A 223,586-nucleotide genomic window follows, 5' to 3' on the forward strand; every position below is an offset into this window, starting at 1 on the left:
CGGCGAGATTAACTTTTCGAATGTTTTTGCGGCGATCGACAGCATGGGTTACGAAGGCTGGGTGAGCGCGGAATACCGGCCTTCTGGCGCAACCGGGGACAGCCTGGCGTGGTTGCGGGTGCAGGGGTGACCGTCGCCATAGGCGACACCCTCTTACAAGATGGTAACTGGCTCGCCCACTCACTTCTTCGTACCCTGTCATTACATTGAGCTTTAAATATCGTAATCCGTTTACGGGAGGAAGGCCGGTGAAAGCACTGGTAATCGAAGACGATCAGGACGTAGCAAACTATCTGGTGAAGGGGCTGCGAGAGTCCGACTTCGTCGTGGATCATGCCGCCGACGGTAAAGATGGTATGTTAATGGCGGCCAGTGAAGAATATGACATCATGATCGTGGACCGAATGCTTCCGGGCATGGATGGACTGTCCATTATCAAGACCGTGCGGGCCACGGGTAACCAGGTACCGGTATTGATCCTGAGTGCGCTTGGCGACGTGGACGATCGCGTTGAAGGCCTTCGCGGCGGCGGTGACGACTATCTGACCAAGCCGTTTTCGTTTACCGAGCTGCTGGCCCGGATCGAATCGTTGGTCCGTCGTAACCGCCAGACACCGGAAACCGAGACGGTTTTGAGGGTGGCCGATCTGGAAATGGATTTGCTGGCGCGGACGGTTAAACGTGCTGGCCAGAACATTGATGTTCAGCCCAGGGAGTTCCGGCTGTTGGAGTATCTGATGCGCAATGCTGGCCAGGTGGTGACCCGCACCATGCTGCTGGAAAAGGTATGGGACTATCATTTTGACCCCCAGACCAACGTGATTGACGTGCACATCAGCCGCCTGCGGGCCAAAATCGACAAGGAATTCGAAACACCACTGCTGCAGACTATCCGGGGTGCAGGGTACATGTTGCGTGAAACTGCTTAGTCAGCTTAGGACCTCGTCCTTTCAATTAGCCTTGCTGTACATGGTGGTGTTTGCCACCTCGGTATTTATTTTGCTGGCCTTTATCTATTGGCGTACAGCGGGCTTCATGACTGCCCAAACCGATGAAACCATCGAGGCTGAAATTGCTGGTCTGGCAGAGCAGTATCGAGGCCGCGGTGTTAACGGTCTAATTACCATCATTCGCGAGCGCGTTGCTCGCGACCCCAACGCCAAGTCGATTTATCTTCTTACCACCGACGATTTCCTGAAGCTGGCCGGCAACATAGAGTCCTGGCCCAAGGGAGCCCGATCCGAGAGCGGCTGGATCAACTTTACCCTGAATGAGGATGTGGGCTGGAACGGCCCCAAGAGACTGGCTCGTGCCCGTATTTTCGAGGTGCAGGGCGGTCTGAGGTTGTTGGTAGGGCGTGATGTGGATGAGCTCACCAACCTCAAGCGCGTCATTGAAACCGCGATCAATTGGGGGATGGGCATCACCCTGGCGCTGGCCCTGCTTGGTGGCTTCCTGATGAGTCGCAGTACCACCCGCCGCATTGAGGTGATCAACAACACGTCTCGCCGCATCATGAATGGTCATCTTTCCCTGCGAATCCCCACCCGGGGTACTGAAGACGATTTCGATCAGTTGGCAGAGAACCTGAACCAGATGCTCGACCGCATTGTGTATCTGATGGAAGGCATCCGACACGTTTCGGACAGCATTGCCCACGACCTGAGAACACCACTCACCCGGTTGAGAAATCAGCTGGAAAGCACTCTCATGTCCGTCGATAACGATGAGGCTCGGGAACAGGCCGGCCGTGCCGTGGCCGAGGCCGATCAGCTACTCGCCACCTTCAATGCACTGCTGCGGATTGCTCGCCTGGAAACCCGCGGCAACGCCGCCGACATGAAGCCGGTAGCTCTGGATGAGCTGGTCGCAGACGCCTGCGAGTTGTATGAAGCGCTGTCCGAAGACAAGGAGCAGCGGTTCGAGCAGCACATGGAAAAGGGTGTGATGATTGAAGGTGATCGGGATTTGCTATTCCAGATGGTCAGCAACCTGATTGATAACGCGATCAAATACACGCCGGAGCAGGGCGTTATAGGGGTGGCGGTCCGCAAAGAGGGCGCGGAATCAATTTTCGAAGTGCGCGATAGCGGTATCGGTATACCTGACGAAGAAAAAGACCAGGTATTCCAGCGCTTTTACCGGGTGGGTAAGAGTCGCTCATTACCGGGCAACGGTCTGGGGCTGAGTCTGGTCAGCGCCGTTGCCGAGATCCATCAGGGCCGGATTGTGCTTAGTGATACAAAGCCGAACGCAGATGCGCCCGGGTTGACGGTGTCGGTACACATGCCGGCGTTCACCGGTGTTCGCAAGCGCATCAAGGCGACTACGATGGAGCAGACCGCTGGAGTGGGCGGAGATAACTCGCCCTCTCCCAGTGAGGCCAGTGATGCTTAAGATGTTTAAGCTTACTGGCTGGCGCGGAAACGGTTTACGCGCTCAAGAACCGGTCCAAAAACGGCCTCCGCCCGGTTTTCAATTGCCTGAGTGAAGTGCTCAACCTGTGACCGGCGACGATCCACTTTGGCCTGAATGCTGTCCCATTCGCCCTCAAGGTGCTTTTGTTCAGCTGCCAGGAAGGCCGCAATGTTGTGGCGGTTGACCTTGCCGGTGATGCCGTATTGGTCCAGGCGATAGCCGAGGGTGTCGATACCATCGAGGGCGATGTTCAGCAATTTCTGAGTGTTCATGGACAGGCTCCGTGTTGGCAAATCTTCAGGGAAATCTATCCCCGCAAAGTAGCGCCAGAGCCTAGAGTGTACAACCTAATTCCCGCTTCTCGGCATTGCGGGCGCATCTGAACAAAAGGTAATTCGCCGGCCACGCTGTTGTAACCCCGGCCGTGCATAATAGAACCTGTAATATTTGAGGCGGGCGACCAACATGGCCCGCTTCGCTCTCCAGCACAGCGCTAGCCTTAACCCCGTTCTTACGGGGTTTTTTTCGTTAGGTCGCGCTGTTTTCTTCGTACCACACCTGATCAATCCACCAGATCTTTTCAGCCGCGGGTGTTCGCACAGACACCTCGTCGCCAGGCTCCTTTTTCAGGCACGCGCGGGCAATGGGCGCGTCGATGGACACGAAATCCTTGCGCTCGTATATTTCATCCGGGCCGACAATCCGAAAGGTCAGGGTTGTCTCGTCGTCTACTAGCCGGACCCAGGCGCCAAAAAAGACCCGGCCTTCCTGAACCTCGGAATAGTCCACAATCCGGACACTCTCCAGGCGTGTTCGGATGTAGCGAACACGTCGGTCGATTTCGCGCAGGCGGCGCTTGTTGTATTGGTAGTCCGCGTTCTCTGACCGGTCGCCAAGGCTGGCGGCCCAGGTTACTTTCCGGGTTACTTCCGGCCGCTCCGTGCGCCAGAGAAAATCCAGCTCCTGTTGCAGTTTGTCGAATCCGGCGCGGGTAATCAGGTTTGTTTTCATATCAAGATCGGCTATCAATAGAAGGGGCTCGGCGAGAGTATAACGTCTCAGATTGATCAGAGTAGTGCACCACGGACACATCTGAAAACACTTCTTAACCAACCGTTTATTGACGCGATGACCACCGATGCTAACCTTCGGAGGAATATCCCGGCATTTATTGGTATTCAGCGCAAACCCTTTTCGACAAGCCGACTATTGGTCGCGATGAATTGATACACTCTGAGCTAGCTTGCCGGACGTACAGAGAGTACGTCGATCGTGGTGAGGGTTCGATAATATGCACGTGGCCAGGGGCTGCCCTCAGGTGTTCTTAAAATTTCTCATGGTATTGCTGCTGTGGTCGTCTCTGGGGACGGCCAACGGTTCGGTGCGTTCCGAATACGAGGTAAAGGCAGCATTCCTCTACAACTTCACCCGATTTATCACCTGGTCCGAGCCTTCGGCGGAAGGGGATGAACTGATCATTTGTGTCTTTGGCAGAAATCCGTTTGGCGATGTGCTCCAACAATTGAATGGACGAGTGTCCCAGGGCCGGGCCCTGGAGCTGGACTACCCCACGTCACTTCAGGAGCTCGATCGCTGCCAGGTCCTGTTCGTAGGTAGTGGCAAAGCGCGGGACCTCGCTGCGATCACCGACTACGCTCATGCCCGGCAAATCTTGACGATCAGTGAGATCCCCGGCTTTGTAGATGCAGGCGGGATCATCGGCTACGTCAAAGAAGGCAACGTTATCCGCTTCGAGATCAACCTCCTCGCAGCTCAGCAGTCCGGCCTCCAGATCAATTCCCGGTTGCTGGAGCTTGCCTTGCGGGTAATTCGATGAGCGAGCGCTGGCGCTGGGAATCTTGGCCCCTGCGAACCAAGCTCCTGTTGCTAACGGCCTCCATCAGTACCCTGGGTATTCTGCTCGTCTGTACCAGCCTGGTTGTGGTGGAAAATCGCACTTCCGAGGAACAACTCGAGTCCGAGCTTCATGTCATTGCGGGCATCCTGGCGGAGCAGTCGGCGGCCGCCCTATTGTTTGAAGACAGTCAGCAGCTCAATACCGTTATCTCGAGTTTGGATCAGATCGAGACCATCGAGCAGGTCTGTGTTTATAACGTCGCCGGGGAGGTCATGAGCGCCATGAATGGGGCTGGCTATGAGCCCTGTCCGAGCCTGGATGTCGAACCTGCTGTGGGGTTTGTGGGCGACTACTATCGCCTGCTTGAGCCCGTCATGCTGGATGGGGATATCGTTGGGCGGTTTTACCTGATGTCCCGGTTAGAGGTGCTTCGAGAACACATTTGGACCTTCATCGTCATATCGTTCAGCGTCGGGGTCGGGATTCAGGTGCTGTTGATCTGGGTGGCCTCGCGTCTGCAACGGTTGGTATCTGAGCCCATCGTTGAACTCTCGAATGCCGCCGACAGGATTTCCCATGAGCACGATTATTCCATCCGGGTGCCGGTCTATGGAAAAGACGAGCTGGGCAGTCTGGGCAGCACGTTTAACGAGATGATTGGCACTATCCAGCAGCAGAACCGGAAGATTCTGCAAAGTAAGGATGACTTGGAACGCACGGTTGCTGAGCGAACCTCCGAGCTGAGCTTGGCCAACCGGGAGTTGGAAGCGTTCAGTTTTTCGGTGTCCCATGATTTGCGTCAGCCGTTGAGAGCAATCGAAGGGTTCGGTCAGGCCCTTGAGGAGGATTGTCGGGATCAACTGAACGATATTGGCCTCGATTATCTGGGCAGAATCCGGGCCGCCACCGTAAGAATGGGGAGTCTGATTGATGGCATGCTGGTTCTTTCCCGGGTAAGTCGACAGGCCATGGAGGTGGAGCGCGTTAACCTGAGTATTATGCTTGGGGAAATCGTTCAGGAATTACAGGACACCACCGACGCTGTGCCGTCGGAGGTGACGATTCAGCCGAATATGCACGTGGTCGGCGATGAACGCATGTTACGCATTGCCTTTCAAAATCTCTTGGAAAACGCGTGGAAATACACCTCAAAAAACGAGAAACGAGCGATTGATGTGTCGGCGTGTGAAAAGTCCAACAGTATTACCATCGCATTGAAGGACAATGGGGTGGGGTTTGATATGAAGTATGTCGACAAGCTGTTTGTGGCTTTCAACCGTCTGCATACCCCGGCCCAGTTTTCCGGAACCGGTTTGGGGCTGGCCACCGTGGATCGAGTTGTACGGCGTCATTTTGGTCGGATATACGCCGAATCGACAGTCGACACCGGCGCCTGCTTCTATGTAGAGTTCCCCCGGCCAGAGCGTGGTCCAGAGTCAGGGTTGCAACATCAGGCAACCCGCCAGAATTGGAGAGAGTATGGCTAAGGGTGATTGTTCAATTCTGGTTGTTGAAGACAACCCCGATGACCAGATCCTGACGATGCGGGCGCTCCGTAAGGCGAGCAGTCACAGCCCCATTATTCTTCAGGAGGACGGCCAGTCCGCTCTGGATTTTCTCTTTGGTACCGAAAGCAGCAAATGTTCACCCCAGGTCGATTCAATTGGCGTGATTCTTCTGGATCTCAAGTTGCCGAAAGTCAGTGGTCTCGAGGTGCTGCGTCGTATCCGCTCGGCGCCCCAGACCGATTGGCTGCCGGTGGTCATGATGACGTCTACCGACGAGCCAAATGAGCTGCGTGAAGCCTATCGGCTGGGCGCCAATAGCTTCGTTACCAAGCAGATTGACTATAGTAAGTTCAGTGAGCAGATGTGTTTGCTGGCCCGTTATTGGTTAACCGTAAATCAAGTTCCTATGATCGGTTCATTCCGATCATCCAGAAAAGGTAGTGCTGGTGAGTGATATGAATGGCCGCCTTCGGGTGTTGCTGATTGAAGACTCTGAGGACGACACTTTCCTCCTGTTACGCGCTTTGAAAAAGGGAGGTATTGAGCCGTACTACAGAGTGGTGGACAGTGAGAGCGCGATGGAAGCCGCGCTCATGGAGGAAACCTGGGATATGGTGATTACTGACCATAGCTTGCCGGGTTTTACCTCCTTTCGGGTGCTCGAACTCAGTCGCCAGTATGCGCCGGAGTTACCAGTGATTATCGTGTCCGGATTGATTGGTGAAGATGTTGCCGTGAGTGCCATGAAGGCCGGCGCACAGGATTACATCATGAAGGACAATCTGAGTCGGTTGATTCCTGCGATTAATCGCGAGATGCGGGAAGTGTCTATCCGTCTGGCGAAAAAGCGCGCCGAATCGACGCTGGAACACATGGCCTACCACGACAGCCTGACCGATTTGGTCAATCGCCGTGAATTTGAGCGTCAGTTGGTTCAGTCGCTCCATGATTCCCGCAAGTCCGCCCGCGAATGCGTTCTGCTGTACCTGGATCTCGACCAATTCAAGATCATCAACGACACCTGCGGCCACATGGCCGGCGATGAACTTCTCAAACAGCTTTCGAAAGTACTTGGCCAGCGGCTTAGAACCTCTGACACCTTGGCGCGTTTAGGGGGTGACGAGTTTGGGGTGCTGTTGCGGAACTGTGACGTGGTTGATGCCCGTAAGGTTGCCGAAAACCTGTGCAAAGAGGTCCGTGAGTACCGCTTTGTCTGGGAGGACAAGCCGTTCGCCGTCTCCCTTAGTGTCGGCATGGTTATCATGGGGAGTAATTACAAGACCGCCAGTGAACTGCTCAGCCACGCCGATCTGGCGTGCTACGCTGCCAAGGATCGTGGCCGGGACAATGTTCAGGTGTACGAGACCAGTGACCTGAACATGCAGCAGCGCCAGCGCGATATGCACTGGACCAGTCGCCTGCAAAGTGCCCTGCAAACCAACGATTTCTTCTTGTACCATCAGGAAATGATTCCCTTGCAGGAAGCCAGCGCAGACGGTTTCCGCACTGAGTTTCTGGTGAGATTGCGCGACGGTGATGATACTGTGCCCCCGGGTGCTTTTATTCCGGCCGCAGAGCGCTTCGGCCTGATGCCACGCATTGATCGCCGGGTTATTGAACTGGCTTTTGCCTACCTCGACCGCACGGGCTTAGGCCGGGAATCTACGGGCACCTTTTTCATCAATCTGTCTGGTAGCTCCCTGAGTGATGGAGAGCTTTTCCATTTCATCAACAGTAAGGTTCAGGAGTACTCCATCCTGCCGACCCGGATCTGCTTTGAAATCACGGAAACGTCTGCCATTGCGCATTTAAACGATACGATTGGCTTTATCGAGCGAGCCCGACACGAAGGCTTCGAGTTTGCCCTCGACGATTTTGGCACCGGAATGAGTTCCTTCACCTATCTCAAGGCTCTGCCTATTGATTACCTGAAGGTTGATGGGGGCTTTATTCAGAATTTACTCGATGACCCGATCGATATGGGGATCGTTGACGCCTGCAACCGTATTGGCCACGCCGCCGGATTGAAAACCATCGCCGAATTTGTCGAAAGTGACGAAGTGAAGGACTGCCTCATCAAACTCGGCTTCGATTATGCTCAGGGTTATGGGATTAAGATGCCGGTCCCCCTGAACAAGTAGCTCGAAACAAAGCAAGAAGACTTGTTCGCCCTCTACAGTTTAAAGACTAGCCTATGCCTGATTGCGGTGATTTGATTCTGCGTTACCTTGAGCGCCTGGGTGTGGCGTATGTCTTCGGTGTGCCCGGGGGCAGCATAGAGCCGTTGTACAACGCGCTCGCACGGAGTGAGCGCCAGGGCGGCATTCGGTCGGTAACCGCCCGCCATGAGACCGGCGCCGCCTTTATGGCCGATGGCTATGCCCGGGAGACGGGCCAGATTGGTGTCTGCTGTGCCACGGCCGGCCCCGGCGCGACCAATTTGCTTACCGGGGTGGCGAACGCCTACGCCGACAACATCCCCATGCTGGTGATAACAGCACAGACCTCACTGAACCGGTTCGGCCAGGGCGCCTTCCAGGAATCCTCCTGTACCGGCATCAATACTGTGGATATGTTCGCCAGCTGTACCCGGTACAACACACTGGTCTCGCATCCTGATCAGTTGGAATCCAAACTGCTGCACGCCTTAAGTCATGCGCTTGGCCAACAGCCAGGGCCCGTGCATCTGGCCATTCCCTTGGATGTAATGCGGCATACCATTCAAGGCGCCTCAATGGCGTTGGGCCTGAGCGCCTTCATCCCTAATGAAGTGGTGCCGGATTCAGGCTCGGTTCAGCGGGTGGTCAGTGATCTCACCGATGTCATGCAGGCGACTATCGTGCTGGGTGAAGATGCCATCCACTCGGCAGACCAATGGATACAATTAGCGGAGCTGCGGCAGTGGAATCTGGTGACCACACCCCGCGGCAAAGGCCTGGTGAACAGTTTTCACCCACAATGCCGGGGCGTTTTCGGTTTTGCCGGCCACCAATGCGCAACCGAGGCGCTGAAACCTGAAAATGCGGACAGGGTGATCATGGTTGGTGCTGCCCTCGATGAGGTCTCCACTGGCGGCTGGAGTCCCGATGGCCTGCTGTCCGCACGCCTGATCCACCTGTCCAGAAACCCGGGGCACCTGACCCGGGCAACCATGGCGGGGCATGTGGTGTTGGGCGAGCCCAGGCATGTTGTTGAAGCGCTTTTAGAAGATCTGGGTGGGGTGCAGGGTAATGTCAGCGCGACCAAGTGGGATGCTTTCGATGGCGTTCCAGCGTTTGTCGAAGGCCGTTTTCGGGCAAGCTGCTTCGACACCTCGGGCCCGGTAAAGGCGCAAGCGCTCATGACCTATTTGAGCAAAGCCTGTCCTGAAACAACACGGGCGCTGTTCGATACCGGCAACAGCTTTTTGTGGGGCATCCACCATTGGAATGTTGGGCAGCCTGGACGGCATTTACCGTCCAGAAACCTGTTCCACATTGGGATCGGCTTCGCGTCGATGGGCTGGTCAATTGGGGCTTCTGTCGGTATTGCCATGGCAGCGGGCGATGCCCCGGTTCTGTGTGTGACTGGCGATGGCAGCTACCTGATGTCGGGCCAGGAACTCACCACCGCGGCCCAGGAGAATTGCAACGTGCTGATGGTGGTACTGAACGATTCATCGTTGGGCATGATTCGTCATGGCCAGGCACTGGGAGGTGCAGAGTCGATCGCCAATGAATTGCCCCGCGTCGATTATGCCAAGCTGGCGGAGGCCATTGGTGTGGAATCTTACCGGATTGCGACTCTGGAAGACCTTCATGAGCTTGATCTGGCGTCGATTATGGCGCGTCCCGGCCCGTGCTTGCTCGATGTCCTGGTTGATGGGGATGAAGTGCCGCCCATGGGCGCGCGGATGAAAGTACTCAAAGAGACTGAATAAGCGGGATCAGCATGGCAAAAGAGTATCAGTACCACTCCAATATCTGGCTGGAAGAGCCGGAACCTTCCAATCCATTTGCCGCCAAGGCCTGTTTTTGCAGCGGCTACGACGTGCACAGCGATGTTATTCCCAACGCCGGCTGGTTTGAATACCTGCTGTTATTGTTCAAGGGAGAGCGGCCGAAAAAGCAGGATACTGCACTGCTGGAGAAACTGGCGATGGTGCTGGCCAATCCCGGCCCGCGCGAGGCTAGTGTCCGGGCCGCCATGAACGCCGGTGTTGCCCAAACCAACCATAGCTCTGCACTCATGGCAGCTTTGGCGGTTGGTGCTGGTCAGTACGGTGGTGCCCAGGAGCTCTCAATCTGTATAACGCTCTGGCAGGAGTGCCAGTTCGACATTACCCGATGGCAGGAGCGGTTACTGAACCCCAGTAACGACGAGCGCGCCGACATCTGGTTACCCATGGAACATGCGCCCGGTTTTGATCCCAATGGCGATGCAACCCCGACACCGATCCTGCAATCCCTGGAACTTCTGGCTGGTTTGGCGCCGGCCAATGGCGCGCTGGCCTGGCTGAAGGCCAGCCGGCAGGCTCTGGAGCTGCATGTTGGCTATCCGCTGGCCATGAGTGGGCTTGCGGCTGCGGCACTGGTGGATTTGGGGATGGGCGAGGATCAGGGCAGCATGCTGTACCTGATGCTCAGACTTCCCGGCGCAGCGGTGCACGCCCTGGAGCAAAAGCAGGTGGGATGGAAAAACTTTCCGTTCTACGGCCCAGCCATCGAACTTGAAGAAGATGCGTTTCCTGGAAGCAAGGATCGGAAGGGGGAGCACAAATGAGTCACAAGCATCTGCTGGAAACCGAGAAGCATTGGTTAACCCGCAAGGGTAAAGCTTTTCTGTCGGATCGAGTGATCCTGCACCGTAAGGATCTTCATCAGGATCTTGGCGACTACGAGTGGATGCGGGTGTTCCTGTACTCCATTCTGGAGCGCGACGTTGAAGAGAACGTAGCCAAATTGCTCAACACCTTTTGGGTGTGCACCGGATACCCGGATGCCTCAATCTGGCCGAACCATGTAACGGCTCTGGCGGCGACCGTGCGCTCGACACCCTCACTGTCGTTGATGGCGGGGATGAGTGTCTCTGAAGCTTCGATATACGGTCGACGCCCTGAGGTCCGGGCCCTGGATTTTTTCTACCGGGCAGGGCAGCACTGCGACGCAGGAGGCGACCTCATTGAGTTTGTCGAGAATGAGAAAGCCGCAGGCCGAACGTTATATGGCTACGGGCGCCCGCTGGCTAATTCCGATGAGCGGGTTCCGTTTATGCTGGCGAAGGCCAAGGAGTTTGGACTGGATGGCGGCCGCCACCTTCAAATAGCCCTGGATGTATACGCCTATCTGAACGAGACCTACGGCTTTTCAATGAATGTTGCCGCCATTCATGCCGGGCTCGCAGCCGATGTGGGATTAAACTGTCAGGAGTATCAGTTGTTCATGACCCCCTGCTTCATATCCGGCATGATTCCCTGTTACCAGGATGCCCGGGATCGGCCAGAGGGCAGCTTTTTTCCGGTTCGCTGCACCAACATTGTTTACAACGGCCCGGCAAAACGGAAGTGGGGCAATTAGAATTGGTACTGGGCCTCAACGTAGGCCGATCGTCCCGCCATTGGGAAGTCGCCAGGGATTGCGGGCCTAGGATCCGAATACGGGCTGGGGTCACGGACGTCCGCATTAAATGCATTCCGGACCGATACTGCGATATCAAGGCCACGCCACAGTCCGTGAGTGCGGGCTGTGAAATCCACGGTGGTGTAATCGTCCACCGGTTCCCGCGAATCTGCAGCTGTCCGTTTTTGCTCTCCGACATAGTTGAGTTGAGTGTTAAGGGCCCACGTCGGTACAACTCGCCATTCGATGCGGGCGTAGGCTTGGTGAGTAGGGGCTTCGCCGACTGACCGATTGCTTTCCTGATCTTCAGCCCTCTGGTAAGCGTAGTTTGCGCTTAGATTCAGGTTGCCTAGGGCTTGATAGGTCGCTTCCAATTCGCCGCCATGGCCTTTGCGTTTGCCTGAGTTCTGGTACTGGCTCGCTACCGGGCCAGAAACAGGTTCGGCGTTAATCAGGTCGTCAATTTCGTAGTAGAAAACGTTCACGCCCAAGAACAAGCGGGGGCTTGCCTGGTAGGCGAGAGCCAACTCAACGGTATCAATGGTTTCCGGATCTAAATCGTCGTTACCCGCCAAAACCGGGTTGTTGGCGGCATATTGCTCGTTCAGGGACGGCGCGCGAAATGCCCTGCCATAAAGGAGTTTGGTGGTAACGCTGTCCGTGGTGGCCCAGATCAGCGCCGCACGTGGGTTTACGGTTTCTCCAAAGTCCGCATAGTAATCGTAGCGAAGCCCGCTCACCAGCTGCCAGTTTTGGGCAAATTGCCACTCGTCCTGCACAAAGGCGTAGTAGTTTTTCCGGTCTTCCTCTGGCATCCAAACCTGATTTGGATCATCTGAGACGTCGACCACTTCACCCTTCGGGCTGAAATCCGTATTGAAGTTTTTCCGTTCGGAAACCTCGTAAAGGTCTGCCCAAAAGGCACCAATGCCAGCCAGGATGCGGTGGTCTTTCACATTTTTGTAGATGGAATTCAGGTCCAACCGGACTTGACGCTCTTTATAGCCAGGGCTGCCCAGAAATCCATCCGGAAAGGCGCCGTTAAAAGCCCCCGGAGGAAAAAGGGCCAAGTTGTTTTCCGGTTCTTGGGTAAAGTTGAAGTAGCTGATGCGAGACTCAACATCCAGTCCATCAACGATCGCCAGCCAGCGGTAGCTGTAATCGACGTTGATTCGTTGGGATTCGTAGCGTCCATCTGGATCCAGGGCCTGTGCAAGACCCGCTCCAGTGCCCAGGTTTCTCCGGTCTTGTAGACCAGCCCTGAAGTCCCAGCGATCTCCGTTAATTTCCAGTCGGGCTTCAAACTGATCTACGGAGGTGTTTACCGGGCCAGGAGCTAAAGAGGCTGAGGTGCCGAAGTCTTCATCAGAATTGGTCTGGGCATCGCGGTCAATGGTTCGGCGCCAGCCATCGGTGCTTTGCTGTTCAAGGACAAGGCTGATGTCGGTGTTGTTCCAATCGGTGGCGGCCTCAACCCAGGCGCCCTTGGTGTCAAAGCTACCAGCCCGGGCACCCGTCACCACGCCATCAATGTCCTGGGCGTTCTTGGTGATGATGTTGATGACTCCGGCATAGGCGTCGGCGCCATAAAGGGCTGAGCCTGGCCCGCGAATCACCTCGATGCGACGAATAGCCTTGACCGGCATACCGCCCCATACGTTGCCGCGATTGCCGAACATTGCGGTTGTAGTGGGGATGCCATTGATCAACAGAAGCGCCTGGGGATTGGAGCTGGTGGTAATGCCTCGGAAGATGTATTTGGGGGCGAAGACCTGATCCGAACGATTTACGTGCAGTCCGGGCACGGTTTCCAGAATCTGATCCAGCTCCGTTGCGCCCATTGCAGCAATATCCTCGGCGCTGATAACGGAAGTAATCGCAGCGGCTTTGTCCAGCGGTGTTGCCGAACCGGAGGCAATCGAAACCACTCGAATTTGGCCCAGCTCTTCCAGGGAAATGTCCCAGAAAGGGTCTTCATCCGGGTTGGCGGAAACGGACGCAGAACCGACCGTGCAGACCAACGCCGATACCCCGAGGTAGCGCCGGGCTTTGGTTTTGAATATAGATAGACCTCTTGGGTGGGGCATGACCGAGCCTCAGCGCTACGACGAATCTGGATGGAACTGCTGATGCAATTCTTCTGTTGTTGGCAACAGCCAGGTCCACGGAATAGCCGGAGGTCTGGGTAGAACCCATGGCCGGGCATAGAGAATTGCTGGCTAAACCGCAGTTTAGTCCCATTTAGGGTCGAAGCAAACTGACACCAAGGATTTGATCTGATTCATTTTGTTACACAGTTTGTCTCGGCCTCATGAAACGTATCCGGACAGCGAAAAGCGTCACAAATCCGTCGAATGGGCGCGCGGGAAACCACTTCAAGCTATAAACTGATCAAAAAACGTCACACCGTTTCAAGGTGACTGAAACAGTCGGGGTAGAGAGCATGGATAGGCGCACGGAAATTGGGGCAGTCAGGAGCTTGGCCGCGCGGTCGCAGTTTGTCGCGTGGGGGCTGGCTGTATTTGCCATACCGATGAGTGTTGGCGCCGAGAGTCTGGCCGTTGATGACGCCTTTGAATACGAAGAGCGTTCCACCATCGAGAACATCCCACTGCGCTCCATCGAAGAAGACGTGCTTGCCAACACCGTGATTGAGGGTGGGCTGGCGGCCCCCGCTGCCGGTGTTCCGGTAAAGCCGGCGACCGACGACGATTTTTACCTCGATCCGCTAGCCTTGCAGCCTCGGGACAGCCGAGCCGACCTGGGGCGTTCTGAAATTCCCGTAGAGATCCGCTTCAGTAACCCGAAATCCATCCCCGGGCAAATCCACGGCAATAATTACAGCATTCGCCCACCGGCAAATCGTAGCTACGATGCTCTGAATATCAACATGACTGAGCGCTGAGTCGCGCGGTCTCAGGCTGCGGCGGTGTCGCTGATTTCTGTTTTACCCAATACGTCCTGATAAAAGAAGGTCAGCGCCTGGCTTGCCTGGTTCAGCCGTGCTCGCGACACCTGAATACGGTCACTGAGATAGGCGAGAAACTGCTGGCGGTCTTCGCCGGCCAGGGTTTCCGGATCTTTCAGATCGTGGAAAAGCACGAAGCGGGTAATCCAGTGCAGGTAGGTTTGCTCTGCACGCTGGTGTAGGTCCTGTTCGCGAATAGCGCTTTTGACGCGGCCAATCAGGCCCGGTTGAGATTGTTCAAGTGCCTCGGTGACATCCATGAGTAACTGCATCCAGTGGGTTGTTGTTATTAGAATGCGCGCATCTTATGACAATCGTTTGAACGTCGCAAAATTTCTTCTAAGAAAAAATAATCCCGGTCGAATCGACCGGGATTGGGGGCAAACGGCAGGGAGTTACTTCAGGGCGTTCAGCTTATCAATATACTGCTGCATGGCTTCCTCGCTGGAGGTGCCTTTCAGCTTGTCCCACGCGTCGAACTTGGCGCGCGCAACAAAGTCCATCATGCCCGGGCGCTTGCCGGAAACATCGCCTTCAGTGGCCTGCTTGTATAACGCGTAGAACTCAAGCTTCATCTCGTTCGAAGGCTGAAAATCGCCTTCGGCGTTCTGGATGTAGTTTACCGCTTCGTCGAACTGGGTTTTCAGGTCGCTCATCTCAATCTCCTTGTGGGTAAGCATTGGCTGTAAAAAGAGTTCGGCCGAGTATAGCCACCGCACGGGCCAACGTCATTGGCCAAACGTTCCTTTCCTCCGACGAATGGGGTATTGTCCCCAGCCAAAAATTTCGTTAAGGGGAATGTCGTTTATGGCCAGTGTCAACAAGTTGTCCGGAATCGTCAGTAAAATCAATCGTCTGCCTGACTTCGCCCGATCCAGGGCCTTATCCCTGTTTTTTGGCAAAGTGGTGCCCTTCACCGGCACAACGGGTATTCGCATTGAAGCCCTCGACCACGAGCGCTGCGTTATCAGTCTTGCCAACAAGCGCCGGGTTCAGAACCACATCGGCGGCGTGCACGCGGTGGCATCGCTGGTGCTGGCCGAGTCAGCGACCGGCTTTCTCGTTGGCCTGAACGTGCCAGACGACAAGGTACCCGTAATCAAGACCGCCAGCGCCGAATACACTCGCCGCGCCAAAGGCGACATGACCGTGCAAGCGCACCTCACCGACGAGCAGCGCGAGCGTATGCGCACTGAGGAAAAGGGCGATGTGTCCGTGCCGGTCACCATCCACGACAGCGAAGGCAAAGAGCCGATCGAAATTGAGATGGTCTGGGCCTGGACGCCGAAGCGCCGTTGAGGCTGAAAAGCATGTAGCCCGGTAAAACTTTGCCCGGGCTCACATTCTGGCCACTTTTTGCTTGAGTACGAAAAATACCCTGTGTAGAGTCCGCTGCGTTGCGTGCCAGGAAGGCGCGTACAAGGGATTGAACAACTGCAAATGATTTGCACAGGGAGCAAGCGCATGTCTTCGAAAGAAGGATCCGTCGCGCCTAAAGAGCGCATCAATATCAAGTATGTCCCCGCTACCGGAGACCAGCAGGCTGAAACCGAGCTTCCGCTGAAGATGTTCGTGGTTGGCGATTTCAAGGGCCACGCTGAAGAAACCCCCATCGAAGAACGCAAAGCCATTTCCGTCGACAAGAACAACTTCCGTTCTGTCATGAAGGAGTCCGGGCTTAGCATCTCCACCACTGTCACTAACAGACTGGAAGAAAACGCCGACGAACTGCCGGTGAATCTCGACATCCAGACCCTGGACGATTTCTCCCCCGATAACATTGCCCGCCAGGTACCCGAGCTCCGCAAGTTGGTTGAGTTGCGTGAAGCATTGGTTGCGCTCAAGGGGCCTCTGGGTAATGTGCCGTCGTTCCGCTCCAAGATGCAGGAGTTGTTGGACAACGAGCAGGCCCGGGACAAGTTGCTGGCCGAACTGGAACTGGCAACTGACCAGTAACCCCTATCACCGCGGGAGTGCGGTGTAAAAACCCCAATTTATCAATTACGTACTGAAGGGATGTGGTATGTCTGATACTGCTGTGCAGCAATCTGCTGCCTCCGACTCCGTTGCAGCCGAGTCCGTTACAGAGGGATCCTTGCTGGATCAGGTGATGGCCAACAGCCGCATGGCCCCGGCCGATGAAGGCTACGACGTGGCTCGCCGAGGCGTGGCGACGTTCATCGCCAACCTTCTTAAGAGCGACGAAAAAGGTCAGCCGGTCAATAAGGCGCTGGTGGACCAGATGGTGGTGGAACTGGACCGCAAGATCAGCGCCCAGATGGATGAAATTCTCCATGCGCCCAAGCTGCAGGAGCTGGAATCATCCTGGCGTGGTCTGAAGCTGATGGTCGACCGCACCGACTTCCGGGAGAACATCAAGGTGGACGTTCTTCACGCCACCAAAGCCGAGCTGTTGGAAGACTTCGAGTTCGCTCCGGATGTCACTCAGAGCGGTTTCTACAAACATATCTACGCCACTGAATACGGCCAGTTTGGCGGTGAGCCGGTGGGTGCCGTGATTGGCAACTACGCGTTTACGCCGTCCACACCGGACATCAAGCTGTTGCAGTATGTGTCCTCGGTGGGCGCCATGGCCCATGCGCCATTCCTTTCCTCGGTAGGCCCGTCCTTCTTCGGGGTCGACAGTTATCAGGAGCTGCCGGCCATCAAGGAACTGAAGGCCGTGTTCGAGGGCCCGAAGTACGCCAAGTGGCGTTCTCTGCGAGAATCCGAAGATGCCCGTTACCTGGGGCTGGCTTCACCTCGTTTCCTGCTGCGCGTGCCCTACGACCCATCGGAAAACCCGGTTCGCAGCTTTAACTACAAGGAAGAGGTATCCGGTGACCATGAGCACTACCTGTGGGGCAACACCGCTTACCTGCTGGCAACGCGTCTGACTGAGAGCTTCGCTAACTACCGTTGGTGCCCAAACATCATCGGACCGCAGAGTGGCGGTGTGGTTGAAGATCTGCCGGTGCACCTGTTTGAGTCTTTTGGACAGCTGGAATCCAAGATTCCGACCGAGGTTCTGATTACCGACCGGCGCGAATACGAAATGGCGGATGAAGGCTTCATCGCGCTGACCATGCGCAAGGGCAGCGACAACGCCGCCTTCTTCTCGGCCAACTCGGTGCAGAAGCCCAAGCAGTTCCCGAACACCAAGGTAGGCAAGGAGGCGGAGACCAACTACAAGCTGGGTACCCAGCTGCCGTACATGATGATCGTCAACCGCCTGGCGCACTACATCAAAGTGCTCCAGCGCGAGCAGATCGGGTCGTGGAAAGAGCGTCAGGATCTGGAGCGGGAGCTTAACACCTGGATTCGTCAGTACGTCGCCGACCAGGAAAACCCGCCGGCGGAGGTCCGTAGCCGACGCCCGCTGCGCGCCGCCCAGGTGACTGTCTCTGACGTAGAAGGCGATCCGGGCTGGTATCAGGTGTCGCTGGCCGTTCGGCCGCACTTCAAATACATGGGGGCCAATTTCGAGCTGTCGTTGGTAGGCCGACTGGACAAGGATTAATCCGGTGTTTCGCAGTGCCAAGGCTGATCCCGTGACCGGCCACCGTGGCAGCTTGTTTGAGCGACTTGAGCAGGCTGGCGCACCGGCCGGGCAGGGAATGGCGGAAGTCACCCATGTGGTGGAATCCATCAAACGGCATCTGGTTCGGCTGCTGAATGCCCATCCGGGCAACAGTGCCACCGTTCCTGATCTGGGGTTGCTGGATTTCAACGACGCCACTTTGGGAACCCACGATCTCAGTATTCAGGTTCGCAGCGCTATCCGGAACTGTATTGAAAAATACGAGCCCAGAGTGAAGCGGGTGGATGTCGTGACCCTGCCGCAGGGATCCGACCTATTGCAGCTGCGATTCCAGGTAACGGTGTACCTGAATGTGGGGGCTGAAGCCGAGAAGACGACCATCGATTTGTTATTGGATGACAAGCGTTACTACCGGGTGGTGTAACGAACACGGACGTTAGGGTAGGCCGGAATCCGGCCTACCCAGGCCCTCGATTGGTGCAGTGGTGTTATGAAGTTGAACCGATTTTACCGAGACGAACTGAGCTTTTTGCGGCTGCAGGGCCGGGAATTTGCAGATGCACACCCGCAATTGACCCGGTTTCTGTCCGAGCAGAGCACAGATCCGGACGTGGAGCGCCTGCTGGAAGGCTTCGCTTTCCTGACTGGGAAACTGCGCGAGAAGGTTGAGGACGAATTTCCGGAGTTGACCCACTCGCTGTTGAACATGTTGTGGCCCAATTACCTTCGGCCGGTGCCCAGTTGCACCATTATACGCTTTGATCCGCAACTCCATGCGATCAGTGAACGCCAGCGCATTGACCGCGCTACCGAGATTAAAAGTCGGCCCCTGGGCGAGGCCAACCGCCAGACCCAATGCCGGTTTCGGACCTGTCGCGACGTCGATTTGTTTCCGGTCAGTGTGGCCGGAGCTTATGCCGAACATTCCCGGGAAGTGTCGTCTGTGACGCTGGACCTGGCCGTGCACACCGACCAGCCGCTCAATGCCGTGGGCCTGAACACCTTGCGCTTCTATCTTGGCGGCGACGATCACACCGCGGAAACACTGTATCTGTGGCTAAACCATTACCTGACCCGCGTCGAGTTGAAGGTGGGGGAGGCCAGTTACAGCTTGCCGCCCTCACTGCTGCAGCCAGTGGGTTTTGCCGGTGACGAGGCTCTACTGCCGTACCCCAAGAACGCCTACCCGGGTTACCGCATCCTGCAGGAGTATCTGAGTTTTCCGGAGGCTTTCCGGTTTGTGGATGTTTGTGGCCTGGCCGCGCGCTTGCCGGCGGTGCAGGCGGACGAGATCAGCCTGCAGTTCCACTTCAGCCGGATCTTGCCGCCGGATGCCAAGGTCCGGGCGGAAAGTCTGCAGCTGTACTGTACGCCCGCGGTCAATCTGTTCAGCCATGAGGGTGAGCCGGTTGACCTGAGCGGGCGTCAGACGGAGTACCGGATCTTGCCGTCCAGTCGATCCCCTGAACATTTCGAAGTGTTTTCCGTCGCCCAGGTCGAGGGTTGGCTGGAAGGCCGGTCCGGCCGGGGCGAACCGCGGATCTACACGCCATTCGAGAGCTTTCAGCACGAAGTGGAGCGGGACCGTGGCCGGACCGCACTGTATTACCGGCTTAGGACTCGGGAAAGCGTCCGGGGCGATGGCTTTGATCACTACATTGCCTTCGTGCGCGGTGACGAATCCGAATGTCTGAGCCGCCAAGAAGCGGTCTCGCTGACCCTGACCTGTACCAACCGGCAGTTGCCGGAGCAATTAGCCATCGGTGATGTCTGCATGGCCACCGAAACATCGCCGGCGTTTGCTTCGTTCGCCAACGTCACCCGACCCACCGCTACCCTGCGTCCGACCCTCGATGGCAGCCTGTTGTGGACTCTGATCTCCAACCTGTCGCTGAACTACCTGTCGATGTTGGACGTGGACGCACTGCGAACCGTGCTCCGGGTCTATGATTTCCGGGCCCTGATGGATCGGCAGGCGGAGCGGATTTCGCAAAAACGGCTGGCGGGCATTCTCGAGATCGAAACCGCCCCGGTGGACCGGATGGTACGGGGTTTGCCGGTTCGGGGGATTCGGTCGGTGCTGACACTGGATCAGGGTGGATTTGCCTCGGAAGGCGATCTGTACCTGTTCGGAACCGTGCTGAGCCAGTTTTTTTCGCTCTACGCCAGTATCAACGCTTTTCACCAACTGGAAGTGGTGAATTCTGACAACCAGGAACGGTATACATGGACGTTACAGCAAGGTCAGCAGCCGCTGATGTAGCCGAGCTGCAACCCGTTCTGGGTAACGCGCGGCGATACAATTTCTTTCAGCTGGTGGATCTGATTCACCGGCACCATGGTGACGACCTGGAGCGGGCCAAGGATAGCCAGCCCGGCCAGGGCCGGATTCGGTTTTCCGCGTCTGCGGGCCTGGGATTTCCGGGCAGTGACGTGGTATCGGCACTGTCGCCGGAACATGAGCACGCGCCCTACCAGATGGAAGTGAGTTTTCTGGGACTACATGGTTCGCAGTCGCCGCTCCCCGGTTATTACCTGGACGATCTCGCCTGGGAGGCGGGCCAGAATCTCGGGGTTCGTTGCCACTTTCTCGATTTCTTTAATCACCGCCTGGTGACGCTGTTTCATCGCGCCTGGCGCAAGTACCGCTATTACGTGCGTTTTCAGCCCGGGGCCTCGGATGGTTTCTCCGAACTGATCTTTGCGCTCGCTGGCCTGGGCGATAGGCGACTCCGGGATGCCACACCGGTGAACTGGTCAAAAATGCTGGCCTACGCAGGGCTGATGGCCGGCCGCAGCCGGTCGCCAGAGGTGGTCAGTGGCATTGTTGGTCACTGCTTTGATCTGGACGACGTCAGCATCGAGCAGTGGGTGTTGCGTAAGGTGGACATTGCACGAGAACAGCAAACCCAACTGGGCGGGGCAAACGCAGAGCTGGGTAACACCACGCTCATTGGTGTCCGGGTGCGTGATCGCGGCGGCAAATTCCTGTTGCGCATTGGCAATCTCAGTCAAGAACGGTTCGCGGATTTTCTGCCTAATGGTCGAGAACACGACCGGCTGGTGAAGCTGGTGGAATTCACCACCCGCGAGCAACTGGCCTATGACCTGGTGCTGCAGATGCGTGCCCGGGATGTCCGGCCCATGCAGTTGGGGGAGGACGTCCGAATGGGCTGGAACTCGTTCGTAACCCCCGAAAAAGCCCGCACCCGGCCCGCGGTGCGTATTCAGATCCGCCGTTAGAACGGCTGCACAGGGACAACAGGTATGCAAACGCAGTCAGCAACCGTTTTGAGACTGACGCTCACCAACCCGATGGACACTCGGGGTGGCGCAAAAATTGAGCATTGTTTCGACGTCGGGGGTGGCTCCATCGGAACCGCCGACAACGACACCTGGCGCTTGTCGTCCCATCGCACCGGCGCTATTGCCGGCCATGCCGAGATCCGGTTCGTTGACGGTGAGTTCTGCCTGATCGACCGCAGTGGCCGCACCTACATCAACAGCGCGAGTGAGCCGGTAGGACGGGGACGCCGGGCAAGACTCAAACACGGTGACACCGTGAGCATCGGCCGGTACCGGGCTCGGGCCGAATTAACGTTGGCTTCCAGCGAGGCCGACATGAACGAACCGGAGAGCGAACACGACCAGTTGCTTAATGGCGCATCGGCGGCGCTGGTGACGGCGGGTCCGTCAAAGGCGGACTCCGCCCATCGTGAGCCGCTGGCAGAGTTATCGCCAGACACCGGGGCGGATGGGGCGCGGGACCCTCTCAGCCATTGGCAAAGCGCTGCCGATGCAGACCCAGACGATTCGTCGCTGCTGGCGGACGAGCCCGGCTTGTCTGCCCGGACAGTGGCGGTAACAGACGAACACAGGGAGAACCGCGATGTAGCGCTGGGACTCCCGATCAGAAAAACAGGGGGAGACAGGATGTCTGATCCAAGCAAGGTGGCGGAGGCCCAAGAGGTGGCTGACCCGAGTCGGAATTACATCAGTGGCACGCCTTTGATGCGGGCCATGGAGACGGATCTTGATTTTGCCGACAGTGATGACATGCAGCAGTTCCTGGAGGAGGCTGGCCAAACCCTGAAAGCGGCGGTGGAAGGGCTGCTGGCGCTGCACCAGGGCGAGGATCGGCGGCATCAGGCGCTGCGCACGCGGCTTCAGCCGATTGAAGATAATCCCCTGCGTCTGGGTGAGCACTATCAGGACACAATTCAGACCCTGTTCGCCAGCCAGCGCAGCCCGGTCCACCTGTCGGCTCCCGCCGCGGTGCGGGAGAGCCTGGAGAGTTTGCATCACCATCAGGTCGCTACCCACGCCGCCATCAGTGAAGCGTTGGAGGCCATCCTTCACGCCTTCTCGCCAGATGCCTTGCTCCGTCGTTTTCACGGCTATCGCCGGGGCTTACGCCAGAGTGAAGACGAAGGCCGCTGGGCCTGGGATATGTACCAGCACTATTACCGTGAATTGAAATCCAGTCGTCAGCAGGGATTTGAACGCCTGTTCCAAGAGGTGTTTGACCAGGCTTACGACCAACACTTGCGCCAATTACAGAGGGAAACGCTGTCATGAAGTACTGCAAATGGAGCTTGCTGACGATCGTGCTTGTATTTGCGGGCTGTAGCACGCCGTACAACGCGGTGACCAAAACCGCCAAAGTACTCTGGGATCCGGATATTCCGGTTGGTTATCCGGAAGATCAGCCCAGCCGGGTCGATTTGACCATGGTAGCCGAGCCGAATGTGAATCCGAACGAGTCCCTGTCCCCCACCCCCATCGCCTTTCAGGTGATTGAGATGCGGGACAGCTCGCTGCTGATGGCGGGCGACTTCGATTCACTGCTAACCAATCTTGAAGACTCCCTCGGGCAGAACTACGTCGATCATAGTGACTATTCGCTGGTGCCGGGGCAGTTCAAATTCGTCGAGCCGTTCGACATCAGCGAGGACACCCGATTCGTCGGCGTGATCGCCTTCTACGCCTACCCCAATCTGTCGCAATGGAAGAAAGTGGTGAAGGTCGATCCGATCGGTGGCCGCTACCATCTGCTGGTTAACCTGCGCGAGCGGGAAATCCAACTCAAGCATTCGGACGAAACCTGATGGCTACCTCGAGTCGAGTGGTATGGAGTGATGGCTTGTTCATCAAGCCCCAGCACTTCCAGCAGCAGCAACGGTATCTCGAGCACCAGATCAATGAACGGGCCCTGGCGGTTTCGGATTACCTATTCGGTTTCAGTGACCTGGAATTGAATGCCGAATACCTGAGCTTTGGCCGGATTGGCCTGGTTCGGGCGGCCGGCCTGTTTCCCGACGGCACCCGCTTCAGCCTGCCGCAGGAAGACGTCATGCCAGAACCCCTGGAAATCACTGACGCGTCAGTGGCCAATCAGGTGGTCTATCTGGCCTTGCCTTTGGCAAGCGACGCGTTGGCCGAAGTGGCGTGGCCCGATGCCCCGAACGCCGGCCGGTTTCGCGCCCAGAGTGCTGAATTGCGGGATTTGCACTCGATTGATGGCGATGCCCATGCCATTGACGTCGCGGGAGTCGCGCCGACTCTGAAGCTGGAGCGGGAGGATCGCAGCGCCTACGCGACTCTGGCTATTGGTCGGATCCTCGAAAAGCGGCCGGATGGCAGCCTGGTGATGGACGCCAACTTTATGCCCACCATGCTGAGTGTGCGGGCAGCGCCGCGGTTGCAGCGGTTTGTCGGTGAGATGGCAGGCTTGATGCTAGAGCGGGCCAAGAATATCGCCGGGCGGGTTGGGGCGCCGGGGCAGGGCGGCGTAGCTGACGTCGCGGACTTCATGCTGTTGCAGATGCTCAACCGGGCCCATCCACGCTTCGCGCACCTGGCCCGCTTGCGCCAGCTGCATCCGGAGCGCCTGTACGAGGCGTTGCTCGAACTGTGCGGCGAACTGGTGACCTTCACCGATGAAAGCCGGTTGCCGGCCGGGTACGCCGCTTACGATCACGATCTGCCGGAAATCTGCTTCGCGCCGCTTATGCAGGTGCTCCGGCAATCCTTGAGTACGGTGCTTGAGCCCAGAGCCTTGGCGATCCAGCTTCAGGAGCGTCAGTACGGTCTCACGGTGGCCCCGGTCCAGGAAGGCGAGCTGTTGCGTGATGCCGAGTTCATCCTGGCGGTCAAGGCCGACATGCCGCTGGACGATCTGCGCAAGCAGTTCACCCAGCAGTGCAAAGTGGCGTCTGTGGAAAAGATCCGAGATCTCATCAGCCTGCAACTGCCGGGTATCCCGCTGGCGGCATTGCCGGTGGCCCCCAGACAGCTGCCGTACCACGCCGGCTATGTGTATTTCCGGCTCGATGACCAAAGCCAGGCTTGGCAAATGCTCGACAACGCCAGTGGTTTCGCCTTTCACGTGGCCGGCAGTTTCCCGGGTCTGGAAATGCAATTCTGGGCAATCAGGAGCTAACACATGGCAGATGCATCGGTTATCGATTCGCCCTACAGCAGTCATAACGCTGGCAGCAGTGATGTCAGCGAGCTGATGTTTGCTGATACTGGTCGACATAGACCGGGCGACGCCTCTGGATTTGCCAACGAGCGTTTCCAGCTTCGCGGCCTGGAGGACAATCGCCTGGTGGATGCCGCAACGCCACTGCTGGGTCTGGTTATCCGGGTTCGCCGACTGGCGGAGTTTCGCGGTGTTGAAGACCTTTATCAGCAAGTTGTGGATGAAATCACTGCCATCGATCGCGAGCTGATCGAGCAGGGGTATGAACGCCGGACCGTCGTGGCCTATCGCTACACCCTCTGTGCCTTCATCGATGAAGCCGTACTGGGCACTGACTGGGGGGCACACAGCGTTTGGTCGCAGCATTCGCTGTTGTCCCGGTTTCACAACGAGACCTGGGGTGGTGAAAAGGTATTCGCCATCCTGGGGCGCATGGAGCAGGAACCCAATCGCTACCGGGACATGCTGGCGTTCGTTTACCTGTGCCTGTCGCTTGGCTTTGAGGGGCGTTACAAGGTCATGGAAAACGGTCGGGAAGAGTACCAGCGAATTGTGCGGGGGCTCTACGAACAGCTTCGGGAGCTGGCCGGGGACGATGAGCAGGCACCTTTGGCCGATGCGTTGATGAATGTGACACCGGCCCGCAATCGTCTGCGACGGGGCTGGTCGCTCTGGGGCATTGCGGGTCTATTTATCGCCGCAATGGCTGGTGTGTATTCGCTCTACAACATGGCGCTGAACGAACGCATCAAGGATGTGCTCAGCGTTCTGGAACAACTACCTAAATAAGGATATCACTGTGATTCGGGTAGAACTGCCGGCGCTGATTGGGCGCCTGAACGAGACTTGCCGGGTGGCCATGGAGGCCTCCGCGGCGTTATGTATCAGTCGTCAGGGAGCGGAGATCACCCCCGCCCACTTGCTGTTCAAACTGCTGGAAACTCCACTCTCCGATGTGCGCCAGATTCTGGCAAGCACGGGCGTGGACCATCAACAATTGCTGCCGTTGGTCGGTGACAGTCTGATGGGGGAGCGCCAGTCTGCGGAGCCGTACCCCTCGTTTTCGCCGCTGCTGATTGAATTGCTTCAAGATGCCTGGCTATTGGCTTCGGCCGAACTGGGCCATTCAGAGCTTAGATCCGGAGCGGTGTTCGTGGCTCTGCTGCTGAACGCTGACCGTTACCTGGTGCCGCCGGTGAGCCGTGAGCTGAGTGAAATCAATCGGGAACAATTACGGCGCCAGTTCGATGCACTGACTGAAGGTTCATTAGAGCAGCCGGAATCGGTTGGTGACACAGCAGCGCCCGTAATGCCAGCGACTGATCTGGAAGCGCTGACCCGTTTCGCCACCGATTTCACCCAGTTGGCTCGAGACAACAAGCTAGACCCGGTGGTGTGTCGGGACGCTGAAATCGACCAGATGATCGATATCCTGTGCCGACGCCGAAAAAACAACCCGATTGTGGTTGGTGACGCCGGGGTTGGCAAAAGTGCGGTGGTCGAGGGCCTGGCCCTGCGTATCGTAAACGGCGATGTGCCCGAGCGACTGGCCAGCGTCGCGCTCTGGACCCTCGATATGGGCGCCCTGCAGGCGGGTGCTTCGGTGAAGGGTGAGTTCGAAAAACGCCTGAAAGGTGTGATTGAGGCCGTTAAAGCCTCGGCTACGCCGATCATTCTGTTCATCGACGAGGCGCATACGCTGATCGGTGCCGGCAACAGTGAAGGTGGTTCAGATGCCGCTAATCTGCTCAAGCCCGCACTGGCCCGCGGAGAACTGCGGACAATTGCCGCAACCACCTGGCGCGAGTACAAAAAATACTTCGAGAAGGATCCGGCGCTCAGTCGTCGTTTCCAGCCCGTGGCCTTGGATGAGCCTTCACCGGAGCAGGCCATTCACATCCTGCGCGGTCTGCGTTCTGTGTATGAGGAAGCTCACCGGGTTCTGATTGCCGACAGCGCTTTGAAGGCCGCCGCTGAAATGTCGGCGCGTTATCTGGCAGGGCGTCAATTGCCGGACAAAGCCATCGACGTGCTGGACACCGCCTGCGCCCGCATCAGTCTGAACCTGAGTACGCCGCCCCGCAGGCTCAGTCATGTCCGTAGTGAGCTGCACCAGCTCACAATGGAGCAGGAACTCCTGGCCCGGGAGCAAAGCCTGGGGCAGCACGTTGATGCTGACCGGGAGGCAGAGCTTGAGTCCCAGCTACAGACCTTGCGAGCTGACGCGGATGAGCTTGAGCAACGCTGGGAAGTCCAACGGCAGCTGGTGACCCAGCTGATCGACATCCGCCAGCGGCTGTTGTCGGATTCAGAAGCGGAGACCTTGGCGAACGACCAGGACAGCGCTGAATCGGGTTCCGATTTGAGTCAACAGGCGGCAGCCATTGAGCAGGAATTGGCGACCTTGCAGGCGGACGAACCTCTGGTGCATCCCCGTGTCGATGCCCGCCAGGTGGCAGAAGTCATCGCCGATTGGACCGGTATCCCGGTGAACCGGATGACCACTGACGAACTGCACAAAATCACCATGCTGCCGGACTATCTGCAGGCTCACATCAAGGGTCAGGATACAGCCATAGATTGCCTGCACCAGCACCTGTTGACGGCGCGTGCAGACCTTCGTCGACCCGGGCGGCCGATGGGCGCTTTCTTGCTGGTGGGTCCCAGTGGCGTGGGCAAGACCGAAACCGTGGTACAGCTGTCCGAGTTGCTCTACGGCGGACGTCAGTTCCTTACCACCATCAACATGTCGGAGTATCAGGAGAAGCACACCGTATCCCGGTTGATTGGCTCGCCCCCTGGCTACGTCGGCTTTGGCGAAGGCGGCATCCTGACCGAGGCCATCCGTCAGAAACCTTATTCCGTGGTCTTGCTGGATGAAGTGGAAAAGGCGCACCCGGAGCTTCTTAACCTGTTTTACCAGGCCTTTGATAAGGGTGAGCTGGCCGATGGCGAAGGTCGGCTTATCGACTGCAAGAACGTGGTGTTTTTCCTGACCTCGAATCTCGGCTATCAAACCATTGTGAAGCATGCGGACGAACCCGCGCAGATTGAGCAGGCGCTCTATCCGGAGCTGGCGGGCTTCTTTAAACCCGCATTGCTGGCCCGGATGGAAGTGGTGCCTTACCTGCCCCTCAATGACGACACCCTCAATCGCATTGTCGATGACAAGCTCGAGCGGCTCGCGGCGCAGATTCGTGCCCGCTACCAAACCGAGGTTGTCTTGGAGGCCGGACTGGTTGAGGCCATCCGCGCGAGGGCGACGCGGAGTGAGAACGGCGCCCGGATGCTGGAGTCGATCATTGAGGGCGAGTTGTTGCCACCGGTGTCACTGGCATTGCTGGAAAAGCTGGCAGCCCGGGAGCCGGTTGGCAAGGTAACGCTGAGCGTTACCGACAACTGTTTTTCAGGAACCGTCGAGTAGCGACTAGGGAACAGAATCATGGGACGGATGCAGATGGAGCTGCACACCGGCATTGATCTTGCGGTGGCACTGATCAGGCAGAGCACCTTGCCGACGCTGCTGGAGACAGCTACCGCTCAACTCACGAGAGTCTTCGGCCTGACCCGGTGCTGGGCGCTGGAACTGGATCTTAGCGGCCGCACCCTGCACTGCGCGGAGCTGGCGGAACGGGGCGAGTTTGACTGTGCCGATTTCAGTCACCCCTTCAGCCATGTCCTGCGCTCCGGGCAGGCTCGAGAGTTATCCCGGGCTGCCAGTTACCGGCTGGATCATGCGGGGTTTCAGGCGTTGTTTGATGCCAGTGATCGACCCCGGTCGCTGTGGATCGAGCCGTTGGTTGGAGCAGATGGCCGTACCCTCGGTGTACTGGTGTTGTGTCGGGATGAACCAGAGTGGAACGGGATCGTTGCCCAGCCACTTTACAACGGCTTGACGACAGTGCTCACACACCAGTGGGTAAGCCAGTTACAAAGCCGCGATCAGGTCTGGCAGCGGCGAATGCTCAAGCGGTCGCTAGATACTCTGCACGGCGCCGACAGCCTGCGCCGGAGTTGTGAGCGGCTGGCTCAGGAGTTGGTAGGCAACTCCGTGGCCATGAATCAGCTCAGAGCCCAGATTGTCCGTGCGGCAGGCAGCCAGCTTTCGGTGTTGGTGCAGGGCGAAACCGGGTGTGGCAAGGATGTAGTGGCCCGTGGCATCCACAACCTGTCGGAGCGAGCTAAAGGACCGCTAGTGGTCGTTAACTGTGCGGCCATCCCGGATACGTTGCTTGAAAACGAGCTTTTCGGGCACACCAAGGGCGCCTTTTCCGGTGCCGATCAAGCCAAGGATGGGCTTCTGGCGCAGGCAGACGGAGGCACGTTGTTTCTGGATGAAATCGGCGATATGCCCCTGGCGCTGCAGTCAAAGTTGCTGCGGGTTCTGGAGAATCGAACGTTCCGTCCGCTTGGCGCCCAGGCCGAACAGCATTCAAATTTTCGGCTGGTGGCGGCAACGCACCAGCCGTTGCAGCGCGGGATTGAAGACGGTCGTTTCCGCCGGGACTTATTTTACCGGTTGAGTCAGTTTCCGCTGCGGGTGAGTCCTCTGCGGGAGCGACCTGCGGATCTGGAAGCCCTGAGCCGTCATTTCATCCGGTTGTATTCCCGCCGCGAGGGTTCCGGCCCGGTGGGCATCAGCAGTCATGCCCTGCAAAAGCTGCAGGAGTACGACTTCCCGGGCAATGTTCGGGAACTGCGCAACATCATCGAGCTGGCCTGCCTGCAAACCCCTGCCGGAGACGACATCCAGCCGGAGGTGCTGCGTCTGGAGGATCTGTTTGGTGAGGACAGTGCCCAGTTCAGCGCCGAGGTTGCGCCTAAAACCCGGCCCTGTGGGCCCGAGGCCGAGGACATTCGCGATCTCAAGGCGGCCGCCCAGGCGTTCGAGGCCGCCATTATTCGTCAGCGCTTGGAACAGTACGGCGGGAATCGCGCCCAGGCGGCCGAGAGTCTCGGTTTACCCAAGCGCACCCTGGCGCACAAGTGTCTGAAGTATCAGGTTGTCGACCTATGAGATTTTTCACGGTCTGTATCGCGGCATTGTTCGCCGGTTTGGTGCCGGCGCCAGCGATGGCGAATCTGATGGAGGGCGCTCGCGGCTGTGCCCAGGAGACCAACCGCTTGGAGCGCCTTGCCTGCTATGACGATCTCTTTGGCATGCCCACCGAGACTGCTCGCGAAGCACGTTTACCCCGGGGCAATCAGCCTGAGCGTTGGCGCCAGGCGTTTGCCCAGGCTGGGGAGCGACAAGCAGTGGTGTATCGCAATACCGGTGATGCTGCCGGGCATCTGGTAACCGTTGGTGCCCTGGGCACGCAGCCGCCAAGACCCTTGCTGGTGTTGCAGTGCCACAACAACATTACCGAGCTGGCGCTGATGCTGCCGAGTGCGTTGAATGCCGAACGGATAACGCTGGATTTAGGCAACGGGCAAGCCGACTGGCGTGTTCGCGGTGGCGGCTATCTGGTGAGTGGCGGCCGCGGCCTGCCCGCAATTCGATTGATCAAGGCCCTGACGTCGGCAGCGGACATCACTCTGACGGCCAACACGTCCGAGCTGGATGGACTGGTGTTCGACCTGTCTGGTTTCAGTGACGCTATTCAACCGCTCCGCTCGGCGTGTGGCTGGTAGATACATGTGCTTGGCAGGTAGAGGGAGCTGAAGATGCAGGTCGTTGTACAACATCCGTATGCGGAACAGGTGCTGGCGCCGCTGAGCGGTGACCTGGCAATGGGACCCAAACTCGAAGACGACGTGGCCCTGGAGTTCCTGGAAAACGAAATAATGAAAATGGGGTCCCTGGCCCACACTGAGATTGACTGGCAGAAAGTGGAAAGCGAGGCGCTCAAGATCCTGTCGGATCGAAGCAAGGATCTGCGCGTCCTTGGTTTCCTGATGTTGGGCCTGCAGCGGGGCGGTGATGGCGAACGCTTTGCGCTGTCCCTGTACCTGCTGCAACAGGTCCTGGAGAACTGGTGGGACCAGGCCTGGCCCTACCCGGGAGACCGGGGCAAACGGGCGCGCACCATGATGTTTTCCCAGATGCTGCAGCGAAGCGGCAAACATGCCGCGGGACTGTCGTTTGATAGCAGTGTTGGCGATGGCCGTGAATTCTGCCTGGAACTGATTGAGCAGCTACACGCCCGTGCTGTGGATCTGCAATTGCCCCAAGACCCCATCGGTGATCTCCGGCGGGCCGTTGAAAAATTGCTAAAAGCGAGTGAATCCGCACCCGCCGGTTCTCAGACGTCGCACACCGAAACACCGGCGCCTGCGAGTACCGAAAGGCTGGTTCAGACCGCTATACCAAATCTGGGGGCACTGACCCTGGATCCCGGCAATGAACGGGCGACCCGGCAAAGTCTGCTCCAGGTTGCCGACCTGCTTACCAATAGCACCCCGGACAGTGCTCTGGGATATCGGATGAGGCGATATGCCATTTGGCATGGCATCACCAGCGTGCCGCCGACCCGGGATGAGGTGCGAACGGACCTGGCAGCGGTCAGCCCGGACCGGGTGGCCGAGTATCGGGAATGCCTGGATAAAGCTCCCGATGCCGACTTGTGGCAACGGATTGAGCAGAGCCTGTCGGTAAGCCCGTTCTGGCTTGATGGCCACTGGTTCAGTGCCCGCACGGCTAGCGCATTGGGTTACGAGGCCTGCGCACAGGCTATTCGTGAGGATGTGAAGGCCTTTATCGAGCGGCTGCCGAAACTGACTGAACTGACATTCAACGATGGCACACCCTTTCTGGGTGGCGAGGCAGCCGATTGGCTCTGGGCCGCACCAGCGGGAAATGGCGGTAAGGGGGCCAGTGCCAACCCGTGGGAGCTGGCCTTTGACCAGGCCCGGGAACTGGTGTCGAAAAACGCACTGCCTGCGGCCATGCAGTTGATGGATGAAGGGCTGGCGGAGTCCAGAGAGCCGCGCGATCGCTTTTACTGGCGTCTGACCAATGCCCAGGTGCTCAAAGAAGCGGGCCTCGGCGCACTGGCGACGCAACAAATTGCAGACCTGCATTCGCAGGTTCAGGAGTTGGCGCTCAATGAGTGGGAACCAGCGTTGATTCGGCAGCTGGATCGGCTGGCCTGATCAATAGAAACATCAGGGAGTTATTGCAGGAATGGAAACCATGTGGAGAAAGGTTTTACTCATTGGCGGCAGGCTGCTGCCTTACCTTCGGAGCGCCGCGCCATCGGCCCTGGCCCTGGGGGTGATTGCGTTGCTGGTGGCCACTTGGTGGCTGGGGCCGAGCTGGCCCATGAATGGCGAGTACCCTCTGGCCGCGTGGCAGATGCGAGCACTGGTAACGCTGGGCGTCATCCTGGTGGTCGCAATGTTCTGGGGCTTCATGCTAGCCGGTAGACTGCGCAAAGTGGACAGCGCCAAGGCCGAAGCCGAGCAGGAACTCGAAGACCCCATCTTGCCCTATGAGCGCAGGCAGCAACGGCTGCTGGACCGTCAGCTTGCATTGCTAAAGAACAATTTACCCGGCCGCAAAGGCGTTTATCGTCTGCCCTGGTACCTGGTGATGGGTTTGGAGGACGCCGGCAAGAGCAGTCTGATTCAACGCTCGGGGCAAACCTACACGCTGACTAACGTGACTCGAAACAGCCGCGCAGATCACAACCCCATTGGTTTTGACTGGTGGATTGGCGATGACGGCGTGCTGATTGATCCTGACGGTGAATTGTTGAGTCAGGGCTATGATGATGGCGCCGGGTCTGAGCTTCCTCACCGGCTCTGGCAGCATTTTATCTACTGGTTAGAACGCAATCGCCCGCAACGACCGCTGAACGGGGTGGTTTTGACCGTGGATGTGGCGAGTCTCAGCGTCACCAGTGAATCCAAGCGCAAGGCGCAGGCCATCTTGCTGCGAACGCGACTGCGAGAATTGATGGAGCAGCTAGGGGCCCGATTGCCGGTTTACGTCTGCTTCACCAAGATGGACCTGCTTTATGGTTTTGGCCCTCTGGTGAAAGGGCTGAGCAAGGAGGAAAAGGAACAGGCGCTCGGCTTTACCTTTGCGCTGGGCGACCGGCTCGACAACGACGACTGGCTGAGCGAATTCGCCGAACGCTTTGCCGCGCTGAGCAACCGGCTTTCTCAGCGCTTGCCCGATGTGCTCGCGGATCTTCACGATGCTGAAGACAAGGCTGCGGTGTATTCCTTTACCCGCCAACTCGCTGGTTTGAAGCCGACCCTGGAAGGGTTTCTGGCCGAGCTGCTGTCCTCCGATGCGTTTTCAACACCGGCGCTGGTTCGGGGTACCTACTTCACGTCTGTGGTTCAGGAAGGTGTCCCGGAAGATGCCTTCGTGTCGGCGGCGGCAACCAACTATGGCATGGCTGCGCCGATTCAGCCGGCACAACGCACGGGACAGAGTGCCAGCTTGTTTGCCCACTCCCTGTTTCCGAACATCATCTACCGGGAAGCGGGTCTTGCCGGTGATAATCACCGAGTCATTCGTCGACGTCAGCACGCAGTCGCAGCGGCAGCTGTCTTGGCCATCAGCGCTGGAGCAGGGATGACAGCGGGCTGGCAGCACTACTTTCAGAAAAACGCTGGTGCCGCTGATCAGGTTGAAAGCCGGGTACGGAGCTTCCTCGACAACTGGCAACCGGTCGGATTTGAGCCGGACGCCACCGGCCGCAATCTGCTGGAACCCTTGAGCGAGCTGCGCAAAGCCACCCTTGCTTTCGGGGGCCATCATGAGGAGTGGCCGGTGGTGACCGATATGGGCCTCTACCAGGGGCATCGGGTTGGACCTGCGGTGGAGACCGCCTATCTTGATATGCTTGCCTACCAATACCTGCCGGCGTTGATGTTTGGTGTCATGGGTGAAATGGGGCAGGTATCCGACGATCACACTGAGCGCCTTGATCACTTACGGGTGCTCCGAATGCTCTACGACGCCAGCGGCAGACGCAGCGATCTGGTCATTCGTTATATGCGTGAGTACTGGCAGCGCAGCTTCCCCGGCCAGAAAGACCTGCAGCGAAGCCTGCTGGAGCACCTCAGCTACGCCATGGAGCATACCGATCTGGGCGCTCTGGCCCGGGCCGGTGATGCCACAGCTACCATGGCACTGGCGCCTTTTCGTAGCAGCGTGCAATGGGCTCAGCATGAGTTGGGGCAAGTTGCTACGCCCACCCGGGTTTATCACGACCTGCAGGAGAAAGCCGAGCGGGAATACCGCGCGCCGGTCGATCTGGCTCGGACCTCCGGCCCCGCTTTCAGTGCGGTCTTCAGGCAGGTGGATGAGTATGGCGAGCCAACGAACCACCCCGCATCCGACCAGCGCGACCCGCTGATGATTCCGGCTCTGCTAACCAGAAACGGTCTGGAGCAATGGTTCCTGAGGGAATCCGGTTCAGTGACAGGGTTAGCCTTGATCGATGCCTGGGTGCTGGGGCGCCGTGATAATGTCGATTTCAGCAAGGCGGACGAGGCGGAGCTGCAGAAAGGTCTGCAAACCCTCTACGCTGAGCACTATGTCGGCGCCTGGCGGCAGGCGCTCAGCCGTCTGGACCTGCACCGTTTGGAGGATCTGAATCACGGTGTGCGGATTTTGGAAAGCCTGACCAGCGGGCATAAACCATTAGCTCAGCTGCTTGGGCAAGTCCGGCAGAACACCCGTCTGTTGGCCGCGAAAGAGGGCGACGAGGCCGCGGCGAGAACCCTGTTGGAACAATCCCCTCATTTCCAGATGCTGGTGGAAATTGACCGTCAGTTTGCCGACCTGAATGAACTCACTCGCAAAACCGGTGAAGAGCCGACCGGGCTGGACCAGATCATGCTCGTGGTTGGTGATCTCCATGAATACATGCGCAATATTCAGGAATCACCAGACCAGGGCAAAGCCGCTCTTGCCGCTGCACGTGCCCGCCTGGGACTGCAGGGGGCAGACCCCATCTTTACTCTTCAACGTATGGCTGATAACCAGCCTGAACCACTGAATCGCATGCTCGGCAAGTTGGCAAATGAGAGCTGGCGGGTTCTGCTGGACCAGGCTGTGGCGCAGCTTGAGCGGGAGTGGTACCGGGAGGTGTACCAGCCGTTCCAGCAGAACCTCGCCCGCCATTATCCATTCAGTGCAAGCTCCGGTCGCGACGTTGCCCTGCAGGATTTTGAGCGTTTCTTTGGACCTGAAGGGGTGCTGGATACCTTCTACCGGGACAATCTCAAGCTGTTCCTGGATGAACATCCCGAACAGGTGGGCGATGCCCGTCGCGCCAGTTTGGTTCGCCGTGATGTTCTCAACTCGCTGGAGAAGGCTGATCGGATCCGCAGGGCCTACTTCACCCGGGGCGGCTCTCTGGACGTTGAGTTCGCCCTTGAACCGTTGAACCTGTCGGCGAACAAGCGTCGCAGTGTGGTCAACCTGGATGGCCAGCTGGTGGAATTCAGCCACGGCCCCCGCCAGAGCGTTCCCCTGGTCTGGCCCAATACCCTTCGTGATAGCGTGGAAAGCCGGATAACCCTGGTGCCGATCCAGGTAAACCGATCACCCCGGAGTATTTCGGAAAACGGCCCCTGGGCACTGTTTCGCCTGCTGGACCAGGCAGATATCACCGGTGTCAGCAATAGTGCCGTGGACGTACGCTTCCAGGTGGACGATGGCGAAATGAAATATCGACTTCATGCCGCCAGTAATACCAACCCGTTCACACAACAACTACTTGCAGGGTACCGACTGCCCCGCAGCTTGTATTAGACTGGCCCCACTTCCGGGATGACAGGAGGTCACCCCGGAAGTATCGGTTCTGCCCAAGACATGTGGGAGCCCGGAAATTCAGAATGCTTCAAAGGATTGAAGGCATGCCTCAGGCAAATGGATTGCAGTTCACCGTCCGTGTCGGTGAGTTTCCCTCAGACGTTTTTTCTGTAGTCGGCTTTGCGCTGACCGAAGCCCTTTCCGAGTTGTTTCATGGCCGCTTACAGCTGGCCAGTACCGATCCCGCTATTGGCGCCGCCGATGTGCTCGAGGAACCGGTTGAACTGATGGTCTGGCAGGATGGTGAACCTCTGCGTCGCTTCACCGGCGTGGTCAGTGAGTTTGTTCGCGGCGACACCGGCCACCGCCGAACCCGCTATGAACTGGTCATTCAGCCGCCGTTGTGGCGGTTGGGGTTGATGCACAACAGTCGGATTTTCCAGAAACAATGTCCCGACGCCATTGCACACACGCTGCTGGAAGAGCGAGGCATTGTGGATTCGGTACTTGAGCTCAAGCGCGAGCCGGCGGAGCGGGAATACTGCGTTCAGCACCGAGAGAGTGATCTGGCGTTTCTGGAGCGGCTGGCGGCGGAGGAAGGCTGGCATTTCCGCTATCAGCATGGCGCGGTGGACGGCAGTGCACCAGTCGGGCTGATTTTTTCCGACCATCATGGCGATGCGCCGGTTCTGGTTCCAGTCGGATATAACGCCTCTGCGGGTGGTAGTCACCGGCAACTGTCGGTGTTCCGGTTTCGTTACCAGGAACGGGTACGCGCCGCTTCCGTGGCGCTCAAAGACTACACCTTCAAGAATCCCGCCTACGCGTTGATGCATGAGCAGAGCGCCAGCGCGCCCAACCATCGCGACGACTACCAGCATTTCGACTACCCGGGCCGGTTCAAGGCCGATGTCAGTGGCCAGCCCTTTACCCAGGCGAGACTGGACGCGCTTCGAAACGACGTTAGCACCGCCCAGGGCGAAAGCAATCGCCCGGACTTTGCACCGGGGGCCAAGGTTGAACTCACTGATCACGACCAACCGACCCTGAACCGAGACTGGCTGCTCACGGCCGTTATTCATCAGGGGCAGCAGCCGCAGACGTTAGAGGAAGAGGGCGGATCGGAACCGACTACCTACCACAACCGTTTCAGTGCCATCCCCGCAAACCTTACCTGGCGGCCACAGTGTACCCATCGCCCCATCATGGACGGACCGCAGATCGCCATCGTCACCGGCCCCGAAGGAGAAGAAATCCACTGCGACGTACATGGCCGGGTTAAGGTGCGTTTTCCCTGGGATCGTTACAGCCAGAACGATGAACACAGCAGTGCCTGGCTTCGGGTCAGCCAGGGCTGGGCTGGCGGGCAATATGGTTTCATGGCGTTGCCCCGCATCGGTCACGAGGTGATTGTGTCCTTTCTGGATGGTGACCCAGACCAGCCGATCATCACCGGGCGCACTTACCACGCCACCAACAAACCGCCGTACGCACTGCCGGAACACAAAACCCGCACCACCCTGAAAACCCAGACTCACAAGGGTGAGGGCAGCAACGAATTACGTTTCGAGGACGAAGCGGACAAGGAACAGATCTACATCCACGCCCAGAAAGACCTGGACCTGCTCACCGAGCACAACCGCACCGAAGTGATCAGGAACGACAGTCACCTGACCGTGGAAAACCATCGCTTCAGCCATATCAAAGGCAATGCGCATCGCACGATCGATGGCGAGAGGCGAATGCAGACGGGCAAGGACCACAGTTTCTCGGTGGCAGGCACACTACATCTGAAAGCGGGGGCGGCCTGGTTGAATGAAGCTGGCACCGAACTGCACATCAAGGCCGGGCAGAAGGCTGTCATCGAAGCCGGCGCGGAAATCACCCTCAAGGCCGGCGATGGCTTTGTAAAGATCGACCCCAGCGGTGTCGCCCTGGGCGGAGCTGCGATCAAGGTGAATGCCGGCGGAGCGCCGGGTAAGGGCAGTGGGCAGAAAACGAAGGTGCCGGAAATGCCCGGGTTGATTGAAAGGGATGGTGAGGTGGTGCCGCCTGTGCAGTTGGATGATGTCGGTCAGCGAATGAATGCCGAGCCAAAGCCAGTTGTAGCTCATCGCCTGAAACAGGCGAGAATGAACAGGTCTGCGGTTGTTCAGAAATGCCAGGAACAGCCTGATGGTTCCTGCCCTCTCGGCAATTGCCCCTGCGGGAAAGCTCAGCAGGTGTAAATAATGAGAGCGCACTTCATGGTTAAAACACCTGAAAAGATGAATAGAACGCGGTTTCTTGTGCTCGAATCTCAGCATAAGACGCCCTTACTTCAGGAGCTGTACCAGACAGCGAAAGCCCCTTCGTGGCTGTACCTGTTTGCAGACACAGAATGGCAAGCTTATGTCGAAGAGGGTCCGGTGCTTTTGGAAGCCGGACAGGAAAGTGAGGAATATTGCTGGGCCCTAAAAGCTCTGAAACAAGGTCGTCTTAGCGGACTGATTCTTGAATCACCGCAGGGACTTAATGCAGTAGCCAGATGGTTAAGGGAACGCTTAACCGTAAATATTGGTGGCCACCGCCAGGGGCTTCTTCGCTTTTACGATCCTTTGATCTGGGACCGGCTTGAACCCAAAACAAACGCTGATGCAGAGGTTATAGAGCGGGTGATCTACTGGCATGGAAAGCCCGGGCAACAGCGCTGGATGACTACGGAAAACCCAGAACCCATTGCCATGTCGCCAGTGCCAGCACTGAACGAACAACAATGGTCGGCATTGAATGCAATCAGCTCCTAGCCATGAATTTATCGTTCTAAGGGAAGGGAAATACAAGGATGTCTGAAGCTACATCTAGCAAAGCAGCAGGAAGCTGCGCCCCAGCCTGCGAAGGCGAATCCTTGATCATCGAGGTGATCGGCAAGGATCATCCCGTGGGGCACTCGTTCCAAATCTTTGACGAGAGTAATTATGAACAGCAGGAGTGGTTGGAGAGTCAGGTAAAGATTGAGGAACTTGAGGATTCAGTCCTCCATGTCTGGCCTTGGAAAGGTCAGCCGGAGCGGAATGTCTGGCTTGAGATTGATGCTGAAGAAGGTGCTCCAATCCGCGTGCCTTTTTTGAAGCAGACTGGCGCTGTTGACCGGCAAATGGAACGGCAACGTCACGTTATATTGCCAATCGTTCCCGCCACACTTATTTCAGGTGTTGAGGTTAAAGGCAACAATCCGATTCACCATGTCATGTCACGCGCCGGTTTTTTGTACTTGTTCCTCGAAGGCGTCCTATGGCGTGAGCTTGAGGTAAGAATCGACGAAGCCGGTGTCACCACCTATCACGATGTTCCGCTGCACCAGCACCGGAACCGAAACGACAATGACAAACTGAACCCCGCCTATCGAGAGGTTACTGGGGCAGGGTTAAGTGAAATCTGGGCTCCGGCCTGTGCAGATGGCGGCTGGTTCACGCTGGAAGCGGCGTACAGTGAGTCCCAGTGGCCGGGGGAGCGCGTCAACCACCTCGAACGCTCAGGTGCTGATCGGCGTCACCGGTGCAATCGAATCAGCATGCGATTTACCCCAGACAGCAAAGAGAGTGTTGAAACCCTGCTGATCAGCAACGGCAACACCACAGCGTTTCTGGCTAGCGAACTGGGGCCACAGCGCCCGAGAAAGCCTGCCGTTGAATGGGGATTTGATCGCCCTGAACAGTATCTGTTGGATACCCAGAGTAAATATCCCAAATCGGCTATGGATTCGGCACTGTCCATACATCAGCGACAGGAAGATCCGGATCCTGACGACCCGATTGCAGAAGATGAACGACCGGAGATGACGGCATTGGCGAACTGCCTTCACAAGACAGTCCAGGAAGTGGAAAGTGCAAATGCCCAACGCTGCTTCGCTGAAGAGCAAGAGCCCTTCACTTGGTATGGCACTGAACCGGCGACGAACGACTGCACCGAAAGCGCGAAAACGCGTGCCATTGGGGTGATTCGCCTTGACGACCCTCTCTACCAGCTTCGTTACAACAACCAGCGACGCCAAGTTGCCGCTTGGTTTGCGAACGCCACGACGCGCCGTGCAAGAGCTAGACCCTATTTTGACTCTGCACTACTGGTGAACTCTGTTTTTGAGCCTGAGTACATTGGGGGCAAAGCCAACGCGTTTCATAAACATATGTCTGAAGTGTTTGGTTCTGGGCGGAGAGAGTTCGAACGCTCCATTGCATTATCGGAGCGCAGAATGGCTCGCGACTACCTGGACCAACTCCACAGCGATTTGCTCGGACGCTTGACCGACGAGCGAACTCAACACGCGTTGACCGATCTGTTCACCCACTACAGCTATGACTACGCCGGGGCGTTCAAATTTTTATCCTCACTGATTATGGATCTGGTGACGGAACCGAAGGAGTGTGACGCTCTGGACGCGAGTGTCGAAGGTTCCGTTGATGGCAGAGGAAAGCGGTGGCTGGAGAGATTATGTGAGGGCAAACACAGCCGAGTTTTGTATTCGCTGCTCTTTCCCCGGTTTTCTTCAGAGGATCAGGAAAAGCCCTACGAGCCACCTTCAGAGCACGACACCAATCATGGCAACGGACGTTTCCGTGGTACCGAACTCGCTGCAATGAGTGATAAAGGTCTGCCCGAGTTCGATGAATTGAAAACAATAGATGGGTTTGAGTTGACCGCTGAGGCCGAAGCCGGCGCCTATGAAACGTTGCTGACATCCCATCTTCGTTTCGGTGGCCAGGTGCTGATGGGCATACATGGCAACATGTGGGTGTCTATTCATCATGCCAGTCAGGCCATATTTGCAAGAGACACCAAGCTCAAAGAGATCAAAGACGAGCTAGAGGAACTGAGGCTCGAAAAAGCGAAATTGGAGAACCAGAGGTGGGCGCGGGAACGCAATATCAACAACCTCCATGCAAAGGCGCAACAGCTCAGTGATATTCAGGACAAATTGAACCGTTTGGATAACCAGCGTGAATCCTTGACTCGTCAGAGGGACAGCCTGAACAAGAAAGCCATTCTGGGGCAGATGAAGTTGTACTCCAATTCCCTGGAACAACTAAGGCGCTCTCTCCCTGGCTTGCTTGGAAAGATGGAGCTAATGCGTTTGTCCAAAGCCTTGCAAAAGGATTACTTCGTTTTTGAAATCAGTGCACGGCGACCAAGCGCAAAACGCGGCTCAGATGCCATCCGGTTGTTTGGTGATGTCTTCAATGTTGAAGGTGCGCAGTCGTCTGGTCAAAAGAAGGTAGAGGCGTCGACAAATAGCAGTCGAGCACAGGCCGCAGGCATTGCCTCCGATGTAGCAGAAGACGCCTACGTGCTTGTGTTACCTAAAACCGAAGAAATCACCCAGATGGTCGAGAAGATCGCAGCAGCTGAATCTCGGTATCGGGATGCGGTGCACAAGCTTACGGATCTTGAAGACCTGAGCGGCGTGAATCCTGACATCCTTGCCGCAGCGGCCGTAGCCGCACGGCGACTGGATGAGGCCAGAGCAGAAGTAGCAAAAGCAGAACAAGGCCTCAAAGACTTTGATCGCGACCTAGGGACACAGCGCGACGCTTCTGCTCGAAAAGCCAAATATGTGAGTGATGTCGAGGCGGCAAATGATGCTGCCAATCGAATCGACCAGGCGGAAATCGACAGCAAAAGGTCTGGCAGGCTTTACCGGGTGCTGAACAAGCCGATCTTCCCGGTATTTGTGGGGATGTTGGAGATTTACAACGCATCGAGTGTGCTTTCCTGCTCATCACGGGAGGAGCGTATTAAAGGAGAAGATGCAGCGTTTGTTGGCCGATTTAGTGCGCGTTTTGATCTTGTAGCCACAGGTGCAGCGCTCAGTGAACGATGGCTCCTCGGCCCTTCGAAGGTGCTTTCGCTAAGCCCTCCTGGAGAGTTTGGAAAGATGCTCGCGAGGCGTTTGGGGGCACCCTTGACGGTCCGGAGCGGCCTCGGTGTAGCTGCCGGCTTCCTGATGGCTCTCGATAGTGGGCTGGACGCTATGTATGAGTACCGGATGGGTAACCATAAGGTCGCAGTTGGTAATGGGCTTCTTGCAGGTAGTGGGCTGGCTTTTGGGTTTGCGAGCCTCGTAGGCAAGGCAGGCACCTTCCTGGTGTTAGGCCCGGGTGCATGGTTGGCTGTTGGGGCTGCGTTGGCTGTTTCCGGTCTGGTCATGGTGTTTATGTTCAGTGACGAGCCATTGGATATCTGGATGCGTCATGGGCCATTCGGTCAATTGAATGAAAAACCATTCCTGAAGGAGCCTGCAGAGGCTTACTATCGGCTTATCAGTCTTTTGATGGGCGTCTCTGTCAGGCTTGAACACAACCCGTTACGTCGCGCCGCCCAGTTAGGGGAACTGGAGGAAAGTGATAATAAGAGGATCAATGCGCTAGCGGCCTCGGCGGAACGAGTGGTAGTGGAAAGTGCGATACCAGGACTGTTCAATGCCAATGGCATTGTCGACATCATTCCCAAACTCCAGCTAGCGGAAACTATTGCGGTTGCAAAAGGACGGAACGCCCATGCCCGGACAAATCGGTTAACGGGGGAGGCCGTAAAGGAGCTTATCCTTTTGACAGAGCATTCCGACGCGGGCGTTCACTTGTACCTGAATGCGCCGCAAAACAGTCGGCAGCGGATTGAATCCAGCTATTTCTGGCAACCCAACCGATGGGAAACCAAAACCTACCGTTGGTCTGCCAAAATTCAGGTCAAGGCGCGAAAAGCGCTGGGAGAGAAACAGATGATCTTTCCTGCACCGCCACCTGAGGACCCATTAACATACAGTGAGAAAAACAACGAGCATACTAAGCCTGATTTCGCGACCAGAGATCAGCCGTTTTGGTATAGCGAAAGGGTTCAAGAAAGTGATTGATTCGAACATCAATGCTGTAAATGCTGGTGGTTACTACGAAGATACAGCTTATCGGTCGGGCGCTCTGCCTAAACAGGCTGATCAGCACGAGGAGATGAACCGGTCTACATTGGGGAGCTCTGCCAGTTTTAGGCTCCCATGGGGCAATGCCCGGAATGTTCTCCCTCCAGACTTCCTGAGTGACCATTCGCCAAAGAAGTTGAGAAAGTTAGAGAGGCGTGAAGACTTGGCCAAGAAAATTGGGCTTCAGTCAGAAAACAACCACGAGTGTTTCCGATATGCCACTCTGGCCTTAAGGGCGCGCTTCTTTGACATGATGAGTGTGCTTGGAAAGCTGTGGCTTTTCCTAGTTACACCTGTGGGCTTGGCTGATATCTTCCTAATGTCGCCATTATTTGAGAACGATGGAGAGACTTGGTCTGAGTATCTTCATAGTATTGCTACCCCTGCGGTTATTCTCCTGCTGGGAGGCGGGGCACTGCTGTGGTTTTTCTCATACATAGCTGTCCGACTTTTTACCAGTTACCTCCTCAAAGCAGGCCGCGGCCCAGAATGGGAGTTCAACCGCCGAACCGGCATGGTCACGGTTTGGCAGTACCCCCGCAAACTGCCGTTCATGCCACGCAAGTTACCCACGGTAATCGAAAAACCCTTCTATGAATTCGACGCCTGGTGCTGCGCACGGGTAGACCGCCATGGCAGTTTGTTTGATCTGGTACTGTCTCATCGCTACAGCAAACTGGATGTCACTGTCGGCGACATCCTGGGGTCTCACGGACACCCAAACATGTGCTATGCCTATTGGGATTTCATCCAGAATTACATGGACGTCACCAGGCCACTTCCGGATTTTCCTTTGATCGAAAAATACCGCGACATGGATCCAGTGACGGCAGAACACGACCGTGAGACTGGCCGCCCAGAACGTTATTGGCGTGACATGGATATGGATACTTTCAAGAAAAAAGTCGATCGGATGCATACCGACGTCACTATTATCGACACGGTTTCACGACCGAATTTGATGGAGGAAAGGGTTCGCTACGCGACCTGAGTTCCTCAATCTGAGGCGTTATCGCCAGTTCCGATTCACTCTAAAGTGCAGAGTCAGTGGCTGAACTCTGCGGTGGCAGACGGGCCGCGGAAACTAACAACCGATAGGGATGATCGTTTTGCTGAAGTCGTTCTTCGTTTTGTCGATGGTTGTCTCTATGTCAGTCAGTGCCGGCGTCTACCGCTGGGTCGATGCCGACGGCAACACTCACTTTGGCGATCAGCCGCCGGCTGAAGTCGCGCCTAAGAAGGTTAAAGTAGCTCCGCCTCCGGTTAGCAACGACGCTTCAGCCCAGGAGCGTCAGCAGCGCATGCAGGATTTCCTTTCAGAACAGCGAAAGGATCGGGAAGCGCGTCAGGTGGATCAGGCGAGAGCTGCAGAGCAAGAAGCCAAGAAGGCGAATTTCTGCACCAAGATGCGGGCTCAGTTAAAGAACATGGCGCGGCTCTCTACGTTTTACGATTTGGACGAGAACGGTGAACGGGTTTATGTCACCGAAGAGGAGAACGAGCAGCTCCGGAAAGATTTCCGGGACAAGGTGAAGCAAGCTTGCGGCTGACCCGCTCATTTAAAAGGCGCCCATCAGGGCGCCTTTTTCGTTACTGCAGGAGTACGCGGCGAATCAACGATTAACTTTGATACGAGCCTCAACCCGGCGATTGGTTGCACGGCCTTCTGCAGTGTCGTTGGAGGCGATGGGCTGGGCTTCGCCATAACCTGTGGCGCTGACCCGTGCCAGGTTAACCCCGAGAGCATCGGTCAGGCGTGCGGCGACGGCTTCGGCGCGCAGCTGCGACAGGTTCCGGTTGTAGTCCGCTGCACCGGTGCTGTCGGAGTGGCCGGCAATTTCAACGGTGGTTTCAGGGTTGGCTTTCAGGAAGTCCGCAACCCGGCGAATTTCGTCATCGTAAGAATCACCGATTTCGGCGCTGTTGAGCGGGAAATTCACTTCGATTTCGAAGGTCTCAATGGTCTTGGTGATGCCTTCGCAGCCTTTGGCATCCACCTTGGCGCCGGCGGCGGTATCCGGGCACTGGTCGACGCTGTTCACAACGCCGTCGTTGTCGCTGTCAAGTTCACAGCCGCGACCATCTACTTTTGCACCGCGGGGTGTGTTGGGGCAAGCGTCACGGGCATCGACAACGCCGTCCTGGTCGCCATCAGGCTGGCAGCCGTTGCGGTCGACTTTGGCGCCGGTGGGCGTGTTCGGGCACCGGTCTGCACTGTCGATAACGCCGTCGTTGTCAGCGTCGGGGGGCGGAGGCGTGGCGTGTACGAACGCCAGGCTCAGGCCCAGGGATATCTGGGTATCGAAGGTGCTGTCTTCAACGCCGTGGAATTCTCGCAAGTCAGCGCGTAGGGACACGATGTCGGTGATGTTGTAGCGCACACCGGCGCCTACGTTGAATCGGGTTTCATCGTGGTTGCTGCCTGCGGTTCGTGGCGCCGCTGCGTCGGTACCGAAATCCGCATGGCCAGCACCCGCTGACAGGTACGGGTTCCAGGCTTCTTCAGGTCCGGCGAAGTAGTAGATGGCGTCCATGCGGATCTCTTCAAAATCGGATGAACCCAGCGCGCCCTCGCGGTCGGCATCGGCCCGGGAGAACAGAGCTTCCACAGCCCAGTTCGGGGTGAAGCGGTATTCAGCGCCCACACCAAACGTACCGGTTTCGCTCAGCTCACGCTCACTGTCGAAGATTTGGTACGCGGCAAACGGATTGATGTAGGTGGTAGCCTGGCGTTCTTCAGCCACTGCCGGTGATGCCAAAGTAGCCGCGACGGCAGCCATAGCACATGATCGCATGATGCTCATGCAAAGCCTCCTGTTAGGGTGGGTAGTAAATAGCCGCTGGTGCGGAAATGTCGGTTAATCCGGAAATCGCGTCAGTACAGCAGAAAAAAGGTAACTGGCACTGAGGGTTATATCGGTACCTATATCCGAACTAGCACGTAACGGGAGGCCATTTGGTTCCAGTTGTTTTAGGCCTTTGGCGCGAAGTTGGAACCAAGCTGGAAGAGAAACTCAGAAACTCGAGGAAGGTGCCGGTGAGTAAAAAAAAGCGCCCATGGTAGGGGGCGCTTTTCTTGTTGCTTGGGTATCAGCGCATTAGCGTTGTACCTGGATGCGGGCTTCCACCCTGCGATTGGCTGCGCGCCCTTCGGCGGTGGTGTTGCTCGCCACGGGCTCAGTTTCACCGTAGCCCACTGCGGTAACGCGCTCGGGATCAATGCCGAGGGCATCGGTAAGACGTTTAGCAACGGCTTGGGCGCGACGTTTGGACAGCGTCTGGTTGTAGTCCGCATCACCACGGTCGTCACTGTGACCACCAATTTCGACGACTGTTTCGGGGTGGGCCTTCAGGAAATCGGCTACGCGACGGATTTCATCATCGTATTTGTTGCCGATAACGGAGCTGTTGGTCGGGAACTGTACCTCTACCTCGAAGGTTTCAATGGTTTCAGTCACGCCTTCGCAGCCGGTCGCATCGACATCCGCTCCGGCCGTGGTGTTCGGGCACTGGTCGGCACTGTTGACGACACCATCGTTGTCAGCGTCCAGCTCACATCCGGCAGTATTCACGGCAACGCCGGCCTTGGTGCCAGGGCACTGGTCACGGCTATCGATCACGCCATCGTTGTCGCTGTCTGCCGGCTTCGCGGGAACTGGGGCAGGAGCCGGGGCAGGAGAGGGAGATGTCGTGGTTCGGGCAAACGCAAGGCTGAAGCCAAGCGACACCTGAGTGTCGAATGTGCTCTCGTCGATACCGTGGAATTCACGCAGATCCCCGCGCAGCGAGAAACGGTCTGTGACGTTGTATCGTACACCGGTGCCCACGTTCACGCGGGTTTCATCGTGGTTGCTGCCGGAGGTGCCCATGCGGGACGAGTCGTTACCGAAATCAGCATGCCCGGCACCGAGCGATACGTATGGGTTCCACTTTTCTTCCGGACCGGCAAAGTAGTAGGTGCCGTCCACACGAACTTCTTCAAAATCGGAATCGCCGCTACCGTATTTATGGTCGGCGTTCGCCCGAGAGTACACGCCCTCAATCGCCCAGTGCGGCAAAAAACGGTACTCCACGCCAAAACCGTAAGTGACGCTCTCGTCGAGGGACCGTTTGTCATCAAAATACTGAAAACCCGCAAAGGGGTTGATGTAAATCGTGTCCCGGCGTTCTTCGGCTATGGCTGGCGTGACCAGCGTGGCGGCAACCGCAGCCATGGCACATGATCGCATGATGCTCATGCAGAACCTCCTGTCCGACTTTTTGAGTTGAGTTCGCAGGTGCGAAGCGGGCGCAGTTTGGCATAAACCTGCCGCAGATTTTAGTATTTGATCGCCGGATATGGCTCGTAAGCCATTAATTTTACGTAAGAAATTGGTTATGTGTTCTGGTCATGTCCGGCTAGAGGTGTGAAATACAGGTGAGCACTTTTCTTGCTGAAGTTCAGGGTGTCGCCGTTGTCGAAACGGACCTCGAACGCACTTTCGTCTTCGCTGACCACGCTGCCGGCACCGAAGATGGCGTGGCTCAGGCGTTGCCGATGCCAGAGCACGCTTGCGGCGTCGGTCTGGGTAGCTTCAGAACCATTCAGGGAGACGCCTTCCCGTTCGGCGTAACGCAAACTCACGGGCGTGATCGGAGCCGCCAGTTCGATGGTGGTGTCCGCATTGTGGTTGCCTTCATCAAGCAGGCGCCCGAGTTCGTGGGCCAGATCGAAGCAGAATTCCTCGACGAACCGGCTGGGGCCCTGATCGCCCTCCAGGTGGGGTTGAGCACTCACTGGTCGGCTGAGCAGGTGTAACTGCTGGCGGGAACGGGTCATGGCGACATACAGCAGGCGCCGTTCGCTTTCGAGGATCGACCGGGCGTCGTCTTCGGCCCGGGGGCTGTAGGGCAGGTACTTTTCCTGCAGGCCAGGGATGATTACCCGTGGCCACTCCAGCCCCTTGGTGCGGTGGATGGTGGAGAGCAGAACACCGCCCTGCTGGTTTTCGCCCGCCTGCTGTTTCAGTGTTTTCAGATGGTCCAGGGCACCACTGGCATCCACATCCAGGCTTTTCAGGTACTCGCGGAAACCATGGACGGTGTCGATGCGCTCCTCGGCGCTCTCGTGAGTCAACGCCAGGCTTCGAATGCCTTCATACAGGTCGGTGTGCTCAGCATACACACTGATCAGACCCGCCACCGGGCCCTTGTATCCGCGCAGCTGGCTCAACACCTCGCCCAGTTTGCGCAGCTTGCGCCCGGCCATGGGCGACAAGGCATCGAAGTCCATGGCCTGCAGGCGTTCGTGCCAGTCGTTGGCGAAGCCGGATAGGAAGCGGGCCAGCTGTTCCAGCTCCGGCTCTTTCAGGCCCACGTGCGGGAAGCGCAGTAACTGGCGCGCCACCTCCAACCGGTCGCTGTCGGGCAGGTTGCTTGATCGGCCCGTTACCACCATCAGCACCGAGGTGATGGCCTGAACTTCCCGGCTGAACAGAGCGCCCTTGCCGGCGTCAATGCGGTAAGGAATCTGCCGGGCCAGCAGCTTCAGCTCAATCGGCACGCTCTGGCTCCAAACCCGGAACAGAATGGCGGTGTCGCTGAGATTTGCTTCGGGCGCCTGCTGCAGAATCCGGATTACGGTGTCGCTGTCACTGTCGACCCGGTGCAGCTCCACCTCAGTGGCGGGTGTCGAAGGGTGCGAGTGGCACAGCACATCCTTGCGACCGGTGTTGTGGCAGATCAGATGATTGGCCAGCAAGGCCACCCGGTGGCCGTAACGGAAGGTATAGCTGAGCGTTTGCTCCAACGGGCTCTCGAATTCGTCGCTGAACCGTTTCAGGATGAACTCCGGTTTGGCACCCCGGAATTCGTAGATGGTCTGGTCCGGATCGCCAACCACGGTGACCCGGGCCCGGTCACCGGCCACATAACGCAGCAGCAGGTGCTGGATTTCGTTGGTGTCCTGATACTCGTCCACCAGAATCAGGTCCATCTTGTTACCCACCAACCGCTGCAGTGGCGGATTCTGGTGAATCGCCATCACCGGCTCGTAGAGCATGTCGGCGTAGCTGATGCGGCTCTGGCTCTTGCGCCATTGCTCGAAGCTGTGGAACAGGTCAATCAGGTAGCGATGCTTGTCGGCGTAGCCCAGCTCTTCGAACACGATTTCCGCTGGTGACAAGGTCGTCTTCACCAGATCGATGAAGCCGGTGGCGGTCTCCACAAAGTCTTTCTTGTTGCGGCGGATCTCGTCGGCCAGGTCCTCGGGAGCCAGGCGGCGAGTCAGTTGCCAGGCCTGGAAGCTGATTTCCTGTTCGGTCAGGATCTTGTCTGAAAAGCCCGGCAGGTAGCCTTCGCGGACGAACCGTTTGTAAAGCCGTAACCCCATGGCGTGATAGGTCCGAATCTCCGGCAGTGCCAGCCCGCTCTGGTGGCAGACCTCCTGGAGTTTGCGCCCGAAATCCACCCGCGCGCTGCGATTGAACATCAGTACCAGCATTCGATCTGGATCATGGCCCTGCTGCAACAGGTAGCGAATACGCCAGGCGAGGGTAGAGGTCTTGCCGCTACCGGCTACGGCGGTGATGACGGAGTGCTCGTAACCGGCGGTAATGATCGCCCGTTGCTCGTCGGTGAGAAAATCTGGCAGATCGAGGGCGGCGTGTTGGGGTTTGGTTGGCATAGGGCGTATTGTACTGGCCAACTGGTAGAGCGGGTACCCGTCCCGCATAATTGAAAAAACCTATTCAAAGTCATTCGACTACAACTCATAGGATTGGGGCGGCCTTCGGCCAGGGTTTCCAAAACTGTGCGGAGCCATGGATGGCGGAGCTCAAACGTCACATGGACGTGCTTGAGCGGGTTTTGGAAACCCTGGTCGAAGGCTGCTCACTCCCAAAGCTGAAGGCAAAAACATGCAAATATCCGAATCCGTCAACGTACTGGGCGAAACACTGGAAACCTGCGGCACCGATCCGAAAACCGGGTTCTACCGTGACGGCTGCTGCAACACCGGGCCAGACGACCTGGGCTTTCACACCGTGTGTACGGTCGTCACCGACGCCTTTCTGGAATTCTCAAAAGCCAAGGGCAACGACCTGAGTACACCTCGGCCGGAATTCGGTTTTCCCGGCCTGCGGGAAGGTGACAGCTGGTGCCTGTGCGCGGCGCGTTGGCAGGAAGCTTTCGAGGCCGGAGCGGCCCCGCGCGTACGGTTGCGGGCGACTCATCAGGCCACACTGGAAATGTGTGAATTGAACGATCTGAAACGGCATTCGGTGGATCTCAGTTAATGACTCCGGGTGTGCTCACGGCTGAGGAACTCGACGCCTGGCAGTCATTCCAGCGCGGGCTGATGCTGCGTGGCGAGCGCCGTCTTGTGCTGATTGAGGGTGAGCGCGCTCCGGCCTTGAGCTGGCTGTCGCACCTGTTGCCAGCGCTGGCGGCAGAGAGCGGTGTTTGGGTCGGGCCGGACACGGATCGGCCCTTTGAGGCGCTGACGCCTATGGCTCCCAAACAGATCCGGCAATGGCTGGGCCGCGAGTCCTCGGTGGTGGTTTGGGATGGCTGGCAGGGGAATCCGCCGGATGCCTTTGCTGCTCTGTCGGGAACGCTGAAGGCGGGTGGCCTGCTGTTCTGGCTGATGCCGCCCCTGGATCAGTGGTCGAATTTCCCCGATCCGGATTACGCCCGAACCGGTCTGGATGACCTTCCTGAGCATCCCTTTGCTGCGCGAATGGCGGATTTGCTGGCGGCTGATTCTGAGGTGATTCGGGTCAAACCCGGCCAGTCGGCATCCGTTGATCTGCCCTTGCTGGCGGAACCGGATCAGCCATTTTCTGTGAAGACGACCGATGATCAGCGTGCCCTGATTGATCGGCTGGTGCAGTTTGGTCTGGGTCGGCGCCGTCGGCCGGTGGTCGTCACGGCTGACCGTGGCCGTGGTAAATCGGCAGCGCTGGGATTGGCCGCGGCCGAAATGCTGCGACAGGGCCGGCGCCAGATTCTGGTAACGGCACCGTCCCGGGATAATGTGGCGACGCTGTTTCGTCACGCCCGTGACAGTCTTGGTGACGATATCCTCACTGCCTCAGAATCCGCGCTGGAAACCCGAGCGGGTGGCCGCCTGCGGTTCCTGGCTGTTCGGGATCTGCTGGCCGAGAAGCCGGAAGCCGAGGTGGTGCTGGTGGATGAGGCGGCCGCCCTGCCGGCGGCATTGTTGAAGCAGATTCTAATGGGGTGGCCGCGGGTGGCTTTTTCGTCCACCGTGCATGGCTATGAGGGTGCCGGCCGTGGTTTCGCCATTCGTTTCCGGCAGGTTCTGGATCGGGAAACACCACACTGGCAAGCCCTAACTCTCAGTGCGCCCATTCGCTGGTCCACTACCGATGCCCTGGAACCGTTAATCTCCCGCCTGTTCCTGCTGGCGGCAGACAGTCCTGAGCTGGCGCCCGAGGCGGTGGACGCAGCCGACGTCATTATCGAACCTATAGTGCCTCGGCAGTTGGACGATCAACAGCTGTCGGAGGCGTTCGGGTTGTTGGTGGACGCGCACTACCGCACCACGCCCGCGGATCTCCGGCAATGGCTGGATGCTACAGCTGCGCGCAGTTGGCGCGCCCGGGTGGGCGACACCACCGTGGGTATTCTCTGGGGTGTTATTGAGGGTGGCCTTAGCCCTGAACTGGCGGAACAGATAACTCTCGGTCAGCGACGACTTCGTGGCCATCTGCTGTCGCAATCGTTAGCCAGTCATAGCGGGTTCCCGGAAGCCGCGAGTCAGCAATGTCTTCGGGTTACCCGGATTGCCGTGGCCGACCACGCTCGCCGGCTGGGTGTTGGTCGCGGATTGGTGGCTAAGGCCAGGCAGGCAGTCTTGCAGGAAGGCCTGGATACGCTCGGCACCAGCTTCGGTGGCAGTGAGGAGTTGCTGAAATTCTGGCGTGCCAGTGGCTTGGTTCCGGTGCGCCTGGGCCTGAACCAGGAGGCTACCAGTGGCGAGTACCCGTTGCAGATGCTGAATGGCTGCAGTGCGGCCGGCCAACATCTGGTCGAGCGCCTGCAGCAACGCCTGGCCGAACATTGGCCAACCCTCCTGCCGCTGGCCTGGCCGGCGTTGAATCTACGGCTGGCGGCGGCCCTGAGTGCGGAATTGCCGGCTACCAGTTGCCTCAGTGACGATGATCGGCGGGACCTGCACAGTTTTGCCCATGGCCATCGTGGCTTCCTGCTCTCGTTACCGGTGCTGCGTAAGACCTGTGCCGTGCAGGGCGTGCCCCTCTGGCTGCAAACCCAGGACGAGTTGCTGCTGTGGGTGGCCGCAGCTCAACAACAAAAGAGCTGGCCAACACTGCAGGGGCAGGGCTTGTGTCTGGGCCAGCGCGATGGGGAAGATCGCTTGCGGGCACTGGTACGTCAACTTCTGCAAAACGGCCCTGAGTTGTGACCCGCTCGATTTAATTCTGCTTCACCGCTGCCCAGAATAGGCTCACTCCAAACCGATTGAGACCGTTTGTTATGGCCAAGGGAACCGGCTACCCCCGCTGTCTGTTGTTGTCCTGTGTTGTGCTCTTGCCTGGGCTGTCCGGCTGCGCCACCTCCGTTGAACCGACCAACCTAACCCATGCAAGCGCCACCTTTGCCGCCACTCCGTTAATGGCCGCAGCCGCATCCGGAAACCTGGATCGGGTGGTGGCCCTGACTGAAACGGGCGAATCGCTCAATATCCTGACCGAAAACGGTTCTCCACTGATGGCAGCGGTTGCAGCCAAGCAGGATCGGATTGCCTGGTATCTGCTGTCTGAGGGTGCGGCGCCGGATTTGGCCGCGGCGGGTGCCCAAACACCCTTGATGGTGGCATCGTCGCAGGGGAGTCGGCGCCTGGTGCAATTGCTGTTATCAGCCGGGGCCCAGGTCAATGCCAGCAACGCCAACGGTTATACCCCGGTCATGCGCGCCGCTGAGCAGGGCCATTTGTCCGTGGTGAAGTTACTGCTGGCGGCGGGGGCGAACGTCAATGTCAGTCAGGGTGGTGAGTCGTTGCTGATGAAGATTGTTGCCAGTGGCGACCTGCTGACGGCAGAAATGCTCTTGGCCGCAGGTGCCGATGTGAATTATCGATCGCCGGAAGGCCACACTGCGCTGGACGTGGCCCGGGCGACGTCCAGCCAGGATCTTGAAATGCTGTTGGTCCAGGCGGGTGCGAGGCATTAAGTCTTAGTCAAGCTGCATGGGGTCAGTCTGGTCGTCCCATTCCGGCTGGAAGTGTGCCTCCACCACTTCGGCGGGCACGTCGCTAACCGAGTTGTACGACCAGGTTGGTTGTTGATCCTTGTCCACCAGCCGCGCCCGGATGCCTTCCGGCAGATCCGGGCGCCGGGTGCATTCCATCGCCATCGCCAGTTCCATGCGCAACACATCTTTGAACGACATCTGCTGGGCTTTCTGGAGTTGGCTCCACACCAGCCAGGCCGTGACAGGACACCCGCCCCGTAGGTTGCTCATGCAGGCATTCCACCATTCGCTGTCAATTTCCGCTGACAGCAGTTGGTCGACAATCTCCGGCAGTTCATCACCCGCGCTCAGTCGGGCAATGTGCTGTTCATGCCGCTCCAGATTGCTGCGCTGAAGGCTGCGATAATCCGGAGCATGCATCTGGCTCAACAGCCTGAACAGCCGGTTGTCATCTGCTGCTGCCTGGCCGGACCAGCGCTGGTTCTGCAAGGTGCCGAGCATGAGATCCCGGTCTTCGGGCAGCAACACCATGTCGCTGAGGCCGATTCGAATGCTGTCGGTGATGTTTAGTCGGGCCCCGGTCAGGCCCATGAACAGGCCGATCCGGCCTGGCAGGCGGTTGAGAAACCAGCTGGCCCCGACATCGGGAAACAGGCCGATTGAAATTTCGGGCATAGCCATGGTCACGTCCGGTGTCGCCAGTCGGTAGCGGCAGGCGGACAACAGTCCGAGACCACCGCCCATGACCGCGCCGTGGGCCACGCCCACCACCGGTTTCGGGAACCGCTGCAGGCTGTAGATCAGCCGGTACTCATTGGTGAAAAAGCGCGCCGGCGCGTCAGGCTCGCCGGCGCCACGGATAGCGCTGTATAGATTTCGGATATTGCCACCGGCGCAAAACGCCCGCTCGCCCTCGCCCTGAAGCACCACCAGGCAGATATGGTCGTCTTCCGCCCACCGGTCCAGCGCGCATTGGAGGTCGTTGATCATGGCCTCTGAGAGTGCGTTAAGTGAGGCGGGGGCATTCAGTGTCAGCAGGCCAATCCGGCCTTCCAGGCATTCGATTTCCTGAACCGCTATGGACATTGAGGGGGTCTCCGGTGTTCGAGAATCATCTGGGCGCAAAAGCTATTGATCTAACGGATTTGGCTGGGCCGTGCTCTGTGTTATAAGAACACCACGGGTTTTAAAACCAGTATCCACTACCGGTGGGCAAATACCAAAAACGATGAAGAGAGGGTAAAGACAATGGAACTGAAACACTACGCCGTTGCGGGAATTTTTGCACTCAGCGCCGCCATTCCGGGCATCGCCACTGCGGCTGACGCTGCCGCCGGTAAGGCCAGGGCAGCGGTATGCGCAGCCTGCCATGGCCAGAACGGTATTGCCCAGATTCCAACTTACCCGAACCTGGCGGGCCAGAACGAGCAATATCTGGTCTCTGCCATCAAGGCGTACAAGAACAAGCAGCGCACCGGTGGTCAGGCCGCCATTATGCAGGGCCAAGCCGCAGCCCTGAGTGACACCGATATTGCCAATCTGGCGGCCTATTTTGCCAGCCTGCCGGCAGATGGCGGCAAGTAAACGCGCCACCGAAGGCTGCTGAAAGGTCAGTGTGGCGGCTCAGGCCGCCCCACTGACAATGCGATAGCTGGGATGGTAGGTTGAAGATCCGGGCAGCTTCATGCGGTTCTGAGCGACGAACTGGGCCAGCATGGCTTCCAGGGGTTTGATCAGGGTTGGGTCGCCGGAAATCTCGAACGGTCCCCTGGCCTGCACCTGACGAATACCATCCTCTTTGACGTTACCCGCAACAATGCCGCTAAAAGCCTTGCGCAGATTCGCAGCAATCAGGTGCACTGGCTGGTCGCGATGCAATTCCAGGCCCAGCATGTTCTCGTGATTGGGGTGGAACGGTAACTGGAAAACCGGGTCTATTTTCAGCATCCAGTTGAAGTAGTACGCGTCCTGCATGGCCCGCCGGAAGGTTTCCACATCCTTCATGCCTTTCTTCATGGTCTGGGCCACTCGCACCGGATCATCAATGATGATCTCGTACTTCTTGGCAGCTTCGTCGCCCAAAGCGTTGCGAATGAACTTGTCGATCATTTCGAAGTATTCCGCATTTTCCTGCTTGCCGGTAAAGACCACCGGGAAAGGCAAGTCGGCGTTGTCCGGATGCAGCAGAATGCCAAGCAGATACAGGATCTCTTCGGCGGTGCCCACGCCCCCGGGGAATACGATTACCCCGTGGCCGCAGCGAATAAAGGCTTCAAGCCGCTTTTCGATGTCGGGCATGATCACCAGCTCATTGACGATCGGGTTCGGCGCCTCCGCACCAATGATGCCGGGTTCGGTGATGCCAATGTAGCGCCCGTTCTTCACACGCTGTTTGGCGTGGGCGATGGTGGCGCCCTTCATTGGGCCTTTCATGGCGCCGGGGCCACAGCCGGTGATGATGCTCAGTGCCCGCAGGCCCAGTTGATGCCCCACTTCCTTGCTGTACTGGTACTCTTCGTGGCTGATGGAGTGGCCACCCCAGCACACCACCAGGTCTGGCTGGCGTCCGGCTTCCAGAACCCGGGCATTACGCAGCACGTGGAAGACCAGGTTGGTCAGGTCCTCAGGATCGTCGCGGCGGAAACCACTGGCGGACTGGGGGATAGAGTGAGAATAGATAATGTCCCGAAGTACTGAAAACAGGTGCTCGCGGATAGCTCTCAACATTTCTCCGTCGACAAAGGCGTGGGCCGGAGCGTTGACCAGCTCCAGTTTCAGTCCCCGCGGTTGCGGAACCAGGTGCACGTCAAAGTCGGCGTGGGCTTCCATCAGGGCCTTACAGTCGTCGGTCTCTACACCGGTGTTCAGGACCGCCAGGGCACATTGGCGGAACAATCGGTACAGGCCGCCCTCGCTTCGATCCTTGAGGCGATTCACCTCATGGTTGGAGAGGATTTCAAGGCTGCCTTCTGGGGATACCAAAGCATTGATGGTGGGTTCTTGCATGAACGAAACAACTCCTGAATGTTTCCGGCCGGGCGGGGGTGGTTGCCAAACGGGCCGGTGTCTCGGCTATGCCTGATTTTGAGGCATGGTCATTAAAAGGTAGACTAAGTGCTTTCCGCCTTATACGCCACTCGACAATATTCCGATTATGAAATTACTTATTCGTCCTGCCCCCGAAGTCGCTATCAAGAGCAAGCCCGTTCGCCGACAGCAGATGCGGCACTTGCGGCAGAACATCCGAAAGCTGTTGGTTCGGCTGGATAACGCCATCGTAGTCGAGGGTACCTGGGACCGGGTAACGGTCGAGTTTCCCGATGACCGCGGGTTATCCGGATTGGTGTTGGACGCGGTGCTGCGCATCCCTGGTATCTCCACCATCCAGGAAATCGGCGTGTTCCCGTTTGTGGATCTCGATGACATCGCCGACAAGGCGGTGGAGGCCTTTGCTGAACGATTGAAGGGGCAGACCTTTGGGGTCCGGGTTCGTCGGCACGGTGACCACAAATTCCGCTCCAGTGAATTGGAACGGATTGTCGGCTCGGCCCTGATGCAGGCCTCTGAGGCTGCAGGTGTGAACCTGAAATCGCCCGACGTGGAAGTGCGGATCGAGGTGCAGGATGACCACTTCCACATCGCCCATCGCAAGCACCGCGGGCTCGGCGGCTATCCCTTGGGCAGCGTTGAAACCGTGATGACGTTGATTTCCGGCGGTTACGACTCCTCGGTAGCCGCCTACCTGATGATGCGTCGAGGCCTGCGCAGTCACTTCCTGTTCTTCAACCTCGGCGGTACTGCCCACGAGGTGGGTGTGCGTCAAGTGGTGCATTACCTGTGGGAGCAGTATGGCGCGTCCCACAGTGCCAAGTTTATTTCGGTACCGTTTGATGGCGTGATTGCGGAAATCATGCGTTCGGTCAATCACCGCCATTGGGGTGTCGTGCTGAAGCGCCAGATGCTGAAGGCGGCCGCTGAGATTGCTAAAAAGAACAACGCCATTGGTCTGGTGACCGGCGATGCGGTGGCCCAGGTGTCGAGTCAGACCCTGAGCAATCTCAATGTGGTGGATCGTGCCAGTGACGAGGTGGTGCTGCGCCCGTTGGTGTCCATGGACAAGGAAACCATCATCAACATTGCCCGTGAGATTGGCACCGAATCATTCGCGCGCAACATGCCCGAGTATTGTGGGGTGATATCCCAGAAGCCGGCGACCCGCGCGAAGCTGCACAAAGTGGAAGCGGATGAGGAAGAGATGGACACGGCGGTTTTGGCGAGCGCCGTCGAGGCTCGTGAGGAAACGGCCATCAGCCGCCTGCTGGACACCACCACCACGCCGGAAGATGTGGAACTGGTTCAGACGCCCGGTGTTGAGGATGTCATCATCGATGTCCGACACCCATTCGAGGGCGAGCAGTCGCCGCTGAAGCTGACCAACAATGAGGTCATGCAGATTCCGTTTTATGAACTGAATCAGCAGATTGCCGAATTGCCCAGTGACCGTCAGTACCTGTTGTACTGCGACCGCGGGGCGATGAGCCGGATGCACGCCGGCCATCTGAAGGCTGAAGGGCACGCCAACGTCAAAGTGTACGCGCCCGCCTCCTGATGTCTCTACTCAGCATTTGGAGCTGAGATTCCTCCCTCAGCCTGGTCCGGTTAGCCGGCCAGGCCCTTGAAGAACTGCTGGACGTTTTCGCTCAGCGTTTCCAGATCATAGCCGCCCTCCTGCACCACCAGCGTTGGCAAGCCCAACTGGCGGATGTGCGAGCTAAGCCGGCAAAAGCCTTCTGACGTCACCGAAACCTTCGCTTGCGGGTCGTTCTGGTAGATATCGAAGCCCAGAGCGAGCACCAGCACGTCGGGCTGATAAAGCTTGAGTGCCGCCAGTGACTCGTCCAGCTTGTCGAAGAAGTCCTCTTCCGAAGCACCGTGGGGCATGGGCATGTTGATGTTGTAACCAAACCCGTCGCCTTCACCCCGTTCGTTTTCAAAGCCGGTTACTACCGGGTAGAAGTTTGTCGGGTCGCCGTGGATCGAGATGTACAACACGTCACTGCGATCGTAGAAAATCTCCTGGATACCCTGGCCGTGGTGCATGTCGGTATCGAGAATGGCAATGCGCGGGAACCGTGTTTTCAGGTGCTCGGCGGCAATGGCGGCGTTGTTCAGGTAGCAGAAACCGCCGGCGGCGTCCTTGCGGGCGTGGTGGCCCGGCGGTCGACACACGGCGTAGGCGGTGCGGTCACCGGCAATCAGGGCGTCGGCGGCGCCGAGCGCGGTTTGCGCGGACCAGTAGGCGGCATGCCAGGTGTTGGCGCCAATGGGGCAACTGCCGTCGGCCTGGTAGCGGGCGGCTTCCGCCAAGATGCCGGTCAGGTGGTTCGGTGACCGCACAAAGATGTTGGAGATCACCTCTTCGCCCCAGTCATCCATCTTCATCCAGCGCCGGTGCGCGGATTCCAGGAAGCGCAGATAGCCGAGATCGTGCACCTTGGAGATCGGGGCGGCGCCCTGATCGGCCGGCTGTAAAACCGGAACCCCCATCTCCTTCAGGCCCTCCAGCATCTGGCCGGTGCGATCGGGCACTTCCTGAGGCTGGCGCATTTGCCCGCGAGTAAAGTAGGTCTGCGGAATATGCTGATCCTGAGCGGGATGGAAAAACGCTTTCATTATCCGATCTCCTTGGTTCTACAAGCCCCTGAGCATAGGCGCATCAGGCGGTGATCAAAAGCCCGGCCGTCGACTTTACAGCCAGTGATTCAGCATCCACTATGGAAGACATATTCAACCTACGCAACTGTGTCCCGCAGGGGATATGGCTACTGACAGAAGAGGAGCCAAGATGATCGAGTCACCACTGCTGGAAAAGCGCAATGGCTACATCGGCGGTCGCTGGACAGATAATGTCCAGGGCAACACCTTTGATGTTTACAACCCGGCGACAGGAGATGTGATCGCAAAAGTCGCCTCCATGTCCGAGTCCGAGGTGGAAGATGCCGTTGCTGCCGGCAAGTCGGCTTTGCGCCTGACCAGCCCTTACTCCATCGAAACCCGCCGCAAATGGCTGGAAGACATCCGGGATGCCCTGAAAGCCAACCGGGAAGAGGTCGGGCGGATCCTATGCCTGGAACACGGCAAGCCGTTGCAGGAAGCTCAGGGTGAAGTGGATTACGCTGCGGGCTTCTTCGATTATTGCTCCAAGCACATCCAGGCGCTGGACGCCCACACCATTCCGGAAAAGCCGAAAGACTGCACCTGGACGGTTCACTACCGCCCGGTGGGTGTGACCGGATTGATCACGCCCTGGAACTTTCCGATCGGCATGATCGCCAAGAAGCTGTCAGCCGCGCTGGCGGCCGGCTGCCCGTCGGTGATCAAGCCGGCCAGCGAGACCCCGCTGACCATGATTGCCCTGTTCTCCCTGATGGACCAGCACACCGACATGCCCGATGGCATGGTTAACCTGGTGATGGGCAAGGCCAGCGTGATCGGCAAGGTGCTGTGCGAAAGCCCTGACGTGCCGATGCTGAGCTTTACCGGTTCCACCGAAGTGGGCCGCAAGCTGATTCAGGACACCGCCGATCAGGTTAAGAAGCTGGCGCTGGAGCTGGGCGGAAACGCACCGTTCATCGTCTTCGACGACGCCGACCTGGATGCCGCCGCTGATAACCTGATTGCCAATAAGTTCCGCGGTGGTGGTCAGACCTGCGTTTGTGCCAACCGCATTTTCGTCCATGAGAAAGTGGCGGATGCCTTCGGCGAAAAACTCGCCGAGCGCGTCAACAAGATGACCGTGGGTGACGGCATAAACGGTGATGTCGATCTCGGCCCGTTGATCAACAAAGCCGGTTTCGACAAGGTAAAACGTCACCTGGAAGACGCGCTCGAGCAGGGTGCCAGCCTGGTGGCCGGCAAGCAGCCAGGTGATCTGGGCGACGGCCTGTTCTTCCCGCCGACGGTCATTACCGACGTTACCCGGGATATGTGCTGCTATCGCGAGGAGACCTTCGGGCCGCTGGTTCCGATGGCGCTGTTCCGCACGGAAGAGGAAGTTATCGAGGCCGGTAACGACACCGAGTTCGGTCTGGCCTCCTACGTGTTCACCGGTGACGCCGAGCGTGCCCAGCGCGTGGCTGCCGGCCTGCGCTTTGGCCATTGCGGCTGGAACACTGGCACCGGGCCCACACCGGAAGCGCCGTTTGGCGGCATGAAGGCCTCCGGTATTGGCCGCGAAGGCGGACTGGAAGGCCTGTTTGAGTTTGTCGAAGCGCAAACGGTACCGCGCGGCTTTTAACCTAAAAGCAGAAACCGGCAGCCCGTTAGTATCGGGCTGTCGCACGGGGGAACGTCCCCTTCAGGACACGCTACGAGCACATCCATGTGCGCTTGGGTGTGGCCATCCCTGGCCACACACAGTCCTGAAGGGGACGTTCCCCCGCGCTCTTTTCGAAACTCGGTGAGGGCTGTTCAGAGCGCTCACCCACGCGGAAATCCCTTTTTTCTCCTGTTATACTTCCACTCCTGTTTATTTAACCAGTAGCGAACGTTTTCCTATGGATGTCTCTCACATAATCGACCCTCTCAATGACGCCCAGCGCGAGGCCGTTACCGCCCAGAACGATCACCTGCTGGTGCTGGCCGGGGCCGGCAGTGGCAAGACCCGGGTGCTGGTGCATCGAATTGCGTGGTTGATGACGGTGGACCGGGTGCCGCCGACTGGCATCCTGGCGGTGACCTTTACCAACAAGGCCTCCAAGGAAATGCGTTACCGCATCGAACAGATGATGGACATTCCGGCTCGCGGCCTCTGGTTTGGCACCTTCCACGGCATTGCTCACCGATTGCTGCGCTCGCACTGGCAGGACGCAGGGTTACCGGAGAACTTCCAGGTGCTGGACAGCGACGACCAGCTGCGGATGGTCAAGCGGGTAATGCGGGAAAACCAGATTGATGAGAGCAAGTGGCCGCCCAAGCAGGCGCAATGGTTTATCAACAGCCAGAAAGATGAAGGCTTGCGGGCGGACCACATTCAGGAAAACCCGGGCGATCACTTCACCTCAACGATGCTGAAAATCTATCGCCAGTACGAAACCCTGTGCCAGCAGGGCGGCCTGGTGGATTTTGGGGAACTGCTGCTGCGCTCCCACGAACTCTGGCTGCACCGGCCGGAGCTGCTTGCTCACTATCAGAAACGGTTCCAGCACATTCTGGTGGACGAGTTCCAGGACACCAACACTATCCAGTACGCCTGGCTGCAGGTGCTTGCCAGTCAGCAGGTGCCGTTGACGGTGGTTGGTGATGACGACCAGTCCATCTATGGCTGGCGCGGCGCCAAGGTTGAGAACATCCAGCAGTACCAGCGCGATTTCCCTAACGCTCGCCTGGTGCGGCTGGAGCAGAATTACCGATCTACACAAATGATCCTGAAGGCGGCCAACGCGGTGATCGCCAACAACCAGGGCCGGTTGGGCAAGGAATTGTGGACCGACGGTCCGGACGGCGAGCCTATCAGCCTCTATGCCGCTTTTAACGAGCAGGACGAAGCCAACTACATTGCCGATAGCATCTCGGCCTGGGTTCAGGACGGCAACCTGCGTAGCGAATCGGCCATTCTCTATCGCTCCAACGCCCAGTCACGAGTGTTGGAAGAGGCGTTGATGCGCCAGGGTATTCCGTACCGGGTCTACGGTGGCCTGCGGTTCTATGATCGCCAGGAAATCCGTAACGCCCTGGCCTACCTGCGCCTGGTGCAGTATCGCCGTGACGATGCCGCATTCGAACGGGTGGTGAACCTGCCGCCCCGGGGCATTGGTGCCAAGAGCCTGGCGGAGCTTCGTGAATACGCCACCGAGCAGAGCATTTCGCTTTGGGAGTCGGCCGAGCGATTGCTCGAAGCCGGGCAGGTTAAAGGTCGGGCGAAGACCGGTTTGCAGTCCTTTATCGCAATCATTGAAGGTCTGTCCGGCATGGTGGGCGATGCTAGCCTGCATGGCCTGATGAAGCAGACCATCGAAGATAGCGGCCTGAAGAACTACCACGCCAGTGAAAAGGGCGAGAAAGGCCAGGCCCGAGTTGAGAACCTGGAAGAGCTGGTTAACGCTCTGTCAGATTACGAGGTGGAAGACGGTGTCGACCCGATGGCCGAGTTTATTGCCCAAGCCGCCCTGGATGCGGGTGAAGCCCAGGCCGAAGACCATGAGGACAGTGTTCAGCTGATGACGTTGCACTCCGCCAAGGGCCTGGAGTTCCCGATGGTGTTCCTGGCTGGCGTTGAGGAGGGTCTGTTTCCCCATGGCATGTCGCTGGAGGAGCCGGGGCGCATGGAAGAAGAGCGCCGGTTAGCCTATGTCGGTATTACCCGGGCGATGCAAAAGCTGGTGCTCACTTACGCGGAATCCCGTCGTCTGTACGGCCAGGAAAAATTCAACGCGCTGTCCCGATTCGTGCGAGAAATCCCTGGCGATTGTTTGCAGGAAGTCCGGTTGCGCAATACGGTTACGCGCCCGGCGATGCTGGAACGCCCGAACGAAAGCATGTTCAGCCAGGATTCCGCCCAGCAGTCCGGATTCAGCCTGGGTCAGCGGGTACGGCATCCGAAGTTTGGTGAGGGTGTGGTGATGAATTCGGAAGGAAGCGGGCATCATACCCGGGTGCAGGTGAACTTTGACGACGGTGCCAAGTGGTTGGTGCTGGCGTATGCGCCTTTGGAAGCTTGTTAGTTGATGCGGGTGGCGGAGGGCTGGTAAAGCTTTCCAAAACCCGCTCAAGCACGTCCATGTGGCGCTTGAGCTCCGCCATCCATGGCTCCGCACAGTTTTGGAAAGCTTTACCAGCCCTCCGCTTCCATCACTGTGCTGGCCTCGGTTACATCAAGACCGCGTAAATCACACCCGCCAGAACAATTCGATAGACCACATACGGCCACATGCCCACGGTATTCAACCACTTCAGGAAGAAGTGGATAGCGGTGATGGCCATGATAAAGGACGTTACCCCGCCGAGCAGAAAGCCGCCCCAGTCGACAATGACATCCGAGGTGGCCACTTCCAGCAGTTTAACCGCCGACGCGAGCACGATAATGGGAATGGCCAGCAGGAAGGAAAACCGTGAAGCGGTGTGGCGGGTCATGCCCAGGAACAGGCCGGCGGTGATGGTGACGCCAGAGCGGGAGGTGCCAGGTACCAGCGCCATGGCCTGAGCGATGCCGACAACAACGGCGTCTTTCCAGTTCAGTTGGTCCAGGGTGCGCTGGCGCTTGGGCAGCCAGTCGGCGATGCCCAGCAGCAGGCCAAACACCAGGGTGGTGGTGAAGATCACTTCCACGGCCCGCAGTTCATTGTCGATCATGTCCAGCAACGCCAATCCGGCTAAGCCCGCCGGGATGGTGCCAATCACCAGATAGAGCGCCAGCGCCCCCTGGCCAACCAGCTTGCGCCGGGTTACCGACAGCAAGCCATCCCGGGCTATGCCGAACACGTCGTGTCGGAAGTAGAGCACCACCGCCAAAAGGGTCCCCAGGTGTACCGACAGATCAAACCCCACGCCCTGATCGGTCCAGCCAAAAAATGCCGGTGTCAGGATCAGGTGGGCGGAACTGGAGATCGGCAGGAATTCGGTCAGTCCCTGTAAAAGGCCGAGAAAGAGGGCCTGAAAAGCATCCATAAGGCGAATCCGTTGTCTGGCTGGGGCGGTGTTACAAGCAGGCACGGATAGTAGCAGGGCACCCGGAGGCTGAACAGTCCAGCCCGGCAGAGCCCGGAACAGTCGGGCGCGAGCACTCAGCACGCAAAGTAGGGTATGGTCGGGTTTCCAGGACCATAGGCTGGCGCTCGCCGGCCATCGTTAAAGATCGAACTCTATGACTGCACTGCTTCGTCGTTACCCCTTGGCCGTAATCGTGCTGGCCCAGCTGTTCGGAACTTCGCTCTGGTTCAGCGTCAACGGCGTCTGGCTGTCGCTGTCACAAGAGCTGGGTCTCAGTGAGACCGATCTCGGGTTGCTGACCCTGGCGGTGCAGGCCGGCTTTATTGCCGGCACCTTGACGCTTGCGGTTACCGGCCTGGCTGACCGGTTCGGCGCCAGCCATATTTTTGCGGTGTCCAGTCTGCTCGGGGCACTGGTGAACGGCGGCTTCATCCTGGTGGCCTCGTACCCGCCACTCGATCTGTTATTGCGATTCGCCACCGGGCTTTGTCTGGCTGGCATCTATCCCCTGGGCATGAAGATGGTCATCGCCTGGACGCCAAAGCATGCCGGTGTGGCGCTGGCTTGGCTGGTGGGCATGCTCACTCTTGGCACCGCGCTGCCGCACCTGATGCGCGGAGCCACTCTGGGTCTGCCCTGGCAGTGGCCGCTATTTGGTGCCTCGGCACTGGCGTTAGCTGGCGGTGCCCTGGTGTATTTTTTGGGTGAGGGGCCTCATCTGCCCAAAAGTGTAGGGCCGGTGCCTTTGAAACAAGGGCTGGTTGCCCTGCGAGCGCCCAAATTTCGGGCCGCTGTCGGCGGGTATGTCGGCCACATGTGGGAGCTTTATGCCTTCTGGACGCTGGTGCCATTGTTGGCCGGGCGGGAATTGGCGCGTCTTGGCTGGAGCGAAGGCTTCATCCCGTGGTTTGCCTTTGCCATCATCGCCTCGGGTACGGCCGGCTGTATTGGCGGTGGCTGGCTGAGTCGGCGTTGGGGCAGTGAGCGGGTCGCGCGTTCGGCGCTGACGACATCCGGACTGGTCTGTCTGATTTACCCTTGGGTGTCCGGATTTTCTCCGCTCCTGCTGGCGGTTTTGCTGGTGGTTTGGGGGCTATCGGTGGTGGCTGATTCGCCGCAATTTTCGGCGCTGGCAGCGGCACGGGCTCCTACCGAGTTCGTCGGGTCCTCATTGGCGGTCATGAACGCCATTGGCTTTGGCGTCACCTTGCCTGCGATCTGGCTGACCAGTTGGCTCTGGGAATACCAAGGGATTTGGGTAGTTTGCTGGTTGCTCCCCGGGCCGATTTTCGGACTGCTTGCTTTGGGTGCGCCAGATCGACGTGCCCGGAGGTTGGCCGGTTAGGCACATTTCGTTTCCCGGGCGTCGCGACTTTGTCAAGTCAGAGGTTCTGGTCGGGCACTTCCCGGATGCGGCCGTGCTCGTCAATGGCCACGTAAACGAACATACCCTCAGTGACCTTGCGCGGGTGCTTGGCAGTGCGGTCCCGGGTCCATACTTCCACCCGGAGCTTCATGGAGCTGCGGCCAATCTCCACCACCTCACAGTAGCAGCCCACCTGCGAGCCCACGCGCAGCGGCGATAGAAACTCCATACGATCCATCGCCACGGTTGCGTTCCGACCCTGGGAAATGCGGCCGGCCATGGTGGCGGCAGCGATATCCATCTGTTTGACCAACCAGCCTGCGAATACATCGCCGTTCGGGTTGGTGTCAGAAGGGAGGGGTACAATCTGTAGGGTCAACTCACCGCGAGGGGTGGGTTTGTCGTCGTCGAAAGCCGTCATGGAGTCTGCCTTGATGTTAAGTCTGGAATTGTTATATCCCGCATGTTAGCGGCGTTAGCTTAGGCTGCAAGCAGATTTGCACTTTTCCAACTATATTTCGGTATCTGTAACAAAGTTGTCATAGAGCTTCATTACTCTTCACCCATCGGTAAAGTTCATCCACACAAATTGTCCAACCGATCTTGGAGACTCAACGTGATTAAACTGAACAAAACACTCGCAACTGTAGCGCTGGCCGGTTCCGTAGTGGCAATGTCCATGCCTGCCATGGCTCGCGACACCATTAGCATTGTCGGTTCCTCAACCGTCTACCCGTTTGCGACCGTTGTTGCCGAGCGCTTTGGTACCAAAACCGATTTTAGAACCCCGAAGCTGGAATCCACCGGCTCCGGTGGCGGCATGAAGTTGTTCTGTCAGGGTATTGGTACCCAGCACCCGGACATCACCAACGCTTCACGTCGCATGAAGGCTTCTGAGTACGAGCTGTGCCAGAAGAACGGCGTGTCCGACATCACTGAGTTCCGCATCGGTTCTGACGGCATTGTCATCGCCAGTTCCAAGGATGCACAGAACCTGGAGCTTAGCCTTGAGCAGCTGTTCCTGGCCCTGGGTTCCAAGGTGCCGGTCGACGGCGAGTGGGTTGCTAACCCGAACAAGAGCTGGAGCGACGTGGATTCCAGTCTGCCGAACAAGCCGATCCGTGTAATGGGTCCGCCGCCGACTTCCGGTACCCGTGACTCGTTCAACGAGCTGGCCCTGGCTGCTGGTTGCGACGCCCTTCCGGAAGCCGAAAGCCTGAGCAAGGACGATCACAAAGCCATCTGTGAAAGTGTTCGTGAAGACGGTGCCTTCATCGAAGCCGGTGAAAATGACAACCTGATCGTGCAAAAACTGATCGGCGATACGGACATGTACGGTGTGTTCGGTTACAGCTTCCTGGAAGAGAATGCTGACCGCCTTCAGGCCGCTACCCTGAATGGTATGGTTCCGACAGCTGAGGCCATTGCCGCTGACGAGTATCCGGTCGCCCGCTCACTGTTCTTCTACGTCAAACAAGCCCACGTCGGTGTTATTCCTGGTATCCAGGAATACGTAGATGAATTTACCAGCAATGCCGCCATGGGCCAGAATGGCTATCTGAAGAACGTTGGCTTGATCGTGCCGCCGCGCGACCAGCTGATGAACCTGATGGACAAGGCTGAAAACATGCCGAAACTGGCTCTGGAAGAGCTGAAGTAAACCGAAGGAATCGGTGAAAACAAGGGTGCGCGTCCTGATCGGGACGCGCACCCTTTCGCACATCTAGGAAGACCACTCAGTGCCATGGATAGTTTGAAACTGTACACTGGGCGCCTCGTTGAAGTCGTAGACAGGATTATTCATGCAACCGGCTAATTTGTTATTGCTCACCCTTGTGTTGGCTGTCGTGGCTTATGGCCTGGGGTATGCCCGGTCACGGTCACTGGCTATGCCACTGGGCGGCATTCGTCATCTTAAATCCCTGCCTTTCTATTATGGCGCGCGCGCCGCACTTTGGAGTGGTATTCCCGCACTGATCGTGCTGGGATGCTGGGCCGCTTTCCAGGGTAAGGTTATTCAGCTCATCATAATTGGTGGCCTACCGCCCGAGCTGATTCCCGAGACGGAAGGTCAGGCCAGCCTGTTGCTGAGCAAAATCAGCAACGTCGCCAGCGGCGCCCTGCCCGCCGGCTTTGTAGATGCACCCATTGCAGAAGCTGCAGAACGTCTGAAAGCATTGCGCGGTCAAAGCCGAATGTTGATGTCAGCGCTCGTGGTTTCAGTCTCGGTGCTTGCCGGCTTCCTGGGCTGGTTGCGTATTCGGCCGCGGCTTAATGCCCGATCCCAGGTTGAGTCCATTCTGAAGTGGCTGTTCTTCGCCTGTGCCGCCCTGGCTATCCTGACCACGGTTGGCATCATCTTCTCAGTAGCCTTTGAAACCTTCCGATTCTTCGGCAAGGTCCCGTTCACTGAATTTATCTTCGGCTCCCAGTGGAGTCCGCAGACCGCCCTGCGAGCAGATCAGGTGGCTGCACAGGGTGCCTTTGGCATGATCCCTCTGTTCACCGGCACCCTGCTGATCTCGGCCATTGCCATGGTTGTGGCGGTACCGGTTGGTTTGCTCTCCGCGATATACCTGTCGGAATACGCCAACAGGAAAGTCCGGGGTGTGGTGAAGCCGCTGCTGGAAATGCTGGCCGGTATTCCAACGGTGGTTTATGGCTTCTTTGCTGCGCTGACCGTGGCGCCATTCATCAGTGATCTTGCCGCCTCCATTGGTATTGAAGCATCGTCCCAGAGTGCACTGGCGGCGGGCGCAGTCATGGGCATCATGATCATTCCTTTCGTGTCTTCGCTGTCGGACGACGTCATTAATGCGGTGCCGCAAACGCTTCGTGACGGCTCGCTGGCGCTGGGCGCTACCCAGTCCGAGACCATGAAGAAGGTCATTTTTCCGGCGGCGTTGCCGGGCATCATGGGCGGCATATTGCTGGCGGTTTCCCGCGCGATAGGCGAGACCATGATCGTGGTGATGGCGGCTGGCCTGGCCGCAAACCTGACCGCTAATCCGCTCGAAACCGTCACCACTGTGACAGTGCAGATCGTGACCCTGCTGACTGGGGATCAGGAGTTTGACAGCGCCAAGACCCTGGCCGCCTTCGCATTGGGCGCCATGCTCTTCCTGTCCACCCTGCTGCTCAACGTAATAGCCCTGAAAATTGTGCGTAAATATCGGGAACAGTATGACTGACCAACGTTCACAGGCGGAGATTGTCCGCCAGTCGCTAAAACGCCGGTATCGCAAGGAACGTCGATTCCGTGCTTACGGTATCCTCGCCATTGGTGTTGCCCTTTCTGCGCTGGTAATTCTGTTTACCGATATCATCGGTAAGGGCTACACCGGCTTCATGAAAACTTCCGTCACCATGGAGGTGAGTCTGGATGGGGACATGATGTACCTGGACGATCCGACCGACAGTCGCCAGCTCAAGATGGCAGACTTTGTCGAACCCCTTGTCCAGGCGCTGATCAAGGAGCTCCCCAGTGCTACCGAGCAGGACCGTGATGATGTTCGTGGGCTGATCAACCCATACGCCTCGGTGACCCTGCGCGATGCCTTGAAGGAAAATCCGGACTGGCTGAACACCACTCGGACCATGACCTTCCTGTCCCATACCGACGTGGACGTGTATGTAAAACACGCCGGGGATGCCGCCTATTCGATCAAGCTCAACGACCAGCAGAAAGCCTGGGCGGATGAGTTGCTCGAGCGCGGCGTGATTGAAACCTCGTTTAATGACACCTTCTTCAGTGGCGGTGATTCGCGGGATCCGTCCAAGGCCGGCATCCTGGGTGCCATTGTCGGCTCCCTGCTGACTATGTTTGTCACTTTGATTTTGTCCTTCCCGATTGGCGTTGCCGCCGCTATCTATCTGGAGGAGTTTGCGCCCCAGAACAAGTTCACCGATTTCATTGAGGTGAACATCAACAACCTGGCTGCGGTGCCGTCCATTATTTTCGGTCTGCTCGGTCTGGCGGTATTTATTAATCTGTTCGGGATGCCGCGTTCCGTGCCGGTTGTCGGCGGGCTGGTACTGACACTCATGACCCTGCCCACGATCATCATTTCCAGCCGGGCCGCGATCAAGAGTGTGCCACCCTCCATCCGTGAAGCCGCGGAAGGCGTTGGCGCCTCAAAAATGCAGGTGGTGCTGCATCACGTGCTGCCGCTGGCCATGCCGGGCATGCTCACCGGTTCCATTATCGGTATGGCCCAGGCCCTGGGTGAAACGGCGCCATTGCTGCTGATTGGTATGGTTGCTTTCATCGTCGACGTGCCCGGTGGGTTTTTCGACTCTGCAACGGTCTTGCCGGTGCAGGTGTTCTTGTGGGCCGGCAGCCCCGAATTGGCTTTCATTGAACGCGCGTCAGCCGCCATCATGGTGCTGTTGACCTTCCTGATCAGTATGAATGCATTGGCCATCTGGATGCGCAAACGCCTCGAGCGCCGGTGGTAAGGAGAATTGAGATGAATAGCATGAACCAAAGTATCGCCAACGAAGTGCCCTCCGAGGATGAGTCACCCGTACCGGTGGCTGAGAGTCAGCCCACCGACACCGTGATCGAGGAAGGCAAGACCGTCGGCAAGCCGTTTTCAGACAATGCCAAGTTTTCCTTGCGCGATGTTGAGGTGTTCTACGGCCAAAGCCGGGCCATCAAGAAGATCAGTCTGGATATTGCCCGTAACCAGGTCATGGCGTTTATCGGGCCGTCGGGCTGCGGTAAGTCCACGTTCCTGCGCTGCCTGAACCGGATGAACGACAGCATCGACATCTGTAAGGTCAAGGGTTCACTGCAGCTGGACGGTCAGGACATCTACGACTCCAAGCGAGACGTAGTGGAGCTTCGTGCCCGGGTGGGTATGGTGTTCCAAAAGCCTAACCCGTTCCCGAAGTCGATCTATGACAACGTCGCTTACGGCCCCCGTATCCACGGCCTGGCTAACCGCAAGGCCGACCTCGACGAGATCGTCGAAAGCAGTCTGCGTAAGGCGGGTCTTTGGGAAGAAGTGAAGGATCGGCTGGAAGCTACTGCCACCGGCATGTCCGGTGGTCAGCAGCAACGCCTGTGTATCGCCCGGGCCATCGCCGTTAACCCGGAAGTGGTGTTGATGGACGAGCCCTGCTCAGCACTGGACCCGATCGCCACGGCGAAAGTTGAGGAGCTGATTGCCGAGCTGTCCGAGAGTTACACCATTGTGATCGTAACCCACTCCATGCAACAGGCTGCCCGGGTATCCCATCGCACGGCCTACTTCCACCTCGGACACCTGGTGGAAGTGAATGAGACCAACAAAGTATTTACCTCGCCGGAACACGAACTGACCGAATCCTACATTACCGGTCGCTTCGGCTGATCCCGGCGCTGAGGAACATTGGAGAAGAAGAGTATGCCTACAAAGAAGGACGATGTTTACGGGGATCATATTTCCCACAAGTTCAATGACGAACTGATGGAGCTCAAAACCGAGTTCCTGAAAATGGGCGGAATGGTCGAGTCTCAGGTCGAGAATGCCATTCAGGCCCTGATGGATGGCGATGGTCATCTGGCCGAAGACATTCGGGCCAAGGATAAGCGCGTCGACCAGATGGAAATGGCCATTGACGAGGAAGCCACCCTGATCATTGCGCGTCGGCAGCCGACTGCCCGGGACCTGCGCCTGGTGATTTCCGTGATCAAGATGGTGGCGGACCTGGAACGGGTTGGTGACGAGGCCAAGAAGATCGCCAAGTTGGCGATCAAGCTGTCCGAAGAGGGTCAGGCCCCACGCGGGTATGTGGAGGTGCGCCACATCAGCACCCACGTTCTGACCATGCTGCACGATGCACTGGACGCCTTTGCCCGTCTCGATTCCGAGCAGGCCTTGCGGATCATGAAGGAAGACAAGCGGGTGGACGAAGAGTATCAGGCTGCGGCCCGTACCCTGCTGACGTTCATGATGGAAGACACGCGCAACATTTCTCGCTGCATGTCGGTGATGTGGGTGCTGCGCGCGTTGGAACGGGTTGGTGATCACGCCTGTAACATCGCTGAGAACGTGATCTTCATGGTGAAGGGCGAAGACGTCCGTCACACCTCGGTAGAAGAAGCCGAGCGGGTGGTGGGGCGCTAAGCCCCACTCAATCCCTGTTTTTTTTGGCTACGCCTGCTTCATTCGGTCGGTGTAGGGCGGCCAGCCCATGGGTTTGCCAGCCAGCAGGTGCAGATGGATGTGAAACACTGTCTGCCCTGAATTCTCTCCGCAGTTCATCACCGTACGATAGCCGTCTTCGTCGAATCCCATCTCCTTAGCCAGTTTGCCAGCAACCCAATAGAGGTGGCCTACCAGCTCGCGGTCGTCTTCACCGATATCGTTGATGGTGGCTATGGCTTTCTTCGGGATCACCAGCAGGTGCACAGGTGCCTGGGGGTTGATGTCCCGGAACGCCAGGCTGACGTCATCTTCGTAGACAATATCTGCCGGAATTTCCCGATTGATGATCTTGGTAAACAGCGTTTCTGACATGGTGGCTCCTGAATGATTCTGGGTTTGCTCGCGAGCGTGAGTAGTGCTGTGTCTCCGGTCTCAGAGCTGACGCAGGCCGGGAATCCGGTCAATCAGTTGGCTGAGCCCGGCCGGTAACCGGTCATCAATGCCCATAGCATAGCGCGCCACCTGATTACGGGCGAAGGGCAGGGCGCGGGCGGCGCCGAGACCCAGGTTGCGCAGCAGGTGCAACGGTGGAACGCGATTGCTGAACAGATGATAGAACAGGTCCATGGTCATCATCATCCGCCGGTTGGCCGGGCGCCGCTGAGCTTCATACTGCTGCAACCATACTGGATCGGCCAGGTCCGCATTGGCGCGCCGGGCTTCCTTGAGCAGGCCCTGCAGGCACTGGGTATCCTGAAATCCGAGATTTACGCCCTGACCCGCGAGGGGGTTGATGGTGTGGGCGGCATCGCCGGCCAGCACCACGCGGCCCGAGAAGTACCGTTTGGCGTGCTGGCGCGCGATGGGGAAGCTTGCTCTGGCCTTAAGGTGCGTCAGCTGGGGCAGTTCCGGCGGGAACGCCGCCTGGACGTCCTGCAGCAATTGCTCCTCTGGCAGCGCCTTGAGACGCGCAAGTTCCCCGGGGGAATCGTACCAGACCAGTGATGCCCAGCTTTCGCCCGGATGGTCTGCTCCGGCGCTGTGCAGCGGCAGGAAAGCCCTGGGTCCGCTGGGGCAGAAACCCTGCCAGGTGATGTCGTCCACCGGGCCCTGGTATCGCACCGACATCACCATGGCTTGCTGTTCATACTGGTTGCGGTTAATGCCAATGCCGGCCAGTTCCCGGATTTTCGATTGCGCGCCGTCGGCCCCCACCACCAGTTGTGCCTGCAGCCGCTGATCGTCATCCAGAAACAGGGTGGCGGTGGTGTCGCCTTGCTCCAGCGCGACAACGCCCAGCCCGGTCAGCACGGTGACGTTCTCCTCCGCTTGCGCGGTTTGCCAGAGTGCCCGCTGGGTCACCGAGTTTTCGACAATGTGGCCCAGATGGCTGCCGCCCAGACTGGCAGCGTCAAACTCGACGCGGGTCAGTTGGCGGGGCATCAGGTTGCTGAGCGGGTGGTGGGTTTCGTCCCAGACGGCGAGTCGGCGGTAGGGAGTGCTGCGCATGCTGGTGATTTGATCCCAGGCGTCCAGGCTGTCGAGATAGCGCTGGCTGCCGGCACTGAGCGCGGATACCCGAATGTCAGGCGCGGCGGTTGGGTCAAAGACCGGGGCTTCTGAACGGTCGATCACACCGACCCTGAAACCTTGTCGGCCCAGGCCGGTGGCGAGGGCGGCGCCGACCATGCCGGCGCCGACCACCACTATGTCAAATGCATGCGTCATATAGGGTTCCTGTCTGAAGTCACCAGTTTACGCGATGACACAGATCAGACAAGCGACCCGAAGGGTATCGGTCCCGAGGTCTTAATAACCTGCCACAGTGGGCTCACTGGGTCGCAGATCCTCGGGTTGGCGCCGGCCTTTCACCAGCCAGGCGGGTTTTTGTGCTCCGGGTTTGATAAAACCCTGGTTCAACACCATGGGCTGCACAAGCGTGAGAAAGTCGGCGGTCTTCATATGCACCGATTCGGTGTGACTGCCGGCGGCAAAGGCCAGTTCCTGCTGTTCGGTCATCGCCTCACTGCAGTACACCGACATGCCGAACAGATTGCCAAAGGGTGGCATGGCCCCGACTTCACAATTCGGGAAGCGATCCTTGAACTCTTGTTCGTCAGCCAGATCAAGGAAGTCGGTATCTAGAATTCGGGATAGGCGGTCCCAGCGAATGCGCCAGGTCGCCGGCATGACCAGCATGGCCATTTTGCCGTCCAGCTCGATAATGACCGTTTTCACAACACGGTCGCCGGCAATTTTTACGTGGTGCGCCAGTTCCTGGGCGGTAAACGCAGGGGGGTGGGAGAGGCACATGTACTCCACGGCGGCCTCATCGAGAAAGTCCTTCAACTGCTGTGCGGGCATAGTGACAGCCTCCTACCAGCAATGACAGCGTTTCGGGGCCGTTTTACCTTTGTGACGGGCCCGGACGGCCTGGTGGAGCCCGTAAACTCCACCATTAACCGTCATCTTAGTCGAGGATACGCGGTTTGCGAGTTACCGGATGTATCAAAGAGCAACGGTTTTGCTAATCACTCCGTCTTATACACGTGAACATCTCGCTGTGGGAACGGAATGGTGATCCCTTCGGCGTCAAATGCCTTCTTTACTTTTTCCTGCATGTCCCAGTAGTACGGCCACAGGTCATCGGTAGGTACCCATACTCGGAACATGAGGTCGACGGAGTTGTCACCGAGCGCACCCACACAGATACGTGGAGCGGGGTCCGTGAGACTGCGATCGTCTTCTTCCATCAGGCGTTTGAGGATAGATTTGGCCTTGTCGATATCGTCGTTGTAACCGATGCCGAAGGTCATGTCGCAGCGGCGATTTTCATAGATGCTTACATTAACCAGAGTGGCATTGGACAGGCTGCCATTGGGGATCACGATGCGCCGATTATCGAAAGTGTTGACGATGGTGTACAGGATGCTGATCTCGTCGACGGCACCGAGGTAACCTTGAGCCTCAATGGTATCGCCCACCTTGAACGGCTTGAAAATCAGGATCAGGACACCGCCTGCGAAGTTGGAGAGGCTGCCTTGCAGGGCGAAACCGATCGCCAAGCCGGCGGCACCAATGATGGCGACGAAGGATGTGGTGGCAATGCCCACCATGGAGGCCACGGAAATGAGCAGAAGAATCTTGAGGACGGCGCTGATCAGGCCACACAGGAACTTGTTCAGGGTCGGGTCTTTCTTACCGAGCTTGACGTCGAGCACGCCGACAAAGCGGTTGATCAGCCACAGGCCAATGAACAGCGTGACGATGGCGAGAACGACTTTGGGTGCGTAAGTCATGGTCAGGGAGATGGCCTGTTCGATCAGCTCTGAAGCACTGCCTTCAGATCCGAAGAGGTCTTCCATAGGGGGACTCCTTGTTCGTTAGTTTTGAGATTGGCCCAAGGGTAAGTGAAATATGCCCATGAAAAAAATGAGTTTTCGGCATTGTTTATAGCAGACAAATGTTTCACGGGCATGCCCATCAGATCTAGATAGCCCCTTCAAGGATCCTTGAGAGAACCCTTGAGAGAACCTTGAAGGGATCATGACATGATCTTGATGGGACCTTGGGATCGCGTCGTGTTTACGCAGTTGAGCCGGTATTGGCCCACTCGATGATGGTTTTCGGGCCCCCTTGGACAAGAATTCGACCCTGCTTCCGGTTTAGCTGGTAGTCGTACATGGGGTCGTAATAGTCCTGCAGCAGTGCCTGGATCCAGGCATCGTGGCCGCTGAGGTCGTGCTCGCGTTGCTGGAGGCTCAGGGCGTCTTCCATCACCTTCCTCAGCTGTTGGTGGCGTTCGCCGCCGAGACGCTTGCGAATGCGGTCGAGGGCACTTAGCAGATACTCCTGGAAGTTCAGCCAGCCGTCTTCCTCGCCATCGCGGGCGAGATAGTCGGCACACATGCCCTCGACATAGTCTTCACGGATAATGGCAGTGCGCTCTTCGAGCGATCGTTCGAGCACCAGTAGAGGCGCGGCTGACATCCGCTCGCGCAGGGTTTCTGGCAACGCGCAGCGTCCCACCAGCCGGCTTTCGTCTTCCAGTTGCACAGGGCCCGTCTGGAAGTGATGGGCCTTCAGCAAGGCAATCGCAAGGCGGTTTTCGAAATCGATCTGCGACGGCTGCGGTGTGACCTGACGACCAAAACTCGAGCCACGGTGATTGGCCAGGCCCTCGAGGTCCACCGGATTGGGCAGCTGCTGCAGTACCCGCGTTTTGCCGGTGCCGGTCCGGCCACTCAGGACCTGGAACTGACCGGATTCAATGCGCTGCTCGAGGCTGTCGATCAAAAAGCGCCGCAGTGCCTTGTAGCCGCCCTGAACCAGCGGGTAGTCAATGCCAGATTCTTTGATCCACTGCTGGGTGAGGCGAGAGCGCAAACCGCCGCGAAAGCAGAACAGGTAGCCTTGCGGATGCTGTTTGACGAATTGTTTCCAGGCCTCAATCCGCTCGGCCTTGGTGTCGCCGCTGACCAGCTGGTGCCCCAGTTCGATGGCCTTGTCCTGACCCCGCTCCTTGTAGCAAATGCCGACCTGGTGGCGTTCGTCGTCATTCATCAGCGGGGCGTTTTCGGCCTTGGGAAAACTGCCTCTGGCGAACTCTACCGGTGCCCGGACGTCCATGAGCGGGACATCGTTCAGGAACAGTGACAGGTAGTCGTCGGTGTCGGGTCTGGTTGCCATTTCAGGGTGTAACCGGTTGCGAAAAATGAGGCGCCAGTATAGCCGAACTGGTGTTTTTCTGCTCGCGGAGCGCTGTGTCGCCCCCGAGAGCTGCGTACAATCTGGGTATAATGGCCGGTCCTAGTAGTCATGAATAGTAGTCATCAATAGTAGCCATTCAGTGCGGAGAGCGGATGTCGCCCGAGCGTCTTGATCAGCATTTGCGAAAAACCCTGAGTCGGGGCCGGGTGGCCGTGTCCCGGCCTGCTGGGTGTTCACGGATTCCCCTGCATCTTTTTGATCCGTCGGTACTTGAGGGCCCGCTCAGCCACGATGAAGCCCAGGCCGTGGTGGCAGAGCCGGCGTACTGGTCGTTTTGCTGGGCCAGTGGTCAGGTTTTGGCAAGCTGGATCCTGGATAATCCGGGCTGGGTGGCGGATAAACGAGTGCTGGATTTCGGCGCGGGTTCCGGTATCGTCGCGATCGCCGCCGCCCTTGCCGGTGCCCGGGAGGTGATCGCCTGTGATCTCGACCCGGCGTCCCTGGATGCGGTGGCGGTGAATGCCGCGTTGAACGAAGTGTCGGTGACGTTGTGTGACGATTGGCAGGCCCGGCCCGATGGCATCGACGTAATGACCGCGGCAGACGTGCTGTACGATCCTGACAATCGACCTTTGCTGCAAGTTTTCCGTAGTGCTGTGCCAACGGTTCTGCTGGCGGATTCAAGGGTCAGGGATCTGGGGGACGATGTCTATGAACAACAGACGATCGTGGCGGCACGGACCTGGCCGGATCTGAATGAGTTCGAAGAGTTCAACCGGGTGCGGATTTACGTGGCGCAGAAATAATCTTGGCGGGGGTAAAAAATAAAGGGCAGCCCTCAGGCCACCCTTTTCAATACTCTGTCTTTCTATGCTTTGTCGAAACAAGTCGGCGCGTCCGTGCGCAAAGGGCAACAACCTTGTTGCGAGTCCCTGAGCCACTCCCTGGTGCTGGCCTCCTAGCCGGCGCTCCGAATAATATCCTTTAAGCGAGGCGTCCATTCGTCCTTGCCTCTCCCTGCAATCCTTGCGGGGGTGCATCCGATGCGTCGTCCTTATCCTTCACATCCTTGATGTAAACACTATAGCAATTCCTACTTTACAGGCTTGTGAACCTGGTCCGTTTCCAGTTGATAAGAATTGGGTATTCCGATAATAAATACCTAGGTATTCAGTTGGTTAGTCGCCTATTGGCAGGCGTGCGTCCAAGCTGCGCACGTGACATCGCTGTGTCGTCTTACGTACATGTAGGAAATGTCTCACAAAGATTTGGGCGAATCTCTCAAGTCTGCGTTTTCGGCCCATCGTAGCCCCGGCCAAGGTAGAAGGCCGAGAGCGATACCGACGCCGTCGGCGGCCAGATCAGCCAGGGAAAACTCCCGGTAGGGCAGGCCAGCCTGAATACCCTCAATCGCCAGACCAAACAGCAATAGTGCCGGGGCAAACCACAGGGCCTTGGCCTCGGGCCAGGACAAGCGCGTAAGCACAGTCAGTTCCAGGAAAGCGACCAGATGGTTGACCTTGTCGCTGGTCGAGGCCGGCACGGGGTAGGGGTTCGCCGTGGTCGCCAGGAACAGGATGGCAGCCAAGGAAATGAGCAGGGCGATTCGCCAGAGTGGTCGACAGCGAAAGAGGGTCAGAACGTGGTGTTTCAAATGTGCCATGGGGGAATTTCCGTAGGCGGCCTCGGGCTGTGGGAATGATGGCAACATGATATGCTTTGCGCCCCGTCACTGTCATTGAAGCGGAGGGCCTACCGGAATGCTCAAGGGTAATTTTTTTCGAGGACTGGGCTATCTGGGAGAAGGCTTCCGGCTGATTCGACAGCCCGGCCTGCGCCTGTTTGTCATCATTCCCCTGGTAATTAACGTCCTGTTGTTCGGGCTGCTGTTCTATTTCCTGGCCGAAATGTTTGCCGGACTGATTGCCGCCGCCATGGGCTGGCTGCCTGACTGGGCCTGGTTGCAGGCGCTGGACTGGTTGTTCTGGCTACTCTATGGCGCGGTCATTCTTCTGATGCTGGCCTACGGCTTTGTGATCGTGGCCAACCTGATCGGGGCGCCTTTCTACGGCTATCTGGCCGAACTCACCGAAAAACACCTCACCGGTCAGGAAGTGACCACCGAAGACAGCTGGGCGGCCATCGTCAAGGACATCCCGCGGGTGCTGCTGCGCGAGGTGCAGAAAATCCTGTACTACCTGCCCCGGGCCCTTGGTTTGTTGATCATTGGCCTGATTCCGGTGGTAAACCTGGTTGCAGCCGTGCTGTGGTTCCTGTTCAACAGCTGGATGATGGCGTTGCAGTACGTCGACTACCCGGCTGACAACCACAAGGTCAGCTTCAAGGCGTTGCGGGGCCTACTGGGTGACACCCGGTTGTCGGCGTTCGGTTTTGGTCTACCGGTTGCCCTGGCGGCCATGGTGCCGGTTCTCAATCTTGTGGTCGTGCCCGCGGCGGTATGCGGTGCCACGGCCTACTGGGTGCGCGAAAACGGCGCTACCCGACACTAATTTCTGTTTGGAGGTTTCTTGGATACGTCGGAATTTGTCATCGGTCAGCGTTGGGTCAGCCACAGTGATACCGCTCTGGGCTTGGGGATCGTCACCGATATCTCCGGTCGTCGGGTCACCCTGGGCTTCCCAGCCGCCGACGAGGAGCGCACCTACGCCATCGACAACGCGCCCCTGTCCCGGATCATTTACCAAATGGGCGAGGAGATCGAGACCTTCGACGGCGAGCACTATGTCGTGCAGGCCGTTGAAGATATCGGTGGTGTGTTGATGTACCACGCCGATGACGGCGAGAACATCCAGCAGATTTCAGAAGTAAAGCTGAGCAGTTCCGTGAACTTTTCGGCGCCTCACCAGCGTCTGTTTGCCGGCCAGTTTGATCGCAACGGCGCGTTTCGCCTGCGCATGGCAACGGTTCAGCACCAGGAGCGGCTTCGTGCCTCGCCGGCCCAGGGCTTGATCGGCGCCCGGACTCAGCACCTGCCGCACCAGATCTACATCGCCCACGAAGTGGCCAAGCGACACGCACCCCGGGTCTTGCTGGCGGATGAAGTTGGCCTGGGTAAAACCATTGAGGCCGGCCTGATCCTGCATTACCAGCTGCATACCAATCGCGCCAAGCGGGCTCTGGTGGTGGTGCCGGATTCGCTGCTGCACCAGTGGTTGGTGGAAATGCTGCGCCGGTTCAACCTGCGCTTCTCGCTGATTGACCAGGAGCGCTACGACGCACTGAAGGATGATCAGGACGATGTAGATGCCCTGATGAGTCACATCTTCGGTGAAGAAGAGGCAGTGAATCCGTTCGAGACTGAACAGCTGGTGCTGTGCAGCCTGGATTTCCTGACCAACAGCGAGCAGGCGCAGAAAGACGCGGTAGCGGCTGGTTGGGATCTGATGATTGTCGACGAGGCCCATCACCTGGCTTGGAGTCCTGAGGAAACCAGCACCGAGTACCAGGTGGTTGAGGAATTGTCCGCCGCCAGTCGCGGCCTGTTGTTGCTGACCGCGACCCCGGAGCAGGTCGGTGTGACCAGTCACTTTGCCCGGTTGCGGCTGCTGGATCCGGCGCGTTTCCACGATCTGGAGACGTTCAAGCAGGAAGAACAGCAGTACGAGGCCATCAATGCCGTGGTCCGGCGCTTGCAGGACGAAGGCTCAGAGATAACTGCCGATGATCGTGCCGCGCTTCAGGACTGGCTCGGTGATGAGCTGGATCAGCTGTTGGCCGGTGATCAGCCGCATCAGGCCATCATTGATGCGCTGCTGGACCGTCATGGCACCGGCCGGGTGCTGTTCCGCAATACCCGGGCCGCGATCCAGGGCTTCCCGGAGCGTCACCCCTTGCCGGCACCGCTGCCGTGCCCGGAGATGTACCAGGGCAAGGCCTGGGGGCAGGATGGATTGGCGCCGGAACAGGCCGTGGAGGAAGACCAATGGCTGGCTGACGACCCCCGCGTGGCCTGGCTTGAGAAGACACTGGCTGGTCTGCGTCCGGCCAAGGTGGTAGTGATCTGTGCCCGGGCTGAGACCGCTATGGCGCTCGAGCATTACCTGCAGCTGCGCGCGGGCATCCGCAGTGCCGCCTTCCACGAACACCTGAACCTGATTGAGCGGGACCGGGCGGCAGCCTATTTCGCAGACACCGAGCAGGGCGCCCAAGCGCTAATCTGCTCTGAAATCGGCAGTGAAGGCCGTAATTTCCAGTTCGCGCACCACTTGGTGCTGTTCGACGTGCCGGCCAACCCGGATTTGCTGGAGCAGCGCATCGGTCGTCTGGACCGTATTGGCCAGACCGACACCGTTGATATTCACATTCCCTACCTGCAGGGCACAGCCCAGGAAGTGCAGTACCGCTGGTTCCACGACGGCCTGAATGCCTTTGCCGAGAGTTGCGCCGTTGGCGTAGCCGTGCAGGAGCAGGTGCAGAGCCAGTGGCAGCAAGCCCTGGACGGTGACACCGCGGAGCTGGATGGCCTGGTGGCGGCAACGGCGGAAGAGGCCGCGCGCTTGCGTACGTTGCTGCAGAACGGCCGCGATGCCCTGATCGAGCTGAATTCCTGCCGTCGGGACGTCGCCGATCAGCTCATTGACGATATCGATGCGGAGGAGAACTCCGCCCAGGTCCGTGATTACATGATGGAAGCGTTCGACATATTAGGCGTGGATGTCGAGGACCACAGTGATCATTCCGATGTACTACGCCCGGGCGAGCAGTATCACGCCGGGCATGTGGCGGAGTTGCCGGAAGAGGGCATCACCGTGACCTGGGATCGGCAGCAGGCCCTCGAGCGCGAGGATTTGGCGTTCATGAGCTGGGAACACCCCATGGTCACCGGCGTCATGGATTCGGTAACCAGTTCGGGCCTGGGCAAGGCGGCCCTGGCCAATCTCTCGGTCAAGGCGCTGCCGGCCGGGACGCTGCTGATGGAAGCGCTGTACACGGTGCACTGCCCGGCACCGGAATCGCTGCAGTTGTCACGCTACCTGCCAGTCTCGCCCCTGCGCCTGCTGGTGGACGTGAATGGTAAGGAGCTGTCCAAGGCATTGCCCCACGAGCAGTTGAACAAGCTCAGCTCAAACATCCGGCGCCGGACCGCCCAGGCCATCGTGCCGCAGATTCGAGCCCAGGTTGAAACCATGGTCGATCATGCCGAACGTCTGTCGGACCCCCATCTCGAGCCAATGAAAAAACAGGCTCTGGAGCGAGTGGAAGCCTGTTTCGAGCCCGAAATTCGTCGATTGGAGGCGTTGAAGGCTGTAAATCCCGCGATCCGCGATGAGGAAATTGATTATTACCGCACCCAGCTCGACGCCGCCCGGGATGCTATAGGCAGCGCCAGTCTGGCACTTGAGGGTATTCGAGTGATTGTCACCTCCTGATTCGGGGTGAGGCAGGGATAACATACTGATTTGCGACCGCTGTTAAGCGCTCATCTGATGAGGTAGTGTGGGCGTACCTACTTTCGTCTTAGTATGTTACGAACCATGGATGACTGAGAGAACCTATGATGACCTTCATTCTGTTTGTTGTGGCGTTGGCTGGCCTGCTGGTCGTGATGCGTCGTGAATCTGGTGCCACGCCGGCTATTGGCGTGATGGTTGTGACGGGACTGCTGTCCTGGATTTTCGCCTCCGGTTGGCTGGCCCTGATCTTGTTTGTCGGTGCGGGTATCACTGCCGCGGCAGGCCTGCCGGGCTTCCGGCAGAGCTGGCTGACACCGAAAATCTTCGCCACCTTCAAGAAAGTGGCTCCGAAAGTGTCAGAAACTGAGAAGGTCGCCCTGGAAGCGGGCACCGTCGGCTGGGACGGTGAGCTGTTCACCGGTCAGCCCGACTGGCACAACCTGCTGATCAACCGTCACACCGGATTGAGTGAAGATGAACAGGCGTTTGTCGACAACCAGTGCGCCCAAGCTATCTCCATGTGCAACGCCTGGGACCTGGCGGTTGAGCGCGCCGATCTGCCGAAAGAACTGTGGGATTTCCTGAAGAAGGAAAAGTTCTTCGGCATGATCATTCCAAAGGAATACGGCGGCCTTGAGTTCTCCGCGAAAGCCCAGACCGCAGTGCTGCAGAAACTGGCTGCCAACGAAATGTTGATGGTGTCGGTCGGGGTACCGAACTCCCTCGGCCCGGGCGAGCTGTTGGTCAAATACGGCACCGATGAACAGAAGAGCCATTACCTGCCCCGACTGGCCGATGGCCGTGAGATCCCGTGCTTTGGCCTGACCGGCCCGCGCGCCGGATCGGATGCCACGTCACTGCCGGATACCGGCATCGTCTGTAAGGGCGAGGTTGATGGCAAGGAAGTGGTGGGCATCAAGCTCAACTTTGAAAAACGCTGGATCACCCTGGCACCCATTGCCACAGTGGTGGGTCTGGCGTTCCGCATGTTCGATCCGGATGGTCTTCTGGGCGAGCAGAAGGATTATGGCATCACCTGCGCTCTGATTCCCCGCGATACCGACGGTATGGAAATTGGCCGCAGGCACTGCCCGATAGGTACGCCGTTCCTGAACGGTCCTATCAAGGGCAAGGATGTATTCATTCCCCTGGACTACATCATTGGTGGTCAGGAAATGGCGGGTCAGGGCTGGCGCATGCTGGTTGAGTGCCTGTCGGTTGGGCGCTGCATCACCCTGCCTTCTGGCGCCGCAGGCGCAGCCGCCTACTCGGTGGGTACCGCCGGGGGCTTTACCCGTGTCCGTCGCCAGTTCAACACTCCGGTGGCCGACATGGAGGGGGTTCAGGAGCCGTTGGCCCGTATCGCGGGCAAGACCTACATTGCACAGGCCGCTGTTAACCACACCGCGAACATGATCGATCGGGGTGAGAAACCGGCGGTGCCGTCGGCGATCCTGAAATACCATCTGACCGAATTCCAGCGGAGCGTGTTGACGGATGCCATGGACGTGCACGGTGGCAAGACCGTAACCCTCGGCCCCCGTAATTACCTGGGTATCGGATTCAGCGGTGCGGCGGTGTCCATTACTGTTGAAGGCGCCAACATTATGACCCGCAGCCTGATGATCTTTGGTCAGGGTGCCATTCGCTGCCATCCGTATGTTCTGAAAGAGTTGGCGGCCAAAGACGCCGATGATATTCAGGCGTTCGACGAGGCCTTCTTCGGTCACGCCGGCCTGATTTTTGGCAACGCCGCCCGAGCCTTCACTCAGGCGCTTGGTCTGGGCAAAGCTGATGTGCCGTTTGACAGTGCCAGTCGCCGGTACGCCCAGGCAGTCGCCCGCTTCAGTGCGGCATTTGGTCTGTGCGCCGATGCCGCCATGACCACGCTGGGCAGCGAGTTGAAGATGCGCGAGCTGATCTCTGCCCGCCTCGGCGACATGCTGTCAAACCTCTACCTGGCTTCCATGGTGCTGAAGAACTGGCACGAAGGGCAGCCGGTGGAAGGTGAGAAAGAGGTGATGGAATATAGTTTGGGCTTGTTGCTGTACCGTACAGAAAACGCGCTTGATGAGTTCCTGCAGAACCTGCCGAGCCGCCCGGTTGCTCTCGCTCTGCGCGCTATCACCATGCCGCTGGGTCGCCGCTGGGATGCACCGCACGACGACCTGTCCCGGAAATTGGCGCGGGCTATCTCCACCGATACGCCAATCCGCAATAAGCTGATTGCCGGTGTCTGGACCGAGAGTGGTGAAGGGGCGGTGGAAAATCCGATGGCGCAGTACAACAGTCTGCTGAAGGATTATGACAAGGCTGAGCAGTTGTACCGAAAAGCTACCAAGGCGTACGCAAAGGGCGAGCTGCCAATGACAGCCCTGCATCCGGAAGAGCGTTTTGAAGCTGCGCTGGAAGCCGGTGTGTATACCCAGGAAGAGGCCGACTTTATGCGGAAGTACGAAGCTGTGGTGCTGGAAATGCTGACCGTGGACGATTTCCCGTTTGATGAGTTTGCCCGCAACAAGGAAACGGTCATTGACCATAACCCGGCCTGACCGGGCCAGCTGACCCGGACTAGCCGGAACAGTTGAAATTAAAAGGGGCGCATACAGGCGCCCCTTTTTTCATGGCGGGCCTCAAGTCGGTAAGGCAAACAAGGCCTTAACTTGCCTGGTGATTGTCGGCATACTCAGGACAGGCCGCCCGTCCGGGGCGCGGCCGACTTCAGCGAATGAGGAGATTTCGAGCGGATGTGGCTTTCAGTTCTGGCAGTGAGTGCCGGCGCCGTTATCGGTGCGAACTTGAGGTGGGGCCTGGGGCTCTGGCTTAACAGCACCTATCATGCGGTGCCATACGGCACTTTGGTGGCCAATCTTGGTGGCGGCTGGCTCATCGGCTTGCTGATCGGCTATTTCAGTCACGGCAGTACCCTGGCACCGGAATGGCGGTTGTTTGCAATTACCGGACTGTGCGGCGCGTTGACCACCTTCTCGACCTTCTCGCTGGAAATGTTCGCGGCCCTGCAGCAGGGCCGGTGGGCGATGGCCGTGACCGGCATTCTGGCCCATGTGGTGGGGTCGTTGCTGATGACCGCGTTGGGAATTTACTGCTTTGGTTTGGTGCGCGGTTGACCGGAGATTGGTGCTCTGTGGGTGGGTACCACTACCTACTTAAATTATTGAAAATCCACTTGGCAAGCCAGAAAATCAAGAGTACAGTTATTCACGTAGGAAAGATTCAGTAAAGCATTTCATGAATAAGACGTACCTCCGCAGTTAGTAGTGACCGTCCTGTTTTTGATTCCGCGAGTTCTGTATTTCCGTAAACGCCAGCCTACGCCACAAGGTGTACGGCGGCAGATTAAATGATTGATTTCAGGAAGTTTAAGTATGTCTACTACTACCGGTACTGTTAAGTTCTTCAACGAAGCTAAAGGCTTTGGCTTTATCACTCGTGAAGGCGGCCCGGACGTATTCGTTCACTACAGCGCAATTCAGGGCAGCGGTTTCAAGACCCTGGCAGAAGGCCAGCAGGTTGAGTTTACCGTTACCCAGGGCCAGAAAGGTCCTCAGGCGGAGAATGTTACTGCTCTGTAATCCTTTACGGATCAGGCACTAACAGAAAAAAGGCAGCTTAGGCTGCCTTTTTTTGTGGCTGTTTGCCGGCGAGGTTCGGTGCGCTTTGTGATTTTGCTCCCGCTGTGTAATCTTAGTGTCCCTGTTGCTCGTTAAAATGGACGTCGAGGAATACAGGATCTTTTCATGCTTAAGACCCTCAAGACCATCTGGATTTTCTTCTGGGCCATTCTGCTCACACTTCTCTTATTTCTGCCCATCGTTGTCGCAGCCCTGGCCGGCAAGCGCGGAAACGCAGCCTTTCACGGGACCCAGGTTTTCGCTTGGGGTATGCTCAAGGTTTGCGGTATCCGGTTGCGGGTGCGGGGCCGAGAAAATATTCAGCCCCATCAGCGCTACGTCATCCTGAGTAACCACGCCTCTTACTTTGATCCTCCGTCCCTGGTCCTGGCGCTGGGTTTGCAGTATCGCTGGGTGATAAAAAAGGAACTGCGCAAGGTGCCTCTGTTTGGTCTGGCGCTGGAAACCTCCCGTAACCTGTTCATTGATCGCTCCAAGGGTAGTGATGCGCTGGAGAGCATCAAGCAGGGTGTTGCCCAGTTGCCTGATGGCACCGGCATTCTGATGTTCCCGGAAGGAACCCGGTCCTGGGACGGTCAGATACTCCCGTTCAAGAAAGGCGGATTTGTCATCGCCCAGGATGGTCAGCTGCCCATTTTGCCGGTGACCGTGCGCGGTTCCCACGATCGTCTGCCCAAGGGCAGCGCTGACTTCAGTCCGGGTGTGATCGAGATTGTCATTCATCCGCCAGTAGAAACGGCCGACGTACCCCTGGACCAACTGATGAGCCAGGTGCGCAAAACTATCGCCAGTGCGCTCTAATCGGATGGCAGATTAAAAATCTCCTGATAGAAAGCCATGGTGCCCTGCCAGGAACGGGTAGCCGCCGATTCGTTGTAAGCCAAAGGCATGTCAAATTGGTCGGCAACGGCGTCTGCGCCCGGATTGGTAAAGGAGTGCTGGACGCCGGGGAAGCTGACCAAAGTCAGATCCGCCTCAGCCTGCTGCATTTCGGTCACCAGGCCGGCCACCTGCTCGGTGGGCACGAAAGGATCGGCGCCGCCGGTGTAAACCTGGATCCTTGCCTTGATTTGGCCGGGCTCGGCTTTGATCGGGCTAGCCAAAGACCCGTGGAAACTGACCACACCGTCGAGGTCCAGCCCCATCCGGGCCATGTTCAGCACTACTGCACCGCCAAAGCAGTAGCCCTGTGCCGCGATTCGGGTGCTGTCGACACTCTCATGGTTTTTCAACAGTTCCATGGCGGCGACAAACCGCGCTTTGACCTGTTCCGGTTGGCCGGTGGCCTCCTGCATGAACTGCTTGGCGGTGTCGGGGTGCTGCGCCAGCTTGCCAGAACCGTACATGTCCAGGGCGAAGGCCGTGTAGCCGGCCGCGGCAATCTGCTCTGCCTGTTCGCGCACAAACTGGTTATGGCCCCACCATTCATGCACCAGCAGAACCCCGGGGCGTTTTTGGCCGTACTCGGTATCCCAGGCAAGGTAACCGGTAAAGGTTTGGTCGCCCACCTTGTAGTCGATCGTTTCCGTGTGCATCTCCGCCCCCGCCTGTGTGTGGATAAGTATAAAGGTTAAGGCAGTCAGAACTGCCGTGCTAAGAGGATGGCGCATGGTCAGTAGCCTCCTTGGCTCAGTGGTGTTGGCTGGGTCTCCGTCGACATCTTGGACTTAAGTGCGACTGTTTCGGTAATACCCTTCTACTACACTTTAGCAACGTACAATCGAGTGTGAACAAACTCTGGGGGTTAACAGTGAAAATCGGCGTACCGAAGGAAATCAAAAACCACGAGTACCGAGTGGGTATGACGCCAGCCGCGGCGCATGAACTGTGCCATCACGAACACGGAGTTTATGTGGAAACCAATGCTGGTGCGGCCATCGGCTTCACCGACGAGGACTACCGGCAAGCTGGGGCGAGCATTCTGGGTACTGCCCGGGAGGTCTTCGATGCGGCCGAGCTGATCGTGAAGGTCAAGGAACCGCAGGCGGTGGAGCGGGCCATGCTGCGGCCGGATCACACCCTGTTCACTTATCTGCACTTGGCGCCGGACCAGGCGCAGACCGACGATCTGGTGAGGTCTGGTGCCACCTGCATCGCCTATGAGACGGTGACGGATCGTACTGGCCGTTTGCCCTTGCTGGCGCCTATGTCAGAAGTAGCCGGCCGTATGTCGATCCAGGCAGGTGCTCACTGTCTGGAAAAAGCCATGGGTGGCCGCGGTGTTTTGCTGGGCGGCGTGCCCGGAGTAAGCCCTGCCAAGGTTGCCATTATTGGTGGTGGCGTAGTTGGTCAGAACGCACTGGCCATGGCCGTGGGTATGGGTGCTCAGGTCACCGTGCTGGACCGGAATATGGATGTTCTGCGCATGCTCGACAACATCTACGGTAATCGCATCAGCACGCTCTTTTCCACCGCCCAGACGCTGGATCAGGCGGTTACCGAGTCGGATCTGGTGATTGGTGGCGTGCTCATTCCCGGCGCCTCGGCACCCAAGCTGGTGACCCGCGACATGATCCAGCGAATGCCCGAGGGCAGTGTTATCGTTGATGTCGCCATTGACCAGGGCGGGTGTACCGAAACGTCGAAGGCAACCACCCATGATGCCCCCACGTACGTGGTCGATGGTGTGGTACATTATTGCGTGGCCAATATGCCCGGTGCCGTGGCACGCACCTCAACACTGGCGCTCAATAACGTCACCCTCCCATTCGTGGCAGCGCTGGCGAACAAGGGTGCGGTGCAGGCCATGAAAGATGATCCGCATTTGCTGGCCGGGCTCAATGTGTCCGGTGGCAAGGTTACCTACAGGGAGGTGGCGGAAGCGACCGGGCATCCATACACAGACCCGAAATCCCTGCTGGGATCCTGAGCCCTGAAACCCTCGGAGAGAACATGAAACTGATTGGATCTACCACCTCGCCATACGTCCGACGCATTCGCATCCTGCTGGATGAGGAACGCTACGACTTCGTTAATCTCAATATCTATGGTGAAGGCCGAGATGAGCTGCGAAAGAATAACCCGGCGCTGAAAATCCCGGTTCTGGAGGATGATGGCCAGGAAATTTTCGATTCCCGGGTCATCGCACGTTACGTCAGCGCCAAGCAGGGTCGTGACCCGCTAACCTGGGATCAGCAAAATCAGCTAACCCTGATCGACGGTGCTAACGATTCAGCAGTCACACTGCTGCTGTCGGAAAAATCCGGTATCGATACCAATCAGGACCTGATGTTCTTCAATCTTCAGAGAGAGCGGATCATGACAACCCTGCGCACTCTGGCGGCCATGGTTGACGACGGGCAGTTTGAAACCTGGAACTACCCGGCCATTTGTCTCTATTGCCTGGTGGATTGGCTGGAATTTCGCGATCTGGTGGACTGGTCGGGTGTCGAAAGCCTGCTGGCTTTCCGTGACAGCCGCCAGCACAAACCTTGGGTTGCCGAGACCGATCCGCGCCTGAGCTGACCACATCAGGCCACCACCTGCAGGCTGTCGGGGTGGCCTGATTACGACTGCCCCCGCCGCGACAAAAATTCCCCATTTCCGCTTCCCCAATCGCTGATCTTGACTATAGTAAGGGAGAAGGGCGGCTTGCGATCCATGCGGGTCGACATGTCGTACCTGACTATACTAAAAACAGCGATCCAAGGGGGTCATCCATGCTCCTGTCTCATGCATTTGGTTTATTCACACACCCTGATGATGAGTGGGCTTCCATTCGAAAGGAACACCACACCCCGCGGCGTCTTTATGTCGCGTATGTCTTTATTCTTGCTGCAATCGCGCCCATCTGTGCGTATATCTCGACGGCCCATTTTGGCTGGACTGTCGGCAATGACCGGTTGATCAAACTCACGGAAATCAGCGCCCTTCAACTGAGCATACTGACCTATGTGGCCATGTTGGTGGGTGTCTTTGCGCTTGGTTACGCCGTTAACTGGATGGCGAAAACCTATGGCGCCCGGGAAGAGCATGTGCCGTCATACGGCATTGCGCTGGCCTCCTACTCGTGCACGCCGCTGTTTCTGGCAGGCTTTGCACTGCTGTACCCGGTGCCCTGGTTCAACGCCATCGTTTTCCTGATTGCCGCCTGTTATGGCGCCTGGCTGATGTACGACGGCCTGCCCATCGTGATGGGGATCGAAAAGGATCGGGCGGTCTTCTACGGCGGGGCCCTACTGACCGTGGCACTGGTGATCCTGGTCTCTACCCGGGTTGGTTCCGTGATTCTCTGGAATTTCGGTGTGGGCCCGGTATTTGTCAGTGGTTAGTGCTCGGAGCTGAAGCAACGTAACCATCGTTCAAGACTCGGGAGGGTCGGCTTGGGCCGTAATAGCCATTGCCGGCCGGCGCCGATTCTGCCAGCCTGAAGCACATAAAACAGTGCAACAGGAGAGGCAACGATGACCGAGGATAAACGTCGGCGCTATTCGTCCCCAGTAGTGGACGGTATCGGTAAATCTGCCAGCCGGGCCATGCTGCGTGCGGTTGGTTTTAATGATGACGACTTCAAGAAACCCCAGGTGGGCATCGCGTCTACCTGGAGTAATCTCACCCCCTGCAACATGCACATCGATGGTCTGGCCCGGCAATCCGCCGCGGGTGCCGATTCGGCTGGCGGCAAATCCCTGATCTTCAACACCATCACGGTCTCCGATGGTATTGCCAATGGCACCGAAGGCATGAAGTATTCCCTGGTGTCCCGGGAGGTCATTGCCGATTCGATTGAAACCGTCGCCGGCTGTGAGGGCTTCGACGGTCTCGTGGCCATCGGTGGCTGTGACAAGAACATGCCCGGCTGCATGATGGGGCTGGCGCGACTGAACCGCCCCTCGGTCTTTGTCTACGGCGGCACTATCATGCCGGGCGAGAATCACACCGATATTATCTCGGTTTTTGAAGCTGTGGGTGCTCATGCCCGTGGCGATCTGGACCTGATTGAGGTGAAGCAGATCGAAGAAACCGCCATCCCCGGCCCGGGCTCCTGTGGCGGTATGTACACCGCCAACACCATGGCTTCGGCCATTGAAGCCATGGGTATGAGCCTACCTGGGAGTTCCGCCCAGAACGCGGTGTCTGAAATCAAGGAAGCCGACTGTCGGGCCGCCGGGGCCGCAGTGCTGAATCTATTGGAGCGGGACATCAAACCCTCCGACATCATGACACGGGAGGCCTTCGAGAACGCCATTGCAGTGGTGATCGCCCTTGGCGGCTCCACCAACGCGGTGCTGCACCTGCTGGCAATGGCCAGTACCGTCGGTGTCAGGCTGGATCTGGAAGACTTCGTTGAGATTGGCAAGCGGGTTCCAGTGCTGGCAGACCTGCGGCCCAGCGGGCATTACATGATGTCCGAACTGGTAGCGATTGGCGGCATCCAGCCGTTAATGAAAATGTTGCTGGAGCGGGGCCTGCTCCACGGCGACTGCCTGACCGTGACCGGTCAGACGCTGGCGGAGAACCTGGCGGACGTCGAGCCCTACCCGAAAGGTCAGGATATCATCCATGCTTTCGACAACCCGATCAAAGCCGACAGTCACCTCCGCATTCTCTATGGCAATCTCGCCCCCACCGGTTCGGTGGCCAAGATCACCGGCAAGGAAGGCACCAGCTTTACCGGCCGGGCGCGGGTGTTCCACTCCGAGGAGGAGGCTCAGGCCCGAATTCTCGACGGCACCGTGGTGGCCGGCGATGTCTTGGTGATTCGCTACGAAGGCCCTAAGGGTGGCCCAGGCATGCGCGAGATGCTGAGCCCGACCTCCGCCATCATGGGCAAGGGCCTCGGCAACGACGTAGCGTTGATTACCGATGGCCGGTTCTCCGGTGGCAGTCACGGTTTCGTGGTCGGCCATATCACCCCGGAAGCGGCTGAAGGCGGCCCGATTGCGTTGGTTGAGGATGGCGACACCATCACCATCGATGCTGTCAGCAATCGGATCGAGCTGGATGTGTCCGAACAGACACTGGAGCAACGACGCCAGAATTGGCAAGCACCGGCGCCTCGGTTTGAGCGTGGGGTGTTGGCCAAATACGCGCGAACGGTCAGTTCAGCGTCGAAGGGTGCGGTTACCGATCTGCCATGATTGTGCTGGCTTTTGGCTGGTATAATCAGGCCAGATTTCATCCGGGCAGATCGATCGTCTGCCCGGATTAAGCCATAGAACACAGGAACGGAACTATTTTGAACTCAGGTTTTGCACGGTCCGGCGTGCGCGACGTGATGTCATACGTCGTCTATTTATTGTTACTCGCCCTACCTATGGCTGCCTCGGCCCAGCAGGGCCCGAACCTAGCCTCGGTTAACGCTGCCGCGGCCCTGGTGGATGAAGATGGCATCCTGTTTGGCAAGCACGCCGATCGCCCGGTGCCAATCGCTTCATTAACCAAGGTGATGACGGCGCTGGTTGTGCTGGATTCCGGTGAGCCGCTGGATGAATGGCTAACCTTCAACAAACGCCACACCCCGGCAGCGGCTAACGCCTACAGCCGGATACGGATTGATTCCGAGATGCGTCGTTCCGCTGTGCTGCGTATTGCCCTGATGTCGTCTGAGAATTTTGCCGCCTACACCCTGGCTCGAAGTCACCCCGGGGGTTTTGATGCCTTTGTCGAGGCCATGAATGCCAAGGCCAGGAAGTTGGGCATGACGCGAACCCAATTTGTCGATCCTACCGGTCTTTCGGTGGGCAATGTCTCCACCGCGGCCGATCTGGTGAAGCTGGCGAAAGCGGCGCTCCGGCACCCGGAGATTCGCGAATACTCGACTACCGGCTATTACCGGGCCTGGTTCCGCAGCCCCCGCTATAGCCTGTCGTTCGGCAATACCAACGCCCTGGTGCACCGTGACAGCTGGGGCGTAACCCTGAGTAAGACTGGCTATCTCAGCGATGCGGGCCGGTGCCTGGTGATGGTCTCGGAGATGAATGGCCAGCAGGTGGTCACGGTGCTGCTGGATTCGCTGGGCACTCGTTCACCTATGGGTGATGCCGGCCGCATCAAACGCTGGCTGGATACCGGCGCCAAAGGCCAGGTGGCCAGGGCGGCACGACGCTACGAACGATCAAAGAATGCGGCTTACGCGTCCGCCAGCGATAATGCCATCAGTACGAACTAACACCAACAGGAAACCGAGCCGTCATGATTCAGATTTTCACCACCGGTGGTACCATCGACAAGGTGTATTTCGACGCCAACAGTCAGTTTGAGGTGGGGGCTTCGCTGTTGTCGGAGTTGCTGGCGGAGTCCAATATCCACGACGGCTACCGGCTGCAGGAATTGATGCGCAAGGACAGTCTGGAAATGACCGATGCTGATCGGCAGGCAGTGCTGGAGGCGGTCACCGCCTGCGAGTGCGACCGGATCCTGATCACCCACGGCACCGATACCATGCCCGACACTGCAGCTGCACTGGCCAAACTGGAAGGCAAGACCATTGTGCTTGTCGGTGCCATGCAGCCGGCCCGTATGCGTCGCACCGATGCCCTGTTCAATATTGGATTCGCCTGGTCGGCCGTGCAATTGTTGTCGCCGGGTGTGTACATCGCCATGAACGGCGAGGTGTTTGAAGCAGGGTCTGTGCGCAAGAACCTGAAAGCCCAGCGGTTCGAACGGACCTGAGCCCGTCTCAACCGCCTGAGGCCACTTCCTCAGCCGTCAGTTCCCGGAACTCGCCGGGGCCCAGCGTCGGGTCCAGCGCGATGCTGCCGATGCGACTGCGATGCAGAGCCTCTACGTGATTGCCCACCGCTGCCAGCATGCGTTTAACCTGATGGTAGCGGCCCTCCGAAATGGTCAGCTCGATCACTTTGTCCTCCACCATTCGAACCTGCGCTGGCCGGGTAGGGCTGGGGTCATTGCGTAACAGCAGTCCCTGTTCCAAACGACGGGCAGCGTCCGGGGTGAGCGGATCGCTCAGGCTGACCCGGTAGGTTTTCGGGCATTCCACCCGTGGCGAGGTCAGCCGATGCGACCACTGGCCGTCGGTCGTCAGCAGCAGTAACCCCGTGGTGTCGATGTCCAGCCGGCCGGCAATGTGCAGGGTGTGCGCAATGTCACCTGGAAGCAGGTCCAGCGCGGTTGGGTGGTCGCTGTCCTGGGTGGCACTGACCACGCCGACAGGTTTGTTCAGCATCAGATAGCGCTCGCCAGGTAGTGTGCAGACTTGCCCATCCAGGGTGACCTCAACCGTCGCCGATATCTTGGCGTTGGCCGATTTGCAGGGCTCGTCATCAAGGCGCACCCGGCCGGCACTAATGGCGCGCTTGGCCTCCTTCCGTGACAGCTCGGTGCTGGTGGCGATGAACTGATCCAGTCGCGTCATGGTCAGCAACTTTGACCCGGATCGGGGATAGCCAGGTCGGCCAGGCAGATGATGGGTGCTTCACCCGTGAGCCGCGCCCATAACAAGCCGAGCGCGTTCGGATCAAGCGGCGGTCGTGGTGTTTGACTGCTGTTGACCGGTTGCAGCGCATCGCCATTTTGCTGTGCCAGTACAAAGGTAAACGGATGGGCTCCTGGAATGCCCAGACGGATGTCAGTGGCGGTAACTTGGTTGGCTGTTACGCTGTATTCCAGAAATCCCTGGGTGAACCACTCGAGTCGCTGGGCCTCGGGAAAGTCCGCTACGGCCTGGGCCAGGTCTGGGCGGCGTGGAAAATACTCCAGATTCAGTGGCGTATTGCCATCAAAGAACCCGGTGACAATCTCCACATGATCGCGCTCAGTGAGCGCGGTAGCGCGCCAGAGCACGGTGTTAAATGGCATGGGCTGGACCAGCACCCGGGATTCCTGCAGGCCGGCCTGGGCTAGCACCGGCTGGACCCGGTCACTGATGATCTGTTGGGCAAACAGGGTCCAGCCCAGGTACAGACTGGACAGCGCCAGCCCGGCCATGATGGCGCCGGTCGCCGGTGGCCGGAGCAGAAACGCCAGGCAGCCGGTCAGCAGCGGCAGGGTATAGAGTGGATCGATAATAAAGATACTGCTGAGGGCGACCGGGCCACCGAGCGGCCAGAACAACTGGGTACCGTAGGTGGTAAAGCTGTCCAGGAGCGGGTGCGTGACCAACACGAGCAACGTCAGCGTCAGCCAGCGTTGAAAACCCAGCGCTGGGCGCCAGCGCCAGAGCCCCCACGCCAGCGCAATTGCCAGTGGTATCAGAACAAACAGGGAATGGGTAAACCCGCGATGCTGGGTAAAATTGGCCACCGCGGAGCCGTAATCGATCACGACATCCAGATCGGGCAGGGTGCCAAGGGCGGCTCCGGTGATCAACGCGGTCCGGCCCAGTGTCTTGCCGGCTACGGCTCCGGCAATTGAGGCACCCAGTGCCATTTGGGTAATGGAGTCCATTGTTAGTTACCGGTCCGTCGTGATCCCCAGTTTGTCCAGCACCGTCTGCCCTGGGTATCCGTCGGCGACCAGGCCAGAGGCGGATTGGTATTTCCGGATGGCGGAGCGGGTTCCCGAGCCAATGATGCCGTCGGGCTTACCGCTGTCGAAGCCGCGCTGGTTCAACGAGCGCTGCAGGTCGAGAATGGCAGCCCGGGACAAGGCAGGCACGTCTTCCGGCGGCGGATTCTGCAAGCCACCGGCGCCAGCCACGCGGTCGGCCAGGTGGCCAACGGCAATGGCGTAGAACTCAGAGCGGTTCCAGCCCATGATGACTTTGAAGTTGTGATAGGCCAGGAAGGCCGGCCCTTGGTGACCGGCCGGGACCACCAGCGATGCTTCGATAGGCTCATCGGCCAGGGCTTTGCCAAAGGCATCGGTGATGCCAAGTTGCCGCCACTTGCTCAGCGGCAGTCGACGGCCATCGGCCAGGGCGTAATCAAACTTTTTGGGTAGCAGGACCTCCCGGCCCCAGCGATAGTCCGGGTTCCAGCCCATGGATTCGAGAAACTTGCCGGCCGACATCATCGCGTCCGGCAGGCTGTGCCACAGGTCCCGTTTGCCATCGCCATCGGCGTCGACGGCGTGCTTGAGAAAGACCGTGGGCATGAACTGCACGTGCCCCATGGCGCCGGCCCAGGAACCTTCCATCTGCTTGGCCGGAATATCGCCGTCATCAATGATGCGCAGGGCGGCGATCAGTTGTTCGGTAAAAAAGCTGCTGCGCCGTGGGTCGCAGGCTAGGGTGGTCAAGGCGCTGGGCACTGACATCTTGCCAAAGTAACTGCCGAAGTTGGTCTCAAGGCCCCAGAAGGCTACCAGGTAGGGCGCCGGTACGCCGGTTTCTGCGGTTACCCTGTCAAGGAGCTCGTTGTGCTGCTCCAACAACATCCGGCCTTTATCGATGCGGTCCTCGTTCACCCGCCTGCCAAGGTAGTCAGCGAAGGTGGTGGTGAACTCAGGCTGACGACGGTCCAGTTCAATGACCCGGTCCAGGTATTCAACGTCGGCCATGACGGAACGGGTGGTTTCCTGGCTCACGCCGGCCGCCATCGCCCGGTCCTGTAGTCGTGCCTTGCATTCGCCGAAGGTGTCCGTGGGCGCTGAGGTAGTTGTGTCCTGACCGAGGGCGGGCAAAGCCAGGGTGGTCAGCAGACCGGTGATCGACAGGCGGAATACGGTACTCCGTTGGGGCAGAATCCTTGCAAACGCGTTCAGCACACAAAACCTCGGCACAATTACGATGGTGTGAAATTCCCGGGGACCATGGTAGCGCGTTTTGGAACGACAGAAATACCGTCCAGGGCCCTTCCGAGTGACAATTGTTTAACGTCGGGGTTCCGTTCTTTGGATCACTCAGTGCCGTTTGTCGTCTTTTTTTGTTGCTGTGGGGTTTCCGTTGCTGTCCTTTGTTTTATAGTGGAGCGATAACAATGCGCCTGTGGATAACGTAAGGTCTGAATAATGGCAACGCTGAAAGCGCTGGTGGTTGATGATGCCAGCTTCGTAAGGGATCTGGTCAAACGCACGGTGCGTCAGCGGTTCCCGGTCATTGACACCACCGATGCCCAGAATGGTCGACGTGCCCAGTCACTGATGTCCCGCACGGCTTTCGATCTGGTGCTCTGTGATTGGGAAATGCCGGAGATGTCGGGGCTGGAGCTGTTGCAGTGGATGCGTCAGCAACCTCAGTACCAGAAAGTACCCTTCATCATGATCACCAGCCGGGGCGACAAGGATCACGTCATCGAAGCGGTCAAGGAAGGGGTGTCTGAATATCTGGGCAAACCCTTCAGCCCGGAAGGCCTGAGCAAGAAGATCATCAAGGTGATGGGCAGCAAGTTGAAAAACGCCATGGACCGGGGTGGCAAATCCATGGAGAGCCCGGCCGATGCGTTCAAGGAATCGGCGACACTGTTGACCCAGAAGCGTGAACCGGCCCCGGAGCCCGCCGCCCAGCCATCGCCGGAGTCGCCATTGCTGGCGGGTAATACTGGCACAGCCAGTCGCGCCCCGGCCCGAGCCTCATTGACCCTGGCCTCGGTGCGATTCGCCGACAGTACCCTCAAGTCTGTGATCAAGGACATCAATCTCACCGAAGTAAGAGTGTTGGCAAAGCGTGACCAGGTGTTCCCGGGAATACTGGACCAGGCTGTCGTCGACATCGAGATCGCTGAGGGGCAGATGGCGCGCCTGAATGGCTATGTCCATCAGTTGCAGGCGGTCGATAAACGCCAGGATACCGACTTTGTCAGTGTCACCATCCGGTTTGTCGACGAAGACCCCAAGAAACTGGAAGACCTTTCCCGCTTTGTGGCCCGTTTTCGGGCCGGTTCCCGTTAGCCGTCAAGCGTCGGAACCGGTCTTCTCGGGTACCCGTTCAACCAGACGCTCCCGGGGGAAGTGGCAGATAAATTCGCTGCCGGAGCCAATACTACTGCGAATATCCAGAGTGCCATCGTGGTTCAATAACACATGCTTGACGATGGCCAGGCCAAGGCCGGTGCCGCCGGTATCCTTGTGGCGGCTGGGATCGGCCCGGTAGAAACGTTCTGTCAGCCGGGGTATGTGGATTGGGTCAATTCCGATGCCGGTATCTTTGACCGACAAATGAGCACCATCACGGTCGGTGAACCAACTGACCGTGATCTGGCCCTGGGGCGGGGTGTATTTCACCGCGTTGAAGACCAGGTTGGAGAATGCACTGCGCAACTGGCTCTCGTCCCCCCGTAACAGACGCCGGTCAGAAACCTGAACCGAAAGCTGGTGCTGCTTGTCGCCACTTAGGGCCTGGGCGTCCCGGCAAATCTGCTCCAGTAGCTCCTCAACGTCGGTCAGGCTGTCGTGGACGGTCTGCTCCCCGGTTTCAATCTTGGACAACAGGATCAGATCGGTAATCAGCGCTTCCATTCGGGACGACTGGGCCGACATGGTGTTGATTGCCCGGCGCCATTTCGGCGGCAAGTCTTCAGCGTTGTCCACCAGGGTTTCCAGGTAGCCGCTGATCACCGTGAGTGGCGTGCGCATCTCGTGAGAGACATTGCCGACGAAGTCGCGACGCATCTGCTCAAGCTGGTACAGACGGGTCACGTCCTTGGCAACAATCAGCCGGTCGTCGTCACCAAACAGGCTGATCTGAATCTGCAGGTGGATGTGAGGTTTGGCGGGCGAATGAATTTCCAAGGGCTCGCGGTAATTGCGGGAGTCGAAATAGCTCTTGAACGCCGGCGTGCGAATCAGGTTGTGAATGAGCTGGCCGTGGTCGGTGGTGCGGCGAAAGCCCAGCAGGTATTCCGCGGAGCCGTTCCACCATTCCATGGCACCCCTATGGTCGGTCATCACCACACCGTCGCGCATGGCGTTGGTGGATTCCTGAACACGGTTGATCTGGGCCCGAAGCCGGTCCTGGGTGGTCAGGTGAGTCTGATGCAGTTTGTGCAGGTAGTCGAAAATGTCGCCCCACAAGCCCACGCTCTGAGGCGCCTGCTCAGACGCATTGGGGTTCCCGAGCCATTTGTACAGGCGCCCGATTTGCTTCAGTGTCCACCAGAGGTAAACCGCCACGGCAAAGGTAAACCCGTAAACGGGAGAGCCGAAGTACAGGCCGATCAGCGTTGCGCCGATGATCCCGCTAATTATCAAACGGACATGCCGTGACCAGTTGTGCTGCATCAAACGCTGCCTTGTCTAATGAACGGAGCTGATGCCCGGGCCGGCTAGGCGGCCCTGGTTGAGAACCGGTACCCCGTTCCCCTCACCGTCTGGATCAGGTGATCATACCCGTCTCCCAGTGCCTTGCGCAGCCGGCGAATGTGGACATCAACGGTCCGCTCTTCTACGTAAACATTGCCTCCCCAGACCTGGTCCAGGAGTTGGGAGCGAGTATAAACCCGTTCCTGGTGCGTCATGAAGAACTGAAGCAACCGATATTCGGTCGGCCCCATTGTCAGTTCGCCCTTACCGGTGGTCACCCGGTGCCCGATCGGGTCCAGGGTGAGACCATCCACTTCGATGGGTGTGTCGACGCCCGGTGGTGTTGTCCGGCGGAGTACCGCCTTCAGGCGTGCTACCAGCTCACGGGGGCTGAACGGTTTGGTGATGTAGTCATCTGCGCCCACTTCCAGACCCTGGATCTTGTTGTCTTCTTCCACCTTGGCGGTGAGCATAATGATTGGGATGTCTGCGGTCGCCTCTTCTTTTTTGAGGCGTCGCGCCAGTTCAACGCCGCTGGTGCCGGGTAGCATCCAGTCTAGCAGGATCAGATCGGGCAGTTTGTCGACGATCAGGGCGTGGGCTTCCCGGGCATCCTTTGCCTCTATGTAGTCGTAATCCGCCATTTCGAGAGCCACCGCGATCATTTCCCGGATGGGCGCTTCGTCATCGACGATCAGGACAGTTTTTCCAGACATAAGCTAAACCTGTGTCAGACCTTGTTGTATTGCTGCCTCATTACACAGCGACAATATGACAAGTATATGACAGCGTCAGGCGATCATCAGGTCAAGCACCAGTCCGGTAAACACCGAAAATCCGGCCCAGTTGTTGTTCAGGAAAGCTTTAAAACAGCCATCTCGGGATCGCTCACGGGCCAAAAACTGCTGGTAGATGAACAGGCAGGCCATGCCGACCAGACCCAGGTAGTAGAGGCTGCCAAGCTCTGCGTGGCTGCCGACAATCATCAGGATCAGCACCACCATGGTTTGCAGGATGGCAATGATGACCCGGTCGGCTTCACCAAACAGGATGGCGGTGGACTTGATGCCCACCTTCAGGTCGTCGTCGCGGTCGACCATGGCGTAGAAGGTGTCGTAAGCCACGGTCCAGAGCACATTAGCGGTAAAGAGCAACCAGGTAATCTGGCTGACTCCGTCTGCCTCGGCCGCCCATGCCATCGGAATGGCCCATGAAAACGCTGCCCCCAGAAACAGCTGGGGTAAGTAAGTGTAGCGCTTCATGAACGGATAGATAAACGCCAGCAACGCCCCGCCGAAGGAGAGGTACATCGTCAGGGTGTTGGTGAACAGCACTACCATTAGAAACGAGACCAGGCAAAGGCCGGCAAACAGAGCCACTGCCTCCCAGGCTTTGATGCGCCCCGCGGTAAGTGGCCGGTCTTGGGTGCGTTTGACGTGGCGGTCCCAGTCCCGGTCGGCGAAATCGTTAATGGCGCAACCGGCGGCCCTCATGAAAAACACACCCAGGGTAAACACGATCAAATTCCCAATGGCCGGGCTGCCATCTCCCGCCAGCCACAGGGCCCAGTAGGTCGGCCACAGCAGGAGAAGGCTGCCGATGGGGCGGTCTATCCGCAGCAACCGGGCGTAGTCGGCAAGCCGGTTCTGGAGATGATCGGGCATGGCGTCGAGAAGCATAGGCTTGATCCGTGTGCAGATGCAGGTGAGCGGGTGATGCCCGGATTATAGCCAGTGGCGGGCGGCGGATGAAAGGCGGCGGTTAGTCGAACAGGTCGGGGAGCAGGTATTCACCCACCAGCAGGCATTGCTGGCGGTGGCAGAACATAGAGCGCCGGGCCATGGCCGGCTGGCCACTGACGACCCGGTTGCATAGGCCAGTTTCCAGCGGGCCACGCTGCCAGTCCGGGCTGCTGAACAGGTAGGCGCCCAGGGGGCGGTTGCCAAGGTGGCGCAGCCGCCGTCCCCGGCCTTCCAGGCAGGCCAGTGGGATGATGGTTCGGGCCAGAACCCAGGGCTGGTCGTCGCCACAGAGCCGGACTTCGCGAATCCAGGCTCGCTGTCGGGCCGGCAGGCCCAGGTGCTGCGCCTCTTCCCGGGTGGGGACCGCAAAGCCCTCGTGTTGCACCTCAACGTGGAAGGTCTCGGTGCACTGGCGCTGCAGGGCCCGGGTAAACGAGCCCTCCACCTGCAACCAATACCTGGCCGGGCCGTGCACCTGGGGATTACGAAGCCCGGCCGCGGCCAGGGAACGGTACCAATCCGTCGGCGGAATGGTCAGGCGACCCTGATCAGAGTGACCGGAGGTTGGGTGGGCGCCGGTGTCAAAGTCCTTTGACGGCATAAATTCCAGGCGCGTTGCGCCAGTAGCCCTTGTAGTCCATGCCAAAACCGAACAGGAAGCGATCCTCTACTTCCAGGCCAGTGAAATCCGCCTTCAGCCCAGGCTGGGCCTTGCGATCGTGTTGCTTGTCGACCAGAACCGCGGTCAGAACTTCCTTGGCGCCGTGAGCCCGACAGTAATTGGCTATGGCGCAAAGCGTCGTACCTTCATCAAGAATATCGTCAACGATGACAATGGTGCGGTCCTGCATGTCCGCTTCCGGACGAAGTTTCCATTCGAGAATGCCACCGGTGGTTTCCTGACGGTAACGGGTGGCGTGCAGGTATTCGGCCTGCACCGGAAATTTCAGCTGGGTCAGCAGTTGGCCGGTCAGGATGAGGCCACCGTTCATGACACAGAAAAGCAGTGGATTGCTATCTTTCAGGCGGTCAGTAAGTGCGACAGCCAGGTTGCCAATGGCGGCGTGCACCTGCTGTTCGGCGACCAGGCAGTCGGCTTCTGCCATTACCTGATTCATTTCGGCGACGGTATCGGTCATAACGGTCGGTCCTGTCGTAAAACGGGCGATTATACCGGAGAGGGGCGCTCGAAGGGAGAGGGAGTATTGGGCCCTATGTCTGTATTTATGGCTATTGGCAGAAAACCCCGGAAGTGTCCGTCGACGCTGGCATTGGTCAATTCCGGGGTGATGGGTATGATGGCTGCCTGACCAAAACGGTTGGCCGTGCGATGACGCTGGCCACTGTAAACCAAATTAAACAGTTGCGCGCATAATTGTCGGACAATTATTATCGCGTTCTGATCAACCGGGAGAGTAGTAATGAAGAAGTGGCAGTGTGTGGTGTGTGGCCTGATTTACGACGAAGCCGAGGGCTGGCCGGAAGATGGCATCGTGCCCGGCACCAAATGGGAAGATGTGCCAGAGGACTGGGTTTGCCCGGACTGTGGCGTGGGTAAAGAAGATTTTGAAATGATTGAGATTGGCTGATCCCCTCGGAGCACGGATATGACTGAACAGGCCCCCATCGTTATCGTCGGTACCGGGTTGGCCGGCTATTCGCTGGCGCGGGAAATGCGCAAGCTGGATAAGGAACAACCCATTATCATGGTGACCGCCGATGATGGCGTCAGCTACTCCAAGCCCATGCTGTCTACGGGCTTTACCAAGGGTAAGGACGCCAATGGTCTGGCCCAGGCCTCCACCGATACCATGGCGGAACAGCTGAACATCGAGCTGCGTACATTCGCCACCGTTACCGGGATCGATACCGAGGCTAAGGCGCTATTGCTGGGCGAAGAACGGCTTGAATACAGCAAGCTGGTGCTGGCCTGGGGGGCTGACGTGATACGGCTGTCAATCGACGGCGATGGCTTTGAGCATGTGTTCTCAATCAACGACCTGCTGGACTACCGGGCCTTTCGCAAGGCGCTGGCCGGCGGCAAGCGGGTCGCGATCATGGGCGCGGGTCTGATTGGCTGCGAATTTGCCAATGATCTGCGCAATGGTGGCTACGAGGTTGATGTGATTGCGCCCTCGGATGTGGTCATGCCTGGTCTGCTGCCGGAGCCTGCCGCCGCCGCAGTACAGCACGAGCTGGAAAATTTGGGCGCACGCTTCCATCTGGAAACCGTGGTCGAGCGCATCGATCGTGCCGAACAGGGCGTCACACTCACGCTGGCTAACGGTGAGTATGTGCATGCGGACCTGGTGATTTCCGCGGTTGGTCTGCGTCCGCGCACTGAACTGGCTCGCGCCGCCGGCATTGAGACCGGGCGTGGCATAACGGTCAATCGCGCGTTGGAAACCTCGGCTCAGGATGTCTACGCCCTGGGCGATTGCGCCGAAGTGGACGGCCATGTGCTGTTGTACGTGCTGCCCCTGATGGCCTGTGCCAGGGCGCTGGCGAAGACCCTCATCGGCGAGCGCACAGAAGTGAAGTACGGCACCATGCCGGTGATGATCAAGACGCCCTGCTGCCCCACGGCGGTGTGTCCGCCGGCACCGGAAGCCGACGGCGAATGGCATGTCGAAGCCGAGGGCTCGGATGTCAAGGCGCTGTTCCGCAGTCCCGAAGGTGAAGTACTTGGATTTGCCGTGACCGGGCGCTTTGCCATGGAGAAGCAGGCTCTGTCCAAGGAAGTGCCGCCCCTTCACCAGTGATCCCACGGTGAGCTCGACATCGACTTCATAGGCTTATTAATTGACAGGAGCAGGCATGCTTGAGGTAACGAAAAAGCTGGTCGATCTGCTGGATCTATCGCCCATTGGCGATGACCACTTTCAGGGTGACAGTGAAGATTTGGGTTTCCCCAATGTCTTCGGTGGCCAGGTGCTAGGCCAGGCCCTGATGGCGGCCAGTCGCACCGTTGAGGGTCGGCTGTGCCACTCCCTCCATGCCTATTTTTTGCGCCCCGGCAATCACAGCATGCCCATCGATTACGAGGTCCAGCGGGTGCGGGATGGGGGCAGCTTTTCTGTTCGCCGGGTGATTGCGCGTCAGGGCGGCAAAGAGATCCTGACCGGTTCCATGTCGTTCCAGGTGTCAGAGCAGGGCTTCGAACACCAACTGACGATGCCAGACGCACCGGATCCCGATACCCTGAAATCCGAGCACGAGTGGGGCCGGATAATGGCCCCCAAAGTGCCAGAGCGCCTGCGGGATTCGCTCACTCGTGATCGGCCCATCGAGATTCGGCCGGTTGATCCGGTCAACCCGTTTCAGCCGGAGAAGCGCCCGCCGCACAAGCAGAGCTGGTTCCGGGCCCAGGGCCAGCTGCCGGACGACCCGGTGTTGCACCGGTGCCTGCTGACCTACGCCTCGGACTTCCAGTTCCTGGGCACCTCACTCAACCCCCATGGCGTGACCTTCATGAGCAAGAACATGCAGGTGGCCAGTCTGGATCACGCAATCTGGTTTCATCGGGATTTCCGCATGGACGAGTGGCTGCTGTACGACAAAGACAGCCCCAGCGCGTCAGCAGGGCGAGGTTTTAATCGTGGCAACTTCTTCAATCAGCAAGGTGGCCTGGTGGCCTCGACCACTCAGGAAGCGTTGATCCGTCAACGCTGACTCGTCAGCGCTTCAGGGAATTCTGTGGTCTGGTTTGCTGACTGGCGCAGCCAGTCCAGAGCGTCGTTGAAGGGCAGGGGGCGGGCCAGCAGGAAACCTTGGATCATGTCGCAGCCCATCTCTCTGAGCAACTTAGCGGTGGCCTCGTCTTCAACGCCTTCCGCCACCACCGAATACCCAAGACTGTGGCACATGTCGATCGTGGTCTGGACGATCACCCGATCCTCGGCCCGGGTGGCCAGTTCCGAGATCAGTGATCGGTCAATCTTGATTTCCTTGGCAGGCAACTGCTTGATGTAGGACAGCGACGAGTAGCCCGAGCCAAAATCATCGATCGAAACCGGGATGCCGGTGTCGCTCAGTTGCTTCAGCGCGGTCAGGGAATTGGCCGGATCCTGCATCATGGAGGTTTCGGTAACCTCGAAGGTAATGCGGCCCTGGTGCCTAGGAAAACTGCACATCAGGCGCTGCACATAGCTGGGGAAATCCGGCTCTCGCAGATTGTTGGGGGAGATGTTGACGGCAATGCCGATATTCCAGCCATGTTCCAGAAGCCGGCTGCGCATGGCCAGAGTCTGTTCCAGGACCCAGCGGGTGAGTGGTTTGATCAGCCCGGTCTGCTCCGCCAGCCCGACCACCTCGTCCGGGCGCAACTGGCTCTGTTTGTCCGGCCATCGAATGAGCGCTTCCATGCCGACCACCTCACCACTGGCCAGTGACACCTTGGGTTGCAGGTACAGCGACAGGCTGTTGTTGATCAGGGCCTGGCGTAACTCCGAGACAATGGTCAGCCGGTCAGCACTGAAAGAATCCCGCGATGGCTTGTAGTAGGCCATTCCCCGCTCCCTTGCCCGCTCGGTGCCGGCGGCAATGACGGCGCGGCGAATCAGGGTGTTGGCATCGCTGCCGTGGTTCGGAAACACGGCGACTCCCAAGCGGGCATCCAGCGGCACCTGCATGCCGAGATAGTCGATCGGGTAGCGGATATCGTCGAGCGTTTTGACTACCTCGCGAGGCGTCCTTTCGGTGACTTGCGCGTCCACCACAAAGGCAAATGTCTGGGGGTCCAAAAACGTCAGGAAATAGCTGCGTTCGTCAGTTTGTTCTGTGGCGATGGCGCCGGGAAGGTTACGGATGGCGGCGTTGTAGTGCTTAGAGGCCAGCGCCAGGATGTTATCGCTGTTGCGGTGGCCCAGGGTCTTGGTGACCGAATCCTGATTGTTCAGGTGAATGACGGTGATGGCATAGCGCTTTTCCGGGTTGCGCATCGTCAGGTCATTCAACATCATTTCAAAGCTGCTGCGGTTGGGCAGTCCTGTCAGGGGGTTGTGCAGGGCATGGTCCATCAGCTTGAGTTCTGCTGATCGTCGTGCCGCCATGGCTCGCAACTCGGCTTCCCTGGCTTCCACTTTATTCTGCCGCTCCTGGAAGATGCGCACTGCCAAGGCCATGGCCAGCAGTATTGCCTGCAGTGCCGAGCCGATCTGCATGCCGTAGACCGTCACGAAATTGTTCGGCAGTAGGCCGTATTTGTTGGCGGCCGTGATAGCGGTTCCCAATGTTAAAGCGCCCCAGGCCAGCGAATAGTAGGCGGCCTGTCGGTTACCTCGCAGCCACTGTTGGGGGCCAATCAGCGTAAGCAGTAAATTTGTGGGGATGGACAAAGCCACTACCAGCCGGATTGCCGTGCTGTAGTCGGCGACAAACGTGGCCATCCCTGCCGCTGCGTTAACTGCCATGGCCAGTGCCAGCGTGCGTTTCAGGGCAGCACTGGTTTTTCCTAAGTTCAGGAACGCCTGGGCGAACCAGAGCGTAAAGATCATGGCGGCAGGGACACTCAGCAGCATCGCGCGGTTCTGGATATCGGGGCTAGTCGGCCAGAGCACCTGGAAAGTGATGCCGTTCAGGGTGCCAATGAGCAGCAGGTAGCTCAGTGTCGACAGCACGTAGAGCAGGTATACCCGCTCCCGCAGAGCCACGAAGACGAACAGGTTGAACAGGATGGCCGCGATCAGGATGCCATAGTAGACCGCATGCACCTGATCCTCGATAAAGGAGCTTTCGAAAAACGACTGGTCGTTCCAGAGCGTAAAGGGGACCTGCATTGCGCCGCTGGTGCGAACCTCGAGCAGGATTTGATACTTGGCGTCATTCGGTCGTTCAAACGGGAACAGAAAGTTTCGGTGCAGAATCGGGCGTTGCTGAAATGGGAAGTTGTCGCCGGTGGTGACAGTGCGGACAACGGTGCCGTTTTCAACCAGAAAAAACCGGACCTGATCGAGGTGCGAATAACTGATTTCCAGCAGATTCAGGTTCGGCTGGTCCGGGACTGGAAGTTTCAGCCACAGGGTATCAGGGATATAGCCGAAATTAGGACTCCGGTCTTTCAGCGGCCGCCATTGGCTGGAGGTCAGGAGCTCGCTGGCAGACGTTTCAGTGCCGGGCTGAACGGTCAGGTAGCTGGTCTGGGGGAATTGAACAACGCCGGCCCCCCAGCTTGGTTGGGCGATCGCGAAGAGCAACAGCAAGGCTGCACAGAGTCTTGGCCAGTGGGTGAATGTCACGCAGTACCGCTTTTTGTTTTCGTTATGGTTGCGAGTATGGCTGCTCAAGGACGCGGGCTCAAGACCTTGCACTGGTACTGGTCGTCGTTTTGCAGCCCTTAACTCAGATTTTTTCCAGCCACTCCCGAACCCAAGGCAGTGCCTCAGCTTCCGGTTCGGTGGTTTCCAGTGCATCGATGCGCAAGGTGTCGCCGACTTTGCGTGCCGCGGTTTCAAACAGGGCCTCTTCCATCAGGTCGCCGGCACCGCAGAAGGTGTCGCCATAGGAGCTATCACCCAGGACAATCACGCCGAAGGGCCGGCCCGGCTGCTGGGGCAGCTGATCGCGCAAGGTCACGTAGAAGGGCAGCAGGTTGGCGGGCACTTCACCCTGGCCGGTGGTGGAGGTGCACACCAGCAGCGCGTCGTCGTTGCCGGTCATATCTTCAAGCGATGGGTTTTCAAGCACCGTAACGGTGTGGCCTTCGGTATCGAGGGTTTTCTTGATGTCCCGGGCGGTCAGCAGGGCTCCCCCATACACACTGCCCACCAGAATACGTATAGCTGTCATTGTGGTTCCTGTTTGCTGGTAACACCCGGCTCGGGGCGACGATATTGATTTGGACGTTGATCATAAAGACCGTCGTCGGGTCACTCAACCTTCAACGTCGGCGGCCTTGCTGGTGTCCCGTCTGCGAACCCGGGGGGCAATGCGGTTGCGACCATCTCTCTTGGCGCTGTACAGATAGACATCGGCCTGTTTCAGCAGCTCGTCGATGGAGGCGGCCTTGGCGATGGAGCAGACACCGGCGCTGATGGTGACCGGTAGTTCAGTGCCACGAAACCGAAACGGTGTTTGGGCGACTTCTGAGCGCAGTCGCTCGGCCAGCGTCAGCGCCTGGAGCAAGGAGGTGTCGGGCAGCAGGATCAGGAATTCCTCACCGCCCCAGCGGGCCGCAACGTCGGTTTGTCGGATGACGGTTCGCATCAGGGCGGAGAATGCCTTGAGTACTTCATCACCGGCGTCGTGGCCGTGCTGGTCGTTGATACCCTTGAACAGGTCCAGGTCAATCAGGGCGATGGAGAAATGGTGTCCGGAGCGCTGGTAGCGGGAGAACTCCGCAGTCAGCCGATGGTGCATGTCGCGACGGTTGGACAGGCCGGTCAGTTCGTCGGTCTTGGCCGCCTGCTCGTGGTTTTGTGCCAGTGTAACCAGTTCGTTGCGCGCCTTCAGGCGACTGGCTTCCAGTACAAAGCACAGAACCGATTCGAAGGTCAGGGTGGCAAAGAAGCGGATTTTGAAGTCGGTACTGTATTCGGTGCTCACCATGGGCAGCCCAGGGAACTGGAAAACAATGACTGCAACCAGGTAACAGAACAACAGTACCGCCGTGCCGGTCTTCAGACTGGTCAGATAGAACAGCAGTGGCGGAAACACATAGAACCAAAGGGGCCCGGTATTACTCTCTCCGCCGGAGGCAATGAGATAGGTGAACAGCAGCCAGACCATCAGTAGCAGGCCACCTTTCTGTGCGGCCCGGTTACCGGTCTGGGCGAAGTACGCCATGTTGATGATGACCACCAGGGCGAAAAGCCAGAGTACCCAGGCGTGACCATGGTGGTTGGCATACCAAGCCTTGGCGCCAATGCCGACCAGGAACAGGATAGCCATGGCGGACAGCCAGGTGATCAAGCGTGATACCTGAGCGTCTTCGTGCTCTCCATCGGCGAGCTGGCCGCTGATCGACTGGTTGGTCATGGGAACCTTGGTGCGAGTTTTTGTGATTTTGGCGCAACTTTCCAGATTATGAGGCAATTAGCCGTAGGTTTACATCCATTGGCTGTTCGTAATGTGATCTGTGCGATCGATAGCCGTTTTATTTCATTTTGATGACAAAGAATTTATAGTTGCGGCCGGTACACAACGCCAATCTCCCATTCAGACCAATCGAGACCCAATTTCTTATGGCCCGTTCAATCGGACTCTTGGATACTCTCCTCACCAGCCCCACCACGGAACGGTATAGGGTCGGAATCAGCCTTCTGTTTCTCCTCGGCATCTGGCTGACCGTTGGTTCTTTCAGCCAGGGCATGCCTAACAGCATGTTGCTGATGGCTGCGGCCGTTATCGGCGGCTACATGGCGATCAATATCGGTGCTAACGACGTTGCCAACAACGTCGGTCCGGCGGTCGGTTCGGGCGCCCTGTCACTCGGCGCCGCCGTCATTATAGCTGCTATTTTCGAATCGGCCGGGGCGTTGATCGCCGGCGGCGATGTGGTCTCCACCATCAAGGGTGGCATCATCGATCCGTCCTCGTTGAGCGACAGCCAGGCCTTCGTCTGGTTGATGACCGCTGCACTTCTGGCCGGCGCGCTCTGGCTTAACCTGGCGACCTGGATGGGTGCACCGGTTTCCACCACCCATTCCATTGTTGGTGGTGTTCTGGGTGCCGGCATTGCGGCCGGTGGCTGGGGCATCGCCGATTGGGCAGTGATGGGCAAGATCGCCGCCAGTTGGGTGATTTCTCCGGTGCTTGGTGGCGCCCTGGCGGCACTGTTCCTGTTCGTGGTCAAGAAAACCGTACTCTATCGCAAGGATGTGATTCCGGCGGCGCGCACTTTCGTGCCAGTACTGGTGGCGATCATGGCCTGGGCCTTTGGCACTTACCTGATGATCAAGGGTGTCAAAAAGGTGGTGAAGGTCGACTTCCTGGACGCAGCCCTGATCGGTCTGCTGGCGGCTGCGATCGTCTATTTCGCGGTCCGCACCCTGGTCGGCCGTCGCGCGGCGACCATGGAGAATAATGCCGCCGGTGTGAACACCCTGTTCACCTGGCCATTGATCTTCGCCGCCGCGTTGCTCAGTTTCGCCCACGGTGCCAACGACGTCGCCAACGCCATTGGTCCGCTGGCGGCCATCAACGATGCGCTGTCATCCGGTGGCGTAGTGACCTCCGCCAGCATCCCGTTGTGGGTGATGATGGTCGGGGCACTGGGCCTGGCGGTTGGTCTGATGCTGTTCGGTCCGCGCCTGATCAAAACAGTAGGTAGCGAAATTACCGAACTGGATAAGACCCGCGCCTTCTGTGTCGCGCTCTCGGCAGCCTTGACTGTGATCGTGGCGTCCCAGCTGGGGCTGCCGGTCAGCTCCACCCACATCGCTATCGGTGGCGTGTTCGGTGTTGGTTTCCTGCGGGAATATCTGAAATCCAATTACGCGACCCAGCTGCACAAGATCATGGAACACCATGATGAGGACGAGCAGAAGCGCCTGAAGCCGTTCCTGGATAATTTCCGCGATGCCTCCGTCGAGGAGATGGAAGATCTGCTGAAACAGGCCAAGAAGCAAAAGCAGGTGCCGCTGTCAAAATCCGAGCGCAAGCGCCTGAAGAAGATTTACCGGGAAGAGATGGTCAAGCGGTCACACTTATTCAAGATCGCCGCGGCATGGATTATCACGGTTCCTGCCTCCGCAATCATGGCGGCCATCCTGTTTTTCACCCTGCGCGGGCTGATGATCTGATAGGCTGGCCGTCGCTGGTCACTTTGGCCATACTATTTGCAAGAAGGGGGGCGCGCCTGTGCCCCCGGCAACCGATTATCCGTGGAGTGAACAATGAGTACATCTGTTGAAAGCCAGCAGGCCAAGATGATTGATGAGCTGAGAGTGTTCATCAAGAAAGTCTTGAGTGAGCCGACCATCGCCGTCAAGTCCATGGAAATTGCCCGCAAGTATCGCAACGAGCCCAATGCGAATGAGATCATTGCCCGGGAAATCAGCGCGAACACCACAATCCGGATTCCGGAGAGCTGGAGCAAGGCGGACCACATGTTTCTCGATATCATCCACGAGGTGCTGGATGACGAAGAGGCGCTTTATTGAGATTGGCTACGATTACTGAGTTTTGAGCGCGGAAGGCAGACGCCTGGGCAAAACCGTGCGGAGCCATGGATGGCGGAGCCGAGCGTACAGGGACGTATTTACAGCGTGTTTTGACTAGGCGTTTGCCTGCCTCGCACCCCCCCCCCAAACCTGAGGGGTTGAGCTCAGGCCTGCCTGGCACTCCGTTCGTGCTGCTTCAGCACCGCATCGGCCATCTGATGCAGAATATGCATTTCGTCCTCAATCCCTTCTTCCGCCGAAAGTTCCCGCTGTTCGATCAAGATATCGCTCAGGATTTCCCGCGTGGTCAGTGGGTTCGCCAGTACCACCCGGAACACAATGCATGGGAAATGGTCGTAGCGTGAAGGTTCCAGCCGGGTCCGTGAGACAAAGGCCTTGCCCCGCTCCCGCTGGGTTTTCTGGATGAATTTGGTGATGCGGTTCAGGCAGGTGTTGAGCTTTTCCGCTTGCAGGGGATCCGCGATTTCCAGTGCGTTCTGGACGGTCTCCGGGCAATAGCGGTAAGTCAGGATGTTCAGTTCTGGCCGTGTAATCAGCTCAAAGTCTGGCTCTTCCTCAATCATCTCGGCGAAGCTCCGGGCCTTCTCGATGCCCTGATCGATCAGGATTTCGTAGCCCTCCCGCGCCAGAATCTTCAATCCCGAGTGAATCAGCATGGACATGCCCGGGCGTGAGCCTTCCAGGGTGGTGCTGCCAAGGTCCCGCGAGCCCTTACGTATAATGTATTGGGCGTGATGCTCGACGGCACTGGCCAGGCTCGGATCCTTGAACACCACCAGGCCGACACCCATGGGCACGTAGAGCTGCTTGTGGGCGTCGAAGGTGACGGAGTCGGCCTTCTCGATGCCCCGCAGCAGGTGCTTGTGGGTCCGTGAGAACAGCGTTGGGCCACCCCAAGCGGCGTCGACGTGGAAATGGGCACCGAATTCCCGGGCGATGTCAGCCATGCCGTCAAGCGGATCGACGTTGCCGGTCTCGGTGGTGCCCGCTACACCGCAGATGGCCATGACCTTGATCTTCTGGCGGTGCAATTCCAGGCATTTGTCCCGCAGGGCGTCGGTCTGGATGCGATTTTCGTCGTCGGTATCTACCGGCACCAGGGCTTCACGGCCGAGACCGAGCACGTCGGCGGCCTTGCGCAGGGAGTAGTGCCCACGTCGGGACACCACGATGGCAGCGCCTTCGTAGCCATAGTATTTCAGGGCCCGGAACAGCCCTTCCTGATGCAGGCCGCGGAAGCTGCCTTCGGCCGGGAAAGCGCGGTTGCGCGCGACCCACAGTGCGGTCAGGTTGGCGACGGTGCCGCCGGAACACATGGCGCCCAATGCGTAGCGGGGATCGTGCATCCACTTACGATAGAAAGCGCCGTCTTCTTCATAGACCAGGCGGTGGATCATACCCAGCACCTGGCGTTCCATGGGCGTGAAGGCCTTGGAGGTCTCGGTTTTAACCAGGTTTTGGTTAAGCGCAATCATGATCTTGGACAGCGGCAGCATGAAGTACGGCAGCGCGGACGTCATGTGACCGATGAAGGCGGGAGCGGCGGTGTGGACCGAGTTGGCCACCAGCTTGTCGAGGAGGAATTGCGCCTGCTCGGACACGAAGACGGGTTTTTCCGGGATGGCGTAGTCGGAGAAGTCTTTTTCGACGTCCGACAGGTCCCGCTCAACCGCGACGATGTGTTCCTGCAGAAAGCCGGCAAGGTTGTTGGAGATATTCTGGTCGATCCGACTCAACGTGGATTCCGGAGCCTCGGGCACCGTGAACACGCGATACATCGCCTCGACTGAGGCCTGGGCGGATTTCTTCTTTCCGGTCATAGGTGCCACACATGATCAGCGGTTATCCGTTGGGCCGGTTCCGGATGCCCGACGGATATGGCCGGAGTGTCGATCCGGCGATTTAAAACTGGCCACCTGCGGTCGGCAGGTGCTCTGACATCCCTGAGGAACCGTAGTATACGGGCTGGAGAGGCCATACGCTACAAGGCCCCATTGCAGTGTAGATAGTGGATCAGAGAATTTCCCGGTGCACATCCAATATAGCGGCATCGACGCGCTCTTCGATGGCTTTTTCAATCTGGTCGAGGCGCTGGGTGATCTGCTGGGATGAGGTGCCAAGGGCTGCGATGGTCCAGGTCGCGCAATCCAGTGCGTCCAGGTCGGCGGTCTCCGCGACCGCCAGGTCTGGCTCTTTGCCCCAGACTGCGCGCAGGGCGGTAAAGACCTTGCGCTTGGCCTTGAGGTCTTCGCAACCATAGAGCTGGAAGTGCAGGGTCAGTACGCCCACGTGCGGGGTAATCACCGGCTGTGCGCTGGACTGGTTCAGGAGTTTTCTCAGGGCTTCAGACATTTTAATCCGTGCATGAGGGGCCGGGGCGAAGTCTCTGAAACCCGCTCAAGCACGTCCATGTGACGCTTGAGCTCCGCCATCCATGGCTCCGCACAGTTTCAGAGACTCCGCCCCGCCCCCTCCTTGGCTTGCTTCAGGGACGTTGAATATCCTTAGCCTACTACAGGCGTTGCCCGTTTGATAATGGCGGCCGCGTCGGTGCCCGAAGGCAGGTTGCCGTAGTTCATGCCGCCGGCTGATTGCAGCCGCGAAGCGCAGAAGGCGTCGGCAACGGCGGGGTCTGAGTGGCGCAGAAGGAGCGATCCCTGCATGACCAGGGCCATGCGGTCAACCAGGTTGCGGGCCCTGTATTGGATATCGCTGATGTCGCCGAAGTCTTGCTGCAGCTGCGCCAGGAACAGATCGAAACGGCGGTCGGCGCCCTTGGCTTCGGAGGCTTCGCGGAAGAACGCATCCAGGGTTTCCGGTTCTTTTTGCAGTGCGCGGAGGGTGTCCAGGCACTGAACGTTACCGCTGCCTTCCCAGATGGCGTTGACCGGTGATTCCCGGAACAGTCGGGGCATGATGCAGTCTTCCATCACGCCGCTGCCGCCGATGCACTCCATGGCCTCGTAGGCGTGGTTGGGGGTGCGTTTGCAGATCCAGTACTTGCCAACCGGTGTGGCCAGGCGAGCCAGCAGGCGTTCGTGTTCCTGGTCCTGGTTGTCCAGGGCTCGGGCGATGCGCAGGGTGTAGGCCAGTGCCGCTTCGCTTTCTACTGCGAGATCGGCCAGCACATTCTGCATCAGCGGCTGTTGGTTCAGGCGGTTGCCGAAGGCGCTGCGGTGCCGGCAGTGGTGGGTGGCCTGTGCTACCGCCTGGCGCATGCCGGCGGAGCTGCCGATCATGCAGTCAAAGCGGGTCATTGCCACCATTTCGATGATGGTGGGCACGCCTCGGCCTTCTTCGCCAACCATCCAGGCCAGGGCGCCGCGCAGTTCAACTTCGCTGGAGGCGTTGGCGACGTTGCCCATTTTGTTTTTCAGACGCTGGATCTGCCAGGGGTTCTTGCTGCCATCGGGGCGCCAGCGGGGCATCAGGAAGCAGGACAGGCCTCCCCGGGAGTGAGCCAGTACCAGGAAGGCATCGCACATGGGAGCGGAGACGAACCACTTGTGGCCAACCAGTTCGTAGGCCTGGCCGGGGCCCTCGGCGCCGACCGGGAAGGCCTTGGTGCTGTTGGCGCGAACATCGCTGCCGCCCTGTTTCTCGGTCATCGCCATGCCGATGGTGACGCAGGCTTTCTGGCCATCGGGCACGTTGCGCGGGTCGTAGCGGTTGGCGAGGATGCGCTGCTCCCAGTCCCGGGCAAGTTCGGGCTGTTTCCGGATTGAGGGGATAGCGGCAAACGTCATGGTAATGGGGCAGCAATGCGCGGCTTCTACCTGAGAATGCAAGTAGTACTTGGCGGCCCGGGCCACGTGCGCACCCTTTCCGGGGTTGGTCCATGGACTGCTGTGCAGGCCATGTTCAAGGGCGATGGTCATCAGATCGTGGTAGGCCGGGTGAAATTCCACCTCGTCAATGCGATGACCGAAGCGATCGTGAGTCTGGAACACAGGCTTGTTGCTATTGGCCTTGAAGCCCAGGTCGATGGTGGCCGCAGCGCCTGCGAGCGCGCCAAACTGTTTCAGTTCCGGCGTGGCTGCTTCGGCGCCTTCACGGATGACCGCCTCCTGCAGAGCGGTGTCCTGCTCAAACAGGTTGTAGTTTGCCAGCGCCGGGGGCTGGTTGACCACGTCGTGGGTGCTGGCCAGGTATCGGTCCTCCTGGCCGTTGGTTGGGGTCTCGGAGTGAGGCTGCAGCGCGTTCATGGTTATCTCCTGGTGCCGGTCAGTCCCTGCATGCAAAAGCGGATGATGGAATTGACCAGCGCATCAGTGTTGTCAGGTGTCGCCGCCGGATTCTGGCCGGCCTGAGTTGGTGATAGTGGCCCTACAAGGCTTTCCGCGATGGCTCCCACCAGGCAGCTACTGCTTTGGCGGGCGTCCTGATCCGGAAGGCAGCCTTCGGAGATGCCTTCGCGAATCGCCGTTTCGAACAGGCTGGCGTAGGCCTTACGGTATTTCAGTCGTTCTTCTTCTACCTTCGGGTCGACCGGTTCGGCAATCAGCGACCACGCCATCATGGGGCCGCGCAAGGCGCGCTCGGCAAATTGCCTTAACGCTGTTTCCAGCCGGATTGCGGCGTTGCCTTGCGTTGCCAGTGCTTCTGAGACCTTGTCGACCTCGCGCTGGGTGGCTAGCCGGAACACGCCGGCAAACAGATCTTCCCGGGATTCAAAATGCCGGTAAATGGTGCCCGTGGCAACACCCGCGAGATCTGCAATTCGGGTAATACGAGCGCTTCGGAACCCGCCATCCACGACGCACTGGAAGGTGCAGTCAATAATCCGTTGCCGCGCCTCGGCCTTGCGCTGGCGCATCTTCTCGGTTTCACGATAAGCCATGCCGGCTCCCTTGAAGTAGTGAATCATCATTCATTCTTTGTGTCAATTTAATTGACGTCTGCTGTGGTCTCATTTTGTCACATAAAATCAGTACTTTATTTCTGTTTACAAAAAATTACAAAAAATCGGTTTGGTAGAAATAGCGCGGTCATCGAAACCGGATTATAAAGACGCCAAGACGACGCCAAAGCCGGCCGTTCGTCGAGACTGAGTGTAGTTGCCCTGCGGGGTGTGCCGGCACTCGATTCTCTGTTTTCGTTGATGGGGAGAGCATTATGAGTGAATTCGACGAAAGCAATCTTGAACAACCCGGAAACTGGGCCAACGACAGCGATGACAGTCATTCCATTGCCGGTCGGGCACGGGTTCGGGCGCAGCTGCAGGCGGATATCGAGGCTTACCTGAGCCGGGGCGGCGAAATCCATGAGGTTGATACCCTCTTCCGCTCAGACGCGCCGCGTAAAGTCGCCGTAGGTTTTAACAACCGATCCTTGTGATCGATGCCAAATCAGGTCGGGGCGATAAGCCCCGGCTCTGTTTATGATCCCGTTCTCGGCAGTTAGTCTTGCTCTAGTCTATCCTCGTGCCATTCCATTGTGGCGGTGCTGAATCAATACGCCCGCACTCAGACACCACGGATTTGCGCTGACCATGAGATCGTTTGCCCGCCCCCCCATCCTGATGCCGTTAATCCTGACTCTGTTGGTGATGTCCGGCTGGTATTTGCTGACGCCGCACGCTGGCACTCCGAAGCAGACATCGACACAGCCCCGTTCAATTGAATCCGAACACGGCACTCGCCCAGCATCGGCGTCTACGGCGCCATCGACGTTGGTGGGCCAGGCCCAGACCCTGTCGGTTCCGGAACAATTGCCAGCTTCGCTGGCGGGTACTTCGGTGCCCGGTGGCTGGGACCGGGTGGACGGTGTCGGCGACTTGATTCCAACGCCGGCGCTGCGACAACTGTTTGAATACTACTTGTCGGCGCTTGGGGAGGAGTCGTTAGAGCAACTGGTCGCTCGTATTGAGCAGACACTGTTGGCGCTGCAGGAGCCGGCGCGCACCCAGGCCCTGGATACCCTGCGCGCCTATCTTGATTACAAGCTGGCGATTTCCGACCTGGAGGCCGGCTATGGCGGTGGCACCGAACTGGATGCGGAGCGGATGCAGCAGCGCATGCAGGAAATTCAGGCCCTGCGCCGGACCTGGCTCGACAGTGCCACCGCCGACGCGTTTTTTGCCCATGACGAGGCCATCGATGGCTTTCAGATCGAGAAGCTCCGAATCAGCCGCGACCCGAGCCTGACCGACGAGCAGCGCCGGGTGGCACTGGCGCAGGCCGAAGACGCCTTGCCCGAGCCATTGCGGCAGGCACGCCGGGAAACCCGCCGGTTTGCCGACTACGAACAGGCGCGCCAGGAACTGGCCGATGACCCCGAGGCGCTGCAAAACTGGCGTCGCCAGGCCTTCGGCATCGAAACCGCACAGCGGCTGCAGGCTTTGGAGCAGGAGCAGGCGAACTGGCACCAGCGCTGGCAGGCCTACTCCACCCAGCGCCAGAGCCTGCTGAGCGCCGGGCTTGCCGGACCCGAGCTGGAGCAGGCCATTGCTGACCTGCGCGACCGGCATTTCACGGAGGTGGAACGGGTTCGCGCCCAGGCCCTGGATTCTATCCGGTAACAGTATTGTCACGGGCACTTCTTAACCTGTCGCGGGAATCTGCAATGGGCGGCCCCGGCCGTGTATGATGGTGAGCAGAGCGTCGATCCGGCGCTGCCAGCAGTCTTTGAACAACCGGCCATACCATCCAGGAGGTTATCCGTGCCGAGTCCGACTCCCCGTGCCTTTCCCGCCACGCGTCTGCGTCGCAACCGCGCCAGTAGTTTTTCCCGTCGATTGGTGCGGGAAAACCAGCTGACGCCGGACAATCTGATCTATCCGGTGTTTGTCCTGGAGGGCGAGGGCCAGCGGGAAGCTGTGCCGTCGATGCCGGGGGTGGAGCGTCTAAGTGTCGATCTGCTGGTTGAGCAGGCGGCGGAGCTGGTTGAGCTGGGAATCCCGGCGGTGGCGCTGTTTCCGGTGGTAGCCGGCGACCAGAAGAATCTGTCCGGGTCCGGTGCCTGGGACCCGGATGGCCTGGCCCAGCGCGCCGTGCGGGCGTTGAAGCAAGCGCAGCCGGAGCTGGGTGTGATTACCGATGTCGCGCTTGATCCGTTTACCACCCACGGTCAGGACGGCATTATTGATCAGGCCGGCTACGTGCTGAACGACGTCACGGTGGAGGCCCTGGTGAACCAGGCCTTGTCCCATGCCGATGCCGGCGCGGACGTGGTGGCGCCGTCGGACATGATGGACGGGCGCGTTGCCGCCATCCGGGAAGCGCTGGAGGCGGCCGGGCATATGAACACCCGGATCCTGGCCTATTCTGCCAAGTACGCCTCCAGCTATTACGGTCCGTTCCGGGATGCAGTTGGCTCGGCCAGTAACCTGGGTAAGGCCGATAAATCGACCTACCAGATGGATCCCGCCAATTCCGATGAGGCGCTGCACGAAGTGGCCCTGGATCTGGCCGAAGGCGCGGACATGGTGATGATCAAGCCGGGCATGCCGTATTTGGATATTGTGCACCGGGTGAAGACCGAGTTGCAGGTGCCTACGTTTGTGTATCAGGTCAGTGGCGAATACGCCATGCACATGGCGGCGGCCGAGAATGGCTGGCTTGATGGCGACGCGGTGATGATGGAAAGCCTGATGGCCATGCGCCGGGCCGGCGCCGATGGCATCCTGACGTATTTTGCAGTGCGCGCGGCACGACTGATGAACCAGCCGCGACGCTAGAACCACGGACGACATGACAGCGTGGCCGGTGTCCGCCGCCCACGCCGCAGACTGGAATTGAGGAACTATGACTACGGAAACCGCCAAGAAGCTCAAGGCTGACCCCGACCAGAATGTACCGGCACCGGTGGACATGCCGGCGCTTGGCGAGAGCGTTAATCTGGATGCCAGCGAGAACTACTTCAACCGGGAAATCAGCCAGCTTCAGTTTAATTACCGGGTCCTCAAGCAGGCGCTGGATACCACTCACCCGTTGATTAACCGGCTGATTTTCTGCTGCATTTTCAGCAGCAATATGGACGAGTTCTTCGAGATCCGGGTCGCTGGTCTGCGCCAGCAGATGAAGTATGGCCGGGAAACCGTGGGCATGGACGGCATGATGCCGGAACAGGCGCTGGCCGAGATCAGCCGGGTTGCCCACGAATACATCCATGAGCAGTACGACATCCTCAACAACGTGCTGATTCCGGAAATGGAACAGCAGAACATCCACTTTGTCCGTCGGCGCGAGTGGACACCGGCCCAGGCCGAGTGGGTGCGTACTTACTTCGAAGAAGAGATTCTGCCAGTGGTCAGCCCGATTGGGCTGGACCCGTCGCACCCGTTCCCGCGTCTGGTTAACAAGAGTCTGAACTTCATTGTCGAGCTCGATGGCAAGGATGCCTTCGGCCGGGAAACCGGCATGGCCATCGTGCCGGCGCCGCGTTCCCTGCCACGCCTGGTGCGTCTGCCGGACGAGGTGTGTGATGGTGGCGAGAACCTGGTGTTCCTGTCGTCCATGATCCACGCCCATGCCGACGAACTGTTCCCGGGCATGGAAGTGAAGGGCTGCTATCAGTTCCGGCTGACCCGGAACGCCGACCTTGAGCTCGAGGATGATCTGGAAGATCTGGCGTCGGCGCTCAGAGGCGAGCTGCTCAGTCGTCGCTTTGGCGATGGCGTCCGGCTGGAAGTGGCAGACAACTGTCCGGATGAACTGACGCAGTTCCTGTTGACCGAATTTGGCCTGACCGCGCGGGACCTGTACCAGGTTCACGGCCCGGTTAACCTGACCCGGCTGATGGCGGTAGGTGGCCTGGTCGACCGCCCGGACCTGACCTATTCCGGTTTCTCGCCTTCGATCCCGAAGCCGATCCGCAGCAAGGATTCCATGTTCGACAGTATCCGCAAACAGCCGATCCTGTTACTGCACCCCTATGAGAATTTCAGTCCGGTTGTGGATCTGCTGCGCCAGGCCGCCAAGGATCCCCAGGTGCTGGCGATCCGCCAGACCCTGTACCGCTCGGGCGCGGATTCTGAAATCGTGGAAGCGCTGGCGGACGCCGCCCGGCGCGGCAAGGAAGTAACGGCGGTGATCGAACTGCGGGCCCGGTTCAGCGAAGCGGAGAACCTGGAGCTGGCCAGCCGGCTCCAGGAGGCGGGTGTCATCGTGGTGTACGGCGTGGTGGGCTACAAAACCCACGCCAAGATGATACTCATCGTGCGTCGGGAGGAGGGCAAGCTGCGGCGCTACGTGCACCTGGGTACGGGCAACTACCACGCCGGCAACGCCCGTTTGTACACTGACTACAGCTTCATGACCTGCGACGACTCCATTAGTGATGACGTCAACAAGCTGTTCCAGCAGCTGACGGGTATGGGCAAGGCGCTGAAGATCAAGAAGCTGTTCCATGCCCCGTTCACCCTGCATTCCCGTCTGATGAGCCTGATTGAACGTGAAGCCGGCTTTGGTGCCAAGGGGCGCATCATCATGAAATTCAATGCCCTGACCGAGCCGCAAATCATCAAGGCCCTGTATCGGGCCTCTCAGTCGGGGGTGAAGATTGACCTGATTATCCGGGGAATCTGTTGCCTGCGTCCCGACGTGCCGGGGCTATCGGACAATATCCGGGTGCGCTCCATCATCGGCCGCTTTCTCGAACACACGCGGGTCTACTACTTTGGCAACAACCGGCGCCCAGAGGTTTACTGCTCCAGCGCCGACGGCATGGAGCGCAACCTGCTTAGCCGGGTGGAAGTGGCGTTCCCGATTGAGGATCCGGCGCTGGTGGCCCGGGTGCGTGAGGATCTTGATACCTACCTGGCAGACAACTGTCAGTCCTGGTCGTTGCTGTCGGATGGCAGTTATGTCCAGAAACAACCGGCCGAGGGCGAAGAGCGGCTGGCATCCCAACTGGTGTTGCTTGAGCGACTGACCGGTAAATCCTGAGACGGAGACAGGTCTTGCAGAAAAAATGGATGATTACCGGCGTTGCCGTGCTGGCGGTGGCTGGGGCCATGCCCTGGGTTGTGGGCTTTGTCACGGAGCAGCAGTGGCAGCAGGCAACGGAAGAAATGAATCGTGCCCAGTCGTTCCTGAAAATGGAAACCGGCGCCTATCGTCGCGGGGTGTTGGGCTCGGAGCTGACCGGTGCCCTGGTGGTGCAGAATCCGGAGACCGGAGAGTCGCACCAGGTCGAGTACCGGGCCAATGTCACCCACGGTGTCACCGGCAGCCTGCTGGATTTCGAGCCGGTGGGCGGCTGGTCGGCGGAAGGGCGTGACTGGTTTCCCAATGCCAAACCGAAGCTGACCCTGGAAACCCGCCTGTGGGGAAGCGCCACGCTGGAACTCGAAGCGCCCGTCATGACCATGACCAATGAGGTCACTGGCGAGACACTGAGCACCAGCGGCGGCCTGGCACGTATCGAAATCAGCGATACCGGCTCCCGGGCCGACGCGTTGATGGTTTGGCCGGCGCTCAGCCTGTCCGGCCCCGAAATCGATATCCGCGTGGCTGACATTCACATGGAGCAGAGCCTGAATCACCTGATGGCGGACGTCTGGACCGGTGCGGGTGAGCTTGAGGTGGGATCGATGACGGTGGTCCATCGGGCGGACCCGCCAGTGGAGTTCCGGGATTTCAGTCTGTCCAGCAGTACTGAAACCAACCCGGAACACAGCCGCCTGGATTCCCGGGTTACTCTAGAACTGGAGGAGATCATTCGTGGTGGCCAGGGCTATGGCCCGCACCGGGTTGAGTTCGCCCTGGAAGACCTCGATCTTGCCAGTTGGAGTTCCCTGACCCAGGGCATGTCCGATCTGCAAACTGTGATGCTGCAAAACGGCGCCTCGGCGCCGGCTGTGCCGGAACAGCAACTGGCGGCCATGCAGCAGATCAACCAGGCCCTGCGTGGGCTGGCCTCGGCTGGTTTTTCGGTGGGCGTACCCCAACTGAGTCTGAGTACCCCGGAGGGCGTCGTCACCGGCAATGTCACCATTCGCCATCCGGAGCTGAGTGCTGACGAGCGAGCCGGCATGCTCATGGTGATGCAGCGACTGACCGGCGACATGCAGCTGAGCGTGCCGTCGGCGTTGGCAGAAAACTACCCGAGTGTGCGCATGCAGCTGGCGCCGATGATCAAACAGGGTTTGCTGATCAAGGACGGCGATCAGCTGGTGATGAAAGCGGTGATGAAGGATCTGATGGTGGACGTGAACGGCATGGAGATCCCGCTGCCGCCTTTGCTCTGAGTCGCTTCAAGCGTGACCAGGCCCCAGCCGGGGTCTGGTCGATCACAACGATCTCACCGTCCGATGAGATCGCCTCTTTCGGATACCAAGGCCACCTGCTTTACCTCAGGCCGATTCGAACTTCTTTTTCATGGCCGCCTCAACGGCGGGGTCGACAAATTCCGAGACGTCACCGCCAAGGGAGGCAATTTCCCGGATCAGGGTTGAGGAAATGTACGACAGGTGGTTCGCCGGAGTCAGGAACACGCTTTCTACTTCCGGCGCCAGCCGACGGTTCATGTCTGCCAGTTGGAATTCATACTCGAAGTCAGACACGGCCCGCAGTCCACGCAGGATGACGGTCGCGCCCTGGTCCCGGACAAAGTCTGCAAGTAGGTTGCTGAAGCCGGTGACGGTGACGTTGGGAATGTGGGCGGTGGCCTGGCGGACCAGATCACAACGCTCTTCCAGATTCAGCAGCGGCTGTTTCTTGGGGTTATAGGCGACGGCAACCACGATTTCGTCGAACATGCGGCCGGCACGCTCGATCAGGTCGGTATGACCGTTGGTAATCGGATCGAAGGTACCTGGGTAGATGACTTTCGGCATGCACAGCTCCTTGGTTCGTAAGGCCTTAGAATACCAGCTTGCCGGCCATCCCAAAATGCCGGGCAGTCAGCCCCTCAGTTTACCTGCCAGCCGTGCGCTGTTCCTGGCTGCCAGAGCGTAGATGGACAGCTGTGGGTTAGCGCCGATGCTGGTCGGGAATACCGAGGCGTCGTGTATGCTCAGGTTGCTGACCTGATGGTGCTCACCAAAGCCGTTCACCACCGAGGCTTGCGGATCCTGGCCCATACCGCAGCCACCCATCTGGTGCGCAGTGAACAACCGCACCCGGTGCGGTTCCATGGCAATGCTGTTGATGGCGGCTCTGGCTTCGGCCCAGCTGGTGTACCAGTCTGAGTCCAGGTGCACCAGCCGGACTCTGCTCGCGCCAGCAGCAAATTGAACCTCGGCCATAGCCAGGTAGGCCTGCCTTAGCCCCTGCCAGAGGTAGTCTGTGATCGGGTAATCCAGCACCGGTGAGCCATCGTCGCGCAGGGTGACCGTGCCCCCCGGGCTCTCGGGATGGAAGCCGTCGCGCATCAGGGCAATGACGGACTGAGTCCAGGGCAGGCTCGCCATGGCGTCAACTTGCTCTTGGCCGTGACCTGGAACCACCCCCGCCGACATGCCCGGATGCAGCGGCGGAACTTCCAGCTTGAAGCCCGCCGGGCCATCCACGCCATGCCTGAAGTTGAACTCATCGGAGTAGATCGACTGGGGCGCGCCGTAAAATGGATCCACCTGCTCCGGCATCTGGGCGATGGTGGCGTTCACCGGATGGATGAACGAGCGCTTGCCAATGCGGGCATGGGGATCAGGAATGTCAGAACGCAGCAGCAGGCCCGGTGAGCCGATAGCGCTGGCGGCGACCACAAAGTGCCGGGCTTTCAGGGTCACTGTGACACCGGACGGAGTGATGCCATCCGTGGCCATGGCGCTGGCCTGTAGGTGATCGATTCGGTCCTGATTCATCACCAGGCGTTCTGCCCGAAGCCCGTGAAATAGCCGGGCCTGATGGTCCAGGGCGCCGGGAATGGTGGTCATCAGTGCGCCCTGCTTGGCATTGGTGGGGCAGCCAACGCCGCAGTAGCCCAGGTTCCAGCACCCCTTCACATTTCTGGGGATAGTCTGCCAACTGTAACCGAGCTGTTCGCAGCCTTGGCGCAGGATGTCGTTGTTGACGTTTGGTGGCGTCTGCCAGGGCGCCACGGTGTGGCGCTGTTCCCGACCTTCGAACCAGGGGGCCATGGCCTCCGGGCTCAGGTTCTCCAGACCAAAGTTCTCGGCCCAGTAGGTCAGGGTTTGATCCGGGGTGCGAAAGCTGGACGTCCAGTTCACGGTGGTCGAGCCACCCACGCAGCGGCCCTGAAGAATGGCGATGGCGCCGTCCCGGGTAGTTCGGCTCATGCCCTCCTGATACAGGCTGGCGTAAGCGCTGTGTTCGTCCATGGTGAAGTCTTTCTGGTAATACAGGCGGCCTTCTTCCACCAGGATCACGGACAGCCCGCTCTTGGCGAGGATTTCGGCGGTGGTGCCCCCGCCGGCGCCGGTACCGACGATGACCACATCTGCTTCGTGGGTCTGGTTGTCGGTCAGGGTGGTGGCATCGGTTACCTTCCAACCTGCTTCCAGGCCTTGGGCAATGCGATCGGTTAACGACATGGTTGGCTCCGTCACTGAGCGTGGAATCAGGCAGGCTTGAATTGGGGCAGGGCGTCAACGGCCCACTGGGGCGGACCCGGATAGCCCGACAGGTGCCACTGGTCCCGGCCGCCATAGAAGGCCACGTTGCTGATCTTGGTCAGCGCAATGTAGCCATTGTTGAACAGGCCGACACCGCTGGTGCGCCAGCGTTCCAGAAAGGCGTTGGCCTCGGCAGTGCTGACGTTGGACCAGCGGGACCAGACCCGGGCGATGGTCACCCGAGTGAAGCCGAACGTCAGCAGGTCAAACAGCCGGCGCAGTTCCTGTTGATTGGCTGGTCCGAAGTTGTCGATACCGGCATCGATACGCTCAATGGTACTGGCAATGGCCAGGCGACGTGCCTGAGGCTGTTCTGGCAGGGTCGGGCCGAACATGGCAGGAAGTAGGGCCTCGAACAGCTGGATGTCGTCCCGGGTCAGGAAGCGGAACTGGTAGCGGGCGTCCATGCGGGTGTCGACGGCACCCAGCTGACCGGCCGGCGCTGTCGCACAGCCGCTCAATCCGGCGGTGGCGCTGACCGTGGCGAGAAACAGAGTGCCACCGAGTCCGGTTTTCAGGAAGCTGCGGCGATCAAGCCGGGCAAATCCGGTGTCGCCTGATCGGGCGTCGGACGGGTCAAGCATGGCGAGTTCCCTTCTTATTATTGTCCTGGGTGATTGTTCATTGTTCCGGATAGCGGGGGCTTTGCTGGCCCCCGCGCCGGGCATCAGCGGATGAAGAGCTTGTATATCATCTTGTGGGCAGCGGTACCGTGCGGTGCGTACACAAATTTGCCGCTGTTGAACTTCTGCTTGGCGAAGATCGCCCGGTGGTGGGAGAAGGTCAGGAAGCCTTCCTTGCCGTGGTAGTGGCCCATGCCGGAGTCGCCGACACCGCCGAATGGCAGATCATCCTGGGCCACATGCATGAGGGCATCGTTAATGCACATGCCACCGGAGTGGGTGTTGTCCACCACGTGCTGCTGCTCGGTCTTGTCGTAGCCGAAGAAATACAGGGCCAGCGGCCGCGGCCGATCATTGATGTAATGCAGGGCCTCGTCCAGGCCGCTGTAACTGACCACCGGCAGCAGCGGACCGAAGATCTCATCCTGCATCACTTTCATCTCCGGCGTGGTATTCAGGATCAGGGTTAGCGGGATTTTCCGGGTGCCGTCGCCGAGGTTCTCCCGGGCGGGGTTGATCTCGATCAGCTCGGCACCCTTGGCGCGGGCGTCTTCGAGGTAGCCCTGCAGCCGGTCGTACTGGCGCTCGTTGATGATGGCGGTGTAGTCGTCGTTATCCCGCAGGCTTGGATACATATCCGAGAAGCGGGTGCGAAACTCGTCCACGAAGGCCTGTACCCGGTCCGCAGGGCACAACACATAGTCCGGTGCAACGCAGGTCTGGCCGGCGTTCAGGGCTTTGCCGAAGGCGATACGCTGGGCCGCGTCTTCCATCGGTACGTCGGGCGAAACAATGGCAGGGGATTTGCCGCCCAGTTCCAGGGTGACCGGTGTCAGGTTTTCAGCGGCAGCCCGCATCACCAGTTTGCCGACTGAGGTGGAGCCGGTGAACAGCAGGTGGTCGAAGGGCCGGGCGGAGAAGTCAGCGGCCACATCAGCCTCGCCGGTAATGACGGAAACCAATTCTTCCGGGAAAGTGGCTTCAATGATTTCCTTAAATAGCGCCGAGGTGTGCGGGGTGAACTCAGACATCTTGATCATGGTGCGGTTGCCGGCGGCCAGTGACGCCACCAGGGGGCCCACCGCCAGGTACAGCGGGTAGTTCCAGGGCACGATAACGCCGACCACACCCTTGGGCTGATAGTGCACCTTGTTGCTGGCGGGCTGGAACAGCACCGACACGTGCCGTTTCGACGGCTTCATCCACTCGCCCAGATGCTTCAGGGTGTAGTTGATGCCCTGAATCGACGGCATCACCTCGGCAATCAGCGATTCGTCCCGGGACCGGCAACTGAAATCCCGGTCAATGGCCTCGAGCAGGCGCTCCTGGTTAGTCAGCAGAGTGCGCTTCAGGCGTTTCAGGTTTTCCTTGCGCTCAGTGAGCGAGGGCATGGGGTTGCTACGAAACGCCTGCTTTTGGTCCTGAAACACCCGGTGGGTGTGCTGGATCTGCTTTTTACTTTCGGTAAGCTGAACGACCGTGGCTCCCATACTCTGCTCTCCTCGAACACTGCCAGCGTATTGGGCCGGTAGTGTGCGGTTCTGTATTGGTGAAAAAGTGCGCAATTTGCGCTTAGCGGTATTATTAGAGTATATACTCTAGGGAGTCAAGCAAGGTACGGTGGCCTATCGGGCCATCGTTAAGGCATCTAACAACCGCCGGCAAGTTTATGAAAACAAGAGACAAGATTCTGCTCTCAAGTCTGGAGCTGTTTAACGAACGAGGCGAGCGTAACGTCACTACCAATCACATAGCGGCGCACCTGGCGATTTCGCCAGGTAATCTGTATTACCACTTCCGCAACAAGTCGGACATCATTTACGAGATCTTCCTCGAGTACGAAAAGCTGGTGGATTTCTACCTGGATATCCCGGAAGACCGGGCCATGACGCTCACCGACATGACCTTCTACCTGGAGTCGGTGTTCGATGGCCTGTGGAGCTATCGGTTTTTTCACCGGGATCTGGAATACCTGCTGGACAGCGATCAGCGCCTGCGCCAGGACTACCGGGAGTTCACGCAGCGCTGCCTCACGGCCATCAATCGCATTTTCGAGCGGTTGGCGGAGGCTGGCATCATTGAGGCGCAGCCGGAGGCTTTGCGCGCTGCCATGTCGTTGAACGTGTGGCTGGTGGTGACCAACTGGATGGCGTTCCTGAAAACCGCGCACGCCGAGGAAACCTACGCCAAGCTGACCCTGAACGAGCTCAAGCAGGGCATCTATCAGGTGCTGACGCTGGAGTTGCCATACCTGACACCGGCCTACCGTGATCGCGTGCTGGCGTTGCGGGAGCAATACCGACCGACGCTGTCGGATCAGGATGAGGTAGCGCCCGAGCTGAGCCGGGCGGCGAGTCGCTAGATCTGCTTATAAAATAACCGCATCAGGGAACTTTCACGAACGCTAGCCGTCATATAACTGGACGTGGGAAATCCGGACATTTCTTGCGTCTCCTGAGTGAGTTCTCAGGTTTTAGCACGTCGCAAACCCTGACGTTTCACCGGTCTGTCTCTGGCAGACCGGTTTTTTTTTATCCATTTTCCCCGATTCCAATTCCTGCCAACGCTTGTCAGCACTTTTTGTTTTGACTAGACTCGCAAATGTTACCGGTAACATTTGCCGATACAAAAACAACCAGGAGCCCCACGTATGTTTACCAAAAGACTTGCCGCTGGCCTGATTTCGGCCACTTTCGCGCTTCACGCCGCTGCCGCCGACTTTAACTTCAAGTTCCAGTCGTCAGACCCGTCCGGCGTCAAGAACTTTGAGATCCAGCAGGAGTGGGCTGACCGGGTGGAAAAAATGTCAGGCGGACGGGTCAGCATTGATCTGCTGCCGGTTGGCAGTGTGGTCAGTCACACCGAAACCCTCGGTGCCATGAAAATGGGCGTGCTCGATGGCCATATCTCAGTCACCGGTTACTTCTCCGGCCAGGATCCGGCCTTTGGCCTGATCGGTAATACCGTGGGTGCCTGGTCCAGCCCTGACCAGCTCATTGACTACATCAACCATGGCGGCGGCTACGAGCTGATGAATGAACTCTACCGTCCGTACGGTGTGAAGTTTGTTGGCGGTGGTGGTACCGGCCTGGAGTCGTTCGTCTCCAAGAAGCCGCTGAACAGCGTTGAAGACCTCAAGGGTCTGAAGATGCGCGCCCCTGAGGGCCTGGTGCAGTCAGTGTTCGCCGCTGCCGGTGCGGCACCGGTCAATCTGCCGGGCTCTGAGGTCTACACCGCACTGGGCAAGGGTGTGATCGACGCCGCCGACTACACGGTGTTCTCCACCAACCACCACGCCGGGCTGCACGAAATTGCCGCGCATCCGGTGTACCCGGGTTTCCACTCCCTGCCGCTGATCGAGATCGCAATGGGTCTCAAGGCCTGGGAAAAGTTGCCGGAAGACATCCAGACCATCATGACGGTGTCGGCAAGGGATTTCGCCCAGGACATCAGCACCCAGCTGGCGATGGCGGACAAGACTGCGGTCATGGAAGCACGCGCCAACCCGGAGATCACCGTCCACGACTGGTCAGCCGAGGAGCGCCGGAAGTTCCGCACCATCGCCCGCGATCAGTGGAAGGCCTACGCCGAGCAGTCCCCCAACGCCGAGAAGGTCTACAAGTCAGTGACCACCTACCTCGAGTCGCAAGGCCTGCTCTGATCTGATTCCGTCCCCTACCGATACCCTCCGGCCCCGCATTCAGGGGCCGGAGTCCGGAGTTTCTAATGTCTGCTGAACATGAACCAACAGGGCAGGCGCCAGGTGATCTGGTGCCGGAGCCCCCAGAGGATGTTGGCTTTACGCCACTGGATCGCGCCATCGTGTGGCTGGGCAAAAAACTGAGCCTGGTCTTTGCCCTTATCGCTGTGGTGTCCCTGTACGAAATTGTCCGCCGCTACCTGTTCAACTCACCCACCCTGTGGGTGCACGAGACCGTCACCTTTGCCGGTGCCACGTTGTTCGTGCTGGGTGGGTTGTATGCACTGGCGACGGACAAGCACGTGCGCATTGTGCTGGTGTACGACTCGATGTCGCCGGCCGTCCAGCGCTGGCTCCGGGTTGTGCATCATCTTCTGGGGTTGTTGTTCAGCAGCCTGCTGCTGTATGCCAGCTGGTTCATGGCCCAGTCGGCAGTCGTCGCGCCCTGGGGCGGCTGGCGGCTGGAGACCTCCGGCTCGGCCTGGAATCCGCCGTTCCCTGCGTTGCTGAAGGTCGTCATCTTTGTTGCCGTGGTGATTCTCACGCTGCAATTCCTGCTGCACCTGATTCGCGACCTGCGTAACAAGACCAAGCCCAGCCAGGCCTCGGACGACAAGGGAGAGCGCAATGTTTGAACTTGCTTCCATGGGCATTGGCTACGGCAGCCTGTTGATGCTGGGCTTGCTGATCCTGTTGTTGCTGACAGGGATGCAGCTGGCGTTTGCCACCGGCCTGGTGGCACTGCTATTCGCGCTGGGCTGGTTTGGCCCGGACGCACTGCCGATTGTCAGCAGCCGGCTGTACAGTTTTATTGGCAATTACGTGTTCCTGGCGGTGCCGATGTTTGTGTTGATGGCGTCGCTGCTGGATCATTCCGGTATCGCCCGTGATCTGTTTGATGCCATGGCCCGCCTGGGTCGTCGTCTGCGTGGCGGTGTCGCCATTCAGACATTGATAGTGGCGGTCATCCTGGCCTCCATGTCCGGGGTGATTGGCGGCGAAACTGTGCTGTTGGGCATACTGGCGTTGCCCCAGATGCTGCGCCTGGGCTACGACCGTAAGCTGGCCATTGGTACCACCTGTGCCGGCGGCGCTTTGGGCACCATGTTGCCCCCGAGTATCGTACTGATCATCTATGGCCTGACCGCCAACGTTTCCATCGGTGACCTGTTCAAGGGTGCCTTTGCACCGGCGCTGCTGCTGGCCCTGCTGTACATGGGGTACGTGCTGATCCGGGTCTGGCTGAAGCCGGGAATGGCGCCGTTGCCGTCCGACCAAGACCAGCCGGACACGCCGGCCCCCAATTTCTTCAAGGCGCTGCTGTTTCCCATCCTGTCGGTGGTGGTGGTGCTCGGTAGCATCTACGGCGGCGTCGCCTCGGTGACCGAGGCTTCGGCCCTGGGTGTGATTGGTATTGCCCTCAGCACCTGGGTGCGTGGTGAGCTGTCGCTGGACATGATCCGCAAGGCAACCATCAGCACCCTGCGGGTGTGCGGCATGATCATCTGGATTGGTATTGGTGCGACCGCACTGGTGGGCGTCTACAACCTGATGGGTGGCATCGACTTTGTCCGGGACATGGTGTTCGCGGTCAGTGGCGGCGATGCGCTGCTAACCATCCTGTTCATGATGCTGATCCTGCTGGTGCTGGGCATGTTCCTGGACTGGGTCGGCGTGGCCTTGCTGACCATGCCGATTTTCGTGCCGATTGTTGTCGAGCTGGGGTACAGCCCGATCTGGTTCGGGGTGGTGTTCTGCATGAACATGCAGGTGTCCTTCCTGTCGCCGCCATTCGGCCCGGCTGCGTTCTACCTGAAAACGGTGGCGCCGAAAGACATCTCCCTGGGTGAGATCTTCCAGTCGCTGTTGCCGTTCATTGTGCTTCAGATTGTCGCGCTGGGGCTGTTGATCGCCTTCCCGCAACTGGCGCTGTGGTGGCAATGATGGCGAGCGTACCGAAACTGGTCGTCATGGGCGTATCGGGCTGCGGCAAGAGCCTGGTCGGGAGTCTGTTGGCGCAGGCGCTGGCGGTTCCCTTCTTCGATGCCGACAGTTACCACAGCCGGGCCAATGTCGAGAAGATGGCCAGTGGCATCCCGCTGACCGATGACGATCGGGCCGGCTGGCTGGCCGACCTGGCATCGTTGATCCAGAATCAGGACTCCGGTCTGGTTTTGGCGTGCTCGGCGCTGAAGCGGACCTATCGCGAACGCTTGCGGGCCGAAAATCCTCAGCTGCGCATCGTCTACCTCCGGGGCGATTTTCAGACTATCTGGGCGCGTCTTTCCCGGCGTGAGGACCATTACTTCAATGGTCAGGCCATGCTCGAGAGTCAGTTCCAGTTATTGCAGGAACCCGAGCCGGACGAGGGCGCCATTACCCTCGATGTCACCGATCGTCCGGAGAGCCTGGTGCGCCAGTGCCTTGCGGTGCTGACCGCAACCGGGGAAGATGCCAGGGGCTGAAGCCGGTGCCAGCGCGGACTCCTGTTCGCTTCACCTCTAGCCGCATCTCTGTCGTTGCAGGAATCATGCATGGGAAAGAACAAGCGTCCGACGTTGCAGGACATTGCCGACCGGGTCGGCACCACCAAGATGACAGTCAGTCGCTGTCTGCGCGGCGGCGACAACGTGTCCGAGAAGATGCGGGAGCGCATCTTTGCCGAAGCCGAGGCGCTCGGTTACATCCCGAACCGGGCACCCGACTTGTTGTCGAAATCCAAGAGTCACGCCGTCGGCGTGCTGCTGCCTTCGCTGACCAACCAGGTATTCGCTGACGTCATCAAGGGGATTGAGTCGGTCACCGAGCAGGCCGGCTATCATCTGATGCTGGCGCATTACGGCTATAGCCCGGAGATTGAGGAGCGCAGCCTGGCATCGCTGCTGTCCTACAACGTCGATGGTGTGATCCTGTCCGAGAGCCAGCACACCGACCGAACCTTCCGGATGCTGGAAACTGCCGGCGTGCCCACGGTCGAGATCATGGACACCCACACCCGGCCGTTTGAGCAGGCTGTCGGCTTCGATAACGTTCAGGCCGCCTACGATATGGTGCGGGAAATGATTCGCCGGGGCCGCACCGTCATCGTCTACCTGGCGGTGCGCCTGGATGCCCGGACCCTGCAGCGGCAGGAGGGCTATGTCAGAGCCATGACCGAAGCCGGTTTGACACCGGTGACCCTGCGCAGCGAACAGCGGTCGTCGTTCAGCGTCGGGGCCACGCTGTTAAAGCGCATCCTGGCGGACAATCCCAACACGGATGCCATCTTCTGCACCAACGACGACGTTGCCATCGGTGCCTATTTCGAATGTCAGCGCCAGGGCATTGCGGTGCCACAGGCCATCGCCATTGCCGGGTTCCACGGTCACGATGTCGGGCAGGTGATGGTGCCGCGCCTTGCCAGCGTTATTACCCCGCGGGAAGCAGTGGGGCAGCGGGCCGCCCGGGAACTGCTGGCGCGACTGTCCGGCCAGCCCCAGGGCGAAACCTGTATTGATCTGGGCTACCGGATCGAGTGCGGCGGCACTCTTTAACTTAACTTAACGCGGCTAATGTCTGCTTGGCGGTCTGACGTTCAATCGTCGGCCGGTGCTTCCAGCCAGTTCGTCAGTGCCTCCCGGCACTCATCCACACCCCTTTTCGATGTCGCTGAAAACATGATCAGGTGGTGCACGCAACTGAACGGTTTCAGGTCCTTGGCAATGCCCATCATGGCGGTTTTGGCCTGGCCGAATTTCAGTTTGTCGGCCTTGGTGGCCAGAATCATCAGCGGAAGGTTGTTATGTTCACACCATTCCACCATCATTTGGTCGAATTCGGTCAGCGGGTGGCGGATATCCATCACCAGTACCAGGCCGCGTAGGCAGCGCCGGTCGTTCAGGTAGTGGCCGAGGTGCTTTTGCCAGTCGTCCTTCATATCCCGGGACACCTTGGCATAGCCATAGCCGGGCAGGTCCACCAGGCGGCAGCCCTCGCGGTTCAGGGTGAAGAAGTTGATCAACCGGGTGCGGCCCGGTGTTTTACTGGTTCGGGCCAGCTTGCCATGGGCGGTGATCGCATTGAGTGCGCTGGATTTGCCGGCGTTGGAGCGGCCGGCGAAGGCCACTTCGGCACCAAAATCCGGTGGGCATTCGTCCAGCCGGGAGGCGCTGATCAGGAAGCGGGCACTGTTGAAAGAGACGGGGTTCGGGGTCAGATCAAGGTCCACAGCGGTTGGCTTTCCTTTGGATTTCAGTTATCAGGGATTAATGTATAATGCTACACCAAATCCGGGCGGCGCGCTGAGCGCGACCGCTGTCAGTCCCGGTTTTGCGCCTGATTGGTCAGTGCCTGCCGGCTGCACAACGAAGAATACCTTTAAGATGAGAGAAGCGGAGCGAGCATGAAAAAACTGATCGCAGGAGTTGTTCTCGGTGTAAGCCTCACAGCGATGGCGCACGGGGCAGGAGATCCTCAAGCGGGCGAACAGAACGCAGCGGTATGTGCCGGATGTCATGGCCAGGCTGGCCAGAAGCCGATCATGGGCAGCTATCCCAAGCTGTCCGGGCTGGGTGAAAAGTACCTTTACAATCAGCTGGTGGCAATCCAGTCCGGCGATCGTATGATTGCTGAAATGACTGGTATCCTGGACGGCAAGTCCGAGCAGGAGCTGCAGGATCTGGCCGCTTACTTCGACAATCAGGAAATGCCCCTGAGTCAGGCCAACCCGGATCTGATTGAGCAGGGCGCGGCTCTTTACCGTGGCGGTAACATGGCTTCCGGTGTGCCGGCCTGTGCCGGCTGTCACAGCCCACAGGGCAAGGGCAACGAGCCGGGTGGCTACCCGCGTTTGAGTGGCCAGAATGCCGAGTACATCAGCAAGCAGCTGAATGCTTACCGTGGCGGTGAGCGGGCCACTGGCTCCAACGCGGCCATCATGATGGACGTGGCGGCCAAGCTGACCGACGCTGAAATTGAGGCGGTTGCCAACTACGTGTCTGGCCTGCACTGATTGGCTAAGATCTAGCCGAGACTCCAAAGACCCCGCCTCAGGCGGGGTTTTTTATTACTTACGGCTCTGTAACCCGGTGATTTGTCCTGTCTGTGGAACTTTCTCCGCTGGCTGGGTCATAATCCCTCACACTTACGACTTCACGATATCGGAGATGTCTAATGATCAGAACACTTGGAGCGGCAACTTTCCTGGCAGCGATGTTTGCGTTTGGTGTCCCGGCCAGTGCCGAAACCTGGGAAGAGGGAACGCACTATCAGGAGCTGGATACGCCGGTTCGTACGGCCGACAACGGCAAGATCGAAGTGGCTGAGGTGTTCTGGTATGGCTGCCCGCACTGCTACAACTTCAAACCAGTGGTAGAAGCCTGGGAAGAAGACATGGCGGACGATGTCGAGTTTGTCATGCTGCCGGCCGCGCTCGGCCGTTCCTGGGAGCCTCACGCCCGCGCTTACTATGCGCTGGATGCCATGGGTGAGCTGAATAAGGTTCATGATGCCCTGTTTGATGCCCTGGCCGGCGAGCGCCGTCAGTTGAACACGCCGGAGGCTCTGGCAGACTTTGTGGCCGGTCACGGTGTCGACGGCGAGGCTTTCCTGAAGAATTACCAGAGCTTCGGTGTTAACGCACGGATGCAGCAAGCCCAGGCGAAAATTCGGGGGGCGCGCATCACCGGTGTTCCAACTATGCTGGTAAATGGCAAATACAAAGTGAGCGCTTCCATGGCCGGCAGTCACGAGGCAGTCTTGGACGTTGTCGACTACCTGGTCGCCAAGGAGCGTGAAGCCGAGTAACGGGGCCGTCCGCGGCCTTCGGGTCGCGGGGACCATCCGGAGCAGAGTGGGGCTGGCATCATGTACAAGCGAATCCGTAAGCAGTTTAGCGGGATGGCGAAAGCGGTTGATACGTCTCGCAGTAATTGCTCGGGCTTTGAGCATGTGCCGGAGTTTGAGCCCCACCGGCACATCCGGTTGCTGACCTTCAATATCCAGGTTGGTATCAACACCTCATCCTATCGGCACTACCTGACCCGCAGCTGGCAGCACATCCTGCCTCACCGTAATCGGATCCAGACCCTGGACCGTATTGCTCATCTGATCGGTAATTACGATGTGGTCGCGCTGCAGGAGTGCGACGGCGGGAGCCTGCGCAGTGGTTACATTAATCAGGTTCAGTATTTAGCCGAAGCGGCGGGTATTCCCTACTGGTACCAGCAGCTTAACCGCAATCTCGGGCAGATTGCCCAGCACAGCAATGGCTTGTTGAGTCGTTACCGGCCCCTGGATGTCACCGAGCACAAACTGCCTGGGCTGATCCCAGGGCGCGGCGCCATCATTGCCCGCTACGGTTCTGAAGACGATCCACTGGTATTGGTGCTTATGCACCTGTCCCTCAGCAAGGCGGCGCAGCAGCGCCAGCTTGGTTACGTTCGCGAGCTGATTGCCGACTACCAGCATGTGGTGCTGATGGGGGATATGAACAATCACGCCGAAGAGCTGCTGACCCAGACTCCGTTAAAGGAAACCGATCTGGTTCCATTGCCTGAATCGGCGCACAGCTTCCCGAGCTGGCGGCCGGAAAAGGCACTGGACCATATTCTGGTGAGCCCGTCGCTGGAGATCCGGCGCTCGGAAGTGGTCAGTTACCCGGTTTCGGATCACCTGCCTATTGCCATGGATGTGGCGCTGCCAAAAGGTTATCTGGAGACTTTCTAATAAATGACTAGCAGCTTTCAGGCACAAAAAAACCCGGCACATGGCCGGGTTTTTTTGTGGATGCCGGATCAATGATTACTTGATCTTGGCTTCCTTGTACGCAACGTGCTTACGGACAACCGGATCATACTTTTTGATCTCGATCTTTTCCGGGGTGTTACGCTTGTTCTTGTTGGTCGTGTAGAAGTGACCAGTGCCTGCTGATGATACCAGCTTGATTTTCTCGCGCATGATGCGGCTCCTTAAAATTTCTCGCCGCGGGCACGAAGATCTGCCAGCACAGCGTCAATGCCTTTTTTGTCGATGATGCGCATGCCCTTGGTGGATACGCGCAGCTTCACGAAACGCTTCTCGGACTCAACCCAGAAACGGTGGTTCTGCAGATTCGGCAGAAAACGACGACGAGTGTGGTTCATCGCGTGGGAAACGTTGTTACCGGATACCGGACGCTTACCGGTAACCTGACAAACTCTGGACATACTTGCCTCCGACCTGAGCAATGGTCTCTATAGTACAAATTCGTTTTTGATGCGTCTCTGGTTGCTAAGGAACGCTTGCGCCCCTGTTTCGCGCCTCTAAACTGAACGCTGCTCGCCAGACGCCGCCAGAAAGGGACGCTTTTATACCAGAACTCGCCCCCCAACGCAAAAAATTGTTGGGAATTTGGCCAGTTTTCTGGCGCAATGGTTCGGGCAATCACATCAGTCCCCGTTCAGCCAGCGATACTACCTCACCGTGGCCAACAACCATATGGTCAAGAACCCTGATATCGACCAGGGTCAGTGCTTCTTTCAAGCGCCGGGTCAGTGCTACGTCCGCCTCGCTGGGTTCGGCCACCCCGGACGGGTGGTTGTGGGCAAAGATAACGGCGGCGGCATTGTCCTCCAGAGCCTGGCGCACTACCTCGCGGGGGTACACTGCGGCACCGTCGATGGTGCCACGGAACAGCTCCCGGTACTGAATGACCCGATGCCGGTTGTCGAGAAACAGTCCGGCGAACACTTCGTGGGGGTAGGTGCCGAGCCGGCTGGTCAGGAATCGCCGGGTGTCCTCTGGCGAGCGCAGCGGGTCACCCTGGCGTAGCGGTTCATCCATCACCCGTCGGGCCATTTCCATCGCGGCTTGGACCTGGGCGTATTTGGCGGTACCCAGTCCCTTGGTGTCGCAGAATTGGCTGCGGGAGGCGGTCATCAGGCCGCGCAGGCTGCCAAACCGGTTGATCAGAGTGCGCGCCATGGTCATCACCGGCATGCCGGTGGTGCCGGTGCGCAGGAAGATGGCCAGTAGTTCGGCATCCGACAGGCTGTCGGCGCCATGGGCGAGCAGCCGTTCCCGGGGGCGCTCGTCCGGGCGCCAGGAGGGGGTATCCATGTGCTTTCCTTGCAGGTTTCTAGTGGGTCCGGACGCGTCCTGCGCCGGCTTTGATTCGAGATTACAGAGGTTACTTTAAAAAGTAACAATCGGTAAACGTCCGGCCTCGCTTGCAGGCTGTCTGTGGCGCCTGAGCGTGCTATCTTATAAGCCTTTCTTTTTACGAGGATACGGAGCCCCTATGGCCGCCAAACGAATTCTGCTGGGCATTACCGGAGGTATTGCTGCCTACAAGAGCGCAGAACTGGTTCGTCTGCTGAAAAAGGCCGGCCACGGCGTACGTGTAGTCATGACTCGCGGTGCCGAGGCCTTTGTCACTCCGCTGACCTTCCAGGCCCTCAGTGGCGAGCCGGTTCGGACCTCGTTGCTGGATCCCGAAGCCGAGGCCGGCATGGGCCACATCGAACTGGCGAAATGGGCGGATCAGGTGGTTATCGCACCGGCCTCGGCGGATTTTATCGCTCGCCTGGCCAATGGCATGGCCGACGACCTGCTGACCACCCTGTGCTGCGCCACCGAAGCGCCTATTGCCGTTGCTCCGGCCATGAATCAGGCCATGTGGGGCAATCACCGCACCCAGCGCAATCTCCGGTTACTGCAGGACGACCCGCAGATCACGCTGTGGGGGCCGGACCAGGGTGAGCAGGCCTGCGGCGATACCGGTCCGGGTCGGATGCTGGAGCCGCTGGTGTTGGCCGGATTGGTCGCCGGTCAGCCGTCCACCGGTGCCCTGGCGGGCAGGCGGGTGGTGATTACCGCCGGGCCGACTCGAGAGCCGATTGACCCGGTGCGCTACATCAGCAACCACAGCTCCGGAAAGATGGGCTACGCCCTGGCTGCGGCCGCCCGGGATGCCGGTGCGGAGGTGGTGCTGATCAGCGGGCCGGTTGCCATCCCGGCGCCTTCCGGTGTCGAGGTGCGCAATGTGACGACCGCTGCAGACATGCTGCAGGCGTCTTCCGAGGCGGTGGACGCTGGCTGTGACCTGTTTATCGCCAGTGCGGCGGTGGCCGATTACCGCCCACAGAGCTGCGAGGCCGACAAGATCAAGAAAACCAGCGAGCAGATCGCGCTGCCGCTGGTGCGTAACCCCGATACCCTCGCTACCATTGCCGCCCGGGCCGATGCCCCGTTTACCGTGGGCTTTGCTGCCGAAACCACCGATGTGGCTAGGTACGCCATAGACAAGATGCAGCGGAAGAAACTCCGGATGATTGTTGCCAATGACGTCTCGGTGCCGGGGCTCGGCTTTAACAGTGACAACAACGCGGTGACGGTGTTCTGGCCGGATGGCCAGGCTTCCATCGGGCCGGACAGCAAACAACAGATAGCCGATCGCCTGATAGCGTTGATTGGCGACCATCTTGACCAGGCGGCGGGCTGAGCTCGAACTGCTTCCCCTTTCAGTAACAGGACGATCATGACCACGAAAAAACTTCAAGTGCGGATACTCGATGAACGCATTGGCAATCAGATTGCGTTCCCGGAATACGCCACCGACGGCTCTGCCGGTCTGGACCTCCGGGCCTGCCTCGACCAGCCGCTCACCCTTGAGCCGGGCCAGACCCAGTTGATCAAAACCGGACTGTCCATTCATATCGGGGATCCGGCCCTGGCAGCGATGATTCTTCCGCGCAGTGGGCTCGGCCACAAGCACGGCATCGTGCTGGGCAATTTAGTTGGACTGATCGATTCCGACTACCAGGGTGAGCTTATGGTGTCCTGCTGGAACCGTGGCCAAACCACGTTCACCATCGAGGTGGGAGAGCGCATTGCCCAGCTGATTCTGGTACCGGTCGTTCAGGCGGATTTTGAGGTGGTGTCCGAATTCGATGCCAGTGACCGCGGTGAGGGCGGCTTCGGTTCGACCGGCACGCGCTGAGTCGCGGCCCAGCCACGCACAACCCCAGACCGGCGTCTATACTGAGCGCAACGTGCGAGTTCAGGATAAAAATACAACAGCAGGATGGATTATGAAGCTGGGTAAGAAAAAGACCGGCGACGCTTCCGGTGATGAAAAGCCCGCCAAGAATAACAAGAAGGCAGCCGCGGGCTCAAAGCTCAAAAAGCTGAATTCGGTGGCCGCCACTCAGGCACTCGTGGTGGTGCTGGCCGGGGTTCTGGCTGCGGTGCTGGTACATTTTCTGGTGGTCCAGCCAGCCGCAATCGAGCGGTTTGATGTCGAAAAGGCCATTGAGGCCGAGTCGGCGGCGCTGCGAATGAATCAGTATCTGTCACTGATGCAGGCCAGTGTAAATGGTCTGGCCGATCGACCGGACGTTATTGCCGCGGTGTCTGAACCCGGCGGTATCGTGGCCACCGAAGAGAGCCTGGCCAGTGCATTGCCGGGCATTCAGGGGGTGCATCTGTTCCCGTACCGGCAGATTCCCCGTACCGCCAACGAGCGGGGCGCGCTCGGATTCGCTGGTCTTGAACTGCTGCGGCGGGCGGAAAATGGTCAGCCGTTGCACCCGGATGCATTTCCGCGGGACAACCGCTGGCTGGTCCAGATGGCAACGCCGGTTCGCAATCCGGTCAGCAATGCGGTGATTGGCAGCCTGCTGGTGATCTTTGACGCTGCCCGCCTGCAGCCGCTGTTGCAGGTGGTCAACGCTGACCTCGGTGGCAAGCTGGAACTGACCCAGACTGTGGCCGGCACCACCCGTGCGATTGTCAGCCAGGGCAGCGGGTCCGGAGCGGCAGAAACCCGGTCATTGGCCAACCCCGACTGGTCGGTTGCCTACACCCCGGCTAAGGCGCCGACCGCGCCAGTGGACATCGTGATGATCGCCATGCTGGTCGGGGCACCGATCCTGCTGGCCGCCATTCTTGTATGGATTCTGCTCAGCCGTGCGCAACAGAGTATTCGCCAGGACGTTAGTGCCCTGATTCAATGGGCGCACAAGGTGTTCGGAGGCGACCGGGTCAAGCTGCCGTCGCTCCAATGGGACATGGTGGCGTCCACCGGTGAGGTTCTGCCCGGCTGTCCCAAGTGGTGGATAAGCGCGTGGCCAAGGCCCTGGAGATGGCGCGGCCGAAGAAATCGGCGGGTAGTAAGCAGCCGGTGGCGGCCGGCGACGACGAGCCCCTGTTTCAGGATAAGGACATGCCCGACATCGACATGCTCGACGGCGATGAGGACGTCCTCGGTTTTGGCGGCGACGACCTGCTGCCGGGCGGCGATAGCCTGGAAGTGAAAGAAACTCCCGAGCCGACGGTGGCGTTGTCCCCCGACATCTTCCGGGCCTATGACATTCGCGGCATCGTCGGCGATACCCTGTCCGCCGATGCGGTCCAGCTGATTGGTCGGGCCATTGGTTCCGAAGCCGTGAAACGTGGTATTGGCGCCCTGTGCATTGGTTATGACGGCCGCCATTCCAGCCCCGAACTGGCTAACGCTCTGGCCCGTGGTGTCATGGCAACCGGTTGCGATGTGATTCATGTCGGTGCTGTGCCCACGCCGGTGCTTTATTTTGCCACCCACGAGCTTCAGACCGGCTCCGGGGTGATGGTGACCGGCAGCCACAATCCGGCCAATTACAATGGCCTGAAGATCATGCTGGGCGGCGAAACCCTGTCCGGGGATGCCATCCAGAAACTGTACCAGCGAACCCAGGCTGCCGATTTTGCCAGTGGCCAGGGCGGTCAGTCGTCGGAAGACGTCCGTCGGGCCTACCTGGATCGAATCGTTGGCGATATAGCCGTGGCAGCCCCGCTGAAGGTGGTGGTGGATGCCGGTAATGGCATCGCTGGTGAGCTGGCACCGATGCTGGTCGAAGAGCTTGGCTGTGAAGTGGTGCCCCTGTACTGCGAGGTCGATGGCAATTTCCCGAATCACCACCCGGATCCGGGCAAGCCGGCAAACCTGGCCGACTTGATCGCTCGGGTAAAAGAAGAGAAGGCCGACATTGGCCTGGCGTTCGATGGCGACGGTGATCGCCTGGGGGTGGTCACCAACACCGGCAAGATCATCTGGCCGGATCGTTTGCTGATGCTGTTTGCCCGCGATGTGGTTTCGCGTAACCCGGGCGCCGATGTGCTCTATGACGTCAAATGCAGTCGGCGCCTGGCCGGAGTCATTTCAGAAGCTGGCGGTCGGCCGATCATGTGGAAAACCGGCCACTCGCTGATGAAGGCCAAGATGAAAGAGACCGGTGCTCAGTTGGCTGGTGAAATGAGTGGGCATATTTTCTTTGGCGAACGCTGGTACGGCTTTGATGATGGCCTGTATGCCGCAGCCCGCCTGCTGGAAATTCTCGGTATCGAAGACCGGCACAGCGACGAGGTGTTCGCCGACTTCCCCGAGGATGTCAGCACGCCGGAGCTAAATGTCGAAGTGACTGAGAGCAGCAAATTCGGGATTATTGAACGGCTGGGTCAGGACGGACAGTTTGGTGACGGCAATATCAGCACGATTGACGGCATCCGCGTGGATTACGCCGATGGCTGGGGGCTGTGCCGGGCGTCTAACACTACGCCGGTTCTGGTGCTGCGCTTCGAGGCGGAAACCGATGAGGGCCTGGAGCGGATCAAAGGTATCTTCCGGGAACAGTTGCAGAAGGCAGCCCCGGATATTGCAGCGGAGTTTTGACCGCTTTATATCGAACGTACTTAACCACGTATTTGGAAGGCAACAAAATGGCGTTGGATCGTGAAACAGCAATGCAGGTGGCTTCGGTTCTGAGTCGGGGTCTGCCATATATTCAGCGGTTTACCGGTAAGACCGTGGTGATCAAGTACGGCGGCAACGCCATGGAGAACGAAGACCTCAAGAGTAGCTTCGCCCGGGATGTAGTGTTGATGAAACTGGTCGGGATCAATCCCATCGTGGTACACGGCGGCGGCCCCCAGATTGGCGAGCTGCTGGAGCGCCTGAACATCAAGTCGCGGTTCGTGAACGGTATGCGGGTGACCGATTCCGAGACGATGGATGTGGTCGAAATGGTGCTCGGCGGCCAGGTGAACAAGGAAATCGTTTCCTTGATCAACGCCCAGGGTGGCACCGCCGTTGGCCTGACCGGTAAGGACGCCAATCTGATCCGGGCCCGCAAGCTGGAAGTGGTGGATCGGTCTCCGGAGCTGGAGCGCCCGGAAATCATCGATATTGGCCATGTCGGCGAGGTGGCCAGTGTCAACGTGGACGTGATCGACATGCTCACCCGCAGCAATGTGATCCCGGTAATCGCGCCCATCGGCGTCGGTCCGGATGGCGCCTCTTACAACATCAACGCCGATCTGGTGGCCGGTAAGGTTGCTGAGGCCATGAAGGCCGAGAAACTGATCCTGCTCACCAACGTGTCCGGGCTCAAGAGCAAGGAAGACAAGGTGCTCACCGGCCTGACCGCCCAGCAGGTCAATGATCTTATTGAAGACGGCACCATTCATGGCGGCATGCTGCCCAAGATTCGCTGTGCCCTGAACGCGGTCGAGAATGGAGTCCGGACTTCGCACATCATTGACGGCCGCGTGGCCCACGCCTGTTTGTTGGAGATCTTTACTGATGAGGGTGTCGGTACCCTGATTTCCCGCAATTAAACGCCTGGTACGAGGAGTCTGTGGATGAAGCGCCTGCTGAAACTGCTGGTTGTGCTCGGCCTGGGCGGCTTTGTGGTGTTCAAGGTCGGGGTCTGGTGGTTGACTGATCAGCGCCTGGGCGAGGTCCGGTCGGCTCTGGAGCCGTACGGCGTGATCGAGCGCGGTACCATCAGTTCGGGCGTCGACGGCCGGGTGGTGTTGTCCGGCAGCAGCTGGCAGGACTTCCGGTTGACCCGTCCCCTGGAAATTGGCCGCCTTGAGTTCGATGCCGGATCGCCCCTGGATCTGGCTTCGGCCCTGATGGATCCGGGCACATTGCCGGATAGCTGGATGCTAAGGGCCGACGGACTGGGGCTGGTGCTTGAGGCTACCATGTTTCGCAACTGGGTTACGGCCGAGGGCCAGAACGGCAGTGGTGAGCCCACACTGATGACCCTGTCCTGCGCGCCGGACCCCCGTCAGCAGTTGGGCAGTGGCGACCTGATGCGTATGGGGATCACCGCCCTGGGCGGTGAAGTCCTGATTCGGCAACACGCCGACGGTGTCTATGCCGAGCTCAACACGGCGGGCACCGGCAGCCTGGAGCTGGAATGGCCCGATGCCCGTATTGACGTGATTGACCCCGAGCGCGTGCTCGACAGCACCACTGAGGCGATGACCGTGACCCTGCGGGATGGTGGCTTGATGCGCCGGGTAGCTGCCTACTGTGCCCGTGAGGCGGGGCTGGAGCCATCGGCCTGGGCCGACCAGACTCTGACCGCCTTTCAACAGGGCCTCGAGGCCCGGGGCCTGAACGCCAGTCGGCAACTGCTGGCGCTGTATCGGCAATGGCTGCTGGAAGGCGGTGAAATGACGGTGGCCGTGCAGCCGCAGGCGCCCGCCTTCGGCATCCCGGTTGTGCCCGTGGGCGAAGAGCTTGAGGGTGCCGGCTGGATGGTGGCGTACAACGGCGCCACGGTGCCCGATGTGTTCCTGCGCGAGGCCGAGCCGGTGGTCGCAGAGCCTGGTCCGGGCGCTATTGAGCCCTTGGAGCAGCAGGAGAATCCGGAGGTGCAAGGGTGGTATGCTGCTTCGGTTGAGAATGCCAGTCAGTGGATAGGGCGCCAGGTTCGCGTCACCCTGTCCAATGACAACGTGGTTGAAGGTCGGCTGGTCAGTGTCAGCGAGCGCGAGCTTGAAGTCGCTCGGGTCGTGGCCGGCGGTGAAGTGGCGTATCCAATGCTGGCGCGTGCCATTACCGGTTTCGAGGTGTGGCGTCGCGGTCGCAAACAGTGACCCGGATTGGGTCCGAGGGGAGTGTATGTCGCAGTCTGAAGTGAATGTTGCGTCGGTGCCAGGCGTCAAGGACATGTTGACGCGTTTGATCTCCCTGCCTTCGATAAGCAGTGCCTCGGCCAAGTGGGATCACAGCAACGAAGCGGTGGTTCGGATCCTGGCAGAGTGGCTGGAGCCACTGGGCTTTGCCGTCGAAATCCTGGAAGTGCCGGGCATGCCCGGCAAGTTCAACCTGATTGCCACCCTGGGCAGTGGTCCAGGAGGGTTGGTGCTATCCGGTCACACCGACACGGTGCCCTACGACGACCAGCGCTGGACCAGTGATCCGTTCACCCTGACCGAGCGGGATGACCGCTGGTATGGTCTCGGCACCTGTGACATGAAAGGTTTTTTCGCCCTGGCGATTGAGGCGGCCCGAGAGTTCGCCGGTGCGCCCTTGAAGGAGCCCCTGATTCTGCTGGCGACCGCCGACGAGGAAAGCTCGATGAATGGGGCCCGGGCGCTCGCCGAGGCCGGTAAGCCCAAGGCCCGGTACGCGGTCATTGGCGAGCCTACCAGTCTGAAGCCGGTGCGCATGCATAAGGGCATCATGATGGAGCGCCTGAAATTCGAGGGCCAGTCTGGCCACTCCTCGAACCCGGCGCTCGGTCGCAATGCCCTGGAAGGGATGCACGAAGCCCTGTCTGAACTGCTGACTTTGCGTAGTCACTGGCAGGAACAGTACCGCAACCCGAACTTCGAGGTTCAGGTGCCAACCCTGAATCTCGGCTGCATTCACGGTGGCGATAACCCCAACCGCATCTGTGCCCAGTGCGAGCTGCATTTCGATCTGCGGCCGCTGCCAGGCATGGACATGGACAGCCTGCGTCAGGCCATTCTCAGCAAGGTTCGGCCGGTGGCCGAGCGCCGCGAGCTGTCCATGGAGTTCGAGCCGCTGTTCGATGGTGTGCCGGCCTTTGAGACGCCTGCCGACGCCGCCCTGGTCAAGGCCTGCGAAAAGCTGACCGGCCACACCGCACACGCAGTGGCCTTCGCTACTGAGGCACCCTGGCTCCAAAAACTGGGTCTGGAAACCCTGGTGATGGGCCCCGGCTCCATTGATCAGGCCCATCAGCCCGATGAGTACATTGAGCTGGCCCAGTTGGAACCGACGATTCGGATCCTGAAGGGTCTGATCAGACAATTCTGCTTGTAAACCGCTTGTAACGACTGACTTGGAGACCGGGTTGAAATCGAACGACTGGCTGCACGGATTCCGCCACTCATCCCCCTACATTAACGCCCATCGCGGCCGTACGGTGGTGTTGACCATCCCCGGAGATGCCATTGAACACGGCAACTTCATCAACATCATCCACGACATCGCCCTGTTGAGCAGTCTCGGGGTGCGATTGGTGGTGGCGTTTGGTGCCCGCCCACAGATCCAGACCCGCCTGGATGGCGCCGGTGCCGAGTCCTCGTTCGCCCAGGGCTTGCGAATCACCCCGCAGCAGCAACTGCCGATGGTGATGGAAGCCATTGGTGGTCTGCGCGCGTTCCTGGAAAGCCAGCTGTCCATGGGGTTGGTGAATTCCCCCATGCACAACGCCCGCATTCGGGTCAGCAGTGGCAACTATGTCGCGGCCCGCCCGGTGGGCGTGCTCGACGGCATTGATTTCGGCTATACCGGCCGGGTCCGCCGGGTGGACGTGGCCGGGATCGAGAAACTGCTGGAGCTGGGGCATATCGTGCTGCTGCCGCCTATGGGGTATTCGCCCACTGGCGACGCCTTCAACCTGTCCTACGAAGACGTTGGCAGCCAGGTGGCGGCGGCCTTGCAGGCTGAAAAGCTGCTGGTGTTCATCGACGACGAGGGTTTGCTGGAAGAAGACGGCAGCCTGATCCGTGAACTCTCCGCCCGACAGGCCTCCGAGCGACTGGCCGCCGGTGCCGTAACCGGTCACGACGCGGCGCTGCTGCGGGCCGCCTGCGACGCTTGTGTTAAAGGCGTGCGGCGTGCCCATATCATTAGCTATGTTAACGACGGTGCCCTACTGGAAGAAATGTTCACCCGGGATGGCTCGGGCACGCTGGTCAGCGGCGATAACTACGAACAGATCCGGCAGGCCCGGGTTGAAGACATCGGCGGTATCCTGGAGCTGATCCAGCCACTGGAAGAGCAGGGGGTGCTGGTACGCCGGTCCCGGGAAATGCTGGAAACCGAGATCGATCAGTTTGTGGTTGCGGAGCGGGACGGAACCATCGTCGGGTGCGCGGCCCTGTACAACTATCCGGACGAGCAGGCTGGTGAGCTTTCCTGCTTCGCGGTGAACCCGTCCTATCGCAGGGCCGGCCGCGGCGACGACATCCTGGCTATGGTTGAAAAGCTGGCGAAGGCACAGGGTATCCAGAACCTGTTCGTGCTAACAACTCAGACCGAACACTGGTTCCGGGAACGGGGCTTTCAGGTCTCGTCTGTACAGGCGCTGCCGGGCCCCAAGCTGGCATCCTACAACGCCCAGCGTAAATCAAAAGTCTTCGTCAAACCGCTCTGAAAGCGCCTCAAGGATCTGGTGACGCTCGCTGCGCGGGCGCTCGGACAAGGCCTCGGCTGCCTGATAAAAGGCAGGGAAATCGTGATTCAGCTCCTGCAGGAGCTGGCGGAAGCCAGGCACGTACTGGTTGTACTGCCGGAACAGGGCCAGGTTGGCATTGTTCAGGCTCGTTGGATTGGCACCGAACGGACCGGGTTGCTGCCATTGTTCGGAAAAGTCCAGGTAGGCCTGTACCAGTTCGCTCAACAATTCATTTTTGCGCTGGCGCAGGACCGCCACCGGTATCTGCCCTTGCTGCTGGTACAGGAATCCTAGCTCTTGGGTGGTTGCCCTCACCAGGGCCAGGGTCTGTTCCCGTTGCTGCAAGCGTTCCCGCGCACGCTCGAACACCTTGGGATTGCCGTTTTGCCGGGACCAGAGTTTCAGGCCTTCCAGCTCCACTGCGGTTGCAAAGCTTTCATTGAAGGTGGTGTCATTACTGATGTACAGCACTTGATGCGCCAGTTCATGGAATATCAGCGCCACCATCCGGCCGTTGCTCAGGTTGGTGAAACCGGAATGCAGGGGGTCGTCGAACCAGCCCAGGGTCGAATAGGCGGTGACGCCGCCAATGAAGGTGTCGTACTGGTCGTCGTCAAACTTGGCCTGTTCGCGCCGGGCGTCGTCCAGGCTGAAATAACCCCGATAGGCTTGGCATCCGAGGACCGGATAGCACCAGCGGTGGGGTTCGAGCGAGAATTCCCGTACCGCGACCAGGTTGACCACGACCCAGGGGTGATCAAGCGCAACATACTCGGAGTAGGCGTCACCAGAAGGCAGGCTCAGCGTGTCGCGGGCAAATCGCCGGGCCTGTTGGCTGGTTCTCAGCTTGGCTTTCAGTGCCGCCGAAGTGGTATCACGGGCAATCAACTGGTCCACCGGTTCGCCCGCCATCATCAGGGAAACATGGCCGGATACCGCCTGACTGTAATAGCCAATACTGGAACAACCGGAAACACCGGCTATAAGTAGTAATAGGAAGTAGATCTGACTAAGCTGTTTCATGGATCAAGATGTTATATTGGTAACGGTTGCCGGTTAGGACCAGGCCGGTATATTACAGACATGGTGCCCATAGTAGCAGGTGGCAATTGCCATCGTTTCCAGGGACGAAGGCCAGATGGGGCGGAAGCAATTGCTCTCTCGTTCTGGTTTTACGAATGATCAGGTAGTTAATGGATCCGAGAGAACGTCGCAGTAGTCCTCGTAAGCCCATCAAGCTGGCAGCCCAGATAGACCTGGGCAGGGGCGAAGCCTGGCCATGCCAGATTGCGGACTTCTGCGCCGAAGGTCTGTTTGTTCGCTATTCAGTCGAAACCTCACGCAAACTCGATCATGCCCTGACCGACGGTGATCCGGCCGAGCTGGTGGTGCGTTTCCGGAGTCTGGACGGTCGGAATCGCCACGAGTTACACGTCAGTATTGTCAGGCGCATTGATGGCGCCATGGGCGTTCACTTCACCCGCTCCGCGCCCGAGGCGGTTGACGCCATGTTGCAGCAGTGGGGTGGCTCCCGGGATCAGGATCGCGCCTCGCTGAAGGCACCCAATGACCGGGTCCAGTATGTCCTGCACCAATCTGCCAAGGCCGTAATCCAGTTTATCGAACCCTTGATGGACGACTGTTTTGGCAAGATGGTCGAGGGCCTGAAACAAGCCGCCCAGCGAGCTCCTAACGACCAGCAGGCCAACGAATTCATGGATGCCTCAGGCCAGCTTCAGGGGCGTCAGAAGGTCATCTGGCACCAGATGGCACGTACCCTTGAATCACCGTTGAAGCCGGCTCCGAAAGGCTTTCCCGGCTCGGAACTGTCGGTGGTGGATAAAGGTGAGTTCGAAGACTGGTTGACCATTCGGGTCATGGTGACCAAGGCCGACACTCAGTTCCGCGGCGACTTGCTGCAGTTGAAATTGCGGCTCGACAAACTCGGCATTGCCAACAGCACTGGCCATCACAATCCGCTGGGGCCGTCCCTGGTCTGTGAAGCCTTCCACAGCGGGCTGAGTCAGCTGAAGGCGTCCCGCGAGGTCGAGAAAGTCTGCCTGAAGGTGTTTGAAAAAACCGTGCTGCAGCAGTTGGGGCCGCTGTACCAGGAGCTCAACAACATCCTGATTCGTCACGGTGTGTTGCCTGACCTGGACCTGAGCAAATACTTGAGCGATCAGGCCACCACCTCCGCAGAGTCGGGGCCGGCGCCGGCCGCCAAGGCCGGGCCAAAGCCAGCCGCTCAGGAACAGGAGGAGGCCCAGCGCGCCGAGAAGAGCGCCGAGAAAGGCGCCCAGCGGCCAAAGCCAAAACCCGCTCCTTATCGGGGCAGTCGCAGCGGCGGTGAATTTCGCAGTTACGCCCAGGCGGCACAAACCGCCTTTGCCACGGTCCGCAACCTGCTGAGCACGCTGACGGCCAGCCGAATCTCGCGCGGGGACCCGGAACCCGTACCTTTCCCGGTTAACGCCCGGCCGCTGTCCAGTGGCGAACTGCAACGGGAGCTTCAGCAGCTTCAGGTGGCGGCCATAGAAGCCTCGTCAGCCGAGACTACCCTCAAGGAACGGGTGGTGGAGAAGGTTCGGGCCAGTGGCGACAGCAAACTGGACGAGGAGCAGCAGGGCACCCTGGATGTTGTTGATCGGTTTTTCCGGTCGGTGGTGGAAAGCCCGAAACTGAGCGAATATGCCCAGGAGCGTATCCGGCAGCTGGAAGTACCCGTGCTCAAGGTAGTGATGCGGGACCCGGCGTTCTTTGACGATATGGATAGCCCGGTACGGGGGGTGATGAACCGGCTGGCTCAGCTCGGGGCCAAAGGTGGTCGCATCAATCCCGTGGTACAGCGTCGGGTTGACGAACTGATCCAGCGCATTGCGACGGAATTCGAACAGGACACTGGGGTGTTCGAACAAACAGTTCAGGAACTCGATTCCCTCATTGACCGCCAGAACCTGGTTTACCGGCGCAATGTTGAGCGGGTAGCTGCCGCTGCGGAAGGCGCCCAGAAGGTGGCAGAGTCCAAGCAGGCGGTTGCCCAGGTGCTGGATGAAAGGCTCGCCGGTCGCAAGGTGCCGAAGGCAGTGCTAAGCCTGCTTGATGGCGGTTGGCGCGACCTGCTGTCGCTGACCTGGATCCGACAGGGTCCGGACAGCCAGCTTTGGCACGATTATCTGACGGTGATCGATTCGCTGCTGTCGTTTGCCGCGGATCCGGACAACACCCTGAATCTGCCGGAATTACTGAGGGTGATTCAGGATGGCCTGTCGTCGATTTCCAGCAATCACCTACCGTCGTCGCAGATTCGTGATGAGCTGAAGCAATTCCTGGTGCGCAGCCCGGAAAAGGCGCCCGATCTGGTTGAAGTACCGCCGGCGAAGCCCGAGCAGAAGACCGACAAGGTGTTGTCGGAGCGCGAGCAACGTAGCCTGCAGCGCTGGATCAGTCGGGCGCAGAAGTTGCGGACCGGCGATTGGCTTCGGGATCAGGATAACCCCGACGAGCCCCAGTACATCCGCCTGGTGTGGATTGCCCGCGGGTTTAGCCGGTTCGTATTCGTGAACCATCAGGGTATGCGGGTGGTGGAACTGGAGCTTGAAGCCTTGGCCCGCCACATGCGCAAGGGCATCATCGTGCCGGACAACCAGTACGAACGGCCGCTGGTGGATGAAAGTATCGATCGGATGGTGCGCAAGGTCTACGACCAGTTGTCCTGGGCCTCAACCCACGATGAACTGACCGGGCTGCTCGGGCGACGTGAATTCGAACGTATGCTGGAGCAGCAACTGGCCCGCCGTGAGGACGAGCGCACGCTGGTTCGGCTGGACCTGCGCCGGTTTCGCCTGCTCAACGATACCGCCGGCTATCAGGCCGGGGACGCAACCCTTAAGCAGGTTGCTGAACTGCTTGGTCGTGCGGTGGAAGACGGCATGCCGCTGGCGCGTCTCGCCGGTAACGAATTTGCCCTGCTGGTTCCCGCTGAGCACGCCCTGCAGACCGCCCGCGATCTGATCAAATCGGTGGAAGCGGCGGAGTTTGTGTTTGATGGCAGGACCTACCGGCTGTCGGCCAGTGCCGGGGTGGTGCCGGAGTTGCCGGGCCTTATTAGTGCCGAGCGTTGGTTGCGGGCCTCCGAGCAGGCGCTGGCTGCGGCCAAACAGGACGGTCACGGCAAAGTGAGCGAGTACGCTCTGGATCCGGACGACCAGTCACGGCAGGAACAGATTGCCGCCAAGGTGGCGGGGCTCAGCGATCTCAACGAAGAGCGTATGCTGTTGCGCTGCCAGAAAATCATTCCGCTGCATGCCCAGGCTGCCATGGCGCCTCAGTATGAGGTGCTGATCAGTATGTACGATGACACCGGCAACCTGATCACCGGCCGTGATTTTGTGCGGATGGCCGAACGGTATGACCGGATGCAGGCGGTGGATCGCTGGGTGGTCGGCCACATGCTGGACTGGTTGCGCGAACGGGCGCCGGATCCCCGTCATATGGGCGGCATCTGTATCAACCTGTCGGGTCACTCCCTGAACGACCAATCGCTACTGGAGTTCATCTACGAAAAACTGAGTGAGAAAGACGCGCCGATCGAGCGGCTCTGGTTCGAGCTGACGGAAGCCTCCGCCATCAACGATGTCGAGGCCTTTGCTGACTTCATGCTGGAAATGAAGGAATTGGGGTGTCGCTTCTGCCTGGGTAATTTCGGCAGCGGTCCCAGCTCGTTTCAGTTCATGCGGTCGTTGCCGGTGGATCTGATCAAGATCGACGGTTCGTTTACCAGCCAGCTCAGCACCAGTGAAACCGACCGCGCCATGGTTAAGTCCATGGTTGAAATGGCTCACTACATGAAGCGGGAAGTGATTGCCTCTCAGGTTGAATCCCGCGACATCCTCGATATGCTGACTGAGCTGGGCGTTGATTACGCTCAGGGCTTCGTGGTGGAAAAACCCCGATTGCTCACCAGTCTCATCTGATTTTCGGACCCTTTCTGTATGTCCAAGCGTCACCCGATTATTGCGGTTACCGGTTCCTCGGGCGCCGGCACGACCACCACCGGCCAGATATTCAGCCGGATGTTCGCCAGTGAGGAATTAAATGCCGCGATGGTCAGCGGTGACAGTTTTCACCGCTACAACCGGGAACAGATGGCCAGGCTGGCGGCCAAGGGCCAGTTCGGCGAGCGCAACCACTTCGCCCTGGCGGCCAACCATATCGATAAGCTGGAAGCACTGTTCTACGACTACGGCCACACCGGCAACGGCCGCTACCGGCAGTATGTGCACGACGAGGATCGGGAACTGATGGCGGCGGGCCACAAGCCCGGTACCTTCACGCCTTGGGGACCCTTGCCTGCCGACACCGATTTGCTGTTTTACGAGGGCCTGCACGGTGGCGTGGTCAGCGAAACTTACAACATCGCCCAGTACGTCGATCTGTTGATCGGGGTGGTGCCAATTGTGAATCTGGAGTGGATCCAGAAGATCCACCGGGACACCAACAAGCGCGGGTACAGCCAGGACGCAGTGGTGGAGACCATCATCAACCGGATGGACGACTACGTCCACGACATCGTGCCGCAATTCTCTCACACCCACATCAACTTCCAGCGCATTCCCCTGGTCGACACCTCCAATCCGTTTGTGGTCCGGGATGTACCGACCGAAGACGAGAGCATGTTGGTGATCCGGTTCCGGGATCCCTCGGAGGTGGATTTTCCCTATCTGCTGCAGGTCATCGCCAACAGTAGCCTGTCGCGCCACGACACCCTGGTGATTCCGGGCACAAAAATGGCGCTGGCCATGGATCTGGTGGTTCGCCCCATGGTCCAGCGCCTGATGGCGCGCAAGCCTTTTGCCTGAGGCGGTTCAAACCGTCAGTTTGCCATCCCGGTAGTCGCGCAGGGCTTGCTCGATTTCCTCACTGGTGTTCATCACAAAGGGGCCGTATTGCACTACCGGCTCGCCAATGGGTTTGCCCGCGATCAACAGCAGCCGGGCTCCTGATGCGCCCGCGGTCACCCGGATCTGGTCGCCGTCACCCAGGATGTTGGCGGCGCTCAGGCGTAGCTGGGCATCGCCAAGGCTGGCCTCACCCTCGTACAGGTACAACAGACCGTTGTGGGTTTCCGGTACCGGCAGGGTAACCTGTCCGCCCGGCTCCAGGTGCAGGTCGGCATAGATGGGCTGGGTACTGCGGCTGCCTTCGACACCGCGATGCACCGTGTCACCCAGCGCCAGGGTACCGGCAATAAGCTTGATCTGGCAGCCGTCGACGTCAATGGTGGGGATCTGTTCGGGCTGTATATCGTGATAGCCGGCTTCAATCATTTTTTCAGCCGCCGGCAGGTTAAGCCAGAGCTGAAACCCGCGCATGGTGCCTTCTTCCTGCTGGGGCATTTCTGAATGGATGATGCCGCGCCCGGCAGTCATCCACTGTACGCCACCGTTGCGTAACTCGCCCCGATTACCCAGGTGGTCCTGGTGCAGCATGTGGCCTTCAATCATGTAGGTCACGGTCTCGAAGCCACGGTGCGGGTGGGACGGAAAGCCGGCAATGTAATCGGCCGCATCGGCCGAGCCAAACTCGTCCAGCATCAGAAATGGATCCAGCCGAACCGCCGGCGTCTGTCCCAGCGAGCGCTTGATACGAACACCGGCGCCGTCGGATGTTTCGGCGCCCGGGATCACCTGTTTGAGAGGTCGATCTTTCATTATTGCCTCCTTCCAGAAGGGAACTGAATCGCCGTCATCAGGCTGTCAGAGTTTCGATACTGCGTCGGGCTTGCTGCAGTGCGTTGGCTTTGTGGTCCTCACCCATGTTCAGGCCTTCGGCGTACACAAAGTGCAGGTCCTTCAGGCCCAGGAAGCCCAGGAAGGAGCGCAGGAACGGGGTCTGTGAATCGTTCGGGGTGCCGGCGTAAATGCCACCGCGTGCCGCCAGGATATAGACCGGTCGATCTTCCAGCAGGCCCACTGGGCCGTTCTCAGTATAACGGAAGCTGATGCCGGCCCGTGCAATGTGGTCGAAGTAAGCCTTGAGCACCGACGGGATACCGAAGTTGTACATCGGCACACCGATGACGATGATGTCGGCCTGTTTCACTTCTTTGATCAGTGAATCCGAATAATCCACCACGCGCTGCTGCTGGCCATCGCGATCGTCTGCGCCGGTCAGAAAGGCGCCGAAGCGTTCGGCGTCCAGGTGAGGGACCGGCTCTGCCGCCAGGTCGCGCTGCTGGATGTTGAGATCGCCATGGCTGGCCCGCAACTGCTCGAGAGTGCGATTGACCAGCTGGGACGATTGGCCGTCCTGACCAAAGATGCTTGCGGTGATGACGAGGATGTTTTTCATGTTTGATGCCTCCAATGTGTTTCGACAAGATGGAGGTATTGAACTGCGCTGGCGGCAAAGATGAAATCGGAGAATCTTGGAAGGTTTGTTCAGAATTTTTGACTAAATGCTAGTGCCCGCCATTGGGCGGGCACTAGATCGCACTGGAGGGCGTTACTCGACGTTGCGGGAGTAGAAAATCTCCAGCATTTCCCTGCGCAGGCGGTCCTCGATGGACTGGGCTTCCCCTGGGCCGAGGTCGCTGGCGTTGACGCCAAACACGTAGTTATCCAGTTCGAAGTTTTTCAACATCATCTTGGTGTGGAACAGGTTTTCCTGGTACACGTTGACGTCGATCATCTGGTAGGCGGCCTGAGTGTCCTCGGTCAGATAGTTCTGGATCGAGTTGATGTCGTGGTCGATGTAATGCTTGGTGCCGTCCACGTCGCGGGTAAAGCCGCGCACCCGGTAATCCACGGTCACCACGTCGGAATCAAAGCTGTGGATCAGGTAGTTCAACACCTTCAGCGGTGAAATCAGACCACAGGTGGAGACGTCGATGTCGGCCCGGAAGGTGCTGACGCCGTCGTGGGGGTGACTCTCCGGATAGGTGTGCACGGTCACGTGACTCTTGTCCAGGTGGGCGACGATGGTGTCGGGCATCGGTCCCGGCGACTCCTCGTTATCCGGCTCCTCGCCGTTGGTCAGTTCGTGCTCGGCAATCAGCATGGTGACCGAGGCGCCGTGGGGCTCGTAATCCTGACGTGCGATGTTGAGCACGTTGGCGCCGATGATCTTAACGACATCGGTCAGAATCTGGGTCAGACGCTCGGCGTTGTACATCTCGTCGATGTAATCGATGTACGCCTCACGCTGTTCTTCGGTCTGCGCATAACAGATATCATAAATGTTAAAGCTTAGGGATTTGGTCAGGTTGTTGAAACCGTGCAGCTGGAGTTTGGATTCCATGCTCAGCCCCTCCGTAACGTGGAGATGAATGACTGCAGACGTGCGTTACACGTACTGCTGAGGCCGCCACCGACTACTGACCCGGTTGTTCACCTTTTGCGCAGACCGGCGGAGAGGGTGCGTATTATGCACACCGAGGGTGACGTTGAATAGTACAGGCATGGCATTTCCATATCCGTGATTGCCGCTGTGGCGTGGCGGGCCAGCCGGGGAGCTCCAGTGCTGGTGCGCGCCTGATAGAGCGGCAGTGACGCCGACTCTAACCGGCGTCACGAATTTCGTGGCTGTGACTGATTTCAACACCGGCCTGCTCAAGCATGATGGACGCCGAACAGTATTTCTCAGCGGACAGACTAACCGCACGTTTGACCTGGTTTTCCTTCAGGTTGTGTCCAGTAACAACGAAGTGCAGGTGGATCTTGGTGAACACCGCGGGCACGGCATCGGCACGCTCCGCTTCAAGCTCGGCATGACAGGCGGTGACCTCCTGCCGACTCTTCTTGAGGATGCTCATGACATCGAACGAGGAGCAGCCACCCAGTCCCATCAGCAGCATTTCCATGGGCCGCGGCCCCAGATTTTCACCTCCGTGATCGGGCGGGCCATCGAGTTGCACGCTGTGGCCACTGCCACTGGTGACCTTGAAGCTGGCGTTGCCAGTCCAGTCAACGGTTGCTTTCATGGGGGATTCTCCGTTTCTGTCTGATCGGTGCCGAAACCGTCGGCGCTCTGTAAAAAATCGTTGGCAGGATGCTAGCACAGTCATCCCCTCGCGGCAGCCGAACGAGCCGTTACCTGGTTCACCTTGTGTGTCGTTTCCGGTTGCCCAAATCAGGCCTTCTTGCTATAAGTTGCGGTGTTTTTGAATGAAAAAGGACGAACCCGCAGGGAAAGCTGGGTGCATAACAATCATTGGGACCCGCCAGTATTTAGGAGGCACGACTCGCACTATGGCCACTATCGTCAAGCCGGTTGAGCAGAAAACCAAACATCTCGATTATTTCCTTTCACAGTGCCATCGACGCCGTTACCCGGCCAAGAGCACCATCATTTATGCCGGCGACAAGAGTGATTCGCTGTTTTACATCGTCAAAGGTTCAGTCACGGTCATCATCGAAGATGATGACGGCCGGGAAATGATCATGGCCTACCTGAACGCCGGTGACTTTTTCGGTGAGATGGGCCTGTTCGACAACATGGATTCCCGCAGCGCCTGGGTCAAGGCCAAAACCGAGTGCGAAGTGGCGGAGATTTCCTACACCAAGTTCCGGGAAATCGCCCAGCAGGACCCCCGTGTGCTGTACTTTATTGGCGAACAGATGGCCTCGCGTCTGCGCCAGACCACTCGCAAGGTCGGCGACCTGGCGTTCCTGGATGTCACCGGCCGGGTTGCCCGTACCTTGCTGGATCTGTGCAAGGAGCCGGATGCCATGACTCATCCCGATGGCATGCAGATCAAGATCACCCGGCAGGAAATCGGCCGTATTGTTGGCTGCTCCCGCGAGATGGTGGGCCGGGTTCTGAAAACCCTGGAGGATCAGGGCCTGGTGCGGGTTAAGGGCAAAACCATGGTGGTGTACGGGACTCGCTGATCGCGTCATTCCGGTCATTCACCAGAAAAAAGACCGCTGATTTCGGCGGTCTTTTTTTGCCCGGCGAACCGTTTCTCCTGGCTGCTACTCAGTCGACAATGGCCACGGATTTCACCTGCATCCAGACGTATTGGCCGGCGCTCAGGGGCAGGGTGTGGATGGCCCGGTTGGTCAGGCGTGCCAGAAACGGCGTGGGACCTGCCAGCAGCCGAACCATGGCGGTTCCGGGGCTGAGTTCCGGGGCAATGTCATTAACCATGGCTGGCACCAGATTCTGGATACTCTGGTCGGTGTGCTGGTCGAGGGCGATACTGACGTCCCGGGCCAGTACCTGCAGGCGTACCGGCGCGCCAATGGTCAGCCAGTCTTCCGCGCGCAGCCACAGGTGCCCGCCCGGAAATTCAGCCCGGCACAGGTGCCAGTGGTCGTCTCGCTGATCAATCACCGCATCCAGCACCACGCCGGCGTCATCGCCGAGGGCCAGTGGCTGGTCGGTGCGTGCCAGGGTCTCCTGCAGCGGGCCTTCGGCCACCACGCGGCCCCGGTCCATCATCACAATGTGGTCGGCCAGTCGGGCCACTTCCGCAGCCGAGTGGGAAACGTAGAGAATCGGTATGGCGAGTCTGTCTCTGAGTGCTTCCAGGTAGGGCAGGATTTCCTGCTTGCTGCCCTGATCGAGCGCCGACAGGGGTTCATCCATCAGGAGCAGCCGCGGGCTTGTCAGCAGGGCGCGGGCAATAGCCACGCGCTGACGTTCGCCGCCGGAGAGCTTGGCTGGCATACGGTCCAGCAGTGGTGACAGTCCCAGCCACTGCACCGCCTGGTCAAAGCCAATGTCGCGTTCGGCCTTGGGGATACGCCGATACCCGTAGGTCAGGTTACGGCGCACAGACAGATGCGGAAACAGGCGTGTTTCCTGGAACACATAGGCCAGCGGCCGCTGGTGCACTGGCCGAATCTCGGTGGCTGTCTGCCAGGCGTCACCATTGACGGTCAGGCCCCCTTCCCAGGCCTGCAACCCTGCCACGCACCGCAGCAGGGTGGTCTTGCCGCAACCGGAGTGACCGAACAGGGCGGTGAGTCCGGTGCCAGGCAATTGCAGATCTACGTCCAGGGTAAAGCCTTCGAACCGGCACCAGACCCGAGCGTGAATTCCGCGGGCGGTCATTTCATGACTCCCGAGGGGCGGCGGCCGTTGAGGGTGTAAAGCGCGACCAGTACCACGAAGGAGAAGGTGACCATGCCTGCCGCCAGCCAGTGGGCCTGGGTGTATTCCAGCGCCTCAACGTGATCGTAGACGGCCACCGACAGCACCTTGGTTTCACCGGAAATGTTGCCGCCAATCATCAACACCACACCGAATTCGCCGATGGTGTGGGCGAAGGTCAGCACGCCCGCGGTCAGGAAGCCGGGTCGGGCCAGCGGCATCACCACTGAAAAGAATTGGTCCCGGGGTGAGGCGCGGAGTGTCGCGGCGGCTTCCAGCAGCTGCTGATTGACGGTCACAAAGGCGTTCTGCAATGGCTGCACGGTGAACGGCAACGAATAGATCATGGAGGCAATCACCAGCCCCTCGAAGGTGAAGGGCAGCAGGCCCAGTCCCAGCTGTTCGGTCAGGCGTCCGACCAGCCCCTCGGGTCCCATCAGCAGCAGGAGATAGAACCCAAGCACGGTAGGCGGCAGCACCAGTGGCAGGGCAACGATGGCCGCCACTGGCAGCCTCAGCCAGTGTCGGCTTTGGGCCAGCCACCAGGCTATGGGCGTTCCGATCACCAGCAACAGGGCTGTCGTCAAGCTGGCGAGTTTCAGGGTGAGCCAGACAGGCTCCCAGTATGCATCCATGGTGTTGACCGGGTTACTGCTCAGTTTGGTGTGGTGTAGCCATAGCGTTCGATGATACTCCGGGCGGTCTCGCTGCGCAGGAAGCTCAGCCATTGGCGCGCGGCATCATTTTTCTCGCCGTGGGTCAGAAGGATAGCCTGTTGATTGATAGGGGAATAGTAGCCCGGCGGGATCAGCCAGCGCGAGCCCTCATCCCCGTCCCAGGCGCGAAGCTGGGAGAAAGCGATAAAGCCGGCTTGGGCATTGGCCGTGGCGACAAACTGGAAGGTCTGGGCAATGGAGTCGCCACGGACCAGCCGGCGCTGCAGGGGTACCCAGAGTCCAAGCCGGGTCAGTACCTGTTGCGCCGCCTGGCCATAGGGCGCGGTCTTCGGGTTGGCGATGGCCAGTCGGGCAAATGAATCCGAGGCCAGCCAGGCTTCCGGGGCATCAAGCAGTCTCGGCTCTGGGCTCCAAAGTACGAGTCGGCCCTGGGCGTAGGTAAAACGGCTGCCGCCTACGCCCTGGCCTGTGCGCTCAAGTCGCTCAGTGCGTTCAGTGTCGGCGGACAGGAATACGTCGAAGGGAGCGCCATTGAGAATCTGCGCGTACAGCTTGCCGGTGGAGCCATAGCTTGCGGTCGCCTGCAGGCCGCTGGTGTCGGCGAACACCCGGATCAGTTCCTGGGCGGTGTCGGTAAAATTGGCGGCTACCGCCAGCCGGACGTCGGCGGCGCTGGCCCCGTTGGTGGTTATCAGGGTCAGGGCAGCGAACACGGGCAACAGTGATATCAGGCGCGGCACTCGCCAACTCCCCGGTGATGGTTCTGGTTCAGCTGGGCACCGGGTGAACGGCCCCGGTCAGGGCCTTATCATGCCGATGACACGGTGCCGGGCACAAGGACAGAATGAATTCACGAACTTCCTCGCCATTAGTCTCGTTCAGCATCTCGTGGCGACCGCCCTCGAACAGCCGCAGGCTGACCCGTTCAACACCAGCATCGCGGATGGCCTGGAAATGACGGGTAATGCCGTTACCCATTTCTCCAACCGGATCGTCGGTGCCGGCAAACAAGTGCACCGGCAGGTCTTTTCGCCACCGTGTGGGATTGATGGTCAGCATGCCCCGGATAAAGTCGTGCCACAGGCCGGTGCTGCAGGGAAAGCCGCATAACGGGTCGGCGACGTAGGCATCCACCTGGGCACGGTCCCGGCTTAACCAATCGCAGTCGGTGCGGTTGGGGCGGAACAGGCGGTTGAACTTGCCAAACGTCATCTGGGCGATGATAGGACTGAGGTGCCGCCTGCCGAAGAGTTTGCGCAGGCCGCCGATGATCAGCCGGGACACCAGCAGGTGGGGCCGGTGAATCCGGTTGGTGGCGCTCAGGATCAGCGTGTCGAGCGAGTCCGGATGCTGCTGGGCGCAACTCTGGGCAATGAAAGAGCCCATGCTATGACCCAGCAATAACACCGGCAGCCCCGGAAACAGAGCCCGGCTGTGGCAAAGCACCCGGTGCAGGTCGTCGGTGACCTTGGCCCAGCCGTGGCTGTCGCTGTAGTGTCCGCGGTCCTGTTCTGGCGTGCCCGCGCCGTGTCCGCGATGATCGAAGGTGACGACGGCGATACTTCTACCGTTCAGCCACCGGGCGAACTCGACGTAACGCCCGGCGTGCTCGGCCATGCCATGGGCAATGACCAGCACGGAGTTAGGCGCATCTGGCTGGAATACGGTACCGCGGATGCTGTGCTCATCCTGGCTGGTCAGTGTGAACGGGTGTTCTTGCATGGGTTGTCCCTGAATCGTCCGATGCCGGGCGTTCCCATTCCGGCGGTTTCCAAAGGTGTCTGAGTCGAGACCATAATCCGCCGGGCCGTGCCATGTCGCGGAACAGGTCCACGTATTCGTGGGTCCACAGCACCAGCAGGTTATTGGACGGCACTGGACGGGTGATGCCGTACTCAGGCGGATCCTGGGCATTTTCGTCCACGAAGGAGCCAAACAGCCGATCCCAGATGATCAGGACGCCGCCGTAGTTGCGATCAATGTAGCCGGGGTTGCGACCGTGGTGTACCCGGTGGTGGCTGGGGGTGTTGAAGACCCACTCAATCCAGCGCGGCAGACGGCCAATCAGTGTGGTGTGGATGAAGAACTGATACACCAGCGACAGTGCGTAGGCGATGCCGATCCAGACCGGGTTGAAGCCCAGCAGCGCCAGTGGCAAGTAAAACAGCCACACGCCGTTGAAGATGTTGGTGGCGTTCTGGCGCATGGCGGTGGAGAAATTCATCCGCTCGGAGGAATGGTGTACGACGTGGGCAGCCCAGAACCAGCGCATCCGATGGCTGGCCCGGTGCATCCAGTAAAAGCAGAATTCCACACCCAGAAAGGTGAGAAAAGCGGTCAGCCAGTTAAGTTCCAGCTCAAACAACCGGTAGTGGTAGCAGAGGGCAAACACCGGAAATGCGATGATGCCGGCAAACAACAGTTCGGTGGTCTGGTAGCCTGCACCCAAGGCAAAATTGCGGATCGCCTCCCGGGTGTCCATCAGAGCCGGGTTATGACGGATTCGAAGGTACTCCCAAAGCGCCACCGCGATAAATACCGGAGTGGCGATGACAAAAATGAGCTGGCGTTCATCCAGTGCGAGCCAGGGCGAAACGGCGTCCCACAGGGGGCGGAGTCCGCTGTCCTCAAGCACCGCCAGCAGCATGTCAGTCAGATTCATATCGGGCCTGCCAGTTTTGTTATTGATCTGCTTCTATTCTGGCATGGCTTCGGGGCCAGCGCGGTGTCGGTTTCCGACACCCGCACTAGCGATTTCCGACATCACAGGGTCAATTTCAGTTCGCCTTGCGGTGCTGCTCGTAAAGCTCCGAGAGCGGCTGGAGCTGGTCCTGCCACTGGTCGAGCCAGGCTTTGATGTCCTTTGGGATCTTGCCCGGCTTGGGCCAGGGCACCGGGTACTCGGCGGGCTGGAACATGGGCGCAAAAATGGCGGCTGCGCTCAGATCTGCCCGGGAAAAGCTGTCTCCCACCAGATAGGGCTTAGCGCGATAGGCTTCGGCCAGATCGGTTAGCAGGGTTTCCATGACCTGGCGCGATTGCTCGGAAGTTTTTTCGTTTATTTTCATCCATTTGCGCATTGTTTCATCGACCCGGCTGAACGCCAGGCTTAGCAGAATGCGGTTGTAGAGCGGGGTGCCAGCGGCCAGCATCGGCACCACCACTTTCGGGCGTTGCAGGAAGTGGTGGTAGGCGTAGCACCGCACGGCCGGGCCGGCTTCCTCATCCAGGCGTCGCTCCCAGGCCAGGGCCTGCTCCCGCTGCTCGGGGTCGGCCGGGGTGAGGGCGCGCTCCGGGAATGTCTCGTCGAGGTAGTCCAGAATCTGGGCCGAGCCCTGGGTGCAATGACCGTCGTGATCCAGCACCGGAACCGAGGTGCACTTGCCGCCGGTGAGTTGCTGGACGGTCTTGATGTGCTGTCCCGGTAGCAGGGGCACGTCCTCGTAGTTGAGGCCTTTGTAGTCCAGTGCCCACCGGATCTTTTCGCAGTAGTGGGAAATGGCGAACTGATAGAGCTTGAGAGCCATCAAATATCTCCTTGGTGTAGGTGCCTAGCATAGTCCTGAATCGCCGCCAGAAGAAGCTGGCGGAGAGGAGTGTGCGGCAGCCGGTGGTCATGGCGGTGCCAGCGGCATACACTGTCGCGCCAGGATCACAGAAACAAAGGACGTTGACCATGTATCCACGCCATGCACGGCTAGTGCCTGTCGTCGCCACCGCCGGCCTGTTGGTTTCGGCCTGCACCTCCGCGCCGTCGAACACCGAATCCAAAGAACCTGCCGTTGTCAGCCAGTACGCCTGCGGGCAGTTGCACATTCGTGTCACCGCCGATCCGGATCGCCGGCTTCTGGGCATTGATTACCGGGACAAACGCATACTCCTGAAGCCTGACGCCAGCTCCTCTGAAACCCTATTCGTGGCCCCGGGCGATACCACCACCCGGTTCCGGCGACAGGGCGAGCAGGCCGAGCTGACCATTCGCGGCGAAACCTTTCCCGATTGCCTGCCGCCGGGTGCGCTGGAGCGGCCCTTCACCGCCCAGGGCAGTGACCCGATTTGGCAGGCCCATGTGTCGAGTGCAGAGCTGGTCCTGAGTCCGCCTTACGAAGATCAACAGTCGCTCAGGCTGCCGAGTGAGTTGGTTACCGCCAACCGTCACGGGCGGGAGTTCGTGGCCGAAGCCAGTGGTACCCGGTCGACACTGACGGTGGCGAATCAACTATGCCAGGACCCGGTAACCGGAGCCCAGTATCCGAATCAGGTCCGGCTCACCATCAATGGCCAGAGTTACCAGGGCTGCGGCGGTAATCCGCTGCGCCTGATTCGGGGTGCCGAATGGGTGGTGGAGGATCTGGCTGCCGAAGGGATTATCGATCGGTCACGGCTGACCCTGCGGTTCATGGATGACAACCGGATTGCCGGCCAGGCTTCGTGCAATCGCTACACCGGCCGCTACCAGCTGACCGATGAAGGCGGTATCGATGTCAGTGAGCTGGCGATGACACGAATGGCCTGCGCACCCGCACTGATGGCCCAGGAAGCCCGTTTCATTGAGGCCTTGGAGCAGGCATCGAAGGTCCGGATCGGGCCCCATGGCGAGCTTCTGCTGTTCACCTCAGAGGCTGGGTTACTGTCGGCTTTTCAGTCGGACCATGACACGTTATAACGCGCCAGGATCTCATCGAGACGCCCGCTTTGCCTGAGCTTGCGAACGCCCTCGGTTAACAGGGTAGCGAGCTCCTCAGATTGGGGGTGGACCTCCGAAAAGGCAACGTAGACTGGTAAGCGTTCCAGCTTGGCCACCATGCGCAAACTGTCCTGCTTGCCCAGTTGCCTGAGGGTCCATTGCATCACGTCGAGGTCTTCAGGGAGAACGTCTGACCGGTCGTGCTCCAGCATTTCTATGGCCCGGTCTAGCGGCGACGGGCCAGATAAAATCCAGACTCGTTCTGGGTTATCCTTGTGCTTGTCGATGTAGGCATCAAGCTCCGATGAGTAGGAGTAGCCATTGATCGTCACCAGGGTTTGCTGGCGCAGCGATTCTATGCCTTGGTAAGTCCAATCACTTTCAATGTGGGTAAAAAGAGCGGTGCGCGCGTAGCCGATGGCTTCTTCGGGATACACGAAACCCGTTGAATCCCGGGTGAAGGCACCGACGACAGCATCAATATAGCCTTCGTCGGCCAGCTCCAGTGCCCGCGCCCAACTCACATTAATGTACTCCACTTCCAGGCGGGCCAGGGCGAACGCCTCCCTCGCGATCTCGATCATATACCCCTCGCGTTGGGCGCCTGCCGTGCAGTTATGCGGACACCAGGGATCGGCGGCAATCGTGATCGTGCGTTGTTCGTCAGGCTTCCGGTTTTCGGTAGTTGCAGAGACTTCAACGACGGCGGTTTGTGCTGCAACAGGGGGTGAGTCTTCTGGCGGCGAGCAGGCTGTCAGGCAGGTGAAGCAAATCAGGAGCAAGGCTCTCAGCATCGTTTATTGACCAAGGTGCCGTCAATACGGCTTAGTCTCAAGCATAGACGGTACTGAGAGCTTTGTATTCTGATGGGTCTTAATTGGCCCGGTTGTCCCTTTCGCTGGAGGCTTCAGTGGGGACCAGTGCCCGAGTCAGGTCCTTCATGGTCAGGGCGCCGACCTGTTGGCCGTCTCGCACAACCCGGAAGGTCAGGGAGGTGTCACCCTTGGAGCGGGACAGCACTGTCTCCAGGTTGTCCTTTTCCGTGATGTCGCCCGCGTACTCGATATCGTCCCGGTCTGGCTGGGTCATGATCGAGCGAACCCGGAGTACCCGGGCCCGGTTGATGTCACTGATGAAATCGATGATGTAGGGGTCATTCGGGTTCAGCAGGATATCCTGGGGATCGCCCTGCTGGATCACCTCGCCGTCTTTCAGGATGACCAGATGGTCGGCCAGTTTCAGCGCCTCGTCCAGGTCGTGGGTGATGAAGACAATGGTCTTCTTCAGCTCTTCCTGAAGTTCCAGTAGCAGGTCCTGCATATCGGAGCGAATCAGCGGATCCAGCGCCGAGAAGGCTTCGTCCATCAGCATGACTGGGGCGTTGGAGACCAGCGCGCGGGCTATGCCCACGCGCTGCTGCATGCCGCCGGACAACTGGTGCGGATACTGGTTTTCGTTGCCTTCCAGGCCAACCCGGGCGAGCCACTTTCGGGCTTCCGCCTCGTAGTCTTCGGTTTTCTTGCCGCGCACGTCCATGGCCATGCCCGCATTGTCCAGTACCGTTCGGTGCGGGAGCAGGGCGAATTTCTGGAACACCATCGACATCCGCTCACGCCGAAGCTTGCGCAGCTGGGTTTCGTCGTACTGCATGACGTCTTCATCGCCAAAGCGAATTTCGCCTGCGGTTGGTTCAATCAGGCGGTTGAGATGCCGGATCAGCGTCGATTTGCCGGAGCCGGACAACCCCATGATCACGGTGATTTCGCCATCGCGCATATCGACGTTGATGTCACGCAGGCCCAGTACGTGGTTCTGCTTTTCCAACAGGTCGGACTTATTCATACCGCGGCGAACGTATTCCAGCCCGACATCCGGTGTCGGGCCAAAGATCTTGTACAGGTGCTTGATGGAAATCTTGATGTCTTTTTCCACGTCTCTGTCCTCAGTGCTTTTGGGAGGCATTGATGCGTGCCAGAGAAGCTTTGGTGACCCGGTCCAGGATCACGGCCAGAATCACGATGCCGAGGCCGGATACCAGACCAACGCCCAGCTCCAGGTTTCGGATGCCGCGCAATACCAGAACACCCAGGCCCGGCGCTGACACCAGGGAGGCAATCACGACCATGGCCAGGCTCATCATGATGGTCTGGTTTACACCCGCCATGATGTTGGGGAGCGCGAGCGGGATCTGGACCTTGAACAGCTTCTGTCGAGGCGTCATGCCGAAGGCGTCGGCGGCCTCAATCACATCTTTGTCCACCAGCCGGATGCCGAGGTTGGTCAACCGGATGACTGGAACGATGGCGTACAGGATGATGGCAATGCCGTACAGTTTGGATTCAGTCACACTGAACAGGAAGATCAGCGGGATCAGATACACGAACGGTGGCAGCGTTTGCAGCATGTCCAGTACCGGGATGGTCATGCGTTGCATCATGTCGCTTCGGGACATGGCAATGCCAATGGGCACCCCTAGCAGGACACAGAGAAACGCACAGACAAAGATAATCGCCAGAGTCTGCATGGCGTAGGTGTAATAGTCGATGAATGCCAGGGTGACAAAGCTGGCGGCCACAAAACCCACCAGTTTCCAGGATTTACTCACCACGAACACTACCGCCAGCAACAGTGGAATGACGATCCACCAGGGTGCGCTGAGCATGGCGTACAGGGTGCCATCCAGGGCCCAGCTTAGGGGTTGCGTGATGGGGTCAAGGACCACACTCATGCTGTCCTTGACGGCCAGGAAGCCTTCTTCCAGGCCTTTGGTCAGTTCCCGGGATTGAGGGAAAGCCGGGCAGGCTTTGTTCAGGGCATCCATGGAAGGAAAGGGAAGGTCCCACAAAGAGGTTTCGGTGGGTTCCCCGCCTTTGGCTTTTGACAGCAGCTGTGCCATGGACATGGGGGCGTCACTCTTGCCCTCGGTGCACCAGTCTTCCAGACCGAGTGAAGTAAAAACAGCGTCGTAAGTAGCCATGATTCGTCAGGTTCCTGCGCGTATCTCCGCCAGGTTAACGGACATCGGGTAAGTGAATGGAAAGCAGGCAGGGCCGGTGCGGGCCCTGCCTGAGATGGAAAGCGTTACTCGCCGAGGATCGCCGAAAGGCGCTGGCGGGCTGAATCGTTCAGCCAGTCTTTCCAGGTGTCGGTGTTGTTGCTCAGGAAGTACACCGCTGCTTCTTCGGCAGAGGCGTTATTGTCGCTCTTCCAGGCCAGCACCTGGCTCATGGTTGCGGTCTTGAAGGTCATTTTGCTCAGCATCTCGGCAACTTCCGGTTCGCGCTCCTGGAAGCTGGTGGTGACTGCGGTCAGTACCGGTGCCGCCGGGAAGTCGGAAACTTGCGGGTTATCATTATCCTGATTTTGATTGGCCGAGTGGGCGGCTTCATCGTATTCGCCAAGATCTACGCGTGTCATGTCGAATTTTCCGAGCGGCACGGTCGGGCCCCAGTAGTAACCAAACCAGGGTTCTTCGTTCTGAACGGCTGAGGCCATGGACGAGGCCAGAGTCTCACCAGAACCGTGGTTGAAGACGTCAATGCCGGAAGCTTCAAGATCCAGGGCGCGGACCAGGTTGTCGTTGACGATTCGGCAGCCCCAGCCGTCCGGGCAGTTGTTGAAGCGGGCTTCAACCAACTCTGGGTTGGCCATGATGCCCTCGATGGTTTTCAGTTCCGGATGTGCTTCCACCACGTAGGTTGGTAGCCACCAGCCTTCCACGCCGCCTGGCGACAGTACTTCACCGAGCCGGACGATCTTGCCTTCTTTTTCCAGCCGGTTGAAAACTTCGCCGGTAGAGTTAACCCAAAGCTCAGTCACAATGTCCGGCTCGCCATTTTCAGCAACTGAGGTGATCGCGGGAACGGTGTCGGAGGGTACAACCGCCACTTCGCAGCCGTAGCCCTGTTCCATCACGAACTTGGCGACGTTGGTGACCACAGAGGCAGAAGCCCAGTTCATTTCGGTAATGGACACTTGGCCACATTCGTTGGCCTGGGCAAACGCCGGGGCGGCGGCTGCACACATCAGCGCAGCAGACATAATCTTGCGCATAGTCATTTCTCCTTATCAGGGTTGGCTGATTAGTTGCTTAAACATTAAGGATAGTTCACGAATTACGGTTCGTGGGCCGTAACGGATCGGAGCGGGGGCGATATTTTTGATCTTGGTTCTAGCAAGCAAAATCAGGAGGTCTCGGACATTACATACCGTTCAGGATAAAGATCTTGAGCAAGGATACAAGTTTGAATCTTAATATGTGCCCATTTTAAATACGTATTCCCCGATGAAAGCGCCGGCTCCTGTCAAAGCTTTGTAGCATTTTCTGATTAGACTCCGTCCGTTTGGGGGAGCGCATCATGACAGAATTACGGGCACTGACACCGCACACCGCCATCGCGGCGGAGCAAGCCACCCGGGACAGCCGCCAGCGTCGTTTGCTGCGGTCATTCCTACCAGAAATGGTACAGTTGGAGCGCCTGCTGGCGGAGGCTCCGACGTCGGTGACCACTCGGGTTCTGGATCGCATACCGGTTGCCGAGATGTCGTTGCCCATCTATCGGGTGGATCTGGGCTCCGAGCGACCAGACGCGCCGTCGTTGGTGCTGGTCGGCGGAGTACATGGATTGGAGCGCATTGGCAGTCAGGTGGTCATGGCATGGCTGGAGTCAGTGCTGGCCCGGCTACGCTGGGATGACAGTTTGCGACAGTTGCTGCAAATCGTGCGGGTGACCATCCTGCCCATTCTCAATCCCGGTGGCATGTTCCTGAATCAGCGCAGCAACCCGGGTGGTGTGGATCTGATGCGTAATGCGCCTATTGTGGCCCAGGAACGCAGCGCTTTCATGCTCGGAGGTCAGCGGCTATCCACGAAACTTCCCTGGTACATTGGGGACCCCGAACAGGGTATGGAGCGGGAGAATCTGGCGCTGGAGTCGGTGATCAATGATGTGATTCCTGGCCGACCGTTCAGTGTGGCCCTGGATTGCCATTCCGGCTTTGGCTGGAAGGACCAAATCTGGTTTCCCTACGCCTACCGTCGGCGCCCGATGCGGCGCATCGCCTCGGTCATGGCGCTTAAGCTGATCTGGGAGCAGGCATATCCGAACCATGATTACCAGTTCGAGCCGCAGTCCCGCCACTACCTGACCCACGGGGATCTTTGGGATTATTTTTACAAACAGGTGAATCGCACCAGCGACGGAGTGTTCTTGCCACTCACCCTGGAAATGGGCTCCTGGCGCTGGGTCCGTAAACGGCCTCGGCAGTTGCTACGGCTGGACGGCCTGTTCAATCCCCTGGCGCCGCATCGACACAAACGGGTGCTTCGAACCCATCTTGCCTGGATGGATTTCCTGTTGAGCGCCGCCGCCGGCCACGAAAACTGGTTGCCGGCCCGGGAACAGGAGTCCATGCTGAGAGAAGCGGCGATCATGCACTGGTATCGGGACGCTCAATAGCATGGACTGGATTCTGTTGCGGGGTTTAACCCGTGAGCAGGCCCATTGGGGTGAATTTCCACAGCGCCTGCAGTTGGTATTTCCGGAACACCGTTTTCATCTGGTCGACTTACCGGGTACCGGTGTCCATTTTCGCGAATCCAGCCCAGACACCATTGTTGGCATTCGTGAGGCGGTACGGCGGCAGATCGCTCACATCCCCAAGCCCTTCAGTGTCATGGCGTTGTCTATGGGCGGCATGGTAGCTCTGGATTGGGCGCAGCACGCCCCGGAGGGTGAAATCCAGCATCTGGTGCTGATCAACACCAGCTCCGGCTTCAGCCCGTTCTGGCAACGCCTGCGGCCCGGTGCCTGGCCTAAACTGGTCCGGTTGCTGGCCCGACGCGAACTGTTCGACCGTGAGCGCGACTTGCTGCGATTAACGTCCAATCGCGTACCGCCCCTGGAATTGGTCAAGCAGTGGTATCGCATCCAGCGCCAGCGCCCGGTCGGTTTCCATAACGCCGGCCGACAGATTGCCGCCGCGGCCCGGTTCAAGCCAACGTCAAAACGACCCATGCCCGAGGCGCTGCTGTTGGCCAGCAGGGGGGATCGGCTGGTGCATTGGAAATGCAGTGCGGCCCTGGAACAGCGCTGGCAGTGGACACTGAAGCTGCACCCGGACGCGGGCCACGATCTGATCATTGACGATCCGGACTGGATCATTCGACAGCTGATGGCGTGGCTGTCTCGCTAGGATTGGTTGCTTGACGCAACTCTCTGTTCGGGGCAGGCTCAGCGTTTGTCTGCCGGTGGCAGTTAACCGAAAACCGTCCGGAACGGAGCCAACAACAATGAAAATCTTTGAAACCAAAACCGCCCCCAATCCCCGCCGTGTACGCATGTTCATGGCCGAGAAGGGCTTGCTCGATAAGGCAGAGTTTGTCGAGATTGACCTGCAGAAAGGCGAGAACCTGACACCGGAATACGTCGCCAAGAATCCGATGAAAAAAGTGCCGGTGATGGAACTGGACGATGGCACCTGCATTGCCGAAACCATGGCCATCTGCCGCTACTTCGAGGAAAGTTATCCGGACACCCCAAGCCTGCTGGGTGATACTCCGTTGGAGAAGGCGCAGCTGGAGCAGTGGATGCGGTGGATCGAGCTGTTTTTCTTCATGCCTACCGGCATGTGTTTTCAGCACACCAGCGGCTACTTCAAGGATCGCATGAATCCGATCAAGGAGTGGGGTGAGGAGTGCGGCCAGCAGGTTGAGAAATTCCTGCATTTCCTGAACAAGCAGCTTGAGGGCAAGGAGTACATCTGCCTCGATCGCTTCACCGCGGCTGACATCAACGCCTTCACCACCATTGCCTTTGCCCGGGTGATCAATATTCGCATCAAGCCGGAGCAAACCAATCTCCAGGCCTGGTTCGAGCGCATCAAGGCGCGGCCATCAGCCCAGGCGTAACGCGCGGCTTTTGATGCCACAGCTCCGTCCACTCACATCAGGAGAATGCCTTGATTGATCTCTATACATCGCCGACCCCCAACGGCCACAAAGTGTCTGTATTGCTGGAAGAGATGGGGGTTGAGTACAACCTGATCCCGGTCGACCTGTCCAAGGGTGCACAGAAAACGCCGGAATTTCTGACGATGAACCCCAATGGCCGCATCCCGGTCATCGTCGATCGCGACAACGACGATTTCGTAGTGTTCGAGTCCGGTGCGATCATGATTTACCTGGCCGAAAAGTACGGCCAGTTCTACCCCGCCGACCCAAAAGTGCGTTCACGGGCTCTCCAATGGCTGATGTTCCAGATGGGCGGAGTAGGGCCGATGATGGGCCAGGCCAATGTGTTTTACCGCTATTTTCCGGAGAAGATCCAGTCAGCCATTGATCGCTACCAGCACGAGTGCCGGCGTTTGTTTGAAGTGCTGAATACCCGCCTGGAACAATCCCACTACCTGGCCGGCGACGAGATCACCATTGCCGATTTTGCCAACTGGGCCTGGGTGCGTACCCATAACTGGTCCGGCGCTTCGGTGGAGGGGCTGGAGCATCTGATGCGTTGGGTCAACGAGCTCTATGAGCGCCCCGGTTGTGCGGCCGGTATTCACAAACCGGAGCGCCCGGGAAGTTCGGACGACCTGGTCAAGAGTGCCCAGACCATGGTAACTCGCTGAGCATCGGGTAAGATCACAGCCTGGATGACAACCGACAGGAGACCGACATGACCGCTTCGGCACAACTGACCTGTGCATTGGACAAGATTGATGGCGCCAACCGCGCCGACCCAAACCGGGAAACCGTCGATGGCGAGTCGTTGCCGCGGGAGTACGCCTATAGCCAGCACATGAGCCGCTGGTTGTTCGTGCTGGAATCGGAGCCTTCCGAGCGGATGCAGATTGCCTGCCGGGCCCAGCACATCGAACGCTGGACCATTCCGCGCACGGACTACCCGGAAGGTCGCAAGGCGTACTATCAATGGCGCCAGGCCTGCGGTCGCATGCACGGGCGCCGGGCCGCCGAGATTATGGCGGATTGTGGTTACGAGGCGGCCGAGTGCGACAAGGTGGAAACCATTCTGACCAAGCGCGAGCTGCGTCAGGATGCCGATACCCAGTTGTTGGAAGATGTAGCCTGTATGGTGTTCCTGGAGCGTTACTTTGCCGATTTCTATGAAGAGAAATCGGACTACGACCGGGAAAAATGGCTAAGAATCGTGCGCCGGACTTGGGGCAAGATGTCGCCTCGGGGGCATGAGGCGGCGCTCAAGCTGGCAGAGGGTATGCCGGCGCACCTACTGACGTTGTTGCAGGAGGCGCTGGCGGGTGCTGGGGAGTGACTCCTGAAGCGTAGCTTCGTGCACAGGCTCTCAGGCAAGACTGGCCAAAATACGCTGTGAATACGTCCCTGTACGCTCGGCTCCGCCCTTAAGCGCTTATTGCTCCTGCGTCGCGCTTAAGGTCCTGGGCAAGCCGTCCATGGCTTGCCCGTAAAGCCCTTCGTGCTCTACCCATGGCTCCGCACGATTTTGGTCGGCTCTACCCGCCGCCCCGTTCGGGCATTTGAGTGAGCGCCCTTAGAAGAACAATTCCTGCAGTTTCTTGCCGGGATCTTCTGCGCGCATGAACGACTCACCCACCAGGAAGCCGTAGATTCCCCGGTCGGTCATGGCCTGCACATCGGCGCGAGTCATGATGCCGCTTTCGGTGATGCTCAGGCGATCCTTGCCAATGCGTTCGTGCAAGTCAAAGGTCGTGTCGAGAGACACCTCGAAGGTGTGCAGGTTGCGGTTGTTGATGCCAACCAGCGGGGTCTTGAGTGCCAGAGCGTCGTCGAGCTCTTCGCCGTTGTGCACTTCCACTAGCACATCCAGGCCGATCTCGTGGGCGATGCCTTCCAGCTCCTGCATCTGGTCCCTGGTCAGGCAGGCCGCGATCAGCAGGATGCAGTCCGCGCCCATGGCCCGGCTTTCGTACACCTGGTAGGGCGCCACCATGAAGTCCTTGCGGATTACCGGCAGGCTGCAGGCGTTGCGGGCGGCGACCAGGTAATCTTCGTGGCCCTGGAAAAAGTCCCTGTCAGTGAGCACGGACAGGCAGGCTGCGCCGCCTTCCTCGTAGCTTTCGGCGATCACTTCCGGCTCGAACGGGTCCCGCAGAATGCCCTTGCTGGGAGAGGCCTTCTTGATCTCCGCGATTACCGCCGGCGCCTGGCTTTCAATTCGGCTGCGCAAGGCCTTGGCAAAGCCTCGCGTCGGCGCCTGGTCGCCCGCCATGGCCTTAAGGTCGTCGATGCTGACCTTCGCTTTGCGATCGGCGATTTCTTCCCATTTGCGCTCAACAATCTTGCGCAGGATGGTGGGGGTGCGGTCGTTGTGTCGGTCAGTCATGGTTGCTGTCGCTCAGAAACACTGGGAAAAGTCGGCCAGTTCGGACATCTTGCCGGCGGCCAGGCCGGAGCCGATGGCGTCCAGGGCCAGTTCTACTCCATCTTTCGGGGTGGCGGCCAGGCCGGCTACGTAAATCGCCGCGCCGGCGTTCAGGGCGATCAGGTCACGGGCTTTTTCCGCCATTTCGTCGTGGCCACGGCCAAAGGCGGCCCGGATCAGCTTCAGGGAGTCCTCGGAGCTGTCCACGGTCAGGCCGACCAGGGATTCACTCTTGATGCCCAGATCTTCCGGGGTGATGTCGTATTCGGTGATTTCACCGTCTTTTAGTTCGGCCACGTGGGTTGGGCTGGCCAGGCTGATTTCGTCCAGCCCGTCCTTGGAGCACACCACCATGATGTGCTCGGAGCCCAGGCGCTGCAGTACTTCTGCCATCGGCCGGCACAGATCCTTGGTAAATACCCCGAGCAGCTGACGTTTAACGCCGGCCGGGTTGGTCATCGGGCCGAGGATGTTGAAGATGGTGCGGCAACCGAGTTCCTTGCGCGGGCCAATGGCGTGCTTCATGGCGCCATGATGGGCCGGGGCGAACATGAAACCAACACCGATCTGCTCAATGCATCGGGCCACCTGTTCCGGCGACATGTTGAGGTTGATGCCGGCCTTTTCGATCAGGTCGGCACTGCCGCTCTTGGACGACACGCCGCGGTTGCCGTGCTTGGCGACAAAGCCGCCGGCGGCGGCGACCACGAAGGCGGCCGCCGACGACACGTTGAACAGGTTGGCGCCGTCGCCGCCGGTGCCGACGATGTCTATCAGGGGTTCGGCCTTGACGGTGACGCCGGTGGCCAGCTCGCGCATGACTTCGGTGGCCCCGGTGATTTCATCGATGGTCTCGCTCTTGAGTCGCAGGCCCATCAGGAAGGCCCCGATCTGCGAGTCGGTGGCCTCGCCCTTCATGACGATGCGCATAACCTGTTTCATCTCGTCCCGGGACAGGTCCAGGTTGGAGGCAATCCGGTTCAGAGCTTCTTTCATGTCCATGGTGTTGGGGCTCTCCGTTGTCATTGGCTGATCAGTCATTGGCTGAATCAGCGTCTCAGGAAGTTGCGCAGCAGTTCGTGTCCCTGCTCGGTCATGATGGACTCCGGGTGGAACTGAACGCCTTCGATGGGCAAGGTCTTGTGTCGCACGCCCATGATCTCCTCGATGGAACCGTCGTCGTTGCGGGTCCAGGCGGTCACTTCCAGGCAGTCCGGCAGGGTGTTCTGGTCGATCACCAGGCTGTGGTAACGGGTGGCCTGCAAGGGGTTGTTCAGGCCCCGAAACACACCGGTGTCCTGGTGGAAGACTGGCGACACCTTGCCGTGCATGACCCGGCCGGCACGGATGACGTCGCCGCCGTAAACCTGGCCGATGGCCTGGTGGCCCAGACAGATGCCCAGGATCGGCAGTTTGCCGGCAAAGTGGCGAATCGCCGCCATGGACACACCGGCCTCGTTGGGGGTGCACGGCCCCGGGGAGACCACCAGCCGCTCAGGCTTCAGCGCCTCGATCTGCTCCACGGTGATTTCGTCGTTGCGGTACACCTGAACGTCGGCGCCCAGCTCCGCCAGATACTGCACGATGTTGTAGGTGAAGGAATCGTAGTTATCGATCATAAGCAGCATAACGGCCTTAACCTCTTGATCTGTTTACTGTGATGCACCGGATAAAGCCGTTAATACCCGCTTTGATACCCGCTTTTTTCATTGCTTGGGATGATCGTCACTTGGTAAATCGCCAGTATCAACAAAGTGCTGAAGCACTGGTATCAGTTCCGCAACCTGCTCCCGAGATAAATGCATTCGAGTGTTGATATTCACTTCATCTGGGATCGGATATGGAATCCAACCGCAAGTAGCATCGGTGTTGATCCCCAACCTTTTTGCGTCACCGTGCAGCACTAAAGGATTCGCGTCATCCAGCCCGAACCAGATGCAATCTTCTGTGGCTAGACTGCTTTTTTGGATGCTAAATGAATGGTCGTAGCGATCTAGGAATCGCCACCCCTGAAAGCCTCGAACCCTGAAATTTTTCGCATTTTCTGGAATCTCGCTCATCACCCCGCCTCCCTATACTCTGCCACCTTGGCCTGGATCCACTCGTCAACTTCAGACTCAAGCCATACCGACACATTCCCCAGCTTGATCGGTGGCGGAAAATCGCCGGCGTTGATTTTGTCATAAATCGCGGTCTTGCGTAATGCAACCTTCTTCATGACCGCGGGGATCCTTAAAAATTGATCGCTCATGCTGCCTCCCAATGCGGCGTCTCGTACTGCATCTTGAATTCCGTGCTGTCGTATACCGGCATGGGCTGGTCAGGGATTGTGAACGTCACCAAAACCTTACCGTCGAGCCAATAGGTAGTCTGATCTTTGCCCCACAACCTATCTACCCGCCAGGTGATCCGGCCTTTCAGCGACTCAAAATCCCAATCCGGCCCAAGCGCGTTGGTTAGGCACTGACTGAGCACGTTGTCGCGTACGCGCATTACCTTTCTGGCAATCATGTCTGCTGTTTCGCTCATAGCATCTCGCCTCACTCGTAAAACTCAACCGGGCTCATCAAACTGTGCAGGCTATAAAGCAGCCCGCAATGAGAGCATGCGCATTCGATCCGATTAACAACGTCGCGCGGTAGATGCTGCGAGGTTCCCGGCAATATAGCGTTGGTCGCGCCGTCAATCGTGGTCACGAAAACCACCTTGCTTCCGCCGCATTGGCAATAGTCGATTTGGTTCATGCCTTCCCGCTCCCCTCGCTATCCGAAAAATGCTCATCGCTGCACTTATCGCAAAGACTCACCGCATTGGAGAGCACACTTTCAAACTCACATCCGCAGCTTGAAATCTCGTATGGCATTTCCATGCGCCGCCTTAGCTGGCGAACAAAGCTCGCAGCAAACTCTGGATTCTCGTTACAGAACCTTTTTATTTCGGTGGCATCTTTCAGGGTAAGCCCCTTCAGGCCGCCATCCTCGAAGCCTAGAGAATCAGGCCCGGACACCCCGAAAATCTTGTCGCCATGCGCCACACCATATGGCTGATACACGTATGCTTTGCCAGGCTCCGCTTTCATCTATCGCCACCCCCATTCTCAAACAGATCAATAGTGCTCACACCTTCAGTGCCATTGCTTGGGCGGTATTTCATTGGCTGCCTCCTGGGCAGGTTTCGAGAATGTTGCACCAGAGCCACGCGGACTGAGGTTCCCCGATTGAGGCCAGCCCGTAGGTTAAAAGCAGGGCCAGGCTCACCCCCAATGCGATGGGCCCAAGGATATTTACTAACTGTTTCACCGATCACCCCCACTCAATAACCCCTTGGCCTTTCCGATGTGCGGATTGCCTGGGTCATTACGTTCGGCGTACTCCACCAGGTCGGCGATGATCTGGCGGGCCTCAATAATCATGTCTGCGGCAGCAACAGGGTTGCGCAGAACGCCGCGCGCCTTTTGGGACCGCTCAATACGAGAGTTCAGTCTGCTTTCAAGATCATCTGGCATCACACTCTCCCCGCCATCCGTTGTGCCGCCCTATGCAGGCGCTGATTGAACCAGCGCCGGATCACGTAGCTGCGAATAATGCTGATGGCGGTGAAGTAGGCCGCCACCTCCAAGTTGGTTGCCAGCGACACCTCTATGCCGACCAGCGGAAATACCAGACACTGAGAGGCCAGACCGATGCCGAAGCCTATCAACACGTTGATGGTCGCCTCGTAGAAGGAGCCCAGTTTGGTTCATTTGGCCTCCGTGTCCAGCTTGGCCAGCAGTTCCAGCGCATCATCTATGCACAGATCGTCTTTGCTTAGAACGCACTTCTGGCTGTAATGCACCACCTCCCGCAAAGCCTCCACCAACTCATCGTGAGCGTTCACGCACTTGACGATGTGTTCGATGTTGCAAACCCGCTCTCCATCAGCCCACTGTCCGTTGTGGGCCTCCGGGACGATGCAAACAACTTTCCCATCTGCACCTAATATTGAGCTAGACGTTGTTCCATGTTCGTCGGAACCTAGCGTAAAAGGCTCATTGCTGATGTATTTGCCGTCCGATTCTCTAAAGCCCCACGGCCTAGCCGTCGTTTTATTGCTCACACTCACCTCCCTTTCCGCTTACCGGACAACCAGCCCAGCCCCAGCAGGGCAAGACTGCATATGGCCCACGCGATTATCCAGAACAGTGGGTCGCTCATTGGGTGCCGCCTGCCTGTTCGGCTTCGGCCATCTGCTTGAATAGATCGTCTACCTTGTCGCGGATCAATGGCCAGGATTCAGGCCGGAAGAAAAACGAATCGTCTCCATCAGATTTGACCCACACCCAAGGGCCGTCATCAGAGAAGCCGCCTGCTAACACCTTGATTTCGTTTTCGCTACCGTCGTCCCACTTGTGGCTCACTACGTAGCCTGTAATTTCAGCTTTAGGCATCACTCCCTCCTGCCTTCTCGGCTTCGTCGGCTTGCTGTCTGAGGCGCTGCTCGGTTTTCTCTCCTGCTGAAATGGAGCAGGCGTTTATTGCGTAGCAGTCCACTTCCATACCTATGGGTCCGCAAATGTGCAGTCCGCGCACCGGGCCTTTCCCTTTATCCTTTGAACCAACGTCAACCCTGTATCGAATGCCGTCCACGTAAATCTCAATGAATGCTGATGACCCAGGGTTCCACCCGTATTTGCTATGAGCGAGTGCGCCAGACGTCCCTATATGCTCAACCTGTACCTTGCCGATAGGGCAGTCTTTTCCAAAAGTAATCTTTTCATATTTGGGTGCGTCTCTCTCCAACTCAGCCACCCGCGCCTCGGCCTGTTCTAGCTGCTTCTCAAGATCCTCATAGTCGCTGGCCCTTACCACCCAGCTATCACCAAGGTAGCTTCCCGCGTATTTGGCGTTGAACCGCTCTATATTCTTTCGCATTATTCGCCCTCCGGATTTTCAAGCTCTCCGGCTTGTTCACGTAACAGGTCGGCAACTCTGCGCAGTTCGCTTACTGTTATCGGGCGCACTGTCCTATCGGCCACAGAATCCACCGCCTCGGCCTGCTTTCGCAGGATGATTGCCCGGCCAATACTGGAAAGCGCCTGTTTGGCTCTGGTGTGCCACGGTAATCCCGCTCCGGGCTCGTCTCCGGAGTCCATCTCATTCACCATCTCAGCCAGACATTCGTTCAGCGCAAACGCCCGAATCTCCACCTGTTCAAGCTCCTGACGTTTGTCCTCCAGGAAGCCCCACAGCATTCTCTCGCCGTCTTTTGCGTCGGATAGCTGCTGGCGCAGGGCGGTGATTTCCTCAGACGCTCGACCCAATGCGCGATCCTTGATCCAGCTATCACTGGAATCCTTTGCTAGCTCCAGGTAATTCTGAACTTCGGTGTAGTCAGTCATTGGCGGAGACCTCGTTACTCGCTACACGTTTGCGAGGATCGCTTTGGCTTAAAGCCGATTCTCTGCTTATTTCACCGGATACGATTGAGGCTAGAATGCCTTGCTCGCGCCTGATGCCTATGGCGGCCTTTTCGGTCCAGTAATCGTCAAAGCTGGCAGCGTCCACTAGCTCCCGGATCTGCCCAGCTTTTTCTATCGCCCCTTTGTAAGTGCCTTCGCTGATATCTCGGGCCAGCTCTATTATTCGAGAGGAAATACCGCCACGGCGTAAAATTTCCCCAGCTTTGCGCTTCTCGGAAATCCGCATCACTCACCTCCCTGTTCGGGTGGGTTGGCCGCGCGCTGTAGCGCTCGATCCGTAGCTTCAACGGCAGCGCCAGCCAACGCGGCCACTTGAATCATTCGCCGCCGATACTTGTCCAGACTGCCCATTCCAGCCATGACGCGAGCCCAGCCAGAGTAGTCCTCAATCAACTGAGCAAAGGTTTCGGGTCGGTGTTGGTCGTCGTGAGATGGGCCTCCCCACTTCTGATCCTGACGCTGGCGCTCTGCTTTGACCTCACTGATCCAGCCATCTGCAGGCCGGGGTGGGGTGGCGTTGGTGGAGAGCAACCAATTCCTGAGTTCCTTCATCTCCTCGTTGCGGAACAGCGAGGTGACGTAGATGAACGGGCGATTCAGATTGTGCCCGTTGATTTTTAAGTAGGCTTCAGCTCCGTCCTCGGTGAAACAAGCAGTAACGAACTGATCCACTTCCTTTATGGCAAACCGCCGCCATTCTTCACGCTCATCGGCGCCCAACTCTATTTCATCCTCCATGAAGCAAGTGCCATATATGTCTGAACGCAATGCGTTCAGTTGACTCTCTGTTACCTCGTCTGCCTCATGCCCTTCGTCGTCAACCCACACAATCCGGTCGTGATCGTAACCCTCAGCAACAACTATGAGAGTTTTTTGGAAGACCACGAAAAGAGGATCTGCTGTGATCCGGTTGTCCTGGGTGTGAAGGTTTTCTGAGATTGCCTGCATCCACTCCGGTACCCCGCTGGGTGGTTGGGTGTAGGTAAGGGCTTGGGCCATTTTTGTAATGTCGTCATAGTGCAGATGTCCGCCTTCGGTCTCTGTCATTGAGAGCCACTTTCTGGCAACTAGAATCGCCTCGTCCGCCGGCTCGCAGGGGGATGCGGAGCCGGCGGCTTCAAGTCTTTCTGCGACGGCCCACAAAAATTTGCGCTGATAGTTCGTGTAGTTATCAACGTCAGCTGAATGGCGAACGTCACAGATGACGTCGCGAATTGAATCGGTCATTGCCCCTCTCCCTTAATCTCCCGCACCAGTTGGCGGATAACGTCTTTGACTTTCTCCAGCTTTCGCATGGAGTCCAGTTGCAGGTCTTCTATGCGCTTGACCTGTTCCAGATCCTGCAGCGCGGCAGTGGCTTGCTGTTCGGTGGTCATGCTGCCCTTCGGTTCGGCTTGCGCAGTAGGTCGCCATACCACCGGCTAAGCAGTTGCTGGCTGACGCTGTGCTTTTCGGACAGCTTGGGCCACGTATAGCGGGCGGTTAGCTCGGCCTGCGCCTGGTTGTACTCCTGGCGGCGATCCTGCAACCATTGATAGTCAGCGGCTGACAGGTCGGACATGGACGACGGACCCCATTTCGCCCAGGTCCAGACTGTTACGGTGGTGGTATCAAGAGCCTCGGCCAGAGCTTCTAAGCTGCGCGCCTGACAACGGATCTTGAGTACCAACCTGCGCTGCAGGTCCGACATGATGGCCGCCTTTCTTGGCGGGGGCAGGGCCTTCACTCAGCCCTCCACCGGCTTAAACTCGCCGTCTTTGATCGTGTACCACTTGCCGGACTTGCTCTGCAGAAGTTCGGCATCCAAGTCCCGGTCAATGATTCGGCGGATTTCCTCGGGCTCGCTGGTGGCGTCTACGTTGGCAAACGCCTTGGCGAATTTGTCTTTGTCGTGTGCGTTCATTGGTGGTTCCTCCGGCATATCTAGTCGCGTGCTAGCTCTGTTCTAGTTCACGGATAGTCATATGCATGAAGTGGTAGGTCTCATCACGCATATTGCCTGTTTCAGATATGTCGCTTTGGATTTGCCGCAGGCATTCCACAAGAGGGCCGTGACTGTTAACGCGCTTCATGATTTCTTGGCCAATCTCAGGATGGTGATCGATCATGTCTGCGCCGAACAAAAGCGGGAAACCTTCAGCATCTACGATGTCGAAATCCTCATCGAACTTGACCGGCAATTTCAGTTTGTTCATGCCGCCTTCCTCCAACTAATAATCGCCGCCCGAACAGTCAGCAGGCTGGTATCCACCACTGGCGGTTCGGCCTGCAGTTCTTCCAGGGTGATATGCTGCATTTCGCAATCCCGCTTAGGCTTGCCTCCCGTCTGCCGGCCTTGAACCATCTTCGGGTACATCTGGTAGATCTCGTCCCGGTACGGCGAGTCCAGGACCGCTTTTGACAGGGTGTCCCGGGTAATGCCGATCTCCTTGGCGGCTTGTCCGAGGTTGCCGCCCTGGGCCCTTACTGCGCGCATGAGGAAGACGTGTTCTTCGGTCAGAATGAAGCGGGGTTTCATGCGGCCTCCCGCATAATTTCCATGGCTATGTCGTAGCCTTCCCAGTTGTCGACGCCAGCAGCGGCCAGAGCCAGATACATCTTGCTGTTTTGAACAAGCTGCTCGTATTCCTTGACGCTGAGAGTCACCGTTTCAGTCGGGTTCAACTGGGGCGCTTTTTGCTGCGCTGGCTTCTTGTCTTCTCCATGGTGCTCGCGGCTAGACTGCTCAATCTTGGCCGTTTCAGCTTGATCTGCTTGTCGCTGCTCCTGCTCTTCCTGTTTAGCCTTCAGCGCTTCCTGATCCGCCCTGAACGCTTCCTCCTGCCGGATCTTCTCGCGCTCAGCCTCAAGGCGTTTTTCTTCTGCCTCTTTGTGCTCGGCAATGCGCATCTTCACGATGGCAGCGAAGTCGTCGGCAGGCTTGTTGGCGATCTGAGAGAGGTCGTTGAACAGGAATCGGTAGTCGGCAGCATGCTCGTCAATCTGGCGTAAGTTGCCCTGAATTCGGTTAGCGGTTTCATGGACTTCTATCTTGGCGCGGGCCAACTCGTCGTCGCAGGCGGACTGAAGGCTCTTGATGGTTTTCTTGCCTTTCATGACCCCGGAGAAATCCGCATGAATTGGTGGCATGCATTGTTTGACCGATGCCGCCAGGTCGCCAATGCAGTTATCAAGGGCACCTTTCGACTTCTGCAGAATCTCCGAGCGAATCGCCTCCTTTCGAGACTTCACCAACTTTTCCAGGTCCAGCCGCTTCTGACGCGCCTCGGCGCTTATCGAGTCGATGGTTTTGAATAGCTCGTCAATGGTCTGGGTCTGACTAAGTGCGTGATCCTTGGCTGCGGACAGACGAGTTTCCACATCCTTGCACCACTTGACGCCTTTTTCGGCACTGGCGAAGTCTTCGTCTGTCTGTAGGTCAGTGCTTACCTTGTTGATTGCGGCGAGGGCGGTATCGCGGAACTCCTGAAGGTTGCTGGCCTTGACCATGCCCGTTAGCTCAATGCGCAGAGCGGGCAGGGCGTCAGGGGCTTTTCCTTCGGGCTTCGGCGCATACTCGACGTGCTCGTAGTTCTTTCGGTCTTCGTCGAATTGCTTCCACCCAGCGACCAGCAAGCGGTCATCCTCTTTCTTCGGCAAAACCCAGAGGTATACGGTGCCCTCTTTGGTGCCATCCGTGACCATATACAGGCACTTCTCGGCACCACTCACGCGAAGCTGCTGAGCGACTTGCCACTTATCGCACTCCGGCACACGGCCATCACGAACGTCTCCGGCCTTTTCCTCGTTCCACTGCTTGCACTCCCAGATGACATCCTCAAGCATCGTGATGCCGTCGAAGCTTGCGAGGAGCCAGCCGTCATCGTCGGTAGCGGTAACCGGGAACAGGTCTTCGCCAACTATCTCCTCCGCGATTGGTCGGGCCTGGGCCTCAACTTCATGCCCCTTATCCAGGATGTTTTTCTGGAACCAATCGCCGAACTCCCGGTCGGTGCCGGTTGTCTTCATGTGCAGCAACTCGTTGCGACTCGCGTTCTTGCTGCACGCCATCATGACGCTGGCCTCGGACGCGGTGTCATGCATCCTGCGAGCGGCCAACCACTGATCGCTACCTTGAGCCATATCCAAAATAATCATGCGGTTTCTCCTTCTTCGGCTGGCTGTACATCACGCAGCGCTTGCTTCTGCTTGTCGGTCAATGCGTACTTGCTGGACATGGTGGAGATGATTTTCTCAGCAGTTTTGCGGCCTGCCTGAATGGCATCCCTTAGCTTCGGAAAACCGTCATCCCACTCTATGTCAGTCAGGGTCGGCAGTTCTGGCGCTACTTCCCGCTCCGGAGCTCGCTGTGCAACGCCCATATCCTGCTCAAAATGTTTGCCTTCCATTTCCTCGGCGGTGGGCTGCTGACCAATTTCAGGCCACCCCTTGCGCAGAGCCTGGGCCTCGGCACACTTGGCCAGTTGCGCGTAAGGGCGTTTCTTCCACATGGCATTGGGGGCATTAACTTTGGCCGACTGCGTAGCGTAGTTTTCCAGCCAGAATTCTTTGGCGGTGTAAGGAACCCGATTGCCGCCAACGACTTTGTAGACGGTGTATTTGCACCACTCGGGATAAGTGACTTTCACTTTGATGGGGTTGTCTTGCCAGTCGGTGCCGTCGAATTCTGCAGTGACCGGCGAACCAAACTCGGGCTCGTCGTGCCCAGCCTCATCGCCGGAGCGGCTGGCTTGGATGCGATACATGCCAATGCCTGGCATAGGAACATCACGCCAATTTTTCTGACCGCTCTGCGCATCCTTAACCTGCATCGGTACCAGGTAAACTGGCTTCAACATAATGTCCAGCTTTCGGGCTTTGCAGTAATCGACGGCCATCAACACTGACTCAGGCTTTGAGCCTGGGTAGATCGTGCTACACAGAGCATTCCACGTCGGCTCATCAATACCCCTAACAGCCGCCCATTGGTTCTGCTCAAACCAAGCCTCGACGGCCTTCTCCTGAATGTTTGCAATTGCCTTATTCACGCTGCTCTCTCCCTCTGTGCCTGTTCTCGGCTCAATGTCACAATCTGTTCAAAGTCGATCCGGCCCAGCACGTCCTCGACGGCCTTAGCTCGTACTTCCTTTAAGATCCGCACGGCTTCCAGGTCGTCCTTGTCCAGCAGAGAAAAGGCCAGCTCGATTTCGTTTTCCCCGAGGTCGTAGGCGGCTTCCATAACGTCCCAGCTGGTCTTGCTGTTGGCGACAACGCCTATGCCGACCTTCTCGACGTACCGCACCGGCAGCAGGCCCAGCAGCTTCTCCCGCGCCTCCTGCTCCAGTTCCTCGGCCCGGAATTCAATCTCTGCCGCGTCGTCCTGTGCCCGTTGGTGGGCCATGTTTGAAGGGGTCATGATTCACCTCTGGCTTCAGCGAGAGCGGCATTTGCTTCGCGTAAATCTTTTGCATGGCCCGGATATTCTTCAGCCACATAGGAAAGAACCCTCGCAGCATTTTCCAGCGCCTTATAAAGCCTCGGCGCTGCGGCTATCAGGTGGGCGTTGGCTCTAACCTCTTCCAAGAAGAGCCCGCCCATATCGCAGTCAGCAATGTGCCACCCATCATCTGAAGGGGCGTCCAATCCTGATGCGTTTACGGCCCCCAAGGGCGTAAAAACGTCACCGGTGTTGTGGACAGACCAAGGCCCCGGAGTAAATTTTGTATCACTCACGCCCCACTCTCCATGCGCTGCGCCAGCGCCTCTTTGTGCATTTGCGCCAGCCTGTGCCGCAGGAAGCGCAGCTTGGGCAGGTAGGCCTCGGTGTTTCTTTGGTCGAGCAGGGTTTCGTTCCACTCAATCTCGCTCTGCGCATCGAAGACCGTGACGGTTATCTCGCCAGACCCGACCGGGGTTATATGCACCCGGGTGCCGGTGTTCAGGTCGGTGATGTCGATGGCCAACTCAGTGATGGCCAGGATTTCTTGTTTGGGGGTCATGATTGCTCTCCAGCCGACATAATTTCGCTCATGTGCTTTCTGGCCAGCGCTCTTACTGCTTCTCGGCGCTCCTTGACGGAAAGGATTTGCTTGATGTCGGTTGCCAGCTCTGCCGCAATGTGATTGACGATCCGGTCTGCAAGCTCCGTTTCTAGGCGCTTGGCCAGTTCGGTCTTAATGCTTTCCTGATCTACGCACTGCCAGACTGACTCCATGAAGTCTTGCGGCAACTTGACTCGATTGCCGTAATCAGCCTGTATCCAGTGCCCTTTAGTAATCAGGTCAAGAATTGATTGCTCAGCCTGCTGCTGAAGCTTTTCGCCTATGTCGCTCATGCCATTTCTCCTTCATGCGCAGCCAGCCAAATCTGCTGATCCATGTGTTCCAATGCCCTAGCGATCAGGGCGCTGTGGGCCTGTGCTCGCTTGTAGCGGGCTGCCAAGTACATCGTGACAACCAGCCTTCCAAGCAGATGCATCTTGTGCTGGGGCAGTTGCGCGGCCTGAGACCGAAACAACTGGCTGCTGTGGGTGTGGGTGCTCATTGCAGCGCTCCAAAAATGGCGTCCAGATCGGTGCGGACGGTGAAGACCAAAGCCTTGCCCATCACCAGCAGCGATGGCTGAACGGCGTATTCGGTGTAGACCAGAGACGGGGCGACCATCGGGCATATCCGTCGTGATTGGTCATCCCAGCCCTTGATGCACGACCGGTATCCGTAGACCGCACCAACCGCAACACCCGCCTGCCAGTTGCCGTAATCCCAAGACCAGCGCTTAGCCGCGAACACCGAATCCTCTCCGTAGCTGTTCCGGAAATAACCGGCCATGTAAGAGCGGTATTCCAGCGCTGTCAGGTTGTGCGTTTCCTCGAACTGATCGGACGAGAAGTGCTCACTCCATGCTCCGGCATAGGCGTAGAGGCCATCCGCGTTAGCGCCTGCTGAGGCGGCCAGCAAAGCCGCAAACATCAGGGCCTTCATGCCACACTCCTGACCGGCTCCGGCGTGTTGTCCAGCTCGTGGGCGGCGGCACTGGCGGTGACCTCTACATGGCCAACAAAGTACCGGGGGACGCCCTCGACAACCTCAACCGTGACTTTCTGAGACCATGACCATTGCTTATGCTCTGCAATCTGGCTGCACGAGTTCAGTGCCCGGTCGATCAGCTTCTTCAGTCGTTCGTAGCCCATCACGCTGCATTCCTCCCGTACCCAATTCGGTTTTCTGCAATCCGGCGCATGACCTTGCGGCGAGTAGCGGAGATCCTTTCGTCTCGAAGGCGCAGCGTGTTGACGGCAGCCTGCTTAACTCTCCATTCGTGAAGCCGATCTTCTGGCGTTTCCGGCTCAAGCCCTGTCAGCGCGGGAGAAAAAGAGGGGGCGACTACAGACTGCCCCCTAACCAACGCTCGCAGGGTATTGCTCTTTAGCCGTGCCTGGGCACGGTGGAATTGGTAGGTGAGGGGGTTCATGATTTATCCCCCTCTTTCTCGTATTTGCGGCCGCAAAACGCGCAGTAGTTGGCCATAATGCTTATGGTGTCGCGCGTCATTCCTTTGGCGAAGCCGCCGCCTTTCTTCGGCTTTCGGTACTCAACTTCGACCCTCGGATTTACCGGCGAGTAGTCCGCGCCAGAGACCAGGAAGATTCGGTTTTGCCACACAAAGCTAACTTCGTCGGCGCCTTCTGGAATCTGAGGCGAAACCTTTTCTTTGACCTTTTCCAGGTATTCGCTGAAGCAGTTGCACTTGGTATCGCTCACAGCACCACCCCCACAATCTCGTTGCGGCCAACCTGGAAGCGGAGGGCGCTGGGTGAATGGGTCTTGCAGGTTGAGTTGGTCATGGTTGCCTCTAAAGCTCGTTAACATGAACCAATAATGAACCAGCGGTACAATATCGTCAAGTACCAAAAGTACATATTTTTTTTCGGGCACAAAAAAGCCCGCTTAAGGGCGGGCTGAGAGGTCACGCGGGGAGGTTAGCTACCAATTGCAGTTTTTTCGTAGCGGTTTTATCGCTGAATCAAGACCTGAGATTTGGAATATAGCTGTGATAGGATTTTCGTTGTATGGGGTAACTTGTGCTACAAACTGGTCAGCTTTCATTATGCGCTGCAGTGCCAAAACAGGGCTTCGAGGGTAAAAGCTTGAAGTTTTGGTTGACGAGACATCCCATGCGCGGGTTTTAGCTTCAGAGCCACCAATTCGGGTTGTCACCTTTGGGTTGTCACTGCCAAGAAAGTCTTCCCAACTAATCCACATTTCTGTTTTATTGCTCCGGCATCTAATGAATAAAACCGGCTTCTGACCTCTGCGATTACTGCCCGACTCTGCAACTAGGCTTAATACAAGTGTCTTAGTGTCGTCTAGCGGATTTTTCTCTTCTGTAAGTTGCCAGTTTCCCGGCGCTCCGGTGGTTTTAACGGCTTTGCCAGCCGCCAGGTCGTAGCAGCCAAGACGCTTAGCATCGTTTGCAATGCCGGCGCAATCCTGCCCACCTCCGCCTTTAGCGATAGCGGTGGCGGATATTATGGATGCGAGTATGAATGAAAACGTCGTTTTTGCTGGAATCATTGATTTCATATTGGCCATCTCCTGAGCGAACTTACTTTATCCATCTATGGAAATTTCTGCTTAGCCTCAATGACTACGCCAACTACCCTGCAATCGGAGGTGATCTCTATTACAGGGTAAGCGGGATTGAGGGGCTTTAGGTATTTTTTCCCTCCATCTATCACAAGCTTCTTGAAGGTCACCTCATCGCTGTCAATAAGCTTAGCTACAACAAGTCTGCCGTTGTCTGCATGTCCGTGGGGGTCAACCAGAATAAGAAAACCTTCAGGAACGCTGATACCTGCCTGACTTGTCATACTATCTCCAACAACTCTTAGCCAGAAACAATCAGAGTTTGCATTATCTGGTATGTCCTCCCAAGAGTCGCCGTCCCCGGGCTGCAAATAATCATTCGCCTCTGTCCACGAGCCGGCCTGAACCCACGATATAACCGGGGCTCTTTTTCTGGACCTATAACTATGAGCTGATTGAACGTTGCCGTTTGTTTTCATGGGCGGAACGCCATATTCCAGCCATTCAGCCCGGACGCTCAAGCGATCCGCTATTAGCTCCAAACTTTCTTTTCCAGGGTAAGACTCGCCGTTAATCCATTTGCTTGCTGCTTTAGGAGTAACTCCGGTGAGGCGATGGAGCATAGCTCCCGCCCCATGCTGTTTTATGCCAGCAGAGTTTAGAGCTGTTCTTAGCCTCTCCGAGAAGGCCTGCAATCTTTCGCGCTTTTCTTTATGAACCATTGTTTCATTTTCGCTAATGGTTGCGGAATAGTCAGTTCATGTTCTAAGATGTACTGAAAGTTCAGTTTGGTGACCAGGATGAATGTTCTGAAAAAGGCAATAGATCAAATTCCCGGAAAGGTGCCAGCCGCTGCTAAAGCATGCGGAGTTAGTGTTCGCGCTGTGTACAAGTGGGTGGATAGAGGAATGCTCCCTCGCACCGAATATACGGGCGAAACGGACTATGCCTCGAAGTTGGCAGAAGAATCCGGGGGGGCGTTTGAAGCCGATTGGCTGAAATCGGAAATAATTCGCGACAACAAACAGTCTCGCGAAGAAGAACCTAAAGCAGCGTGAGCAATCGCTTGTCCCTGCTGACCCTAAGCAAAAGCACGAGGAGATAAGGGTGAACAAAGAGCTGATTAAGGATGCGATAGGGATTCTCCCTGGTGGTCATGAATACGACATGCGACCGCGCTACGACGCGGACACCTACATCCAGATCCTGAATCTCGCAAAAGAGATGGACATGAAACCGAATGTTCTTCTCAGGCTTCTCACCAAGCTCCAGCTTGAGCGTATGCGCGATGAAGGCAGAGAGACCGTTATCAAATCCATTATTCGCCTCCAGAGCCAAAACTGAAGAGCCGAATCGTCCCTTACAGGTGGATGAATGAAGATCACTTACACCAATGAAGAGGTGAAAGAGATTGTTGAGGCTCACAGGGACGGAGAAACCCTGGAAGAGCTTGAAACACGAATGGCGGGGCAGTGGATAGAGCATTGCCGTAGAGAGGGGAAAGACCCCGCGCAGGTTATTAAGGAGGCCATTGCGTCCCTGAGAGGGACTAAGAGGGACTGAAAAGGATTATCTGCCCTGACTCAGGGCGCATCGAGAGAGGGGTCTGGCAGTTTAGTTGGGAGTTGCCCGATTGGCTGAATACCGGTTTCCAGACTTCTCTCTGATGCGGTGAATGCGCAGGCTGACGCGGCAACGTGATTCTACGTCGTAGTTGTTGCCATGCCGGAAGAGAGCGCCCGGCCACCACATCAACGACCGCCGTGAGGCGCTCTGCAGTAGCTGACCGCTCTTTCCTTGCCGTTCGAGTGGTTAGAGCCCTGGGTGCTATGCGCCGCGAGGGCTTTAAGCGGTATAGGCGACTCCGGGCCTGCCTTAAAGCCCGGCCACTGACGACGAGGAAAGCCGATGAAGCGCACTTGGAGCCGAATTTCCATGATTGCCGCAGTCGCATTCACGTTGTGCTTGATGGCTGCAGGGCCATCCGCTGCCGCCGCTGAAGGTTATTTGGCCACGCAGCCCTTTGTGGAGCAATCCACTGACCTGATCGCAGATCCTGCGACCGCCTTTGACGCCACCGCTCTGGTGAGCGTTGAGAAGTTTGAGCAATTGCCAGAGTCACCTGGCGGGGTGATCGCAAAGGTAACTACCTGCACCAAGCTGACCGATAACGCAAAAGAAGTGCTGCCCGGGGGTGCAGCTGGCGTAGCCAGCATCGGTATACGCGGACCAAAACTCGTCTAAGCAGGTACTGATTGCTCGAAAGAGCACGAAGCCGGAAGGGGCTTCTAAGTGAGGCCCCTTTTTCGGGTTCGGAATTAAAGGAATCAGGGTGGCGACCGACGCCCGGTGCGGAGTTTAACTGTTAGCTCTGTTCGGTTCAGCATCGTGACAGTTAAGCCGCTAGAAGTACCGCAAAGCGGCAGGGGAGGGAGGGCAGCGCGGATACACGCTGTTGGCAGACCCCGGCGGATACCAGGCGCATCTGGTGAATCTCTGCCAAGTCCAGGTACTGCGTTGCACCTGGGCCACCACCGCCGACAAGGCGCTCTGGTGAAAATTCTCAACCCTGCGCAGTTACCGCATGGGCATAGGGAAGATGTATCCGCCCCTTCCAGGAAGGTGAGGGGTTCAGGGAGTACAGGAAGCAACTCTAAGGTAGAGGCTATAAGCGCACACGCGAAGCCTCAACTTCTGGAAGGGGCGGTCACTGATCGGAGTTTTCAGCTAGCGACCAGTAACCGCCGGACACAAAAAAGCCCGATCCACCTTTGGCGAGGCAACAGATCGGGCTCCATGTGACGAGGAAAGTATGACACAGGAACTCAGGACCTATCAATCAGAGGCTCTTAGTCAGCTTCGACAAGGCATACGGCAGGGCTCAATGGCGCAATTGCTCATGGCACCAACCGGAAGCGGGAAGACAACGATTGCATCTGCGATTAAGCAGGGCGCGTGTGCCAAGGGCAAGAAAGCGTTCTTTATTGTGGATTCACTGGAGTTGGTCGATCAGGCCGTCAAGAGATTCATGGATGACGGCATGTGGGTCGGAGTAATCCAGGGCGACCACATCATGACCAACTACGCGGCCCCGGTTCAGGTGGCCACCATTCAGACACTAGGCCGGCGCTGGCGTCAGATGCCGGACTCTATTCGCCCGGACCTGCTCATCATTGACGAGGCGCACGTTCTGCACCAGGCGCACGAGGACATTATCTCGTGGTGCAAGGATAACGGCGTGCCAGTCATTGGCCTGAGCGCCACACCGTTTCGCAAGGGTTTGGGCAAAATCTTTGATCGGCTGGTGGTCACGATCACCACGGCGGATCTCATGGACGACGGTTACCTGTGTCGCGCCAAGTGCTACGCCCCCAACATCCCGAACCTGAAAGGCGTCAAGACTAACTCATCGGGCGACTGGGACGCGGACGCCGTTGCCGAGGTTATGGGCGAAAACGGCCTGATGGGTGATGTGGTTGAGCAGTGGCTGAAGCTGGCAGAAGGTCGTCAAACCATAGTGTTTGCGGCCAACGTAGCTCATTCACGCGCCTTATGTGACCGCTTTCAGCAGGTAGGCATTGCTGCCGCACACGTTGACGGATACGAAACCGACAAGGAAGGTCGCACCGAGAAAATAAACGCCTTTCGCCGTGGCGATATCCAGGTTCTCTGCAATGTCGCAGTGCTGACCAAGGGCTTTGACGCACCGGAAACCGCCTGCGTGGTTCTGGCCAGGCCGACCAAGTCTCTGATGCTCCATATACAGATGATTGGGCGCGGGCTGCGCACGGCAAACGAGAAATCCGACTGCATCATCATCGATCACGCGGGCAACTGCTTGCGCAATGGGCTGCCGGATTCACGTCTACCGCAAGAGCTGCACGACGGCAAGAGCACTCGAAACTTGGATAGGAAAGAGCGGGAAATAAAAGAACCCGTTGAAAAACCCTGTGTCAGTTGTGGCTTTGTCAGCACAAAGCACGTGTGTCCGAGTTGTGGATTCAAGCCGGAAGTTCGCCAGGACGTAGAAGTGGTGGACGGTGATCTTTACGAGATCACCAAAGACAACGCGCCGAAAGAGAAGTGGGGCACCGAAGAGCTGGCCAGCCTGTACGCAGAGCTGAAGGGTTACGCCAGAGCAAAGGGAATGAAGGACGGCTGGGCGTTTCATCAGTGTCGTGAGTACGCCGGTCGCGCTCCGCGTAACACCAATCAGATTGCGCCATCAGCACCGAGCCAGAAAACGCTGAGTATTATCCGTCACCTGAACATCAAGAACGCGAAGCGGAGGGCTGCCGCATGAAACAGCCAACCCGCGACGTAGCAAAAGGTAAGTGGCATGCCATTCTGCCGGAGTTCGGTATTGACTCCGGCCACCTGAAAAACAAACACGGCCCGTGCCCTGCTTGTGGCGGTAATGATCGCTTCCGTTTCGACAACAAAGAAGGTACCGGCTCCTATATCTGCGGCCAGTGCGGCTCCGGTGACGGATTCAAGTTGATTGAGGCAGTGACGGGTCAGTCGTTCTCCGATATCGCCAAGCGCATCGACGAGATTTGCCAGAACACCGACATAAAACCCGAAAAGCCGAAGCGCCGGAAAGACCCTCGAAACGCCCTGCGCAACGTAGGCAAGCGCCTGAAGCGCGTCGGCCATCATGATTCGGTCGCGCTGTACCTAAAGGGTCGCGGCATCCAGGGTATTACCGGTTTCGCTCTGCGCCTTCACCCTAGCCTTGGCTACTACGAGCGCGACGAGTTCAACGAGCCGAAATTAATCGGCCAGTTCCCCGCAATGGTTGCCAAGATCGAAAACGCACAAGGCAAGATCGAATCCTTCCACATCACCTACCTGACGACTGACGGCAAAAAGGCAGACGTTAAATCCAGCAAGAAGATCCTGACGCCGGTTAATAGCATCAACGGCTGCGCAATTCGGCTGGCCCCCTTGGCAGCACACATCGCGATCACCGAAGGCATCGAAAACGCCTTAGCAGTCATGGAGGGCGAAGGGCTTCCGTGCTGGGCCTGTGTTAGCGCACACGGTATCGAGACATTCCAGCCGCCCGAAGGGGTTAGTCAGATCACGATATACGCGGACAACGACCACAGCTTTACCGGACAGGCAGCCGCCTTTGTGCTGGCGAAACGCCTACACCGGCAAGGATTAAAAGTGGACGTTTATGTCTCCGGCCAAGCTGGTGACGACTACTTGGACTGCCTAATTAGATCACGGAGGGCAGCGGCATGATTGAGGACATTTTGGAAGTTCTGAAAGAGCAAGGTCCGCGCACCATCCCACAACTGGCACTGATTCTCTGGTGCGATGAGGACGATGTATGCGTGCCGGTATCGTTTCTGATGCTGACCCGCTGTGTGTATATGGAACTGGATGGAACCGTGTGGTTCGTCAAGGAGGCTGCCCAATGAACCTTTCACCTTATTCCAGCCCGCGAGTTCGTGCGGAGCTAAACCGGTGGCGTGTGGATCAGGGGAGGGCTGTATGAGCACTTATACCCCCCCCCCAGGCAAAACTGCTTCAGCACATGCGGGAGACCGGCCAAGTGATCAATGTTGACGCGAAGGGCAATCCTTATCTGATGGATGGCACGCAGGTAAATCGGCTGACTCTCAAGGCGCTCGTGAGCAGGAATGTTCTGGCTCCGTGTGGTGCCGATTTATTGGGTCAGGGCGTAGCGGCCTACACGATTTCGGATGCACTTTCGGCAAAAGGGGCAGAATCATGAAAGTCATCGATCTGTTTGCCGGTGCAGGCGGATTCTCGACTGGTGCAACTATGGCGGGCTGTGAGGTTGTATGGGCTGCGAACCATTGGCCCGATGCTGTCGAATGGCACAGCAAGAACCACCCAGAAGCGATGCACCTTTGCCAAGACTTGCACCAAGCCGACTGGTCGAAGGTTCCCAAGCACGACCTCATGCTGGCCTCTCCATGCTGTCAGGGACACAGCAAAGCTCGCGGCAAGGCCAAGGGAAACCCTCAGCACGACGCATCCCGATCTACTGCGTGGGCGGTTGTCTCTGCTGCTGAATATCACCGACCCGAATTCATCATTGTCGAGAACGTGCCCGAGTTTCTGAATTGGCAACTTTATCGCCCTTGGGAAATGGCAATGAGCGCCTTGGGATACAGCGTTGCTCCGCACATCATTGACGCTGCGGACTACGGGGCGCCCCAGCATCGGGTGAGGTTGTTCCTAGTACTGGCTCAGTCAGAGCATCCTCTGCACCTACAGATCCCCCGGGGCCAGCACATTCCCTCCCGGGAATTCATCGACTTCGATAGCGGTAAATGGAGTCAGATCGATAAGCCTGGCCGGGCCGCCGCCACACTTGAGCGAATCGAGCACGGCAGGCGCGTCCATGGCGGCCGGTTCTTGATCTCGTACTACGGAATGACCAAGACCAGCCGCAGCCTGGACCGTCCAGTGGGAACGATCACCACCCGGGACCGATGGGCAATTGTCGATGGTGACCGGATGCGAATGTTCTCCCGTTTTGAATGCCGTGATGCCATGAGCTTTCCGGATACCTACCAGCTGCCAGACAACCACAGGCTGGCCGTTCATCTGATGGGCAACGCGGTATGCCCTGAGCCGGTGAATCAGATTATCTCAGCAGTGAGGGCCGCCGCATGACCGCATATCAAGACTGCGAAGGCAGAACTATCCGCGTCGGAGACACCATAGAGCACACCGGACACGGCGAACACTATCTTGTCTGCGATCCCGGCACCGAAGGTTTCCTTGAGCGCCATAGCGGGCCAATCCTGCTGCCGAAGAATATCGCACACCGGGATGCCTTTAAGCTCACCGAAAAGCGGGCGCGGAAAGCGAGGGTTGTTTCGTGACCACCACATCACCCAACACCCAGATAGTAGACGGTAAGGACCTCCTGGACTTCTGCGTAGAGTTCCAAGGCTTTTTCTACTGTCGAGAGTATCGCAGTGCGGTGAGCGAGACCGCGTTGCGCGCAGAGATCGACACAAACGAGCCCTGGCGACCTCCGTACACGATTGCGCGGGTGAAGGGCTGGGGTGAGATGGATAAGGGAGAGGTTGGGTGATGCACAACGAAATCCTAATGCAGTCAGTCCTGAACACGCTGGCCCGAGGTCCGATGACGATGGCGGGCATCATTATCGTTGTCACGCAGGAAGCGAGCGAAGTTCAGGCAGCGGTAGAGGCGCTGATTAGCCAAGGGAAGGTTGAGCGGTTTAAGCGTGGAGGTTGGTGGCACTTTGCTCGTACCGATCGGTACAACAACAACCCAAGCCCAGGGCCGGAGGCTGCTTAATGGAACTGCAAAAGTTTGATCGCAATGAATTAGGTCGCGACTTCGTGGTGGGCGACATTCACGGCTGCTACAGCCTGTTGATGCGCCGCCTAAATAAAATCGGTTTCGACAAGACCAAAGACCGCTTGTTCAGCGTCGGAGATCTTGTTGATCGTGGCCCTGAGTCGTTTCTTTGCCTGTCGCTTCCCTATGAGCCCTGGTTCTTTGCTGTGCGCGGAAACCACGAACTGCTAATGCACGACGCCTTGAATGGCGGCGATGCCGGCCTGTGGATGATGAACGGCGGGAACTGGTGTGTTGAGCACGAACTGAACGACCTTCGTATTTTGGTAAACGACATGATGGAGCGGCTACCGCTGGCCATTGAGGTGCAGGCCGAGGCTGGCAGTGTCGGGATTATCCATGCCGATGTGACCAGTGATCAGTGGGGGCGATTCGACGAACAGCGCGACGTGTGGAGCCGTGACCGCATCAGTCGGGCAACTCGGGACTGGCGGCCAGTGAAAGGCATCGACGCTGTAGTGGTCGGACACACGATTCTGGAGCAGCCAAACCGAAGAGACAATGTGCTGCACATTGATACTGGCGCATTTCATACCGGCTGGCTTTACGTGATGCCGATAAGCGAGGTGTTCGCATGACCCACACCCCCGACGAGCAACTAATGCAGCAGCTCGAATCCCTGCTGCGCGACGAGCCCCTGAGCATCCACCGGCTGCACCAGAGAACCGGAAGCACCCAGGCCCAGGTTAGGCAGGCGCTGTTCGACCTTGAGTACTACAAGAAGGCTCGGCAGTGCTCGGACGGTTATCGGTGGGAGTTGGTGAGTGGAGGAAACGCACGATGACAACCTTATTCGATTTCTGCCCGAATTGTGGTCGACGAGAAATACCTTGCGGGTGCTCGGCGGCACAGGCTTGCCGGTGGTGCTTGAGAGACCATCATCCGAACGTTAAGTGTGAAGCAAAATCACGCGGCATGGAAAAGATAGTAAAGGATGCGCTGGCAAAAGTGCACGACAAACAGGAGCAAACAATGACCCAGCCAACCGAGCAGCTGCTGAAAGATCCGGCGTGGTGGGATGAGAATTGCGAACCGTGGGCGCAACTGGTTGCCATCGAGAATGACGCAAGAGGCGGGTTTGAGCTCATGCATCAGCGTGCATCAGCGCACGGTTCAATGATTAGCGTCAAGCATCCGGACAATGACCTTACGTTTTACGAGCGCCCCGAACCCCAAAGCCAGGAGTGGGACGGCGAGGGCCTGCCGCCCGTGGGGGGTGAGTGTGAATGTACGTTTGCCGTCGAGCAACACGACACTTGGCACAAAGGCCGCGTTGTTTTTAGCGGCATTGACCCCGAGGGCAGAGAGTTCTTTATCGTCGATACAAAAACCTATCAAGCGTGCTATCGCTCTTTGGCGCACGTCCGCCCCCTCCGCACCAAAGAGCAGAGAGACAGGGATGAGTTGTTAGAAATCATTTACATGAATGAGCCTTCAGAGGTTATTGCCGACGCCATCCTAGCCGCTGGCTGGCGCAAGGGGGCTGAGTGATGAAAGCCGCTCCCGTGAGAATCGTTCAAGGCATAGGGCCGGTTTCGTGCGAGGTCAGTGAGTGTACTCACGTGATGCTGCACATCCCCAGCCGGACCTATCCAGAGGTGTTCCCGGTCATTCTCAAAGGCAGTCGCGCTGGCACGAATTGCTGGACGTGGAACGGGGATACTAACAAGCCGACGATCAAACCCAGTGTTTTGACTCGCAACCATAATGAGACGTTCCGCTGCCACTCATGGGTAAACGATGGTCAGGCGATATTTTTAACTGATTGTTCGCACGATATGGCCGGGCAAACAGTTGATCTTCTCGACGTTACACCGCCAGAAGGGTCGGACGAAAAATGAACATCCTAGACCTAGCCGCCGCCCGCCTAATCCCGTTTGTCATCAGCGTAGTGCTCTGGTGCATCCCGCTTATTTACCTCAAGCGGGCGGTTGAGCGCCCCTTCATGTTGGGCGTGTACATGGTGCTGCTGATATTGGTCAGCGTGGTGGTTTCGGTGTGGTGGGTGAGTTTATGAGCCAGAAGATCATTGTAACTGGCGGGAGAATGGCCGGCAGAACTCAGGCCCGAGCCGTTATTGCGGCACTTGCGGAAAAAGGCTTTGAGGCGGAAGAAATCGTGCTTCACCACGACGAGCGCGTGGACTTTCCCGAGGTTCAGGATTTGTCAGCGCATCCTCAGGGTAAGCGCAGGAAGCCTAAGAAGCGGAAGCTGAAGCGCAAAGGGGGCAGCAAGCTATGACCGAGACAGAAGTGGAGCCTGTACGCATGAAGCAACGCAAATCCAAACCCAGCCGCGCCGTCATGTTCCGCGTAACGCCTGAAGGCACCCTTGCGCCAGATGACGACATTTCGCGCCAGACGCTACGCAAGCGAGGCTTCCGGGTTGGCGACGTACTCGCTGCCGATCCCAAGAAACCGCGCAGCCTGTACAACTGGCGCCGGGCTCACAAGCTGGGGCAGCTATTGGTCGAGAATATCGAGGACTTCCAGAACATGGAGGCTCACGGCGTTCTGAAGCGCTTGCAGGTGGAGGGTGACATTGGCTGTGAGCGAATGGCCATAAAGCTCCCCGGATTCGGTGTCGCCTTCCAAAACATACCGCTCAGTTTGAATTTCTCAGATATGGACGATGGCGAGTTCCAGATTATCTATGGCCAGTTCTGCCAGCACGTAATTGACAACTACTGGCTGGGAATGACTCAGGATCAGATTGAACAGATGGCGAACTTAGTGGGGTTGGCAGCATGAAACCAGAGACACACAAAATCGACGATGCGAACAAGGCCCGGATGGCTGCCAACGCCACCAAACCAGCCAGATCAACCAACGGCGTCAGCTTTGCGGAGCTGATGCGGGAATTGCGGGGTGAATGATGAGCAAGATTCAAGAATGGCTTTCACAAAATGCGGACTTAGTTGATTCGGAGTTTGGCGGTAAGAAGTGGGTAACAAAAAGCCGAGGCGACTACATAACCCTGGAGGGCATGGAGGATAAGCTGAATTACCTTGTTGAGCTTGGACTTACCAAGAATGTCCATTCTATTTGGGAGGCAGGCAAGCCGATAACGATAGGCTTCAACCCAAAGGAACAGAAGTGGTACGGCTGGTCGCACCGCGCCATTTTCGGATTTGGCATCGGCTCCACCTGCAAGCGTGGCGACTGCCACTACCGAACAACCGATAAAGAAGACTTCCTGAAAGACTGCATTCGATTCTGGACAGAAGACCTGCACGAGAATGTCCGCGCCGAGCATTGCAAGAATTACGTTCTGGTGGAGTGGGAATATTCCATGGACACACCTAACGAGTCTTTGCGAGGTCATATCGGAAGCGTGCGCTGTCCATATCCTGAAGTGTGGGGTAGAGGCGAATGGGTGGCCACCACTCTACACGACGCGCGACAGATGGCCATTGATTTTGCCGAGAGCGTGTCATGACCATCGGCCAAACCCGCACCCACACCAAACACAAACAGTCTGCACAGATAAATCAGGACATAGAGCGCTTCCTGAGCCAAGGCGGACAGATTAAGCAGTTAAACACTCAGCGCTCAGAGTTCCAGCCAACTTGGAAGGCTTATGCCGAGTCAGCGTTTGAGGAACGAGAGCATGAGAAAGCAGAGAGCAAGCAAGATTGAAGCTTTGTGGTGGTTTCTGGCGGCATTGTTGCTGCTGTGGTGGATTGCCGTGGAGGCGGAAGCGGTGACGACGCAGCCGGGTGAGTGCAGCTTGACCGCTATGGCGGCGCTGCAGGTTGCGAAGACGCCGCAATTGCATCTTGAGCCCTTCATTCACAACAAGTGGGACAGGGCATTTGTCCGGTTCAGTAAGTTCATCTGGTATCACGCCCGAGGAGACGAGAACCAGTTTCTGAGGTGGTATCGCATCGCCTGCGAGCACCGGCGTGTACCGCGTTACTACCGGGTGGTAGACGGTGAAATGGTGCGGGGGAATGGGGCGTGAAAAGGACACCACTAAAGCGCAAGACGCCGCTCAAGGCCAAAGCGCCGATGAAGAAGTCGAGCAAACCAAAGATGACGCCGATCCGTCGTAGCGCTAAGGGTCAGGAATGCCAGGTGAGAGTGCCCGGTGTTTGCAATGGCGATCCGAACACAACGGTCCTGGCTCATCTGAATGGCGGCGGCATGGGAGCCAAAGCCAGCGATCATGAGGCGGCGTTCTCGTGTTCGACCTGCCATGAGTGGTTGGATGGCGGATTCGCACGGACGGGTTACAACCGGGACATTCGGGATTTGTGGCACCTGCAGGCCGTGATTCGCACTCAGCGTATCTTGATAGAGCAGGGACTGATGGAGGTGACGGGGTGATGGAGCTGCTTGAGCTTTGGTTCGGGCTCGCGTTCAGCGCATACCTAGCTGTGGAAACATTTCTTGATAGGCGGAAGGCTTGGTCAGCGCTGTTTTCGGTTTTTGTGGTCTATTTCGTAGCGGTCGTGATTGTTCGCGAGGTGGCCGCATGAGATACCCAATCACGCCAGTGCCGAAGCCCCGACAAACCCAGGCTGACCGCTGGAAGAAGCGCCCGCCCGTTCTCAGATACCGCGCCTTTGCTGACGAATGCCGAGCCCGGCGAGTTGCGGTTCCAGAGCAGGGAGCGCACATAACCTTTGTTCTGCCGATGCCGTCCAGTTGGAGTAACAAGAAGCGTGACGCGATGGATGGCCAACCCCACCAGCAAAAGCCGGACAGTGACAACCTTATAAAAGCACTTTTAGACGCAGTTCTACCTGAAGACTGCGCCGTTTGGGATTACCGAGTGACGAAGCTGTGGGGCGAAGAAGGCTCCATCATTATTCAGTCGATGGAGAGGACCACCGCATGACCGATACCCAATCCAGGGACTTGTTCTACTGCCGCTACCGGCCAGAGCCCAAAGACGCCAGTAAGGCTCAGTCTGACCTTCAGATAATGATCGACAACTACCTGGCCCGAGGCTGGGTGATAACTAAGCGCGACCCGCTGACCCTGTACCGGGGCCGGGCGGGCTATCAGTTGCAGAATGGGGTGTTGGTGAGCTTATGAGTAACGTGGTCGATATTAATGCTAACAAGCCGCACTTGCGCGGGCCAGCGATGTGCACAGCCTGCAACCATGAATGGCAGGCGGTTGCAGAGGTGGGGACGACAACGCTTGAGTGTGAGGCTTGTTATCGATGGTTTGGCGTATGGGTGGCGCCGGTGAGCCCGGAGGATCGCTGGGAATGCAACTGCGGAAATCAGTTGTTTTGGCTTACCCCAGAAGGCCCCCAGTGTCGCGGATGCGGGATTATTTCAACGGACTGGATTGATGGATGACGAAGACCACAAGGCCGCCTGCCTGGCTCGCTGGAAAGCACTAGAAGCCGAGGCTCGCGATAAGTGGTCACTGTTCCGCCGCAAGCGGATCAGCAGGAACGAACTGGAAGGCTGGCTAAAGCAACAAAGATCTGGTGACGAGGCGACCATTCGGAAGATGTTTAACAGGATGAGAGGGTAGTATGGCAGAGCAGAATCGGAAATCGGACAGTGAAAGGCGCTGGAGAAACCAGGCCAAGAGTACGGTGGACCTCTACATTGAGGCGATTTACGCAGAGGCGCGCCGCCGCGATATGGCCTACGAGAGTCGTAGTGTCATCGGTATGTCCGTTGATTTCAGGGGGCAGATCCCAAGGGGCTCAGGATTCAGCGGCTTCTGCAAGCTCGGAGCGAAGATTGACCGCATGTCCCGCGACATAATCACCCAAGATCACCTAACCGCCGTGGAGTGGATCGACCGGCTCCCTGAGATATTCCGTGATGCAATAGTGTACGACAGAGCTCTTAGGGGGCGAGAGAAAGTAGTGGCCGTTGATCCAATGCGGCCAGGAAGCCCCGTCACCAAGCTCTGGACTGACGAACTGTGCGCCGAGGATCTGCACTGCACCAAGGATGCATTCAAGCGCCGGGTGAGCGATGGCTATTTTGAGCTGGAGAGAGTTATGGGTCTGAGGGAAAGGCAGGTTGCATGATGCTTGACAGAGAACTCACCAGGAAGTAGGATTCTGATAACTGGTAAAATTTGCCCTTTGGGCAAACGCCCTGCCCTCTAAAAAGCCGCCCGGTTCCGCCGTCGCGGATTTTTTGTTGCCTGATTGAAAATTCCCCCCCCCACCGATGATCCGGTGACACGCCCCGCCAAGTGCGGGGTTTTCTGTTTGTGGAGGTCGCATGAGTATCCATCCCGGCCAGCTTCGTGAGTACATCATTCGTCCGGTCCTGAACCGCATCGGCCTGTACTCCGAAGCCGCCGAAGAACTTCTGATGCTCACGGCGGCCACAGAATCCCTGTGCGGAAAATACATCCACCAGGTGGGTGGGCCCGCGCTAGGCATCTTCCAGATGGAGCCACGCACCCATGACGATATTTGGGACAATTATCTGAGGTTCAAGCCGGACCTTGCGTCCTATGTTAAGCACTACGGACGCCTTTCTCAGCAGCTCCCTGGCAATGTTTACTATGCCTGCGCCATGGCACGGGTTCATTACCTACGCGTACCTACGCGCTTACCCTCAGCGATGGACGTTGACGGCTTGGCACAGTATTGGAAAGCGCACTACAACACGCATTTGGGGGCCGGGAAGCCGGATGAAGCTGTGGAGAATTACCAGCGATACGCCATCGCTGACTGAAGGACTCCTATGACCAAAGACACCGCAACAGCCTGGGAGCGCCACGGACAAACCATTATAGCGGCCTTAATACTCGCCGCCATCATATGGGTTGGCAAGGGCATAACTGATCTGACGGGCACGATGGGCGTCGTCCTGAACCGCATTCAGAACATCGAGAACACCATCTCCGCTATGGACGAGCGCTTTGACAAGTATCAGACCAAGCGCGAAGCCGAGAACGCCAAGGAAACCCAGTTACTGCGTGACAAGATGATCCATGCGCGAATCGATGCACTGGAGCGTAAGAGCCGCTGACAATAGCCGCCCGAACCCAAGCCCTGGAGGCCCCCATGTTCAAATTGATTACTGCCGTCGTCCTGATGGTGGCACTGTCCGGCTGCGCCGTTCTTGAGAAGGTCGAGGAAAGCCCAATGACTGCCCAGTTGGTAACCAGCCAACTAACCCTTCGGTTCATTGCAGCCGATGATGAGCCTGTCGAGCGTGCAGCACGCATGCGGAGGGAGGTTGCCAAGTTGCAGGCAATTGTGGATGGCGGGCCTGAATTCACGCTGGCTGAATTTCAGGATATGGCCCTGCGGGAATTCGATTTCGAGTCGCTGTCACTGGCTGAGCAGGATCTGGTTATCTATGGCCTGAACCTGGCGCGGAAGGTGATCGCGGATCTGATCGGTGAGGGCGTGGTTGGGGCTGACGAGCGGTACACGCTGTCCACTGTGTTGACCTGGGTTGATCAGGCGGCCGCCAGGGTTCGCTAATGCCTTTCTCAGACAATATGTTCAGCCGGCTGACTCACACGCTCACCCGGACCGGTCAATGGCGTTTGACGCTGCCCCTGATGTATTACCACCACAGCGGAACCATTGTGGTTCCCTCCGGCTTTGAGACCGATCTGGATAGTGTGCCCCGAATACCTATCGTCTATGCCGCATTCAAGGGCAGGGCGGTGAAGTCTGCGGTTGTCCACGATTACCTGTATGAATCCCAGCGCGGCAAGGCCTTTGCAGACCGAACCTTTCTCGATGCTATGGAGCATGAAGGCGTCCCGCCCCGCTGGCGCTATCCGATCTACTGGGCCGTTGCGATGTTTGGCGGCCGAATCTATTCCAGAAAGCGCTAACGCGAGCGAGCTACAGACCATGCTGCGGATCTGCAACGCCGACAAAACCGAGCTGCGCAACTGGCGCGATGAGGGCGGTGAGTAATGGCTATTACAATCCCCGCAGGTCGGGTTTTGCCCATTCAAGCTAAGGCCGGAGGCGGGTTTCAGTCCGTGGGGTTGGGAGGCTGGCTTGAGGGCCAACCGCCAACTATTAGCTCTATTTCCGGAACGTTCACGGCTGGGCAAGTTGCAACAATCAGTGTCGGCAACCTGAGCACCAAACGAAACGGCCAACTGGCGTTCATCAATTTTGAGGCCGAAACGGCCGGACAGGTAGTGACGTCTATCCAGCACGCAAACCTGGATCCGGGGTTTCAGAAATATGAGTGCGAAACCGCAGGAAGTCTTTTTGGTTCGAAATACGCTCGCTGCCACGCCATCCAGACGCGCCCCGATCAAGCGGGAATCGTGTTCGACCAACCGTACCGAGAAATATTTTTTGAGGGCTGGACCCGCTATCAGGTTCCTGACTTCGTTGCGGTGGGTGATGCACAGATCAAGTTTTGGCGACTAGTCCCCTACAGCACGATTGGCGCAGACGCACAAGGCGAACTTCCGCGCCTAACGTGGACACGAGAGGACGGAAACGGTTTTCTTTTGAATGTCGATCCTGGGCCATCGGGGCAGGCTGCGTGGTATGGCAGTACGCCGTTAACAAATGTATGGGAGCCGTGGTCAGGCTTCATGAAAATGGGCGACCTCAACACCGCAAACGGAAAAATCTACGCCAAGGTTGGAGCAGAGGACAGCTTTACGTTTTCTGGATTTCCTGGCGGTCATGCCGCAAGCCCGGATGGCAGCATTGCGTCGTCCGAATGGGATGGCAACGAATACCAGATTGATGATGGACTCCTACAAGGCGAGATTCACCGGCTTCTGGTTCCCTACTACACTCGGTCCGACCAAGAAACAATCCTGGATATTGACCGCATTTTTGCAAACGACTCACCTGAGCGCGTTGTGGTCGGTGACGCCAGCACGTTCACGGCGTGCACTCCGGGCAAGAGATTTATCCTAAAGCAAAACGGCAGATCAGGCGGGCAGATCGAGGTAGATATTGACTCGCTGGGTCCGCTGGCAACAGGACCCGTCTACGCGTATGTAGTGAACAGTGACGGCCTTTATAACACCGAAGGCTATCTCTGGAGGGCGTCATAGTGGCTCAGTTTTTCAACGACACGTTCGTAGAAGCTGGCGGCGTTGATATCGACCTTCAGAATCACGTCAGCGACAGCGGCCACAGCTGGATTGCCTCTGCCTCAACGGTGATCGATCCAGCCGGCGACTACGTTTACGGAACGGCCGCTGGCAACGCGCGCCTATTCCCGAGAGTCAGCATAACGCCACCGTCTGCGGATTACTCTGCGCAGATGGACGTCACTGTCACTGACACTGCGGACTTCACGATCACCGGCCCTATGCTCAGGATGCAGGGGGTTAGCAATGACAGCGGCTATGCGTTTGCCGTGGACCCCAATGGCCAGACAGTTGCGCTGTATCGATATGACGCTGGGTCAGAAGTGCTAATCGGGACACCTTTTGCCGTAGACCTATCAGTTCTACCGGTAACGATAACGCTTAAAGTCGAAGCGAGCGGCACGTCCCTGAAGGGGTTTCTGGACGGCATTGAGCGCGACGCAGTGACTGACGCAAACTATACGGCGGCAGGCACTATCGGCTTTATTCGCCGGATGAACACGAATTACGCGCACTACACAATCGATAATTATTCGGCCGATACGCTCGGTGCAGACACCACCGCCCCGACGTTCACCAGCGCCCCGGCAGTCACTGCAACCACATCATCAGGGCACACCATATCCGCCACTCTGGATGAGCCGGGAACGCTGTACGGTGTTCGTCTTGCCAATGGCGCAGCAGCCCCAAGCTCTGCCCAAGTTAAGGCGGGCCAGGACTCGACAGGCGCGGCTGCCCCGGAGGCAAAATCAGCGGCAGCAGCCAATTCAGCGGACCTTGTGTTCTCCACGGGCGCCGCATCAACTGCCTATGACTACTACATCGTAGCCGAGGACGACGAGACCACTCCGAACCTTCAGGCTTCACCTACGCTGGTTAATGCAACGACTGCCGTTGCCGGCCCTTCGATAACCACCAGTCCCGCCACAGCGTTTCCGGGGCAGTCTCGCACCGTTACAGGCTCTGGCTTTGGTGCGACTCAGGGTACGGGCGGCGTAACCATTGACGGCGTAACGCAGACCATCACTGCTTGGTCAGACACCAGCATCAGCTTCACGACTGTACTGGGGAACAACAGCTACGGCACCGGGAAGACCCTGCAGGTAACAGAGGGTGGCGGCGGAACGGCCACTGCGACGATTGAGCTTGTGGCTGACACGGCGGCCGGCTTTGGGGTTGTCACCATGAGCAGCCCCAACACCACCGACCAATCCAGCGTTGCGTACCAAACAACTGCGGTGGTTGCGACCGGTGACCAGTTCGAGTGGGAAGACATCAACGCCCTCGGTGGTCTGGTAGTCGACGCTCAGGGCTTCGTTACGGTCAACACAGAGGGATCGTTCAGAGGCCGGTTCTGGGATGCCACGGACTCGACCTGGGGCGCGGTTGAAACGTTCAGTACCTCGGACATTACTGCTCCGGTCACAACCAGCGTGGGCGTACCCACGGCCGGCACGAAGATTATCGGCCAGTCTCTGGACTTCACCGGGAATTGGTCTGAGGTCGTAAATATTGGCGGCACTCCGGCTATCAATTTCACGATAGGCGGCCAAGCGCGTCAGGCGAATTACGCTTCCGGGTCTGGTACAGCGGCCACCGTATTCAGCTACCCGATTCAGGAAGGCGACTCAGGCGGCATCAGTGTCACCAGCCTCACCCTGGATGGCGGAACAATCCGAGATGCTGCGCTCAACGATGCAGACCTGACCCTCAATGCCGTTGGCGACACCTCCGGCATTACGGTAGACGGCATCCGCCCGGTAGTTTCAGTCAACTCCCTGACCACCACAGACACGGACCCGATCATAACGGGCAGCTCTGGCGATGCGGCTAGTCTCACTCTGGTTGTGACCGGCATAGGCACCTACAACCCTGCCCCCTCCGGTGGGTCATGGAGCCAGCAACTCCCCATCTCCGCACTCGGTGACTACCCGATGACCCTGAACGGCACAGACGCCAACGGGAATGCGGCGGTTGAGGCTGCGGGGGCGCTGAGCATTGTTGAAGAAATCGTTAAGGCAAACGTCCGCATTGGGTTTAAGCGCCCCGTAAAGCGCCCGATCAAAGGCAGCATTAGAGAGGCAATCAAGTCATGAGCAATATGAAGCTGGTTAACCTGACAGCAGACGGCACGGTATCGCTCGGCAATTCCGCTGAGGACGTGAACACCCGTGGCGGAACAGGGTCTCTGATGATCATGCCCACAGGAACATTCGGCAGCGGAACGTTGGTTGTGCAGAAGTACAGCGAGGCCAGATCCGCTTTCGTAACGGTGGCCACCTATACCGCCCCGTTGGTCGATGCCGAGGAAGTCAAGTTGGGCCTGGGTGACACCCAGTTGGTTCTGTCTGGTGCTACCAGCCCGAACATCGATGTTGATTATTGGTGGATGTGAATCCCAAGCATATTTCTAAAGTAGGAGCAAGTAGAAATGCCTGCCGAAACAAAACGCGGTAGGCCGTCAGGAACCCGTAAAACTGGCGGCCGCAAGAAGGGCACGCCAAACAAGGTGACTGCCGAGATTAAACAGATTGCTCAGAGCTACGGTGAGGAAGCAATCGCCTCTTTGGTCGAAATCATGAGGGGTGGCGAATATCCGCCTGCAGCCCGTGTCTCAGCCTCCAAAGAGATCCTTGACCGAGCGTACGGAAAGGCCCCGCAAGCGCTGGAGCTCTCAGGGCAAGGCGGCGGACCCATCCAAACCGTTACCAAGAACATGACCCCACAGGAAGCTGCCGACGCGTATGCCAGCACCCTCGAAAGCGACAAGGGATAGCTGGCCGCCTGACTACACCGCAGTATTCGCCGAGAGACAAAAGCGGCTCCTGAGTATAAGGTCCAAGCCGGTGCTGCTCTATGGCGCAAAGGAATACTACCGGACCCGCCCGGCAGAGTTCATAGAGCACTGGGTGTCGACGTACGACCCGCGAAACATTGGCACTGAGATTCCGGCCACCATGCCGTTCATCTTATTTGAGCGGCAACAGGACTTGGCGAGCTTTCTCTTAGCGATGATGCAAGGGCAGGAGAACGGCTTAATTGAGAAGTCGCGCGACATGGGCGCCTCGTGGGTCTGTTGCGGATTCTCTGTCTGGCTCTGGCTGTTCTGGCCGGGGTCCGCCGTTGGCTGGGGCTCCAGAAAAGAGCAGTTAGTTGACCGAATCGGTGACCCGGATTCTATTTTTGAGAAGATGCGCCTGATTATCGGCGGGCTTCCCCGGGAGTTTTTGCCTGCCGGGCTGTCTCCTAAAGAGCACATGACTTTCATGCGGTTTGTGAACCCTGAGAACGGGGCCACGATAACTGGTGAGGCGGGTGACAATATCGGGCGAGGTGGTCGCAAGCTCATCTACTTCAAGGACGAGGCTGCGCACTTTGAGCGGCCAGAGAAGATTGAAGCGGCACTTGCCGACAACACCAACGTCCAGATCGACATATCCAGCGTCAACGGCACCGGCAACGTGTTCCATCGTCGTCGGGAGTCGGGCGAGGAATGGAATGGCGGCACAGCCCATAAGGGCGTGACCAACGTTTTCATCATGGACTGGCGCGACCACCCAGCCAAAGATCAGGCCTGGTACGACGCCAGGCGCAAGAAAGCTGAAGCGGACGGCCTTCTCCACGTATTTGCCCAGGAAGTGGACCGAAACTACGCGGCATCTGTCGAGGGCGTGATTATCCCGCCTGAATGGGTTGAAGTTGCGGTTGACGCTCACATTAAGCTGGGCATCGATGACTCCGGCGGCTACTGCGGAGCGTTAGACGTGGCCGACGGTGGCGGTGACAAGAACGCATACGCCGCCCGAAAAGGCATCATTCTCACGAGCGTTGCTGAGTGGGGCGAGAGGGACACCGGTCTCACCGCTCGAAGGGCCATAGATCACGCCAGTGGTTGCGGCCCGATAGAGGTTCAATACGACTGCATCGGTGTGGGCTCTGGCGTTAAAGCGGAAACCAATCGACTCAATGATGAAGGCCTGATGCCGAAGGGCATACGGTTTGTACCTTGGGATGCCGGAGCTGCTGTTCTAGACCCGGACAAGCACATTGACCCACAGGATCGAGACACACCCCTCAACAAAGACTTCTACGCCAATTTGAAGGCTCAGGGCTGGTGGCAGCTACGCCGCCGCTTTGAGAAGACTTGGCGGGCGGTTACTGAGGGCGTCCATTACGACCACGACGAACTAATCAGCATTCCGTCCAGCCTCCCATTGCTGCGGACGATTCAGAAAGAGCTGTCACAACCAACTGCTGGGAAGAGCGCACGCATGAAACTGATCGTCAACAAGACGCCAGAAGGCACGCGATCACCGAACGTTGGTGACGTGATAATGATGTGCTACTGGCCGGTGCCGTCTGCGGGTTACGACATGATGGCGGTGTACTCATGAGCAACTGGTTTGCAGACGTATCCCGAGGGCTGATCAACAAGCTGTCTGGCCTTGGCGGCGATAGCGACAAGGGCGCTCAGGGTACGTGGAGCTTTCAGCCTCTGGATCGCCAGCAGGTTGAGGCCGCCTATCGATCTAACTGGATGTGCCGCAAAGCCGTGGATATCCCGGCGTTCGACATGATGCGCGAGGGTTGGGCCTGGCAGTGCGACAAAGAGCAGATTGCAGCCATCGAGGCGGAAGAAAAGCGCCTAAAGGTGCTCAGCAGCGTGTTCACAGCCCTTAAACAGGCTCGGCTGTACGGCGGCGCCGCGATCACGATTAGCGATGGTGGAGAGGATCACAGCCAGCCTCTCGACCCTAGACGGGTTGGTCGGGGCGGCATCGCCTTCCTGAAAGTCATGGACCGATACCACCTGACCAGCGGCATTCTCGACTATGACCCCATGTCGCCAACGTACATGGAGCCGACTTATTACGACCTGGTGGGCGCTGCTGGTGGCTCAGTTCGCATTCACCCTTCCCGTGTTATCCGGTTCATCGGCGCGGATCTCCCCACAGACTGGGAAGTCCTGGTTGACCGGTGGGGTGACAGCATCCTGGACGCCATCGAGATTGCCATTCGGGACGCTACGGCAGGCCAGCAGGGTATTGCTGCGCTGGTGCAGGAAGCCAAGATTGACGTGTACCAGATCGAGGGCTTCATGGAGGGCATGAAGTCAGAGGCTTATAAAACCGCCGTATACGACCGTTTTGCGCTAGTTCAGAGAATGAAGTCCAACGTGAACGCGCTTGTATTGGATAAGCAGGACGATTACCAGCAAAAGACCATCAACTTCTCTCAACTGCCGGACGTGCAGCGCCTTCAGCTTCAGATCGTATCCGGCGCCGCAGACATCCCGGCTACGAGATTCCTAAGCCAGAGCCCGACTGGACTGCAATCCACTGGTGACGGCGAACTCAAGAACTACTACGACCGCATCGGGGCAGAGCAGGAACTGACGCTGCGCGACCCGCTGGAAAAGCTTCTCAACCTGGTTGTCCGCTCAGCCCTTGGCGAGTACCCGGACGAGTGCTGGTTCAAATTCCGCCCGCTGTGGCAGATGAGCGAGAAAGAGCAGGCAGAGGTGTTCAAGGCTCGTGCTGATGCCGCTCGCACCATTGCAGGAAAAGGCACGGGTGACGCTCCGCTGATCCCGATTGAGGCGCTATCTGACAGCCTGGTCAACGCACTGATCGAGTCTGGTGACCTGCCAGGTCTTGAGGCCGCCATTCTGGAATACGGCCAACTCCGCAACAAAGAATAACCCGACCCCATCGAGGAATAAGCCATGAAGTTTACCGACAGCACAGAGCTGTCAGGGGTGAATATCACCCGTGATGGCTATCTGGCGGGCTCAGTCCGTTGTGCGCGCACAGGCATTCAGGTCTATGCCGGCTCAGAGGTTGGCAAGCCTGATATGGAGACCGTGAGCGTGTATCGCGGAGAAGATCAGGTGTTCGCCAAAGACAGCATGGCCTCATTCGTGGGCAAGCCGGTGACCATCAATCATCCGCCGGTCCCGGTCGATGCCGGTAACTGGAAAGATTATGCAGCCGGCCAGCTTGGCGAGGAAGTGGCGAGAGACGGCGAGAGTATCCGCGTCAGCCTGGCCCTTATGGACGCCTCAGCCATTAAGCAGGTACAGGACGGCAAGCGCGAACTGTCCGTTGGTTATCGCGCAAATCTCGTGTGGGGCGATGGTGTCGCTCCGGACGGAACACCTTATCAGGCACGACAGGAAGGCATCATCGTTGACCATTTGGCCGTCGTTGACGCCGCCCGTGCCGGCAAAGAATTCCGCATCGGAGACGGTGCGAATAACTGGGGCGCTCGCCCTACAACAACCCAAGCAGACGGAAGGAAGAATCAGATGACTGATAATCTTCGTACTGTGGTCGTTGACGGCTTGTCGGTAAGTACCACCGACCAGGGCGCTCAGGCCATTGAGAAATTGCAGAACGACGTGAAAGCCGCGCAAACCGCTGTGGCCGACGCGAAATCCGAATCCACCAAGGCTGTTGAGGCCAAAGACGCCGAGATCGCTAAGAAACAGGCCGAAATCGACGACCTGAAAAGCAAGGTTCTGGACGATGCCGCGCTGGATAAGCGTGTGCAGGAGCGTGCCGACCTCGTTGGCAAGGCCAAGACCATTGCCAAAGACCTCAAAACAACCGGTGTTAGTGATGCTGATATCCGCAAGGCCGCAGTGGTCGCCAAGTTGGGCGATGAGGCGGTGAAGGATAAGCCGCAAGCGTACATCGACGCCCGCTTTGACATCCTGGTTGAGGATTCCGCCTCCAACCCCAACGACCCGCTGCGCACCATCACCAGCGTTAAACCTAATGACGGCGCGAGCGCGTGGGGAGACTCCGCGTTCAAGTCTGCCGGTGTCGCCATGAAGAAGGAGGCGTAAGCGATGGATATCCAAGTCAAAGGCCAAGAAAGCGCCGAGTACCTCATCAGCGAAGCAAACGGCTACCGATCCAGAGAGGCGGTTACCGTGACCGTACCGGCAAGCACTACGCTCGCGGCCGGAACCATCCTCGGCAAAATCACCACTGGTGGGGCAACCGTGGTGGCCGATGCTGGCAACACGGGCGGCGGCTCGCTCACTCTTGATGCGACTACGCCGGTTTTGGCAGGCGCGCAAGTTGGCGACTACACAGCTACCTGCATTGTGGCAGCCGCTGCCGGCGGCACGTTCCGGGTTGAGAATCCTGACGGGGTTGTAATGGGGGATGTTGATGTAGGCGTCGCGTTTGCGGACAAGATCGCCTTCACCATTAACGATGGCACTCCAGATTTCGCAGTTGGCGACCTGTTCACAGTGACGGTAGCTGCCGGCAGCGGAAAGTTTGTGCGCCATTCCGCAGATGCCATTGATGGCTCCCAAAACGAGGCTGCCATTTTGTACGAGACCCTGGCTAACACCACCGTAGCGGCAGTGGACAACACCGTCACCGCCACCGTCCGGGACTCTGAGGTTAGTGGCGAGGAACTGACCTATGAGGTCGGCGCTGACGCTGCCCAAATCACCGCATCCGATGCAGCCCTGAAGGCTCTCGGCATCATTGTACGTCGATAAGGAGACCTGACATGGCTTCAATGGACATTTTCAACAATTCGGCCTTCAGCATGGTCTCCCTGACCGGCGCGGTCAACAAGCTTGACTACCAGCCCCAGTTGCTGGGCGAGTTGGGCATCTTCGAGCCCATGCCAGTGCGCACCCGGACAGTGTTTGTGGATCGCCGCGATGGCGCCCTGACCCTGATCCCTACCAGCGCCACTGGCGAGGCGCCTTCCGAGTTGAAAGGCGACGACCGTGATGCGGTTCCGCTGAAAACTACTCGCCTAGCTAAAGGCTTTACGCTTTACGCTGAGGAAGTGCAAGGCGTTCGCGCATTCGGTTCGGAGACTGAGCTTGAGCAGGTGCAGGGCGAATATCTGCGCCGTCTGGCACGGGTTCGCGGCGACATGGAGTTGACCCACGAGTACCACCGTCTCGGCGCCCTTCAGGGCAAGCTGCTGGACTCGGATGGCACCAGTGTTGTCTACGACTACTTTGACCGGTTCGGTGTGGTTGAGCCCGCAGCAATTAACTTTGCGCTGACCACCAGCACCACGGACGTGCACGGCAAGTGCAAAGAGATTTCCCGGGGCATGGCTCGCTCATCACGAGGCGCCTTCACTCCGGCAACGCAGATTCACGCGCTCGCTGGTGACCTCTTCTACGACTTGCTTACCACACACCCCAATGTGGAAAAGTTCTACCTGAACCAACAGGCTGCGAGAGATCTCCAGGCAGCTCAAGGTCAAGTGTTCGAAAGCTTCCGTATCGGCGGCATCACCTTCCACAACTACCGTGGCACGGACGACAACAGCACGGTGGCTGTCGCAACCAACGAGGCAAAGTTCTTCCCGGTTAACGCGCCTGGCGTGTTCAAGAAGGCGATGGCTCCGGCTGAGTTTGGCCCCTACGTCAACACCCTTGGCGTGGACACCTATGCCATGAACATTCCGGATCGTGACCGTCAGGCATGGACTCGCGGCGAGATTTATTCGTACCCGCTGTACCTGTGCCAGCGTCCGGAAGTTCTGCGTAGCGGCGTTTCCAGCTAACTGATCGGGGCTTCGGCCCCGTTACCTTTAAGGAGGTAGCAATGCCAAGTTACAAGGTTGAAAACAACTCTGGCCGGGACAAGGCCATCAAGGTCTATGGTGGGCTGGAAGTGGTCAAGCGCGGCAAAAGCCGAACCCTTGATAATGCTTCTGAGCTAACCGAGGGCCAGATTGCGGACTTTGCGTCTCAGGGCGTAAAGATCACCGCAGCCAGCAAGGCAAAGCCAGCCGGCAAAGCGGCCAGCAAGGCAAAGGATGACAGCGAGTCCAAGTCATCAGATGCTGAGAGCAAGGAGTAAACCATGCCAGGTTACGGAACTGACACAGGCTTTGCGGATTACGCAACCGCTAACGGGTACACTGTGCCCGCCGGTACGGTCGCGGCTGCGCGTCTGCGTGGCTCCGTTTACCTGGATGGACACTATTACCGCCGCTGGCCGGGGCAACCGACTGACGGCATTGATCAGGAGCGGTCATGGCCCCGAAAAGGTGCGGTAGACCGTTACGGCAACACTATACCTGATAGCACCATTCCACAGCGAGTTATTGACGCATCCTACGAGGCGGCGTTGCTGGAACTGAAAGCCCCCGGCTTTTTCTCCAAGACGTTCACGGAGGCTGAGCGCAAGGTTTTGACCCAGGTGCAAAACATCCGATGGACCGTAACCGGCGAAAGCAAGGGTGATCGCGCAAACTCGCCAACGTCCACCGTGATTGACAACCTGCTGGCACCGATTCTTGTGCCCGCCGACCTTCCTGCGGCGTTGATCGTGTCATGAGTGAAGACTGGGCAGCGATTGCTGCGGAAGTGGCTGACGCTATCCGCTCCGTTGGCAGCACGGACGACGGCTACCCGGCTGCGATTCGCCGGGAAGTTGTGACGGGCGGATCATCGTTTAACCCGACCACTACTCCAACGTACACCACCGTTCACTGCATTGAGCGCAACGAGCGTGTCCGATCTGCCGATGGCAGCTACGTGGACATGAGCCGACGGACCCTAACCGTTACTGCGGAGCCAGACTTCGAGCCCACAAAATCGGATACCGTGGCCGTTGGCATAACCGAAGAAGAGGCGGATGAAACAAGCGATTGGCGTGTTATTACTGAGGTTCGCCCACTGTCTCCGGCAGGCACCGCCGTACTGTATGAGCTGGACCTGTCCGCCTAATGGACGACTTCAACCTATCCGACATAGCTGAAGGCCAAGAGAGGGCGTTTAGCGAGGCTTTTTCGGAGGCGATAAGCAACATTAAGGAAGGCGCCCGGATTAAGGAGATTATTGAGCGGATAGACGCAGGCGACGTGGAGGGCGTTCTATTGGCGCTTGGCCTGTCAGAGGCGTCGTTCGGATTGGTCGAGGGCGAGATCCAATCAGCTTACCGAAAGGGCGGCCACACCGGAGCAAAGCAGGTTGGCAGAATTCCTGGGCAGGACGGAGCCATTACGTTTGTTCTGTCATTCAACGTCGGCCACCCCAGAGCCGAACAGTGGCTGCGCGAAAATTCCTCCCGCCTGATTACCGAGGTCACCACCGATCAAAAAACAATGGTGCGAGAACGTTTGAGCGCGGGCGTATCGGCCGGCAGAAATCCGAGGCAGTCGGCACTTGATCTTGTCGGCAGGGTTAACAGGGTGACCGGTAGGCGTGAAGGTGGATTCATCGGCATGACAAGCCGTCAGGCAGAGTGGACCGCCAACGCTCGCGCCGAGATTGAATCGCTGGACGAGTCCTATCTCGACCGCCAGTTAAGGGATCGCCGCTTTGATCGGCTATTCCGCAGGTCTGTGCGCACTGGCGAGCCGATCAAGAAAGAGCAGATTGATCGCATGATTGTGGCCTTGCAGCGAAGAACCCTAAAATACCGGGGCGATACGATAGCCCGCAACGAATCCATCAACGCACTTAGGGCTGGACAGCATGAGGCGCTGGTGCAGGCGTTGGAGGCTGGGTCAGTGCCGGAGTCTGATATCAGCAGGGCCTGGGACGCCACGGGTGACAGCAGAACCCGGCAAACCCACATGCAGGCAGAGGGCCAGAGAGTTGTAGGCAATCAACCGTTCATGGTTGGCGGATACCCGATGCGCTATCCAGGCGATAGCTCGATGGGCGCCCCGGCAAGAGAAACCCTTCTATGCCGGTGCATTGAGCGCACAGAGATAGATTTCGGGGCGCGGGTGGCGCGGATTGAGGGGTTTGGCTAATGGCAAAAGTGACCGTCGGGCAGTGGGTCGCCAAGTCCCTGGATCGGCTGGACGCTGTTTGGCGTCAGTCTGCGCAGGACGTTGCCATTGAGGTGCAAACGCCTCAGTCAAAGGGCGGGCGACTGCCGGTTGACACCAGCTTCTTGCGCAACAGTTTCGCGGCAGCCAATGGCACGGTACCGACAGCGCCAAGCGTTAAGCCAGAGAGTTTCACACGCAAGGATTACAACTTCAGCCCGGTTGCCGTCGTTCTGACCCAGGCCAAGATGGGCGATACCGTCGTGTTCGGCTGGGGCGCCACTTATGCCATCGACATGGAGGCAAGGTACTCCTTTGTTCGCCACGGCGTTCAGCGCTGGGATCAGATAGTCAGCAAAGCGGCCAGAAAGGTTAAGGCGAGGGTGACAGGATGACGATCAAAATTGTTTTGCCGGAGCATGAAGACGTAAAGGTAGGGCACGGAACTCGAGTCTTCACATCTTGCGGGAGTGAAATTGAGAACATAACCCGCATTGAGGTGGATATCCTTCCGGGCAGCATTGTTGAGGCGAGGCTTACAGTCGCCGTCGAGTCGGTTGAAAACTTTGAAGGCATTGAGGGTGTTGTCGTTCTTGATTCGCTGTTTGAAAAGCTGAAAGACTGGAAGCGTCAGGAGGTCATGAACCGTATTCGCCGGGGCAATCACGGTGCCAACTAACAACGAAATCGCCACAGCTCTGTTCAACACGCTGAGCAATGCAGCCCTTGGCTATGCCATTTCATGGCCAGGCCTTAGAGGCGAAGACGCAGCGGGCAACAACCTGGAATCGTTTCAGGCGCCGACAGCTCCCGATTCAGTCTGGCTGGAAGTCATGTTCATGCCGAACCAGGGCATCGATAACGGGCTGTCTCCTAACGACGGCGTGGTGCCGCAGGGTATTTATCAGGTGTCGGTCATGGGCAGACCAGCAGCAGGACCGTTCAAGCTCAACGATGTAGCGGATCAGGTAAAGGCGCTGTACCCAAAGAATGCCACCATATCCGGCCTAGTCCGCGTCCAACGCCATCCTTACAGTGTCGAATTACAGCCTTCCGATGACCGCATGATGGTTATGGTGACCATTCCCTACACCGGATAATCTGCTACTCTCGATCTTAACGGATGGAGGGATGGCTAATGTTCGGGGAATTCAAGGTTCACGCGGGCGATTTCGATACCGCCCGGAAGGCGAGATTTGTTTCTGACAGCTTCTCGATGCCGAAGATCAACAAGTTCACCGGCGCCGATATGTATCTTCCGGAGCAGGTCAAGACGCTGGAAATGGCCAGCGAGGAATCGGTTAAGCGAATTGGCGGCACTGCGGGCTGGGGCTTGGTTGGTGTAACTCTGTTTGGCGGTATCGGCTTGCTGGCCGGACTGCTTGCAGGCGGTCGCGGCAAGGACGTGACGTTTGTTATAGTGTTCGAGGACGGCAAGAAAGCGCTTTGCACTGCAGACAGCAAGATGTATACGAAGATGCAGGCGGCGCTTATGAAGGGGTCGTTTTGATGCACAAGCTTAAATAGGTAGGGTGGTCATGGACATAAAGCCATGCAAATGCGGATGCGATGACCTTATAGTCTGGCGCTCGCTAAGTCGTGCTCCGGAAGAGACAATCACAGAGCTTGAAAAGATAGAGTGCCCCGAATGCGGCAACGTCGTGTGGGGCTCAGATGAAGAGTGCATCGATGACTGGAACAACGAGCGCTATGACGATGCTTAAATCTCAGCAGGATTCGACGCCAAGAGATCATTACCTTCATGGCTCGGCGCAGAACCCGAAAATGAAAGTGATCGTTGACGGTGAGGAGCGTTTTCGCCCTATTGCTGGATACTCTGGGCCAAACCTTCCGCACCCGAAACTCGCAGACGGTGAAGAATACTACCGAACAATCAGCGACCCTGTGCCGACGATAATCCGAACAAGTTAGCAACCCACAGAATCAATCAAGCCCGCCACTGAGCGGGTTTTTTTGTGCCCGAAGAAAACCCACGTTGAATATGGAGGCCCACCATGGCCAAGACTACCAGCACCGGCACCCGGCTCTATGTCGTGGCCGCCGATCCCGCAACTTTTGACGAAGCCGGTTATGCGGCGCTCTCCTACACCGAAGTGGGCGAAGTCATCGATCTACCTGAATACGGCCCGAACGTCCAAGTGGTTGAATCCAACCCTCTGGCGACCGGCATCACTGAAAAGTTCAAGGGCTTCATTAACTACGGCTCCCAGTCGATGGGTTTGGAGTTTGACTCTGCCGACGCGGGCCAACAGATCCTGGCGGCTGGTGTTGAGGGGGCCACCAAGAACCAGCAGCACGCCGTTAAGGTCCTGTTTCAGGATGGTTCTGTGGATTACTACAGCTGCCGCATCTTCTCATACACCAAGGCCCCAGGCTCCGCAAACAGCATGGTTGGGTCAACGGTTCAGGTTGAGATCAACACCCCCATCGTGCGCGTAGCAGCGCCATAAGGAGATAGACCATGGCTACGATTGTAAGCACTTCTCTGCAGGGCTCAGGGTCTCGCGTGGTTTCAGAAACTGTGCTGGGCGCTTCTGACACTTTCACCTTTAATGATGGCGACGTTTTGCTGATCTTGAACGATACGGCGGGCGCGATCACGCCCAATGTCGTCGGGGATGAGGCAACGAGTGTCGGCGTCCCGGGAATTGGCAGCGTGGACGTCTCTGCCGGCTACACCTTCCCGTCAATTTCCATTGGTGCTGAGGTCGCAGTCCCTCTGTCCAGCATCAGCAAATACCTCAAGGGCACGATAAGCCTGACCGGTGCTGACGGCGCGACAGCAAAGCTGCTTACTGTATAACCCGTTCGGCGGGATAGGGAATCCGAAGAGCGGTCTCATCCACCGCCTGCCCGCCTGTTTTATGGATGGTCACAATATCGCGAGGCATGAGATATGACCGACAACGTACTTTCAATTTTTGACACTGAGTCTGCATCAGAAGCGGGTTCTTGGTTGCACCTGGCCAAGCCGGGAACTGGTGGTGAGCCGGCATACGCGGACAAAGAGCAGAAAAAACCGCTGAGACTGAAGCTTAAAGGCCCGGATAGCGACACATGGACCGCCTTTCAGCGCAAGGCTATGCGTCAGGCTGGCAAGAAAGACAATCGAACAGCCAAGGACGTAGCGCTAGAGGATGCCCAGTTGTTCGCCCGGATGACACTGGAAACCGAGAACATCCCCGGCTACGAAGACCCTGATCACGAAAAGCTTATTGAGATGTACCGGAATTACAAAGACATCCGGGTTCAGGCGCTGCAATACGTGCTGGATCAGGAAAATTTTATCGGGAAGCCGCTGACAGATTAACGCTGTGGGCGGCTCAGCTCGGCTGGATGCACTCGGTACCCAGCCGCCAGAAAGCTGATGACCGCAGGACGCGGTTTGAGCAGTACGGCAAAGATCACCCTTACACGTGCCTACCCGATACCAACCCTTTCCAATACCTAACGCAGTGGCTTCTCGATGCCGGCATAGCTCCTGGGCGGGCGGCCCTCACATGGACCGAGCTTGATCACTACGACCACGCCACCGGTGGCGTCTGCAGCCAATGGGAGATGAAAACCATGATGCGGATGTCCCGCGAGTATACGCACTGGCTGGGCAAGGGGAGCAGGCAATCAGACATTGCCGACGACGTGCCTTATATCGAGCGCACCGAAGAAACGAATCAGGCATTACAGGCCCGGCTTCTTGAAAGCCGAGAGAAATCCGCAGAACTGGCGAAAGAGGCGAAAACCTGATGGAAGACCTGGCCTCACTCGGCTTCTCAGTTGATAGCTCCGGCATCAAGGGCGCAACCCGCGAACTGCGGAAAATGGACTCCGCGCAGGAGAGGGCGGAGCGCTCAAACAAGCAGCTAACGACCGCCAGTAATGCGCTAAAGGCCGCCTTGGCTGGCGTCGTCGCCTCTATTGGCGTGCGAGAAATCATCCAGTACGCCGATGGCTGGCAGAACGTAGCCAACCAGTTGCGTCAGGTGACCGACAGCACCCGAGAGCTTGAGACGATCCAGGGCCGATTGGTTGATGTCGCCAAGGACACGCGTTCAAATTTTGAATCCACCGCAAACCTTTACGCTCGCCTGGCCAGATCGACCACTGAGATGAATTTGAGTCAGGAAGATCTTATTGGTCTAACAACCACAATAAACCAATCTTTTGCGACATCTGGTGCAACAGCGGAAGAAGCTGCCGCATCTATTACTCAGCTGAGCCAAGGCTTGGCTTCTGGTGCCTTGAGAGGCGACGAGTTTAACTCAGTTTCCGAGCAAGCACCGGGAATTATGAGAGCCGTTGCTGATAGCCTAAACATGACCAAGGGTGAATTGCGCGAGTTCGCAGCAGAAGGAGGGATTACCGCTGAAATTGTTGTTAATGCATTGCGCGAAGCCTCCGATGAAATTGATCAAAACTTTGGCAAAACAGTGGCAACTTTCGGCCAAAGCATTGAGGTTGCTCGCACAGAACTTATTAAATGGGTCGGCGAAAATAAAGCAATTTCACAGTCGGTAAGTTTTGCTGGTGAAGCCATAGTCACGCTTTCTGAAAACATAGATGAACTGGTCACCGTTGCGGGAGCCGGGCTTCTTGTTTTCTTGGCGAGAACGGCAGGCGGGCTTGAGGTATCGGCAGCGAAGGCTATAAAAAAGCAGGCCGCCATGGTTTCTCTGGCCAGACAAACCGCGCAGGCAACCGGCGCAGAAGCTGCGTACCTTCGGGTTGTGCAGGGATCTCTGTCTGCCGAGCTTGCGGCCACGACCAGCACCACAAGAAAGATTGCTCTGCGCCAGCAACTAGCGGCGAACACCACGGCGCTTACAGTAGCGCAGAACCGTTACACCGCAGCCCTTTCGGCCAGCACCGTTGCTGCCAGGGCGTCCACGGTGGCCATGACCGCTGCTCGTGGGGCGATGGCGCTGCTCGGCGGCCCGGTCGGCATTGCATTAATTGCAGCGGGCTCAATGTACTACTTCCGAGATTCCTTGTTCGAAACCAAGGTTGAGCTTGGTGAGACAGGCAAAGAGTTGCGGGCCTACACCAAAGACCTCAACAGCCTCACTGACGCTCAAGTTGAAAATCGGCGCCAGTCTCTGGCCGAAGCGATGCGCCAGAACAAACTAGCCATTTCCGAGGCCGCAGCCGAGCTTGAACGACTCAAGGAAATTCAAGCTTCCCAGTCCGTCAGATTTCAGGGGCGCCCAGGCAGCGCCGCTCCTGATCTTGCAAACGTAGAGGCAGAACTTGCCCGCCTCGAACGTGCCGGCGAAATCATGTCTGAGCAATACCGTCAGCTTGAGGACCGACGTGAGGCGTTGACGGACAGCACCGCTCGTGATGAGGCGCAGCGAGCCCAGTCGGCCACTGATGCAGTGCAGAAGATAATTTCCGGTCTGCAGGATGAATACCTGCAACTGACCCTAAACGAAGAACAGCTATTGCGTCACAAGCTGGCCATTCAGGGCGCCTCCGAGGCCGAGGTTCAACTTGCCGTCGACACGCTGCGATCAGCCCGCGCCATAGAAGAGCAGCGTAAGCAGCAGGACGCTCTTTCAGAGATGCGCCGCGATCTCGACCCCGCCTTTGCCGAATTTGACCGCTACGCCGATCAGGTTGACGCCATTGAGGCATTCAATATCACCGCCGAGGAAAAGGAGCGGTTGCGGGAAGAGGCGTTCTTGGTTCACCAAGAAAGGATGGCAGAGATTGCCAACGAAGGTGTAAGTAAGCGCGCCGAGGTAGAAAAGACCTATTGGCAGCAGTGGATAGAGTCAGCCGAAAGAAACCTGACTAATTTTGACGAGCTGTCCAAAACGGTGATCGACAATTTTACTCGCAGTTTCGGAGATGCTTTTGAGGCTGTGATCTTGGACTCAGAGAATACCGAAGAAGCGCTAAAGGGAATGGCGAGAACCATGATCAGATCGGTAGTCAATTCTATCGGTCAGATGATTGCGCAGTGGGTTGCCCTGCAGGCGGTTCAGATGGCCCTCGGCACTAGCGCAACGGCGGCGACCGTTGGCCAGGCTGCCGTGGCCTCTGCTGCGTGGGCTCCGGCAGCGGCTATGGCGTCCTTGGCGACAGTTGGAACTAACGCCGCGCCTGCCGCAGCGGCCTTGGCTTCCACAACAACGCTTGCTCAGTCCTTAGCGATGATCGGCGGGAGCTTTGAGGGCGGAGGATATACCGGCAACGGCCCTCGCTCTAGCGGGCTGGATGGAAAAGGCGGTTTCCTGGCCATGTTGCACCCAGACGAGACGGTAATAGACCACCGGCGCGGAGACTCTGGAAGATCTGCGGGCGGGAATGGTGGAGACACTAACATAACCCAAGTTCTCCAGATCCCCGGAAATATCCAGCAAGAAGTCAAACAGCAGATTATGGCAGCCCTGCCGTTAATCCGAAGCACCGCAATTAATGCGGTGTCCGCTGAAATCAACCGTGGCGGCAATATGGCCCGACAAGTCGGAAGGAGGTCGTAAATGGCTATTCAAGACTTTCCGGCCAACATCAGTCCTGATGCTGAAGAGTGGAAGCTGACCTACAACACCCTGACCTTTGAGTCTGATCTTAACGGGGCTATGCAGACCGCCGAATTGCCGGGGGCCAGGTGGTCAGTCTCCATGACGTTCAGCAATCGGCAAGGCAAGGCGGCCAGGGCGCTCCAAGGCTTCCTGGCAGGCCTCAAAGGCCGGTCTGGTCGAATCTGGGTAATCCCTGTGGACTGGGAGCCTTTGGGCACCCCTGATGGCGCGGGGGCGGTGTCGGCCAATACCTCTGGTGGAACGACCTTGCCCACCAATGGGTGGGACGCGGACATCATAGAGCTTTTCTGTGCCGGCGATTACTTCGAGGTGAACGGGGAGCTAAAAAAACTTACGGCCACAATTAGCTCCGATGCTTTGGGTCAGGCCACGCTACAGTTTGCCCCACCTTTGCGCCAGCCCGTCACTATCGGCATGTCAATTCGTGTTATTGAGCCCCGCTGCCAGATGCTTCTTTCAAGCGATGATCAAGCCACATGGAGCATGTCTGCCCCAAAGATTTACGCGACTACGATTAGCGGGCGCGAGGCACTGGACATATGAGAGCCATCCCTCAAGCGATCATTGACGCCCTGGAAAGCAAGAACTTTAAACCGATTTTTTTTGTTGAGGTGCTTTTCCAAACCCCGCTCCGATTCACCAGCTTCTACGCCAGCAAAACAGTTGGCGGCGTCGAGTATTTCGGCCTTGGCAATCTCGGGTCTGTTTCCAGCGTCTCAGAGAATGCAGACCTTGACCCTCAGCAGCTATCCATATCGATAGCCGGCGTGTCTCAGGCCTCGTTGGCAGGAGCCCTAACCGAACCTTACCTAAACCGTGACGCCAAGGTGATGGTCGGGATGCTGGATGAGAATGACGAGCTTTTGTCGGACCCCTTCAATTACTTCGTCGGCAAGGTGGACGAGATGCCGTGCAAGTATGGCAAAGAAGGCCGCATAGAAATCATTGTCCGTGATCGCTTAGCCGACTGGGGTCGCCCCCGCATTGAGCGATACACCAACGCAGCCCAGCAGGCCAAATACCCGGGCGACAAAGGCCTGGAGTTTGTTTCTCAGGTGGCCGAGAAAGAAATTATTTGGCCGGCATCCTCCTACTTTTAAGGGCGCGTAATGGGCTGGAATCCTTTAGATGACATAGCAGACGCGTTCAGATCCGGGTTCGAGGCTATTGGAGACTTTTTCTCTGACCCTCTCGGGGCCATTGAAGATATCTTCAACTCGACCCTGGATATCATGACCCTTGGAGCCTTCTCGTACGCCAAGGATCAGATACGCGGGCTGTTTGACTTTGACATCCCGTATCAGGATCGAACGAAGCTAGTTCGGGCTCCCGCAGGCGCACGGCAAATCGTTTATGGTCGCGCACGCGTTGGCGGTCAGTTGGTTTATATCGAAAGTTGGTTCGATGATCGACGCTTTCTAACCATGACGATTGTGGTTGCTGCGCACCAAGTTGAGGAAATTACCGCCATCTATGCCAATGGGCGCCAAGTTGCAAGCGCACGAGCGTCTGGCAATGGGCGAATGCCTGTTGTCCAGGATGGGAAATACAACAGAGCAGGGGAAGAAAGCCGGATTTTTTGCTGGTCAGCAGATGGCACGCAAGCAGCCGCCATACTTCCTACGGTAACTCCTGCCGGAGTGCCGTCTAACCCGCCGAACTGGACCTCAGATCACAAGCTTCTGGGTCAGGCCTATGTTCATATTTTTTGCTGGTACCACGAAGACAAGTTCGAATCCGGGCTGCCGAAGTTCGAGGTAGAACTGAAGGGCAAAAACGACATCTACGACCCTCGCACCGGGTTGAGCGGCTACACAGATAATCAGGCGCTGTGCACTCTGGACGCGCTGCGTTGGTCGCGCATGCTTAATGTGCCAGACGCCGATATTGATATGGCCGCATTCAGCTCGGCAGCAAATATAGCTGATGAGCTGGTGGCGTCAGGGGTAGGGACGACCGAGCGCCGATACACCGTTAACGGGTCCATTCCGTTCGACCGGCCACCGCTAGAAGTGATTTCTTCCTTGGCAAAGGCTGGCGCGGGCTTCCCGGTTTACACGCAAGGGCAATGGACCTATGTGCCTGGCGCGTACACAGCACCGGTCATGACGCTGGACGAATCTCAGCTAATTGGCGGCCTGTCATTCCAGCCTGGCCCTGGTAAGTCAGCGCGCCACAACAAGGCCACCGGAACCTACATTGATGCCGATCAAAATTTCGAAGTCGTAGAGTTCAGTCAGTTAATCATCGACGCTTATATTGCGGATGACCTTGAGGAACTTGAGAAGACCTTCGAGTTTGCCTTAACGAACTCTGGGCCGACTGCTCGCAGGCTGGCGAAGATCAGCATTGAGCGGGGCAGATTCGGCCTCACCGTGTCTCTGGTGGCTAAGTTCAAGGCGTTGAGATTGACCCCGGGCGACCGAATTAACCTGAGTATTGAGCGCCTTGGGTGGACTCCTAAAGTGTTTCGAGTTGAGGCGACGGAGTTCAGCTTTCAGTCAGGCGTAAAGCTAGACCTGAGAGAGGACGATCCGGCTATCTATGACTGGGCTGAAGGTGATGTGCTTGCACTTGATCCGCCACCAGCTATCCAGATTCCTGATGCGCTGGAAATTAGCCCGCCCACTGGGATCGTGGTCTCTGAAGAGCTTTACCAGACCTTAACTCGCGCCGCCATAAAAGTAAGGATGCTTGTAAGTTGGGATGCAGACGACGACCGGGTGGCTCGCGGCTATGATGTCCAGATTCGCAAAGTCGGGGCCGCAAACTGGACCGACATTGTAACGTTTTGGCAAGACAATAGCGTTGAGATAAACGACGTTGATGACGATGACTATGAGGTGCGTGTAAGAGCCATTAACACGCTGGGCCAGCGCTCTGATTGGTCTCAAGTGTCGTACACGGTCATCGGTAAGTCAGCGCCTCCACCAGACATTCCGCTGCTGTTTGTCGAAAAACGAATCTTGAAGTGGACCTATCCAGGCGCTCCGCTCGATCTTGCAGGGTTTCTGGTTCGGTTCCAAAACGGTGATCGTCAGTTCTGGGCAGATGCCACGCCAATGCACGAGGGCATCGTCACCGAAACGCTGTTCGACGTCTCCAACTTCAGCGGAACCAAGACTTTTCTTGTCAAGGCCATAGACACCACTGGAAATGTGTCCCTGAACCCCGCCATCCTTGTTCAGGGGCTGGGTGACGCGCCGGTTGAAAACGTCATTCAAGAGGTTCAGGAAGCACCAGACTGGACAGACACGACCCAGGCATACAGTTTCCTCGTTAAAAGCGCTGGCGTGACAGAAGGCTTTCAAGTCAAGTCTGGCGGCATTACTGAAGGCTTTGACGTTCAGTCATCTGCATCATTCACCGGGGCATTTGTAAACGCAAACGGGCACCTGGAAGGCGTCGAGATTGGCGGCTTCTATGGGGAAACCGCCTCCATTTTCTATAGTGCCGACCCGGCCTCAGATTTCTACGGGGCAGAATATCAAAGCGTCGAATACAAATGGACATTTGAAGTTCTCGCTGCCGATGTGGGCTCTTCATTAACGGCTGAAGTTGTTCTTCAAAACGCATTCAACCAACGCTTTGATTACACGCCACCAAACTACACCGGTGATCCGCTGGCATTTCCGGGCTCAATAGTTGCTGAGCAGGGCATTTATCAATTCACCCTTGCCATACCACAACAACAGCTACCCTCTCCGCCGATTGTGGAAAACGTAATTACCAGGCTGGACGTTGGCGACATTCAGGAGCGCATTGGTGATGTCGTCATAGCGTCGGGCGGGACCAGGCTTCCCATTGCTCGAAACTACCGGGAAATCGTGGTTGTAAACATGACCCTTCAGGACGACGCCGGCACCGCATCGGCAATCAAGATATTGGACAAAGACGCAGCGCTTGGGCCTCTTGTGCAGGCCTATGACGATGGCGGTGTGGCCGTTAGCGCCACAATCGACGCATTGATACAGGGGTACTGATATGCCGACGGGTAATTTACCGGTTAACAACTATTTGGGTGATGGTCAGCGTACCACCTCGGAATTTCAGACGGGCATTGACCAACTGCTGGCTTATGCAAATTCCCTGAAGGCTGAAGTTGACGCATTGAGCGCAGCGGTAATCAAGGAGGCCGCTGTCCGAGGTGTTGGCACAGGACTTACGGATTTAGTTGAGACCTCTCAACTTGATACTCGACTTGCAACCACTGGAAATTTGGGCACGGCGGCAACCAAGAACTTCGGAACTGGTTTAAATGAGGTGCCAGAGTACAGGGAAGAAATTATAGAGATAGGAGGTGCGGACTTTGATCCTTCTCAGTTCATGAAGATTTTGAAAGTAGGGAACCTTGTTACGGTGACCTTGCTGAACGATTTAACCACACACGCAAATAAGGCAGACCCTGTCTTTTCAGGAATCCCAACATGGGCAAGGCCAAATGACATAACCAGGGCCGTTTATAACGTTACTACCGCTTACCTCCGAGAAATCGCTATTTTAACCGACGGCAGCGGCAAGCTTACATATTATCAAAGGGCAGCCACCGGCCTCCAGTCGGCCAGCAATACCGGAACAGCTTTTACAATTTCGTATGCAATTTAAGGTGCAACCATGACGAAGCGTTTGCCTCAGCTAGAGCCCTCTTCCGATATTGCGGATTCAGACCTGCTTCTACAAAGTGACTCGTCCAACGATGATGAAAGGAAGTTGCCGTTTTCTGAAGCCAGAGAATATTTCTCGGCGCAGAGCGTTCAGCGTGTAGCAAGCCGCACAGAGATGAAAGCGATTAATGCTGCTGCCGACTACCAGTTCAGCCTAGACGAAGGCGGGCGCTCAGGAGACTTCGTCGTTCGAGATTCGGCAGGCGCGGGCTTCCTCATTATCAAGTCAGTAACCTCCACCTCCGTAGACGCCACCACCGATACGATTACTTCAACGGCGCACGGGTTGGTTGATGGCGATGGCGTAAAGCCAACCACGACAGTTAACGGGCTCACTGCCGGACAGCTGTATTGGGTCGTAGGAGCCACCGCCAACACCTTCCAGCTTTCCCTCACCTACGGCGGTGCAGCTGTTGACCTTACAGGCACAACGAACTTCACGGTGGATCATATGTTTGATCCGCTTGAAGGCAGATACGCTTTACTGGATAACGGCAACTACGTCGAGAGGATTCTGCAGGGGCCGGTCTTATTCAGACATTACGGCGCTTTAGGAACCGGGGCCGCAGATGATACCGCAGCGGTAGTGTACGCAGTCGGAACTGGACTGGATTGCGACGGCGAAGGCTCAAATTACACGTATCTGATGACCGGCGCATTCTCATTGAATGCCGGACAGAAAGTAACCAACTTCCATTTCAAGAAAGGGTTCAATGGCGAGATTGTATCTGGCCTGCCAGACTCCGCGAAACTGCTGCAAGGCGAGATATCCGGGGAGAGTGCGTCCTTTACTGGCGGAGGTGTGGTAATCGCTAGCGGCGATTCTCAGCATATAGTCGGCGTGGA

242 protein-coding genes and 1 pseudogene (2 of these 243 cut by a window edge) are annotated in these 223,586 nt (G+C 58.2%); 151 read left to right on the plus strand and 92 right to left on the minus strand.

The window, feature by feature from the left end; all coding sequences use genetic code 11:
* The 3 genes from hyi to FCS96_RS01020 form a co-directional block, all read left to right on the plus strand.
* On the plus strand, positions 1-130 hold the 3' portion of the coding sequence (hyi, locus tag FCS96_RS01010) for a hydroxypyruvate isomerase (protein ID WP_138438387.1). Its footprint begins 650 nt before the window's first position; 130 of the gene's 780 nt are visible here — the last part of the coding sequence; the start codon falls outside the window, past its left edge; the stop codon is at positions 128-130.
* A gap of 118 nt (positions 131-248) precedes the next feature.
* The gene (locus FCS96_RS01015) at positions 249-929 is read left to right on the plus strand and encodes a winged helix-turn-helix domain-containing protein (protein ID WP_138438388.1); all 681 of its coding nucleotides are present in this window, start codon (positions 249-251) and stop codon (positions 927-929) included.
* Positions 916-2,397 carry a HAMP domain-containing sensor histidine kinase gene (locus tag FCS96_RS01020; RefSeq protein WP_228263994.1) on the plus strand — a complete coding sequence of 494 codons (1,482 nt, stop codon included), beginning with the start codon at positions 916-918 and terminating at the stop codon, positions 2,395-2,397. The genes FCS96_RS01015 and FCS96_RS01020 overlap by 14 nt, the downstream gene beginning before the upstream one ends.
* Positions 2,398-2,408: 11 nt before the next feature.
* Here the strand turns inward: FCS96_RS01020 and FCS96_RS01025 are convergent, their stop codons facing one another.
* Both FCS96_RS01025 and greB read right to left on the minus strand, forming a co-directional pair.
* Entirely contained in the window at positions 2,409-2,690 is a 282-nt protein-coding gene (locus FCS96_RS01025) for a hypothetical protein (RefSeq protein ID WP_138438389.1), read from the minus strand.
* Positions 2,691-2,946: 256 nt separating this feature from the next.
* Positions 2,947-3,429, minus strand: coding sequence for a transcription elongation factor GreB (gene greB, locus FCS96_RS01030; protein ID WP_138438390.1), 483 nt, complete (start codon positions 3,427-3,429; stop codon positions 2,947-2,949).
* A 325-nt stretch (positions 3,430-3,754) separates the two neighbouring features.
* Here greB and FCS96_RS01035 point away from each other — a divergent pair, with 325 nt between their 5' ends.
* The 7 genes from FCS96_RS01035 to FCS96_RS01065 are packed head-to-tail and all read left to right on the plus strand — an operon-like array spanning position 3,755 to position 11,339.
* Positions 3,755-4,255 (plus strand): YfiR family protein, encoded by a 501-nt coding sequence (locus tag FCS96_RS01035; RefSeq protein ID WP_171040638.1) that lies wholly within the window; start codon positions 3,755-3,757, stop codon positions 4,253-4,255.
* Positions 4,252-5,763, plus strand: coding sequence for an ATP-binding protein (locus tag FCS96_RS01040; protein ID WP_138438392.1), 1,512 nt, complete (start codon positions 4,252-4,254; stop codon positions 5,761-5,763). The genes FCS96_RS01035 and FCS96_RS01040 overlap by 4 nt, the downstream gene beginning before the upstream one ends.
* Positions 5,756-6,238 (plus strand): response regulator, encoded by a 483-nt coding sequence (locus tag FCS96_RS01045; RefSeq protein ID WP_138438393.1) that lies wholly within the window; start codon positions 5,756-5,758, stop codon positions 6,236-6,238. The genes FCS96_RS01040 and FCS96_RS01045 overlap by 8 nt, the downstream gene beginning before the upstream one ends.
* Position 6,239: 1 nt before the next feature.
* Positions 6,240-7,925: a putative bifunctional diguanylate cyclase/phosphodiesterase gene (locus tag FCS96_RS01050; RefSeq protein WP_171040681.1), complete on the plus strand. Its 1,686-nt coding sequence runs from the start codon at positions 6,240-6,242 to the stop codon at positions 7,923-7,925.
* A 53-nt stretch (positions 7,926-7,978) separates the two neighbouring features.
* Positions 7,979-9,703: a thiamine pyrophosphate-binding protein gene (locus FCS96_RS01055; RefSeq protein ID WP_138438394.1), complete on the plus strand. Its 1,725-nt coding sequence runs from the start codon at positions 7,979-7,981 to the stop codon at positions 9,701-9,703.
* Positions 9,704-9,714: 11 nt separating this feature from the next.
* A complete protein-coding gene (locus FCS96_RS01060) occupies positions 9,715-10,545 on the plus strand; it encodes a citrate synthase family protein (protein WP_138438395.1) in 831 nt (276 codons plus the stop codon).
* A complete protein-coding gene (locus tag FCS96_RS01065) occupies positions 10,542-11,339 on the plus strand; it encodes a citrate/2-methylcitrate synthase (RefSeq protein ID WP_138438396.1) in 798 nt (265 codons plus the stop codon). The genes FCS96_RS01060 and FCS96_RS01065 overlap by 4 nt, the downstream gene beginning before the upstream one ends.
* Here the strand turns inward: FCS96_RS01065 and FCS96_RS01070 are convergent.
* The gene (locus tag FCS96_RS01070) at positions 11,336-13,468 is read right to left on the minus strand and encodes a TonB-dependent receptor plug domain-containing protein (RefSeq protein ID WP_138438397.1); all 2,133 of its coding nucleotides are present in this window, start codon (positions 13,466-13,468) and stop codon (positions 11,336-11,338) included. The two genes, FCS96_RS01065 and FCS96_RS01070, sit on opposite strands and share 4 nt — an antisense overlap.
* Before the next feature lie 356 nt (positions 13,469-13,824).
* Between FCS96_RS01070 and FCS96_RS01075 the strand changes: the two genes are divergently transcribed.
* Positions 13,825-14,286 carry a hypothetical protein gene (locus FCS96_RS01075; RefSeq protein WP_323053718.1) on the plus strand — a complete coding sequence of 154 codons (462 nt, stop codon included), beginning with the start codon at positions 13,825-13,827 and terminating at the stop codon, positions 14,284-14,286.
* An 11-nt stretch (positions 14,287-14,297) separates the two neighbouring features.
* Here the strand turns inward: FCS96_RS01075 and FCS96_RS01080 are convergent, their stop codons facing one another.
* Both FCS96_RS01080 and FCS96_RS01085 read right to left on the minus strand, forming a co-directional pair.
* On the minus strand, positions 14,298-14,609 hold the full coding sequence (locus tag FCS96_RS01080; RefSeq protein WP_138438398.1) for a site-specific integrase: 312 nt from the start codon (positions 14,607-14,609) through the stop codon (positions 14,298-14,300).
* A gap of 135 nt (positions 14,610-14,744) precedes the next feature.
* On the minus strand, positions 14,745-15,005 hold the full coding sequence (locus tag FCS96_RS01085) for an acyl-CoA-binding protein (protein ID WP_138438399.1): 261 nt from the start codon (positions 15,003-15,005) through the stop codon (positions 14,745-14,747).
* A 151-nt stretch (positions 15,006-15,156) separates the two neighbouring features.
* Here FCS96_RS01085 and FCS96_RS01090 point away from each other — a divergent pair, with 151 nt between their 5' ends.
* The 20 genes from FCS96_RS01090 to FCS96_RS01185 all read left to right on the plus strand — a co-directional run bounded on the left by FCS96_RS01090 (position 15,157) and on the right by FCS96_RS01185 (position 43,593).
* The gene (locus FCS96_RS01090) at positions 15,157-15,648 is read left to right on the plus strand and encodes a DUF4442 domain-containing protein (RefSeq protein ID WP_138438400.1); all 492 of its coding nucleotides are present in this window, start codon (positions 15,157-15,159) and stop codon (positions 15,646-15,648) included.
* Positions 15,649-15,813: 165 nt separating this feature from the next.
* Positions 15,814-16,305 carry a type VI secretion system contractile sheath small subunit gene (tssB, locus tag FCS96_RS01095; RefSeq protein ID WP_138438401.1) on the plus strand — a complete coding sequence of 164 codons (492 nt, stop codon included), beginning with the start codon at positions 15,814-15,816 and terminating at the stop codon, positions 16,303-16,305.
* 67 nt (positions 16,306-16,372) lie between these two features.
* Positions 16,373-17,869, plus strand: a complete 1,497-nt coding sequence (gene tssC / locus FCS96_RS01100) for a type VI secretion system contractile sheath large subunit (protein ID WP_138438402.1) — start codon at positions 16,373-16,375, stop codon at positions 17,867-17,869.
* 4 nt (positions 17,870-17,873) lie between these two features.
* Complete coding sequence (tssE, locus tag FCS96_RS01105) at positions 17,874-18,314, plus strand: type VI secretion system baseplate subunit TssE (protein ID WP_138438403.1); 441 nt, start codon at positions 17,874-17,876, stop codon at positions 18,312-18,314.
* Positions 18,315-18,380: 66 nt separating this feature from the next.
* Positions 18,381-20,153: a type VI secretion system baseplate subunit TssF gene (gene tssF / locus FCS96_RS01110; protein WP_138438404.1), complete on the plus strand. Its 1,773-nt coding sequence runs from the start codon at positions 18,381-18,383 to the stop codon at positions 20,151-20,153.
* Positions 20,117-21,133, plus strand: a complete 1,017-nt coding sequence (tssG, locus tag FCS96_RS01115) for a type VI secretion system baseplate subunit TssG (RefSeq protein WP_138438405.1) — start codon at positions 20,117-20,119, stop codon at positions 21,131-21,133. The genes tssF and tssG overlap by 37 nt, the downstream gene beginning before the upstream one ends.
* A 24-nt stretch (positions 21,134-21,157) precedes the next feature.
* Entirely contained in the window at positions 21,158-22,468 is a 1,311-nt protein-coding gene (gene tagH / locus FCS96_RS01120) for a type VI secretion system-associated FHA domain protein TagH (protein ID WP_138438406.1), read from the plus strand.
* Entirely contained in the window at positions 22,465-22,998 is a 534-nt protein-coding gene (tssJ, locus tag FCS96_RS01125) for a type VI secretion system lipoprotein TssJ (RefSeq protein WP_138438407.1), read from the plus strand. Before tagH ends, tssJ begins: the two co-directional genes overlap by 4 nt.
* Positions 22,998-24,332 carry a type VI secretion system baseplate subunit TssK gene (gene tssK, locus FCS96_RS01130; RefSeq protein WP_138438408.1) on the plus strand — a complete coding sequence of 445 codons (1,335 nt, stop codon included), beginning with the start codon at positions 22,998-23,000 and terminating at the stop codon, positions 24,330-24,332. The genes tssJ and tssK overlap by 1 nt, the downstream gene beginning before the upstream one ends.
* Positions 24,333-24,335: 3 nt before the next feature.
* Positions 24,336-25,163: a type IVB secretion system protein IcmH/DotU gene (icmH, locus tag FCS96_RS01135; protein WP_138438409.1), complete on the plus strand. Its 828-nt coding sequence runs from the start codon at positions 24,336-24,338 to the stop codon at positions 25,161-25,163.
* 10 nt (positions 25,164-25,173) lie between these two features.
* Positions 25,174-27,798: a type VI secretion system ATPase TssH gene (tssH, locus tag FCS96_RS01140; protein WP_171040639.1), complete on the plus strand. Its 2,625-nt coding sequence runs from the start codon at positions 25,174-25,176 to the stop codon at positions 27,796-27,798.
* Between the two features lie 27 nt (positions 27,799-27,825).
* Positions 27,826-29,391 carry a sigma-54-dependent Fis family transcriptional regulator gene (locus tag FCS96_RS01145; RefSeq protein WP_138439601.1) on the plus strand — a complete coding sequence of 522 codons (1,566 nt, stop codon included), beginning with the start codon at positions 27,826-27,828 and terminating at the stop codon, positions 29,389-29,391.
* A complete protein-coding gene (vasI, locus tag FCS96_RS01150) occupies positions 29,388-30,008 on the plus strand; it encodes a type VI secretion system-associated protein VasI (RefSeq protein WP_138438411.1) in 621 nt (206 codons plus the stop codon). Before FCS96_RS01145 ends, vasI begins: the two co-directional genes overlap by 4 nt.
* A 33-nt stretch (positions 30,009-30,041) precedes the next feature.
* On the plus strand, positions 30,042-31,469 hold the full coding sequence (tssA, locus tag FCS96_RS01155) for a type VI secretion system protein TssA (protein WP_138438412.1): 1,428 nt from the start codon (positions 30,042-30,044) through the stop codon (positions 31,467-31,469).
* Positions 31,470-31,500: 31 nt separating this feature from the next.
* Positions 31,501-35,094: a type VI secretion system membrane subunit TssM gene (gene tssM / locus FCS96_RS01160; protein ID WP_138438413.1), complete on the plus strand. Its 3,594-nt coding sequence runs from the start codon at positions 31,501-31,503 to the stop codon at positions 35,092-35,094.
* Between the two features lie 104 nt (positions 35,095-35,198).
* Positions 35,199-37,322 (plus strand): type VI secretion system Vgr family protein, encoded by a 2,124-nt coding sequence (locus FCS96_RS01165; RefSeq protein WP_138439602.1) that lies wholly within the window; start codon positions 35,199-35,201, stop codon positions 37,320-37,322.
* Between the two features lie 3 nt (positions 37,323-37,325).
* Positions 37,326-37,880, plus strand: a complete 555-nt coding sequence (locus tag FCS96_RS01170) for a DUF4123 domain-containing protein (protein ID WP_228263995.1) — start codon at positions 37,326-37,328, stop codon at positions 37,878-37,880.
* 38 nt (positions 37,881-37,918) lie between these two features.
* Complete coding sequence (locus FCS96_RS01175; RefSeq protein ID WP_138438414.1) at positions 37,919-41,980, plus strand: hypothetical protein; 4,062 nt, start codon at positions 37,919-37,921, stop codon at positions 41,978-41,980.
* On the plus strand, positions 41,973-43,034 hold the full coding sequence (locus FCS96_RS01180) for a hypothetical protein (RefSeq protein ID WP_138438415.1): 1,062 nt from the start codon (positions 41,973-41,975) through the stop codon (positions 43,032-43,034). Before FCS96_RS01175 ends, FCS96_RS01180 begins: the two co-directional genes overlap by 8 nt.
* A 157-nt stretch (positions 43,035-43,191) precedes the next feature.
* Positions 43,192-43,593, plus strand: a complete 402-nt coding sequence (locus tag FCS96_RS01185; RefSeq protein WP_228263996.1) for a DUF4124 domain-containing protein — start codon at positions 43,192-43,194, stop codon at positions 43,591-43,593.
* Positions 43,594-43,656: 63 nt separating this feature from the next.
* Here FCS96_RS01185 and FCS96_RS01190 read toward each other — a convergent pair whose 3' ends face one another.
* From FCS96_RS01190 to FCS96_RS01200, 3 genes are all read right to left on the minus strand, one after another.
* Positions 43,657-44,847, minus strand: coding sequence for an OmpA family protein (locus FCS96_RS01190; RefSeq protein ID WP_138438417.1), 1,191 nt, complete (start codon positions 44,845-44,847; stop codon positions 43,657-43,659).
* A 294-nt stretch (positions 44,848-45,141) separates the two neighbouring features.
* Complete coding sequence (locus tag FCS96_RS01195) at positions 45,142-46,281, minus strand: OmpA family protein (protein WP_138438418.1); 1,140 nt, start codon at positions 46,279-46,281, stop codon at positions 45,142-45,144.
* 137 nt (positions 46,282-46,418) lie between these two features.
* A complete protein-coding gene (locus FCS96_RS01200) occupies positions 46,419-48,755 on the minus strand; it encodes an ATP-dependent helicase (RefSeq protein ID WP_138438419.1) in 2,337 nt (778 codons plus the stop codon).
* A 184-nt stretch (positions 48,756-48,939) separates the two neighbouring features.
* Between FCS96_RS01200 and FCS96_RS01205 the strand changes: the two genes are divergently transcribed.
* From FCS96_RS01205 to FCS96_RS01215, 3 genes are all read left to right on the plus strand, one after another.
* On the plus strand, positions 48,940-49,317 hold the full coding sequence (locus tag FCS96_RS01205; protein ID WP_138438420.1) for a DUF2237 family protein: 378 nt from the start codon (positions 48,940-48,942) through the stop codon (positions 49,315-49,317).
* Positions 49,317-51,470 (plus strand): tRNA(Met) cytidine acetyltransferase TmcA, encoded by a 2,154-nt coding sequence (locus FCS96_RS01210; RefSeq protein WP_138438421.1) that lies wholly within the window; start codon positions 49,317-49,319, stop codon positions 51,468-51,470. The genes FCS96_RS01205 and FCS96_RS01210 overlap by 1 nt, the downstream gene beginning before the upstream one ends.
* A gap of 71 nt (positions 51,471-51,541) precedes the next feature.
* Positions 51,542-52,237: an ankyrin repeat domain-containing protein gene (locus FCS96_RS01215; protein ID WP_138438422.1), complete on the plus strand. Its 696-nt coding sequence runs from the start codon at positions 51,542-51,544 to the stop codon at positions 52,235-52,237.
* A gap of 3 nt (positions 52,238-52,240) precedes the next feature.
* On the opposite strand, the gene FCS96_RS01220 is transcribed toward FCS96_RS01215, so the two are convergent.
* The gene (locus tag FCS96_RS01220; RefSeq protein ID WP_138438423.1) at positions 52,241-53,344 is read right to left on the minus strand and encodes an enoyl-CoA hydratase/isomerase family protein; all 1,104 of its coding nucleotides are present in this window, start codon (positions 53,342-53,344) and stop codon (positions 52,241-52,243) included.
* A gap of 162 nt (positions 53,345-53,506) precedes the next feature.
* Here FCS96_RS01220 and FCS96_RS01225 point away from each other — a divergent pair, with 162 nt between their 5' ends.
* A complete protein-coding gene (locus FCS96_RS01225; protein WP_138438424.1) occupies positions 53,507-53,842 on the plus strand; it encodes a c-type cytochrome in 336 nt (111 codons plus the stop codon).
* 39 nt (positions 53,843-53,881) lie between these two features.
* Here FCS96_RS01225 and ppnN read toward each other — a convergent pair whose 3' ends face one another.
* Entirely contained in the window at positions 53,882-55,264 is a 1,383-nt protein-coding gene (gene ppnN / locus FCS96_RS01230; RefSeq protein WP_138438425.1) for a nucleotide 5'-monophosphate nucleosidase PpnN, read from the minus strand.
* Positions 55,265-55,412: 148 nt separating this feature from the next.
* Between ppnN and thiI the strand changes: the two genes are divergently transcribed.
* Positions 55,413-56,867 carry a tRNA uracil 4-sulfurtransferase ThiI gene (gene thiI / locus FCS96_RS01235; protein WP_138438426.1) on the plus strand — a complete coding sequence of 485 codons (1,455 nt, stop codon included), beginning with the start codon at positions 55,413-55,415 and terminating at the stop codon, positions 56,865-56,867.
* Between the two features lie 50 nt (positions 56,868-56,917).
* Here the strand turns inward: thiI and FCS96_RS01240 are convergent, their stop codons facing one another.
* Complete coding sequence (locus FCS96_RS01240) at positions 56,918-57,931, minus strand: histone deacetylase family protein (protein ID WP_138438427.1); 1,014 nt, start codon at positions 57,929-57,931, stop codon at positions 56,918-56,920.
* Positions 57,932-58,103: 172 nt separating this feature from the next.
* Here FCS96_RS01240 and FCS96_RS01245 point away from each other — a divergent pair, with 172 nt between their 5' ends.
* Both FCS96_RS01245 and uvrD read left to right on the plus strand, forming a co-directional pair.
* Positions 58,104-59,555 (plus strand): NAD-dependent succinate-semialdehyde dehydrogenase, encoded by a 1,452-nt coding sequence (locus FCS96_RS01245; protein ID WP_138438428.1) that lies wholly within the window; start codon positions 58,104-58,106, stop codon positions 59,553-59,555.
* A 259-nt stretch (positions 59,556-59,814) separates the two neighbouring features.
* Positions 59,815-61,980, plus strand: coding sequence for a DNA helicase II (gene uvrD, locus FCS96_RS01250; protein WP_138438429.1), 2,166 nt, complete (start codon positions 59,815-59,817; stop codon positions 61,978-61,980).
* A gap of 145 nt (positions 61,981-62,125) precedes the next feature.
* Here uvrD and FCS96_RS01255 read toward each other — a convergent pair whose 3' ends face one another.
* Positions 62,126-62,923 carry an undecaprenyl-diphosphate phosphatase gene (locus FCS96_RS01255; RefSeq protein ID WP_138438430.1) on the minus strand — a complete coding sequence of 266 codons (798 nt, stop codon included), beginning with the start codon at positions 62,921-62,923 and terminating at the stop codon, positions 62,126-62,128.
* Between the two features lie 196 nt (positions 62,924-63,119).
* Here FCS96_RS01255 and FCS96_RS01260 point away from each other — a divergent pair, with 196 nt between their 5' ends.
* On the plus strand, positions 63,120-64,310 hold the full coding sequence (locus FCS96_RS01260; RefSeq protein WP_138438431.1) for an MFS transporter: 1,191 nt from the start codon (positions 63,120-63,122) through the stop codon (positions 64,308-64,310).
* Positions 64,311-64,347: 37 nt separating this feature from the next.
* On the opposite strand, the gene FCS96_RS01265 is transcribed toward FCS96_RS01260, so the two are convergent.
* Positions 64,348-64,752, minus strand: a complete 405-nt coding sequence (locus FCS96_RS01265; RefSeq protein WP_138438432.1) for an acyl-CoA thioesterase — start codon at positions 64,750-64,752, stop codon at positions 64,348-64,350.
* Positions 64,753-64,947: 195 nt separating this feature from the next.
* Between FCS96_RS01265 and FCS96_RS01270 the strand changes: the two genes are divergently transcribed.
* From FCS96_RS01270 to phoU, 5 genes are all read left to right on the plus strand, one after another.
* Positions 64,948-65,991: a substrate-binding domain-containing protein gene (locus FCS96_RS01270; protein WP_138438433.1), complete on the plus strand. Its 1,044-nt coding sequence runs from the start codon at positions 64,948-64,950 to the stop codon at positions 65,989-65,991.
* Positions 65,992-66,133: 142 nt separating this feature from the next.
* On the plus strand, positions 66,134-67,522 hold the full coding sequence (gene pstC, locus FCS96_RS01275; protein WP_138438434.1) for a phosphate ABC transporter permease subunit PstC: 1,389 nt from the start codon (positions 66,134-66,136) through the stop codon (positions 67,520-67,522).
* Entirely contained in the window at positions 67,515-68,789 is a 1,275-nt protein-coding gene (gene pstA, locus FCS96_RS01280) for a phosphate ABC transporter permease PstA (protein WP_138438435.1), read from the plus strand. The genes pstC and pstA overlap by 8 nt, the downstream gene beginning before the upstream one ends.
* Positions 68,790-68,800: 11 nt before the next feature.
* A complete protein-coding gene (gene pstB, locus FCS96_RS01285; RefSeq protein WP_138438436.1) occupies positions 68,801-69,688 on the plus strand; it encodes a phosphate ABC transporter ATP-binding protein PstB in 888 nt (295 codons plus the stop codon).
* Positions 69,689-69,721: 33 nt separating this feature from the next.
* Positions 69,722-70,444, plus strand: a complete 723-nt coding sequence (gene phoU / locus FCS96_RS01290; RefSeq protein ID WP_138438437.1) for a phosphate signaling complex protein PhoU — start codon at positions 69,722-69,724, stop codon at positions 70,442-70,444.
* A gap of 27 nt (positions 70,445-70,471) precedes the next feature.
* Here the strand turns inward: phoU and FCS96_RS01295 are convergent, their stop codons facing one another.
* The 5 genes from FCS96_RS01295 to mnmH all read right to left on the minus strand — a co-directional run bounded on the left by FCS96_RS01295 (position 70,472) and on the right by mnmH (position 75,154).
* Positions 70,472-70,837 carry a histidine triad nucleotide-binding protein gene (locus tag FCS96_RS01295; protein WP_138438438.1) on the minus strand — a complete coding sequence of 122 codons (366 nt, stop codon included), beginning with the start codon at positions 70,835-70,837 and terminating at the stop codon, positions 70,472-70,474.
* A gap of 60 nt (positions 70,838-70,897) precedes the next feature.
* Positions 70,898-72,193, minus strand: coding sequence for an FAD-dependent monooxygenase (locus FCS96_RS01300; RefSeq protein WP_138438439.1), 1,296 nt, complete (start codon positions 72,191-72,193; stop codon positions 70,898-70,900).
* Between the two features lie 81 nt (positions 72,194-72,274).
* Positions 72,275-72,829 (minus strand): aminoacyl-tRNA deacylase, encoded by a 555-nt coding sequence (locus tag FCS96_RS01305; RefSeq protein ID WP_138438440.1) that lies wholly within the window; start codon positions 72,827-72,829, stop codon positions 72,275-72,277.
* Between the two features lie 167 nt (positions 72,830-72,996).
* Positions 72,997-73,830 (minus strand): mechanosensitive ion channel family protein, encoded by an 834-nt coding sequence (locus FCS96_RS01310; protein WP_138438441.1) that lies wholly within the window; start codon positions 73,828-73,830, stop codon positions 72,997-72,999.
* Between the two features lie 220 nt (positions 73,831-74,050).
* Positions 74,051-75,154 (minus strand): tRNA 2-selenouridine(34) synthase MnmH, encoded by a 1,104-nt coding sequence (mnmH, locus tag FCS96_RS01315; protein ID WP_138438442.1) that lies wholly within the window; start codon positions 75,152-75,154, stop codon positions 74,051-74,053.
* 173 nt (positions 75,155-75,327) lie between these two features.
* Between mnmH and FCS96_RS01320 the strand changes: the two genes are divergently transcribed.
* Positions 75,328-75,981 (plus strand): class I SAM-dependent methyltransferase, encoded by a 654-nt coding sequence (locus FCS96_RS01320; protein ID WP_138438443.1) that lies wholly within the window; start codon positions 75,328-75,330, stop codon positions 75,979-75,981.
* A gap of 452 nt (positions 75,982-76,433) precedes the next feature.
* On the opposite strand, the gene FCS96_RS01325 is transcribed toward FCS96_RS01320, so the two are convergent.
* Positions 76,434-76,838: a VanZ family protein gene (locus FCS96_RS01325; protein ID WP_138438444.1), complete on the minus strand. Its 405-nt coding sequence runs from the start codon at positions 76,836-76,838 to the stop codon at positions 76,434-76,436.
* 97 nt (positions 76,839-76,935) lie between these two features.
* Here FCS96_RS01325 and cysZ point away from each other — a divergent pair, with 97 nt between their 5' ends.
* The 6 genes from cysZ to FCS96_RS01355 all read left to right on the plus strand — a co-directional run bounded on the left by cysZ (position 76,936) and on the right by FCS96_RS01355 (position 85,043).
* On the plus strand, positions 76,936-77,685 hold the full coding sequence (cysZ, locus tag FCS96_RS01330) for a sulfate transporter CysZ (protein WP_041340058.1): 750 nt from the start codon (positions 76,936-76,938) through the stop codon (positions 77,683-77,685).
* Between the two features lie 18 nt (positions 77,686-77,703).
* Positions 77,704-80,565: an RNA polymerase-associated protein RapA gene (gene rapA / locus FCS96_RS01335; protein ID WP_138438445.1), complete on the plus strand. Its 2,862-nt coding sequence runs from the start codon at positions 77,704-77,706 to the stop codon at positions 80,563-80,565.
* A 125-nt stretch (positions 80,566-80,690) separates the two neighbouring features.
* Positions 80,691-83,141 (plus strand): acyl-CoA dehydrogenase, encoded by a 2,451-nt coding sequence (locus tag FCS96_RS01340; protein WP_138438446.1) that lies wholly within the window; start codon positions 80,691-80,693, stop codon positions 83,139-83,141.
* Positions 83,142-83,336: 195 nt separating this feature from the next.
* Entirely contained in the window at positions 83,337-83,717 is a 381-nt protein-coding gene (crcB, locus tag FCS96_RS01345) for a fluoride efflux transporter CrcB (protein WP_138438447.1), read from the plus strand.
* Positions 83,718-83,975: 258 nt separating this feature from the next.
* Positions 83,976-84,182, plus strand: a complete 207-nt coding sequence (locus tag FCS96_RS01350) for a cold-shock protein (protein ID WP_041340064.1) — start codon at positions 83,976-83,978, stop codon at positions 84,180-84,182.
* Positions 84,183-84,347: 165 nt separating this feature from the next.
* The gene (locus FCS96_RS01355; protein ID WP_138438448.1) at positions 84,348-85,043 is read left to right on the plus strand and encodes a lysophospholipid acyltransferase family protein; all 696 of its coding nucleotides are present in this window, start codon (positions 84,348-84,350) and stop codon (positions 85,041-85,043) included.
* Here FCS96_RS01355 and FCS96_RS01360 read toward each other — a convergent pair.
* Positions 85,040-85,852 (minus strand): dienelactone hydrolase family protein, encoded by an 813-nt coding sequence (locus FCS96_RS01360; RefSeq protein WP_138438449.1) that lies wholly within the window; start codon positions 85,850-85,852, stop codon positions 85,040-85,042. The two genes, FCS96_RS01355 and FCS96_RS01360, sit on opposite strands and share 4 nt — an antisense overlap.
* Positions 85,853-85,992: 140 nt before the next feature.
* Here FCS96_RS01360 and ald point away from each other — a divergent pair, with 140 nt between their 5' ends.
* From ald to FCS96_RS01390, 6 genes are all read left to right on the plus strand, one after another.
* Complete coding sequence (gene ald, locus FCS96_RS01365; RefSeq protein ID WP_138438450.1) at positions 85,993-87,111, plus strand: alanine dehydrogenase; 1,119 nt, start codon at positions 85,993-85,995, stop codon at positions 87,109-87,111.
* 23 nt (positions 87,112-87,134) lie between these two features.
* Positions 87,135-87,707: a glutathione S-transferase N-terminal domain-containing protein gene (locus tag FCS96_RS01370; protein WP_138438451.1), complete on the plus strand. Its 573-nt coding sequence runs from the start codon at positions 87,135-87,137 to the stop codon at positions 87,705-87,707.
* 194 nt (positions 87,708-87,901) lie between these two features.
* A complete protein-coding gene (locus FCS96_RS01375; RefSeq protein WP_138438452.1) occupies positions 87,902-88,513 on the plus strand; it encodes a Yip1 family protein in 612 nt (203 codons plus the stop codon).
* A gap of 132 nt (positions 88,514-88,645) precedes the next feature.
* On the plus strand, positions 88,646-90,322 hold the full coding sequence (gene ilvD / locus FCS96_RS01380; protein ID WP_138438453.1) for a dihydroxy-acid dehydratase: 1,677 nt from the start codon (positions 88,646-88,648) through the stop codon (positions 90,320-90,322).
* A 98-nt stretch (positions 90,323-90,420) separates the two neighbouring features.
* Positions 90,421-91,353 (plus strand): D-alanyl-D-alanine endopeptidase, encoded by a 933-nt coding sequence (gene pbpG, locus FCS96_RS01385; protein WP_228263998.1) that lies wholly within the window; start codon positions 90,421-90,423, stop codon positions 91,351-91,353.
* A 23-nt stretch (positions 91,354-91,376) separates the two neighbouring features.
* Positions 91,377-91,856, plus strand: coding sequence for an asparaginase domain-containing protein (locus tag FCS96_RS01390; RefSeq protein WP_138438454.1), 480 nt, complete (start codon positions 91,377-91,379; stop codon positions 91,854-91,856).
* A gap of 7 nt (positions 91,857-91,863) precedes the next feature.
* On the opposite strand, the gene rsuA is transcribed toward FCS96_RS01390, so the two are convergent.
* From rsuA to FCS96_RS01405, 3 genes are read right to left on the minus strand one after another with little or no spacing between them, the layout of a single operon-like run.
* Positions 91,864-92,559, minus strand: coding sequence for a 16S rRNA pseudouridine(516) synthase RsuA (gene rsuA / locus FCS96_RS01395; protein ID WP_138438455.1), 696 nt, complete (start codon positions 92,557-92,559; stop codon positions 91,864-91,866).
* A gap of 2 nt (positions 92,560-92,561) precedes the next feature.
* Positions 92,562-93,590 (minus strand): metal-dependent hydrolase, encoded by a 1,029-nt coding sequence (locus tag FCS96_RS01400; RefSeq protein ID WP_138438456.1) that lies wholly within the window; start codon positions 93,588-93,590, stop codon positions 92,562-92,564.
* A 6-nt stretch (positions 93,591-93,596) separates the two neighbouring features.
* On the minus strand, positions 93,597-94,850 hold the full coding sequence (locus tag FCS96_RS01405; protein WP_138438457.1) for a lytic murein transglycosylase: 1,254 nt from the start codon (positions 94,848-94,850) through the stop codon (positions 93,597-93,599).
* Between the two features lie 243 nt (positions 94,851-95,093).
* Between FCS96_RS01405 and FCS96_RS01410 the strand changes: the two genes are divergently transcribed.
* Positions 95,094-95,972, plus strand: a complete 879-nt coding sequence (locus tag FCS96_RS01410) for a response regulator (protein WP_138438458.1) — start codon at positions 95,094-95,096, stop codon at positions 95,970-95,972.
* Positions 95,973-95,975: 3 nt separating this feature from the next.
* Here FCS96_RS01410 and phoR read toward each other — a convergent pair whose 3' ends face one another.
* The 5 genes from phoR to FCS96_RS01435 form a co-directional block, all read right to left on the minus strand.
* A complete protein-coding gene (gene phoR, locus FCS96_RS01415; protein WP_138438459.1) occupies positions 95,976-97,301 on the minus strand; it encodes a phosphate regulon sensor histidine kinase PhoR in 1,326 nt (441 codons plus the stop codon).
* Between the two features lie 44 nt (positions 97,302-97,345).
* Positions 97,346-98,038 carry a phosphate regulon transcriptional regulator PhoB gene (phoB, locus tag FCS96_RS01420; RefSeq protein WP_138438460.1) on the minus strand — a complete coding sequence of 231 codons (693 nt, stop codon included), beginning with the start codon at positions 98,036-98,038 and terminating at the stop codon, positions 97,346-97,348.
* Between the two features lie 75 nt (positions 98,039-98,113).
* Positions 98,114-99,001, minus strand: coding sequence for a 4-hydroxybenzoate octaprenyltransferase (gene ubiA / locus FCS96_RS01425; RefSeq protein WP_138438461.1), 888 nt, complete (start codon positions 98,999-99,001; stop codon positions 98,114-98,116).
* 82 nt (positions 99,002-99,083) lie between these two features.
* Positions 99,084-99,665 (minus strand): chorismate--pyruvate lyase family protein, encoded by a 582-nt coding sequence (locus FCS96_RS01430; RefSeq protein ID WP_138438462.1) that lies wholly within the window; start codon positions 99,663-99,665, stop codon positions 99,084-99,086.
* Complete coding sequence (locus tag FCS96_RS01435) at positions 99,646-100,203, minus strand: hypoxanthine-guanine phosphoribosyltransferase (RefSeq protein ID WP_138438463.1); 558 nt, start codon at positions 100,201-100,203, stop codon at positions 99,646-99,648. The genes FCS96_RS01430 and FCS96_RS01435 overlap by 20 nt, the downstream gene beginning before the upstream one ends.
* A 282-nt stretch (positions 100,204-100,485) precedes the next feature.
* Here FCS96_RS01435 and FCS96_RS01440 point away from each other — a divergent pair, with 282 nt between their 5' ends.
* Genes FCS96_RS01440 through FCS96_RS01450 form a run of 3 tightly spaced genes read left to right on the plus strand, consistent with a single transcriptional unit; the run spans position 100,486 to position 102,736 of the window.
* Positions 100,486-100,653: a rubredoxin gene (locus tag FCS96_RS01440; protein WP_138438464.1), complete on the plus strand. Its 168-nt coding sequence runs from the start codon at positions 100,486-100,488 to the stop codon at positions 100,651-100,653.
* 18 nt (positions 100,654-100,671) lie between these two features.
* Entirely contained in the window at positions 100,672-101,826 is a 1,155-nt protein-coding gene (locus tag FCS96_RS01445) for an NAD(P)/FAD-dependent oxidoreductase (protein ID WP_138438465.1), read from the plus strand.
* 55 nt (positions 101,827-101,881) lie between these two features.
* Positions 101,882-102,736 carry an acyl-CoA thioesterase gene (locus tag FCS96_RS01450; protein ID WP_138438466.1) on the plus strand — a complete coding sequence of 285 codons (855 nt, stop codon included), beginning with the start codon at positions 101,882-101,884 and terminating at the stop codon, positions 102,734-102,736.
* Here the strand turns inward: FCS96_RS01450 and FCS96_RS01455 are convergent.
* The 3 genes from FCS96_RS01455 to FCS96_RS01465 form a co-directional block, all read right to left on the minus strand.
* Positions 102,727-105,300: an EAL domain-containing protein gene (locus tag FCS96_RS01455; RefSeq protein WP_228263999.1), complete on the minus strand. Its 2,574-nt coding sequence runs from the start codon at positions 105,298-105,300 to the stop codon at positions 102,727-102,729. The two genes, FCS96_RS01450 and FCS96_RS01455, sit on opposite strands and share 10 nt — an antisense overlap.
* A 103-nt stretch (positions 105,301-105,403) precedes the next feature.
* The gene (locus FCS96_RS01460) at positions 105,404-105,850 is read right to left on the minus strand and encodes a flavodoxin (protein WP_138438468.1); all 447 of its coding nucleotides are present in this window, start codon (positions 105,848-105,850) and stop codon (positions 105,404-105,406) included.
* Positions 105,851-105,934: 84 nt separating this feature from the next.
* Positions 105,935-107,038, minus strand: a complete 1,104-nt coding sequence (locus FCS96_RS01465; RefSeq protein ID WP_138438469.1) for a GGDEF domain-containing protein — start codon at positions 107,036-107,038, stop codon at positions 105,935-105,937.
* Positions 107,039-107,244: 206 nt separating this feature from the next.
* On the opposite strand from FCS96_RS01465, the gene FCS96_RS01470 reads away from it, so the two are divergent.
* Together FCS96_RS01470 and FCS96_RS01475 are read left to right on the plus strand one after the other, a co-directional pair.
* Positions 107,245-108,804: an inorganic phosphate transporter gene (locus FCS96_RS01470; RefSeq protein WP_138438470.1), complete on the plus strand. Its 1,560-nt coding sequence runs from the start codon at positions 107,245-107,247 to the stop codon at positions 108,802-108,804.
* 93 nt (positions 108,805-108,897) lie between these two features.
* Entirely contained in the window at positions 108,898-109,164 is a 267-nt protein-coding gene (locus tag FCS96_RS01475; protein ID WP_041340099.1) for a hypothetical protein, read from the plus strand.
* A 164-nt stretch (positions 109,165-109,328) separates the two neighbouring features.
* Here the strand turns inward: FCS96_RS01475 and panP are convergent, their stop codons facing one another.
* The 4 genes from panP to FCS96_RS01495 form a co-directional block, all read right to left on the minus strand.
* A complete protein-coding gene (panP, locus tag FCS96_RS01480) occupies positions 109,329-111,005 on the minus strand; it encodes a pyridoxal-dependent aspartate 1-decarboxylase PanP (protein ID WP_138438471.1) in 1,677 nt (558 codons plus the stop codon).
* A 193-nt stretch (positions 111,006-111,198) separates the two neighbouring features.
* Positions 111,199-111,537 (minus strand): DUF503 domain-containing protein, encoded by a 339-nt coding sequence (locus tag FCS96_RS01485; protein WP_138438472.1) that lies wholly within the window; start codon positions 111,535-111,537, stop codon positions 111,199-111,201.
* A 152-nt stretch (positions 111,538-111,689) separates the two neighbouring features.
* Entirely contained in the window at positions 111,690-113,390 is a 1,701-nt protein-coding gene (locus FCS96_RS01490) for an isovaleryl-CoA dehydrogenase (RefSeq protein ID WP_138438473.1), read from the minus strand.
* A 2-nt stretch (positions 113,391-113,392) separates the two neighbouring features.
* On the minus strand, positions 113,393-114,025 hold the full coding sequence (locus FCS96_RS01495; RefSeq protein WP_138438474.1) for a TetR/AcrR family transcriptional regulator: 633 nt from the start codon (positions 114,023-114,025) through the stop codon (positions 113,393-113,395).
* 275 nt (positions 114,026-114,300) lie between these two features.
* On the opposite strand from FCS96_RS01495, the gene FCS96_RS01500 reads away from it, so the two are divergent.
* The 5 genes from FCS96_RS01500 to FCS96_RS01520 all read left to right on the plus strand — a co-directional run bounded on the left by FCS96_RS01500 (position 114,301) and on the right by FCS96_RS01520 (position 120,376).
* Positions 114,301-114,522 (plus strand): hypothetical protein, encoded by a 222-nt coding sequence (locus tag FCS96_RS01500; RefSeq protein WP_138438475.1) that lies wholly within the window; start codon positions 114,301-114,303, stop codon positions 114,520-114,522.
* Positions 114,523-114,676: 154 nt separating this feature from the next.
* Positions 114,677-115,705, plus strand: a complete 1,029-nt coding sequence (locus FCS96_RS01505) for a lipase secretion chaperone (RefSeq protein WP_228264000.1) — start codon at positions 114,677-114,679, stop codon at positions 115,703-115,705.
* A 141-nt stretch (positions 115,706-115,846) separates the two neighbouring features.
* Complete coding sequence (hemB, locus tag FCS96_RS01510; protein ID WP_138438476.1) at positions 115,847-116,863, plus strand: porphobilinogen synthase; 1,017 nt, start codon at positions 115,847-115,849, stop codon at positions 116,861-116,863.
* Positions 116,864-116,930: 67 nt separating this feature from the next.
* Complete coding sequence (gene ppk1 / locus FCS96_RS01515; protein WP_138438477.1) at positions 116,931-119,072, plus strand: polyphosphate kinase 1; 2,142 nt, start codon at positions 116,931-116,933, stop codon at positions 119,070-119,072.
* A gap of 14 nt (positions 119,073-119,086) precedes the next feature.
* Entirely contained in the window at positions 119,087-120,376 is a 1,290-nt protein-coding gene (locus tag FCS96_RS01520; RefSeq protein WP_138438478.1) for a DUF945 family protein, read from the plus strand.
* 105 nt (positions 120,377-120,481) lie between these two features.
* Here FCS96_RS01520 and coaD read toward each other — a convergent pair whose 3' ends face one another.
* The 4 genes from coaD to FCS96_RS01540 form a co-directional block, all read right to left on the minus strand.
* Positions 120,482-120,964, minus strand: coding sequence for a pantetheine-phosphate adenylyltransferase (coaD, locus tag FCS96_RS01525; protein WP_138438479.1), 483 nt, complete (start codon positions 120,962-120,964; stop codon positions 120,482-120,484).
* A 66-nt stretch (positions 120,965-121,030) separates the two neighbouring features.
* A complete protein-coding gene (locus FCS96_RS01530) occupies positions 121,031-122,623 on the minus strand; it encodes a GMC family oxidoreductase (RefSeq protein ID WP_138438480.1) in 1,593 nt (530 codons plus the stop codon).
* Positions 122,624-122,649: 26 nt separating this feature from the next.
* Positions 122,650-123,288, minus strand: a complete 639-nt coding sequence (locus FCS96_RS01535) for a hypothetical protein (RefSeq protein ID WP_138438481.1) — start codon at positions 123,286-123,288, stop codon at positions 122,650-122,652.
* Between the two features lie 83 nt (positions 123,289-123,371).
* Positions 123,372-124,817 (minus strand): coniferyl aldehyde dehydrogenase, encoded by a 1,446-nt coding sequence (locus tag FCS96_RS01540; RefSeq protein WP_138438482.1) that lies wholly within the window; start codon positions 124,815-124,817, stop codon positions 123,372-123,374.
* A 179-nt stretch (positions 124,818-124,996) separates the two neighbouring features.
* Between FCS96_RS01540 and FCS96_RS01545 the strand changes: the two genes are divergently transcribed.
* The 6 genes from FCS96_RS01545 (at position 124,997) to FCS96_RS01570 (ending at position 130,560) form a co-directional block, all read left to right on the plus strand.
* The gene (locus FCS96_RS01545; RefSeq protein ID WP_138438483.1) at positions 124,997-125,689 is read left to right on the plus strand and encodes a TetR/AcrR family transcriptional regulator; all 693 of its coding nucleotides are present in this window, start codon (positions 124,997-124,999) and stop codon (positions 125,687-125,689) included.
* Between the two features lie 288 nt (positions 125,690-125,977).
* Positions 125,978-126,988, plus strand: a complete 1,011-nt coding sequence (locus FCS96_RS01550) for a TRAP transporter substrate-binding protein (protein ID WP_138438484.1) — start codon at positions 125,978-125,980, stop codon at positions 126,986-126,988.
* Positions 126,989-127,053: 65 nt separating this feature from the next.
* A complete protein-coding gene (locus FCS96_RS01555) occupies positions 127,054-127,662 on the plus strand; it encodes a TRAP transporter small permease subunit (RefSeq protein ID WP_138438485.1) in 609 nt (202 codons plus the stop codon).
* Positions 127,655-128,971 carry a TRAP transporter large permease gene (locus FCS96_RS01560; RefSeq protein ID WP_138438486.1) on the plus strand — a complete coding sequence of 439 codons (1,317 nt, stop codon included), beginning with the start codon at positions 127,655-127,657 and terminating at the stop codon, positions 128,969-128,971. Before FCS96_RS01555 ends, FCS96_RS01560 begins: the two co-directional genes overlap by 8 nt.
* Positions 128,968-129,492, plus strand: a complete 525-nt coding sequence (locus FCS96_RS01565; protein WP_228264001.1) for a gluconokinase — start codon at positions 128,968-128,970, stop codon at positions 129,490-129,492. Before FCS96_RS01560 ends, FCS96_RS01565 begins: the two co-directional genes overlap by 4 nt.
* Positions 129,493-129,561: 69 nt before the next feature.
* Positions 129,562-130,560 carry a substrate-binding domain-containing protein gene (locus FCS96_RS01570; protein ID WP_138438487.1) on the plus strand — a complete coding sequence of 333 codons (999 nt, stop codon included), beginning with the start codon at positions 129,562-129,564 and terminating at the stop codon, positions 130,558-130,560.
* A gap of 41 nt (positions 130,561-130,601) precedes the next feature.
* On the opposite strand, the gene yihA is transcribed toward FCS96_RS01570, so the two are convergent.
* The gene (gene yihA, locus FCS96_RS01575; protein ID WP_138438488.1) at positions 130,602-131,234 is read right to left on the minus strand and encodes a ribosome biogenesis GTP-binding protein YihA/YsxC; all 633 of its coding nucleotides are present in this window, start codon (positions 131,232-131,234) and stop codon (positions 130,602-130,604) included.
* A 174-nt stretch (positions 131,235-131,408) separates the two neighbouring features.
* Between yihA and FCS96_RS01580 the strand changes: the two genes are divergently transcribed.
* The 3 genes from FCS96_RS01580 to FCS96_RS01590 all read left to right on the plus strand — a co-directional run bounded on the left by FCS96_RS01580 (position 131,409) and on the right by FCS96_RS01590 (position 133,732).
* Complete coding sequence (locus FCS96_RS01580) at positions 131,409-132,017, plus strand: c-type cytochrome (RefSeq protein ID WP_138438489.1); 609 nt, start codon at positions 131,409-131,411, stop codon at positions 132,015-132,017.
* A gap of 161 nt (positions 132,018-132,178) precedes the next feature.
* Entirely contained in the window at positions 132,179-132,811 is a 633-nt protein-coding gene (locus FCS96_RS01585) for a thiol:disulfide interchange protein DsbA/DsbL (RefSeq protein ID WP_138438490.1), read from the plus strand.
* A gap of 60 nt (positions 132,812-132,871) precedes the next feature.
* The gene (locus FCS96_RS01590; protein WP_138438491.1) at positions 132,872-133,732 is read left to right on the plus strand and encodes an endonuclease/exonuclease/phosphatase family protein; all 861 of its coding nucleotides are present in this window, start codon (positions 132,872-132,874) and stop codon (positions 133,730-133,732) included.
* Between the two features lie 75 nt (positions 133,733-133,807).
* Here the strand turns inward: FCS96_RS01590 and rpmG are convergent, their stop codons facing one another.
* The 3 genes from rpmG to radC all read right to left on the minus strand — a co-directional run bounded on the left by rpmG (position 133,808) and on the right by radC (position 135,103).
* A complete protein-coding gene (gene rpmG, locus FCS96_RS01595) occupies positions 133,808-133,963 on the minus strand; it encodes a 50S ribosomal protein L33 (RefSeq protein WP_007153739.1) in 156 nt (51 codons plus the stop codon).
* A gap of 11 nt (positions 133,964-133,974) precedes the next feature.
* Entirely contained in the window at positions 133,975-134,211 is a 237-nt protein-coding gene (rpmB, locus tag FCS96_RS01600; protein ID WP_008173462.1) for a 50S ribosomal protein L28, read from the minus strand.
* A 217-nt stretch (positions 134,212-134,428) separates the two neighbouring features.
* Positions 134,429-135,103: a RadC family protein gene (gene radC, locus FCS96_RS01605; RefSeq protein WP_138438492.1), complete on the minus strand. Its 675-nt coding sequence runs from the start codon at positions 135,101-135,103 to the stop codon at positions 134,429-134,431.
* Positions 135,104-135,284: 181 nt separating this feature from the next.
* On the opposite strand from radC, the gene coaBC reads away from it, so the two are divergent.
* From coaBC to argA, 7 genes and pseudogenes are all read left to right on the plus strand, one after another.
* A complete protein-coding gene (gene coaBC / locus FCS96_RS01610; RefSeq protein ID WP_138438493.1) occupies positions 135,285-136,487 on the plus strand; it encodes a bifunctional phosphopantothenoylcysteine decarboxylase/phosphopantothenate--cysteine ligase CoaBC in 1,203 nt (400 codons plus the stop codon).
* A 36-nt stretch (positions 136,488-136,523) separates the two neighbouring features.
* Positions 136,524-136,985: a dUTP diphosphatase gene (gene dut, locus FCS96_RS01615; protein ID WP_138438494.1), complete on the plus strand. Its 462-nt coding sequence runs from the start codon at positions 136,524-136,526 to the stop codon at positions 136,983-136,985.
* A 91-nt stretch (positions 136,986-137,076) separates the two neighbouring features.
* Positions 137,077-139,694, plus strand: a pseudogene (locus FCS96_RS20300) (phosphomannomutase/phosphoglucomutase).
* Positions 139,695-139,741: 47 nt separating this feature from the next.
* Entirely contained in the window at positions 139,742-140,638 is an 897-nt protein-coding gene (argB, locus tag FCS96_RS01625) for an acetylglutamate kinase (protein ID WP_138438495.1), read from the plus strand.
* A 24-nt stretch (positions 140,639-140,662) separates the two neighbouring features.
* Entirely contained in the window at positions 140,663-141,913 is a 1,251-nt protein-coding gene (locus FCS96_RS01630; RefSeq protein ID WP_138438496.1) for an acetylornithine deacetylase, read from the plus strand.
* 25 nt (positions 141,914-141,938) lie between these two features.
* Positions 141,939-143,108, plus strand: a complete 1,170-nt coding sequence (argE, locus tag FCS96_RS01635; protein WP_138438497.1) for an acetylornithine deacetylase — start codon at positions 141,939-141,941, stop codon at positions 143,106-143,108.
* A 31-nt stretch (positions 143,109-143,139) separates the two neighbouring features.
* The gene (argA, locus tag FCS96_RS01640; RefSeq protein ID WP_138438498.1) at positions 143,140-144,447 is read left to right on the plus strand and encodes an amino-acid N-acetyltransferase; all 1,308 of its coding nucleotides are present in this window, start codon (positions 143,140-143,142) and stop codon (positions 144,445-144,447) included.
* Here argA and FCS96_RS01645 read toward each other — a convergent pair.
* Positions 144,421-145,491, minus strand: a complete 1,071-nt coding sequence (locus FCS96_RS01645) for an aminopeptidase (protein ID WP_138438499.1) — start codon at positions 145,489-145,491, stop codon at positions 144,421-144,423. The two genes, argA and FCS96_RS01645, sit on opposite strands and share 27 nt — an antisense overlap.
* 170 nt (positions 145,492-145,661) lie before the next feature.
* On the opposite strand from FCS96_RS01645, the gene FCS96_RS01650 reads away from it, so the two are divergent.
* A complete protein-coding gene (locus FCS96_RS01650) occupies positions 145,662-149,441 on the plus strand; it encodes a DUF1631 family protein (protein ID WP_138438500.1) in 3,780 nt (1,259 codons plus the stop codon).
* Positions 149,442-149,459: 18 nt separating this feature from the next.
* On the plus strand, positions 149,460-150,326 hold the full coding sequence (locus tag FCS96_RS01655; protein WP_138438501.1) for a phosphoribulokinase: 867 nt from the start codon (positions 149,460-149,462) through the stop codon (positions 150,324-150,326).
* Between the two features lie 6 nt (positions 150,327-150,332).
* Here the strand turns inward: FCS96_RS01655 and FCS96_RS01660 are convergent, their stop codons facing one another.
* From FCS96_RS01660 to FCS96_RS01675, 4 genes are all read right to left on the minus strand, one after another.
* Positions 150,333-151,178 carry a pirin family protein gene (locus tag FCS96_RS01660; protein WP_138438502.1) on the minus strand — a complete coding sequence of 282 codons (846 nt, stop codon included), beginning with the start codon at positions 151,176-151,178 and terminating at the stop codon, positions 150,333-150,335.
* Positions 151,179-151,215: 37 nt separating this feature from the next.
* Positions 151,216-151,818, minus strand: coding sequence for an FMN-dependent NADH-azoreductase (locus FCS96_RS01665; RefSeq protein ID WP_138438503.1), 603 nt, complete (start codon positions 151,816-151,818; stop codon positions 151,216-151,218).
* A 153-nt stretch (positions 151,819-151,971) separates the two neighbouring features.
* A complete protein-coding gene (speD, locus tag FCS96_RS01670) occupies positions 151,972-152,766 on the minus strand; it encodes an adenosylmethionine decarboxylase (protein ID WP_138438504.1) in 795 nt (264 codons plus the stop codon).
* Positions 152,767-153,025: 259 nt separating this feature from the next.
* Complete coding sequence (locus FCS96_RS01675; RefSeq protein ID WP_138438505.1) at positions 153,026-153,448, minus strand: OsmC family protein; 423 nt, start codon at positions 153,446-153,448, stop codon at positions 153,026-153,028.
* A gap of 268 nt (positions 153,449-153,716) precedes the next feature.
* Here FCS96_RS01675 and crp point away from each other — a divergent pair, with 268 nt between their 5' ends.
* The gene (gene crp / locus FCS96_RS01680) at positions 153,717-154,358 is read left to right on the plus strand and encodes a cAMP-activated global transcriptional regulator CRP (RefSeq protein WP_007153756.1); all 642 of its coding nucleotides are present in this window, start codon (positions 153,717-153,719) and stop codon (positions 154,356-154,358) included.
* 88 nt (positions 154,359-154,446) lie between these two features.
* On the opposite strand, the gene modC is transcribed toward crp, so the two are convergent.
* From modC to FCS96_RS01710, 6 genes are all read right to left on the minus strand, one after another.
* Complete coding sequence (gene modC, locus FCS96_RS01685; RefSeq protein ID WP_138438506.1) at positions 154,447-155,526, minus strand: molybdenum ABC transporter ATP-binding protein; 1,080 nt, start codon at positions 155,524-155,526, stop codon at positions 154,447-154,449.
* Positions 155,523-156,200: a molybdate ABC transporter permease subunit gene (gene modB, locus FCS96_RS01690; RefSeq protein WP_138438507.1), complete on the minus strand. Its 678-nt coding sequence runs from the start codon at positions 156,198-156,200 to the stop codon at positions 155,523-155,525. The genes modC and modB overlap by 4 nt, the downstream gene beginning before the upstream one ends.
* Positions 156,201-156,220: 20 nt before the next feature.
* A complete protein-coding gene (modA, locus tag FCS96_RS01695; RefSeq protein ID WP_138438508.1) occupies positions 156,221-156,982 on the minus strand; it encodes a molybdate ABC transporter substrate-binding protein in 762 nt (253 codons plus the stop codon).
* Positions 156,983-157,010: 28 nt separating this feature from the next.
* A complete protein-coding gene (locus tag FCS96_RS01700) occupies positions 157,011-157,964 on the minus strand; it encodes an alpha/beta hydrolase (protein WP_138438509.1) in 954 nt (317 codons plus the stop codon).
* Positions 157,927-158,904 (minus strand): sterol desaturase family protein, encoded by a 978-nt coding sequence (locus tag FCS96_RS01705; protein ID WP_138438510.1) that lies wholly within the window; start codon positions 158,902-158,904, stop codon positions 157,927-157,929. The genes FCS96_RS01700 and FCS96_RS01705 overlap by 38 nt, the downstream gene beginning before the upstream one ends.
* 115 nt (positions 158,905-159,019) lie before the next feature.
* The gene (locus tag FCS96_RS01710; protein ID WP_138438511.1) at positions 159,020-159,769 is read right to left on the minus strand and encodes a glutathione S-transferase family protein; all 750 of its coding nucleotides are present in this window, start codon (positions 159,767-159,769) and stop codon (positions 159,020-159,022) included.
* Between the two features lie 149 nt (positions 159,770-159,918).
* Between FCS96_RS01710 and FCS96_RS01715 the strand changes: the two genes are divergently transcribed.
* Positions 159,919-160,908 carry an META domain-containing protein gene (locus FCS96_RS01715; protein ID WP_138438512.1) on the plus strand — a complete coding sequence of 330 codons (990 nt, stop codon included), beginning with the start codon at positions 159,919-159,921 and terminating at the stop codon, positions 160,906-160,908.
* Here the strand turns inward: FCS96_RS01715 and FCS96_RS01720 are convergent.
* The 4 genes from FCS96_RS01720 to FCS96_RS01735 all read right to left on the minus strand — a co-directional run bounded on the left by FCS96_RS01720 (position 160,884) and on the right by FCS96_RS01735 (position 164,982).
* Positions 160,884-161,513 carry a substrate-binding periplasmic protein gene (locus FCS96_RS01720; protein ID WP_266094452.1) on the minus strand — a complete coding sequence of 210 codons (630 nt, stop codon included), beginning with the start codon at positions 161,511-161,513 and terminating at the stop codon, positions 160,884-160,886. The two genes, FCS96_RS01715 and FCS96_RS01720, sit on opposite strands and share 25 nt — an antisense overlap.
* Before the next feature lie 289 nt (positions 161,514-161,802).
* Positions 161,803-162,861, minus strand: a complete 1,059-nt coding sequence (locus FCS96_RS01725) for a quaternary amine ABC transporter ATP-binding protein (RefSeq protein WP_138438514.1) — start codon at positions 162,859-162,861, stop codon at positions 161,803-161,805.
* A 10-nt stretch (positions 162,862-162,871) separates the two neighbouring features.
* A complete protein-coding gene (locus tag FCS96_RS01730) occupies positions 162,872-163,906 on the minus strand; it encodes an ABC transporter permease (protein ID WP_138438515.1) in 1,035 nt (344 codons plus the stop codon).
* A gap of 104 nt (positions 163,907-164,010) precedes the next feature.
* The gene (locus FCS96_RS01735; protein ID WP_138438516.1) at positions 164,011-164,982 is read right to left on the minus strand and encodes an ABC transporter substrate-binding protein; all 972 of its coding nucleotides are present in this window, start codon (positions 164,980-164,982) and stop codon (positions 164,011-164,013) included.
* Positions 164,983-165,287: 305 nt separating this feature from the next.
* Between FCS96_RS01735 and FCS96_RS01740 the strand changes: the two genes are divergently transcribed.
* From FCS96_RS01740 to FCS96_RS01760, 5 genes are all read left to right on the plus strand, one after another.
* The gene (locus FCS96_RS01740; RefSeq protein ID WP_138438517.1) at positions 165,288-166,388 is read left to right on the plus strand and encodes a M14 family zinc carboxypeptidase; all 1,101 of its coding nucleotides are present in this window, start codon (positions 165,288-165,290) and stop codon (positions 166,386-166,388) included.
* A 1-nt stretch (position 166,389) separates the two neighbouring features.
* Complete coding sequence (locus FCS96_RS01745; RefSeq protein ID WP_138438518.1) at positions 166,390-167,124, plus strand: alpha/beta fold hydrolase; 735 nt, start codon at positions 166,390-166,392, stop codon at positions 167,122-167,124.
* Positions 167,125-167,221: 97 nt separating this feature from the next.
* Positions 167,222-167,839, plus strand: coding sequence for a glutathione S-transferase family protein (locus tag FCS96_RS01750; protein WP_138438519.1), 618 nt, complete (start codon positions 167,222-167,224; stop codon positions 167,837-167,839).
* Positions 167,840-167,889: 50 nt separating this feature from the next.
* A complete protein-coding gene (locus tag FCS96_RS01755; RefSeq protein WP_138438520.1) occupies positions 167,890-168,555 on the plus strand; it encodes a glutathione S-transferase family protein in 666 nt (221 codons plus the stop codon).
* A gap of 47 nt (positions 168,556-168,602) precedes the next feature.
* Positions 168,603-169,217: a DUF4202 domain-containing protein gene (locus FCS96_RS01760; protein ID WP_138438521.1), complete on the plus strand. Its 615-nt coding sequence runs from the start codon at positions 168,603-168,605 to the stop codon at positions 169,215-169,217.
* Between the two features lie 237 nt (positions 169,218-169,454).
* Here the strand turns inward: FCS96_RS01760 and trpC are convergent, their stop codons facing one another.
* The 34 genes from trpC to FCS96_RS01920 all read right to left on the minus strand — a co-directional run bounded on the left by trpC (position 169,455) and on the right by FCS96_RS01920 (position 185,050).
* Positions 169,455-170,267, minus strand: a complete 813-nt coding sequence (trpC, locus tag FCS96_RS01765; RefSeq protein ID WP_138438522.1) for an indole-3-glycerol phosphate synthase TrpC — start codon at positions 170,265-170,267, stop codon at positions 169,455-169,457.
* Between the two features lie 12 nt (positions 170,268-170,279).
* Entirely contained in the window at positions 170,280-171,308 is a 1,029-nt protein-coding gene (trpD, locus tag FCS96_RS01770; protein WP_138439608.1) for an anthranilate phosphoribosyltransferase, read from the minus strand.
* A 47-nt stretch (positions 171,309-171,355) separates the two neighbouring features.
* Entirely contained in the window at positions 171,356-171,934 is a 579-nt protein-coding gene (locus tag FCS96_RS01775; RefSeq protein ID WP_138438523.1) for an aminodeoxychorismate/anthranilate synthase component II, read from the minus strand.
* A 78-nt stretch (positions 171,935-172,012) separates the two neighbouring features.
* Entirely contained in the window at positions 172,013-172,366 is a 354-nt protein-coding gene (locus FCS96_RS01780; RefSeq protein WP_212747029.1) for a hypothetical protein, read from the minus strand.
* The gene (locus FCS96_RS01785) at positions 172,366-172,557 is read right to left on the minus strand and encodes a helix-turn-helix transcriptional regulator (RefSeq protein ID WP_138438524.1); all 192 of its coding nucleotides are present in this window, start codon (positions 172,555-172,557) and stop codon (positions 172,366-172,368) included. Before FCS96_RS01785 ends, FCS96_RS01780 begins: the two co-directional genes overlap by 1 nt.
* Positions 172,554-172,835 (minus strand): hypothetical protein, encoded by a 282-nt coding sequence (locus tag FCS96_RS01790; RefSeq protein WP_138438525.1) that lies wholly within the window; start codon positions 172,833-172,835, stop codon positions 172,554-172,556. The genes FCS96_RS01785 and FCS96_RS01790 overlap by 4 nt, the downstream gene beginning before the upstream one ends.
* An 11-nt stretch (positions 172,836-172,846) precedes the next feature.
* Positions 172,847-173,050: a hypothetical protein gene (locus FCS96_RS01795; RefSeq protein ID WP_138438526.1), complete on the minus strand. Its 204-nt coding sequence runs from the start codon at positions 173,048-173,050 to the stop codon at positions 172,847-172,849.
* A complete protein-coding gene (locus FCS96_RS01800) occupies positions 173,047-173,385 on the minus strand; it encodes a hypothetical protein (protein WP_138438527.1) in 339 nt (112 codons plus the stop codon). The genes FCS96_RS01795 and FCS96_RS01800 overlap by 4 nt, the downstream gene beginning before the upstream one ends.
* A gap of 216 nt (positions 173,386-173,601) precedes the next feature.
* The gene (locus FCS96_RS01805) at positions 173,602-173,811 is read right to left on the minus strand and encodes a hypothetical protein (protein WP_138438528.1); all 210 of its coding nucleotides are present in this window, start codon (positions 173,809-173,811) and stop codon (positions 173,602-173,604) included.
* Positions 173,811-174,038, minus strand: a complete 228-nt coding sequence (locus tag FCS96_RS01810) for a DUF7220 family protein (protein WP_138438529.1) — start codon at positions 174,036-174,038, stop codon at positions 173,811-173,813. The genes FCS96_RS01805 and FCS96_RS01810 overlap by 1 nt, the downstream gene beginning before the upstream one ends.
* Before the next feature lie 6 nt (positions 174,039-174,044).
* Complete coding sequence (locus FCS96_RS01815; protein WP_138438530.1) at positions 174,045-174,401, minus strand: hypothetical protein; 357 nt, start codon at positions 174,399-174,401, stop codon at positions 174,045-174,047.
* Between the two features lie 94 nt (positions 174,402-174,495).
* Positions 174,496-174,732, minus strand: a complete 237-nt coding sequence (locus FCS96_RS01820; RefSeq protein WP_138438531.1) for a hypothetical protein — start codon at positions 174,730-174,732, stop codon at positions 174,496-174,498.
* Complete coding sequence (locus FCS96_RS01825) at positions 174,725-175,216, minus strand: hypothetical protein (protein ID WP_138438532.1); 492 nt, start codon at positions 175,214-175,216, stop codon at positions 174,725-174,727. The genes FCS96_RS01820 and FCS96_RS01825 overlap by 8 nt, the downstream gene beginning before the upstream one ends.
* Entirely contained in the window at positions 175,216-175,683 is a 468-nt protein-coding gene (locus FCS96_RS01830; protein ID WP_138438533.1) for a hypothetical protein, read from the minus strand. Before FCS96_RS01830 ends, FCS96_RS01825 begins: the two co-directional genes overlap by 1 nt.
* A complete protein-coding gene (locus FCS96_RS01835) occupies positions 175,676-175,990 on the minus strand; it encodes a hypothetical protein (RefSeq protein ID WP_138438534.1) in 315 nt (104 codons plus the stop codon). Before FCS96_RS01835 ends, FCS96_RS01830 begins: the two co-directional genes overlap by 8 nt.
* A complete protein-coding gene (locus FCS96_RS01840) occupies positions 175,990-176,991 on the minus strand; it encodes a hypothetical protein (RefSeq protein ID WP_138438535.1) in 1,002 nt (333 codons plus the stop codon). The genes FCS96_RS01835 and FCS96_RS01840 overlap by 1 nt, the downstream gene beginning before the upstream one ends.
* On the minus strand, positions 176,988-177,140 hold the full coding sequence (locus tag FCS96_RS20005) for a hypothetical protein (protein ID WP_171040640.1): 153 nt from the start codon (positions 177,138-177,140) through the stop codon (positions 176,988-176,990). Before FCS96_RS20005 ends, FCS96_RS01840 begins: the two co-directional genes overlap by 4 nt.
* The gene (locus tag FCS96_RS01845) at positions 177,137-177,490 is read right to left on the minus strand and encodes a hypothetical protein (RefSeq protein WP_138438536.1); all 354 of its coding nucleotides are present in this window, start codon (positions 177,488-177,490) and stop codon (positions 177,137-177,139) included. Before FCS96_RS01845 ends, FCS96_RS20005 begins: the two co-directional genes overlap by 4 nt.
* Entirely contained in the window at positions 177,491-177,667 is a 177-nt protein-coding gene (locus FCS96_RS20010; protein ID WP_171040641.1) for a hypothetical protein, read from the minus strand. It lies immediately after the preceding gene.
* Between the two features lie 31 nt (positions 177,668-177,698).
* On the minus strand, positions 177,699-177,959 hold the full coding sequence (locus FCS96_RS01850; protein WP_138438537.1) for a hypothetical protein: 261 nt from the start codon (positions 177,957-177,959) through the stop codon (positions 177,699-177,701).
* Positions 177,956-178,282, minus strand: a complete 327-nt coding sequence (locus FCS96_RS01855; RefSeq protein WP_138438538.1) for a helix-turn-helix domain-containing protein — start codon at positions 178,280-178,282, stop codon at positions 177,956-177,958. Before FCS96_RS01855 ends, FCS96_RS01850 begins: the two co-directional genes overlap by 4 nt.
* Entirely contained in the window at positions 178,279-179,901 is a 1,623-nt protein-coding gene (locus FCS96_RS01860; RefSeq protein WP_138438539.1) for a YqaJ viral recombinase family protein, read from the minus strand. The genes FCS96_RS01855 and FCS96_RS01860 overlap by 4 nt, the downstream gene beginning before the upstream one ends.
* Positions 179,898-180,791 carry a phage recombination protein Bet gene (gene bet / locus FCS96_RS01865; protein ID WP_212747031.1) on the minus strand — a complete coding sequence of 298 codons (894 nt, stop codon included), beginning with the start codon at positions 180,789-180,791 and terminating at the stop codon, positions 179,898-179,900. Before bet ends, FCS96_RS01860 begins: the two co-directional genes overlap by 4 nt.
* On the minus strand, positions 180,788-181,159 hold the full coding sequence (locus tag FCS96_RS01870; RefSeq protein WP_138438540.1) for a hypothetical protein: 372 nt from the start codon (positions 181,157-181,159) through the stop codon (positions 180,788-180,790). The genes bet and FCS96_RS01870 overlap by 4 nt, the downstream gene beginning before the upstream one ends.
* Positions 181,156-181,476, minus strand: coding sequence for a hypothetical protein (locus FCS96_RS01875; protein ID WP_138438541.1), 321 nt, complete (start codon positions 181,474-181,476; stop codon positions 181,156-181,158). Before FCS96_RS01875 ends, FCS96_RS01870 begins: the two co-directional genes overlap by 4 nt.
* Positions 181,473-181,742, minus strand: a complete 270-nt coding sequence (locus tag FCS96_RS01880) for a hypothetical protein (RefSeq protein WP_138438542.1) — start codon at positions 181,740-181,742, stop codon at positions 181,473-181,475. The genes FCS96_RS01875 and FCS96_RS01880 overlap by 4 nt, the downstream gene beginning before the upstream one ends.
* The gene (locus tag FCS96_RS01885; protein ID WP_138438543.1) at positions 181,739-182,077 is read right to left on the minus strand and encodes a hypothetical protein; all 339 of its coding nucleotides are present in this window, start codon (positions 182,075-182,077) and stop codon (positions 181,739-181,741) included. Before FCS96_RS01885 ends, FCS96_RS01880 begins: the two co-directional genes overlap by 4 nt.
* On the minus strand, positions 182,074-182,286 hold the full coding sequence (locus tag FCS96_RS01890; protein ID WP_138438544.1) for a hypothetical protein: 213 nt from the start codon (positions 182,284-182,286) through the stop codon (positions 182,074-182,076). Before FCS96_RS01890 ends, FCS96_RS01885 begins: the two co-directional genes overlap by 4 nt.
* On the minus strand, positions 182,283-182,723 hold the full coding sequence (locus tag FCS96_RS01895; RefSeq protein ID WP_138438545.1) for a hypothetical protein: 441 nt from the start codon (positions 182,721-182,723) through the stop codon (positions 182,283-182,285). The genes FCS96_RS01890 and FCS96_RS01895 overlap by 4 nt, the downstream gene beginning before the upstream one ends.
* A complete protein-coding gene (locus FCS96_RS01900) occupies positions 182,720-182,932 on the minus strand; it encodes a hypothetical protein (RefSeq protein WP_171040642.1) in 213 nt (70 codons plus the stop codon). Before FCS96_RS01900 ends, FCS96_RS01895 begins: the two co-directional genes overlap by 4 nt.
* The gene (locus FCS96_RS01905; protein ID WP_138438547.1) at positions 182,932-183,213 is read right to left on the minus strand and encodes a hypothetical protein; all 282 of its coding nucleotides are present in this window, start codon (positions 183,211-183,213) and stop codon (positions 182,932-182,934) included. Before FCS96_RS01905 ends, FCS96_RS01900 begins: the two co-directional genes overlap by 1 nt.
* Positions 183,210-183,503, minus strand: a complete 294-nt coding sequence (locus FCS96_RS01910) for a hypothetical protein (RefSeq protein WP_138438548.1) — start codon at positions 183,501-183,503, stop codon at positions 183,210-183,212. Before FCS96_RS01910 ends, FCS96_RS01905 begins: the two co-directional genes overlap by 4 nt.
* 222 nt (positions 183,504-183,725) lie before the next feature.
* Positions 183,726-184,325, minus strand: coding sequence for a type VI secretion system-associated protein TagO (locus FCS96_RS01915; RefSeq protein ID WP_171040643.1), 600 nt, complete (start codon positions 184,323-184,325; stop codon positions 183,726-183,728).
* A gap of 35 nt (positions 184,326-184,360) precedes the next feature.
* Complete coding sequence (locus FCS96_RS01920) at positions 184,361-185,050, minus strand: LexA family transcriptional regulator (RefSeq protein WP_138438550.1); 690 nt, start codon at positions 185,048-185,050, stop codon at positions 184,361-184,363.
* A 78-nt stretch (positions 185,051-185,128) separates the two neighbouring features.
* Between FCS96_RS01920 and FCS96_RS01925 the strand changes: the two genes are divergently transcribed.
* The 58 genes from FCS96_RS01925 to FCS96_RS02200 form a co-directional block, all read left to right on the plus strand.
* A complete protein-coding gene (locus FCS96_RS01925; RefSeq protein ID WP_138438551.1) occupies positions 185,129-185,386 on the plus strand; it encodes a helix-turn-helix domain-containing protein in 258 nt (85 codons plus the stop codon).
* A gap of 49 nt (positions 185,387-185,435) precedes the next feature.
* Positions 185,436-185,672, plus strand: coding sequence for a hypothetical protein (locus tag FCS96_RS01930; protein ID WP_138438552.1), 237 nt, complete (start codon positions 185,436-185,438; stop codon positions 185,670-185,672).
* 30 nt (positions 185,673-185,702) lie between these two features.
* Positions 185,703-185,891, plus strand: a complete 189-nt coding sequence (locus FCS96_RS01935) for a hypothetical protein (protein WP_138438553.1) — start codon at positions 185,703-185,705, stop codon at positions 185,889-185,891.
* A 345-nt stretch (positions 185,892-186,236) separates the two neighbouring features.
* Entirely contained in the window at positions 186,237-186,572 is a 336-nt protein-coding gene (locus FCS96_RS01940; RefSeq protein ID WP_138438554.1) for a hypothetical protein, read from the plus strand.
* A 568-nt stretch (positions 186,573-187,140) separates the two neighbouring features.
* The gene (locus FCS96_RS01945; RefSeq protein ID WP_138438555.1) at positions 187,141-188,631 is read left to right on the plus strand and encodes a DEAD/DEAH box helicase; all 1,491 of its coding nucleotides are present in this window, start codon (positions 187,141-187,143) and stop codon (positions 188,629-188,631) included.
* Positions 188,628-189,578, plus strand: coding sequence for a DUF7146 domain-containing protein (locus FCS96_RS01950; protein WP_138438556.1), 951 nt, complete (start codon positions 188,628-188,630; stop codon positions 189,576-189,578). Before FCS96_RS01945 ends, FCS96_RS01950 begins: the two co-directional genes overlap by 4 nt.
* Positions 189,575-189,757 carry a hypothetical protein gene (locus FCS96_RS01955; protein WP_138438557.1) on the plus strand — a complete coding sequence of 61 codons (183 nt, stop codon included), beginning with the start codon at positions 189,575-189,577 and terminating at the stop codon, positions 189,755-189,757. The genes FCS96_RS01950 and FCS96_RS01955 overlap by 4 nt, the downstream gene beginning before the upstream one ends.
* Before the next feature lie 134 nt (positions 189,758-189,891).
* Positions 189,892-190,074 (plus strand): hypothetical protein, encoded by a 183-nt coding sequence (locus FCS96_RS01960; protein WP_138438558.1) that lies wholly within the window; start codon positions 189,892-189,894, stop codon positions 190,072-190,074.
* Complete coding sequence (locus FCS96_RS01965; protein ID WP_456085595.1) at positions 190,068-190,985, plus strand: DNA cytosine methyltransferase; 918 nt, start codon at positions 190,068-190,070, stop codon at positions 190,983-190,985. Before FCS96_RS01960 ends, FCS96_RS01965 begins: the two co-directional genes overlap by 7 nt.
* Positions 190,982-191,197, plus strand: a complete 216-nt coding sequence (locus tag FCS96_RS01970; RefSeq protein WP_138438560.1) for a hypothetical protein — start codon at positions 190,982-190,984, stop codon at positions 191,195-191,197. Before FCS96_RS01965 ends, FCS96_RS01970 begins: the two co-directional genes overlap by 4 nt.
* Positions 191,198-191,411: 214 nt before the next feature.
* On the plus strand, positions 191,412-191,642 hold the full coding sequence (locus FCS96_RS01975; RefSeq protein ID WP_138438561.1) for a hypothetical protein: 231 nt from the start codon (positions 191,412-191,414) through the stop codon (positions 191,640-191,642).
* Positions 191,642-192,283 (plus strand): metallophosphoesterase, encoded by a 642-nt coding sequence (locus FCS96_RS01980; RefSeq protein ID WP_138438562.1) that lies wholly within the window; start codon positions 191,642-191,644, stop codon positions 192,281-192,283. The genes FCS96_RS01975 and FCS96_RS01980 overlap by 1 nt, the downstream gene beginning before the upstream one ends.
* Positions 192,280-192,489 carry a DprA-like winged helix domain-containing protein gene (locus FCS96_RS01985; RefSeq protein ID WP_138438563.1) on the plus strand — a complete coding sequence of 70 codons (210 nt, stop codon included), beginning with the start codon at positions 192,280-192,282 and terminating at the stop codon, positions 192,487-192,489. The genes FCS96_RS01980 and FCS96_RS01985 overlap by 4 nt, the downstream gene beginning before the upstream one ends.
* 131 nt (positions 192,490-192,620) lie before the next feature.
* On the plus strand, positions 192,621-193,196 hold the full coding sequence (locus FCS96_RS01990) for a hypothetical protein (protein ID WP_138438564.1): 576 nt from the start codon (positions 192,621-192,623) through the stop codon (positions 193,194-193,196).
* 74 nt (positions 193,197-193,270) lie between these two features.
* Positions 193,271-193,546 carry a DUF6527 family protein gene (locus FCS96_RS20335; RefSeq protein ID WP_407658073.1) on the plus strand — a complete coding sequence of 92 codons (276 nt, stop codon included), beginning with the start codon at positions 193,271-193,273 and terminating at the stop codon, positions 193,544-193,546.
* Positions 193,543-193,722 (plus strand): hypothetical protein, encoded by a 180-nt coding sequence (locus FCS96_RS01995; protein WP_138438565.1) that lies wholly within the window; start codon positions 193,543-193,545, stop codon positions 193,720-193,722. The genes FCS96_RS20335 and FCS96_RS01995 overlap by 4 nt, the downstream gene beginning before the upstream one ends.
* Complete coding sequence (locus FCS96_RS02000) at positions 193,719-193,946, plus strand: hypothetical protein (RefSeq protein WP_138438566.1); 228 nt, start codon at positions 193,719-193,721, stop codon at positions 193,944-193,946. The genes FCS96_RS01995 and FCS96_RS02000 overlap by 4 nt, the downstream gene beginning before the upstream one ends.
* Positions 193,943-194,455 carry a hypothetical protein gene (locus FCS96_RS02005; RefSeq protein WP_138438567.1) on the plus strand — a complete coding sequence of 171 codons (513 nt, stop codon included), beginning with the start codon at positions 193,943-193,945 and terminating at the stop codon, positions 194,453-194,455. The genes FCS96_RS02000 and FCS96_RS02005 overlap by 4 nt, the downstream gene beginning before the upstream one ends.
* Positions 194,452-194,580 carry a hypothetical protein gene (locus FCS96_RS20285; RefSeq protein ID WP_266094453.1) on the plus strand — a complete coding sequence of 43 codons (129 nt, stop codon included), beginning with the start codon at positions 194,452-194,454 and terminating at the stop codon, positions 194,578-194,580. Before FCS96_RS02005 ends, FCS96_RS20285 begins: the two co-directional genes overlap by 4 nt.
* Complete coding sequence (locus FCS96_RS02010) at positions 194,577-195,143, plus strand: hypothetical protein (RefSeq protein ID WP_138438568.1); 567 nt, start codon at positions 194,577-194,579, stop codon at positions 195,141-195,143. Before FCS96_RS20285 ends, FCS96_RS02010 begins: the two co-directional genes overlap by 4 nt.
* Positions 195,140-195,343, plus strand: coding sequence for a hypothetical protein (locus FCS96_RS02015; protein WP_138438569.1), 204 nt, complete (start codon positions 195,140-195,142; stop codon positions 195,341-195,343). The genes FCS96_RS02010 and FCS96_RS02015 overlap by 4 nt, the downstream gene beginning before the upstream one ends.
* Positions 195,315-195,668, plus strand: a complete 354-nt coding sequence (locus FCS96_RS02020) for a hypothetical protein (protein WP_138438570.1) — start codon at positions 195,315-195,317, stop codon at positions 195,666-195,668. Before FCS96_RS02015 ends, FCS96_RS02020 begins: the two co-directional genes overlap by 29 nt.
* Positions 195,665-196,033, plus strand: a complete 369-nt coding sequence (locus FCS96_RS02025; protein ID WP_212747032.1) for a nuclease domain-containing protein — start codon at positions 195,665-195,667, stop codon at positions 196,031-196,033. The genes FCS96_RS02020 and FCS96_RS02025 overlap by 4 nt, the downstream gene beginning before the upstream one ends.
* A gap of 148 nt (positions 196,034-196,181) precedes the next feature.
* Entirely contained in the window at positions 196,182-196,547 is a 366-nt protein-coding gene (locus FCS96_RS02030) for a RusA family crossover junction endodeoxyribonuclease (protein WP_138438571.1), read from the plus strand.
* Positions 196,544-196,747: a hypothetical protein gene (locus FCS96_RS02035; protein WP_138438572.1), complete on the plus strand. Its 204-nt coding sequence runs from the start codon at positions 196,544-196,546 to the stop codon at positions 196,745-196,747. The genes FCS96_RS02030 and FCS96_RS02035 overlap by 4 nt, the downstream gene beginning before the upstream one ends.
* A gap of 264 nt (positions 196,748-197,011) precedes the next feature.
* Positions 197,012-197,200: a hypothetical protein gene (locus tag FCS96_RS02040; RefSeq protein WP_138438573.1), complete on the plus strand. Its 189-nt coding sequence runs from the start codon at positions 197,012-197,014 to the stop codon at positions 197,198-197,200.
* A 1-nt stretch (position 197,201) separates the two neighbouring features.
* Complete coding sequence (locus FCS96_RS02045; protein ID WP_138438574.1) at positions 197,202-197,711, plus strand: hypothetical protein; 510 nt, start codon at positions 197,202-197,204, stop codon at positions 197,709-197,711.
* Between the two features lie 199 nt (positions 197,712-197,910).
* Positions 197,911-198,372 (plus strand): hypothetical protein, encoded by a 462-nt coding sequence (locus tag FCS96_RS02050; protein ID WP_171040644.1) that lies wholly within the window; start codon positions 197,911-197,913, stop codon positions 198,370-198,372.
* A gap of 9 nt (positions 198,373-198,381) precedes the next feature.
* Positions 198,382-198,669 carry a hypothetical protein gene (locus FCS96_RS02055; RefSeq protein ID WP_138438575.1) on the plus strand — a complete coding sequence of 96 codons (288 nt, stop codon included), beginning with the start codon at positions 198,382-198,384 and terminating at the stop codon, positions 198,667-198,669.
* Positions 198,670-198,704: 35 nt separating this feature from the next.
* Positions 198,705-199,130, plus strand: coding sequence for a hypothetical protein (locus FCS96_RS02060; protein ID WP_138438576.1), 426 nt, complete (start codon positions 198,705-198,707; stop codon positions 199,128-199,130).
* Positions 199,130-199,492 carry a DUF1353 domain-containing protein gene (locus FCS96_RS02065; protein ID WP_138438577.1) on the plus strand — a complete coding sequence of 121 codons (363 nt, stop codon included), beginning with the start codon at positions 199,130-199,132 and terminating at the stop codon, positions 199,490-199,492. The genes FCS96_RS02060 and FCS96_RS02065 overlap by 1 nt, the downstream gene beginning before the upstream one ends.
* Positions 199,493-199,576: 84 nt before the next feature.
* Positions 199,577-200,692, plus strand: coding sequence for a hypothetical protein (locus tag FCS96_RS02070; RefSeq protein ID WP_138438578.1), 1,116 nt, complete (start codon positions 199,577-199,579; stop codon positions 200,690-200,692).
* Positions 200,692-202,827, plus strand: coding sequence for a hypothetical protein (locus FCS96_RS02075; RefSeq protein WP_138438579.1), 2,136 nt, complete (start codon positions 200,692-200,694; stop codon positions 202,825-202,827). The genes FCS96_RS02070 and FCS96_RS02075 overlap by 1 nt, the downstream gene beginning before the upstream one ends.
* Entirely contained in the window at positions 202,824-203,126 is a 303-nt protein-coding gene (locus FCS96_RS02080) for a hypothetical protein (RefSeq protein ID WP_138438580.1), read from the plus strand. The genes FCS96_RS02075 and FCS96_RS02080 overlap by 4 nt, the downstream gene beginning before the upstream one ends.
* Before the next feature lie 36 nt (positions 203,127-203,162).
* Positions 203,163-203,507: a hypothetical protein gene (locus tag FCS96_RS02085; protein ID WP_138438581.1), complete on the plus strand. Its 345-nt coding sequence runs from the start codon at positions 203,163-203,165 to the stop codon at positions 203,505-203,507.
* A complete protein-coding gene (locus FCS96_RS02090; protein WP_138438582.1) occupies positions 203,476-205,125 on the plus strand; it encodes a TerL protein in 1,650 nt (549 codons plus the stop codon). The genes FCS96_RS02085 and FCS96_RS02090 overlap by 32 nt, the downstream gene beginning before the upstream one ends.
* Positions 205,122-206,432, plus strand: coding sequence for a DUF1073 domain-containing protein (locus FCS96_RS02095; protein ID WP_138438583.1), 1,311 nt, complete (start codon positions 205,122-205,124; stop codon positions 206,430-206,432). The genes FCS96_RS02090 and FCS96_RS02095 overlap by 4 nt, the downstream gene beginning before the upstream one ends.
* Positions 206,433-206,456: 24 nt before the next feature.
* Positions 206,457-207,581 (plus strand): DUF2213 domain-containing protein, encoded by a 1,125-nt coding sequence (locus FCS96_RS02100; RefSeq protein ID WP_138438584.1) that lies wholly within the window; start codon positions 206,457-206,459, stop codon positions 207,579-207,581.
* Between the two features lie 3 nt (positions 207,582-207,584).
* Positions 207,585-208,253: a head decoration protein gene (locus FCS96_RS02105; RefSeq protein ID WP_138438585.1), complete on the plus strand. Its 669-nt coding sequence runs from the start codon at positions 207,585-207,587 to the stop codon at positions 208,251-208,253.
* An 11-nt stretch (positions 208,254-208,264) separates the two neighbouring features.
* Positions 208,265-209,287 (plus strand): major capsid protein, encoded by a 1,023-nt coding sequence (locus FCS96_RS02110; protein ID WP_138438586.1) that lies wholly within the window; start codon positions 208,265-208,267, stop codon positions 209,285-209,287.
* Positions 209,288-209,328: 41 nt separating this feature from the next.
* Positions 209,329-209,586, plus strand: a complete 258-nt coding sequence (locus FCS96_RS02115) for a hypothetical protein (protein ID WP_138438587.1) — start codon at positions 209,329-209,331, stop codon at positions 209,584-209,586.
* 3 nt (positions 209,587-209,589) lie between these two features.
* Positions 209,590-210,066 carry a DnaT-like ssDNA-binding protein gene (locus FCS96_RS02120; RefSeq protein WP_138438588.1) on the plus strand — a complete coding sequence of 159 codons (477 nt, stop codon included), beginning with the start codon at positions 209,590-209,592 and terminating at the stop codon, positions 210,064-210,066.
* A complete protein-coding gene (locus FCS96_RS02125) occupies positions 210,063-210,458 on the plus strand; it encodes a hypothetical protein (RefSeq protein ID WP_138438589.1) in 396 nt (131 codons plus the stop codon). Before FCS96_RS02120 ends, FCS96_RS02125 begins: the two co-directional genes overlap by 4 nt.
* Entirely contained in the window at positions 210,458-211,492 is a 1,035-nt protein-coding gene (locus FCS96_RS02130; RefSeq protein ID WP_138438590.1) for a phage minor head protein, read from the plus strand. The genes FCS96_RS02125 and FCS96_RS02130 overlap by 1 nt, the downstream gene beginning before the upstream one ends.
* A complete protein-coding gene (locus FCS96_RS02135; RefSeq protein ID WP_138438591.1) occupies positions 211,492-211,905 on the plus strand; it encodes a hypothetical protein in 414 nt (137 codons plus the stop codon). Before FCS96_RS02130 ends, FCS96_RS02135 begins: the two co-directional genes overlap by 1 nt.
* Entirely contained in the window at positions 211,902-212,189 is a 288-nt protein-coding gene (locus FCS96_RS02140) for a hypothetical protein (protein ID WP_138438592.1), read from the plus strand. Before FCS96_RS02135 ends, FCS96_RS02140 begins: the two co-directional genes overlap by 4 nt.
* Positions 212,179-212,610 (plus strand): phage tail terminator-like protein, encoded by a 432-nt coding sequence (locus tag FCS96_RS02145; RefSeq protein ID WP_171040645.1) that lies wholly within the window; start codon positions 212,179-212,181, stop codon positions 212,608-212,610. Before FCS96_RS02140 ends, FCS96_RS02145 begins: the two co-directional genes overlap by 11 nt.
* 38 nt (positions 212,611-212,648) lie before the next feature.
* Entirely contained in the window at positions 212,649-213,020 is a 372-nt protein-coding gene (locus tag FCS96_RS02150) for a hypothetical protein (RefSeq protein WP_138438594.1), read from the plus strand.
* A gap of 505 nt (positions 213,021-213,525) precedes the next feature.
* Entirely contained in the window at positions 213,526-213,981 is a 456-nt protein-coding gene (locus FCS96_RS02155) for a hypothetical protein (RefSeq protein WP_138438595.1), read from the plus strand.
* An 11-nt stretch (positions 213,982-213,992) separates the two neighbouring features.
* Entirely contained in the window at positions 213,993-214,334 is a 342-nt protein-coding gene (locus FCS96_RS02160; protein WP_138438596.1) for a hypothetical protein, read from the plus strand.
* A gap of 93 nt (positions 214,335-214,427) precedes the next feature.
* Positions 214,428-214,841, plus strand: a complete 414-nt coding sequence (locus tag FCS96_RS02165) for a hypothetical protein (RefSeq protein ID WP_138438597.1) — start codon at positions 214,428-214,430, stop codon at positions 214,839-214,841.
* Positions 214,842-214,867: 26 nt separating this feature from the next.
* Positions 214,868-215,275, plus strand: a complete 408-nt coding sequence (locus FCS96_RS02170; protein ID WP_138438598.1) for a hypothetical protein — start codon at positions 214,868-214,870, stop codon at positions 215,273-215,275.
* A complete protein-coding gene (locus FCS96_RS02175) occupies positions 215,275-218,013 on the plus strand; it encodes a tape measure protein (RefSeq protein ID WP_138438599.1) in 2,739 nt (912 codons plus the stop codon). Before FCS96_RS02170 ends, FCS96_RS02175 begins: the two co-directional genes overlap by 1 nt.
* Positions 218,014-218,619 (plus strand): hypothetical protein, encoded by a 606-nt coding sequence (locus FCS96_RS02180; RefSeq protein ID WP_138438600.1) that lies wholly within the window; start codon positions 218,014-218,016, stop codon positions 218,617-218,619.
* Entirely contained in the window at positions 218,616-219,176 is a 561-nt protein-coding gene (locus FCS96_RS02185; RefSeq protein ID WP_138438601.1) for a hypothetical protein, read from the plus strand. Before FCS96_RS02180 ends, FCS96_RS02185 begins: the two co-directional genes overlap by 4 nt.
* A gap of 9 nt (positions 219,177-219,185) precedes the next feature.
* Positions 219,186-222,059, plus strand: a complete 2,874-nt coding sequence (locus tag FCS96_RS02190; protein ID WP_138438602.1) for a phage tail protein — start codon at positions 219,186-219,188, stop codon at positions 222,057-222,059.
* 1 nt (position 222,060) lies between these two features.
* Entirely contained in the window at positions 222,061-222,681 is a 621-nt protein-coding gene (locus FCS96_RS02195; protein ID WP_138438603.1) for a hypothetical protein, read from the plus strand.
* 9 nt (positions 222,682-222,690) lie between these two features.
* On the plus strand, positions 222,691-223,586 hold the 5' portion of the coding sequence (locus tag FCS96_RS02200; RefSeq protein WP_138438604.1) for a hypothetical protein. It continues 772 nt past the right edge of the window; only the first 896 of its 1,668 coding nucleotides appear in the window; its start codon is at positions 222,691-222,693; the stop codon falls past the right edge of the window.

The organism is Marinobacter alexandrii, from assembly GCF_005871205.1.
Lineage (GTDB): Bacteria > Pseudomonadota > Gammaproteobacteria > Pseudomonadales > Oleiphilaceae > Marinobacter > Marinobacter alexandrii.

Excerpts from the sequence above, each read along its gene's own strand:
- FCS96_RS02055 (WP_138438575.1), top strand. The coding sequence starts at position 198,382 with ATGACCAAAGACACCGCAACAGCCTGGGAGCGCCACGGACAAACCATT.
- FCS96_RS01410 (WP_138438458.1), top strand. The coding sequence starts at position 95,094 with ATGGCAACGCTGAAAGCGCTGGTGGTTGATGATGCCAGCTTCGTAAGG.
- FCS96_RS01045 (WP_138438393.1), top strand. The coding sequence starts at position 5,756 with ATGGCTAAGGGTGATTGTTCAATTCTGGTTGTTGAAGACAACCCCGAT.
- FCS96_RS01065 (WP_138438396.1), top strand. The coding sequence starts at position 10,542 with ATGAGTCACAAGCATCTGCTGGAAACCGAGAAGCATTGGTTAACCCGC.
- FCS96_RS01835 (WP_138438534.1), bottom strand. The coding sequence starts at position 175,990 with ATGCGGATTTCCGAGAAGCGCAAAGCTGGGGAAATTTTACGCCGTGGC.
- FCS96_RS01505 (WP_228264000.1), top strand. The coding sequence starts at position 114,677 with ATGAGATCGTTTGCCCGCCCCCCCATCCTGATGCCGTTAATCCTGACT.
- FCS96_RS01700 (WP_138438509.1), bottom strand. The coding sequence starts at position 157,964 with ATGCAAGAACACCCGTTCACACTGACCAGCCAGGATGAGCACAGCATC.
- FCS96_RS01355 (WP_138438448.1), top strand. The coding sequence starts at position 84,348 with ATGCTTAAGACCCTCAAGACCATCTGGATTTTCTTCTGGGCCATTCTG.
- vasI (WP_138438411.1), top strand. The coding sequence starts at position 29,388 with ATGAGATTTTTCACGGTCTGTATCGCGGCATTGTTCGCCGGTTTGGTG.
- FCS96_RS02190 (WP_138438602.1), top strand. The coding sequence starts at position 219,186 with ATGGGCTGGAATCCTTTAGATGACATAGCAGACGCGTTCAGATCCGGG.
- FCS96_RS01245 (WP_138438428.1), top strand. The coding sequence starts at position 58,104 with ATGATCGAGTCACCACTGCTGGAAAAGCGCAATGGCTACATCGGCGGT.
- FCS96_RS02045 (WP_138438574.1), top strand. The coding sequence starts at position 197,202 with ATGGCAGAGCAGAATCGGAAATCGGACAGTGAAAGGCGCTGGAGAAAC.
- FCS96_RS01485 (WP_138438472.1), bottom strand. The coding sequence starts at position 111,537 with ATGTCTGAAGCCCTGAGAAAACTCCTGAACCAGTCCAGCGCACAGCCG.
- FCS96_RS01950 (WP_138438556.1), top strand. The coding sequence starts at position 188,628 with ATGAAACAGCCAACCCGCGACGTAGCAAAAGGTAAGTGGCATGCCATT.
- FCS96_RS01165 (WP_138439602.1), top strand. The coding sequence starts at position 35,199 with ATGCCTCAGGCAAATGGATTGCAGTTCACCGTCCGTGTCGGTGAGTTT.
- FCS96_RS01445 (WP_138438465.1), top strand. The coding sequence starts at position 100,672 with ATGACTGAACAGGCCCCCATCGTTATCGTCGGTACCGGGTTGGCCGGC.
- FCS96_RS02010 (WP_138438568.1), top strand. The coding sequence starts at position 194,577 with ATGATGAGCAAGATTCAAGAATGGCTTTCACAAAATGCGGACTTAGTT.
- FCS96_RS01225 (WP_138438424.1), top strand. The coding sequence starts at position 53,507 with ATGGAACTGAAACACTACGCCGTTGCGGGAATTTTTGCACTCAGCGCC.
- coaBC (WP_138438493.1), top strand. The coding sequence starts at position 135,285 with ATGGCCGCCAAACGAATTCTGCTGGGCATTACCGGAGGTATTGCTGCC.
- FCS96_RS01210 (WP_138438421.1), top strand. The coding sequence starts at position 49,317 with ATGACTCCGGGTGTGCTCACGGCTGAGGAACTCGACGCCTGGCAGTCA.
- FCS96_RS01590 (WP_138438491.1), top strand. The coding sequence starts at position 132,872 with ATGTACAAGCGAATCCGTAAGCAGTTTAGCGGGATGGCGAAAGCGGTT.
- FCS96_RS02085 (WP_138438581.1), top strand. The coding sequence starts at position 203,163 with ATGCCTGCCGAAACAAAACGCGGTAGGCCGTCAGGAACCCGTAAAACT.
- FCS96_RS01325 (WP_138438444.1), bottom strand. The coding sequence starts at position 76,838 with ATGGCACATTTGAAACACCACGTTCTGACCCTCTTTCGCTGTCGACCA.
- FCS96_RS02095 (WP_138438583.1), top strand. The coding sequence starts at position 205,122 with ATGAGCAACTGGTTTGCAGACGTATCCCGAGGGCTGATCAACAAGCTG.
- FCS96_RS01555 (WP_138438485.1), top strand. The coding sequence starts at position 127,054 with ATGTCTGCTGAACATGAACCAACAGGGCAGGCGCCAGGTGATCTGGTG.
- FCS96_RS02070 (WP_138438578.1), top strand. The coding sequence starts at position 199,577 with ATGGCTATTACAATCCCCGCAGGTCGGGTTTTGCCCATTCAAGCTAAG.
- FCS96_RS01945 (WP_138438555.1), top strand. The coding sequence starts at position 187,141 with ATGACACAGGAACTCAGGACCTATCAATCAGAGGCTCTTAGTCAGCTT.
- FCS96_RS01545 (WP_138438483.1), top strand. The coding sequence starts at position 124,997 with ATGAAAACAAGAGACAAGATTCTGCTCTCAAGTCTGGAGCTGTTTAAC.
- tssC (WP_138438402.1), top strand. The coding sequence starts at position 16,373 with ATGTCTGATACTGCTGTGCAGCAATCTGCTGCCTCCGACTCCGTTGCA.
- ilvD (WP_138438453.1), top strand. The coding sequence starts at position 88,646 with ATGACCGAGGATAAACGTCGGCGCTATTCGTCCCCAGTAGTGGACGGT.
- FCS96_RS01935 (WP_138438553.1), top strand. The coding sequence starts at position 185,703 with ATGAAGATCACTTACACCAATGAAGAGGTGAAAGAGATTGTTGAGGCT.
- tssG (WP_138438405.1), top strand. The coding sequence starts at position 20,117 with ATGGACGTTACAGCAAGGTCAGCAGCCGCTGATGTAGCCGAGCTGCAA.
- FCS96_RS01645 (WP_138438499.1), bottom strand. The coding sequence starts at position 145,491 with ATGAAACAGCTTAGTCAGATCTACTTCCTATTACTACTTATAGCCGGT.
- FCS96_RS01025 (WP_138438389.1), bottom strand. The coding sequence starts at position 2,690 with ATGAACACTCAGAAATTGCTGAACATCGCCCTCGATGGTATCGACACC.
- FCS96_RS02080 (WP_138438580.1), top strand. The coding sequence starts at position 202,824 with ATGAGCAATATGAAGCTGGTTAACCTGACAGCAGACGGCACGGTATCG.
- FCS96_RS02030 (WP_138438571.1), top strand. The coding sequence starts at position 196,182 with ATGAGATACCCAATCACGCCAGTGCCGAAGCCCCGACAAACCCAGGCT.
- pstC (WP_138438434.1), top strand. The coding sequence starts at position 66,134 with ATGCAACCGGCTAATTTGTTATTGCTCACCCTTGTGTTGGCTGTCGTG.
- FCS96_RS01200 (WP_138438419.1), bottom strand. The coding sequence starts at position 48,755 with ATGCGGGACGGGTACCCGCTCTACCAGTTGGCCAGTACAATACGCCCT.
- FCS96_RS01660 (WP_138438502.1), bottom strand. The coding sequence starts at position 151,178 with ATGAAAGATCGACCTCTCAAACAGGTGATCCCGGGCGCCGAAACATCC.
- thiI (WP_138438426.1), top strand. The coding sequence starts at position 55,413 with ATGAAATTACTTATTCGTCCTGCCCCCGAAGTCGCTATCAAGAGCAAG.
- FCS96_RS20335 (WP_407658073.1), top strand. The coding sequence starts at position 193,271 with ATGCTGCACATCCCCAGCCGGACCTATCCAGAGGTGTTCCCGGTCATT.
- FCS96_RS01255 (WP_138438430.1), bottom strand. The coding sequence starts at position 62,923 with ATGGATGCTTTTCAGGCCCTCTTTCTCGGCCTTTTACAGGGACTGACC.
- FCS96_RS01855 (WP_138438538.1), bottom strand. The coding sequence starts at position 178,282 with ATGAAACCCCGCTTCATTCTGACCGAAGAACACGTCTTCCTCATGCGC.
- modC (WP_138438506.1), bottom strand. The coding sequence starts at position 155,526 with ATGACCGCCCGCGGAATTCACGCTCGGGTCTGGTGCCGGTTCGAAGGC.
- argE (WP_138438497.1), top strand. The coding sequence starts at position 141,939 with ATGTCGCAGTCTGAAGTGAATGTTGCGTCGGTGCCAGGCGTCAAGGAC.
- FCS96_RS02180 (WP_138438600.1), top strand. The coding sequence starts at position 218,014 with ATGGCTATTCAAGACTTTCCGGCCAACATCAGTCCTGATGCTGAAGAG.
- tssK (WP_138438408.1), top strand. The coding sequence starts at position 22,998 with ATGGCTACCTCGAGTCGAGTGGTATGGAGTGATGGCTTGTTCATCAAG.
- uvrD (WP_138438429.1), top strand. The coding sequence starts at position 59,815 with ATGGATGTCTCTCACATAATCGACCCTCTCAATGACGCCCAGCGCGAG.
- FCS96_RS01205 (WP_138438420.1), top strand. The coding sequence starts at position 48,940 with ATGCAAATATCCGAATCCGTCAACGTACTGGGCGAAACACTGGAAACC.
- FCS96_RS01540 (WP_138438482.1), bottom strand. The coding sequence starts at position 124,817 with ATGGGAGCCACGGTCGTTCAGCTTACCGAAAGTAAAAAGCAGATCCAG.
- FCS96_RS01185 (WP_228263996.1), top strand. The coding sequence starts at position 43,192 with ATGTCAGTCAGTGCCGGCGTCTACCGCTGGGTCGATGCCGACGGCAAC.
- FCS96_RS01925 (WP_138438551.1), top strand. The coding sequence starts at position 185,129 with ATGAATGTTCTGAAAAAGGCAATAGATCAAATTCCCGGAAAGGTGCCA.
- pstB (WP_138438436.1), top strand. The coding sequence starts at position 68,801 with ATGAATAGCATGAACCAAAGTATCGCCAACGAAGTGCCCTCCGAGGAT.
- FCS96_RS01190 (WP_138438417.1), bottom strand. The coding sequence starts at position 44,847 with ATGAGCATCATGCGATCATGTGCTATGGCTGCCGTCGCGGCTACTTTG.
- FCS96_RS02185 (WP_138438601.1), top strand. The coding sequence starts at position 218,616 with ATGAGAGCCATCCCTCAAGCGATCATTGACGCCCTGGAAAGCAAGAAC.
- FCS96_RS01375 (WP_138438452.1), top strand. The coding sequence starts at position 87,902 with ATGCTCCTGTCTCATGCATTTGGTTTATTCACACACCCTGATGATGAG.
- FCS96_RS01215 (WP_138438422.1), top strand. The coding sequence starts at position 51,542 with ATGGCCAAGGGAACCGGCTACCCCCGCTGTCTGTTGTTGTCCTGTGTT.
- FCS96_RS01745 (WP_138438518.1), top strand. The coding sequence starts at position 166,390 with ATGGACTGGATTCTGTTGCGGGGTTTAACCCGTGAGCAGGCCCATTGG.
- FCS96_RS01490 (WP_138438473.1), bottom strand. The coding sequence starts at position 113,390 with ATGAACGCGCTGCAGCCTCACTCCGAGACCCCAACCAACGGCCAGGAG.
- panP (WP_138438471.1), bottom strand. The coding sequence starts at position 111,005 with ATGACCGGAAAGAAGAAATCCGCCCAGGCCTCAGTCGAGGCGATGTAT.
- FCS96_RS01890 (WP_138438544.1), bottom strand. The coding sequence starts at position 182,286 with ATGAGCACCCACACCCACAGCAGCCAGTTGTTTCGGTCTCAGGCCGCG.
- FCS96_RS01710 (WP_138438511.1), bottom strand. The coding sequence starts at position 159,769 with ATGGCTCTCAAGCTCTATCAGTTCGCCATTTCCCACTACTGCGAAAAG.
- FCS96_RS01475 (WP_041340099.1), top strand. The coding sequence starts at position 108,898 with ATGAGTACATCTGTTGAAAGCCAGCAGGCCAAGATGATTGATGAGCTG.
- FCS96_RS02140 (WP_138438592.1), top strand. The coding sequence starts at position 211,902 with ATGACGATCAAAATTGTTTTGCCGGAGCATGAAGACGTAAAGGTAGGG.
- FCS96_RS02090 (WP_138438582.1), top strand. The coding sequence starts at position 203,476 with ATGCCAGCACCCTCGAAAGCGACAAGGGATAGCTGGCCGCCTGACTAC.
- FCS96_RS01305 (WP_138438440.1), bottom strand. The coding sequence starts at position 72,829 with ATGCCCGCACAGCAGTTGAAGGACTTTCTCGATGAGGCCGCCGTGGAG.
- FCS96_RS01360 (WP_138438449.1), bottom strand. The coding sequence starts at position 85,852 with ATGCGCCATCCTCTTAGCACGGCAGTTCTGACTGCCTTAACCTTTATA.
- FCS96_RS02165 (WP_138438597.1), top strand. The coding sequence starts at position 214,428 with ATGACCGACAACGTACTTTCAATTTTTGACACTGAGTCTGCATCAGAA.
- FCS96_RS01675 (WP_138438505.1), bottom strand. The coding sequence starts at position 153,448 with ATGAAAGCAACCGTTGACTGGACTGGCAACGCCAGCTTCAAGGTCACC.
- FCS96_RS02130 (WP_138438590.1), top strand. The coding sequence starts at position 210,458 with ATGGACGACTTCAACCTATCCGACATAGCTGAAGGCCAAGAGAGGGCG.
- FCS96_RS02115 (WP_138438587.1), top strand. The coding sequence starts at position 209,329 with ATGCCAAGTTACAAGGTTGAAAACAACTCTGGCCGGGACAAGGCCATC.
- FCS96_RS02000 (WP_138438566.1), top strand. The coding sequence starts at position 193,719 with ATGAGCCAGAAGATCATTGTAACTGGCGGGAGAATGGCCGGCAGAACT.
- pstA (WP_138438435.1), top strand. The coding sequence starts at position 67,515 with ATGACTGACCAACGTTCACAGGCGGAGATTGTCCGCCAGTCGCTAAAA.
- FCS96_RS01460 (WP_138438468.1), bottom strand. The coding sequence starts at position 105,850 with ATGACAGCTATACGTATTCTGGTGGGCAGTGTGTATGGGGGAGCCCTG.
- FCS96_RS01780 (WP_212747029.1), bottom strand. The coding sequence starts at position 172,366 with ATGAGCGAGATTCCAGAAAATGCGAAAAATTTCAGGGTTCGAGGCTTT.
- FCS96_RS01435 (WP_138438463.1), bottom strand. The coding sequence starts at position 100,203 with ATGACCGATACCGTCGCCGAAATGAATCAGGTAATGGCAGAAGCCGAC.
- FCS96_RS01790 (WP_138438525.1), bottom strand. The coding sequence starts at position 172,835 with ATGAGCGAAACAGCAGACATGATTGCCAGAAAGGTAATGCGCGTACGC.
- FCS96_RS01895 (WP_138438545.1), bottom strand. The coding sequence starts at position 182,723 with ATGAAGGCCCTGATGTTTGCGGCTTTGCTGGCCGCCTCAGCAGGCGCT.
- FCS96_RS01035 (WP_171040638.1), top strand. The coding sequence starts at position 3,755 with ATGGTATTGCTGCTGTGGTCGTCTCTGGGGACGGCCAACGGTTCGGTG.
- FCS96_RS01970 (WP_138438560.1), top strand. The coding sequence starts at position 190,982 with ATGACCGCATATCAAGACTGCGAAGGCAGAACTATCCGCGTCGGAGAC.
- FCS96_RS01905 (WP_138438547.1), bottom strand. The coding sequence starts at position 183,213 with ATGAACCCCCTCACCTACCAATTCCACCGTGCCCAGGCACGGCTAAAG.
- FCS96_RS01785 (WP_138438524.1), bottom strand. The coding sequence starts at position 172,557 with ATGAGCGATCAATTTTTAAGGATCCCCGCGGTCATGAAGAAGGTTGCA.
- dut (WP_138438494.1), top strand. The coding sequence starts at position 136,524 with ATGACCACGAAAAAACTTCAAGTGCGGATACTCGATGAACGCATTGGC.
- FCS96_RS01050 (WP_171040681.1), top strand. The coding sequence starts at position 6,240 with ATGAATGGCCGCCTTCGGGTGTTGCTGATTGAAGACTCTGAGGACGAC.
- FCS96_RS01795 (WP_138438526.1), bottom strand. The coding sequence starts at position 173,050 with ATGAACCAAATCGACTATTGCCAATGCGGCGGAAGCAAGGTGGTTTTC.
- FCS96_RS02170 (WP_138438598.1), top strand. The coding sequence starts at position 214,868 with ATGCACTCGGTACCCAGCCGCCAGAAAGCTGATGACCGCAGGACGCGG.
- FCS96_RS01195 (WP_138438418.1), bottom strand. The coding sequence starts at position 46,281 with ATGAGCATCATGCGATCATGTGCCATGGCTGCGGTTGCCGCCACGCTG.
- crp (WP_007153756.1), top strand. The coding sequence starts at position 153,717 with ATGGCCACTATCGTCAAGCCGGTTGAGCAGAAAACCAAACATCTCGAT.
- FCS96_RS01980 (WP_138438562.1), top strand. The coding sequence starts at position 191,642 with ATGGAACTGCAAAAGTTTGATCGCAATGAATTAGGTCGCGACTTCGTG.
- FCS96_RS01715 (WP_138438512.1), top strand. The coding sequence starts at position 159,919 with ATGTATCCACGCCATGCACGGCTAGTGCCTGTCGTCGCCACCGCCGGC.
- FCS96_RS01350 (WP_041340064.1), top strand. The coding sequence starts at position 83,976 with ATGTCTACTACTACCGGTACTGTTAAGTTCTTCAACGAAGCTAAAGGC.
- mnmH (WP_138438442.1), bottom strand. The coding sequence starts at position 75,154 with ATGGCAACCAGACCCGACACCGACGACTACCTGTCACTGTTCCTGAAC.
- tssM (WP_138438413.1), top strand. The coding sequence starts at position 31,501 with ATGGAAACCATGTGGAGAAAGGTTTTACTCATTGGCGGCAGGCTGCTG.
- FCS96_RS01995 (WP_138438565.1), top strand. The coding sequence starts at position 193,543 with ATGAACATCCTAGACCTAGCCGCCGCCCGCCTAATCCCGTTTGTCATC.
- FCS96_RS01825 (WP_138438532.1), bottom strand. The coding sequence starts at position 175,216 with ATGCGAAAGAATATAGAGCGGTTCAACGCCAAATACGCGGGAAGCTAC.
- FCS96_RS02040 (WP_138438573.1), top strand. The coding sequence starts at position 197,012 with ATGGATGACGAAGACCACAAGGCCGCCTGCCTGGCTCGCTGGAAAGCA.
- FCS96_RS01655 (WP_138438501.1), top strand. The coding sequence starts at position 149,460 with ATGTCCAAGCGTCACCCGATTATTGCGGTTACCGGTTCCTCGGGCGCC.
- tssF (WP_138438404.1), top strand. The coding sequence starts at position 18,381 with ATGAAGTTGAACCGATTTTACCGAGACGAACTGAGCTTTTTGCGGCTG.
- FCS96_RS02100 (WP_138438584.1), top strand. The coding sequence starts at position 206,457 with ATGAAGTTTACCGACAGCACAGAGCTGTCAGGGGTGAATATCACCCGT.
- FCS96_RS01915 (WP_171040643.1), bottom strand. The coding sequence starts at position 184,325 with ATGAAATCAATGATTCCAGCAAAAACGACGTTTTCATTCATACTCGCA.
- trpC (WP_138438522.1), bottom strand. The coding sequence starts at position 170,267 with ATGACTGACCGACACAACGACCGCACCCCCACCATCCTGCGCAAGATT.
- FCS96_RS01730 (WP_138438515.1), bottom strand. The coding sequence starts at position 163,906 with ATGGCTACTTACGACGCTGTTTTTACTTCACTCGGTCTGGAAGACTGG.
- greB (WP_138438390.1), bottom strand. The coding sequence starts at position 3,429 with ATGAAAACAAACCTGATTACCCGCGCCGGATTCGACAAACTGCAACAG.
- FCS96_RS01175 (WP_138438414.1), top strand. The coding sequence starts at position 37,919 with ATGTCTGAAGCTACATCTAGCAAAGCAGCAGGAAGCTGCGCCCCAGCC.
- FCS96_RS02035 (WP_138438572.1), top strand. The coding sequence starts at position 196,544 with ATGACCGATACCCAATCCAGGGACTTGTTCTACTGCCGCTACCGGCCA.
- FCS96_RS01775 (WP_138438523.1), bottom strand. The coding sequence starts at position 171,934 with ATGCTGCTTATGATCGATAACTACGATTCCTTCACCTACAACATCGTG.
- FCS96_RS01750 (WP_138438519.1), top strand. The coding sequence starts at position 167,222 with ATGAAAATCTTTGAAACCAAAACCGCCCCCAATCCCCGCCGTGTACGC.
- FCS96_RS01240 (WP_138438427.1), bottom strand. The coding sequence starts at position 57,931 with ATGAAAGCGTTTTTCCATCCCGCTCAGGATCAGCATATTCCGCAGACC.
- FCS96_RS20285 (WP_266094453.1), top strand. The coding sequence starts at position 194,452 with ATGAAACCAGAGACACACAAAATCGACGATGCGAACAAGGCCCGGATG.
- FCS96_RS01500 (WP_138438475.1), top strand. The coding sequence starts at position 114,301 with ATGAGTGAATTCGACGAAAGCAATCTTGAACAACCCGGAAACTGGGCC.
- ppk1 (WP_138438477.1), top strand. The coding sequence starts at position 116,931 with ATGACTACGGAAACCGCCAAGAAGCTCAAGGCTGACCCCGACCAGAAT.
- FCS96_RS01535 (WP_138438481.1), bottom strand. The coding sequence starts at position 123,288 with ATGCTTGACCCGTCCGACGCCCGATCAGGCGACACCGGATTTGCCCGG.
- FCS96_RS01870 (WP_138438540.1), bottom strand. The coding sequence starts at position 181,159 with ATGACCCCTTCAAACATGGCCCACCAACGGGCACAGGACGACGCGGCA.
- trpD (WP_138439608.1), bottom strand. The coding sequence starts at position 171,308 with ATGGACATGAAAGAAGCTCTGAACCGGATTGCCTCCAACCTGGACCTG.
- FCS96_RS01735 (WP_138438516.1), bottom strand. The coding sequence starts at position 164,982 with ATGCGCAAGATTATGTCTGCTGCGCTGATGTGTGCAGCCGCCGCCCCG.
- FCS96_RS02155 (WP_138438595.1), top strand. The coding sequence starts at position 213,526 with ATGGCCAAGACTACCAGCACCGGCACCCGGCTCTATGTCGTGGCCGCC.
- tssJ (WP_138438407.1), top strand. The coding sequence starts at position 22,465 with ATGAAGTACTGCAAATGGAGCTTGCTGACGATCGTGCTTGTATTTGCG.
- FCS96_RS01565 (WP_228264001.1), top strand. The coding sequence starts at position 128,968 with ATGATGGCGAGCGTACCGAAACTGGTCGTCATGGGCGTATCGGGCTGC.
- coaD (WP_138438479.1), bottom strand. The coding sequence starts at position 120,964 with ATGCCGAAAGTCATCTACCCAGGTACCTTCGATCCGATTACCAACGGT.
- FCS96_RS01955 (WP_138438557.1), top strand. The coding sequence starts at position 189,575 with ATGATTGAGGACATTTTGGAAGTTCTGAAAGAGCAAGGTCCGCGCACC.
- FCS96_RS01530 (WP_138438480.1), bottom strand. The coding sequence starts at position 122,623 with ATGTCGTTAACCGATCGCATTGCCCAAGGCCTGGAAGCAGGTTGGAAG.
- FCS96_RS01040 (WP_138438392.1), top strand. The coding sequence starts at position 4,252 with ATGAGCGAGCGCTGGCGCTGGGAATCTTGGCCCCTGCGAACCAAGCTC.
- argB (WP_138438495.1), top strand. The coding sequence starts at position 139,742 with ATGGCGTTGGATCGTGAAACAGCAATGCAGGTGGCTTCGGTTCTGAGT.
- modB (WP_138438507.1), bottom strand. The coding sequence starts at position 156,200 with ATGGATGCATACTGGGAGCCTGTCTGGCTCACCCTGAAACTCGCCAGC.
- FCS96_RS02195 (WP_138438603.1), top strand. The coding sequence starts at position 222,061 with ATGCCGACGGGTAATTTACCGGTTAACAACTATTTGGGTGATGGTCAG.
- FCS96_RS01070 (WP_138438397.1), bottom strand. The coding sequence starts at position 13,468 with ATGCCCCACCCAAGAGGTCTATCTATATTCAAAACCAAAGCCCGGCGC.
- cysZ (WP_041340058.1), top strand. The coding sequence starts at position 76,936 with ATGCTCAAGGGTAATTTTTTTCGAGGACTGGGCTATCTGGGAGAAGGC.
- rpmB (WP_008173462.1), bottom strand. The coding sequence starts at position 134,211 with ATGTCCAGAGTTTGTCAGGTTACCGGTAAGCGTCCGGTATCCGGTAAC.
- FCS96_RS01985 (WP_138438563.1), top strand. The coding sequence starts at position 192,280 with ATGACCCACACCCCCGACGAGCAACTAATGCAGCAGCTCGAATCCCTG.
- phoB (WP_138438460.1), bottom strand. The coding sequence starts at position 98,038 with ATGTCTGGAAAAACTGTCCTGATCGTCGATGACGAAGCGCCCATCCGG.
- FCS96_RS01430 (WP_138438462.1), bottom strand. The coding sequence starts at position 99,665 with ATGCCGTCAAAGGACTTTGACACCGGCGCCCACCCAACCTCCGGTCAC.
- FCS96_RS02120 (WP_138438588.1), top strand. The coding sequence starts at position 209,590 with ATGCCAGGTTACGGAACTGACACAGGCTTTGCGGATTACGCAACCGCT.
- tagH (WP_138438406.1), top strand. The coding sequence starts at position 21,158 with ATGCAAACGCAGTCAGCAACCGTTTTGAGACTGACGCTCACCAACCCG.
- FCS96_RS01220 (WP_138438423.1), bottom strand. The coding sequence starts at position 53,344 with ATGTCCATAGCGGTTCAGGAAATCGAATGCCTGGAAGGCCGGATTGGC.
- ppnN (WP_138438425.1), bottom strand. The coding sequence starts at position 55,264 with ATGCAAGAACCCACCATCAATGCTTTGGTATCCCCAGAAGGCAGCCTT.
- FCS96_RS01880 (WP_138438542.1), bottom strand. The coding sequence starts at position 181,742 with ATGACCCCCAAACAAGAAATCCTGGCCATCACTGAGTTGGCCATCGAC.
- FCS96_RS01145 (WP_138439601.1), top strand. The coding sequence starts at position 27,826 with ATGCAGATGGAGCTGCACACCGGCATTGATCTTGCGGTGGCACTGATC.
- tssA (WP_138438412.1), top strand. The coding sequence starts at position 30,042 with ATGCAGGTCGTTGTACAACATCCGTATGCGGAACAGGTGCTGGCGCCG.
- FCS96_RS01170 (WP_228263995.1), top strand. The coding sequence starts at position 37,326 with ATGAGAGCGCACTTCATGGTTAAAACACCTGAAAAGATGAATAGAACG.
- tssB (WP_138438401.1), top strand. The coding sequence starts at position 15,814 with ATGTCTTCGAAAGAAGGATCCGTCGCGCCTAAAGAGCGCATCAATATC.
- FCS96_RS01320 (WP_138438443.1), top strand. The coding sequence starts at position 75,328 with ATGTCGCCCGAGCGTCTTGATCAGCATTTGCGAAAAACCCTGAGTCGG.
- rsuA (WP_138438455.1), bottom strand. The coding sequence starts at position 92,559 with ATGACGCGACTGGATCAGTTCATCGCCACCAGCACCGAGCTGTCACGG.
- FCS96_RS01585 (WP_138438490.1), top strand. The coding sequence starts at position 132,179 with ATGATCAGAACACTTGGAGCGGCAACTTTCCTGGCAGCGATGTTTGCG.
- FCS96_RS01470 (WP_138438470.1), top strand. The coding sequence starts at position 107,245 with ATGGCCCGTTCAATCGGACTCTTGGATACTCTCCTCACCAGCCCCACC.
- FCS96_RS01265 (WP_138438432.1), bottom strand. The coding sequence starts at position 64,752 with ATGACGGCTTTCGACGACGACAAACCCACCCCTCGCGGTGAGTTGACC.
- FCS96_RS02175 (WP_138438599.1), top strand. The coding sequence starts at position 215,275 with ATGGAAGACCTGGCCTCACTCGGCTTCTCAGTTGATAGCTCCGGCATC.
- FCS96_RS01940 (WP_138438554.1), top strand. The coding sequence starts at position 186,237 with ATGAAGCGCACTTGGAGCCGAATTTCCATGATTGCCGCAGTCGCATTC.
- FCS96_RS01400 (WP_138438456.1), bottom strand. The coding sequence starts at position 93,590 with ATGGACTCCATTACCCAAATGGCACTGGGTGCCTCAATTGCCGGAGCC.
- FCS96_RS01260 (WP_138438431.1), top strand. The coding sequence starts at position 63,120 with ATGACTGCACTGCTTCGTCGTTACCCCTTGGCCGTAATCGTGCTGGCC.
- FCS96_RS01075 (WP_323053718.1), top strand. The coding sequence starts at position 13,825 with ATGGATAGGCGCACGGAAATTGGGGCAGTCAGGAGCTTGGCCGCGCGG.
- FCS96_RS02135 (WP_138438591.1), top strand. The coding sequence starts at position 211,492 with ATGGCAAAAGTGACCGTCGGGCAGTGGGTCGCCAAGTCCCTGGATCGG.
- FCS96_RS01300 (WP_138438439.1), bottom strand. The coding sequence starts at position 72,193 with ATGACGCATGCATTTGACATAGTGGTGGTCGGCGCCGGCATGGTCGGC.
- FCS96_RS01495 (WP_138438474.1), bottom strand. The coding sequence starts at position 114,025 with ATGGCTTATCGTGAAACCGAGAAGATGCGCCAGCGCAAGGCCGAGGCG.
- FCS96_RS01740 (WP_138438517.1), top strand. The coding sequence starts at position 165,288 with ATGACAGAATTACGGGCACTGACACCGCACACCGCCATCGCGGCGGAG.
- FCS96_RS01060 (WP_138438395.1), top strand. The coding sequence starts at position 9,715 with ATGGCAAAAGAGTATCAGTACCACTCCAATATCTGGCTGGAAGAGCCG.
- phoR (WP_138438459.1), bottom strand. The coding sequence starts at position 97,301 with ATGCAGCACAACTGGTCACGGCATGTCCGTTTGATAATTAGCGGGATC.
- speD (WP_138438504.1), bottom strand. The coding sequence starts at position 152,766 with ATGGAATCCAAACTCCAGCTGCACGGTTTCAACAACCTGACCAAATCC.
- FCS96_RS02050 (WP_171040644.1), top strand. The coding sequence starts at position 197,911 with ATGAGTATCCATCCCGGCCAGCTTCGTGAGTACATCATTCGTCCGGTC.
- crcB (WP_138438447.1), top strand. The coding sequence starts at position 83,337 with ATGTGGCTTTCAGTTCTGGCAGTGAGTGCCGGCGCCGTTATCGGTGCG.
- FCS96_RS01465 (WP_138438469.1), bottom strand. The coding sequence starts at position 107,038 with ATGACCAACCAGTCGATCAGCGGCCAGCTCGCCGATGGAGAGCACGAA.
- FCS96_RS01860 (WP_138438539.1), bottom strand. The coding sequence starts at position 179,901 with ATGATTATTTTGGATATGGCTCAAGGTAGCGATCAGTGGTTGGCCGCT.
- FCS96_RS01370 (WP_138438451.1), top strand. The coding sequence starts at position 87,135 with ATGAAACTGATTGGATCTACCACCTCGCCATACGTCCGACGCATTCGC.
- FCS96_RS01570 (WP_138438487.1), top strand. The coding sequence starts at position 129,562 with ATGGGAAAGAACAAGCGTCCGACGTTGCAGGACATTGCCGACCGGGTC.
- FCS96_RS02160 (WP_138438596.1), top strand. The coding sequence starts at position 213,993 with ATGGCTACGATTGTAAGCACTTCTCTGCAGGGCTCAGGGTCTCGCGTG.
- FCS96_RS01310 (WP_138438441.1), bottom strand. The coding sequence starts at position 73,830 with ATGGAAGACCTCTTCGGATCTGAAGGCAGTGCTTCAGAGCTGATCGAA.
- FCS96_RS02065 (WP_138438577.1), top strand. The coding sequence starts at position 199,130 with ATGCCTTTCTCAGACAATATGTTCAGCCGGCTGACTCACACGCTCACC.
- FCS96_RS01440 (WP_138438464.1), top strand. The coding sequence starts at position 100,486 with ATGAAGAAGTGGCAGTGTGTGGTGTGTGGCCTGATTTACGACGAAGCC.
- FCS96_RS01295 (WP_138438438.1), bottom strand. The coding sequence starts at position 70,837 with ATGTCAGAAACGCTGTTTACCAAGATCATCAATCGGGAAATTCCGGCA.
- FCS96_RS01580 (WP_138438489.1), top strand. The coding sequence starts at position 131,409 with ATGAAAAAACTGATCGCAGGAGTTGTTCTCGGTGTAAGCCTCACAGCG.
- FCS96_RS01630 (WP_138438496.1), top strand. The coding sequence starts at position 140,663 with ATGAAGCGCCTGCTGAAACTGCTGGTTGTGCTCGGCCTGGGCGGCTTT.
- FCS96_RS01665 (WP_138438503.1), bottom strand. The coding sequence starts at position 151,818 with ATGAAAAACATCCTCGTCATCACCGCAAGCATCTTTGGTCAGGACGGC.
- FCS96_RS02060 (WP_138438576.1), top strand. The coding sequence starts at position 198,705 with ATGTTCAAATTGATTACTGCCGTCGTCCTGATGGTGGCACTGTCCGGC.
- FCS96_RS02150 (WP_138438594.1), top strand. The coding sequence starts at position 212,649 with ATGTTCGGGGAATTCAAGGTTCACGCGGGCGATTTCGATACCGCCCGG.
- rpmG (WP_007153739.1), bottom strand. The coding sequence starts at position 133,963 with ATGCGCGAGAAAATCAAGCTGGTATCATCAGCAGGCACTGGTCACTTC.
- FCS96_RS01080 (WP_138438398.1), bottom strand. The coding sequence starts at position 14,609 with ATGGATGTCACCGAGGCACTTGAACAATCTCAACCGGGCCTGATTGGC.
- FCS96_RS01450 (WP_138438466.1), top strand. The coding sequence starts at position 101,882 with ATGCTTGAGGTAACGAAAAAGCTGGTCGATCTGCTGGATCTATCGCCC.
- FCS96_RS20005 (WP_171040640.1), bottom strand. The coding sequence starts at position 177,140 with ATGACCACCGAACAGCAAGCCACTGCCGCGCTGCAGGATCTGGAACAG.
- FCS96_RS02125 (WP_138438589.1), top strand. The coding sequence starts at position 210,063 with ATGAGTGAAGACTGGGCAGCGATTGCTGCGGAAGTGGCTGACGCTATC.
- FCS96_RS01800 (WP_138438527.1), bottom strand. The coding sequence starts at position 173,385 with ATGAAAGCGGAGCCTGGCAAAGCATACGTGTATCAGCCATATGGTGTG.
- phoU (WP_138438437.1), top strand. The coding sequence starts at position 69,722 with ATGCCTACAAAGAAGGACGATGTTTACGGGGATCATATTTCCCACAAG.
- FCS96_RS01090 (WP_138438400.1), top strand. The coding sequence starts at position 15,157 with ATGGCCAGTGTCAACAAGTTGTCCGGAATCGTCAGTAAAATCAATCGT.
- FCS96_RS02105 (WP_138438585.1), top strand. The coding sequence starts at position 207,585 with ATGGATATCCAAGTCAAAGGCCAAGAAAGCGCCGAGTACCTCATCAGC.
- FCS96_RS01340 (WP_138438446.1), top strand. The coding sequence starts at position 80,691 with ATGATGACCTTCATTCTGTTTGTTGTGGCGTTGGCTGGCCTGCTGGTC.
- FCS96_RS01705 (WP_138438510.1), bottom strand. The coding sequence starts at position 158,904 with ATGAATCTGACTGACATGCTGCTGGCGGTGCTTGAGGACAGCGGACTC.
- FCS96_RS01840 (WP_138438535.1), bottom strand. The coding sequence starts at position 176,991 with ATGACCGATTCAATTCGCGACGTCATCTGTGACGTTCGCCATTCAGCT.
- FCS96_RS01830 (WP_138438533.1), bottom strand. The coding sequence starts at position 175,683 with ATGACTGACTACACCGAAGTTCAGAATTACCTGGAGCTAGCAAAGGAT.
- FCS96_RS01560 (WP_138438486.1), top strand. The coding sequence starts at position 127,655 with ATGTTTGAACTTGCTTCCATGGGCATTGGCTACGGCAGCCTGTTGATG.
- FCS96_RS01850 (WP_138438537.1), bottom strand. The coding sequence starts at position 177,959 with ATGAACAAACTGAAATTGCCGGTCAAGTTCGATGAGGATTTCGACATC.
- FCS96_RS01085 (WP_138438399.1), bottom strand. The coding sequence starts at position 15,005 with ATGAGCGACCTGAAAACCCAGTTCGACGAAGCGGTAAACTACATCCAG.
- FCS96_RS02020 (WP_138438570.1), top strand. The coding sequence starts at position 195,315 with ATGAGAAAGCAGAGAGCAAGCAAGATTGAAGCTTTGTGGTGGTTTCTG.
- ubiA (WP_138438461.1), bottom strand. The coding sequence starts at position 99,001 with ATGCTTCTCGACGCCATGCCCGATCATCTCCAGAACCGGCTTGCCGAC.
- FCS96_RS02110 (WP_138438586.1), top strand. The coding sequence starts at position 208,265 with ATGGCTTCAATGGACATTTTCAACAATTCGGCCTTCAGCATGGTCTCC.
- FCS96_RS01885 (WP_138438543.1), bottom strand. The coding sequence starts at position 182,077 with ATGAGCGACATAGGCGAAAAGCTTCAGCAGCAGGCTGAGCAATCAATT.
- FCS96_RS01900 (WP_171040642.1), bottom strand. The coding sequence starts at position 182,932 with ATGGGCTACGAACGACTGAAGAAGCTGATCGACCGGGCACTGAACTCG.
- FCS96_RS02015 (WP_138438569.1), top strand. The coding sequence starts at position 195,140 with ATGACCATCGGCCAAACCCGCACCCACACCAAACACAAACAGTCTGCA.
- FCS96_RS01820 (WP_138438531.1), bottom strand. The coding sequence starts at position 174,732 with ATGCCTAAAGCTGAAATTACAGGCTACGTAGTGAGCCACAAGTGGGAC.
- FCS96_RS01975 (WP_138438561.1), top strand. The coding sequence starts at position 191,412 with ATGCACAACGAAATCCTAATGCAGTCAGTCCTGAACACGCTGGCCCGA.
- FCS96_RS01805 (WP_138438528.1), bottom strand. The coding sequence starts at position 173,811 with ATGCCAGATGATCTTGAAAGCAGACTGAACTCTCGTATTGAGCGGTCC.
- FCS96_RS01055 (WP_138438394.1), top strand. The coding sequence starts at position 7,979 with ATGCCTGATTGCGGTGATTTGATTCTGCGTTACCTTGAGCGCCTGGGT.
- FCS96_RS01720 (WP_266094452.1), bottom strand. The coding sequence starts at position 161,513 with ATGATCGAGATCGCGAGGGAGGCGTTCGCCCTGGCCCGCCTGGAAGTG.
- FCS96_RS20010 (WP_171040641.1), bottom strand. The coding sequence starts at position 177,667 with ATGAACGCACACGACAAAGACAAATTCGCCAAGGCGTTTGCCAACGTA.
- FCS96_RS01920 (WP_138438550.1), bottom strand. The coding sequence starts at position 185,050 with ATGGTTCATAAAGAAAAGCGCGAAAGATTGCAGGCCTTCTCGGAGAGG.
- icmH (WP_138438409.1), top strand. The coding sequence starts at position 24,336 with ATGGCAGATGCATCGGTTATCGATTCGCCCTACAGCAGTCATAACGCT.
- FCS96_RS01990 (WP_138438564.1), top strand. The coding sequence starts at position 192,621 with ATGGAAAAGATAGTAAAGGATGCGCTGGCAAAAGTGCACGACAAACAG.
- FCS96_RS01760 (WP_138438521.1), top strand. The coding sequence starts at position 168,603 with ATGACCGCTTCGGCACAACTGACCTGTGCATTGGACAAGATTGATGGC.
- FCS96_RS02005 (WP_138438567.1), top strand. The coding sequence starts at position 193,943 with ATGACCGAGACAGAAGTGGAGCCTGTACGCATGAAGCAACGCAAATCC.
- FCS96_RS01550 (WP_138438484.1), top strand. The coding sequence starts at position 125,978 with ATGTTTACCAAAAGACTTGCCGCTGGCCTGATTTCGGCCACTTTCGCG.
- FCS96_RS01390 (WP_138438454.1), top strand. The coding sequence starts at position 91,377 with ATGATTCAGATTTTCACCACCGGTGGTACCATCGACAAGGTGTATTTC.
- FCS96_RS01650 (WP_138438500.1), top strand. The coding sequence starts at position 145,662 with ATGGATCCGAGAGAACGTCGCAGTAGTCCTCGTAAGCCCATCAAGCTG.
- radC (WP_138438492.1), bottom strand. The coding sequence starts at position 135,103 with ATGGATACCCCCTCCTGGCGCCCGGACGAGCGCCCCCGGGAACGGCTG.